Annotated in this window: 151 protein-coding genes, 1 tRNA gene and 2 pseudogenes (1 of these 154 only partly in view); 73 read left to right on the forward strand and 81 right to left on the reverse strand. The window is 60.8% G+C overall.

The genetic code is table 11. The features are described from left to right. Together HZC36_09500 and HZC36_09505 are read left to right on the forward strand one after the other, a co-directional pair. A protein-coding gene (locus HZC36_09500; GenBank protein MBI5707208.1) for a hypothetical protein crosses the window boundary here: on the forward strand, positions 1 to 476 show its 3' portion. It extends 457 nt beyond the left edge of the window; 476 of the gene's 933 nt are visible here — the last part of the coding sequence; the start codon falls outside the window, past its left edge; it ends in the stop codon at positions 474 to 476. Positions 477 to 654: 178 nt separating this feature from the next. Beyond that, positions 655 to 2,766: a DNA topoisomerase IV subunit B gene (locus tag HZC36_09505; protein ID MBI5707209.1), complete on the forward strand. Its 2,112-nt coding sequence runs from the start codon at positions 655 to 657 to the stop codon at positions 2,764 to 2,766. A 3-nt stretch (positions 2,767 to 2,769) separates the two neighbouring features. Here the strand turns inward: HZC36_09505 and HZC36_09510 are convergent, their stop codons facing one another. From HZC36_09510 to HZC36_09530, 5 genes are all read right to left on the reverse strand, one after another. Further along, positions 2,770 to 3,714, reverse strand: a complete 945-nt coding sequence (locus tag HZC36_09510; protein ID MBI5707210.1) for a M48 family metallopeptidase — start codon at positions 3,712 to 3,714, stop codon at positions 2,770 to 2,772. A gap of 71 nt (positions 3,715 to 3,785) precedes the next feature. Continuing rightward, positions 3,786 to 4,385 carry an intradiol ring-cleavage dioxygenase gene (locus HZC36_09515; GenBank protein MBI5707211.1) on the reverse strand — a complete coding sequence of 200 codons (600 nt, stop codon included), beginning with the start codon at positions 4,383 to 4,385 and terminating at the stop codon, positions 3,786 to 3,788. A 195-nt stretch (positions 4,386 to 4,580) separates the two neighbouring features. Next, positions 4,581 to 5,501 (reverse strand): hypothetical protein, encoded by a 921-nt coding sequence (locus tag HZC36_09520; protein ID MBI5707212.1) that lies wholly within the window; start codon positions 5,499 to 5,501, stop codon positions 4,581 to 4,583. 289 nt (positions 5,502 to 5,790) lie between these two features. Next, complete coding sequence (locus tag HZC36_09525) at positions 5,791 to 7,272, reverse strand: glycoside hydrolase family 32 protein (GenBank protein MBI5707213.1); 1,482 nt, start codon at positions 7,270 to 7,272, stop codon at positions 5,791 to 5,793. 55 nt (positions 7,273 to 7,327) lie between these two features. Then, positions 7,328 to 7,870, reverse strand: a complete 543-nt coding sequence (locus HZC36_09530; protein ID MBI5707214.1) for a hypothetical protein — start codon at positions 7,868 to 7,870, stop codon at positions 7,328 to 7,330. 185 nt (positions 7,871 to 8,055) lie between these two features. On the opposite strand from HZC36_09530, the gene HZC36_09535 reads away from it, so the two are divergent. Then, positions 8,056 to 9,558 carry a cysteine--tRNA ligase gene (locus HZC36_09535; GenBank protein MBI5707215.1) on the forward strand — a complete coding sequence of 501 codons (1,503 nt, stop codon included), beginning with the start codon at positions 8,056 to 8,058 and terminating at the stop codon, positions 9,556 to 9,558. 122 nt (positions 9,559 to 9,680) lie between these two features. Next, entirely contained in the window at positions 9,681 to 10,478 is a 798-nt protein-coding gene (locus tag HZC36_09540) for a 4-hydroxy-tetrahydrodipicolinate reductase (protein MBI5707216.1), read from the forward strand. Here the strand turns inward: HZC36_09540 and HZC36_09545 are convergent. Further along, a complete protein-coding gene (locus HZC36_09545; protein ID MBI5707217.1) occupies positions 10,475 to 11,377 on the reverse strand; it encodes a cation transporter in 903 nt (300 codons plus the stop codon). The genes HZC36_09540 and HZC36_09545 overlap by 4 nt on opposite strands. Positions 11,378 to 11,473: 96 nt before the next feature. On the opposite strand from HZC36_09545, the gene recN reads away from it, so the two are divergent. After that, complete coding sequence (gene recN, locus HZC36_09550) at positions 11,474 to 13,144, forward strand: DNA repair protein RecN (protein MBI5707218.1); 1,671 nt, start codon at positions 11,474 to 11,476, stop codon at positions 13,142 to 13,144. A 157-nt stretch (positions 13,145 to 13,301) separates the two neighbouring features. Here the strand turns inward: recN and HZC36_09555 are convergent, their stop codons facing one another. After that, positions 13,302 to 13,499: a hypothetical protein gene (locus HZC36_09555; protein MBI5707219.1), complete on the reverse strand. Its 198-nt coding sequence runs from the start codon at positions 13,497 to 13,499 to the stop codon at positions 13,302 to 13,304. A gap of 79 nt (positions 13,500 to 13,578) precedes the next feature. Here HZC36_09555 and HZC36_09560 point away from each other — a divergent pair, with 79 nt between their 5' ends. The 3 genes from HZC36_09560 (at position 13,579) to HZC36_09570 (ending at position 16,914) form a co-directional block, all read left to right on the forward strand. After that, complete coding sequence (locus tag HZC36_09560) at positions 13,579 to 14,958, forward strand: twin-arginine translocation signal domain-containing protein (GenBank protein MBI5707220.1); 1,380 nt, start codon at positions 13,579 to 13,581, stop codon at positions 14,956 to 14,958. Between the two features lie 180 nt (positions 14,959 to 15,138). Beyond that, positions 15,139 to 15,921, forward strand: a complete 783-nt coding sequence (locus tag HZC36_09565) for an SUMF1/EgtB/PvdO family nonheme iron enzyme (GenBank protein MBI5707221.1) — start codon at positions 15,139 to 15,141, stop codon at positions 15,919 to 15,921. A 6-nt stretch (positions 15,922 to 15,927) separates the two neighbouring features. Further along, positions 15,928 to 16,914, forward strand: coding sequence for a ThuA domain-containing protein (locus tag HZC36_09570; protein MBI5707222.1), 987 nt, complete (start codon positions 15,928 to 15,930; stop codon positions 16,912 to 16,914). 241 nt (positions 16,915 to 17,155) lie between these two features. On the opposite strand, the gene HZC36_09575 is transcribed toward HZC36_09570, so the two are convergent. The 8 genes from HZC36_09575 to HZC36_09610 form a co-directional block, all read right to left on the reverse strand. Beyond that, positions 17,156 to 18,775 (reverse strand): GMC family oxidoreductase, encoded by a 1,620-nt coding sequence (locus HZC36_09575; GenBank protein ID MBI5707223.1) that lies wholly within the window; start codon positions 18,773 to 18,775, stop codon positions 17,156 to 17,158. Further along, complete coding sequence (locus HZC36_09580; GenBank protein ID MBI5707224.1) at positions 18,772 to 19,071, reverse strand: hypothetical protein; 300 nt, start codon at positions 19,069 to 19,071, stop codon at positions 18,772 to 18,774. Before HZC36_09580 ends, HZC36_09575 begins: the two co-directional genes overlap by 4 nt. Before the next feature lie 193 nt (positions 19,072 to 19,264). Beyond that, complete coding sequence (locus HZC36_09585) at positions 19,265 to 20,476, reverse strand: hypothetical protein (GenBank protein MBI5707225.1); 1,212 nt, start codon at positions 20,474 to 20,476, stop codon at positions 19,265 to 19,267. 706 nt (positions 20,477 to 21,182) lie between these two features. Next, positions 21,183 to 21,761, reverse strand: a complete 579-nt coding sequence (locus tag HZC36_09590) for a hypothetical protein (protein ID MBI5707226.1) — start codon at positions 21,759 to 21,761, stop codon at positions 21,183 to 21,185. 86 nt (positions 21,762 to 21,847) lie between these two features. After that, positions 21,848 to 23,077 carry a Gfo/Idh/MocA family oxidoreductase gene (locus HZC36_09595; GenBank protein ID MBI5707227.1) on the reverse strand — a complete coding sequence of 410 codons (1,230 nt, stop codon included), beginning with the start codon at positions 23,075 to 23,077 and terminating at the stop codon, positions 21,848 to 21,850. 154 nt (positions 23,078 to 23,231) lie between these two features. Continuing rightward, positions 23,232 to 24,620 (reverse strand): Gfo/Idh/MocA family oxidoreductase, encoded by a 1,389-nt coding sequence (locus tag HZC36_09600; protein ID MBI5707228.1) that lies wholly within the window; start codon positions 24,618 to 24,620, stop codon positions 23,232 to 23,234. Between the two features lie 248 nt (positions 24,621 to 24,868). After that, on the reverse strand, positions 24,869 to 25,315 hold the full coding sequence (tnpA, locus tag HZC36_09605) for an IS200/IS605 family transposase (protein ID MBI5707229.1): 447 nt from the start codon (positions 25,313 to 25,315) through the stop codon (positions 24,869 to 24,871). Positions 25,316 to 25,809: 494 nt separating this feature from the next. Then, positions 25,810 to 26,712 carry a hypothetical protein gene (locus HZC36_09610; GenBank protein ID MBI5707230.1) on the reverse strand — a complete coding sequence of 301 codons (903 nt, stop codon included), beginning with the start codon at positions 26,710 to 26,712 and terminating at the stop codon, positions 25,810 to 25,812. Positions 26,713 to 26,882: 170 nt separating this feature from the next. Here HZC36_09610 and ileS point away from each other — a divergent pair, with 170 nt between their 5' ends. The 3 genes from ileS (at position 26,883) to HZC36_09625 (ending at position 31,037) form a co-directional block, all read left to right on the forward strand. Further along, positions 26,883 to 29,768 carry an isoleucine--tRNA ligase gene (gene ileS / locus HZC36_09615; GenBank protein ID MBI5707231.1) on the forward strand — a complete coding sequence of 962 codons (2,886 nt, stop codon included), beginning with the start codon at positions 26,883 to 26,885 and terminating at the stop codon, positions 29,766 to 29,768. Positions 29,769 to 29,966: 198 nt separating this feature from the next. Beyond that, the gene (gene lspA / locus HZC36_09620; GenBank protein MBI5707232.1) at positions 29,967 to 30,503 is read left to right on the forward strand and encodes a signal peptidase II; all 537 of its coding nucleotides are present in this window, start codon (positions 29,967 to 29,969) and stop codon (positions 30,501 to 30,503) included. Positions 30,504 to 30,686: 183 nt separating this feature from the next. Further along, positions 30,687 to 31,037, forward strand: coding sequence for a hypothetical protein (locus HZC36_09625; protein ID MBI5707233.1), 351 nt, complete (start codon positions 30,687 to 30,689; stop codon positions 31,035 to 31,037). Between the two features lie 72 nt (positions 31,038 to 31,109). On the opposite strand, the gene acs is transcribed toward HZC36_09625, so the two are convergent. Then, positions 31,110 to 33,137: an acetate--CoA ligase gene (acs, locus tag HZC36_09630; GenBank protein ID MBI5707234.1), complete on the reverse strand. Its 2,028-nt coding sequence runs from the start codon at positions 33,135 to 33,137 to the stop codon at positions 31,110 to 31,112. A 102-nt stretch (positions 33,138 to 33,239) separates the two neighbouring features. Between acs and HZC36_09635 the strand changes: the two genes are divergently transcribed. Then, positions 33,240 to 33,746 carry a hypothetical protein gene (locus HZC36_09635; GenBank protein MBI5707235.1) on the forward strand — a complete coding sequence of 169 codons (507 nt, stop codon included), beginning with the start codon at positions 33,240 to 33,242 and terminating at the stop codon, positions 33,744 to 33,746. A 6-nt stretch (positions 33,747 to 33,752) separates the two neighbouring features. Here HZC36_09635 and HZC36_09640 read toward each other — a convergent pair whose 3' ends face one another. Next, positions 33,753 to 34,436: a ComEA family DNA-binding protein gene (locus tag HZC36_09640; protein ID MBI5707236.1), complete on the reverse strand. Its 684-nt coding sequence runs from the start codon at positions 34,434 to 34,436 to the stop codon at positions 33,753 to 33,755. A 142-nt stretch (positions 34,437 to 34,578) separates the two neighbouring features. On the opposite strand from HZC36_09640, the gene HZC36_09645 reads away from it, so the two are divergent. Further along, a complete protein-coding gene (locus HZC36_09645; protein ID MBI5707237.1) occupies positions 34,579 to 35,862 on the forward strand; it encodes a DNA polymerase in 1,284 nt (427 codons plus the stop codon). 446 nt (positions 35,863 to 36,308) lie between these two features. Here HZC36_09645 and HZC36_09650 read toward each other — a convergent pair whose 3' ends face one another. The 7 genes from HZC36_09650 to HZC36_09680 all read right to left on the reverse strand — a co-directional run bounded on the left by HZC36_09650 (position 36,309) and on the right by HZC36_09680 (position 42,865). Further along, the gene (locus HZC36_09650; protein ID MBI5707238.1) at positions 36,309 to 36,803 is read right to left on the reverse strand and encodes a DinB family protein; all 495 of its coding nucleotides are present in this window, start codon (positions 36,801 to 36,803) and stop codon (positions 36,309 to 36,311) included. Positions 36,804 to 36,826: 23 nt separating this feature from the next. Then, the gene (locus HZC36_09655) at positions 36,827 to 37,795 is read right to left on the reverse strand and encodes a hypothetical protein (GenBank protein MBI5707239.1); all 969 of its coding nucleotides are present in this window, start codon (positions 37,793 to 37,795) and stop codon (positions 36,827 to 36,829) included. 52 nt (positions 37,796 to 37,847) lie between these two features. Continuing rightward, a complete protein-coding gene (locus tag HZC36_09660) occupies positions 37,848 to 38,324 on the reverse strand; it encodes a hypothetical protein (protein ID MBI5707240.1) in 477 nt (158 codons plus the stop codon). Beyond that, complete coding sequence (locus HZC36_09665) at positions 38,311 to 38,523, reverse strand: hypothetical protein (protein ID MBI5707241.1); 213 nt, start codon at positions 38,521 to 38,523, stop codon at positions 38,311 to 38,313. Before HZC36_09665 ends, HZC36_09660 begins: the two co-directional genes overlap by 14 nt. A gap of 87 nt (positions 38,524 to 38,610) precedes the next feature. After that, positions 38,611 to 39,741, reverse strand: a complete 1,131-nt coding sequence (locus tag HZC36_09670) for a rhomboid family intramembrane serine protease (GenBank protein ID MBI5707242.1) — start codon at positions 39,739 to 39,741, stop codon at positions 38,611 to 38,613. Between the two features lie 77 nt (positions 39,742 to 39,818). Beyond that, positions 39,819 to 42,008 (reverse strand): DPP IV N-terminal domain-containing protein, encoded by a 2,190-nt coding sequence (locus HZC36_09675; protein ID MBI5707243.1) that lies wholly within the window; start codon positions 42,006 to 42,008, stop codon positions 39,819 to 39,821. Positions 42,009 to 42,115: 107 nt separating this feature from the next. After that, the gene (locus tag HZC36_09680; GenBank protein ID MBI5707244.1) at positions 42,116 to 42,865 is read right to left on the reverse strand and encodes a DUF554 domain-containing protein; all 750 of its coding nucleotides are present in this window, start codon (positions 42,863 to 42,865) and stop codon (positions 42,116 to 42,118) included. A gap of 125 nt (positions 42,866 to 42,990) precedes the next feature. On the opposite strand from HZC36_09680, the gene HZC36_09685 reads away from it, so the two are divergent. After that, positions 42,991 to 43,575 carry a hypothetical protein gene (locus HZC36_09685; GenBank protein MBI5707245.1) on the forward strand — a complete coding sequence of 195 codons (585 nt, stop codon included), beginning with the start codon at positions 42,991 to 42,993 and terminating at the stop codon, positions 43,573 to 43,575. Positions 43,576 to 43,628: 53 nt separating this feature from the next. On the opposite strand, the gene HZC36_09690 is transcribed toward HZC36_09685, so the two are convergent. Next, positions 43,629 to 44,816 carry a glycosyltransferase gene (locus HZC36_09690; GenBank protein MBI5707246.1) on the reverse strand — a complete coding sequence of 396 codons (1,188 nt, stop codon included), beginning with the start codon at positions 44,814 to 44,816 and terminating at the stop codon, positions 43,629 to 43,631. A gap of 250 nt (positions 44,817 to 45,066) precedes the next feature. Between HZC36_09690 and HZC36_09695 the strand changes: the two genes are divergently transcribed. Beyond that, positions 45,067 to 46,272, forward strand: a complete 1,206-nt coding sequence (locus HZC36_09695; GenBank protein ID MBI5707247.1) for an aminopeptidase P family protein — start codon at positions 45,067 to 45,069, stop codon at positions 46,270 to 46,272. A gap of 65 nt (positions 46,273 to 46,337) precedes the next feature. On the opposite strand, the gene HZC36_09700 is transcribed toward HZC36_09695, so the two are convergent. Then, positions 46,338 to 47,789, reverse strand: coding sequence for a DUF1501 domain-containing protein (locus HZC36_09700; protein ID MBI5707248.1), 1,452 nt, complete (start codon positions 47,787 to 47,789; stop codon positions 46,338 to 46,340). Between the two features lie 2 nt (positions 47,790 to 47,791). Further along, on the reverse strand, positions 47,792 to 50,800 hold the full coding sequence (locus HZC36_09705) for a DUF1553 domain-containing protein (protein MBI5707249.1): 3,009 nt from the start codon (positions 50,798 to 50,800) through the stop codon (positions 47,792 to 47,794). Between the two features lie 105 nt (positions 50,801 to 50,905). Between HZC36_09705 and HZC36_09710 the strand changes: the two genes are divergently transcribed. Further along, positions 50,906 to 52,165 carry an HDOD domain-containing protein gene (locus tag HZC36_09710; GenBank protein ID MBI5707250.1) on the forward strand — a complete coding sequence of 420 codons (1,260 nt, stop codon included), beginning with the start codon at positions 50,906 to 50,908 and terminating at the stop codon, positions 52,163 to 52,165. Positions 52,166 to 52,357: 192 nt separating this feature from the next. On the opposite strand, the gene argB is transcribed toward HZC36_09710, so the two are convergent. The 3 genes and pseudogenes from argB to HZC36_09725 form a co-directional block, all read right to left on the reverse strand. After that, complete coding sequence (gene argB / locus HZC36_09715; GenBank protein MBI5707251.1) at positions 52,358 to 53,110, reverse strand: acetylglutamate kinase; 753 nt, start codon at positions 53,108 to 53,110, stop codon at positions 52,358 to 52,360. A gap of 98 nt (positions 53,111 to 53,208) precedes the next feature. Further along, positions 53,209 to 54,408 (reverse strand): bifunctional glutamate N-acetyltransferase/amino-acid acetyltransferase ArgJ, encoded by a 1,200-nt coding sequence (gene argJ / locus HZC36_09720; protein ID MBI5707252.1) that lies wholly within the window; start codon positions 54,406 to 54,408, stop codon positions 53,209 to 53,211. Further along, positions 54,399 to 55,448 (reverse strand): annotated as a pseudogene (locus HZC36_09725) (N-acetyl-gamma-glutamyl-phosphate reductase). The gene argJ and the pseudogene HZC36_09725 overlap by 10 nt, the downstream one beginning before the upstream one ends. A 46-nt stretch (positions 55,449 to 55,494) precedes the next feature. Here HZC36_09725 and HZC36_09730 point away from each other — a divergent pair. After that, a complete protein-coding gene (locus HZC36_09730; GenBank protein ID MBI5707253.1) occupies positions 55,495 to 57,801 on the forward strand; it encodes a fused MFS/spermidine synthase in 2,307 nt (768 codons plus the stop codon). A gap of 6 nt (positions 57,802 to 57,807) precedes the next feature. Here the strand turns inward: HZC36_09730 and HZC36_09735 are convergent, their stop codons facing one another. The 3 genes from HZC36_09735 to prfA form a co-directional block, all read right to left on the reverse strand. After that, positions 57,808 to 58,176 (reverse strand): hypothetical protein, encoded by a 369-nt coding sequence (locus HZC36_09735; GenBank protein MBI5707254.1) that lies wholly within the window; start codon positions 58,174 to 58,176, stop codon positions 57,808 to 57,810. A 159-nt stretch (positions 58,177 to 58,335) separates the two neighbouring features. Further along, positions 58,336 to 59,976, reverse strand: coding sequence for a hypothetical protein (locus HZC36_09740; protein ID MBI5707255.1), 1,641 nt, complete (start codon positions 59,974 to 59,976; stop codon positions 58,336 to 58,338). 129 nt (positions 59,977 to 60,105) lie between these two features. Then, the gene (prfA, locus tag HZC36_09745; GenBank protein ID MBI5707256.1) at positions 60,106 to 61,167 is read right to left on the reverse strand and encodes a peptide chain release factor 1; all 1,062 of its coding nucleotides are present in this window, start codon (positions 61,165 to 61,167) and stop codon (positions 60,106 to 60,108) included. 252 nt (positions 61,168 to 61,419) lie between these two features. Between prfA and HZC36_09750 the strand changes: the two genes are divergently transcribed. The 4 genes from HZC36_09750 to HZC36_09765 all read left to right on the forward strand — a co-directional run bounded on the left by HZC36_09750 (position 61,420) and on the right by HZC36_09765 (position 67,929). Next, entirely contained in the window at positions 61,420 to 62,385 is a 966-nt protein-coding gene (locus HZC36_09750) for a prepilin-type N-terminal cleavage/methylation domain-containing protein (protein ID MBI5707257.1), read from the forward strand. A 1-nt stretch (position 62,386) separates the two neighbouring features. Next, on the forward strand, positions 62,387 to 62,593 hold the full coding sequence (locus HZC36_09755) for a hypothetical protein (protein MBI5707258.1): 207 nt from the start codon (positions 62,387 to 62,389) through the stop codon (positions 62,591 to 62,593). A 121-nt stretch (positions 62,594 to 62,714) separates the two neighbouring features. Beyond that, the gene (locus tag HZC36_09760) at positions 62,715 to 66,863 is read left to right on the forward strand and encodes an amidohydrolase family protein (protein ID MBI5707259.1); all 4,149 of its coding nucleotides are present in this window, start codon (positions 62,715 to 62,717) and stop codon (positions 66,861 to 66,863) included. A gap of 124 nt (positions 66,864 to 66,987) precedes the next feature. Beyond that, complete coding sequence (locus HZC36_09765; protein ID MBI5707260.1) at positions 66,988 to 67,929, forward strand: aldo/keto reductase; 942 nt, start codon at positions 66,988 to 66,990, stop codon at positions 67,927 to 67,929. Positions 67,930 to 67,937: 8 nt separating this feature from the next. Here the strand turns inward: HZC36_09765 and HZC36_09770 are convergent, their stop codons facing one another. Then, entirely contained in the window at positions 67,938 to 68,273 is a 336-nt protein-coding gene (locus HZC36_09770; protein ID MBI5707261.1) for an MmcQ/YjbR family DNA-binding protein, read from the reverse strand. Positions 68,274 to 68,730: 457 nt separating this feature from the next. On the opposite strand from HZC36_09770, the gene HZC36_09775 reads away from it, so the two are divergent. Then, positions 68,731 to 70,197 carry a PLP-dependent lyase/thiolase gene (locus HZC36_09775; GenBank protein ID MBI5707262.1) on the forward strand — a complete coding sequence of 489 codons (1,467 nt, stop codon included), beginning with the start codon at positions 68,731 to 68,733 and terminating at the stop codon, positions 70,195 to 70,197. 17 nt (positions 70,198 to 70,214) lie between these two features. Here HZC36_09775 and HZC36_09780 read toward each other — a convergent pair whose 3' ends face one another. Beyond that, positions 70,215 to 71,132, reverse strand: coding sequence for a hypothetical protein (locus HZC36_09780; protein ID MBI5707263.1), 918 nt, complete (start codon positions 71,130 to 71,132; stop codon positions 70,215 to 70,217). Positions 71,133 to 71,580: 448 nt separating this feature from the next. Between HZC36_09780 and HZC36_09785 the strand changes: the two genes are divergently transcribed. From HZC36_09785 to HZC36_09805, 5 genes are all read left to right on the forward strand, one after another. Further along, positions 71,581 to 71,799, forward strand: a complete 219-nt coding sequence (locus HZC36_09785; GenBank protein MBI5707264.1) for a hypothetical protein — start codon at positions 71,581 to 71,583, stop codon at positions 71,797 to 71,799. Between the two features lie 1,240 nt (positions 71,800 to 73,039). Then, complete coding sequence (locus tag HZC36_09790; protein ID MBI5707265.1) at positions 73,040 to 73,714, forward strand: ATP-grasp domain-containing protein; 675 nt, start codon at positions 73,040 to 73,042, stop codon at positions 73,712 to 73,714. Beyond that, positions 73,714 to 74,445: a hypothetical protein gene (locus HZC36_09795; protein MBI5707266.1), complete on the forward strand. Its 732-nt coding sequence runs from the start codon at positions 73,714 to 73,716 to the stop codon at positions 74,443 to 74,445. Before HZC36_09790 ends, HZC36_09795 begins: the two co-directional genes overlap by 1 nt. After that, on the forward strand, positions 74,442 to 75,335 hold the full coding sequence (locus HZC36_09800) for an LD-carboxypeptidase (GenBank protein MBI5707267.1): 894 nt from the start codon (positions 74,442 to 74,444) through the stop codon (positions 75,333 to 75,335). The genes HZC36_09795 and HZC36_09800 overlap by 4 nt, the downstream gene beginning before the upstream one ends. Positions 75,336 to 75,445: 110 nt before the next feature. Beyond that, positions 75,446 to 76,090, forward strand: coding sequence for a hypothetical protein (locus HZC36_09805; GenBank protein ID MBI5707268.1), 645 nt, complete (start codon positions 75,446 to 75,448; stop codon positions 76,088 to 76,090). Between the two features lie 47 nt (positions 76,091 to 76,137). Here the strand turns inward: HZC36_09805 and HZC36_09810 are convergent, their stop codons facing one another. From HZC36_09810 to HZC36_09825, 4 genes are all read right to left on the reverse strand, one after another. Further along, on the reverse strand, positions 76,138 to 77,796 hold the full coding sequence (locus tag HZC36_09810) for an AAA family ATPase (protein ID MBI5707269.1): 1,659 nt from the start codon (positions 77,794 to 77,796) through the stop codon (positions 76,138 to 76,140). A gap of 37 nt (positions 77,797 to 77,833) precedes the next feature. Next, on the reverse strand, positions 77,834 to 78,949 hold the full coding sequence (locus tag HZC36_09815) for a hypothetical protein (GenBank protein ID MBI5707270.1): 1,116 nt from the start codon (positions 78,947 to 78,949) through the stop codon (positions 77,834 to 77,836). A gap of 502 nt (positions 78,950 to 79,451) precedes the next feature. Beyond that, positions 79,452 to 79,634, reverse strand: a complete 183-nt coding sequence (locus HZC36_09820; GenBank protein MBI5707271.1) for a hypothetical protein — start codon at positions 79,632 to 79,634, stop codon at positions 79,452 to 79,454. Further along, positions 79,631 to 80,599, reverse strand: a complete 969-nt coding sequence (locus HZC36_09825) for a DUF1738 domain-containing protein (protein MBI5707272.1) — start codon at positions 80,597 to 80,599, stop codon at positions 79,631 to 79,633. The genes HZC36_09820 and HZC36_09825 overlap by 4 nt, the downstream gene beginning before the upstream one ends. A 122-nt stretch (positions 80,600 to 80,721) precedes the next feature. Here HZC36_09825 and HZC36_09830 point away from each other — a divergent pair, with 122 nt between their 5' ends. Beyond that, positions 80,722 to 81,120 carry an antibiotic biosynthesis monooxygenase gene (locus HZC36_09830; protein ID MBI5707273.1) on the forward strand — a complete coding sequence of 133 codons (399 nt, stop codon included), beginning with the start codon at positions 80,722 to 80,724 and terminating at the stop codon, positions 81,118 to 81,120. 301 nt (positions 81,121 to 81,421) lie between these two features. Here the strand turns inward: HZC36_09830 and HZC36_09835 are convergent, their stop codons facing one another. After that, a complete protein-coding gene (locus tag HZC36_09835) occupies positions 81,422 to 81,559 on the reverse strand; it encodes a hypothetical protein (protein ID MBI5707274.1) in 138 nt (45 codons plus the stop codon). After that, positions 81,549 to 82,325 carry a hypothetical protein gene (locus HZC36_09840; protein MBI5707275.1) on the reverse strand — a complete coding sequence of 259 codons (777 nt, stop codon included), beginning with the start codon at positions 82,323 to 82,325 and terminating at the stop codon, positions 81,549 to 81,551. The genes HZC36_09835 and HZC36_09840 overlap by 11 nt, the downstream gene beginning before the upstream one ends. Before the next feature lie 666 nt (positions 82,326 to 82,991). On the opposite strand from HZC36_09840, the gene HZC36_09845 reads away from it, so the two are divergent. After that, on the forward strand, positions 82,992 to 83,495 hold the full coding sequence (locus HZC36_09845) for a hypothetical protein (protein MBI5707276.1): 504 nt from the start codon (positions 82,992 to 82,994) through the stop codon (positions 83,493 to 83,495). 2 nt (positions 83,496 to 83,497) lie between these two features. Here HZC36_09845 and HZC36_09850 read toward each other — a convergent pair whose 3' ends face one another. Both HZC36_09850 and HZC36_09855 read right to left on the reverse strand, forming a co-directional pair. After that, a complete protein-coding gene (locus HZC36_09850) occupies positions 83,498 to 84,571 on the reverse strand; it encodes an MBL fold metallo-hydrolase (GenBank protein MBI5707277.1) in 1,074 nt (357 codons plus the stop codon). Between the two features lie 264 nt (positions 84,572 to 84,835). Then, positions 84,836 to 85,558: an HNH endonuclease gene (locus tag HZC36_09855; protein MBI5707278.1), complete on the reverse strand. Its 723-nt coding sequence runs from the start codon at positions 85,556 to 85,558 to the stop codon at positions 84,836 to 84,838. A gap of 61 nt (positions 85,559 to 85,619) precedes the next feature. On the opposite strand from HZC36_09855, the gene HZC36_09860 reads away from it, so the two are divergent. The 4 genes from HZC36_09860 (at position 85,620) to HZC36_09875 (ending at position 87,709) form a co-directional block, all read left to right on the forward strand. Continuing rightward, on the forward strand, positions 85,620 to 86,171 hold the full coding sequence (locus HZC36_09860) for a hypothetical protein (GenBank protein MBI5707279.1): 552 nt from the start codon (positions 85,620 to 85,622) through the stop codon (positions 86,169 to 86,171). Between the two features lie 77 nt (positions 86,172 to 86,248). Beyond that, complete coding sequence (locus HZC36_09865) at positions 86,249 to 86,908, forward strand: restriction endonuclease (protein MBI5707280.1); 660 nt, start codon at positions 86,249 to 86,251, stop codon at positions 86,906 to 86,908. Continuing rightward, the gene (locus tag HZC36_09870; protein MBI5707281.1) at positions 86,905 to 87,201 is read left to right on the forward strand and encodes a hypothetical protein; all 297 of its coding nucleotides are present in this window, start codon (positions 86,905 to 86,907) and stop codon (positions 87,199 to 87,201) included. Before HZC36_09865 ends, HZC36_09870 begins: the two co-directional genes overlap by 4 nt. Continuing rightward, complete coding sequence (locus HZC36_09875) at positions 87,191 to 87,709, forward strand: replication protein (GenBank protein MBI5707282.1); 519 nt, start codon at positions 87,191 to 87,193, stop codon at positions 87,707 to 87,709. The genes HZC36_09870 and HZC36_09875 overlap by 11 nt, the downstream gene beginning before the upstream one ends. On the opposite strand, the gene HZC36_09880 is transcribed toward HZC36_09875, so the two are convergent. Further along, positions 87,706 to 88,002 carry a hypothetical protein gene (locus HZC36_09880; GenBank protein MBI5707283.1) on the reverse strand — a complete coding sequence of 99 codons (297 nt, stop codon included), beginning with the start codon at positions 88,000 to 88,002 and terminating at the stop codon, positions 87,706 to 87,708. The genes HZC36_09875 and HZC36_09880 overlap by 4 nt on opposite strands. Before the next feature lie 203 nt (positions 88,003 to 88,205). Between HZC36_09880 and HZC36_09885 the strand changes: the two genes are divergently transcribed. From HZC36_09885 to HZC36_09900, 4 genes are all read left to right on the forward strand, one after another. Next, on the forward strand, positions 88,206 to 89,861 hold the full coding sequence (locus HZC36_09885) for a recombinase family protein (GenBank protein ID MBI5707284.1): 1,656 nt from the start codon (positions 88,206 to 88,208) through the stop codon (positions 89,859 to 89,861). Between the two features lie 109 nt (positions 89,862 to 89,970). Further along, positions 89,971 to 90,414 (forward strand): recombinase family protein, encoded by a 444-nt coding sequence (locus tag HZC36_09890; protein MBI5707285.1) that lies wholly within the window; start codon positions 89,971 to 89,973, stop codon positions 90,412 to 90,414. A 448-nt stretch (positions 90,415 to 90,862) separates the two neighbouring features. Further along, a complete protein-coding gene (purE, locus tag HZC36_09895) occupies positions 90,863 to 91,372 on the forward strand; it encodes a 5-(carboxyamino)imidazole ribonucleotide mutase (GenBank protein ID MBI5707286.1) in 510 nt (169 codons plus the stop codon). A gap of 4 nt (positions 91,373 to 91,376) precedes the next feature. Continuing rightward, positions 91,377 to 91,823: an AIR carboxylase family protein gene (locus HZC36_09900; GenBank protein ID MBI5707287.1), complete on the forward strand. Its 447-nt coding sequence runs from the start codon at positions 91,377 to 91,379 to the stop codon at positions 91,821 to 91,823. Here HZC36_09900 and HZC36_09905 read toward each other — a convergent pair. From HZC36_09905 to HZC36_09930, 6 genes are all read right to left on the reverse strand, one after another. Further along, positions 91,803 to 92,783, reverse strand: a complete 981-nt coding sequence (locus tag HZC36_09905; GenBank protein MBI5707288.1) for an IS3 family transposase — start codon at positions 92,781 to 92,783, stop codon at positions 91,803 to 91,805. The genes HZC36_09900 and HZC36_09905 overlap by 21 nt on opposite strands. Then, the gene (locus HZC36_09910; protein MBI5707289.1) at positions 92,783 to 93,088 is read right to left on the reverse strand and encodes a transposase; all 306 of its coding nucleotides are present in this window, start codon (positions 93,086 to 93,088) and stop codon (positions 92,783 to 92,785) included. Before HZC36_09910 ends, HZC36_09905 begins: the two co-directional genes overlap by 1 nt. Before the next feature lie 151 nt (positions 93,089 to 93,239). Next, positions 93,240 to 94,115: an ankyrin repeat domain-containing protein gene (locus HZC36_09915; protein ID MBI5707290.1), complete on the reverse strand. Its 876-nt coding sequence runs from the start codon at positions 94,113 to 94,115 to the stop codon at positions 93,240 to 93,242. A gap of 3 nt (positions 94,116 to 94,118) precedes the next feature. After that, positions 94,119 to 94,529 (reverse strand): hypothetical protein, encoded by a 411-nt coding sequence (locus HZC36_09920; GenBank protein ID MBI5707291.1) that lies wholly within the window; start codon positions 94,527 to 94,529, stop codon positions 94,119 to 94,121. A 2,497-nt stretch (positions 94,530 to 97,026) separates the two neighbouring features. Beyond that, a complete protein-coding gene (locus tag HZC36_09925) occupies positions 97,027 to 100,770 on the reverse strand; it encodes an RHS repeat protein (GenBank protein ID MBI5707292.1) in 3,744 nt (1,247 codons plus the stop codon). A gap of 652 nt (positions 100,771 to 101,422) precedes the next feature. Further along, positions 101,423 to 102,640, reverse strand: a complete 1,218-nt coding sequence (locus HZC36_09930) for a hypothetical protein (protein MBI5707293.1) — start codon at positions 102,638 to 102,640, stop codon at positions 101,423 to 101,425. A 758-nt stretch (positions 102,641 to 103,398) separates the two neighbouring features. On the opposite strand from HZC36_09930, the gene HZC36_09935 reads away from it, so the two are divergent. Further along, positions 103,399 to 104,937 (forward strand): recombinase family protein, encoded by a 1,539-nt coding sequence (locus tag HZC36_09935; protein MBI5707294.1) that lies wholly within the window; start codon positions 103,399 to 103,401, stop codon positions 104,935 to 104,937. On the opposite strand, the gene HZC36_09940 is transcribed toward HZC36_09935, so the two are convergent. Next, positions 104,923 to 104,996, reverse strand: a tRNA-Gln gene (locus HZC36_09940). The two genes, HZC36_09935 and HZC36_09940, sit on opposite strands and share 15 nt — an antisense overlap. Positions 104,997 to 105,034: 38 nt before the next feature. Between HZC36_09940 and HZC36_09945 the strand changes: the two genes are divergently transcribed. Beyond that, complete coding sequence (locus HZC36_09945; GenBank protein ID MBI5707295.1) at positions 105,035 to 106,132, forward strand: aminopeptidase P family protein; 1,098 nt, start codon at positions 105,035 to 105,037, stop codon at positions 106,130 to 106,132. 7 nt (positions 106,133 to 106,139) lie between these two features. Here HZC36_09945 and purQ read toward each other — a convergent pair whose 3' ends face one another. The 3 genes from purQ to HZC36_09960 form a co-directional block, all read right to left on the reverse strand. Then, on the reverse strand, positions 106,140 to 106,937 hold the full coding sequence (gene purQ / locus HZC36_09950) for a phosphoribosylformylglycinamidine synthase subunit PurQ (protein MBI5707296.1): 798 nt from the start codon (positions 106,935 to 106,937) through the stop codon (positions 106,140 to 106,142). 115 nt (positions 106,938 to 107,052) lie between these two features. Next, on the reverse strand, positions 107,053 to 107,286 hold the full coding sequence (purS, locus tag HZC36_09955; GenBank protein ID MBI5707297.1) for a phosphoribosylformylglycinamidine synthase subunit PurS: 234 nt from the start codon (positions 107,284 to 107,286) through the stop codon (positions 107,053 to 107,055). Positions 107,287 to 107,435: 149 nt separating this feature from the next. Then, positions 107,436 to 109,253, reverse strand: coding sequence for a hypothetical protein (locus tag HZC36_09960; GenBank protein MBI5707298.1), 1,818 nt, complete (start codon positions 109,251 to 109,253; stop codon positions 107,436 to 107,438). Positions 109,254 to 109,318: 65 nt separating this feature from the next. Here HZC36_09960 and HZC36_09965 point away from each other — a divergent pair, with 65 nt between their 5' ends. Beyond that, positions 109,319 to 110,188, forward strand: a complete 870-nt coding sequence (locus HZC36_09965) for an ATP phosphoribosyltransferase (GenBank protein MBI5707299.1) — start codon at positions 109,319 to 109,321, stop codon at positions 110,186 to 110,188. 194 nt (positions 110,189 to 110,382) lie between these two features. On the opposite strand, the gene HZC36_09970 is transcribed toward HZC36_09965, so the two are convergent. Then, positions 110,383 to 111,411: a DUF1611 domain-containing protein gene (locus tag HZC36_09970; protein ID MBI5707300.1), complete on the reverse strand. Its 1,029-nt coding sequence runs from the start codon at positions 111,409 to 111,411 to the stop codon at positions 110,383 to 110,385. Then, entirely contained in the window at positions 111,408 to 112,451 is a 1,044-nt protein-coding gene (locus HZC36_09975; GenBank protein ID MBI5707301.1) for a dipeptide epimerase, read from the reverse strand. Before HZC36_09975 ends, HZC36_09970 begins: the two co-directional genes overlap by 4 nt. A gap of 152 nt (positions 112,452 to 112,603) precedes the next feature. On the opposite strand from HZC36_09975, the gene HZC36_09980 reads away from it, so the two are divergent. Then, positions 112,604 to 113,524, forward strand: coding sequence for a site-specific DNA-methyltransferase (locus HZC36_09980; GenBank protein ID MBI5707302.1), 921 nt, complete (start codon positions 112,604 to 112,606; stop codon positions 113,522 to 113,524). Positions 113,525 to 113,775: 251 nt separating this feature from the next. Here HZC36_09980 and HZC36_09985 read toward each other — a convergent pair whose 3' ends face one another. Next, on the reverse strand, positions 113,776 to 114,525 hold the full coding sequence (locus HZC36_09985) for a class I SAM-dependent methyltransferase (protein ID MBI5707303.1): 750 nt from the start codon (positions 114,523 to 114,525) through the stop codon (positions 113,776 to 113,778). Positions 114,526 to 114,915: 390 nt separating this feature from the next. Between HZC36_09985 and HZC36_09990 the strand changes: the two genes are divergently transcribed. The 5 genes from HZC36_09990 to HZC36_10010 all read left to right on the forward strand — a co-directional run bounded on the left by HZC36_09990 (position 114,916) and on the right by HZC36_10010 (position 121,339). Next, positions 114,916 to 116,178 (forward strand): sugar ABC transporter substrate-binding protein, encoded by a 1,263-nt coding sequence (locus tag HZC36_09990; protein ID MBI5707304.1) that lies wholly within the window; start codon positions 114,916 to 114,918, stop codon positions 116,176 to 116,178. A 205-nt stretch (positions 116,179 to 116,383) separates the two neighbouring features. After that, complete coding sequence (locus tag HZC36_09995) at positions 116,384 to 117,205, forward strand: sugar ABC transporter permease (GenBank protein MBI5707305.1); 822 nt, start codon at positions 116,384 to 116,386, stop codon at positions 117,203 to 117,205. Further along, entirely contained in the window at positions 117,202 to 118,017 is an 816-nt protein-coding gene (locus HZC36_10000; protein MBI5707306.1) for a carbohydrate ABC transporter permease, read from the forward strand. The genes HZC36_09995 and HZC36_10000 overlap by 4 nt, the downstream gene beginning before the upstream one ends. A gap of 69 nt (positions 118,018 to 118,086) precedes the next feature. Beyond that, positions 118,087 to 118,905 carry a phytanoyl-CoA dioxygenase family protein gene (locus HZC36_10005; GenBank protein ID MBI5707307.1) on the forward strand — a complete coding sequence of 273 codons (819 nt, stop codon included), beginning with the start codon at positions 118,087 to 118,089 and terminating at the stop codon, positions 118,903 to 118,905. A gap of 31 nt (positions 118,906 to 118,936) precedes the next feature. Continuing rightward, positions 118,937 to 121,339 carry a right-handed parallel beta-helix repeat-containing protein gene (locus tag HZC36_10010; protein MBI5707308.1) on the forward strand — a complete coding sequence of 801 codons (2,403 nt, stop codon included), beginning with the start codon at positions 118,937 to 118,939 and terminating at the stop codon, positions 121,337 to 121,339. Positions 121,340 to 121,529: 190 nt separating this feature from the next. On the opposite strand, the gene araA is transcribed toward HZC36_10010, so the two are convergent. Next, positions 121,530 to 123,014 (reverse strand): L-arabinose isomerase, encoded by a 1,485-nt coding sequence (araA, locus tag HZC36_10015; GenBank protein MBI5707309.1) that lies wholly within the window; start codon positions 123,012 to 123,014, stop codon positions 121,530 to 121,532. A 52-nt stretch (positions 123,015 to 123,066) separates the two neighbouring features. Next, a complete protein-coding gene (locus HZC36_10020; protein ID MBI5707310.1) occupies positions 123,067 to 123,990 on the reverse strand; it encodes a polyprenyl synthetase family protein in 924 nt (307 codons plus the stop codon). Between HZC36_10020 and HZC36_10025 the strand changes: the two genes are divergently transcribed. Together HZC36_10025 and HZC36_10030 are read left to right on the forward strand one after the other, a co-directional pair. Further along, positions 123,989 to 125,263, forward strand: coding sequence for a DUF1015 domain-containing protein (locus HZC36_10025; GenBank protein ID MBI5707311.1), 1,275 nt, complete (start codon positions 123,989 to 123,991; stop codon positions 125,261 to 125,263). The two genes, HZC36_10020 and HZC36_10025, sit on opposite strands and share 2 nt — an antisense overlap. 30 nt (positions 125,264 to 125,293) lie before the next feature. Then, positions 125,294 to 126,100 carry a hypothetical protein gene (locus tag HZC36_10030; GenBank protein MBI5707312.1) on the forward strand — a complete coding sequence of 269 codons (807 nt, stop codon included), beginning with the start codon at positions 125,294 to 125,296 and terminating at the stop codon, positions 126,098 to 126,100. Here HZC36_10030 and ruvB read toward each other — a convergent pair. From ruvB to HZC36_10045, 3 genes are all read right to left on the reverse strand, one after another. Continuing rightward, positions 126,097 to 127,143, reverse strand: coding sequence for a Holliday junction branch migration DNA helicase RuvB (gene ruvB / locus HZC36_10035; GenBank protein ID MBI5707313.1), 1,047 nt, complete (start codon positions 127,141 to 127,143; stop codon positions 126,097 to 126,099). The two genes, HZC36_10030 and ruvB, sit on opposite strands and share 4 nt — an antisense overlap. After that, positions 127,140 to 127,742 carry a Holliday junction branch migration protein RuvA gene (gene ruvA / locus HZC36_10040; protein ID MBI5707314.1) on the reverse strand — a complete coding sequence of 201 codons (603 nt, stop codon included), beginning with the start codon at positions 127,740 to 127,742 and terminating at the stop codon, positions 127,140 to 127,142. Before ruvA ends, ruvB begins: the two co-directional genes overlap by 4 nt. A gap of 313 nt (positions 127,743 to 128,055) precedes the next feature. Continuing rightward, positions 128,056 to 129,396 (reverse strand): FAD-dependent oxidoreductase, encoded by a 1,341-nt coding sequence (locus HZC36_10045; GenBank protein MBI5707315.1) that lies wholly within the window; start codon positions 129,394 to 129,396, stop codon positions 128,056 to 128,058. On the opposite strand from HZC36_10045, the gene fabZ reads away from it, so the two are divergent. The 10 genes from fabZ (at position 129,331) to HZC36_10095 (ending at position 139,916) form a co-directional block, all read left to right on the forward strand. Beyond that, positions 129,331 to 129,780 (forward strand): 3-hydroxyacyl-ACP dehydratase FabZ, encoded by a 450-nt coding sequence (fabZ, locus tag HZC36_10050; protein MBI5707316.1) that lies wholly within the window; start codon positions 129,331 to 129,333, stop codon positions 129,778 to 129,780. The genes HZC36_10045 and fabZ overlap by 66 nt on opposite strands. Before the next feature lie 23 nt (positions 129,781 to 129,803). Beyond that, a complete protein-coding gene (gene lpxA / locus HZC36_10055) occupies positions 129,804 to 130,592 on the forward strand; it encodes an acyl-ACP--UDP-N-acetylglucosamine O-acyltransferase (GenBank protein MBI5707317.1) in 789 nt (262 codons plus the stop codon). Beyond that, a complete protein-coding gene (locus HZC36_10060) occupies positions 130,589 to 131,761 on the forward strand; it encodes a hypothetical protein (protein ID MBI5707318.1) in 1,173 nt (390 codons plus the stop codon). Before lpxA ends, HZC36_10060 begins: the two co-directional genes overlap by 4 nt. A 935-nt stretch (positions 131,762 to 132,696) precedes the next feature. Next, positions 132,697 to 133,518 carry an AAA family ATPase gene (locus tag HZC36_10065; protein ID MBI5707319.1) on the forward strand — a complete coding sequence of 274 codons (822 nt, stop codon included), beginning with the start codon at positions 132,697 to 132,699 and terminating at the stop codon, positions 133,516 to 133,518. Further along, entirely contained in the window at positions 133,515 to 133,988 is a 474-nt protein-coding gene (locus HZC36_10070; GenBank protein MBI5707320.1) for a helix-turn-helix domain-containing protein, read from the forward strand. Before HZC36_10065 ends, HZC36_10070 begins: the two co-directional genes overlap by 4 nt. Next, entirely contained in the window at positions 133,978 to 135,075 is a 1,098-nt protein-coding gene (pilM, locus tag HZC36_10075; GenBank protein MBI5707321.1) for a type IV pilus assembly protein PilM, read from the forward strand. Before HZC36_10070 ends, pilM begins: the two co-directional genes overlap by 11 nt. 16 nt (positions 135,076 to 135,091) lie before the next feature. Beyond that, positions 135,092 to 135,694, forward strand: a complete 603-nt coding sequence (locus tag HZC36_10080; protein MBI5707322.1) for a hypothetical protein — start codon at positions 135,092 to 135,094, stop codon at positions 135,692 to 135,694. Next, positions 135,691 to 136,410 (forward strand): type 4a pilus biogenesis protein PilO, encoded by a 720-nt coding sequence (pilO, locus tag HZC36_10085; GenBank protein ID MBI5707323.1) that lies wholly within the window; start codon positions 135,691 to 135,693, stop codon positions 136,408 to 136,410. The genes HZC36_10080 and pilO overlap by 4 nt, the downstream gene beginning before the upstream one ends. Continuing rightward, on the forward strand, positions 136,400 to 137,086 hold the full coding sequence (locus HZC36_10090; protein ID MBI5707324.1) for a hypothetical protein: 687 nt from the start codon (positions 136,400 to 136,402) through the stop codon (positions 137,084 to 137,086). The genes pilO and HZC36_10090 overlap by 11 nt, the downstream gene beginning before the upstream one ends. Next, entirely contained in the window at positions 137,076 to 139,916 is a 2,841-nt protein-coding gene (locus HZC36_10095) for a hypothetical protein (protein ID MBI5707325.1), read from the forward strand. The genes HZC36_10090 and HZC36_10095 overlap by 11 nt, the downstream gene beginning before the upstream one ends. A gap of 178 nt (positions 139,917 to 140,094) precedes the next feature. Here the strand turns inward: HZC36_10095 and HZC36_10100 are convergent, their stop codons facing one another. The 4 genes from HZC36_10100 to HZC36_10115 all read right to left on the reverse strand — a co-directional run bounded on the left by HZC36_10100 (position 140,095) and on the right by HZC36_10115 (position 145,519). Further along, positions 140,095 to 140,523 carry a hypothetical protein gene (locus HZC36_10100; protein ID MBI5707326.1) on the reverse strand — a complete coding sequence of 143 codons (429 nt, stop codon included), beginning with the start codon at positions 140,521 to 140,523 and terminating at the stop codon, positions 140,095 to 140,097. A 283-nt stretch (positions 140,524 to 140,806) separates the two neighbouring features. Continuing rightward, entirely contained in the window at positions 140,807 to 142,813 is a 2,007-nt protein-coding gene (locus tag HZC36_10105; protein ID MBI5707327.1) for a DUF5107 domain-containing protein, read from the reverse strand. 249 nt (positions 142,814 to 143,062) lie between these two features. Continuing rightward, positions 143,063 to 144,526, reverse strand: a complete 1,464-nt coding sequence (gene lnt / locus HZC36_10110) for an apolipoprotein N-acyltransferase (GenBank protein ID MBI5707328.1) — start codon at positions 144,524 to 144,526, stop codon at positions 143,063 to 143,065. 75 nt (positions 144,527 to 144,601) lie between these two features. After that, positions 144,602 to 145,519: a hypothetical protein gene (locus HZC36_10115; protein MBI5707329.1), complete on the reverse strand. Its 918-nt coding sequence runs from the start codon at positions 145,517 to 145,519 to the stop codon at positions 144,602 to 144,604. 72 nt (positions 145,520 to 145,591) lie between these two features. Here HZC36_10115 and HZC36_10120 point away from each other — a divergent pair, with 72 nt between their 5' ends. After that, positions 145,592 to 147,574, forward strand: a complete 1,983-nt coding sequence (locus tag HZC36_10120; protein MBI5707330.1) for a peptide transporter — start codon at positions 145,592 to 145,594, stop codon at positions 147,572 to 147,574. A gap of 50 nt (positions 147,575 to 147,624) precedes the next feature. Here HZC36_10120 and rnc read toward each other — a convergent pair whose 3' ends face one another. The 7 genes from rnc to HZC36_10155 form a co-directional block, all read right to left on the reverse strand. Then, a complete protein-coding gene (rnc, locus tag HZC36_10125) occupies positions 147,625 to 148,329 on the reverse strand; it encodes a ribonuclease III (protein MBI5707331.1) in 705 nt (234 codons plus the stop codon). Next, on the reverse strand, positions 148,326 to 149,432 hold the full coding sequence (locus HZC36_10130) for a pyridoxal phosphate-dependent aminotransferase (GenBank protein MBI5707332.1): 1,107 nt from the start codon (positions 149,430 to 149,432) through the stop codon (positions 148,326 to 148,328). The genes rnc and HZC36_10130 overlap by 4 nt, the downstream gene beginning before the upstream one ends. 166 nt (positions 149,433 to 149,598) lie before the next feature. After that, complete coding sequence (hflX, locus tag HZC36_10135) at positions 149,599 to 150,945, reverse strand: GTPase HflX (protein ID MBI5707333.1); 1,347 nt, start codon at positions 150,943 to 150,945, stop codon at positions 149,599 to 149,601. Positions 150,946 to 150,961: 16 nt separating this feature from the next. Continuing rightward, positions 150,962 to 151,720: a creatininase family protein gene (locus HZC36_10140; protein MBI5707334.1), complete on the reverse strand. Its 759-nt coding sequence runs from the start codon at positions 151,718 to 151,720 to the stop codon at positions 150,962 to 150,964. A 73-nt stretch (positions 151,721 to 151,793) separates the two neighbouring features. Next, positions 151,794 to 154,418, reverse strand: a complete 2,625-nt coding sequence (locus tag HZC36_10145) for a hypothetical protein (GenBank protein ID MBI5707335.1) — start codon at positions 154,416 to 154,418, stop codon at positions 151,794 to 151,796. A 143-nt stretch (positions 154,419 to 154,561) separates the two neighbouring features. Continuing rightward, positions 154,562 to 157,774, reverse strand: coding sequence for a PD40 domain-containing protein (locus HZC36_10150; protein MBI5707336.1), 3,213 nt, complete (start codon positions 157,772 to 157,774; stop codon positions 154,562 to 154,564). A 171-nt stretch (positions 157,775 to 157,945) separates the two neighbouring features. Continuing rightward, positions 157,946 to 158,611, reverse strand: a complete 666-nt coding sequence (locus tag HZC36_10155; GenBank protein ID MBI5707337.1) for a class II aldolase/adducin family protein — start codon at positions 158,609 to 158,611, stop codon at positions 157,946 to 157,948. Between the two features lie 96 nt (positions 158,612 to 158,707). On the opposite strand from HZC36_10155, the gene HZC36_10160 reads away from it, so the two are divergent. Together HZC36_10160 and HZC36_10165 are read left to right on the forward strand one after the other, a co-directional pair. Continuing rightward, positions 158,708 to 158,956, forward strand: a complete 249-nt coding sequence (locus tag HZC36_10160) for a type II toxin-antitoxin system Phd/YefM family antitoxin (protein ID MBI5707338.1) — start codon at positions 158,708 to 158,710, stop codon at positions 158,954 to 158,956. Next, positions 158,953 to 159,369, forward strand: a complete 417-nt coding sequence (locus HZC36_10165; GenBank protein MBI5707339.1) for a type II toxin-antitoxin system VapC family toxin — start codon at positions 158,953 to 158,955, stop codon at positions 159,367 to 159,369. Before HZC36_10160 ends, HZC36_10165 begins: the two co-directional genes overlap by 4 nt. 1 nt (position 159,370) lies before the next feature. Here HZC36_10165 and HZC36_10170 read toward each other — a convergent pair. Beyond that, positions 159,371 to 160,791 (reverse strand): annotated as a pseudogene (locus HZC36_10170) (ribulokinase). An 84-nt stretch (positions 160,792 to 160,875) separates the two neighbouring features. On the opposite strand from HZC36_10170, the gene HZC36_10175 reads away from it, so the two are divergent. Further along, the gene (locus tag HZC36_10175; protein ID MBI5707340.1) at positions 160,876 to 161,676 is read left to right on the forward strand and encodes a hypothetical protein; all 801 of its coding nucleotides are present in this window, start codon (positions 160,876 to 160,878) and stop codon (positions 161,674 to 161,676) included. Between the two features lie 67 nt (positions 161,677 to 161,743). On the opposite strand, the gene HZC36_10180 is transcribed toward HZC36_10175, so the two are convergent. Then, positions 161,744 to 163,105 carry a hypothetical protein gene (locus tag HZC36_10180; protein MBI5707341.1) on the reverse strand — a complete coding sequence of 454 codons (1,362 nt, stop codon included), beginning with the start codon at positions 163,103 to 163,105 and terminating at the stop codon, positions 161,744 to 161,746. 60 nt (positions 163,106 to 163,165) lie between these two features. Between HZC36_10180 and HZC36_10185 the strand changes: the two genes are divergently transcribed. The 4 genes from HZC36_10185 (at position 163,166) to HZC36_10200 (ending at position 169,010) form a co-directional block, all read left to right on the forward strand. After that, complete coding sequence (locus HZC36_10185) at positions 163,166 to 165,451, forward strand: beta-galactosidase (GenBank protein ID MBI5707342.1); 2,286 nt, start codon at positions 163,166 to 163,168, stop codon at positions 165,449 to 165,451. 330 nt (positions 165,452 to 165,781) lie between these two features. Continuing rightward, a complete protein-coding gene (locus HZC36_10190) occupies positions 165,782 to 166,999 on the forward strand; it encodes a DUF3131 domain-containing protein (GenBank protein ID MBI5707343.1) in 1,218 nt (405 codons plus the stop codon). Positions 167,000 to 167,114: 115 nt separating this feature from the next. Further along, a complete protein-coding gene (locus HZC36_10195; protein MBI5707344.1) occupies positions 167,115 to 167,972 on the forward strand; it encodes a radical SAM protein in 858 nt (285 codons plus the stop codon). 75 nt (positions 167,973 to 168,047) lie between these two features. After that, positions 168,048 to 169,010: a GNAT family N-acetyltransferase gene (locus HZC36_10200; GenBank protein MBI5707345.1), complete on the forward strand. Its 963-nt coding sequence runs from the start codon at positions 168,048 to 168,050 to the stop codon at positions 169,008 to 169,010. A gap of 127 nt (positions 169,011 to 169,137) precedes the next feature. Here HZC36_10200 and HZC36_10205 read toward each other — a convergent pair whose 3' ends face one another. Together HZC36_10205 and ribA are read right to left on the reverse strand one after the other, a co-directional pair. After that, positions 169,138 to 169,515 (reverse strand): hypothetical protein, encoded by a 378-nt coding sequence (locus tag HZC36_10205; protein ID MBI5707346.1) that lies wholly within the window; start codon positions 169,513 to 169,515, stop codon positions 169,138 to 169,140. Between the two features lie 49 nt (positions 169,516 to 169,564). Further along, positions 169,565 to 170,764, reverse strand: a complete 1,200-nt coding sequence (ribA, locus tag HZC36_10210; GenBank protein MBI5707347.1) for a GTP cyclohydrolase II — start codon at positions 170,762 to 170,764, stop codon at positions 169,565 to 169,567. A gap of 129 nt (positions 170,765 to 170,893) precedes the next feature. Between ribA and acnA the strand changes: the two genes are divergently transcribed. After that, a complete protein-coding gene (acnA, locus tag HZC36_10215) occupies positions 170,894 to 173,581 on the forward strand; it encodes an aconitate hydratase AcnA (protein ID MBI5707348.1) in 2,688 nt (895 codons plus the stop codon). A 108-nt stretch (positions 173,582 to 173,689) separates the two neighbouring features. On the opposite strand, the gene HZC36_10220 is transcribed toward acnA, so the two are convergent. Then, on the reverse strand, positions 173,690 to 175,018 hold the full coding sequence (locus tag HZC36_10220) for a hypothetical protein (GenBank protein ID MBI5707349.1): 1,329 nt from the start codon (positions 175,016 to 175,018) through the stop codon (positions 173,690 to 173,692). Between the two features lie 141 nt (positions 175,019 to 175,159). Between HZC36_10220 and HZC36_10225 the strand changes: the two genes are divergently transcribed. The 5 genes from HZC36_10225 to HZC36_10245 all read left to right on the forward strand — a co-directional run bounded on the left by HZC36_10225 (position 175,160) and on the right by HZC36_10245 (position 177,957). Beyond that, positions 175,160 to 175,549 (forward strand): hypothetical protein, encoded by a 390-nt coding sequence (locus HZC36_10225; protein ID MBI5707350.1) that lies wholly within the window; start codon positions 175,160 to 175,162, stop codon positions 175,547 to 175,549. 32 nt (positions 175,550 to 175,581) lie between these two features. Further along, positions 175,582 to 175,794 carry a prevent-host-death protein gene (locus HZC36_10230; protein ID MBI5707351.1) on the forward strand — a complete coding sequence of 71 codons (213 nt, stop codon included), beginning with the start codon at positions 175,582 to 175,584 and terminating at the stop codon, positions 175,792 to 175,794. Then, entirely contained in the window at positions 175,769 to 176,035 is a 267-nt protein-coding gene (locus tag HZC36_10235; GenBank protein MBI5707352.1) for a Txe/YoeB family addiction module toxin, read from the forward strand. The genes HZC36_10230 and HZC36_10235 overlap by 26 nt, the downstream gene beginning before the upstream one ends. Next, the gene (locus tag HZC36_10240; protein MBI5707353.1) at positions 176,017 to 177,387 is read left to right on the forward strand and encodes a ThiF family adenylyltransferase; all 1,371 of its coding nucleotides are present in this window, start codon (positions 176,017 to 176,019) and stop codon (positions 177,385 to 177,387) included. The genes HZC36_10235 and HZC36_10240 overlap by 19 nt, the downstream gene beginning before the upstream one ends. Positions 177,388 to 177,594: 207 nt before the next feature. Further along, entirely contained in the window at positions 177,595 to 177,957 is a 363-nt protein-coding gene (locus HZC36_10245; GenBank protein ID MBI5707354.1) for a DUF1801 domain-containing protein, read from the forward strand. A 229-nt stretch (positions 177,958 to 178,186) separates the two neighbouring features. On the opposite strand, the gene HZC36_10250 is transcribed toward HZC36_10245, so the two are convergent. Then, positions 178,187 to 179,089, reverse strand: coding sequence for a hypothetical protein (locus tag HZC36_10250; protein ID MBI5707355.1), 903 nt, complete (start codon positions 179,087 to 179,089; stop codon positions 178,187 to 178,189). A gap of 230 nt (positions 179,090 to 179,319) precedes the next feature. Here HZC36_10250 and HZC36_10255 point away from each other — a divergent pair, with 230 nt between their 5' ends. After that, positions 179,320 to 180,186, forward strand: coding sequence for a class I SAM-dependent methyltransferase (locus tag HZC36_10255; GenBank protein ID MBI5707356.1), 867 nt, complete (start codon positions 179,320 to 179,322; stop codon positions 180,184 to 180,186). Positions 180,187 to 180,240: 54 nt separating this feature from the next. Here the strand turns inward: HZC36_10255 and HZC36_10260 are convergent, their stop codons facing one another. Together HZC36_10260 and HZC36_10265 are read right to left on the reverse strand one after the other, a co-directional pair. Next, positions 180,241 to 181,422 carry a hypothetical protein gene (locus HZC36_10260; protein ID MBI5707357.1) on the reverse strand — a complete coding sequence of 394 codons (1,182 nt, stop codon included), beginning with the start codon at positions 181,420 to 181,422 and terminating at the stop codon, positions 180,241 to 180,243. 7 nt (positions 181,423 to 181,429) lie between these two features. Further along, on the reverse strand, positions 181,430 to 182,110 hold a 681-nt coding region (locus HZC36_10265; GenBank protein ID MBI5707358.1), incomplete at its 5' end, for a methyltransferase domain-containing protein.

Genomic DNA, 182,110 nt, shown 5'->3' on the forward strand with positions numbered 1-182,110 from the left:
TCGGCATTGGGAAGAACTTGGACGCCAAGGTCCCCGTGATTCTGGTCTCCCAAATGCCGTTACCGGGCGCTGCAACCTACGAGAACGGGCCGAAAAAGGGGATCTGCGTCGTCTCCGTCTCGGCGGACCAAGGGAACCTCTTCATCGAGACCGTGCTGCACGAGTCCATCCACGCGCTTCTGGAGGCCTCCAAGGGCAAGCCGAGCCACCTGGCTACGCTGGAGGAAGCGTTCAAGAAGGCCGGCAAGGCGGGCACCCGCGCCGCCTCGGAGGCCGAGCACGCGATCATCTTCGCCCAGGCTGCGGCGTCATTGCGCAAGGTTTTTGACCCGAGGCACAAGGGCTATGTTGTCGAGCGGGGCCTCCTCTCACGCCTTTCAGCCACCGGCAAGAAGGCGTTCGAGGTCTGGGGACAGGTGATAGAGGGAAAGCTGAAGGTCGAGGAAGCCATCAGTGGGATCGTTAGTGCAGGTTGAGCGCGGTTGAACCGTTGTTCGACCAATCGCCAGTGACCGCCCCCGAAGACAATCTCGACCTTTCGATACAGCACCCATTTCAGGTACAATTTCGTCTATTCCAAGGGTCAAAAACCCCATCTGAAAAGGGGGTTTGACCGGGTATTGCCCGGGCCCAGAGAACCAAGACAGAAAGCCTATGCCGGAACAAGACGAGCCGATCCAGAACCCGAATCCCGAGCCTGCCGCGGAAGAGACCGAGTGGGTGGATACGCCCATGGAGGAGTACACCGAGGAAAGCATTCAGGTCCTCGAAGGGCTTGAGGCCGTCCGAAAGCGCCCCGGCATGTATGTGGGCGACAACGCCAAAAAGGGTCTGCACCAGATGTTCCGCGAGGTGCTGGACAACAGTGTGGACGAGGCGCTGGCGGGCTTCTGCGACAAGATCGACGTCCAGCTCTATGAAGACGGCTCGATGAGCGTGCGCGACAACGGGCGCGGCATCCCCGTGGGCATCCACGAAAAGATGGGTGTCTCGACGCTCACGGTCGTCATGACCATGCTCCACGCGGGCGGCAAGTTCGACAACCAAAGCTACAAGACCTCTGGCGGCCTGCACGGCGTGGGTGTGAGCTGCACCAACGCGCTCTCCGAGTGGCTTATCGCCGAGGTCAAGCGCGACGGCAAGATCCATCGTCAGCGCTTCGAGCGTGGCAAGCCCGACGGCGACGTGAAAATGATCGGCAAAGGCGAAGGAACCGGCACGTTCGTCCACTGGAAGCCGGATGCCGAGGTTCTTACCGAAACCAACCACGACGTACACATCGTCAAGAACCGTCTGCGAGAGCTGGCGTATCTGAACCCGCAAGTCACCTTCACCTTCACCAGCGAGATAAACCACGAAGACGACGAGATCTTCCACTACGAAAAGGGCATCCCGCAACTTGTGGAGGACGTGAACGAGGCCAAGGACTCGCTTCACAAGGTCATCTATTTCAAGAAGCGCAAGGACGGCACGGAGCTCGAAGTCGCGCTGCAATACCACGACGGCTACAACGAGACGATCCTGGCGTTCTCGAACAACATCCACCAACCCGACGGCGGAACGCACGTTTCGGGCTTCAGCCAAGCGCTCACCCGCGTGGTCAACGCCTACGCGCGCAAGATGAACTTCCTAAAGGAAAAGGACGGCAATTTCAGCGCCGACGACGTGAGCGACGGTCTGACCGCCGTCATCTCGATCCGCCTGCCCAACCCCAGCTATAACTCGCAGGACAAGGTCAAGCTGGTCACCCCCGAAGTGCAGGGTCTTGTGAACTCCCTGGTCGGCGACGGGCTCTCCACCTATTTCGATGAGAACCCGGCCGTCGGCAAGCGCATTGTCGACAAGTCGATGCTGGCGCAGCGCGCCCGTGAAGCCGCCAAGAAGGCCGCGGAAGCCGTCAAGCGCAGCTCGGCGATGGACAGTTTCGGGCTACCCGGCAAGCTCAGCGACTGCGTGAGCAAGAACGCCGCAGACTGTGAGCTCTTTCTCGTGGAGGGCAACTCCGCAGGCGGCTCGGCCAAGGGAGCGCGCGACCGCGTGACCCAAGCGGTTCTGCCGCTTCGAGGGAAGATTTTGAACGTCGAGAAGACCCGCGTCGATAAGGCCCTCGACAACGAGGAAATCAAGTCGTTAATCGCGGCGCTCGGTGTCGGCATCGACATCAACCTTGGGCGCCATCACGACGAAGATGAGGAAGATGGCAACCTGTTCGCGGGTGGCGAAGCCCCGCTGCACGCGGTCGAAGCGGCCACCAAAACCAACGGCGCAGCGAAGAACGGCAGGGACGTCGGCCTCGACCTGGCCAAGCTCCGCTACGACAAGGTCATCATCATGACCGATGCGGACGTCGACGGCGAGCATATCCGCACGCTGCTCCTCACCTTCTTTTACCGCTATATGCGCCCGCTTATCGAGCAGGGCCACGTGTATCTGGCCCAGCCGCCGCTCTACATGCTCAAGGTGGGCGCCAACGAGCGGTACTTTGCACAAGATCAGAAGGAACTCGACGAGCTGATCAAGACTGTGAAGAAGAAGAACTACACGGTCCAGCGGTTCAAGGGCCTGGGCGAGATGAACGCCGATGAGCTTGAGGAAACCACCATGAACCCCGCCAACCGGAAGATGCTTCAGGTGAAGCTGGACCCCGAGTTCATGGCCGAGATCGAGCGGCTGTTTAGCGACCTGATGGGCGACAAGGTGGAGCCGCGCCGCGCGTTCATCGAGCGCCACGCCAAAGAAGCGCTGAACGTCGACTGGCACTATTGATGCCTATGCTGCGGACGCCACGCGCTTGTAGTCGCCCGACATGATCCGGTCAAAGGCGCCCGCAAGAACCCAGCGCTCAAGCTCTTGCGCGCGGTGCACGGGCATCGGGTGGGTCATCCACGAGGACATCAGCGTGAAGATGAGAACTTTGCCGATGGCGTCCAGACCGGTCACGTCCTGATAGGCGCGCGCCTGGTCCATGAACGCGTCGCGGCTCATCTCGTTCGCCAATCGGCTCGGGCCACCGGCCAGGGCCAAGTTCGCGTCGAGCGAGACCCCCAAGTTCTGGGACACGAGCAGGCCCGCGCGGTCGGCGGTGATCTCGGCCTGGCGGGACCACTCGTAGAACGCGAGCATCAGGCCCACGCTCGCCACGTCGCCAAGGCCGAATGTGCGCCTGCCAATGGCCTCAAGCAAGGGGATCAGCACCTGGGCGACCGATTTGTAGAGGACGTGTCCTGCCTTGATATGGCCAAGTTCGTGGCCGATGAGATGAAACAGTTGCTCATCGGTCATTGTGTCGATCATCGAAGAACGGATGGTGATGTAAGGTCTTTCGACGCCACCGGCGAAAGCGTTCGGAAACGGGTTGTTCGTGACGTAGAGTTCCGGCTCCGGCATGTCGAGCACGGCGCTCGATTCGCGCAGGATTTCGTAAAGGGTCTTGAACTGATTCGGCCCGCAGCGCACGGCCTGCGCCATGTTCCAACAGTACATCCAGCGGTCGATCCCCAGCTCATAGAACTTTTTCACGATTTGGGGCAGCAGCGGCACCTTCTTCAGGGAGTCCAGCGCCAAACGGTCGGTATCGGCGATGAACGTCTCGGCGGCGATGTCCTCAAAGCGCCTTCGCTTCGTCGAGGTCCTTTGGGTCCCCTGACCCTTCGTCCCTTGACTCTTGGTCCCTTGGGCCTTCGACCCTTCCGGCTTCTTCTTTTGCGTGGCCATTTGGATTCAGGATACGCCGAATCGGCGCCCCGGATGCCGAGGGAGGGACCAAAGGACCCGCCTGGCCGCGGCTATCGCCTTACAACGAAGTCGAAAGCCCCTTTGCGTCCATCCTTGTCTGGAGCCACCTTCATGACCAGTCGACGGTCGAAGATGCCGTCGCGCGCGTTCTGGGGCTCGTCGGGAAAGTAAAGCTGCGTCGTAAGGACGCTCGCGTTCGGCGCCTGGACCTTCACATGGATGTGGCGCGTTCGACCCGGGTACACGCCAGGAACGATGGTTTCGAGCTGGAACTTGCCCTCCGTATCAGTGAACTGATGGCCCCTCAGCTTGAAGCCATTGTTGTCATAGACGCCCTGTGCATCGCAGTGCCAGAAGTCCAGCAGCGCTTTCGCGATCGGCTTTCCGTTGGTGCCGAGCACGCGCCCACCTACCATGAGCACCGTGCCCTCGGTTGCCTTTTGCCGCAACGACTTGCGCTCGGGCGACTTGGGCTTGAAATAGGGGCCCTCGGTCTGCTCGGGAGTCGGTTCGTCGGCGTCGGGCGCCTCGGGCGTCAATTCCAACGCTTCAAAGGCAAAGAGCTTTGAAGCCAAGCCGAAGGGTGCCGCACCGATCGCCCCGATCTTCAGGATGGACCGACGGGTGGAGGAGGAAATCTGCTTTCTCATGATGGGTTTCCTATTGGATGCAAATGCGGGTCGCTGAGGATACTACGGACCTCCGCCCTGGATGAAGGCCCGTAGCAGTCTGGTTGAAGCTCCGCCGTACCCCTCACCCGGTTCGCCAGGGCTCACCGACCTCTCCCTCAAGGGGCGAGGTGGACCTCTAAAAAGCGGAGGCGGGCCGTAGGGTGAGGTCGTGAGTTACAGGCCGCCCGGACTTCCCGGTGGCGGACCCATCCGCATCTCCTCGAAATTGAACTCCTTGCCCAGCATCGCCTTCCACTTGGATTTCTCCGCGTCGGAGAGCGCGGCCAGGATCTTGGCGTTCATGTCCTTGCGCGACTTCTCCATCTTCGCGCGCATCTCTTCCATGCGCCGACGCATCTCATCGGGGTCGCCGAGGCCGCCGCGCTGGCCGCCGAAGTCGGGCCGGTTCGCTTCCATCGACTTACGCACGATCTCGGCGATCTGTTCGCGCTTCTCTTGGCTCAGGCCAACCTTGTCGGCGACGTCCTTTCGCTGAAGCGCCTGCGCGCCGTCGAGCTGAAGGGCCAATTCATGAAACCGCGTGTACTGGCTCTCGCTGAGGATCGCCTTGACCTTCTGGTCGAGCTCCTTCTCGCGCTTCTCCATTTGCTGAGGGTCGAAACCTCCCGGACCGCCCGGTCCGAATCCGCCGCCAGGACCGCCCTGCGGGGGACCTCCCTGAGGAGGACCTCCCTGGCCACCGCTGAAGCCACCACCTTGGCCGCGTCCAGGAGGGCCGCCTTGCCCACCGCCAAACCCGCCACCTTGCCTGCCTCCCGGGGGACCGCCGAAGTCGCCTCCGCCGCCTCGTCCGCCAAACCCTTGGCCTCCGGGGCGCAGCAGCGCGTCGATCTTATCGGCCTGGTCTTCCGAGAGCTTGAGCTCCTTTCGCACGTCCGGCCGCATCAGGATTCCCGCGCCCCCGGCGCCGGGACCCATCATCATCCCGCCGCGAAAACCGCCGGGGCCCTGCGGGGGACCACCGAAGCCGCCCTGGCCAAAGCCGCCTCTTCCCGGAGGGCCGCCTTGGGCGAAGGCATAACCGCTTGCGAGCACCATCGCCGCCAAAACTGCATGGATTGTCTTTGCTTTCATCTTCATTCTCCTTGAGGCTCCGAGAAACGAGCGATCTCGGGATTCCTGGCCCATTCAACGCGCCGGTTGTGAAAGGGCAATGAAAATGGGGAGGGATCGCGATAGGCGATAGGCGATAGGCGAAGGGCGAAGGGCGAGGGGCATTGGGGAATTGGATCAGCAGAGAGTCGAGGTGGGCCATCCGAGGAGTCCGGTAACTCCCTCTCCCCTCGTGGGAGAGGGACCGTGAACGCAGTGAACGGGGGTGAGGGGGACTGGGTCCGGAAGGTGAAACAGGAGTCCAGGTCCCTCAGTGCCAGATCGACTTCAGTATCCAAGAGTCCAGCCTTGGAAGCTTGAAGCTGGCCCCGGTTGCCTCCAGCCGCAGGACGGGGCTCGATTGGGGCTGTCCATTCGGAACAAAACACCCGGCCAACGTCACCATTCCCCCGCAAGCGAAGGCCTCTACGCTGGTCCTGTCGAAGATAATGGCCAAGTCGATGGGATCATCGCCTTTTGGCAATGGCGCCTCTCGGCCCTGGCAGGTCAGAACCCCCTTTGCAAAGTCGAGGGACACCACTGCCGAGCCCAGAGTCAACCTCAGCGAACCGGTCTTCGACCGGTCGACGACCAGTCGAACCTCTAGCAGGTCCCCAGCCCCGAAAGCAAGAGCTTCTGCAGCCTTTAGGACCTGATTCCTCTTGGAAACGGCCGCGGATCGGAGCCTGGAGAGCTCGCGAATGGGGGCCATGCAGACCCTTGGGCCTTCCGGCGTTTCCCGCAGGGCCATCTCACGCGGAATGCTCATCTGCTGGTTGAAGGGCATACCGGGGTACTTGCCGCCCTGCATCCAGGAGATCTGGATCCGGCGGCCCTTTGGCTCGTCGCTGTAGGTCTGCGCGGCGTAGCTATTGGGGCCCCAGTCGGCCTGCAATACCTCAGTTTCGGGCTTGAACGACTTGCCGTCGAAGCTCCCGATCTGGTACCTGCCGTTCGCGGCCCAGAAGACCCATTTGGAGGAGGGTGGAGGTGTGGAAGTGTGGAAGGGTGGGAGTTCGGCGGTCGAAGGCTCTGCGTAGTCTCCTGCGTGCTTCCTACCCGCCACACCTCCACCCTTCCACCCATCCACCCCCAGAGGAAAGAAGTCTGGGCATTCGCCACAGCCGGGCATCTGGACGTCGCAGAGCTTGGTCCAGGACTTCAGGTCGGGAGAGGAGAAGAGCGCATAGTCGCTGGCATCCAAATACAGCGCCATCACCCATCGCTTGCTCGGAGCATGCCAGATCACCTTTGGGTCGCGGTTCTCGGCTCGGACGTGGGAGAGAACCGGGTTGCTGTCAAACTTCGTGAAGGTACGGCCATTGGTTGAATAGGCCAGGCACTGCGTGAATGGCTGGCCCTTGGATTCGGGGTTCGTACCTCCCGCAGCGGTGTAAATGCAGACCAGCGGTGGCTTTCCCTTGCTCCCAAACCCGGTGGTGTTGGCGCGGTCTACGACCGCCGAGCCGGAGAAAATCGTGCCGAGGGCGTCGGGCCGGATCGCTTCGTCGAGCTGGGTCCAGTGGACCAGGTCCTTGCTGACGGCATGCCCCCAGGTCATGTTGCCCCACGCGGTGCCGAAGGGGTTGTGCTGGAAGAAGAGGTGGTATTCGCCCTTGAAGTAGGCCAAACCGTTCGGGTCGTTGGTCCAACCGGTCTTGGGAGTGAAGTGAAACTGGGGGCGAAGGGATTCTTGGTAGATCGGAGTTTGCATGAGGTGGAGGGCGGTTGCCAGGAGGAACGGCAGGAGCATGATATGGGATTCGGAACTAATCAGAGCAGACCTGCCAAGACCGAGCGGAAGAAGCCTAACAATCGTCCGAAATGGTTCGACTGGACTTGCCGTTCTGACGAACTTTCCACTTCACCGTGTAGCTACCGCCGGCGTCAGAACCCTTCATTGAAATGTTAAGTGTCCTGCCGTCCTTTGAAATCGACGCCGTGACGTATTCTTGGCCCAAGTTAGGATTGATGAGGTCGTTGTAAAGGAACTTCGAAACACTCCACATCTTTCCATTGACTGAAACTTCAAGGGAGACCAACTCGGATGCAGTCTTGAGGGTATGCAGCGCGGACTTGACAGCGATTTCTTCGCGGCTGTAGCCGTCATAGCCGAAAAACAGCCGCTTCTTTTTGCCGTCGAGGAACCCAGGGAGATAGAGTCCATCTGTTCCTTGCAAAGGCACCCAAAGGACCTTTCGTCCCCTCAACTTGAAGTCCTCGACGTGAAACTTGACGGAGTAGGTGTGCCCGTTCTGCTTCCCAGAGCACGTGTAATCGTACGGCCCGTTCCAGTTGTGCTGAAAACCAACCAAGGCCAACAGGGTGGCAACCAGCGAAACACTGCTCATTCCACTGGTTCAGACGGTCGCTTGTCTAGCTTGGTTACTTGCCACTTAGGCACGCCTAAGCTGGATCATTCTGGTGCAGACAGCGAAATGATGGTCGATCGGTCGTCAAGGTGCATCCGTCTTCTTCATCACCCCATCATCTCCTCATTCCATCATCCCCACCCTCCGGTATCCTATTGGCTCCCATGAGCGAGCGCCAATTCAAGCTGACGGACACACTGTCCCGGACCAAGCGCCCGCTTGAGTGTCTGGAGCCCGGGCACCTCAAGTTCTATACCTGCGGACCGACCGTCTACTCCTTTGCCCACATCGGCAACTTCCGGAGCTTTCTCACGGCCGACCTGGTCGTACGCACGGCGAAGGCGCTGGGCTGGAAGGTCACCTGGGTGAGCAACATCACCGACGTCGGCCATCTGACCGACGACGACGTCGCCGACGCCACGGGCGAAGACAAGATGGCAAAGGCGCTACACAGCAAGGATGGCCAGCGCTTCCACAACGCCTTTGAACTGGCCGAGTACTACACCGAGGCCTTCAGGGAGGACTGGGACCGACTGAACCTGAACGAGCCGGATGTGCGTCCCAAAGCGACCCAGCACGTGCGCGAGCAGATCCTGCATACCGAGGAACTGGTCCGCCTTGGCCATGCTTACGAGACCCCGAGCGCGGTTTATTTCAACGTCGGCAGCTTCCCTGGCTACGGCAAGCTGAGCGGCAACACCCAAGACAAGCTGATGGAGGCTGTGCGCGAGGTGGTCCAGGACACCAACAAGCGCACTCAGGCCGATTTCGCGCTTTGGAAAAAGGACGACAAACATCTGATGCAGTGGTTCAGCCCCTGGGGCTGGGGGTTCCCGGGATGGCACATCGAGTGCTCTGCCATGGCGCGCGCCTACCTCGGCGACCAGATCGACCTGCACTCGGGCGGCGAGGACAACATCTTCCCGCACCACGAATGCGAGATCGCACAGACCGAGGCGCTGACCGGAAAGGCGTTTTCGAGGTACTGGCTCCACACGCGGTTCCTTTTTGTCGAGGGGCAGAAGATGTCCAAGAGCCTTGGGAACTTTTACACGGTCCGCGACCTCGTGGACGGCAAGGGCGCGAGCCCCTTGGCGCTGCGGTATGCGCTGATCAGCCAGAACTATGGAACTCCGCACAACTTCACTCTCGACCTGCTGAAAGATGCGACGCAGAAGGTGGAGCGCTACCGGCTCTGCGAGCAGGCCGCGGAGACCGCGCTGAAGGCGGGTCGAGAGGGCGAGGATGCCTTGGGCAATGAGCTGGATGCCCTCTATGGCGAGGCGCTCGACGCGATGTGCGACGATCTGAACACGTCGGTCGCACTCGCCAAAGCGCTGGAAGGCACGCGCGTTATCCTTCGCGAGGCAGACACGATGAGCAAGGCATCGGCCGGGTCCGCAAAGCGGTTCCTGGAGAGCATCAACGGGCTGCTGGGGATCGTGCGGCATGACCGCGCCGTGGCCGAGTTTGAGTTTGGCGGCTCTGCCGCGGCTTCGAGGCCAGATGAGGCGCACATTCAGGCCAAGATCGTGGAGCGCGCCGAGGCCAAGAAAGCCAAAGACTTCGCCAGGGCCGACGCCATCCGCAAAGAGTTGGACGAGCAGGGAATTGAACTGCGAGACAGCCCCGAGGGCACCACTTGGCGGTGGAAGGGGCAGTTCTAGGGAGCGATGCGTGATGGGCGACGGGCGAAGAGCGAAAAATCTGGACTGGCGCATCGCGTATCGCATGTTCCGTCAGGCGTTGGTGCCTTAAGCAGCACAGGAGTAAAACCGGGCAAACGGCAATGATCAAAGTCGCTATTTCGGGAGCGGGGGGGCGCATGGGACGGGAAGCCGTACGCGCGGTTGCGGGAGCCGAGGACATGGAGCTGGTGCTGTGCGCCGATCCGTTCTATGCAGGACAAAGCGTCCACGATCTGTGCGGCGGCGGTCCGGAAGGGCTTATTGTGGCCGCCTCGATCGAAGAGACGCTTCAGCCCGGCCAGGCCGACGTGCTGGTCGACCTATCTGTGACAGCATCGGCCGTGCCCAACGCCATCCACGCCATGAACTGTGGCGCGGCGCCGGTCATCGGCACGACTGGCATTTCCTCTGACGGACTGCAAACCCTAAGGGAAACCTCAGATCGAACCGGCATCCCGGCGATGGTGATCCCCAACTTCAGCATCGGCGCGGTGCTCATGATGAAGTTTGCCGAGGAGGCCGCGCGGTGGCTCCCCGACGCCGAGATTATCGAACTCCACCACAACAAGAAGGCCGACGCGCCGAGCGGCACCGCGATGCTCACAGCCGACCGCATCGCCGCCGCTAGAAACGCGTCGCCGGCGGCGGATCCCACGAAGACCGAAAAGGTGGCCGGCGCGCGTGGGGGCAAGCATCACGAGATTGCGATGCACTCCGTACGGCTGCCCGGGCTCCTGGCGCACCAGATGGTGCTCTTCGGCGGGCAAGGCGAGGTGCTCACGATCAAACACGACTCGATGGACCGGTCCAGCTTCATGCCGGGAGTGCTGCTGGCGGTGAGAGGCGTTCGTGGGCTCTCGGGGCTGACCGTCGGGCTGGACGTTCTGCTGTTCGGTTAGCCTCCGTGCTCTCTCTTTCGGTGCTCGACCTCGGCCTCGAATGGCTCATAGTGGATGCTGACCGTGGCGCCACCAAGCGCTGATTTCAGTTCTGCCTCGATTTCTTCGGCCAGCTCGTGCGCCCGGACAAATGGCAGGGCATCGTCGAGCATCACGTGCAGATCGACGAACCGCAGGTTTCCCACCATGCGCGAGCGCAGGTTGTGATATCCCCGCACCTCGGGGTGTTCGGCGAGTATCTGCTTCAGCATCTCGGTCTCGTCGATGGGAAGCGCTCCATCCATCAGCGGGTGCACCAGCCCGCGGAGCCTCTTGATGGCGCCGGCCATCGCCAAGAGCGTGAAGACCGCAGCAGCCACAGGGTCCAGGATCGACTCTTTGGTCAATCCCACCAACAGCATCCCCACAAGCACCCCAAATGCGGCGGCCGTGTCCGCCTTGAGGTGAAGGGCTTCAGACTCCAGCGACGCCGACGGGTGCTTTCTGGCTACCCGAAGAAGGTGAGATGCCACCAGGAAGTTAGCCGCCATGGCATAGAGCATTGAGGCCGCGCCCCAATCCCAGCGGATCTCCTGAGGCTGGACGACGCGTGTATAGGCAGCCCAGAGGATGAAGATGCTGGAGCCCAGAATGACCACCATCTGCACGGCGCTCGCCAGCAATTCGGCTTTGCCGTGGCCATAGGGGTGGCCCTCGTCGGGAGGCTTTGCCGCATAGCGCACGGTCGCCAGCGCGACACCAGACATGGCGATGTCCATGATGGATTGAAGGCCCTCAGCCAGGACGCTGATCGAGCCGCTCAGCCATGCGGCGGCAAGCTTGACGACGACGACCACCACGGTCGAAACCAGGGAAACCGTGGCGGCCCGCTGCACCGCTCGCAACGCTTGCTCGGCCATCGCAGTCTGGATTGTGGCAGGTCTATGGCGCGGCGTTTTGCCCCTGCTGTCGAGGGTCCTGGCCCGCTAGCCAACCGTCCATAATCCTGAGACCGAATGATCGTCGAACTCTCCGCCGAGAACGTGGCCATCCTGGACAAGGCGCTCCTCAGCCTTGGGCCGGGGTTCACCGTGCTCACCGGCGAGACCGGCGCGGGCAAATCGCTGCTGATCGACGCGATCGAATTGGCCCTCGGCGCCCGTGGCGATTCGGACCTCGTTCGGTCGGGCTGCAGCAGGGCTACCGTCAATTTGACGGTTGATCTCTCGGCCCGTCCTGACCTTGTAAAGGCTCTGGCGGACCTCGGCCATCACCTCGAGGACAGCCTCCTCTTCATCCAGCGGGAAGTCTTCGCCGAAGGCCGATCCCAAGGGCGCATTCAGGGAAAGCTGTCGCCAGTATCGGCCTTAAAGCAGGTTGGGCAGCTTCTGGTCGACCTGCACGGGCAGCACGACCACCAGAGCCTTTTGCACCCCGAACGGCACGTCGAATTCCTGGATGCTTGGGTCGGCGAACCGGCTCAAGCGGCTCTGAGCCAAGTTGCCGATTCTTGGCAAGCGTTCAGCCAGTTGGAGCGTCGTCTCGCCGCCCTCAGAACGGGACGGCGCGAACGCGAGCAGCGCGCCGATATGCTGCGCTATCAGGTCGCCGAGATCGAGGAGGCTGCCCCGGCCATCGGCGAATCGGCGGAGACCGAAGCGCTCTTGAGCCGCCTGACCCACGCCCAGCGCTTGCGCACCTCTGTCGAAGAGGCCCTGGAAGCGCTCTCCCGCCGCGAAGGATCCGCGCAGGAGGCGATCGGCAGCGCGACGCGACAGCTTGGCGAGCTTGTGGCGCTCGACGCCGAGATCGACGCTTGCCTTTTGCCTTTGCGCGAAGCGGGCTTTTTGCTCGACGAAGCGCTTGAAAGGCTGCGCGCCTACGCCGAAGGAATCGAGGCGGACCCCAAGCGCCTCCAAGATTTGGCGGATCGGCTGGAGACGCTCAAACGGCTTCGGCGCAAGTACGGCGAGACAGACGAGGAAGTCCTTGCGTTCTTGGCTCGGGCGAAAGAGGAGCTTGGGATGCTTGAGGACGACTCGGAGGGCGAAGAAGCGCTTAGAGAACGAACCGCCGAGGCACGAGAAGCGCACCGCGCCGCTTGCGTAAGCCTAACCTCATTGCGGATGGAGGGCTCGACGACCTTCTGCACTCGTGTCGCTGACGAACTGCGCGATCTGGCGATGGTTCGGGCCCAATTCGGAGTTTCGGTCACCCCGAAAGAGCCTGACGCCACCGGCGCCGACGCGATCGAATTTGCCTTCTCGGCCAACCTTGGAGAGCCGATGCGTCCTCTCGCCAAGATCGCCAGCGGCGGCGAAATGGCGCGCCTGATGCTCGCGCTGAAGACGGCGCTCGCAGGCAAGGCCGGCGTGCCGACCCTGATCTTCGACGAGGTGGAGGCGGGGCTCGGCGGTCCCACCGCGTCCGTGGTCGGCAAGAAGCTCGAGGAGCTTGGGCGGCAATATCAGGTGATCGTCATCAGCCACCTGCCGCAGATTGCGGGGCGGGCCGGGGCTCACTACCGCATTGAGAAGACTGAGTCCGGTGGGCGCGTCGCCACGTCGTTGCGGGCGCTGAGCCCGTCGGATCGCGTGGAAGAGATCGCCCGCATGCTGGCGGGCGAAGAGATCGGCGAGACCGCCCGCGCGCATGCGGTGGAGCTGCTGGCAGCAATACCGGATTGAGAGTTCTCTCTGCGTTCAGTTGCCAACAGCAGAGGCCGTCTCGCTGCAGCCAGCACTCGACTTTGCGCTTGTTTGCGCCTTCGCGCCTTGGCGAGAGATCATAGCTGTTCCTCCGATTGCAGACTTGAGCTCGCAATCCCAATCATCAGCAGGCAAGCTAGTCACACTTGATGGCCTTTCTGAGGCACCAGAAGGCCCCAGCCGCGCACGATAGGCTCAGCGAATAGAGACCCATAGAGTTCCAAATCCCGAACTTGGGATTGCACACGCGCGGATCGAAGGTCATGGACAGGCAGACGCCTGCCAGGATCAGCAGCAACCCCGAAAGAGCCCATGCATCGCGCCGGGACTTCACGGGTCGAGATTACCGAAGTCCTCCCCAACCCCATTCCCTTGGCCAATCGTCAATAATGGAACCTAAGGGGTGCCCAAAGATGGGAACGAAGAAAAACCAAACCTCGCGACGACAGTTTTTGCAGACCACCGGTGGCCTCGCCGCCGCCTCCCTCCTTCCGAATATCGCCAAAGCCGGCGTCCATACCCAAGGCTCGGGTGAGATTCGCGTCGCCCTCATCGGCTGCGGTGGACGCGGCAGCGGCGCGGCGATTAACGCGCTCAGCGTGAAGAACGGTCCGGTGAAGCTCTGGGCCATGGCCGACGTCTTCGAGGATCGCCTCAACGGAAGCTGGGACAACATCAAGAACCAACTTGGCGACAAGGTGGACGTGCCCAAGGACCGGCGGTTCCTCGGCTTCGACGCCTACAAGAAGGCCATGGACAGCCTCAGGCCCGGCGACGTGGCGATTCTGACCACGCCGCCCGGATTCCGTTGGCTCCACTACCAGTACGCAATCTCCAAGAAGCTGAACGTGTTCATGGAGAAGCCGATCACGGTCGATGGCCCTCAGAGCAAGAAGATGATCGAGCTCAACGTGCTCGCCAAGGCGGCGGGGCTCAAGGTCGGCGTGGGCCTCATGTCGCGCCACACCATCGGCATGCAGGAGCTCGCCAAGCGCATCCAGGACGGCGAACTCGGCGAGATATTGCTGATGCGCGGCTACCGGATGCACGGGCCGGCGGCCTCCTCGCAGTCCACACCGAAGCCGGACAACATGTCGGACATCGAGTACCAGATCCGCCGGTTCCACAGCTTCCTCTGGGCAAGCGGCGGCTGCTACAACGACTTCTACATCCACCATATCGACCACCTCTGCTGGATGAAGGGCGCCTACCCGGTCAAGGCGCAGGGCGTAGGCGGCCGGCACTACAAGGTCAACCGTGAGGGCGTGCCGTTCATCGACCAGAACTTCGACGCCTATTCCGTGGAATACACCTTCGCCGATGGAAGCAAGTTCTTCTTCGACGGCAGATGCATGGACGGCGCGGCGGGGATCTACTCAAGCTATGTGCACGGCACCAAGGGCGTGGGAATCGTGGCGCGCTCGGGCGACTTCGGGGGTCCGCAAGCCATCTTCAAGAACCAGAACATGGAAGCGTCCAGCTTGGCGTGGCAATCCACCGACCGCAGCAACCCTTACCAGAACGAATGGGAAGTGTTGATCGACCGGATCCGTGCCAACCAGGAGCACAACGAGGTCGAGACGGGGATCCGGACCTGCGCGGTGACGAGCATGGGCCGCATGGCGGCGCACACGGGCCAGGAGATCACGTACGAGCAGTTCCTGAACTGCCCGCACGAGTTTGTCCCGAACGTCGCTGAACTTGACTACGCCAAGCCCGCGCCCGTGATGCCGGGAGCTGATGGGAAGTATCCGATCCCGCAGCCAGGCGTCAAGAAAGATAGAGAGTACTGACGATTACGGATTTCGGATTGCGGATGGCGGATTGCCGAACACGGAATTCGGAAGTCCGTCCGTCGAATGCATTTTGCGTGATAGAAGTTGACGTGGGACGCCTTGTTCCCAACGCGTCTTGCATTCCGTAATCTGCAATCCGCAATCTGCAGTCCGAGATCCGCAATCCGTTGAACGACCATGATCACCAGCATTCTGTTTGCCGTCGCAGGGCCGATGTCGGTCCCGCAAGACCTCAAGGCTTACTCTGAGAAGCTCCCCAAATCCACCATCGAGATCAAGATGGTGCCGATCCCCGGCGGGAAGGTGAAGGTCGGGGAAAAGACGGTCGACGTCGCTCCGTTCTATATGGCCACCACGGAAACGCCGTGGGAGGTGTTCGACCAGTACCTGCTGAGCGGCGAGCCCTCGAAGCCCTATGATCAGACCGTCTTCGGTCCCGATGTGATCGCGCGGCCAAGCTACAGCTACATCCTCCCGGACCTCGGCTGGGGCCACGAGGGGTATCCGGTGATCAACGTCACGTCCACGACGGTCGAGATGTTCTTCCGCTGGCTCCGCACCACAACCAAGAAGAAGTATCGTCTGCCAACCGAAGCCGAGTGGCAATGGGCCTGTCAAGCCGGCGTCGACGGTGAGTTGAAGTTGAGCAGCGAGGAATTGGACAAATCTGCCTGGCACAAAGGAAACAGCGCAGGCATGACGCACCCCGTGGGAGAGAAGGCCGCGAACAAGCTGGGGCTCTTCGACATCCTGGGCAATGTGGGCGAGTGGGCGACGGATGCCGACGGCAAGCCCGTGCTCTGCGGCGGCGACTTCCTCCTCGAGGCCGAAAAACAGAACTCCACCCTGCGGCGGCGCTATCAGCCCAACTGGCAAGAGACCGATCCTCAATTACCCAAAAGCCGCTGGTGGCTGGCCGACGCGCCCTTCGCAGGATTTCGCATCGTCTGCGAGAAGTAGCGTTCTATGGGGCTCATGGCATTGGCAGTTCTGGCCTCCTCGCTTTCGCAGGCGCCGGAAGACCGCCTGATCTTCGAAGGGGAACGAGGGCCCGGCAAAGGCACTCATGTGGTGCTTCTTGCCGGTGATGAGGAATACCGCTCCGAAGAGGGGCTGCCCCAACTCGCCAAGATCCTCTCTCATCGCCACGGCTTCCGCTGCACGGTGCTGTTTTCACTTGGGAAGGACGGCACGATCGATCCGGACCGTCACGACAACCAGCCCGGCCTCGAGGCGCTGAAGACCGCCGACCTCTGCATCCTGCTGCTTCGGTTCCGCGAATGGCCCGAGGATCAGATGAAGCACTTTGCCGACTACTACCTCGCCGGCAAGCCCTTCCTGGCGCTAAGGACCAGCACCCACGCCTTCGACCTGAAATCGGGCCCCTATGCCCGCTACGGCTGGAAGAGCTCGGACTGGCCAGGCGGATTCGGCAAGCAGGTGCTGGGTGAGAACTGGGTCAGCCATTGGGGCATCCATGGGCAGCAGGCAACGCGAGCCATCGCGGTCAAAGAGCACCCCATGCTAAAGGGCGTTTCGGATATCTTTGGAACGACAGACGTCTACGAAGCGCATCCGCCCGCGGCCGCCGAAATCCTTATGCGTGGCCAGGTGGTGGCGGGCATGGCGGCGGCCGATCCGGCGGCATCTGGCAGAAAGAAGACCGCCTATGGCGTCGAGCAAGACCTGAACGACCCGATGATGCCGATCGTGTGGACGCGCTCAGTCAAAAACGAAACGGGAAAGACCAATCGCATCCTGACATGCACCATGGGCGCGGCCACCGACCTCCTGAACGAGGGGTTTCGGCGTCTGGTGGTGAACGGGACCTACTGGTTGACGGGGCTCCCCGTCCCGTCCAAAGCCAACGTGGAGCTGGTGGGCGAATATCACCCGAGCGCGTTTGGGTTTGGGGGCTACAAGAAGGGCTTGAAGCCGAAGGACTTACGGTAACTCAGGCAAGGCTCTGTCTCCACCCCTCCCGACTTCGTTCCCCTCACTACGCTCGGCGGGATCTGCGACAACCCCCTCCTTCCCGACAAGCCGGGACTCGGAAGCATTTACGGACCAAAGCGAGGAAGGGGCTGCCTCGCCTTTCATTCCTCGCTCCTCTCTCCTCGCCCTTCGCCCATCGCCCTTCGCTCTTCGCAATTCGTCAGTGAATAGATGCCTCAACGCCTCAACGCCATAGTGCCTAGTTCGCCCCAAACCTCCCTGCCGACCGCATCGCCGTCGCCAGCACCGTGAGCACCGGATTGAACCCACCGTTCGTGACGTGAACGGAGGCGTCGCAGACGAGCAGGTTCTCATGCCCGAACACCCGGCCCTGGTGATCGACCACGCCCCGTTCCGGCGAGGCCGCCATCCGGCACGTCCCCGCCTGGTGCTGTCCGGCGCTCATGCCCAAACCGACAGGCCGCGGATAGACCTCCTTTGCTCCCGCTTCCTGGAGCCACTGGACGGCTTTATCCCGCATAAAGAGCGCAGTCTTGACAGTCTCCGGGTGCGTGGTCCCGGAGAGCCTTGCCACAGGGACCCCGAGGCTGTCGAAGGTCTTCGTGGACAGGGTGACCCGGGACTCTGGGCTGGGGATATCCTGTGTCGGTCCGAAGATGTGGAAGGAGCGCAAAAAGTGGCTTCGGATCCACTCCTTGTAGGCCAGACCGTACTTTGGAATGTGCGGCGGGGGCGCCTCCCGGGCAAACCAAACCGGAAGTGGGATGAAATCGTCGGCGAGCATGCCGCCGCCGATCACGCCAGGGTTTCCGTGGCTGAACTCCATCACGGCGACCGTCGCTCCAGGCCCAACCAGGTCTGAGATCAAATCGTCGAAAACCGCGAAAGCTCCCGGATAGAGGTGGCCCTGTAGATTTCGGCCGACCCAGTCGTGGTTGTTGCCGATACCGTTCGGCTCTTGGGGCGTTCTGGAGTAAAGCAGCAGCCGGGGGGTCTCGATAGCCCCGCACGCCAGCGCGACGACGTCGGCACGAACCTCTTCAGCCTTCCCCTCGCGCACGACCTCGACCCCCGTCACCTTTCCGCCGCTGTCGGTGAGCAGCCGTGTGACGCGAGACTCCGTCCAGAGATCGCAGCCATCGTGCATCAGGGCTTTCGGAAGCACGGTGTTATGGGTTCCGTTTTTGGCGTTCTGCGAGCAGCCAAACCCAACGCAAAACTGGCCTCCCACACAGGCGCCTCTGCCGCCGAACTTGCGCGAGTTGATCAGTAGCGGTACGCGCTGATGGGCCCAGCCCAGACGGTCTGCTGCCGCTTGCAGGGGGCCCGTCCGGTAGGTCGCAGGTAACGCATCCATCGGGTAATCCCGGCGCTCGGGCATCGTGCGCGAGGGCGGGCCGCCGCTGACCCCCATCTCCCACTCGATCGCCTCGTAGTAAGGCGCGAGTTCCTCGTAGTCGATCGGCCAGTCGGCGAGCGAACTGCCACCGGGAATCCCGTAGGAGCTCGCCATGCAGAAGTCGAGCGGGTGGTACCGCCAGGCCTGCGCCCCATAGACCCGCGTTCCTCCGCCGACCCCCATGGCGTTATTCTGGTACGCCCCTTCGTGGGGCCGATAGACTCCTTCGGAGCCGTCCGGCGAGACGAACTCGCGCGGGTTGCCGTCGAGCTCGGGGCCCATGTTGTGGCCATAGCGGCTGAAGCGATGGTTCCTGAGAACGTCCCGGCCCAGCCACCCCGGAGGATAGTCGTGCCCGCGCTCGATGATGAGCACGCGCTTGCCCTTTTCGGCAAACTGCCAGGCAGCCACGCCGCCGCCTGCGCCCGCGCCAATGACGATCACGTCGAAGTCGCTCAAGGGTCCGTCACCTTGAACCCTATGTCGGCCCAGGACCCGGTTTCCGGGTAACCGTAGTACACGTCCCGGACCATTTCGATGAGAAGCTGGGCGAATCGGTGGCTTGGGTCTGCCAAGTCGGATTCTTCGAGCGCCGGCAGGCCCCGTTGAAAGGCAAGAAGGACTTCGGGAGTCTCAGCCTCGATGAGCTCCACCATCCGCTGCACACAGACTGCTGATCCGGCGCCGGGGGTCTTGTCTGGGGGGATCACCCAGTCCATCGCCTGAGAGAGTTTGGCAAGTTCGGCTTCGGTCATGGGTCTGGAGAGTTTCGTAGGGGAGCTTACACCGGAGGTACCGCCGCTCGCGAGATGCCTCCGCATACACCAGGAATGCCTCCGCCTCTTTGAGGTGGAGGCTTCCAGTTGCGAATCGGATGTGAGTCCAAGCCTCCACCTCGGAAGAGGCGGAGGCATCAGATTCTGGGGAGCTCAGGCCGCGAGGCAATACTCAGGGCCGGGGCTTCTCAAGGTTCATCGACCAAGGACCTCCGTCGGGAGCGATAGGGATCGAGACCCTTCCAACCCGTGCCCGCCGATAGGCCGCCTCATAGGAGGGCTTGGCAAACCGTTCGGGAACCCACCCTCGAACCACCGAAGCCGCGAAGAGCGCCAAGCACAGCAAGCCAAGAGCCTGAACCACGCGCGAGGACTTCATCTCGGCAAGCGTGGCAAAGCCTCCAACAAGGCATAGCCCCATCAGGAAGAAGTACCGCTCGCCTTGGCCGGGGGTGCCGAGACCATACCAAGTGGCTCCCGAACGAAGCGCAAGCAAGAAGCAGATGATCGCCAGGATCGCGAGCCCCCGGATCAGCAGCGGGCCCTTCTTTGCCAAATAGGCAAGGAAGGCGATTGTGATTACTGTCTTGAGGAGCTCGATCGGGTCCAGAGTCACCGAGTAGCCGCCCGCTGTTGGATAGGCAGTGACGGCGTCCCACACCTTCTTCGCGATCATGCCGACCAGGGTGGCTGCCTTGTGGTTGCCCGGCGCATCCAGCCGCTCCCCCGTGAACACGAAGAACAGTTGCAGCGCCGAGCAAGGCGCCAATACCATCAGCGCCCAGCCTCGCTCACGAATCTTGGACAGAGCGAACGGCAGCACCAGGATTGCGAAGGGGCCGGAGAGACCAAGAAGAAGCAAGTAGAGGGCGTCCCAAACCCGTGTCTTGAAGCCAGGAGGTCTCGGTGTCAGCACCACCACAAGCCCCCAGACCGCCAAGAACCACTGCGCATGCGCGAGGTTCCCCAAGATGCCTACGTAACTTGGATAAACCGCGAGGCCCGTAGCCAGTGCGAGCCGCGCCCAAGACGAAGGCAGCGCCTCGGCTGCGCGGCGCGAGAGAAGCGCCGCCGCGACGGCGGCATGAATCAGCAATGCCGTCCAGGCGAACACCCCGGCGGCGGCATCGAGCACCAAAGGCATCGTGCCCAGCGAGACGAGTCCGGGGAGCAGGTTCAGATAGCCGTGATAGGGGGTCCAAAGGCTTGAGACGCCCTGGTTCCAAGCCATCTCGAAGAGCTTGCCGTCATCGGAGACGAACGGCGCGCCGGTGACGGCCATGGGGTAGCGCGTGACGAGCAGCATCATGAACGCCGCAAACGCCGCCCACGGCGCCCAGAGTGGGAGGTTTGGCTTCGAATCGCCCGCAAGAGATGGTTCCAAGGCATTGAAGTATCGCACAGCGGAAGCTTCTGGCCCTGGAAGGGCTAGGCTCCCAACTTGGCGTCAAACCTCTGCAGCCTGGAGCCACCCGTCGAAGCTGCGTCATTGAGTGTGAAATGCCTCCGACCCTTCTGGGGTAGAGGCCGATGTTTCTCAAATCCCGGTTCAAAGCCTCCATCCCGATCATCGGGACGGAGGCATCGAATTCTGACGCCCCTCAACACATTGACGCAGCTTCACCGGGGGATAGGAGGGTCACCCGGAAGAGGGGCCACCCGCTGCTGGGAGGCACTCCCTCTCCCCCTCGTCCCCCTGGCGAGATTGGGGGGTCACCCGCCGGTTGGCCGGCCGGCGAATCGGATGAACTCCCTCTCCCCCCTCGTCCCCCTGGCTTACGGTCACTCCGGAGTTGGATGAGTGGGGGAGAGGGCAGGGTGAGGGGGCTCTCTCCAAACGATGGGTATACCAGCCGGACCCTGGGCGCGAAGGAGGTGAGACACCCCCACCCTGCCCTCCCCCGCGCAAGCCAATCCCGCGGAGATCGAACGGCTTTCGGTGCGCAGGGGAGGGAGATTCTCCGCGCAGATCGCCCCAGACCTCCCGGAGTCGGTGTGGGGCCTGCCCCGCGCCTGACGGGGCACCACCGATCAGCAGGAGATTGAGGGTCACCCGGAAGGAGCGCCACCCGCCGCTCATGCGACCACGATCAGCAGGCGCCGCCAACCAAGTCCTGGCTCAATTCGATGTAGAAGAGGCGCCCGTTGCGAAAGAGGTAGTAGTTCCTCCACCGCATCCCCGTCCCCGACCCGTCATCTTTCTCGCCCTTGACCTTGGGCCACACCTCTTCCCGGCCGTAGATCAGCTCTCGAGCCTGGAACTTCTTGCTCCACATCGTTCGGTACGGCTTGCCGAGGATGCGCTGCACCTCGGTCTCGGTCATGCCGAGGCGAACCCCGTGGTTGGTCTCCGCTTTAATCTTGCCAGGCTTGTGAGAGTCATTGAACTCCTTCACGCGCTCCTCGATTTCCCATTTCTCCAGGCCGGGATAGAGGATGCCCTCGTTCTTCATCATGGCCTTGGTGTCGCCGCTCAGGACGATTCGAAGGTGAGCTCCGTCGCATTCGCCGGTACACAGGAGGTAGAGCTTCTGCCGGGCATCGTATTTGGACGCGCCGTCACGTTCCGCTCCTATCTTCAACCCTCCCAAGGCAGTGTCCAACCGCGAGTCGGCGGAAGCCACGCCCGCGATGGCTAAGGCGATGTAGAGGACACTGAAACGCCACATATCATCCAGTATACGGCATCTATTCCCGCCTCACCACCTTCATGTGTTGAAGCAACAAGGCCGGCAATCCCCCAACCCTCACCCCCCTAGCCCACCGGATCGAACTGCGGCACCCTCATCTGCTTGCCGCCCTTCATCGCCGATTCGTGCGCCACGATCCCCGGCACCGTGATCGCCAGCGACTCGTAGACGTCGATCGCCGGCGGCCTTCCGTGCACCAGCGCGTCCACGAACTCGTGCGTGAGGAACGTGTGCGAGCCCTCGTGGCCGCTGTCGTGCCGCAGCGGCTCGGGCAGCATGTCGGTCTTCCACCACATCGGCTGCTGGTACTCCTCGAACTCGGGAAGCGAGCGCTCGAACCCGCCGGCATCCTTTTCCTTCAGGCCGCTGCGCCGCACGATCACCGGCCCCTGGCCGTTCGTCGTCGGCCCAAAGAAGCTCATGTCGCTGCCGTACCACTGCCCGCGCTCCCCGCCCCGGTGCGCCCCGTACCAGAACACGTTCACCCGGAACGCGTTGCCCTTGTCGGTCTTGAACATCGCGGTCTCGCACATGTAGGGGTTCTTGTATTGGTTGGGCTTCCAGAGGTCGTATTCCGGCCCCCATCCGAGCGCCATCACGCTGGTCAGCCGCTCGCGCGAGAGCCCGACCAGGTACGCCGTGCAGTGCGTGGGATAGCGCATCGGCGGGAAGCCGTGCCGCCAGGTGGGCGTGCCGTCGGCGTTCTTCCATAGCGGCTCCATGCCGGCGTGCTGGTACTCGGCCTCGGTGTAGAAGATGTGCCCGAACTTGCCCGCTTGATAGAACTTGCGCGCGGAGATCACGGACTGGTGGTAGTAGCTCGTCTCCGCCATCATGTAGCTTAGGCCGGTCTTCTTGACCCAGTGCAGGAGCTCCTCGGCCTCGGCGACGCTGCAGCACGCGGGCACGGCGCTGATCACGTGCTTTCCCGCCTTCAGGCAGGCGACGGCGTGGCGCACGTGGTCCGGCGCGCCGGTGAACACCGCCACGGCCTCCACGCTCTTGTCCTTGATGAGCAGTTCGAGGGAATCGTAGGGTTTTCCGCAACGGTAGACGTCCTGAAGCGCCTTTTTGCGCTCGGGCCGGAGGTCGCTGACCGCCTCGACGATGCAGTCGGGATGCTCGTGCCACTGGAAGCTGGTGCCGAATCCTCCGCCGACCACGCCGATGCGGAGCTTCTTGGGCTGTTTGTCGGTGAAAACGCCTGCAACCCCGGGTACCGCCGCCAAAGCCGCGGCCGCGCCTCCGGCCTTTAGCAGGTCTCGGCGCGATGCGTGCCGGCTTACCTTTGACATATTGCCTCCCGACGGTTCTACAGCCGTCCAACATCTAGAGCGAAGCGCCTTTCGGCCCTCCCGGAACCTCTCTCCCCAACCCCTCTCTCCTCCGGAGCAGGAGAGAGGGGCCGCAGTTCGCCTCTCGCTTCTCGCTTCGCGCCACCCGTCGCGCCTACGCCCCCAGCTTGTACTTCGGCAGTACCCACGGTCTGCGGTACGGCCTGGAGTAGGCCAGCGTGTTCTTGCCCGCACGGCCCACGATGTCCATCTTGGCCTTGTCCCAGCGCACCGTCTCACCTGCGTAGAGGCTCGCATTCACGAGGTGGCACACCAGCGTGGTCTGCACCACCGACATGAGGTCGGCCCTCGGCGTGCCTCGGCTCTTCACGCAGTCCAGGAAATCGCGCCAGTGGTCTCCCACCTTCGGCTTCTCCGGCTTCGGAAGCTCCTTGCCGCCGCCATCCAGAATCTGCCATCCGCCGCGCCAGCAGCGAACGGTCTGGCCGTTCGCGCCGACGAACTCGGTGCAATGCCCAGGCTTGCCGGGATGGTCGCGCAGGACGGACCACGTCATGATGAAATCGGGGTCCTTGAACCGGAGCAGCGCCTCAATGGTGTCCGGAGCGTCGCGGTCGTCGTCGGTGATCGCCCACTGGCCGCCATAGGCCGAGACTTCGGTCGGCATCACCAGGTCCTGGTCCTGGCTCATCCCGAGCAGGGCGATATCCATCATGTGAACGCCCCAGTCGGTGGTCAAACCGCCGCCCGTATTCATCACCCAGCGCCAGTTCCAGTGCGTCTTGTTGGTTTGGTACGGCACCATTTTAGCTGGGCCGATCCAGAAATCATAGTCGAAGCCAGCCGGAACCGCCGAAGGTTGGACCTTGCCGATCCGCGTCCCATCGGCAATCCAGGCCCGGCAGTGCGTCACCTTGCCCAGCTTGCCGGAGCGGACGTAATCGATGGCGTTGGTGAACTCGGGGTCGCTGCGCTGCCAGGTGCCCACCTGGACCACGCGCTTGAAGTGCCGCGCAGCGGCGCCCATGCTGACGGCCTCCTGGATGTTGTGGCTGATCGGCTTTTCCTGATAGATGTCCTTGCCGGCCTCGCAGGCGTGAATGCAGTTCAGGGCGTGCCAATGGTCCGGAGTGCCCACGATCACGGCGTCGATGTCCTTGCGCTCCAACATCTTGCGATAGTCTTTATAGGTATCCGGCTTTCTTTTGTACTTGTCTTCAACCGTTTTGATGTCGCCGGGCATGCGATTGTCGTCCACGTCGCAAACCGCAGCTACCTCGACATCGTCAAAACGCATGAGGTTGCGCATGTTGGCCGCGCCCATGCCGCCGCAGCCGATCAGACCGAACACGATCTTCTCGTTGGCCGACTTCTGGGGTTTGGGAGCCGTGTCGGTGTGGACGGCCATCAGGTTGAGGGGGCCGTTCGGGTCGGTTGCCCGCTTGGGGTTCTGGGCCAGGAGCTTGGGGCCTATAGCGATACCAGCGGCAGCCGTTCCGGCTTTGGCGAGGATCTGTCGGCGAGACGGTTCAGACTTGGGCATTTGAGTTCACCTGGAATGGGATTCTGCATGTGCGGTGGATCTTCCTTCACGACCTGTGTGCCTCCAGCATCTCTCTGACCAGAACAGGCCCGGCTGAGTCCCTCAATTGGCTCGAAACAGAGAATTGACCTGATCAATCGCCGCATTAACGGAGGCCGCTTTCAGGCCCGCAGGGCCGACCTGTTGCAGCGAAGGGCGCCAGCCCTGGTGAACCGGCCGCACAAACCGAAGAGGCCTGTAGGGCCGACCTAATCCCACACGTAACGGTCGTCGAACTCGATCCCGGCTATCCGCAAAAGCTCCCGAAACTCCTCCTGAAACGACACCTTCCGGTGATGCTCCTCTTGGCCTTGGATGTACCGGACGCACGCGGCCACCCCATCCTCGTTCAACGACATAGCCCCATATCCCGCCTGCCAGGCAAAGGATGGCAGACCCTTCGACTTGAGCCACCGGGAGCTCGACGACTTCACCTTTTCGACGACCTCTGCTATCGTCAACGTGCGCGAGAGTCGAAAGAGGATGTGCACATGATCTTCGACGCCGCCGACCTGAAGCACTGGACAGTTCAGGTTCTTCAGGACCGTCGCCAGATAGGGATAGAGCTCTTCGCGGATTGCGGGTGCCAACGCAGGATCTCTGGCTTTGGTGGAGAACACCAGGTGCACCAGGATGTTGGAGAGCGACTGCGGCATCTCAGGACTAGTTCGCCCTTACAGGGCTCTCCTCCTTTGGGCGGCTTCTCCCCAGGGCTAGCGCCCTTCGCTTCAACAAGTCGGCCCTTCGGGCCTCGCCTACCACATTCTCACTCGGAGCAATTCCTCAGATGGTTGGTTTCCGGTCTTTCGTATGAAAGTTAAATAAGAACGCCTCTTATCGACAACGATGCTAACCATGTCTGGCGCGATGCACTCGAAGCGGAATTTCAAGGAAAGCTGCTCTCTCGAACTGCCACGGTAGAGGATAAAAGTCGCCTGCCCAACGCTGACTTCTTGCCGAGGAATCCTAACTAGGAAGGCATAGTGTCCTTCTTTGGAGTAATCAGTAATAACTGCACCCCATGTTTGGGCTTGAGCCTTAAGCTCCGCTATCCCAAGAGTCCGGTAACTAATCGACCAGTCGTCTGAGTGCTGAACTTGTGCGACCCCGAACAACATGCAGGCAGTCACTAATAGGCAAAGTCGCTCTATCACCACTTGGGTCGCCTCTTGGCACAATAGGTGCCGCATTTGGTTGTGTAAATTGGAGTCCAGAATGGATCGTGAGGCGCAGGCCACCCTGTCGGATAGAAGTTATGTCGTGTCGGATGCGCGGCATGGTAATCTGGGTCAATGATTCCAACACATTCGGGTTGAACTGGCCTTTCGCCATGCTTGTCAGACCAACTGCCGTTGGCATCTTGCCTGATAAAGTGATAGTCCGGATATTGGGAGATGTATACCTTTACTTTGTAATAGCCCACAGGGCAGCGACCGTTTGAAGGAAGGTTAATCAAGGCTCCGTCGCGTTTTGCCATCGCGACAAGGTAGGAACAATTGCTAGTTAGCATGTCGGGATTTGGGGCCGGTCCTTGCCCTGACACGTATGATTGCCATCCCGGACGAAAGCTAAAATCCACATCACATGCAGCAGTATAGCAGTTGTGATCACGATCATTGCGGTCATAGATAGGAGGTGCAGCTTGTTTAAGCATAACCCTAATGCCTAACGAGGACTGATAGCCACTAGTATCAACTGACGTAGTCGGCTGATTCGAGGCATAGCCATAGGCAGGCTCGGCGGGCCAAAACGGGTCCACGGTCATCCATCGGCCGTTAACCTGCTGCAATTCTCGTGCTCGAACATACGTCCGAGTTGTGGAGTCTCGATAATAGCCAAGCGTGCCGCCGAACTTGAACGGCGTTACACTAGATCCAGTTGAAGATCTGATTTCGCCAAAGGGCCAATAGATGTAAGTGTCCGTCTTCGTTTGTGTGCTGTCCAGCAACGCCACTGTGTTCCCTTGCGGGTCGGGAACGTAGTCCCGCTCGACGCCATTGCGAACCTCGGAGACGACCTCACCGTCGATCACGCAATAATCTGTCACTGCCATTTTCGACTCCCTCTGATGCGTCCGATCTCCCGGTCAGTATAGCAGGGGTATGGATCGGTCCACAAGTGGTTTTTGATATCGACCGTGTTCTGTTCGCACTTGTCCCTTATGCCACATGGTCGAAGGGCGCCCGTCCCCGAATTCCTCCCCAGGTACACTGAACTCCCCCAATGAACCTGCGCGAGACGCTCCATTTGCCGGACCCCGACTTCACGATCCCGATGAAGGCGGACCTGCCTGCGCGCGAGCCCGAAATGCAGGCCGAATGGGAGCGCATGGACCTCTACGGCCTGACCCAAGAGGCCCGCAAAGATGCGCCCGTATTCGTGCTGCACGATGGGCCGCCGTACACCAACAGCCCGATCCACATCGGCACGGCGCTCAACAAGATTCTCAAGGATTTCGTCGTCAAATCGCGCTGCATGATGGGCTACCGTGCCCCCTATGTGCCCGGCTACGACAACCATGGCCTTCCGATCGAGCAGACCGTCATGAAGGCGTTTCACGAAAAGGGTGAGAAGCCTGACGTCGTGACCCTGCGCAAGGCATGCCGAGAGCACGCCGCGAAGTACATCGAGATCCAGTCCAGACAGTTCAAGCGCCTAGGCATCTTTGGCCTTTGGGACCAGCCCTACGCGACCATGGACTTCAAGTATGAGGCCGAAATCATCCGCGTGTTCAAGCGCATGGCCGAGGCGGGATACGTCTACAAGGGCCTGCGGCCCACCTTGTGGTCGCCCACCTCACGCACGGCCCTGGCAGACACCGAGATCGTCTACAAGGATCACACCAGCAAGGCGATCTACGTCAAGTTTCCTCTGCGAGACGACGTGAACGGATGGTCTGGAGGCCTAGCGAACGTCTCGACGATCATCTGGACGACGACGCCCTGGACGATCCCGGCGAACCTGGCCGTGGCCTTTCATCCGGCAGTGGATTACGCCATCGTCCACGTCGGCGAAGACCGTTTCGTGGTCGCCGAACCCCTCGTCGGGCGGCTCGCTGAGGACCTCGGCTGGAGCGGCCATTCGGTCGAGCGCGTGGTGCTCGGGGCCTCGTTCGAAGGCTCCAAGTTCAAGCATCCGATCTTCGACCGCGACTCGGTTGCGGTGCTTGCCGACTATGTCACCACCGAGGATGGCACCGGCGTCGTCCACACGGCCCCGGGGCACGGCCGCGAGGACTTTTTCACGGGCCAGAAGTATGGGCTGCCGGTGCTTTGCCCGGTTGACGAGGGCGGCATCCTGACCCAAGAGGCCGGGGAGTTCGCGGGAGTCAGCTACAAGGATTGCGACGTGGCGGTGGTGGACCGGCTCAACGAAGTTGGTGCGCTGCTCAAGGTCTCCGACTTCACGCACTCCTACCCCCACGCCGAGCGCGACGACCGGCCCGTTATCTTCCGCGCCACCGAACAGTGGTTCGTGGGCATCGACACCAACGATCTCCGCGAGCGGATGCTGCAGCAGATCGAAGGCGTCCAGTTCTTCCCGGAAAATGGGCGCGCGCGCATCACGGCGATGGTGGCCAATCGCCCGGATTGGTGCATCTCACGCCAGCGCCCCTGGGGTGTTGGCATCCCCGTCGTCTATGGCGCGGAATCTGGTGTTCCATGCCTTCATCCCGACGTCATCGAGTCCGTGGCGCAGCTCGTGGAACGCGAGGGATCGGACGCCTGGTTCGATAGAGACCCTAGCGACTTATTACCTGCGGGCTTCAAGCACCCGCAGACCGGCGAGACGACGTTCCGCAAGGAAACTGACGTCCTCGACGTGTGGTTCGATAGCGGCTGCACCAGCCTCTGCGTCCTGGAAGGGCATGTCAACCCGAACTGGAAGGAGCGCTGGCCGGCAGATGTCTATCTCGAAGGCTCCGATCAGCATCGCGGCTGGTTCAATTCCAGCCTGATCATCGGCACCGCGACGCGCGGCGAAGCGCCCTATAGGACCCTTGTGACCCACGGCTGGGTCACCGACGAAGAGGGCCGCAAGATGAGCAAGCGGCTTATGAACTCGCTCGATCCCGAGACGGTCTGCGGGCAGTTCGGCGCAGACATCCTTCGCTATTGGGTGGCCAGCGTCAAGTGGGAGCTCGACGTTCCCTGCAGCGAGAACCTGCTGCAGAAGTTCGGCGACAACTATCGCAGAATCCGCAATACCCTGCGCTTCTTGCTAGGCAACCTTACGGGATGGTCTCCCTCGCCGGCCCCTCCCTCAGTTTCAGCTGACGCGAAAACCAAGGGAGGGGCTACCGGACCCGAAAACCCCTCCTTCCCGACAGGTCGGGACTCGGAAGCATTTTCGGCCGGAGCCAAAAACAAGGAGGGGGAGTTGCTCGAAGTGGATGAGTGGGTGGTCGCTCAGACCGATCTCCTTGTCGCCGACTGCCTCCAAGCCTATGAGCGCTTCGATTTCGGCGCGGTGATCTCGGCGATCCACAACTTCTGCGTGAAGGAGCTTTCGTCGTTCTATCTGGACGCTATCAAGGACCGGATGTACTGCGACGGCAAGGATTGGGCGACTCGGCGGTCGGGACAAGCGGCCTGCCATCACGTGCTGACGAACCTCTGCAAGCTGCTGGCGCCGCTCTTGCCCCACACGGCTGAAGAGGTCTGGGCGCGGATCCCTGGCGCGCTGGGCCCCAGTGTCCACACACAGGTTATCGAAGCTCCGACTTCGGACCGGCTCGAGGAGATCGAGGCTTGCGAACGCCAGTCGCGAGTGGCGGCTCTTCTCGAAGTTCGAGAAGAGGTATTCGCGGCGTTCGAGCAGGAAAAAGCCAAGGGCGAGATCAAGGACAGCCAGGACGCGGTGCTCCGCTTAGGCGTGGATTCACAAACCCTCAAAACGCTCCAGTCCTTCCGCGAGGACCTGCCAAACCTCCTCAAGGTGAGCTGGGTCGAGATTTCGGAGGGCGAGGGCGCGGCACAATTTGAAAGGAGCCCTTATTTGAAGTGCGAGCGGAGCCGAATTCGCAGGCCCGACGTAGAGGAAGTGAACGGCGTGCCCTTGTGCGGACGCTGCCGAAAGGTCCTACAGGAGCTCGCCCACACCGGATGAAATCGAGTCGCACGATCTTGTTGCCTCCGTCCCGATCTTCGGGATGGAGGCATTGGCACGAAGTTTCGGGAGGCACACGTTGATGCTTCCGTCCCGATCTTCGGGATGGAGGCTTTGCCTCAGTTCCTTGAGTGGGGCAAGCCTTCAAGCCTCCACCCCAGAAGGGGCGGAGGCATTCGTTCGTGGCGGTGGACGCCTATGAACCGCCGCATCTTTCTCACCGTTTTCACGCTGTCGGTTATCGTCGACCAGGTGGTCAAGGAGATTGTTCGGCAGACGCTGAACCCGCACCAGTCGGTCGGTCCTTGGCCGGGGGTGTTCGAGATCACCTTGCAGACCAACGAGGGCATCGCGTTCGGCATGTTCCAGGGCATCGCGATCTTCCTCACGCCGATCGCCATCGCCATCGGCATCGGCTCTTACCTCTACAGCAAGAATCACCCGCAAGAGAGCGCCTGGATCCACACCGCAATGGCCCTGCTCGCAGGCGGCGCCCTGGGCAATCTGATCGACCGGGTGTTCCTGGGGCGGGTGACGGACATGTTCGCCTTCCGGCTCATTCATTTCCCGGTATTCAACGTCGCCGATTCGTGCATCACGATCGCGGCGGCGATTCTCATCCTCAAGTGGTCGCGGGAGCTGGTCACGCACCACCCTGAGGAGACGGCTGAGCAAACTTCGGAGAGCGAAGTCGCCGCCAAACCCTCGGAGCCTGTGGCCGGCGAAGCGCAATAGAGACAGGGGCCGTTGTAGCGCAGGTGTCTCGCCTGTGCATCCCAGCCAAATGCATAGGAAAGGAGCGCGCCAAACTCTTGCGCCTGCTTCGAATCCACCACCTAAACGGCTCAAGGTCGGGACCATCGTCCCGGACCCCTTCACCGACCGAGCTACCATGAAAGCAGATTCGGAGGCAACACAATGGTTCATGCACCCCTGCGCGGCGTTTTCCTGTTGGGCCGATTGGCGTTCATCGTGGCGGCCGCGGCCGCTGTACCCGTTCTGCTCAAGAAGGGCAAACCGTTCTTCGATAAGGCAGGCGATGCTCTGGTCGAGCTAGGCAACAAGCTCAAGGAAGGCGATAAGCCGAAGGCCGAAGAAACCCAGACCAAAGCCAAAGCCGCACCCAAGGCTGCGGCCAAGGAACCGTCGTCAAGCAAAGCTGCCACCGCGACGGCCCCCAAGAAGGCTCCAGCCACCGCCAAACAGACCAAGCCCAAAGCCGTCGGCGTCAAGCGCGCTTCGGCACGCAAGAAGCCACCGATTCAATAGCTTCAGGGAACCCTCCAAAAGCCGACTGGCCCTCGCATGACGCGAGGGCCAGTGTCGTTTGGGGTGGACCGATTAGGCTTCGGCGCTTTCGTACTTGTCCTTCAGACCCTGCACGACCGCCGGGTCGGCCAGCGTCGTGGTGTCACCAAGCGCCCGGCCCTCTGCCACGTCGCGGAGCAGGCGTCGCATGATCTTGCCGCTTCGGGTCTTGGGGAGCTCCGCCGTGATGATCACGTCGTCCGGGCGGGCGATCGGCCCGATCTTCGAGGCGACGTGCGCCTTCAGCTCGTTGACCAGCTTCTCCGAGGCCTCATAGCCAGAGCGGATGATGACGAACGCCGAGATCGCTTGACCCTTCATGTCGTGCTTCTTGCCGATGACCGCCGCTTCGGCGACCGCCGGGTGGCTGACCAGCGCGCTCTCCACTTCCATCGTGCCGATGTTGTGGCCGGCAACGAGGAGCACATCGTCCATGCGGCCCATCAGCCAGAAGTGCCCGTTCTCGTCGAGCCGCGCGCCGTCGCCGGTGAAGTACACGCCGGGGAACCGGTTCCAATACACGTCCATGAAGCGCTGCGGATCGCCGTAGATCCCGCGCGTCATGCCGGGCCAAGGCCGCGTGAGGACCAGGAAGCCCTGTACCGAACCGGACGCGTTGCCGGCCTTGATTTTGGCCACGTGCTCATCGCTGATGTTGTGGCCGTCCTCGCTGTAAATGGCGGCGCTGATGCCCGGGAAGGTGCGCGTGGCCGAGCCCGGCTTGCACTTGGTGATGCCGGGAAGCGGCGCGATCAGGATGTGTCCCGTCTCCGTCTGCCACCAGGTGTCCACCACCGGGCAGTTGCCCTTTCCAATGTGTTCGTGGTACCAGAGCCAAGCTTCGGGGTTGATCGGTTCTCCGACAGAGCCCAGAAGCCTGAGCGACGAGAGGTCGCACTTCTCCGGGAACTCGTTGCCCCACTTCATAAATGCGCGGATCGCCGTCGGCGCCGTGTAGAGGATCGTGATCTTGTGCTTTTCGATGATCCGCCAGAACCGGGCCTTGTCGGGTGTGTCGGGCGAGCCTTCGTACATCACCGACGTCACGCCGCTCATCAGGGGCCCGTAAACGATGTAGGTGTGGCCGGTGACCCAGCCGCAGTCGGCGGTGCACCACCACACGTCGGAATCCTTCCAGTCGAACACCCAGTTTCCGGTGGCGTAGGTGCCCACCAGATAGCCGCCGATGGCGTGGACAATGCCCTTGGGCTTTCCGGTGCTGCCGCTGGTGTAGAGGATGAACAGCGGGTCCTGCGCGTCCATCGGCTCGCAGGGGCAATCGGCGCTTTGCCTGTTCACCACGTCGTGCCACCAGAAATCGCGGCCCTCGACCCAGCCGCCACGGTCGTAATCCGGGGTCGGCACGCCGTTGGTCAAGGTTCCCGGCACGCCGGTCCGCGAATACACGAGTACCTTCTCGATGCTGGGGCACCCCGACGCGAGCGCTTCGTCAACCATCTTCTTGAGCTGAACTACGCCGCCGCGCCGCCATCCGCCGTCGGCCGTCATGATAACCTTTGCCTTGGCGTCGTTGATGCGGTCGAACAGGGACTCTGAGCTGAAGCCGCCGAACACCACACTGTGCACCGCGCCGATGCGCGCGCAGGCGAGCATCGAGATCGCCAATTCCGGGATCATCGGCATGTACACGCACACGCGGTCGCCCTTGTGAACGCCCAGCTCCTTGAGTGCGTTGGCGACTTTCGCCACTTCGTCGCGAAGCTCGCGGAAGGTGTACTTCTTCACGTCGCCGGGCTCGCCCTCAAAGAGGATCGCCGTCTTATTGGCAAGGGGCCCGTCGGCGTGGCGGTCGAGCGAGTTGTAGGCAGCGTTGATCTTGCCGCCGAGAAACCACTGGGCATAGGGGAGCTTCCAGTCGAGCACCTTGGTCCACGGTTCGAACCAGTGGAGCTTCTTGGCCCAGTCTTCCCAGAAGCCTTCGAAGTCGCTGTCGGCTTTGTCGTAGATGTCGAGGTCGGTGATGTTGGCGTTCTGAGCAAAGGACGCGTTGGGCTCAAACACGCTTTGTTCGTCTAAAAAGGTGGATAGGGTTTCAGACATAGTGAATCTCCAAGATTGGATTCAAATTCATCATGACATAAGGCCCTCAGACTCCAAATCCCCCCTGGTAAGCCCCCAACCGGGCATAATCAAGGCACGGCCATGGTCCTGAGGGTGCCTTTTGAGCAGTTCGCGAGTACGGTTTTGCGCCGCGCAACCGGAAAAGAGGTGTTCGTCTGCCAGGAGATGGGCGTCACCCTTGCCACCGCAGCGAATCCAGACAAAAACTTCCTGATTGCCTCAAGCACGGTCTTGCCGCCCTACGAGGCCCGAAAGGCGCTCGATTCCGCTGGTTTGGATGTGTACGACGGGCAGTGGTCGCTCGAGTCGGACGGCGTCTCGGGGCTTCAGTTGAAGATGCACGTGGCCGCTGTCGCCTATCGCAGTGCCAACACGATGCCGGGTCTCTGGGTGGACGCCTTTCCGGAGGAAATGGGGCAGAACGAAGCCCTGAAGGCGATGTATGACGAGCTCCTGGAGAACGGGGAGATCGATGGCATCTCCTTTGAGGAGTTTCTACGGCTCGGCGAGGCCAACGTGGTGGTGATCGCCTTGAGCCAGTTGACGGAATACGCGTCCGAGAAGCTGAGACGATCGGACTGCCGTTGAGGCGGTCTACAGCTTCAAAAACTTGCGCATAGCCTCAAGCTTCTTTGGCCCAATCCCCTTCACCGCCAGCAGCTCCTCGATGGACGAGAACCCGCCATGCGCTTTGCGATACTCCAAGATCTTCTCGGCGGTGGCGGGCCCGACCCCAGGCAATCGGTCGAGGGTCGCCGCGTCGGCCGTGTTCAAGCTGATCGAGCCGGGCGCGGGTGTGCCGGAACTCGACGAGCGCCCCGTTCGTGGCTTGCTCGAATACGAGCTGGACTCCGAAGTGTAGCTGGGAGAGGAAGATGTCGCCTTTTCGGTCGACGTCTGCGGGGCCGAATTGGCTTCTGGGACCACCAACTGCGTCCCGTCCTCGAGCTTGGCCGCCAGGTTTAGGTCCTCTGTGCGCGCTCCCGGCAAGGCGCCGCCGGCACGCTCGATCGCGTCGGCCACGCGGCTTCCCTGGGGAAGGTGGACCACTTGCGGCGACTTCACCGCCCCCTTCACATCCACCACGACCTCGGCGGGGACGCTAAGGGAAGGGACTTGAGCCTGGCTGATGGCGCCAGGGACGAGCGGCCCATTCGAGAGGGTGATCTCGGCCGGCCGCCTGGCATACTGCGTGCCCACGAAGCCGCACACAAAAAGGAAACCCGCCAAAAGCAGGGTATAGCCAAGCCGCTCTTTGGGTGTCAGCTGCGCGAGCATATGACCCTTCTATCTTGGATAGGGATAGCCAAAGTTCCTGCAAGGGCCTTTCGCATTGCCTCATATCAGAGCGCCCTCAACAAATAGCTGCGGGACAGAATTCCGCTCTTGGAAGGAGCTCCGAATAATGCATAATCCAAGTATGGTAGACGCAACTCTACCAATCGTCACCGGGGATCGAAAGCTCCGCTATCTGTTTCTGGACCTCAACGCTTACTTCGCGTCGGTCGAGCAGCAGGAGCGGCCGGAACTGCGCGGCAAGCCCATCGCCGTCGTGCCGCTGGTCGCCGACACGACCTTCGTCATCGCCGCAAGCTACGAAGCCAAGCGACATGGCGTGAAGACCGTCATGCGGGTGGACGAGGCCAAGCGGCTCTGCCCTGAGCTGATCCTCGTGGAGGGAAGGCCGCCGGTCTACGTCCACTACCACGACCGGACCCTGGAGGTCGTGGACACCCTCCTTCCGGTCGAAAAGATCTGGAGCATCGATGAGATGTCCATCCGCCTGCTGGGCAAGGAGCGCGAGCGCGAGGCGGCCGTCGCTTTGGCCATGGAGCTGAAGCGTAGGATCACGACGCAAGTCGGGGAATGCCTAAAGTGCTCGATCGGCATCGCCCCAAACACGTTTCTCGCCAAGACGGCCACCGAGATGCAGAAGCCGGACGGCCTCGTGGTGCTTGAGGCATCGGACCTCCCTCAGGCGCTCTACAGGCTCAAGATCACCGACTTCGCCGGGATCAACTATAGGATGCAGGCGCGCATCAATGCGGCCGGCATTTACACGGTCCAGCAGATGTGCGAAGCCGACCCCAAGAAGCTGCGCCGTGCGTTTGGGTCGGTGACCGGCGAGCGGTGGTGGCACCTGCTGCGTGGTTTCGAGCTCAAAAGCGAAGAGTCGGCGCGCAAGAGCCTGAGCCACTCGCACGTGATGGGGCCACAGTATCGGACCGAGGAAGGGGTCAAGCAGCTCCTTCTCCGGCTCATCCACAAAGCCTCGGCGCGATTGCGTGCGAACAACTTGGCGGCTCGGGCCATGGAGGTCCACGTGAGCGGGAAGAAAGACTGGAGCGTTGGGATTCGGGTGGATGCGACCAATGACGCGGTCACCTTCACCGAGCGCTTTCTCGAGGCCTGGCCCGGGCGGACCTTCGAGTCGCCCCTGAAGGCGGCTGTGGTGTTCCACGACCTTCAGCCGGTGGAGACGCTCACGCCAAGCCTTTTTGGCAACGCCCAGGAACGGATGAAGCTCTCGGGCGCGATCGACCTCATCAACCAGAAGTACGGCAAGAACTCGGTCTTTTTGGCCGGCATGGAGAACGCGCGAAACGCCGCCCCCGAGCGCATCGCATTCAACAAGACCTGGCTCTTTGAGGAGGGCAAGGATGACAACGCCTGGATGCCGGAGACTAGGACGCCTAGGGAGTAGGGTGAGAGCGGGAGTATCGTAGAACGGGAGAAACGGTGAGTCGGTGAATGGGTGAGTCAGTGGACGGAGCGCATGCATCCATGCCTGGCCCCTTGGGAGTGAGACGGTGAGTGGGTGAGGCGGTGAACACCCTCGCCCCTCGTGGGAGAGGGTCCGTGAGCGAAGTGAACGGGGGTGAGGGGCCAGCACGCCACCGTGAGCCCTTAAGCACCTGGCGGTGGCGCTTACCGGGAAGGCTCTGGGTCCACCTCGCCCCTTGGGGAGAGGCGGTGAGCGAAGCGAACCGGGTGAGGGGGGCGGGTCGTGCAGGAGAGGCGGAGAAACGGTGAATCGAGTTGCAGGACGGAGGGCGGACTTCAGCCCGCCTTGAGCACACTGCATCCCTTCCCTGGTCCATTGGAAGGAGCTCTTGTCGGGAGCTGATAGGGGGGGAATGGACCCGCTGACTATTGTGGTGGCGCCTGACGAGAAAACCAAGAGGTCTCAATGTCCCGGGCAAAAAGCAGCTCCGAGAGCTGCCCCACGTGCCCCTGCAGGTGCCGGATGTTCAGAATCTGATGGTCGAGCTTCGGGAAGTTCTTGTACCAGGGGATGCCGCAGTCATCGGTGTCCAGGTTCAGCCCGTCTATGGTGGCGTCGACCATCGCGGCCACATGATCGATGTACTCCAGCAGTTCGGCTTTGGTGTTGGGCTCCAGCGGCACGGCATCCTCAGCCCAAAGCTCCGGAGCCTTCTCCCGATGCTTGTGCCAGGGCGTGAAGGCCTCGAGGTTTTGGCCCATGTAGAGGTGGCTGTAGAAAACGGCGTGATAGGCGATCTTCCAGAACTCCCTGGGGTATTTGCCGGCGGTCCAAAGGTCGTCGGGACACACCTCCACACATTCGCGCAGCATGCGGAATGCGCCGTGATACTGGCTCTTCAACGCGGCTCGAACGTCCATGGGACGAGTCTACACACATACCGTCAAGAGCAGCCGAAGTCCTTCGCCGTCATCTTGCGCTCGAACTCCTCCGGCGTCTCGCCCCACACTCGAACCGGCTCCGACGAGCCGTCGCCCTTGAGCACGAGCGCTTCCGTCCAGCCCGTTCGATAGCTCCACTTGATGAGCCATACCGGAGCCGTGATCTCGGCGAGGGGTTTTCCCGATAGCGCGGTGTTCCAGAGGATGGGCCGCCTTTTCATCTCGGTGCGGTCGAAGCGGGCGTAGTCGGGGAGATACCCCAGAACCCACCGTTCCGGCCCTTGCCAAGCCCGTTGTGCCATGGGCCACACGCTCTCGACATCGGGTTTTACCAAACGCAACATCTCGTCGAAGCTGGTGGCCTTGGGCAGGCGGTCGCGTTCCGCCATGTAGGTTGCGAGCCCCTCCACGAGATCGTAACTGAAGCCGCGCCTGACCGTCCCGCGATGCCAGGCAACTTGGCTTTCCAGGCCCGGGTACGGATGGTCCGGGATGAGCAGGATGCAGAGAGCCAGAGGAACACCGACGAGGTGTACGACGAAGCTACGCCCCAGAATCGGCAGGTAGGGATGGCGGCTGCCGCGCTTGCTGAGAACGCTCTGCCAGAACAGCGCCTCGACGAACGCCGACCCGAGCCCGAAGGTCGCGAGCATCAGAATGGCCTGTCCAAGCGGATCGGGGTTGACAGTACTTCCCACTGTCCCAAGAAACTCGTAGCCGACGATGCCGGAGACGCATCCGCCGAAGATCCCCGTTGCCACGTTCGCAAAGACCGACGCCAGAGCCGACTTCTTCCAAGTGCATCGAAGCCACCGGCCCATCGCTATCGCCTCAAAGATCAACGTGGCCGCGACATACGCGAGCCAGTAGGGCCAGGAGAAGAAGGACAGCGCCAGGCTCATCGCCCCGTTGGCGAGAGCTGAAGCGGAAATGCCCCCGACGAGGATTGCGAAGAGCGCCTTGCGAGACATGAGCGTAAGCTCCGAGGCGATGCTACCCGTCACAGCGGCCTATGACGAAGCTTTATGGCCGTGGACGACGCTTCTGCATGTAGTTCCTGAAGTCTTCCAGCCTCTCGATGGACTCACGGTCTTTAAGCCTATTCGCGGCGCGCTTACTCGCGATGATGTCATCCAGGCTGCACACGAAGAACCCCTCCGACTCGACTCGCTTCCGCCACGCATCCTCGAACGTCTCGATGCCATCGGGAGCAAACACGAGGTCAATGTCGAACGGGCCATCCTTTAGCTCGACGAAGTCCTTCCCACGCACGATCTCTGCCTCACGTTCGGGTGATAGCTCGAAGTTGAGTTCGCGAAGTGCTGCAATCATCCTTCGACCGTTCTCATCGCTTTTCTCTGGAAAGATATCCACGTCTTGCGTGGTGTCCGGAAAGCCCAGAATGATCGCACCCGCTTTGCCGATGAATAGGTAGCGAACACCGTGCTTGGCGAATGCCGCGCGCAGTTCTTCGGCCTGCCGGTACTCAAACGCGCCCAAAACCCAGCCACCTCGGGAGGTTCTTTTCGCACCACTGGCGATACTCCTCCATAGATTCGAACGACCGATAGGGTGCGTCGTCCAAGACGGGCCGATAGGTCTTGATGAACCCGTACTTGATTCGAAGGCTGAGCGGGCGTTTGGCCATCGCTTCGCATTCCCTGAAAAACGCCTCTCTCTCTAGTTTGTCGGCAGCCACAAGTTCATTGTACTTTCAGTGACTCGATCCGCCTCCTTCAAGGCATTGAAGTCCACTCAAACAAGGCGCTTTGCAATGCAGGGCCATTCAACTCTGTCCAGTCAAGTTCTGAATGCGCGTCTTCGCCTGATCGGCCATAGCGCTCATCGGATAGCGCGCCAAAAACTGTCGATACACCTCTGCCGCGCGCTGGCGGTCTCCGAACGCGTGCTCCACCATGATCGCCGACCGAAACATCGCGGATTCTCGGTCGCCCTCGGCGATCGCGGGATCGCGCAGGGCAGCCTCATATAAGTTGAGCGCCAACCGCTTGTCGCCGGCTTGCTCGCACTGCATCGCGGTCCTCAGCAGGTAAGGAATGGGGATCTTCCCGGGATCGATGGCGAGCATCAGCAGGGTCGAGCCGACGACGAGCGGGTCCTGTTCCTGAGCAATTCTGGGAAGCAGGCGATTGAAGTAGTCCAGAGACTCCCTCGATGGACCGCCGTGGCTCCTGAACCCGCGTTGGACCCAATGAAGCGCAAGGAGGGTGTTGTCTTGATCGTTCTTCGCGATCGCGGAGAACTCGTAGGGTGCCAGCACGCTCAGGTCCTTGGTGTCTGAGAGCATCGCTTTCGCATCGCTGGCCTCGGTCGAGTCGCGCTTCATTCGCAGGATCATGGCGATCAGAAATCCACCTGCGGCGCCTCCCAGGTGCGCAAAATGCCCGACGCCATCGGCAGCCCCCAAGAACGCGAAGAGCGCGTCGATCCCCAAAAAGTAGAGACCCACCACCCACAGAGACCAGTCCGTCGTTCCCCAAACGAAGAAGCGATAGAAGATCGTAATCTTGGCGTGGGGGAACATGTAGAGCCCCGCGCCCATCACTCCCATAATCGCGCCAGAAGCTCCGATAGAGGGGATGTTCGGGTTAGAACTGCCCAAGAGGCCATGGTGCAGGACGTCCCCCGCCACGCCGGAGGCCAGGTACATCGGCAGGAAGAACCACGCCTTCATCCGGCCCTCGACCGAGAAGCCGAAGATGTACAGGAACCACATGTTGCCCAGAAGGTGGAAAAGGCCCCCATGCAGGAACATGCTGGTGAAGATGTGGAGGGGTCCGAAGTTCGAACCTTTGAGCCCCCACTGGTCGACGACTTCGGGCCGGACATCCAGGCCGTCGCTGGTGGTAAACGCATAGACCACGACATTCGCCAGGATCAGGAGAATCGTAACCACCGGAAACGACTCCGGGGGGTTTTTCGCCCTGATTGGCAGAAACATGGACCAATCTTAGGGAGCTGTCGGCCAACGTGTCAAGACGACCCCGCTCTTTCCCGCCATCGTTTGTGAAGCTTGGCCATCAGGCCCGAATCACCGGTCTTCACCCGGTTGGGCGGCGCCAGCAAGGCAGACTGAGAGTCTGCCCCACGGCTCATCGGTCCCTCCGCCCCTCGGACCTGGGACCTCAGACCTCGGACCTCTTTCCCTGCCTTAGGCTCATACGGCAGCACCAGGTGCTCGATGAAGTACTCCAGCATCCGATCCTGGTTCACGCCGCTGTGCCCGGCGTCGACGCCAACCTGGGCATCGTAGGCGCGCCTCGCCTGGTTTAGGGCCTGAATGAGCTGGAAGGTGTTGTTCGGGTGGACGTTGTTGTCGGCCGTGCCGTAATAGAGCAGAAGGTAGCCGGTCAGGTTTGCCGCATACTTCATCGCCGAACCCTCGTCGTAGCCCGCCTTGTTCTCGCTCTCCCAGGGCAAACCCATGTAGCGCTCGGTGTAGATCGAATCGTAGTGGTACCAAGCCGTCACACTGGAACTCGCCACAGACGCCTGGAACACCTTCGGATACCTGAGGATCGCCATGCAAGAGGAGTAGCCGCCATAGCTCGTGCCGGTGATGCCGACGCGGTTGCCGTCCACATAAGGCCGCTTCGCCAGTTCAATCACTCCCGCCGCCTGATCATCAATCTCGACAATCCCCAGCTTGCCGTACACGGCGTCCTTGAACGCCTTGCCCCGGCCGCTCGTGCCGCGCCCATCGAAGCTGGCGACCAGGAAGCCGAACTCGGTCCATGCCGATGGTGTGGCAAACGTCTCGGCCCCGCCACCCGATTCCGGCCCGCCATAGACCGTCACGATCATCGGATACTTCTTCTTGGGGTCGAAGTCGGACGGCTTGTAGAGCGAGCCGTAGCAGTCCGTCACGCCGTCCATCGCCTTGTATTTGAAGGTCTCGCCGGGCTTTAGGCCCAACGCGTCGAACTTGGTGAGGTCGCTCTCCGCCAAGACCGTAAGCACCTTGCCGCTTGCATCGCAGACGCGCGTCGCGGGGGCCATTTCGCGGGTCTCGATGATGTCCACGAAGCTCTTGCCGTCCGGCGCGATGTCCACGGAGTGGTGGAACTTCGGATCGGTCAGCCGAACGTCACCCTTGCCGTCTAACCCGATGCGGTGGAGCTGAAACCGGTAAGGCGTGTCGCCGTCGCGAGCCATGTACCAGATCACGCCGGCCTTCTCGTCCACGCGCACGATGCGTTGCACCTCGAAGCCCACGTTCTTGGTGATCGCCTTGAGCGACGCGCCGGACATGTCGCCCATGTAGATGTTGTCCCAGCCGCTGCGCTCGCTGACGAGGATGAAGCGCTGGGGCTTGCCTTCCTGGGGCGCCAGGTATTGCAGGCGCGGCGAGTTGTCGGTCCAGCTCTGGGGCTGCTCCTCGCGCAGGATCACCCTGCACTTGCCTGTCTTCGGGTCCGCGGCGCAGATCTCCATCTTGTTCTGCTTGCGGTTGGTGCGGTTGAAGAGCAGTTCCTTGCCGTCCTCCGACCAGCGCACGCTGTAAACGTAGTGCGCGATGTCCTGGCCATCGGGCCCGAACGTGCAATCCACAGGGACCGACTTCTTGCTCGCCAGGTCGTAAACGAAAAGCTGCACTTCGGGGTTGGGCGCGCCGGCCTTGGGATACGCTTCGACGTCCAGCGAGTCCTGAACCTTGCCGACCTCCATCGTCAGATAGAAATCCGGCACCTTCGATTCGTCAAAGCGATAGTAGGCAAGCATGGACGAATCCTTGCTGAACCACATCGCGTTTCTCACGCCGAGCTCTTCGCCATAGACCCAACTGGCGATGCCGTTCTTGATGCGCTTCTCCACGCTGCCGTCGGTGGTCACCTGAATCTCGTCGCCCCCCCCGCTGGGCTTCAGCCAGACGTTTCGGTCCTTGTAGTTCGCCGTCCACTTGCCATCGGGCGAGCGCTCGGTCGAGAACTGCCGCCCTCGAGCCGGCTGCTGGGGCGCCGCTTTGGGCTTGGCGGGTTCGGGGTCCGCACCGCCCGAAATCTCCGTCGCCTTCTTTGCGGCGAGGTCGTAGCGATACTGCTTTCCCTTCCAGGTGTAGACGAAAGACTTACCTTCGTCCTCCCATCGCACCTGGACGGCGCCCCGGACAACGGAGCCGGTGATCTCCCGGCGCATCTTTTCATAGCGGTCGAAACGTGGCATGGTGGGAAGTCTGTTTTGAGCCTGTGAACCCGCCGCAGCAAGGACAAGCAGAACGAGAAGCGCCCACCGCATGCGGGGGCACTTGGACAAGACGTTGGGGAGTGGGTTCATGGCGCTTCCCGCGAGGATACGCCGCCCCGGTTCCTTTGTGCAATCTTTCGGGCGAGAGAAACAAACAGCGGAGCCAGGAAGAGCGCGGGAATGAAGTTCGCCACGGGATACGCTTTGATCTCCAGGAGCCGCAGCCCGATCGCCGCCAGCATGATGCCTCCGGTCCCGGTGGCCTCGTCGATCATCTCTTTGTCGTCGGCGAAACGCTTCAGCGGCGAGGCCGCCAGCGTGATCGCGCCCTGGACCACAAACACGACCCCCGCCGTGACGAGCACGCCGGGCCCCATCGTGGCGGCGTAGAAGATCGCCACAAAGCCGTCCATCGTGCTCTTGATCGCCAGGAGTTCCAGGTCGTCTTCGATAGCGTCCTTGATGCAGCCGAGCAGCGTCATGGGGCCGACGCAGAAGATGATGCTGGTGCTCACGATCGCCTCCGCGAAGGTGGAGGAGCCCTGCGCGCCGAAGGTCTGCTTGGCCCATCCGGCAAACGCCTCGAGCCCGCTCTGGAACCCAAGCGCCATGCCGAGGCACCCCCCGGCAAAGAGGGCCGCCGCGATGATGAGGATGCTGCGCGCCTGGAGAAACAGCTTGAGCCCGAGGCCGACGGTCACGAGCCCCAGCGCGGCCTGGGCGAGGTCCTTGTAGGCGACCGGCACGCTGGCGCCCGCGGCTAGACCGATCAGCGCGCCGACGAGCACCGTGCCCGTGTTGAGCCACGTCCCCCTGCCAACGACCATCCTGGGCATGAGGGTTAGTATGAACGAGGAACCAAGCCTTGAACGATGAGCCAGGGGGACAAGGCGCACGGCTATCGGTTGTGGGCCTTGTGCATCACAAATCTCCCGTTTCGAATCAGGCGTATCATTGAGCTATGTTGCAGGTCCTTGCCCTTGTCATACCCCTGATATTGCTTGCGGACGAAGCGGATATTCAGTTGAAGAACCGCAGGGCCACTGAAGTCTTCTCCATGATCCTTCGGCTTGTCCCTGACGGAGTCAGAATGTCTGTTAACGACCTAACTGGAGTCATTCATGTTCAGGGCTCTACCGAAGAGGTCGAACAGGTTCGGAAGCTTGCACGATCGATGGACATCAAGGCAATGGAGGTCTTTCTGAAATTCGCACTTGAAGTCAAGTCAATCCACGTGGCATACGATGGAACGGTCACCATCCGAAACAATGTTGCCTTTCGGTTCTCCGATTCCGCGTCGAACGTAAACGTTGCCTACCAGCCGCAGGTCCTACCTGAGCGGATCAAGTCGATTGTCACAGTTGAAATTGACGGGGCCCTTTTCAGAGACGATAAGGTTGGTAAGGTCGGCGAGCGACTGGAATTCAAGGCAGTTGATATGAAACCTGTCAATGAGAAGGCCCGGCAGCGGCTAGACTCCCGCGAGATCAGATGGTGGCCACTAATCAACGTCACACCCAGCCTGAAGGAATCCAAGCGATTGTGACTGCCGACAGTGGAAGGGGCTTCGAGCGTGTTCTCACGTGCTCCGTTCAGTGCCTAGTTCAGCTTCCGAAACGCGCCGCGCGGGAGGAACGTCGCCGCCCAACGCAGATAGCTCTTCCAACGGCCCGGCGCCAGCTTGATCGAGCGCGCAAACGCCGCACGCCCCCCGGCCGGGTCGCCGTTCAGCGTCTTGACCGTGCCCAGACACGCCTCGTTGTGCGCCTTCGCCGCCACGAGTTCGGCGCTTGGATACCCCCTCGCCTCCAGCAGCGGGTACCGCGTTCGGATCCACTCGCGCAGCATCTCGTCATCCTTCCAGATGCGCTCCAGCTTGTGGCTGGCGTTCGCGCCATGCACCCGGTAGAAGGTCAGCGGCTCGTCCACATAGCCCACCTGCCACTGTTCGGCCACGCGCAGCCACATCTCCCAATCCCCCGAGCCGAAATAGGCCTCATTGAAGCCTCCCAGCTTCTCGAAGCATTCGCGCCGCACCAGGGCCGCGCTGGCGATGATCTTGTTCGCATAGAGCAGCGCCAACAGCACGTCGCCGGTCTGCGTTCTCGGAAACGAAAACCCGAGCGGCGACCCCTCCATGCGCTCGCCCTTTCCGTCGATGAACCAACCGTCGGTATGCACGAGCCCGACCTCGGGGTGCGCTTCAAAGAGAGCTAGTTGCCGCTCCAGCTTCTCCGGCGCCCAAAGGTCGTCGTCGTTAAGGACCGCGATGTACTCGCCGGTTGCTTCTTTGAGACCCCGGTTGAGCGTGCCATAGGTGCCCAGGTTGGTCTCGTTGAAGATGAGCTTGATGGGCGAGGGGCGAGGGGCGAAGGGCGATGTTCCGCGATGGGCGATGGGTGATGGGCGATCTTCAGCATCACCTCGCCCCGACGGGGAGAGGTCGGTGAGCGATAGCGAACCGGGTGAGGGGTCGCCTGCCGCGGGGTCGCGATGCGCGATGGGCGATGGGCGATCGGGAGAATTCCCTTGTCCCTCCGTCCCTTCGTCGCTGTGTCCCAATCCGGCAGACTGAGAGTCTGCCCCACGTGGTACTAGCCCCTCCACACCTCCACCCTTCCATCCCTTCACCCTCTCCTTCAGCCACTCTCGCGTGCCGTCGGACGAGCCGTCGTCGAGAATGATGATCTCGAAGTCCTGGAAGGTCTGCGCGAGCACGCCCTCCAAACACGCCGGCAGATAGGCGAGATGGTTGTAACAGGTCAGCAGGACAGAGACCTTGGGCATGTATGGGGATTATGAAGGAGCGCCGCGTTGTCTCCCTCCCCAACCCCTCCCTTCCCGACAAGCCGGGACTCGGAAGCATTTTCGCTTCGCAAAAACAAGGGAGGGGCTCCCGCTAATCCCTTCATCTCTTCATCACCCTATCCCCCTTATCCCCCTTTCCCCGTGTCCCCCTGTCACCGTGTCCCCCTGTCCCCGTGTCCCCGTGTCCCCCTGTCCCTCTGTCCCTTCCCGCCCCAGGTACATTCCCCTCATGCCTGGACTCATCTCGGAGAAGCTTGACCAAGCCGCCGCCCTCATCGCCCAGTCGGACCTCGATGTCTGGCTCACCTTCGTCCGCGAGACCTTTGGCGGCAGCGACCCTGTGCTCCCGTTCCTGATCCAGGGCGGCCTCACCTGGCAGTCGGCGCTCCTGGTTTCCCAGTCCGGCAAGAAGGTCGCCATCGTCGGCAATTACGACGCCGATGCCATCGTCGCTTCGGGCAATTGGGACGAGGTTGTGCCCTATGTCCAGGGCCTCCGCGACACGCTGATCGCCAAGCTGGAAGAGCTGGTGCCGGCAGGAGGTAAGCCCAGAATCGGCGTCAACTTCTGCTCCGACGACGTGAAGGCCGATGGCCTTTCGCACGGCATGTTTCTGCTCCTTGAGAGCTACCTAAAAGGCACACGCTTCGAGGGATGTCTCGTCAGCGCATCGAACCTGGTAACCACGCTGCGCGGAGTCAAAACCTCCACCGAAATCGAGCGCATGAAGGGAGCTATCAAGGAGACCGAATTGCTCTTCGACTGGGTGGACAAGCACGCCCGGCTCGACATGTCGGAGCGCGACCTCTACGATGGGATCCAATCGCTCATCGAGAGCCTTGGCCTCGGCTACGCCTGGGACAAGGTGGGCGATCCGATCGTCAATTTCGGACCCGATTCCATGGGCGGCCACGGCATCCCCAGCGACACGATTTTCCTTGCGCCTGGCCAGATCCTGCACATCGATCTCGGCGTCACCAAGAACGGCTACAGCTCAGATATCCAGAGCTGCTGGTATGTGCCGCATCCAGGGGAGACCGAGCCGCCCGCGGACGCCCAACGGGCGTTCGACGCCGTGATCGGCGCGATCTCTGCCGGGGCGGCCGTGCTAAAGCCGGGGGTTCAGGGTTGGGAGGTCGACGCGGCGGCGCGATCCTATCTGGTGGCGCAGGGCTTTCCGGAGTACTTGCACGCGCTGGGGCACCAGGTTGGGCGCGTCGCGCACGATGGCGGAGCGATCTTGGGGCCCAAGTGGGAGCGCTATGGCCGAACGCCGACGATCCCGATCAAAGAGGGCGAGGTCTATACGCTGGAGCTAGGGGTGTTCGTCGAAGGGCGCGGATACCTGGGAATCGAGGAGATGGCCCAAGTTACGGCAACGGGCGTGGAATGGCTCACCAGCCGCCAGATGGACTTGCCTGTGCTGAAGCTATAGTAGATATGCACAGGTCTTATAAGTCTTTTAGGACGTATGAGACCTGCAAGGCAGTCGGAACCAGCTCACACCAAGAGACCCTTCACAACCTCGCCATACACGTCCGTCAGGCGGAAGTTCCTGCCCTGGAACTTGTAGGTCAGCTTGGTGTGGTCCATGCCCATAAGGTGCAGGATCGTCGCATTCAGGTCGTGGATATGGACAGGGTTCTCAACGATCTGATAGCCCAATTCATCCGTCTTGCCATAGGTGATGCCCGGCTTGATGCCGCCGCCTGCGAGCCAGCAGGAAAAGGCATGGGGATGGTGGTCGCGGCCGGGATAGGGTGAGCCGCCGCGCCCCTCGTTCATAGGGGTCCGACCGAACTCCCCGATCCACACGACCAGCGTCTCGTCGAGCAGCCCCCGCTGCTTCAGGTCCTTCACCAGCGCTGCAGCGCCCTGGTCAGTCTGGCGGCAAAGCTCGGGAAGGCCGTGCTTCAGGTCGTTGCCTTCCCCGTTGCCGTGATGGTCCCACCCGCGGTGATAAAGCTGCACAAAACGCACGCCGCGCTCCACGAGCCGCCGCGCGAGCAGGCAGTTGTTGCCGAAGCTTGTCTTGCCCTGCTCTGTACCGTAGAGTTCATGGGTCTCCTTGGTTTCCTTGGACACATCCATGAGGTCCGGAACGCTCGACTGCATCCGGTAAGCCAGTTCATACTGGGCGATGCGCGTCTCGATCTCGGGGTCTAGGGTCTGCTTGAGCTTGATCTCGTTGAGGTCCCTGAGAGCGTCGAGCATGTCGCGCCGCATCGGGCGCGTGACGTCTTCGGGGTCCTTCACAAAGAGCACCGGCTCGCCTTTCGACCGGAACTCGATTCCTTGGTAAGCCGTGGGGATGAACCCACTGCTCCAGCACGCCTTGCCGCCGTCCGGGTTGTTCTCGCCAGAAATCAGCACCACGAACCCAGGCAGGTCGGCGTTTTCGGTGCCCAACCCGTAGGTCAGCCAGGAGCCAAGGCTCGGCCGGCCGGGTAACTGGAAGCCCGTATTGATGAAGAGTTGGGCAGGAGCATGGTTGAATTGATCCGTCTTCACCGACCTCACGATCGCGATGTCGTCGGCAACGGTTTTGAGGTGGGGCAGCAGATTGGAGATCTCGACGCCGCTCTGACCCGCTTGCGTGAAGGAATGGGGCGACCCGAGCAGCTTCGGGACCCCTTTGATGAAGGCAAAGCGATCGCCCTTCATAAACTCCTCGGGGCAGGCCTCGCCATTGTGTTTCTGGAGGAACGGTTTGGGGTCGAGGAGGTCGATCTGGCTCGGGGCTCCCGCCATGAAGAGGAAGATCACGCTCTTGGCCTTCGGCGCGAAGTGCGGCTTCTTGGGCGCTAGGGGGTCCTTGCGGTTCCCCTGAAAGGTCGCCGCCAAACCCTGCTGGGCCAGCATCGAGGAGAGCGCCAGCCCGCCCACTCCGTAGCCGACCTCCTTGAAGAAGGTGCGCCGCGTCAGTTGGTTCAATCGGTCGTTTCGGTTCATGGCTATCCCTTGGTAATCGTCTCGTCGAGGTTCAGGAGCACGCTGCAAACCATTTGCCAGGCGGCTTGATCTGGGGTTTTGGACCCACTTTTGGCCGACGGGCCAGCCTTGGCCTTCAGGCGCGAAAGGAGCTTGGCCAGCCGCTTGAGCTCGGGCTCGCTGGGCCTGCGGCCCGTGCACAGCCGAAAGGCATAGCTGAGCCGCTTAGCGGGGTCCTTTCCGGCCTCTCGTTCGCTCCTCGCCGCCAGGGCGGATGCCGCCTCCAAATAGACCGGGTCGTTGAGCAAAGTCAGGGCTTGCAGCGGCGTGTTGGTGCGGACTCGGCGCACGGTGCACGACTCCCGGCTTGTGGAATCGAACGTCATGAACGATGGATACGGTGAGGTGCGCTTGAGGAACGTATACAAACCGCGTCTATACCTGTCGTCCTTCTGGCTCGTCATCCACTGCTGGCCGTTGTAGGGCGTGTTCCAAACCCCGTCCGGCTGGATCGGGTATACGCTCGGCCCGCCTAGCTTGCGTGAAAGCAGTCCGCTGGCCGCGAGCGCGTTGTCACGGACCAGTTCCGCATCCAAACGGAAACGCGGCCCGCGTGAGATCAGCGCGTTACCCGGGTCCTTGGCGAGGGCTTGCCGCGTCGCATCGGAGGATTGGCGATAGGCGGCCGAGGTGGCCATAAGCCTCATCATCGCCTTCATATCCCAGTTGCGAGCCATGAACTCCGAGGCCAGCCAATCCAGAAGCTCGGGATGCGAAGGCGGTGACGCCTGGGTGCCAAAATTCTCCGCGGTCTCGACGATGCCGCGCCCGAAGAGACCCATCCACATCCGGTTCATCTGAACGCGCGCCGTCAGAGGATTCTGCTTGCTGACGATCCACTGAGCCAGGCCGAGGCGGTTCGCCGGGGAACCCGAAGTGGGCTTGTTCCAAGCCGCAGGGATCGCCGGAAACACCTGGTCCCCCCTGTTGGTGAACTCGCCCCGGTTCCTAAGGTGCGCCGAAAGCGGGCCAGGGCGGTCCCTCATGATCAGTGCCGTGGGAATCTGGCTCTGCACCTCGGCAAGGCGCTTTTCTGAAGCTGCCTTGTCCTGACGAGCCTGGGACAACAGGGGAGTTGCCGCCCGAAACGCAGCGTCAAGCCGCCTCTGCTCTACGGCCGTTCGGTTCTCCTTGCGAGCGAGATCTCGCAGTTCTGTCGAAGCAAAACGAACAAGGGGCGCCTCGATCGACGTCGCTGAAAGGCGAAACGCGCCCAGCGTGTGCTGGCCGAACCGCGATTCGCATTCGATGACGACCTCAAGCGAATCGGAGGATAGCACCAATGGCCTGGCGAACTCCAAGACGGCCTCATGGGGCTTGCCCATCTGTGGGGAGATGGCCCAGCCGGAATCAGGATCGTCGTCGATCAGGCCTTGAGCGCTGAAACTCTCCTGGTCGAAGTCACACTTGGCAGCCGCCAACTTGATGGGTTTGCCGCCCGCCAAAACGGCCACCTTTCCCACAACGAAGTTGCCGTTGCTCGATCGCCCCGGACCCTTGTTCGGCAGCGCATCGTTGGCCAGCGCCTCGATGCGTATCCCGGTTATCGAGTTGGTGCTCGGACGCTCTAGCCGAACCCGGTACGTGACTTTCGCGGGGATCGGCCCCGAAGCCAACAGAGCGTTGTCCGAAGCCAGAGCCAAGCTCACGCCGTTAGTGGCTTCGAAAGCTGTGGGAAACAAGGCCAGCCAAGGGATTCCAGATGCCACGGCGGCGGTCCACCTCCCTTGCTCGGCGGTGAGTTCGGGCGACTGCGCCGTGAGCTTCGCCTCTAGGTCGGCCAGCCGGGCCTTGAGGCGGTCCCTTTCGGCGGCTTGCTCAGGGGTCGGCGCCTCGATTTCAGGCTCATAATATTTCATCTCCGAGACCTTCGGGTCGCCTTTCGGCACATAGTCGGTCCCATTGAAATAGGCCAGGAGCTCATAGAACTCGCGCTGCTTGAAAGGGTCGTACTTGTGGTCGTGGCACCTGGCGCAGCCAAAGGTCACGCCCATAAACACCACACCGGTGGTGCTCACTCGGTCGACCAGCGCCTCAAAGAGCCCCTCTTCGGGGTCGACGCCACCCTCCTGGTTGAACATCGTGTTGCGATGAAATCCGGTCGCAATGAGGTCGTCGAGCGTGGGTTTGGGGAGCAAGTCGCCGGCAAGCTGCTTGACCACAAACTGGTCATAGGGCAGGTTGCGGTTGAAGGCGTCGATAACCCAGTCGCGGTACTTGAAGGCGACCCGGTTGTTGTCCTTTTCGAACCCGTTCGAGTCCGCATACCGGGCCAAATCTAGCCACTCGATCGCCTGCTTTTCGCCATAGTGCGGGCTCTTCAGCAACCGGTCGACCACTCGCTCGTAGGCGTCGGGCCGCTTGTCGGCAAGGAACGCGTCGATCTCCTGGGGTGTGGGCGGCAGGCCGGTCAGGTCCAGGCTCACCCGGCGAATTAGGGCCTCCTTTGAGGCTTCGTGGCTGGGTTTGAGACCCGCCGTCTCCAGTCGCTTCAGCACGAACGCGTCGATCGGGTTGCGCGTCCACCCCTGCAGCTTCACCTTCGGCGGCGCCAGTCTGCGGACGGGCGCAAAGGCCCAATGCTGCTTGGAAGAAGCCCCCTTGGAGGCGCCCTGCTGAACCCAAGCCCGGATCGTCGCAATCTGGCTCTCGGAAAGGGCCGGCATGCCCATCGGCATCTGGGGCATCCCGCCCTCGCCGAGAAGGCGCTTCAGGAGAAGCGAACCGCCCGGCTTGCCCGGCGCGATGGCCTTTCCGCTGGCGCCGCCCTTCATCAGGGATTCGAAAGTGCTTAGGTCGAGCCCGGCCGATGCGCCAGAACCTGCGTGACACCCGGAGCAGTGCGCCTTCAGGATCGGCTCAACATCGGAAAACGTAACCTGCTTCTGGGTTTGGGACGAGGCGCCGGCCCATCCCATCCCCACGGGCAGCAGCGCCCCAAACGCATATCCGCAGACCAGCCAGGCTTTCACAAGCCCTATTATGCTTCCGGTTTGTCCGGGGCCAGCCCTTTCTTCAGCCCAAGACCCCGCAAGATTGTTGTGGGGCGCCAGCCCCGCCAATCCGATATTGCGCATGTGTCCGCCATCTCGCAGAGCGTAGTTGAGAACTCCAAGCAGGCCTATTCCGCCGCTTATGTGGCGCGTCAGCCCATCATCGACGCCGCCGGCCAGGTCAGCGCCTATGAGCTTCTCTATCGGTCCGGGAGGGTGGGTAGCGCCGGCGAAGTGGGGCTAGCGGAGTCTTCGACGATGATCGTGGACACGATCGGCGCGTTCGGCCTAAACAGCCTGGTGGGGACCAAGCCCGCGTTCATCAACATCTCGGAGGAGCTCCTGCTTTCCGGAGTCATCGACATGCTTCCCGTCGATCGCGTCGTGCTCGAAATCCTCGAGACGGTCGATGCGAGCCCCGAGGTGCTCGAAGCGGTTAAGTCGCTCAAAAGGCAAGGATATCGCCTGGCCATCGATGACTACACGGGCCAGCCGCAGCTGGGGCCCTTCCTGCCTCTGGTCAGCGTCGTCAAGTTTGAGGTCAAGGACGCCGATCCCAAGTTCTACGCCCCAATTGTCCGCCAGCTCAAGTCAAAGGGCAAAGCGCTGCTTGCCGAGAAGGTTGAGACCTACGAAGAGTTCCAGAGGTGGAAAAAGCTCGGCTTTGAACTGTTCCAGGGCTACTTCTATGCCAAACCGGAAGTGGTCGAGGGTCGGGGCGCTGTTTGTCGGCACGAAGTCCTGATCGCGCTTATCTCAAGGCTCTCCGATCCCGCAGTTAGTCTCGAAGAGATCGACAGGATCATTTCTGGAGACCCGGGCCTGAGCTTCAGGCTGCTCAAAATGCTCCGGTCGGCCGCGATGGGTCTGGACTCTCGTCTGCACTCGCTGCGGGAGGCCGTAAGCTTCATTGGGATTCGGAAGACCGGCGCCCTGGCCACGATTTTGTCGATGTCCTCCATCCCGAAGAAGTCGCCGGAACTGCTGCAGACGGTGTTGATCCGGGCGAACTTCTGCGAGCTGCTCGCAAGGGACCTGAAGCTGTTTGCTCCAGACGCCTATTTCACGCTCGGGCTGTTCTCGCTGCTCGACGCTATGCTCGACATGCCAATTTCCGAAATCGTCAGCCAGTTGCCGCTCTCGGAGGACGTCATCGAGGCATTGGTCAATCCGGTCGCCGAGTCCGATCTCGCCAGAGTTTTGCGCTTTGTCAAAGGGTGGGAGCGGGGTAGCCCGACGGCGCTTGAAGGCAGTGGGATCATGGAGAGCTCTCCGCAATTCCACTATGTGGAAGCGCTCCGAAGGGCGCAGGAACTGATGTCGAGCTGTGAGACCTCGCATTAGGCGCCTCAGTCTTTACGGACCTCTGCGGCTTGGCGGCTCTGCGAGGAATTCCCGGTCGCAAGGGTCCCGGCAGGGATGCGTGCGCTCCGGCCCTTTGCGCCGGCAGACTGAGAGTCTGCCCTACGGGTTTGTTCTTTGTCAGTAAGTCTTCAGTGCCTCCGTCCGTTGTTCCTGTGTCCCTATGTCCCTCCCCTACGCGATCATCGTCCCGATGCCCGCGTCGGTGAACACTTCCACCAGGAGCGAGTGGGGTCTGCGGCCGTCGATGATATGCGCGCTGTGCACGCCGCCCGCCAGCGCGTCCAAGCAAGATTGGAGCTTCGGGATCATGCCCTCTCCCGCGGCCCCCGAGGCGATCATCTCCTTGGCCTCATCCGACGAGATCCTGGAGAGCAGCGACTCCTTGTTGGGGTACTCCTTGAGCACCCCTTCCACGTCGGTCATCACAATCAGCTTCTCCGCTTTGAGAGCGGCTGCCAACGCGCCCGCCGCAAGGTCCGCGTTCACGTTGTAGGTTCCGCCTTCTTGACCCGGCGCGACCGAGCAGACGATAGGGATGTATCCGGACGCTGTCAGGGTCTCCAGGATCTCCGGGTTCACCCCGCTGACTTCGCCAACAAAGCCGATGTCCTTTCCACCTGGCGTGAGCTTCCGCGCCGTGAACAAGCCGCCGTCCTTGCCTGAGAGCCCCGCCGCCTTGCCGCCTGCGGCCTGGACCCCTGCAACGAGCCCCTTGTTCAGCGCCCCGAGCGCCATTTCGACGAGCTCCATCGTCTCGGCGTCGGTCACCCTGAGGCCGTCCACGCGTTTGGTTTCCAGACCTACTTTTGCCGCCAATCTGTCGATTTCAGGGCCACCGCCGTGCAGCAATACCGGCCGGATATTGACTGCCTGCATGAGCACGAGGTCCTTCATCACCTCGGCCTTTCGTTCGGGGTCGGTCATGGCGTTGCCGCCGTATTTCACCACCACCGTCTTCCCGGCGAACCGCTGGATATAGGGCAGCGCCTGGATGAGGGTTTCGGCCCGGGTTTGATAGATGCTCACGTCGTGTACTCCGCGTTGATCTTCACGTAGTCGTAGCTGAAATCGCAGGTCCAGAACCGCGTGACGGCGGGGTTTCGGTGGCCGAGATCGATCTCGATCAGCACCTCTTCGGCCTTCATGGCGTTGCTTACGTCGTCGAGGTCCACGGGTACAGCCATTCCCTTCGCGAAGACCAGGCGCCCCGCGATGCTGACTTTGATCTTGTTGGGGTCGAACTTGGCGCCCGATTTGCCGAGCGCCATCAGGATGCGGCCCCAGTTCGGGTCGTTGCCGAAAAGCGCCGTCTTCACCAGCGGCGACTCCGCGACGGCCCGTGCCGCCTTGTCCATTTCGTCGTAGTCGCCAAAGACCATGACCTCGACGAGCTTGGTGGCCCCTTCGCCGTCGCGGGCGACTTTCTTGGCAAGCGGCACCATCACTTCGGCCAAGGCGGGCACCAGGTCCTCCTGCGTCGCCGTGACCCCGCTCGCACCGTTAGCCAACAAGTACACAAGGTCGTTCGTGCTCGTGTCGCTGTCCACGCTTACCCGGTTGAACGACATCTCGTTGATGCCGGAAAGCATGTTCTGGAGGAGTTCGGGACGAACGACAGCGTCACAGGTGATGAACGCGAGCATCGTCGCCATGTTGGGCGCGATCATGCCGCTGCCTTTGGCTATCCCGCCGATTCGGTAGGTCCCGTTCTTGCCTTTCACCTCGACGGCTTTGGACTTGTGGACCAAGTCGGTGGTCATGATGGCCCGGGCGGCTTGGAGGTTCGCCTCCTCGGAATGCATCGCTCGCCGGGCAGCTTCAGCGATTCCGTCTCGCGCCCGGTTGATGGGCAGAGGGCGGCCGATGACTCCAGTGCTCGCCGTCAGGACCAGGTCCTCCGAGATTCCGAGTTCACGCGCCACAATGCGCGCCATCTCGCCGTCGGCGCGGTTGCCCTCTTGGCCGTTGCAGGCGTTGGCGTTGCCCGCGTTGGCGACGATGGCCTGCGCCTTCTGGCGCTTGATCTTCTCTCGTCCGTTCTGAACGCACCAAGCCGAAACGGTGTTCGTCGTGAACACCCCGGCGGCGGCCGCCGGCACGTCGCTGACAATCACCGCGATGTCGTCGCGTTCCACCTTTCGTATGCTTGCGTAGGCCGATCCGGCCCGGAAGCCTTGCGGCGCACAGACGCCGCCCTCGATGGCGAGGACTTCTATGGCCATAGTCCGGGGTTCTCCAGGGCGTGGGTTTCGGGAAGGCCCAGCATCAGGTTCATGTTTTGGATGGCCTGGCCCGCCGCTCCCTTCACCAGGTTGTCAATCGCGCTCGTGATCACAGCGCGATTTGTCCTTGCGTCCCAGACCACGCCGATGTGGCAATGGTTGGACCCCAGCGTGGCCTTTGTTGAGGGCTGCTAGCCGAGCTGGAGCAGGTGAACGAAAGGCTCCTTCAGATAGGCCACTTCGAGAACGCGGTGGAGTTCATGGGCCGACGTTGGGCCGGCGGGGGTCGCGTAGCAGGTCGCCAGAATCCCTCGGTTCATGGGGATGAGGTGCGGGGTGAAGCTGAGCTTCAGCGGCGCGCCGGCGGCAACCGAGAGCTCTTGCTCGATCTCCGGCGTATGGCGGTGGGTCCCAACCCCATAGGCCTTCACGTTCTCGTTGATCTCAGTGAAGAGGTAGTCCACGGCAATCCGCGACCGCCCAGCGCCCGAGACGCCGGATTTGGCGTCGACAACGATGCCATTCGGATCGATTGCGCCGGCGCGAAGCAGGGGAGCCAGCGCAAGGATGGACGCAGTCACATAGCAGCCCGGATTGGCCACGAGCCGCGCCTCGGCGATGCGCCTGCGGTAATGCTCGGGCAGGCCATACACGGCCTCCGACAAGAGCTTGGGCGCCTTGTGTTCCAACTTGTACCATTCCGGGTAAGCGCTCGCATCTTGAAGCCTGAAGTCCGCCGAGAGATCAATGACCTTCTTGCCCGCCTCGAGGAGCGCGGGCGCTTGGGCCATCGCCTCTCCATTGCCCTGAGCCAGGAAGAGAAGGTCGCATCGCGCGATGGCTTCCGCTGGGTCGTAGGCCGAGTAGGCCAGAGAATGGCCATGGGTTCCCGGATAGACGCTGGACACCCGCTGGCCCGCATACGTGTCCGAAGCCAGATAGGCCAGCTCGACCTGGTTCGAGGGAGCGAGCAGGCGAATGAGCTCCGCCCCGGCATAGCCCGAGGCGCCGATAATGCCGATGCGGGCCCGCTGCGCCATAGGAAGGGTCTATTATGCCTGAAGCCATGCTAACATTCCCTGCAGCTTGGCCATTCTCTTCACCCTGACCGTGTTTCTGAGCGCCGCGCTGCTGTTTCTCGTGCAGCCCATGACCGCCAAGATGATCCTGCCCTCGTTCGGCGGATCGCCCAGCGTCTGGAACGCCAGCATGGTCTTTTTCCAGTTGGCCCTGCTGGCAGGATACGGATATGCGCACCTTTCAACGCGAAGACTTGGCCTGAAGCGTCAACCGATCCTGCACCTTCCGCTGATTGCACTGCCTCTGCTCCTGCTCCCGATGATGGTGCCGAAGGACTACAACCCCACGCACAGCAGCCTGCCAACGGCCCTCGCGCTGCTGGTGCTGCTCGGAACCGTGGTAGGTCTGCCGTTCTTGATGGTCTCGACCAGCGCTCCGATCCTTCAACGGTGGTTCGGCGCGACGTCGCACCGCCAGGCGCACGATCCCTATTTCCTGTATGCCGCGAGCAACCTTGGGAGCCTGCTCGGGCTGCTGGCCTACCCGTTCTGGATCGAGCCCCATCTTCCGCTTCAAAGCCAGGCACAGCTTTGGTCTTGGGGCTACGCGGGGCTCGTCGTTCTGGTGGGCTGCTGCGCCTTCGTCACCGTGAGGGAACAGAAGGCCCTCGCCGCTGGGGCGCCCGGGGAATCGCAACCTGAAACGGTCCAATCGACGCGGAAGGAACCCGATGCCGAAGCACTCGAAGCGCCCATCAACTGGAAGCGGCGGGGAACGTGGATCTTGCTGGCCGCCATCCCCTCCAGCCTGCTCCTCGGCGTCACCAACTTCCTCACCACCAACATCTCGCCGATACCGCTCTTGTGGGTGGTGCCGCTCTCGCTGTACCTGCTCACGTTTGTCGCGGCGTTTGGGCGTCTCCGCCCGATCAAAACCGAGACCATCGGCCGCATCGCCGCCATTGCCATTACGCCGCTTGCCATCACCATCGTGCTCCAGTCGAACAAGCCGATGGAGGTGCTGGCCGCAATTCACCTGATTGTGTTTGCGCTTTGTGCCCTCTACTGCCACTTTCGGCTCGCCGACGACCGTCCCTCGGTTCACCACCTCACCGAGTTCTATCTGTGGCTCAGCGTAGGCGGCGTCATCGGCGGCGCGTTTAACGCGCTCCTCGCCCCGTGGGCGTTCGACACGCTCTCCGAGTACCCTCTTGCGTTCGTTGGGGTTCTGCTGCTAAGGCCCTTGGGGCAGGTGAAGCGCCCCTCGCCCAAGCTCGACCTGGCGTTTCCCGTTCTCATCGGCATCGCCACATACCTTTGCTCCGCCTACACCCAAGAGATTCGCGCGGCCATCGGCCCTTCGATCAAAGCAGTGCTGAACCTCTTCGGCGCCGGATTGGTCGGCAACCCCAACCTAGAAGTGGCCATCCGGCTGGGAATCCCCGTTTTGCTGGCGTTTGTCGCCATCGACCACGCAAGGCGCTACGCGCTCTCCCTGGGTGCGTTTCTGTTGGTCTCGTTTTGGCTGCACACAGGAATCTATGGCGACATGATGCTCACGCGCCGGAGCTTTTTCGGGGTCTATCGGGTCGTGGACTTCGCCGCCGCCAAGAAGCACGAGTTCCTGCACGGAAACACCTTGCACGGCTCCCAGTTCTATGGCGGGCCCGAACGCCTTGAGCCCCAGACCTATTACAGCCGTACAGGCCCCGTCGGAGACGTGCTGCACGAGCTTGAAGTGCTCAAACGCGATCGGGAGATCGGCCTGGTGGGACTCGGAGTGGGCACGCTGAGCGCCTACGGAAAATCTGGAAACAGGCTGACCTTCTTCGAAATCGACCCCCTGGTCATTCAGATAGCCTCCGATCCCAAGTACTTCACCTACCTGAGCGACGCCAAGGAGCGTGGCGCAACGATCGAGATGGTGCTCGGCGACGCCCGCCTCTCGCTGCAGAACCAACCCGATGGGAAGTTTGACGTTCTCGTGCTCGATGCCTTCAGTTCCGACGCAATCCCGGTCCACCTTTTGACCCTGCAAGCCTTCAACCTCTACTTCAAGAAGCTCACGCCCAACGGGCTCCTCGCGGTTCACATCTCGAACCGATACCTCGACCTTACCGGCCCGCTGGCGAAAGCGATGCGCGATCTGAAACTGCTCGGGCTGCAATGGATGCAGACCAAGGACGAGATCCCCAACGGGCACCCGGGGGCTTCCCCATCGAACTGGGTCGTGATTGGCCGCTCGAAAGAGGATTTGAAGCCGTTCGACCAGCTCGACAAGGGCTGGGTCGAGCTCTCGACGGAGGTCACGGGCCACGCCTGGACCGACGATTTCTCCGATCTCGTGAGCGCCTTCGTCAAGAGCTCTGGTTGAACCAGCCTAACTCATGGACTCGAAACCGTGGCACTGGCATGTTCCGGCCGCGCCGTTGCACCGCATCGACGTGTGCACGGATTTTGCGTGTCCGCACTTGCAGAGAGGGTCAACCATCCGGTGGCCGCCGTCTTCGCCCCGATGCACGAACTCTGCCGCCGACACGACCATGATCTTCAATTCCTTCATGGGGACGTCGGTTTTCTCGCCCGCAGGCGCATCGGCAAAGACCCAGTCCACTTCCTGGACGACGTAGCGGGTTTCCGACCCGCTGTGCAATTCGAGAACGTCACCTTCACGAGGGACAGGTAATTCCCACTCGTATTCTCGGAGGATGGCTTCCCCCGAGTGGCTGTCGACAAATGTAAGGATCAATTTCCACCTCCTTTGGTGGTGGCTTGGCGGTAAGTCTGAAAGCACTCGCGACTTTCCGCACCAGGTTACTGCATCCAGGGCACGTAAAGCTCATGGGGCGGGACCCTTGTCGGCAAGATTGGCTGACGCGGGCTGGCTGTTGGCCTCAAGCAGACTTCATCATCGATCCGATTCCTGCAGTAGCCCTTCTGACACAGGCGCTGCCGAAGCCGGCTGAACCGCCAACCGCGCGCCCACGTCGACAAATACCTGCGGCGCCTCAAACGAAGAGTAATAGGAGCGGTCCGGCAGCCTCTCCAACGCCAGTCCAAAGAGCCCGGACAGCACCAGCCGGAACGAATTTACCGGGGTGATCTCCGGATACAATTGTCTTCTCACTCTCTGCGGCACCCTGTAGGCCGAGAGGATCCCAAACGCCTCATCAGGCTCCACCTGACGAACGTCCGTGTGGTGGAAGTTAAGCCTGGACCCATGATCGCCCTGGATCAAGATGACCGGCGTAGTGCTCGACCCGGCGAGGATTGAATCCACCGCTTCGAGAATGCGCTGGTTGACATAAGCCGCCTGCGCCGCATAGCCCTGGTGATAGTCCTCAGCCGACCCGCCTTCATTCAGGAAGTCGTTCGAATCCACCAGCCCCGGGGGCCCGATGAGACGGGTGCGACCCTGTTCATCGAGCACGAACGAAGGGTGCGGGGCCAGGATGTGGGCCACGACGAACCTCGGCGATGCTGTTTTGGCTCCCGATTCGCGCAGAACCGACAGTGCCGCGCGCAGATCGTGTGCTCTCTTCTCGACGCCATGAAGCATTACTTGCCGCCCGGCAGGAAGCGGCGTCCATGAGCGCAGGCCCTGCCAGAACAGGTCTACGCCGCTGGTGGATTCGAGCGCTTGGCGAGCGGTGGCGAACCGGATTGAGGGCGCTCCAGACGTGATGGCCACGAATTGATAGCCGAAGCCCTTCAGAATCCGGGACACCTCGTTGTCGTCGATGCGCTGGTCCGCTTTCAGCCGTGCCGCCGAGGCGCTAGGCGCAGGTTCGAGGAGGTCCTGCAAGTACGCCATGTTCAGGCTTGAGCACACGGACAGGTCTGTCTGCGAGTAGTTCGATCTCGCGCGCTCGGCCACGTAGAAACCTCGCAGCTTGAGCGCCTCAATAAACGGCTCATTGGAGTAATCGAGGTACTTCTGAAGCGTGTCGGACTTTCCGTATCCGTCCAGCACAATGTAGAAGATGTCGGGGCGTTCTGAGGGAACCGCCCCATAGGATCGCACCGCTGTTGTGCCTGCATCTACCCGGCCAGACGAGCGCAGGGAACCCGCAATCGTCCAGATGGGCCCAAATATCAGCACGACGGCCACCACATTCAGGAACGCCATTCCGCTCCGTTCGCCGCGCCGCCCCAGCAACGCCAGAATGGCAAGCCCCAGGACGATCGGAACATAGAAGCATGCGAACGCCCCGACGTCGTTTTGCCATTCCCCGAACGCAATCTGCGCACGCCAGAAGTCGAACCCGGCTCGATAGTGAAAGAACCCGAGCGCGAGTACCGAGGTGCAGGAGGCTGCCCGAACCACGCTCTTCGAAGCCGCCGCCAACAGCCCCCAAAGCAGCACTGCGGCCCCGGCCGTCAGCGCGACCGCCTTGGCGACTTCATAGAACGGCAGGAGCGCGACATTCTGAGAATAGAGCGCCAAGGGTGGATAGGCCGCGAACAAGAAGGGGTGGGCCGCGAAACGAACGCGGCCCTCGGTCTTTTGGAGGTCCCTTTGAGGTGGCGACTGATCGCCGAGCACCATCGCTATGCCCGGACGGCCTCTAGATGCGTTTCCGTTGAGCCCGCAAGCGCTGGACTGGAGAAACGGGGAGTCAAGTACTGCCCAGAACGTTCGAAGGTACTGGAAGGCCGGCCCCCAGGAGCGCCGTTCTTACCCTTCGGCATCAGCCAGCTTTCGGGCCTGTTCTTCCTGGTTTAGGGCATCGAGCATCTCCTGGATCCCGCCATCCATGAAATCGTTCACGTTGAAGACGTCCTTCCCGATGCGATGGTCCGTGATCCGGCTTTGCGGGAAATTATAGGTGCGAATCTTCTCCGAGCGGTCTCCCGATCCGATCTGCCCCTTGCGCAGCGCCCCACGCTCCTTGTCCAGCCGGTCCTGCTCCAACTGATAGAGTTTCGCCCTTAGCACCTGCATCGCTTTAAACTTGTTTTGAAGCTGGCTGCGCTCGTCTTGGCAGGTGACCACAGTGCCCGTCGGCCTGTGGATGATGCGAATGGCGGTTTCGTTCTTCTGAACGTGCTGGCCGCCCGCTGATGAGGCCCGAAACGTGGAAACCTCAAGGTCTTCGTCACGAACCTCAATGTCCACGTCTTCTGCTTCTGGCAAGACCGCCACCGTTACCGTGGACGTGTGGGTTCGGCCGCCGCTCTCGGTCACGGGGACGCGCTGCACCCGGTGCACGCCGCTCTCGTGCTTGAGTTGGCTGTAAGCGCCCTTGGCGTCCAGCGAAAACACGACCCGATCCAGACCCTTGAGGGGTGACTCTTCAAGGTCGATGACCTCGTATTTCCACTTCCGGCGCTCCGCGTACCGCACGTACACGCGGTATAGCTCGGAGGCAAAGAGCGAGGCCTCTTCGCCGCCTGCCGCCGGCCGGATCTCGATGATGACGGCCTTGTCGTCGTTGGGATCCTTGGGGACCAGGAGCAGCTTCAGCTTGTGCTCCAGTTCGGCGACGAGGGCTTTCGCGGGCTCCAGCTCCTCGGCAGCCATGTCCTTCATCTCCGGGTCGGACAACAGCTCCTCCACTTGCGCCAGATCTTCGCGAGCCTTTCGGTAGTCCCGGATGGCCGCGACGATCGGCTCCAGCCCGCTTCGCTCCTTGCCGAGCCGCTGCACCTCATCGTGGCGCGTCACGACATCGGGGTCCATCAACTGGGCCTCGATCGCCTCGTACCGCTTCTCAATCCCTTCAAGCTTTTCCAACATAGGGTTCGGACCGATTATGCGCTGTGGATAAGTGGGATGGGGTCCCCAGCTGGACACGGGTACGCTCCAACCGGCTCGCAGTCGACCCGCCTGTTCCGTCAAGAGCCTGCAGCACACCTGCCGCAGCGCCGGCGCGTTGAACCGGGAGCCAAAAGTACTGTGGACCTGGCGTAATTGCCAGGGTTCTCTTGGAAATCTTAGTGCTTCGAACGAATACAATAAGGACTCAATCTCATTGAGGAGGGATTGTGCATGCGTAAGGCGTTTACTTTAATCGAACTTCTGGTGGTGATCGCGATCATTGCGATTCTCGCCGCGATCCTGTTCCCCGTCTTCGCTCAGGCGAAGACGGCCGCCAAGAAAACCGTTGCGATCTCGAATTGCAAGCAGATCAGCCTCGGCGTGATCATGTACGGCGCGGACTACGACGACATGTATCCCCGGAACGATGACTGCGTCGCCGGCAGTTCGCTGAACAACGACCTGAACGGCAACCCGTTCAACGCCGTCGGCGTCGGCTGCACGAGCACCGCGTTCTACTACCGCGTGAACCACTTTTCCTGGCAGAAGTGGATCATGCCGTATGTCAAGAACGTTCAGCTCTTCGAGCACCCGCTCCGCGCGAAGGACAGCAACCAATGGACCACCAACGGCCAGATCGTGGGCTCTTTCGCCCTCAATCTCGGCTTCACCGGCGCCCTGGACACCTACAACAGATCCGCAACATTCCCGCGCCAAAACCGCAGGAGCTGGCTCGGTGGCAGCATGACGGCGATCCCGCGCTCGGCGGAAGCCGCGATCCTGCTGGAGATGCCCGGAACCACGATCGCGCCCGTGCCCCCGATGGGCGTGGACCCGATTCCGCTCGGCCCGGACCTGACGGTCTACCCGATGGGCGTCCGCGAGTGGTGGCGCTACAAGCTGATGAAGGGCACGCAGGCGGACTGCATCGCGCGCACGTCCGGCCTTGAGCCCGACATCTCGAAGGTCGCCGCAGGCGGCGTCACCGTCGGCACCGCCGATGGCAGCGCGCGGTTCATGACCGCCGGCAAGTTCCTTTCGCGAACCCCTACCAAGCTGGAAGTTCTCGGCGTTGCCGACAGCGGCCCGACCTCGGGCTACACGTTCGGCAACGACTGCACGAACCCCTCCGGCAACGTGGGCATCGTCGGCATCAACACCAACATCCCTTATCCCATGTGGGGCTTTGGAGACTAAGGTGAAGCGGACCTTCGGAATCAGCGCTTTGGTGGTGGCCGTGCTCCTGTGCGGATGTGGCGTCGGCGTGTCTGAGCAAGACACGGCGAACATGCGCAAGGAGTTTTCGGAGGAGAACTACGAAGCGAACATGAAGAAGCTGGGCAAAGAGAAAGAGCTTGAGGCTGAGAAGCAGCGCCAGGCTCAATCTCAGCAGGACGGCCAGTAAGCTCAGTCAGTACGAAAGGCACTTAATCGGAAGACCCCGTGGCAGGAACCGGCCATGGGGTCTTTGTTTTCGTCGGACGTTCTTGACGAAAAGGTGCAAGACGAGGGGTAAATTGCGCTCCATGCGTCGCATCGCCTTATTCGCCCTCGTGGGTTGCTCCTTGCTGGTTTTCGGCCAAGAGTCGGGCAAATCGGAAACCAAAACCGAAGCCGCCAAACCACAAGCGCCCAAGACCGTTCTGCTTCAGAACGCCCGCGTGGTGGTATCGCCCGGAAAGGTGCTGGAGCGCGCCAGCATCCTTCTGAAAGATGGGAAGATCGCGCAGGTTGGGGTGGACATTTCCGCTCCTTCGGGCGCAGAAGTCATTGAATGTAGCGGCCTGACGGCGTATCCGGGCCTGATCCACCCGTTCCTGCGAATCGGGCTCGACGGTGCGGCAGCGGCTCCCGCAGGCGGAGGCCGTGGCCCCGGCGGCGGGGGTGGAGGCGGCGGTATCGGCCAGGGGCGGCAGCAGACCGCTGCCGAGCAGGCCGATGCTCAGGCGAAGCGCGACGCCGATCCCTTCGGTCTTGAGACCAACCTGCTGACCAAGACCCGAACCGGCGACGCGAAGCAGAAAGAGGTTGGGGCTTTCAGTTCGCTGGCGAAGAGCGGATACGGTCTGGCGCAAGTGAGCGGCGGCGGCGGATTGCTCGGCCCCACTTCCGCGGTGTTCAGCTTGGCGACGGACGAAATGAGCCCTGCGTCGGTCCTTGCGAGTCCCGGCAGCGTGCCCGTTTCATTTTCTGCACGGGGCTTCAACTCCTATCCAAGCTCGACGATGGGAGGCATCGCCGTGGTTCGGCAAGCCTTCATGGACGCCCAGCGGTTCGCCCGGCTCACGAAAGCGGGCAAGAAGCCCAAGGACGACCCGGCGCTTGCCAACCTCGCTCCTGCGGCAACCGCCCAGGCCCACGCGATCTTCGATGAGCTCAACGAGGTCTCATTCTTCCAGGCGCGCAAGGTCGCCAAAGAACTGGGACTGAAGCCGGTCTACGGCTTCCGCTCCAACGCCGGGAACGTGCTCGACTTTGTGAAGGGCGGCGATTCTGCTGTGCTGCTCAAGGGAATCGTGCCCGCGAAGCCCTCGATCCCCGAAAACCCCGCCAACGCCTCGATCGGCGCGATTCGAAGCTACTTCAACGAGCTTCAGGCCGGGGCCGAGCTTCAAAAGGCGGGCGTGGAGTTTTGCTATGCGCCGTCGAGCACATCTGACCCGCTCGACGGGATTCGCCAATATGTGCGCTCGGGCCTGAGCCGGGAATCCGCCCTCGCCTCAATGACCACGCGGCCCGCCAAGCTTCTCGGCCTTGCCGACAAAGCCGGCACGATCGAGGCTGGAAAGCTTGGCGACGTTCTGCTGACCCAGGGGGATCTGTTCGATTCGAGCAGCCAGGTGATGGCGGTGTTCGTCGACGGCCAGCGCATCGACATCAAGATGCCCGAGCGCAAGAAGCCTGAGGAAATGAAAGCCGACGCCCCGATGGCGCTCATGACTCCGAAGTATCAGCCCTTCCCGGCACCGGCAGAGACCCAGCCCGCCTTTCGGCTCTATCGCAATGCGACAGTCTGGACAATGGGCCCCCAGGGCACGCTGAAGAATGCCGACGTCCTGATCCAGGGCGGCAAGATCGTCGCGGTGGGGAAGGGTCTCAAGGCGCCCGCAGGCTGTGAAACCCTCGACGCCACAGGCAAGCACCTATCGCCGGGTATTTGGGACTGCCACAGCCACACCGGCATCAGTGGAGGCGTGAACGAAGGCACCAACATGATCACCGTCGAGTGCCGGATCGGCGACGTCATCGACCATACGGCGGCAGGCATCTACCGGCAGCTTTCCGGCGGCACCGTCGGCGCCCAGCAACTCCACGGCTCCGCCAACTCGATCGGCGGTCAGTCCAGCCCGGTCAAGTGGCAATGGGGCCTTTACCCCACCGATTTTCCGATCGCGGGCGCGCCGCAGGGCGTGAAGTTCGCGCTCGGCCAGAACCCAATCCGAGAAGACGCGACGGGCGGAGGAGGATTCGGGGGCCAGCAGCCTCCGGCCGGCGGCACGCTGCTCACCTTCCGGCCGCGAACACGCATGGGCGTCGAGGAATCCATTCGACGCGCGCTCCAACTCGGCAAGGAGTACAACCAGATGTGGCTTGACTTCGAAGCCGGGAGGCTTGCCGAGGAGCCCAGAAGGGACCTCCAGCTTGAGGGGCTTGGCGAGATCGCAGGGGGCAAGCGGTTGATCCATAGCCACGGCTATCGCGCCGACGAGCTCCTGATGCTCGTGCGCGTGACCCGGGACTACGGTGCCCGCATCGCAACCCTGCAGCACGTGCTGGAGGGCTATAAACTGGCTGATGAGATGGCCGGGCAGAACATTGGCGGCTCGACCTTTGCGGACTGGTGGGGCTACAAGCTGGAAGCCTACGACGCGATCCCCTATAACGCGGCTTTGATGGCCGAGCGAGGCGTGAGCGTCAGTGTCAACTCGGACAGCGACAACCACGCCCGAAGGCTCAATCAGGAGGCCGCCAAGTCCATGCGCTATGGCGACGTGTCGGCCGAGAAGGCCCTGAGCTTCGTAACGATAGAGCCCGCCAAGCAGATGGGCATCGCCGACCACACCGGCTCGCTCGAAGCGGGCAAGGACGCCGACATGGTGGTGTGGTCCAACGAGCCCACCAGCGTGATGGCGATTGCCCTGGAGACCTACGTGGATGGCGTCAAACGCTTCGATCGCGCCAACGATGCCAAGCAGCGCCAGGACCGCCTGGTGGAGCTGCAAGAGGCGCGCAAGGTACTGAGCTCTGGGACTTCGACGTCGGGAGACAACCCGTTCCTGACCTCCGGAGCCGGGCTGCAAAGCGCCGACGCCGGGCCAAACGCGGGCAACGGCAACGGCGCGAAAGAGAACCCGACCACCGCGAAGTTTGGCATTGGTCCGATCACCGCCGAGCCTGGCACGATGCGCTACGCGCGCAAGGCTCTGCTCATTTCTGGCGCCACGATCCACCCGATGGATGGAGATCCGTTCGTGGGAGATGTGATGGTGAGCTCGAACGGCAAGATCATTGCGGTTGGCAAGGTGCATGAAGCAGGAGGCCGATTGGTCCGCGTCAACGGCAGGGGCAAGCACGTCTATCCGGGACTCATCGACCCGACGACCGGTATCGGTCTGAACGAGATTGGCCAAGTGCCGACGAGCGACGACTCTTCCGAGCGGGGCAATTTCCATCCAGACTATCGCGTCGAGCGCGTGATCAACCCCGAGTGGGAGACGATGGGCGTTGCGCGGCAGCAGGGCGTGCTGACCGTGCTCGTCAAGCCCAGTGGGGCGGGATTTGCGGGCCAGGCGGCTCTCATCAACACGGAGGGCTACACCTGGGAGGACCTGACCATTCAGGGAGGGGTCGCGATGGCCTATTCCTCGGGTGGCGGCGGATTCAACTTCGGAGACCGCGACTGCTGTGAGGACCAGGAAGAGCACGACGACCTGATGGCCGGCCAGGGCCGCAGAGGTGGCGGGGGTGGCGGCAACCTCGGCACTTCGCTCGAAACGGTGACCGGCCAGTTGAAAGCGGCGCGCGACTATGCCAAGTCCCGCGTGGAGGCGACGGCGGACAAGCCGGTGGCCCGAGACGAAAAGCAGGAGGCGATGCTGCTGGTGGCGGACGGCAAGATGCCGATGCTCATCCAGGCCAACGCTGTGGCGGATATCCAAGCTGCCGTTGCGTGGGCTGAGAAGGAGAAGGTGCGGATCGTTCTCTACGGCTGCAGCGAGGCGGGCTCCATTGCAGGTTGGCTTGCCCAGAAACAGGTCCCGATCATCCTCAACGCCGTCTATTCCATGCCGGCAGCCGACCAGCCGGTGGACTATTTCTACAGCCTGCCGGCGCTCCTCTCAAAGGCGGGTGTGAAGTTCTGTCTGACCACCGATAACGACAAGGACGTTCGCCAGATCCGCGACCAAGCGGGATGGGCCGCGGCCTATGGGATGAACCCCGAGGATGCGGCTCGGCTGATCACCAAGAACGCCGCCGAGGTGCTTGGGATCGGTGATCGGCTTGGCTCGATCAAGCCCGGTATGGACGGCACGCTGATCCTGACGGATGGCCCGATCCACGAGACCAAGACCCACGTGCTGAGGGCCTGGGTCGAGGGTCGGGAGGTGGACCTGTCCAACAAGCAGACCCGGCTCTACGACAAGTATCGCGGTAGGCCGAAGGGCGGGAAGTGATCCTCACCTCGCCCCTTGCTTCCGAGTCCCGACGTTTCGGGAAGGGGGAGGTCGGTGAGTCTACGAACCGGGTGAGGTGGCTGTGGTGGGCCACCTCAACTCCAATCGAGAGGTCGTGAGGGAGATGGAACAGGTCATCCTCGGGCGCACGGGGCTCAAGGTCAGCCGCATGGGTCTCGGCTGCGGCGGACACTCCCGCTTGGGGCTTTCCTTCGGCAAGAGCGACCGGGAGGCTTCCGAGATCGTCCGCCAGGCCATCGACCTGGGGGTGAACTGGATCGACACGGCGGAATCCTACGGCACCGAAAGGGCGGTGGGACTCGGGATCAGGGGAATCCCCAGAGAACAGGTCTACATCTCGACCAAGGCAGGCGTCCATTGGGAGGACCACTACTCGAGCCGGGCGGAGCTTCGGACGCGCGTCGAGGCCTGCCTGGACCGGCTGGACACGGAGTACATCGACCTCTTCAACCTGCATGGCGTCATCCTCGCCGATTACGCCTACGGCCGCGACGAACTTGTTCCTGAGCTCCAGAAGCTTCAGCAAGAGGGCAAGATTCGGTTCATCGGCATCACCGAGCAGTTCCTGAACGACACCAATCATCAGATGCTGCAGGTTGCGCTGAAGGACGACATTTGGGACGTCGTGATGGTGGGGTTCAGCCTGCTGAACCCCTCAGCCCGGCATTCGGTCTTTTCGATCACCCAGGCGAAAAACATCGGCACGCAGTGCATGTTCGCGGTGCGGACTGCCCTCAGCCGGCCGGCTGTGCTACGCGATTTGATGCAGCGGCTGGTCGCCGAGGGCACGGTTCCCCCTGGGTCCTTCCATCCCGATTCGCCGCTCGACTTCCTTTCAGAGCTCGGTGTGGCCCATAGCCTTCAGGAGGCGGCCTACCGCTACTGTTTGCACGAACCGGGAGTCGATGTGGTGCTCTCGGGCACCAGCAACCCCGAGCACTTGAGGGCCAACGCCAAAGCGCTCTCAGGGCCGCCCTTGCCTTCGGGGGCTCTGGAACGGCTCGATGCGATGTTCGCCAAAGTCGATAGCATTTCGGGGAACTGAGGCCAAAGTCAGCGCTTGCGCGCGATCAGTTCATATGCGGTCTTCAGGATCTGCTCGACCTCGTCCCAATGCACCGGCACATCCAGATACACCCCGATCCAGCCTCTGGGCCCAACGTAGGGCGGCCGGAAGAAGCGTTCCGGCTCGCTCGCAACAAGCATCTCCTGAACCCCCTCCGGCGCGGCGCAAACGAACGCGACGCGGTCGCTGTGATGGTGGTCCCAGAGCATCGCAAAAGAGCGCTTTTTGACGAACCAAGTTGGCTCGCCATGGCTCATTCGCTCCTCGACGAAGGGCAGCGAACGGCAGATTTCGCGGAGCTTGGGTGGCGGAACTCGTTCCATGATGGCTGGGTGAAACGGGCAAGGCCTGGTGGATGCGGATTCCTGGTCCGGTACCGCATTCGGCATCCGACATTCGACATCAAAGGGAACCAAGAGTGGCTGCCCGTCTTGGATGCAATTCGAACTTCTGTTAGCTCGTGAGGTACGCAAACCCACATATAGTCGCTGAGCAGGAAATGACCCGCGGCCCCGAGCTCCGCAGTTTCGCCGATGGTTGACCAGGAGGCTCACGGAATCAAAAGGGGATGCCCTTGTGGGTACCTATTGGGACCTTAGGGCACCAGGTGAGGCCTGGATAAGGGTCTACTAGATACATTTAGCACCAGACGGTGATTCGCGCTAGTGAGCCTCGAGGAGTCGCGCGCTCGGCTCAGGCCAGGTAACTTTGGGCCAAATCTGAACGGGACATCGTAGCCGATTCAGTAAACTGACCCGAATTCGAAGAGGTACGACGCGGATGCCCGAGATAGACCCCACAACATTCGAGAACCTCTTTTCCAGGTGCCTCTTTTGCGACGAGGTTCGGGAAGAGCCGTATCAGGACGGCGTCCGGGAATGTCCAAACCCTAAGTGTCCGTCGGCCGAACTCATTCCACCGGCAGAACGCCCGTATTACGTCAGCCTTGTGCCCGACTTTTCCGGAAGCAACGTGGCGAAGACCGCCCGCCAAGAGCAGTTTGAAGTCGAAAACGGTCCCGCACCACGGCTCAATGGGAATAGACCGTCCTTCGAACACATGCCTCCAACTGATGGCAAGTACGGCGTGGCCGACCTCTTCTCGTTGGAGAAGGTGCTGTCGCCTGAACGCACACTAAGTCGAGGCGAGCATTTCGGGTGGGCATTCCAGTACCCCTATAAGCAAGATCTACTATCTATGAAGTACGGGCTTCGATGCGGCAATAGCGACCTGATAACAGGAGAGGACTTGTACGGTTTTCAAGCCGACGTCCTAGATCTTAGCGGCTATGCCTATTCTCTCAGCCTGAAGGACCTTAGATCATGGGCAATAATCAACGTCGCTCTGGAACGCGGATTCAAGCATCTAGCGCTTTGGACGGCTGGCAACGCAGGCTATAGTCTGGCAAGGCTTGCTTACGTGGTGAACCGCCGCCTTCCAGAGAGTGAGCGAATTCAAGTGTACTGCATTGTGGAAGCTGGATTAGAGAAGTCCATCCGGTTAGAGTTGAGAAGATGGCAAGCAGAGGTTGTTAAGGACGTTAGGATCAATTCTAGTAGTGCACCAATACTGTCAAACAAGGATGTTTGGACTCTGATCGAGAAGAACACTGGGAAGGCTATACCTGAGAGAGAGCGGTGGCATGTCACTGACGGGTGGGACGGTGTCGGCATTATGATGTACTACCTATTAGCTCTGCAAGTACTCAAGCGCGAGTCCGCGACATCTGACACATACGATGCCGTCATCGTTCCAGTTGGAAGCGGTGACTTGTTTGCGGGCTTCTTGCTTGCGCTTCGCGACGCTTACACTGAGAAAGCCCCAAAACTGATCGCGGCTGTCCCTCCTGCGGGCGAGAACATTTTTACGACCTTGAGGGCGCGAAGAAGGTCTGGTGGTTCAACGGCTGCCGGAAAGCTCCAAGGAACCTACTCGCCTCTGGCAAAGGCGCTCCTTCACCTAAAGGACCGGAATCGCTTCCAAGTGGAGGAGGTGGACGACATCAACCATAGGAAGGGCGCGCAGCTCGTATTGAATCGTAAGCCATATCCCTTATTGCCGGCCGAGCCGTCAGCCTTGCTTGCATTTGGGGCACTCTGTCAATTCGGTGATTCCCTGCAACGCTCGAGAAGCCGGTTTAATTCCTGGTCATTGGACTCTCGAGTCTTGGTAGTCAGTTCCGGGTGCGGTGTTACGCCATTGGGTGAACAGAAGTGGCTCGAAGCTTGTTGGAATGATACGATCTGAAGATGAACGCCTATCGGTTATATGTTGTGGATCCCATAAAGCCGCTCCCCTTTTGCCGAGAGTTCGTCCAAGAAAGCCATTATGTCTACTAGAGAGGTCTCTGGAAGCTTCAATCTGATGTACGGTGAATCTTGAAGCTCTTCGTCGGAAAACTCCACGATGTTCATGAGCTCCGCCCCTGCCAGGCAAAAGCCAGTTGTGTTTGGGGGATGCGTTCGATTGAATACGACAACGCTGGGGACGCAATAGGCCGAATCCGCTACATACACTTGAAGTGCTCCTTGCGCCGAATGTTCCTGGATACGAAGGGCTGCCTTCCGCGGGATGAGCGGATCTCCGGCGGGATTGCCAAAGGTCGCACCAATAGCGAGGTTGAACACGGATTCCAACCACGCCTGTGCAGCCTTGTTGCTGGGCACGGCAACCATTAGATTCCAAGTTAGTGGATGATTCGAAGCGCCCTGCTCGAAGAGGCCAAGTCGCTTCATCAAGACTGGCGTGAGCGGATTTGAGCGAACCGACCTTGGTGAGGTCTCACCGGCTCGAAGAGTTATCAGGGCGTCCACGCTCCGTTCCGCTAAGGCGGCGAGCCGCCTCTTCAATCCCTCCTTTCGACCCCGCAACTTTGGTCGACGACCATCAATGGCAATATCAACTTCCTGCTCCCAGACGATTCGGTCAGGCTCCGCAATGCCCTCTAGCTTCTGGCTGAGGAGTGCTCTCAAAGCGACTTGAAGGCTTGAGTCACAAGGGCGCTGACCGCTGAAAACGAGGGAAAGGTAAGCGGCGGCGCTTCGCGCCGATCTGAACCCATGCCGTTTGCCGACTGCTGGCTCCCATTGAAACAACGCTGTCCCAAGTTCCGCAAGGCTACGATATGCCGGTACGCCGCTTGGCTTTGGCTTGCGAAGGAACACCCATGAGAGATCGTTCATGATATCAGTAAATACGATTGCACATGCTGAAGTGAATCAGATCAACGCTCCGGTGTGTCAGATCCAGCTCTAATGACTTGCATCTGCAATCATATAGAACGATAGCACGATCTTCATGAACTTGTTGAAAGTCCCTGAACATTCTTCCAGTTCTTGGGTTAGAATACATTAGGGATAGCTTTGCCATGAACGGTAAAGGCCGGAGCGAAGTGAAGTCGCAACCGGCCCTTGGGTCATCTTCCGAGCGATGCAGCCCGGGATCGTCCAAGTTCAATTCTACCTGAACGGCATGAGCTGTCAAGTACAAAACTGACAGTCGCCGGGATCGTCCAAGCCCTCGCCGAGTGTCACGACATAGCTGCCAGGAGGTGTGCCTCTGTGATGGGATGACGACCGATTCGGGGCAACCCTCCTCCTGACCTTCCCCATCTGGGTAGGAGGATTCGGAATGAGGCTGAATCTCGCGGCAAGAGCCGCACGAGATGTGTGGGTGGAGAACCATGATCCTGCCACCTCCATCAAGATTCTCGATTCGGTGAAGCTGCCGGACCGATCTCAAGGTGAAAGGACGGCCCAGCCGTTTCTGTCGATTGTCGACGTGTATGCTTGGGCGCAAGTCGGACCCACCGGCCAGGTGCAAGAGGATGTGGGAGCTAGCGGGCCATGAAGTGCCTCTCAAGATCCGTGGCCCTAGCTCTCCCGTTCGAACCAAGTGACCGAGAAAGGACCGCTCAGCAGATTGGCTTGGCGCGACTGGGTCGAAGTGCTGTGGAAGTTCGGATCGGCGTAGGTGTATGCGACCGAATCCCCGCGCGCGTTTGCGCCTACGCCGAGGCCGTCGCAGCGGTGGTACCCGATCTCAAGACGCTGGTGGGGACGACACGACCATCGTATTACGTATTCGGCTCTTCTCCGAAATCCGCTGTCTTCGACACCGTATCTACCTTCCTCAGCCTTGCTGCTCTATCCGCTGCACTGCGACGTTGCGGCATTGCTGACCCAATTGTGATCGAACTTGCCAAGCCCCAGAGGGAAGTTCCCGACTCTGTTTGCCCTGCGCTTCCATTGGAACTTGCGCAGTGGCACCAGGCGCGCGCCCGAGAACATGAGGATGCGGCGAGGAGCGACCTCGACTACTCACATGAACACGCTGCTCCGTCAATGTTCGGTGATCTCGCAGATTGTGAATGTCCGGGGCTAACTGTTACTGTTGGCGGTGCAACGGAGGGCCGTTTCTGGGCGCACAGGATGGCCATCAGGAACACCGTACGGAAAGCTGGTGGCAACCTCGTTCCCGCCGTGGGCCTCATCATCCGTGCCCTTCGAATCCCGTGGTACCAGCCAACATCTCGAGAACCGGGAATCGAAGCGGTCGCAGACCCGGAATTCGCAGTTCGCCAGCTTGCCGAGGCTGCAAATCCAAACAGCATGGGGAATCTTGGTTTGAAACGCGAGGCAAATCTCCTGCCCCGGGCCCTGAAGCACGATGGCATGGCGCACTTGCTCCCGGGTGTGAGGACTTCTGAAGCCGCTTTGGAGATGTTACGAGATCTGCGGATCACCTTGGGCCCGAGACTCGCATCGGCCGTTGGAGAACTTTCATGAATAGAGCTTTGGTCGTTAGGGGTTCGCTTACGGACGAAAACAGGTACGGCGTCGCATCGGGAGCACGCGTTGCTGATGCACTCCGGCGGCAGGGTTGGCGCATCACAGTGGCACACGCGGGAGAGCGGCGACGAATCATTAGCCTATTAGGGAGCAGTCCCCCCGATGTTGTCGTGCCGATCGGTTTCGGCCCTCCGTGCGAGGATGGCCACATCTTTGCCGTGTCCCGCATGTTCGGAGTTCCGTGCGCTGGTCCAACACCAGGCGCTGGGAGCATCATGCAAGACAAGGCGGCTCTTGGGTTGGTCGTGAAGGGCTTGTTTTCTCAAGCGTCGCTTGTGAGGGCACCGACGAGCGTGGCCCTAAACAAGACGCTTCCGATCGACGAGATGGAGCGCTCGGTCGACTCCCTCCGAACTCCGCTCGTAGTTAAGCCTGCGTTTGGCGGGTCCAGCGAGGGCCTTGTCGTGGCTGACACGCACGCAATTGCGATAAGGGCTGCGACAGCACAACTTCCAAAGGAAGGGAAGGTTCTGGTCCAAGAGCTTGAGGATTCTGAGTCGGAGATCAGCTGCACGGTTCTCGATGATCTCGAAGGCCCGCTGTTTCTACCGATCGTCGAACTGGTACGAGGGAGCGCCAAGGTAATGGGGATCGAGGAAAAGTTTGGCTCAACCGCAACTGGCCGACACGTCGTCCCGGCACGCCTGACTCCCGAGTTGCATGATCGTGTGCGGCATGCAGTACTTCGCCTTCACGACGCTATCGGCGCAGTTGGGCTGACCCGTACCGACATCATCATCACCAAGCGCGGTGAGGTCGTGATCCTTGAGATCAACGGAATACCAGGGCTCTTGGAGACATCGATTGCATGTGATGCTTCTCTGGCTGCCGGCATTTCATTTGACGAACTCTGTGTTCGCTATGCCAGCACAGCCTTTCTTGACCGTCCTGAGCCGCGAGTTTGGGGGATCTGATGAGGCCGTTGCAGCCCATCCCGGAGATCGACGACACTGCCATGAATGATGTCGTGATCGACGAGCAAGGAGAGCGCCTGGTCCCAGTTGTTGACTGTCAACGTATCTGGACGCTTCCCGCCTATCACCTTCAGGGATACTCCTCCGCGCCTCCTGAGGTCATGTTGCGAGAAGGGGCGCGAAACGCTCTGGCCGGAGCTACGAAGAAGCTCCCTGATGGGATCGGCTTCCTGGTGTGGGACGGCCTTCGCAATCTAGCAACTCAGCAGGAGATTGCACTGAGATTCGAAGGGTCAGAAGTCATGTTGTCCATACCACATGGCGAGCGAGCCAGCGTGCTGAACCAATACGTGTCACCTGTTCCAGTTTCGGAAGACGAGTTCTTCTTGAGTCCACCACCACACACGACAGGTGGAGCGGTGGACCTAACGCTCTGTGATGAAAAGGGAGTGCCGCTGGATATGGGTGCGGACTTCGATGAGTTTGGGACAGTCTCATGGCTGTGTCACTACGAAGACGTGGACAACGTCTCAGACGAAAACGGCCGATACAGGCAAAGTATGCGGCGACTGCTGTACTGGACAATGGTTGAAGCCGGATTTGCGCCATATCCGTGGGAGTATTGGCACTATGAATTTGGAACGCAGCGTGCAGCAGCATTTCACGGAAAAGGAGTTGCAGATTATGGTCCGGCTGTCGCATTCCAACGCTTTTCGGGTGCACTTCGATGAGGCTCTCTCCGCAAGATCGTGTCGCGGTCGTGGCGCCAGCATCCCAGTTGCGGGGAGCTGATCACGATCTCCTCGAACAGGCTGTTTCGTTGCTCAAAAGCTGGGACTTGATCGTCGACGTTCGAGTTGAGGCCTCGAATCATATGTATCTTGCAGGCCCCGATGCAATGCGCGCAAAACACCTTCACAATGCTCTAGTTGATGTGGATACAAAGGCGATCTTCTGTACGAGGGGTGGCTATGGCAGTTCGAGGCTCCTCCGGCATCTGGACTCAACCCTTCACCCCACACCCAAGATCCTGGTCGGCTTCAGCGATATTACTGCGTTGCACTTGGCGGTCGCCACTTTGTGGCCCCACATCGACCTGATACACGGGCCAAACGTCGCGACAAAACAACTCCTCGACGATAGTTCTGACGCAAAACGCAACAGACAAGCATTGCATTACGCACTATTCGCCGAACCTTACGAGATCGAGGAGAAAGTGGAGTTCCTTCGTGGTGGGGACGCTTCCGGCCCCTTGGTCGGGGGATGTCTTTCGCTCCTATCATCACTAATGGGTACTGAGTTCTCAGTGAAAACTGCCGAATCGATCCTCTTCGTCGAAGACGTGGGTGAACTGCCTTTCAGAATTGACCGTATGCTGACTCAACTCAGAAATTCAGGTGTCATGGACGGCATGAAAGGGATGGTGTTTGGAGAAATGAGAAAGTGCGCCGATCCTTACAACGACGTGCGCGATGTCATTCTCGATGCCCTGTCAGGGACATCATTTCCGATTGGTTTTGGGCTGAGAAGTGGGCACGGCTACACCAACATCGCTCTGCGACTGGGATGCAGAGCCCGGCTAGATAGCCGCATGCATGCGTTTGTCTTGAACGGAGATTGACAATTCCTTGGAAGGCAGCCTTGGCAATCCTGTATACGTTCCGCAATAGGGCGTTGCGCTTGCGCTACGTCTCTTGCCTGCCCGTAGCTTTGACCTAACCTCTGAGTCGAATGGCCGGTCTCGTGCCGGCTCTTCGCACCTCGGAGGTGAAAGACATGCCCCTGTTCGACTGGCCTATACGGCCAGAGCTCGTCTCTCCCAAAGTCATGGCCGACCCCAAGCCACCAGGTGGTCCCGACCCACCTCGACGTAGAATGCCCTTCCAGATCGAGCCGGGCTACTGCGAGGACGGCAAAGTTTGGCTGTATGGAAATGCTCGACTCCTGCAGGGCCAGCTAGCCTTCGTCGCAGGTGCTGCGGGTCCCAACCATCACTCGGCAGCGCAGTTGGACGCAATCGAAGCCGAAGCCGAGCGCTACGTCCTGGGTGGCAAGATCCTTGTCTGTGGCGTTCAAAGCCTTGCTCACCAGCGGGCGGCAGTTGTTCCACTCAGGTGGGGATCACCCAGGATCCTCGTTCTATCGGGCGGGTTCAAGTACCACTTCGGCAGAAATCTTGATCAAGAACCCTTCAGGGCTGCGAGGCTCTGGCGCTACAGGTGGGATCCTCAGACGGATCTCGCGATCTCTCGGCGGGCACCAGACAAGCTACCCACCTATGCGACATGCAACCCCGCAGTCGACAGGATGATCTCCCTGATCGTGGGGCACCAGTGGCCTGGACTCCTTTTTGAACCGCCGATGAGCCGGGTCTGAAGCTCACACCAAGCCCTTCGCAAGAAGGGCTCTCTCATTGAATGCCGCTATGAAAGAACAACGCGAAGGCGCCTTGCCCTCGCTTTGAATGCCTCTTCGCCTCCCTCGAGGATTTCGCATACCTTCCTTCGCACGTATTCGCCCTCAAGTCCGCCGGCCTCGTAGCGAATCTCGGGCAGTTGCCCTGGACCATGCTCTCCGGCAGTTGCGACGATTACCTGGTCGGCATCGGTGTTCACGACCAAGTTAGCGTTGTGAGTCACGATGATGATCTGTCTGCGTTTCCTTGAATCCCTGAATCGCTGTACGAGCTCATCGTAAACAGACTGGGGATCCAGATTCTCCTCTGGTTGGTCGATGATCAGGGGCCGGATGTCATCCTTGTCAATGGCCAGATATAGAAGTAGGAGCACTATTCCACGCGTCCCCGGGGACAAGCGCTCGATATCCACTCCGCCGTACTGGAGACCATAGGTGACCTTGATGTGGTCCGTTCCCAGCAACCACTCCCAAATCCGAGCGCCCCATTCCTGTGCGGTGAAAGAGTCAAGCCGATGCGCACGAATATCCTCTCGGTACTTTTCGATGAACGAATCCACGGCCTTGTCAGCCGCATTTGGTTCGCCCGATGCCCATGCGGCCAGCAATTCTTGCTCGGCAGCGGCTCTCAGCGTTCCCCTCCCCTTGAAAGGCCCGTCTTTGCGCAAGTCGAGCAAGCTCTCCCCACGCTCCACCCACCGATCGAGGTCCACGACGCGTCGAACGACAAACCTGAGCTTCCCCAAGGCGCCTCTCTCAGCTTCGAGGGCGTCGGTCAACGGTGCATACAGCATTGAGAGCTCCGCCTGTAACTCGACGAACGTTTCGAATACTTGCCGGTAGACCTCTCGCCGTCCAAGACTGATCTTCTTGGTTTCCTCGTCCGCCTTCAGGGCAGTAGAAAGCTGTGACTTCAGACCTTCCATCTGCTTTTGTGCTTGCTGGATCTTGAGTGTCAGAGCAGTGAACCGCTTCGCATTCTGCTGGTCAACGCCGATTAGCTTGGCCAAGCGGTCACTTTCAGCCTGCAACTGACATATCGTGAGACTATGCAAGTTCGCTTCATCCGGGAACATCGGCTCTGTCAGCTTGTCCTCTGGTTGCGGTTGAATAGCGCTGCCGAAAATGGCTGCAGAGCTCTTGGTCGCTGCTTCGAGCTTCCCGTTCACCATTTTGTCCGCTTCTTGTCCGATCTTCGGGGTGAATTTCTGCCATTCCTCGTCTTTGAGCCCAGCGTCTCGGCGTTGCTGCTTGAGATCGTCCAGGAATGCAACCGCAGTTCTAGTGCTAAATTGGTTAAGGTCACCTTGAAGCGACTTTAGCGCTCTCACCTTCTTCTGCTCGACTTCCCATGCCGCCTTGCGCGCTACAAGCGCATGCTGAAGAGCTTCGTGGCGCCCAACCCGAGCTTCCTGATCCTTTGAGACCAAACGTCCTTTATCTTTCGAGTCTTGACCAATTGCCTTTTCGAGTTCTTCAATCTTCTTTGTAAGTTCGGGGATGGAAAACTTCAGTCTCCACTGCTCAAGTAACTGGTCTGTAAGGCGACTCAGTTCCGACTCATGACGCGTGCGCTGTTCGTTTATCCCAGAACAGCGCACAGCAAAGAGCTCCTCAAAGTCGTCCGCTCCCTCTCTGTCCGGCTCAGGATGGGAGACGAAGATCACCCTCTTTATCTCATCCAGCAGACGATCGGAAACGCCTTCAGACGAACAGGTCGTCCACGAACTGCTGAGAGAGGTATTGCACACGTCCGTCTTCGTACCCTTCGTCCGCCTCGAAGCTGGAGAGACTCCCACTGGTCTCCTCCTGGCTCTCCCACTTGACGGTAACGGCGGACTTGGTGAGGAAGCTCTTGGCGCGACGAATGAAGGAACGTTCATTTACGTGAGCACTCATGGAGTACGATCCAACAGCCATGAAGTCGGCTAGCGCGGTCTTTCCAGACCCACGTGCTCCGATGATCGCAACCAATCCAGGGTTGAGCGGAAGCTCATTGGGGATCATCCACGGGACATTGGTTACGCGAAGACTAGTGATTGTCTGTCCGACCAGACCGCCTCGTGGAGGTACGGAACCGATGAAGGCGCGTTCTTCGGGTTCAATGCAGGCCTGTCTCAAGGACTCGAAAGTTACGTCGCCCTTGATCCAACACAATCTGCCCTCGTCGGGAACCCCCAACTTGTCCACGGAATGCGCGTCGCAACCATGTATACAAGGCTTCAGAGAGCGGTACCTCTTGATCACCTGATCGGCGGACAGCACTCCCTTTCCTGACCAGAAGAGGGCATCCTTGGGGTTACCCGAGAAAATCAGCTGCGACGCTGACTCAATGTTTATTCTCAGCGCCTCAAAGGCATGATCCGGCGTCGCCACGCCTGAGGTCCCGTCATTCGTTGACACAGCGGCACCGATGAGCAGGTTCTGCTGAGCCCAACTGCTCTTCTTCAGCTCATCTTCAAGTGCTGGCAGCGAGAGCTTGAACTGATTGACGCCAACGAAGAGCGCTTTGGCTTCGTCTGCAACAGAGGAATCGACAGATTTGCCTAACTTGACGAGCTCAGAGCGAGAACAGGCGTAATCATCGCCTTTGTAGCGAAACTTAAGGCGACCAAGAAATCGCTTGATCTCGGCAACGTGGTTTGGGTCATCAGGGGAGAACAGGAGATGAACGTTCACGCCCTTTCCCTTGACTGTCCCGATATCGAGCCTGGCCTCAACATTGGGGAAGAGCATGTCAACCTCAGGCAGCTTGCCCTCCTGTTTCTTCTTGACAAGCTCTTCATAAAGCTCGATCGACAGGTAATCGGTCACGCCCAAGGCGCGAATTGGGGGATCGCAAGACGCGATCGCTTTGCAGTAGTCATCCAGACTCGTTGCGCCAAACTGGTCATTGAGAATCGTCCCTGGCGCGTGCACATGCGGTTCCCATCTGTGCCACAGCGACCCCGCAGGATTCATCGTACGGGTCGTCATGCCGGCTCCGGCGAAGCCTGCTTCGACAGGTCCACAATCGACTTGAACGCAACATCCAACCAACATTGGGGAGCCATTGGGGCGATATGCTCGCGAAAGTTCCCGAGCGCCGAGTCGTTCACTTGACTGAAGGGCGAGGAGTCACGCATCAGGTTCAACTCTACCAAAATCTGGCTTGCCGTGCAATTGGCAACCCCGCCTCGACCTATTGTAGGCTGGCCGGATTCGAATGTGTCGGCGCTGACAACGAGAGTCTGTCCATGGTCTGCTACCAGGGCACCGCGTCACGCCTCGTCTTACCGAATGAGGACCCTTGCAGTGCAAGGGTCCAACAGGTGGGGGACGCTCAACTCAGAACTAGCTCGGCCAAGGCGTCCATGTCCGGAATCGACTCCACTATGAACTCCTCGGGCGTTTGGCCGCTCTCGAAGGCGTCGTAGAACGGCATGTCGGGCAGGTCGTAGATCGACATGAGATAGGTGCCGAGACAGAGCTCGTTGACCTCCTGCATCCATCGTTGGAATGTCATGGCGACACCTCGGACTCTTGGGTGGCCCCTGAGGTTGTTGCGTTGTCGGCGTCCAGCTGCCCTTGGATGTAGTTGGCTGCTCTCTGAGCCTGGCCCGAAGCCGCGATGACCGCTCGGGGATCTCCCTCGAGAGCTTGCAGCCATCCGTGGATGTAACCCGCAGCGTTCTCCAGGTTCGAGTTGTCAATGCCGACCTCAGCGCAAACAAAGGCCGAAGTCAGCTCGGCGATCAGCTCCTCGCGGCTGTAGTCGCAGGAGCCGAACACGATCTGACCGGTCACGCCCGAACGGTTGAGCCTCGTCTCATGGCCAGTCGAGTGGCCGAGCTCATGAAAGAGCGTCGAGTAGTAGGCTTCTGGAGACTCAAAGTCCTGGATCTTCGGTACCCGAACCAGGTCTTGAGGAGGAAAGTAGGCTGCGAGCGATCCGCCTTCTACGATCTTGGGCGGGCTAGGCATTCGGAGGATGACCTTCTCTGCCGACTCGATGCGGGCTTTGAGCTCGGCATGCCAGTCGTCGAGGACCGGCAAGTCCAAGCCAGCGCATTGCTCGGCGTTGAAGACCGGGTAGTAGCGAAGCAGAGGAATCGAGACCTTTTGTTTCTGGTATCTGTCGTCCTCCTTCTCGACCTCGAGCCGCTTCCAGAAGACGGCGATCGAAGAGTGCTCGCCCTGCCGCACGTGACCACCCAACTCGTTGGCCTGCCGAAGCGTCAACCAACGGTGGTCGGAGTACGGAGTCAGCGATAGGAGAAGAAGGTTGATGCCGTGGTACGGCCGTTTGCTGACGGCGTTGCAGGGCAGCTGATCGTGACCTCTCCATGGCTTGCGCCAAGGAACAACGCCGGCCTGGAGCGCCTGGACGATCCGGTCGGTGATGATGGTGTAGGCATTTCGGTGCTCAGACTTCAGTTGGCGAGCATGGTTTCGCCTCGTCTGAGCTGATGCTGTAAAGTGCGATGACAAGGAAGGCCTCCTTGCGGGCTGCCGGTGAGCAGTCCGTCATCGCCACGCTCTCAAACCGGGTCGGATGGTGCAAATAGCGTTCGCGCCGCAAAACAACCAGGCCATAGGTATCCTGCTTTCAAATGGACAGAAGCGTCAGGAATTCTGGTTGTCCGATCCGGTCGATGCAGTCGACCGGCCAGCTCGATCTTGAGAAGGTGGGCTTTGTTGCTGTCAACTACATCACCTGCCAGCCGAGCTATACCGAGCGCTTCGAGTGCCTCTTCTGCTCGCGCGCCAAGATGATTGACCAGATGCCCGGCTTTCTCGGCATGCAGGTGCTTCGTGCCGACGGGCAGGAGGAGCCCTACCTCATCGTCAGCTACTGGGCCGCCAGATCGAGCTTCGATGCATGGGTCGGCTCGCCGGAGTTCCTCGAAGGCCACAAGCGCGGCTTCGAGGACATCCGCAAGGCCAAAGAGGCCGGCGAAGATTCTCCCATGTCCTCCCGCTTCGTCACCTATTCCGTTGTGGCACGTTGACGAACGGGGCCAATCTCTGAGGCAAGGGGAACGACCGCCGGAGCGACCCCCGCAAGCGTTTCAGACGCCCGAAGCACTTCAGGAAAGGACACACATGAAGTGCCACTGGCCGGCCGAAACGACGGGGACCTAAACTCACTTCTTTTTTGGCGGAGGGTCCTTCTTGACAGGAGCGTCATGTCCCCCTCCGCTCTTGACTATAGGCTTGACGCCGCCAGGTTTCTGAACGGGAGGCTGGTGTCCGCCTTCGCTTAAAGGGACTTTCTTGCCCTTCGTGCTTTCGGTGAGTCGAACGGTGTGCTCAGCCTTTCTTTCCGCCACCCTTTCCTCCAGAGCCGCCGCTGGCGTTGCTGCCACCAGTCCTGCGAACCGGAGACGAACTGCCCCCGCTGCTCTTGGTTCCCGAACCCTTCGAGCCACTTCCACCCTTAGTTGCCATCCGTCTTCTCCTTCTTCTCGGCGTCAGAGGGCTTCTTCGCCTTACCATTACCTGTGGCCTTCTTTTGCGAGCCGTTGACCGCCCGACCATGTCCACCGCTACTCTCCGTTCGCCTCATCCCGCCTCCACCGGCTCCGGTTTTCTTCATTTCAACACCCGTTGCTGACTCTATCTTATCAGGTGTACTCACCTTAAGGTCCTGCTTCCATGGGATTTCGGCGAGAGACACGAAGAGAAGGACAATGCCGACAACGACCGCGGTCGCCGAGAGCACATTGAAGCAGTCGGCCAACACGCACCACGGGTTCTTCCTCCAGCGACTCGCGTTCTTTCGTTCGGGATGCTCTTGGGGCATGCCGAGTTCCTCGCGACGTTCGTCGTCAAGATTGTCAACAAAGCGGTGGTGCGAACGCTGAGCAAAGAACATGCTCAGCAGCGAGCAAAGGAGGGTGCAGCTAAGGACAAGCCAGGCGCTCTGAAAAAGCAGTCGGGCTCCAGAGTCCGCCTTATCTGCCACCTTCTCAAGAAATGCGAGAGACGTCCCCAAGGCTGCCGATGTGATGGTTATTAGACTCTTGTCAAAGAGATCTGCGAGCTGACTTTCTCTGGCTATCAGCTGGCTGCGCTCGCCCAAATAGCGATCTTCAGCAACTCTCTCTTCCTCTTTAGGCACCTTGGTTGGCTCTTTGAGCCAGTTCTCAAGCGATGTTTCGGGATCGGTGATGTTGACACCGGTTTCTTGGGAGAACTGCTCTTCCTGGTTCAATTCTTGCCCCCTCCTTCTGCTTAAGTTACCCCGGAACCGTCACATTTTTGGACGCGTCCGGGCCTTGGACGGAGACTTGGCGGTGATCACGGCGAGTACAGCCGAAGCACGAAATACAGCCCGAGCAAGACTATGGCTGTCGCGGCTAGGACGGTGAGCAACCACCTCAATCGGGCTTCCGGTGATCGATACGCTCCTCGACCCCAATCAAGCTTGGCCGCGCAACCAGCACAGACGATCCTCATACCGTAGTGTCGACGATGGCTGCTCTGGCGCCGCCGGGCGTAAAGCGTCCAGAAGGACTCGCCGACGTAGACCTGTCGGCGTTGTCTGAGCTCTGTCCCTGTGATCGGTCTACCGCACCGATAGCAACTTGCCATTGCTTGGACGTTGCAGCAGTATTTGTCGATAACAATTGGAGTCGCATAGGCGAAACGGCACCCTACGGCAGACAAAGCCGCGGCCATCCTCAACCACGGCGCTCTACGGGAAGCAGTGACCTCGGCCGCTACGCGCAAAGCGACAGAAACTGAGCCGACGAGGCCGTGATGCCGGCTGCAGTTTCCATCCTCTCCGGCCTTCTCACACTCAGTGCAGCCTCCTTGAAGGCGGGAGTCGCGGTAAGATCAAGTGGCTGAGCCGGCTGCTCGCAAGGTGCCCAACAAGATGAAAGACTTCCTTGACAAAGTCTCATCATACAATCTGTTCAACTTCCTTCTTCCAGGAGCCGTGATGGCTTATATGATGGATTCCATGACCCGCTACTCGATAATGCCGCATGATCTGTTCGTGGGGTTCTTCGTCTATTACTTTGTCGGACTTGTGATAAGTCGTGTCGGCTCACTAGTAATTGAGCCAGTCTTCAAGAGGCTTTCAATAGTCACCTTCGCAGACTATCGGTCGTTCGTGCAGGCGTCGAAGACCGACGAGAAGATCTCTCTGCTTTCTGAAGTAAATAACACGTACCGAACCTTGACAGCACTGTTTCTTGTTTTCGGGTTAGTGAAGCTCTGGGAGTATGTTGAGCCACGAGTGCCGCTGGCATCCAGCTATGGGCCAAGCTTGCTCCTGATCGGGCTTTTCGTCATGTTTGCGATCGCGTATAGAAGGCAGACGTCCTTTATCAAGCGAAGGGTGGAAGCAAGTACCCAAGCTACACAGGACTGTTGAGCTCAGTCATCGGTTTCGTCAACATCCGCGTAGAAGGGGACGGGAATCACTGCGGACCAGCCAGATCGCATCTGCCAAGCACCATGACAAACGGTCTGTCCACAGGTCTTGGAAACTGTCGCGCCGCGCCTGTTAAACGCGTTGGTGACACGACGAGAAGGATGCTTCGGCTCTCCCGATCTTGGGACAGACACCATTGCCGTGAAGCGCTTCTGTGTGTCTCCTACAATGGGGCCAACCAGTCGATTCAGGATCGTGGGACCGACATTTCGCTTGCTTCCATGATGCGGGATCTGCACAAAGTCAAAGTCACCGAGGGTGATCCTTGCCCGGTCGCAGATGTCACACACGGCCGTGAGAGCTGGCACTCCAGCGTCGCCCGTCAGCAGCATCTTCTTTTTGTCTAAGTACAGGAGAGTGACCACGCTGGAGTTGTTCTCGGGGCCAGTCCCCTCAACAGGGTCGACCAATTCATCGGCATCCCAAGTCTCCTTGAACCAGCTTGCGGCGCTCTTGAAGGTGTCCTTCAGCGCCACGCCGAGGGATGCGGCTTGGGGGGTGGATGTGAAAAGTGGAAGCAGAGCTTGATAGTCAGGGAGCGTTGGGCCCAGGATGGTGACGAACGGCGAGGATGTTTCTGCGCCTGTAAAGGGCTCGACAATCGGGATCTCGTGTTCGAGGGACAGCTCGTATAGATCGTGGATGCCCTGAAGGCCCTGCTTGATCCGCTCACTAAGACTGGTCGCAGTAATCCTGCCATCGTGGAACAGATGAAGAATATCGTCGGAGTGTTCCCATGGCAAATGCATCATTAGCAGATTAACGTCAAGCTGTTCCAAGACGAAGGAAAGACCTGCCGAATGGTCGACGTGCGGGTGGGTACAGATGACCAGGTCGACAGTCTCAGTCTCGTAGAACTCCCTGATATGGTCAACCAACATCTGGCCGGTTGCTTTTGTCCCTCCGTCTATGACTCCGACGAATTGGCCAATGTCGTCGGCCCAGTACCGAAAGCAGATGGCATCGCCGCCCTTGGAATCGTCACCTACTGGAAGAAAATCGAGTTGATAGGTCACAGGTCACCAGTGCCACCGATTTTACTATGTTCCCCGGGCAGAGAACCTCTTCTCGTTGCCAAGTTGCGATGAAGATAGCGCGCTTCTTCAAGCCGACTCCCACAGAACGCTCCGAAGCCAGCAATGCTCACCGATCGGCTGCGTTAGGAATCTGTTGCCGACTTTGCCAGAGGGTCCAATTGTCAGCTGAGAACGTGTATGCAAGTCGAGCCGATGTGTCCATTGCTCGGAGATCTGAGGAGACACGTCCCTATTTCAGGCGGGTCAGATGAGCTCCTTTCTCTGGAGCTTCTGAAGCGCGCTGATAACCCACTTGTGATGACGACGTAGCTGCTCCACGTAGTTGCGGTCCAGACGGTACTTTTCAGCCAGGTCGACGCCGATGTGCTCGTAGAGCGACAATTCGCCGTGCGGCTTGAGCCCATCGTGACACGCCGTACATAAAGTGATGAGGTTCTCGGCTTCGGTTAGGCCTCCAGTGCTCCAGGGCGTGATGTGATGGACCTCCAGCTCGACCTGAACGTCGTGACACGGCCGTTGGCCGCAGATCATGCACCTCATGGAGTCTCGCTTCAGCACGTCCATCCGCGATCTTCGTGTGGGCGCTCGGTGAAGGAGGCTTGGGTCAACGGAGCTCGCGGTCACGTATCCCTTCGTGGTGAGAGTTGCGACTGCACCGCCTTCGATCTCGGCCGGGAAGTGATCCTGGGCGATGCGGCTCTCGATCAGAGCATGGCCACCCCAAAGCTGCCAGATCCTGAACTCATCTTCCGAATTGACAATGACTGGCGGCTCGCCTATTCGCTTGAGCACAGAGCGCATCTTCTCCGGCTCGACGAGGGAAGCCGCTCTGATCTCAAGCCTTGGTTTCCCTTCCGTGAATCCGGTCCAGTGGCTCTGCCAGGAGAGCGTGCTCGGTCCGCCCTCATTGCCAAGCAGCGAGAACTGATAATAATCGCCGTCCTTGGTCGGCTCTTGTAGATACATCCTGGCTAGTTGGGTGTCGAAATCCATCTTTGTTCAAACAACTATCTCGAATTCGTGAAGCTTGAGCCACGAAGCTGCCGGCAAACTCAAATGCAGTTGCTTCCGTGCCACTACATTTGCGCCGTTTGTGGTAGCGATTACGCTGCGATCAGAGATGTCCAATCCCGATCGCAGCGCAACTGCGTCCACAAAATGCCACAACCGGATCCTGGCCATCATGGCTCATGTGCCGAGATACAGCTTTCGCGGCACCTCCCGCCTGGCCGCTGATGCCGGCGTTTCTAAGTCAACGATCAGCCACCTGGCGCGGGGGCTGAATAACCCCTTGTACATCACGGTGCGCCAAGTCGTCAAGTGCCTGGAGTTCCAGCTTGGCCACGTGCTGCACTGCGATGAGGTCGTATCGCTCGACGGCAAGTACTCGACTTCATCGGTCTGCCAGCTCTGCGGTTTCATCTGCGGCCGTAAGGGCTGTCTGCCAGATTCGGTCTACGAAGAGGATGGCTCACGCAAGAGGGGCTTTGAGAGCCTGGTTCCTGGTACTTGGACGGGAGACGTGGATGAGTTCAAGAAGTCGGCAGTAAGCGAGTCTGAGGACCCGGGAACAGAATGAGATTCTTAGGGCGACAGCCGCAAAACAGAAGCTGCAGCAGCAGCGGCCGCAACAGCAACAGCGCATTTAATACTCTGATGGCCAAAATGCAGAGTTTGAGCTTCCGGCCGTTCCAAATATGCGTCCTGCTTTGGCTGGGCGCCAAGGGCTTTGGGAATATACGCCCACTGGGGCGCCATCACCAGAAAGGTCGAAGATCCCGAGGTGGCGCCGACTTCCTTGCCAAGGTTCCGGGTTCAAACGTTGGGGTGGCCATTCAGATCAGGCACTGGAAGACTCCGGTCCAGCGCAGGGCGGTTGATGAGCTCTGGGGGTTCATGCTCAGAAACGGCGTGCCCTCGGGCCTGATCGTCACGAACTCGAGCTTCATGAAAAGTGCCCCGAAGGCCGTTCCAGAATTTGCTGGTCGGCCGATCCAGTTGGTGTCATGCCGCGATCTCTGCTCTTCAATGGCCTCACTGGAACTGGGACTTCGCAAGCAAGGCCAGCAGTGGATTCTCGACGAGTCGTTCTTTCGGTCTGTAGACCAGCTCTGTTTCGCCTCAACACTCGGGAGCGGCTCTGCTTGCGCAAGATCGGCGAGAATTCTGGCTGCAAAGTGTCACCTGCCAGACCTGGGTGGTGAAGCCGGCTGCCCTGACAACCGACCGTCCAGCTTGACTGCCTGGATGGTGCTCGCCGCTGCCATCTTGGTGGTCGGCCTCGTCTTCTGGCTGAAGCTTGGAGTACGGCCATGACCGACCTCAGCCCGATTAGCGAGATTCAGCCTGGCTTTCGCCGCGTAGGCCGTGGCAGGAAGCCCACCCCAGACGATGACTCGCTGAGCGAGAGGGATCAGCTCGTCCTGGAATTGGTTCACTTCGGCATCAGCCTGCGAAAAGCCGAGAGCCTGGTGAGTGGCTTCCCAGAAGACCTGATTCGTAAGCAGCTTCGGTGGCTGCCCATGAGAGCCGCCAGAAGGCCGGCATCGCTGCTGATCGCTTCCATCGAGCACGACTATGACGCCCCAGCCTATGCCAATGATGAGTAAAGAGGTCAGTCCAATTCAAGGCACGACCCCGGTCTCGAACCTCTTGCTGGACAAGATCATGCCCAGGCTCCGGGACACCGAAATTCGCATCTTGCTTGTAGTGTCTCGGCAGACGGTCGGCTGGCTTCAGGCTGACGGCACCCGAAAGAAGGCCGATTGGCTGTCCCACTTCCAACTCAAACGCAAAACCGGCCGGTCCAGCGCCGCCATCAGCAAAGCCATTGACGTACTGGTCAGAGCCAAGTTAATAGTTGTTCGGGATTCGTTCGGTGTCCCGCTGATGAGCGCCCGCGCCCGGCGGCAGTCCCACTCCCGTTTGTGCTTCAGTCTCAACGCCGATTTTGGGCGAATTCGCATATACAGAAAGGCTTCACATGCACGAAAGCAGATTTCAAAAAGAAGGAACGACAAAACAAAGTTATACAAAGACAAACAACAGCACGGTAAGAGAAGGGAGCATTCCTCAGGGCAAGCGTTCGGAGAGGTTGTCAAGCGAGAGCAGCCCTAATGGACGGAACGGCGGTGGCGACTGCCAGGCCGATCCTGCGGTCCATACATCTCTCGCTTGAGAAGGGCATTGCCCCATGTTCCGGGCTTCTCGATCTCTCGGCCGAACTCAAAGAGAACCCTCTTTCGCTGACAAGCGGCGTAGAGCAGGCAGGTGTGCAAGAACCGCGAATCAAAGCTGAAGGAGTCCAAACTGACCTTGATAGGCTCCTTTCCGGCTTGCTGAACAAGGTCAACGAATTCTGGAGCCCGTCGCTCGACTTCCTCGGCCATGTGAAGCGGAATCTCAATCATGACCGGAATGTAGCAAATCCCTTCGGGTCGGGCAAGCACTCTCAAAGACGCGCGGCCCTGCTCGCCTTCGATTGAGATGGCCCTACCTCTTCCCAACGGCGAGGACGTGAAGGCTTTCCAGGACTTGTACAAAGCGAAGTTCTCTTTAGAATTGTCTAGCGAAGAAGCCTATGAGGTGGCTAGAAAGGTAATTGGAATCGTATATGTCCAACGAAGATATCCGGTACTTCCTCTATGCAAGGAAGAGCTCTGAAGGTGAGGACAGGCAGATCCAGAGCATCCCTGACCAGGTTTCCATCTTCACGCGCATCGCTGAGAAAGAGAAGCTGATTCTTGTTGACGTGCTCACGGAGTCCAAGTCCGCTAAGACACCTGACAACCGGGACGTCTTTGCGTCGATGGTTAGGCGCATCGAAGCTGGGGAAGCTAACGGCATCCTAACCTGGAACGCCAACCGGCTCTTTCGCAACCCTGTCGATGGCGGCAAGATCCGCTGGCTGCTCCAAGAGGGCATCATCCAATCGATCCGGACCATTGACCGGGAGTTCAGGCCGAGTGACAACTCCCTGCTCCTAGCTGTTGAGGAAGCAAGCGCCACTCAACAGGTCCGGGAACTCAGCGTCAACGTCCGCCGCGGCCTTCACGAGAAAGCCGCCAGGGGTTGCTGGCCGACTCAGGCCAAGCCCGGATACCGAAACGCTATCCGGATCGTCGAGGGCAAGGAGATTCGGAGCATCGAGCCTGATCCTGAGCGATTCGCCCTGCTCAGAAAAGCCTGGGACCTGATGCTCACCGGGGCCTACTCAGTGCCCCAGGTTTTGGCCGAACTGAACGGCTGGGGCTATCGCTCATTGCCAACACGCGGGGGCGGCGGGTGCAAGCCTATGACTAGGTCGGCGATCTATCGGCTCTTTGACAGTCCGTTCTATTCCGGGAGGTTCTTCTATGGCGGCGATTGGCGCACCGGCACCTACAAGCCGATGATCACCCAGGACGAGTTCAACCGTGTCCAGGATCTTATCAAGGGCACGAACCGGATTCCTCGCCAGAAACAGCGCTTCGCCTACACTGGCCTCATTCGCTGTGGCGTCTGTGGTTGCCAGATCACCGCTGAAAGGAAGGTCAAGCACTACTGGACCACCGGCCGAACCGTCGAATACGTCTACTATCGTTGCACTGGCAGGCGGGGCTGTCCGCTCAGAAGCGTTTCGGAGGAGTACCTGACGCGGCGCATCTTCGGCTTGCTCAGCACCTGGCGCATCGACGACGATGCCAGAACCCTCGCTGAACGGGCGATCGAGCGGGAAGAACAAGCCAGTTACGTCTCGGCCGGAACAGTCCGGCAGACAAAGGAAGCGACCAGGCAAGACTTAGAGCGGCGGCTCAACTCCTTGTACGTCATGCGGGAGAATGAGGAGATCTCTTCCGAGGAGTTCGTTCAGAGAAAGAAACGGTACGCGGATGAACTCGGCAGCATCGATCAAGCTATCGCCCGGACAGGCGACCTGGGGGCCAACAATGCCCGTGCCGTTCGTCAGGCCGTCCAGTACCTGAACGACGCGCCGCCCAAGTTCCCGAACGCGTCGCTTGACGAAAAACGCGAGATCGCTTCGGTTCTCGCGGCCTCCTACGTTCTCACTCTGGGAAAGTTCTCGATCAGGCCAGACCCAACATTGCTCAAAGTGGCGACGTTAGAACCCCTCAAAACGGGTTCTCATCAGGTTGGAGGAAGTGGTTCAGACCCCGAAAGTCCCAGTCAGCGGAGAGGGTGGGACGCTATTAGAAGCCTGTTGACAGGTTCGGAGCTTAGTTTCGAGTATCGAACAACCCGGACCTTCGCTGGTGAGGAGGCCGCATGAGCGCCCATGCAGTTGAAGCCGTAGCACAAGATCGCCCGCCGTGCAAATCCCGTTGCATGCAGTCCGCGTTAGTCGACAGCGCTGACCAATCACAGGAGACTGTTGGGCAATGAGCAAAGATCGTTTCATCCAATTCAAGCGTGACTACTACGCCATGACCGGCACGATGGCCCGTCTCGGCATGGAGAAAATGGCAAAGTCCGGCATCTATCCTCTGCGCCTGCCGATTGGCTATCGCCGAGTCTATGAAGATGGGGGTGAACGGATCGAAATCGATCAAGTGACGGCACCGTTAGTTCGGCTTGCTTTCAAGCTGGCCGGTCAAAAACGTTCTTCTTTGACGAAGATCCTCGCCGTGGTGCGGGCAAGGGGGCTGAATGGCCATTCCCGGACACCAATCACCCGAAGCGCCCTGCACCGAATGCTGACGAATGGGTTCTACGCTGGGGTTCTCCACCGGAAAGGGGAGAGCTTGGAGGGAGCGCACGCGCAGCTAGTTAGCGGTGGAGCCTTCCGGAGCGTCCAAGACGAGCTGTCGCGCCGGAGGAAGTGACCAGCGGTCCGGTTCGCGGAGTATACGGGGCAGCAGGTGATCCGGTCCCATAGGTTTCGACAAGATAAACAAAGCGCTGCCTTGACCGACGATCCTATCGAACGTAAGCTCTTGGTATGGTCGGATCTGTCTTTCGTCGACTTCGGGGCCTCGCCCAGGCTACAAATTGGCTGAAAACAGCTCGCGTGCAACTGAGACCCGACCTTTTAAGGCTATACTCCGTCTCAATCTCTAAGCCAGGATGGCAAAAGCGAAGAACATGAGCAAACCGCCCCGAGACCCACGCCGCCAGGAAGAAAGTCGACCTACGCCTGCACCTGATCAAGATCCGGGTGCAGATTCGGAAGGGACCCAAGCACTGGATATTTCGCTACTTGAAGTCTTGGGACCAAAACAGAAGGGATCTCGGAAGAGACTCAGGGCTCTTAAGCCTACGGTGGCCGTGATCATGGGCAGCTCAAGTGACCTTGGCATCATGGAAGCAGCTACGTCGATCTTGGAGCGCTTTGACGTGCCGTACGACACTGAGATCATCAGCGCCCACAGGACGCCAACACGAGTGCTTGAGTTCGCTTCTACCGCGCGAGAAAATGGTTTCAGGGTGATCATTGCTGGGGCGGGCGGCGCTGCACATCTCCCCGGCATGGTGGCTGCACACACGACACTTCCTGTCATTGGGGTCCCCGTACCAACCCGCAATCTAGGCGGTCAAGATTCCCTATACTCGATCGTACAAATGCCGGCCGGCGTTCCAGTTGCAACGGTCTCGATCGGCGGTGCTGAGAATGCGGCAATTCTCGCGCTCCAAATTTTAAGCACCTCCAATAAGCGAATTGCAGACAAGCTAAGGACTTTTAAGGAACAACTGGTAAACAAAGTGTGGAAGATGAATGAGGACCTTAAGGCGCAACGCGAAGGTCGCTCGGATCCAGATAGTGGTTCACAGAAAGCGATATAATACCGTGTCGCCAAATGCAAGAGTTGGAATCGTCACCTGCTATGAAGGTGACTTTGCGCACATGAGTCCTGCGATCGATCTTCTCGACAAGTTTGAAGTGTCGTTCGAGATCGTTGCCATCGATCCGATTGGAGTTCCTGAACGGGCTACTCAGTACGCTGAGTCAGCTCGTGAACGAGGATTGAAGTTTATATTGGCTGGTACCGGCGATGCCCCGAATCTGCCGCTGATCCTCGCGAGCCATACGACCTTGCCAGTTCTCGGTGTGCCCTTGCCTTGCCACTTCATAGAAAGCGGTAACCCTTCTTACTCGATGGTCCCGAGTTCTAGTCGCGCTCCAGTTGCGTCAGTCTCCTCCGGCGATGCCCATAGCGCAGCGCTTGTAGCGCTAAGAGCTCTTGCTATTGAGGATGAGGAGCTTAGCGCGAAGTTAGACGAGCTTCACGACTGACAAGAGCAGACACGAATTCGCAGAGGAATTCGTCCCATCAACCCTAGGCACATGGCTCGGGGAGGTTGTGCCGATAGCGACTGAAAAGCTATTGGTCTGCCCCTGGTCTGCCCCCATTCCTGAAGACAACTTAGGAATAGTCCTCCGTTGATATTGACACGGCGTAGCCCGACCGGAGTCTGCAATCCGCGTCCCGACGGTCCAGGACATGGCGGCCACTGCCGGAGGCAGGTAGGCAAGCGACGAATGCGGCCTTTGCTCGTTGTAGAACCGGCGAAACACCGCCAGCTTCACCTGAGCCTCGGCCAGGTTGTGAAACACTTCGACGTCCAGAAGTTCCGCCCGAAGCCTGGAAACGAAGCTCTCGGCATGGCCGTTCTGCCAGGGCGAGCCCGGTTTGATGAAGCGGCTCTCGGTCCCCGACTGCGACAGAAACACGGCAAGGCTCCTCGAGATGAACTCCGAGCCGTTGTCGCTTCTTAAGAACTTCGGAGCGCCGCGGCTTTCGAACAGAGCCTTCAGCACGGACTGCACCCTCAAGGATTTGAAGCTCGTCGCCACCTCAAGAGCAAGGCACTCCCTCGTGAACTCGTCGACGATCCCCAGAGCCTTGAGCTTGGTTCCGTTCAGGCAGGCATCGAAACAAAAGTCCAGGCACCAGACCTCGTTGGGAGCTTCGGGGGCCAAGGGAACCTGACTGCCGGTCCGCTTCTTGCGATACCGCTTCATCCTGCCCAGCCTTTCTTCCTTCCAGATCCGGTGGACCCTCTTGACGTTCAGAGGCTCGAACTGGCCCTTCACGAAGGCGTGGGCCATCCGGTACCCCATGTTCGGCCGCCAGACCTTCTTCAGGGCTTCTCTGAGCTCTGTGCAGCGGTCAGGCGCCGGCTCTCGGTACGGCCCAGCGCTCGATATCCCCACAATCCGGCAGGCTCTTCGGGCCGTCACACCCCGCTCCATCAGAAACCTCGCTCCCGCGACGGGTTCGGGAGCGCGAGCCCGTTTTTTCGGAACAGCGCCTTCACCGCGTCGATCTCAAGATCCCGCTCGGCCAGCAGCTTCTTGAGCTGGGCGTTCTCCTTCTCCAGGTCTCTGAGCTGGCGTAGGTCGTCGGTCTGGAGCCCCGCGTACTTGCGCTTCCAGATGTAGAAGGTGTTGACGCTCACCCCGTGGTCCTTGCAGATCTGAGCCTGCGTCTTTTGGCCGGAGCTGGCCTCTTGCAAGATCCGAACGATCTGCTCCTCGCTGAATTTCGACTTCCTCATGGTTCCTCCCAAGGGCCGGGAGGACTACTCTTTCAGCGTCTTCCGATTTGGGGGGCAGCCCAGGGCGGCTCACAAGCAGGCAAGCCTCCGGAGTTAAGGTTATTGATAAGTGGGAACATGTCAGTGCCACATTCCCTTTGTGAACAGAAAGCTATGTTCTGCCTGGTCGGTCAGCCAACAATCTCAGGATGCCAGCCTTCTTGCCTTCCGGACCCGAAGCGATCTCTACATAGTCCGCTGGTGTAGAACCATTTAGATCGCGTGCCTTTATGTCTGAACCCAATCTGACTAGGGCTCTTATGGCGTCGCCGTCAAGATTCCTACAAGCAAGCATCAACGGAGTGACTAACTGCCAGTTCCTAACATCAGGAGTTCCTGATCGCTCCAATACAAACCGAACACACGGTCCCACGAACCGCCAATTCGGCGAGAGACCACCTCCTCGTACTAGCTCATGGGCAATCGTATTTCCCTCGCTATCCCTCACTAGGGTAGCGGCACCGAATCTGGCAAGCATGCGAACTACTGACACGGACCCACGACCGTACCACAACGGAGTCAAACCATCTACGTCAACAGCGTCAACTACCGCCCCACGCTGTAGCAGGAGTGATAGCGCACTGCAATTCCCTGACAGAGCCGCATAGTGCAAGGGAGTCCGACCCTCGACGTCCGCACATTTGGAGTCGGCACCACAATCAAGGAGCACTTGCATCTGCTCAGTTGTGCCATGCCAACTTGCAAAGTGAAGCGCCGTCAATCCGTTGCAATCCTGAATCCCAACTTGAGTCTTGTTCAAAAACTGTGAGAGGATGCGTAACTGTGTAGCCTTCTTTGAGCCTAACACTGCCAAATGAACAAGAGTGTGGCCATCTGTGTCCTGCTGAGAAAGTACTTTGCGGTTCGATTCAATGGCACGAACCAGCCGGTCCTTCTCCCAATTAACCATAGAGCTCAATTGAGCATCGACACCTAACGTTGCTTGACCAGCAGCGCAAAGAACGAGACTTAGCAACATCAATGACATTTGTCAACTCCAAGGATCAGTATCGGGGCATTCATTGCCAGGCTTTGATGTCCACTTGAATCTTTTGAACGGATCCGGATAATTCCAGCTAGCTAGTACTATCTTGCCCTTGGCAGTCTGACAACAGGAGTAGCCAATGTTGTACCATCGCACCTGCTTACCTTCGTTCAATGTAACTCCCGACCGCTTAATCAAAGTTCCATTCTGGTCATCGTATTGAAATCCGTGCTCCCTAGGCTTGAACCCACGATAATACGCAACTCTAGACTTCCACTCAAAGTGGGCAAATGTGCAGTCTGCTCGACCGTCATATCTCCAAGCATCTATAGGGGCAGGATATGGATGAGGGTCCTCCTTAGGGGGAACATATCTTCTGCCAGTAAACTCCCATGCCTCCCAGAACTCGTCATCCATCTTTACAATTAGATCTGGGTTCGTATCATCACAAACTCTCGACTGCTTGTGCATTGGTCGACATTTGCAAACTCGAATCGATACTTTCAAGTGCTGCACGATAGCGCCAGGGCCAGAGTATTTGCCGTCTGTCGGAAGCTTCCAGTAGAGAGACCACTCAACTCCTCCACATTGGAATCCGTCTTCCTTATGGTCCGTGGCCCAGACTTCTTCCGGACTTGGTCCTTGCCCCATGGGCCCAATTGGATTTCCCATAGCCATTGTGCGCGAATACGGCGATAAAGGAGCTAGCATAACGCCTGCGGTTTGAGAATAGGTCCGGGACTGCCACCAAGATAGCTGAAACGGCGTGGTCCTTACCTGATTGCAACCGTTCCATTGAAATGTAGGATCGGGTCCATTGCCGGTCTTCGCGATTCGCCCGCCATATGGCTTGTAACGGTAAGTATTTTCCACAGCTTGTGCCTGGTCGACGGTAGCGGTGACAGATCCCAAGGAGTCGCTCAGATAATCCGTAAATGAGCCTCCAGTCTCTTGACCGGTGATCACTCCATCCTCAGTGAAGTAGTTCGTTGTGGCCATTAGGCTTTTCCCGGCAAGCAGTCCTCACCATCCCAAACCTGCCTCGTATGTAGCATCACCCGGTACCCTCACCCGCGTCTTGCCGTCGGCGTTGTACTAATAGCTCACAAACAGGCCGTTGATTGCTCTTAGCACCTGCGCTTCGTGTCACCGCCAAACCACGAGGTTGTTGACAGTCGAGAACACACTGCCACCAATCGAACTTGCCATAGCTTTTGGCGAGCATCTGCCTGTAACGAGCCTCAGCACGCATATCACCTTCTTCAGCGGCACGTTGTGTTAACCACACAAGAGCTCGCATCGACGGTAAGGTTTGTCGCATCTGGAATAGCTCGAAGACTCTCTCGACCTCTCTCTTACGTAGAGCGACTGGACTTGCCAACGCGTATAGGTACCTCAGATAACCGTAACAGCGATCAGACTGGGAACTCTCTTTTTGGAACTCTGCTGACGCTAATGCGCGCGCGCAAGCAAGTCTTGAAGACCGCAAGAGATCCTCCGTCTGCGCATTACTCTCTCCGGAGGCTGATAAAGCCCCTACGACCCTTGATTGACTGTAATAGGTGAGTGCGACTCCTAACTTAGTCCATTTGGACCAGTTCTCGCTCCACTGTTGTCTTCCGGATAGAAGTTCGTTGATCGGAGTGTATTTTGTTGCAGTTAGCAACTCCGTAGCATAAGCCATAGCCTCGGTCGTGTTGAAGGCAAAAGCGACCGGGTTCCTGTGAGGAATGGTGTCCACGAGCACATCGACCCAGATAAACCGGAATGGGACATTACCTGAGTGTCCGGGATAGCGTACAAGTGGAGTCCTGTCAGGTGCGTTGGTGCCCCCTGTTTGCAGCTTGCTGGTAAGTCGCGATTGAACATACAGAGCGCACTTTGAGTGAGAGGCCGAATCACGGCAAGGGGAGTGGACCAAGATCGTCAGCAACACGATAGCAATCATGATACAATGTTACCTAATGTTGGTTTTACACTTTCCCTGTTCGTCAATGATTAGCGACCAATGCCAGGAAGTGCAGGAAGCTTTGGAGGCAGGTGGAGAGTTAGGCTCTGGACCACAATGGCAGCAAGTCGTAATAGTATGATCAATGCCAATCTTACCAATGCCGGGTTCAAATAGCACGAAACCTACAGTAGCGCGCTGAAAAGTCGTAGCGCAGTCCAGGGGCACCACTTTGGGAAATGAGTAGTAGCCCAGGCAGTCTAGGCCCCGCCAATGGAAGTGATAGCCATCGTCTAAACGTCTAGGTGATTTATTGTCCTCTATGTTTGACAATAGGCAGGGCGTTGCTTGATCCCCATCAGAATGGTCCAGATAATAGTCTATTCTTCCCTTCTGCATATCCACACCGACGAAATTTGTGAATTCGGTTCCAGATAGCCACTGTGGTATTGACATTGGGCAACTGGAATCTTCACAAGTGAAATCACAATCAAACCAAAGCTCTGCTGCGCAGAGAATCTCGAGGCCGTGCTTCTTAGGTGAATACTCAGTTTTTTCACGCTTCTCTCCGATCTTGATCTTAGGCTTGCTAGATACACACGCGCGCTGTCTCGATGAGGTGGGGTTAGTCTCTGTTGGAGTGGTTGGAGCTTGATGGGATCTAGTCAGGATGCTATCTTCAAACACGAAATACACCTGCTGCCGTCTTCTGTACACGGCTTTCGAGTGTAGGCCAGCGGCGTCGAGTATTTGGTTTTGCCAGCGAATCCTGGGCTCATCACCAACTCCTGAACTGCTGAGGGTTGCGCCGTAGGGCTTATACCGATAAGTATTGACGACGGTCTGGTTTTGGTCGACTGTCGCTGTCACTGAACCCAAGGCATCGGTTAAGAAGTCCGAGGACGTTCCTCCGGTCTCTTGGCCGGTGATGACTCCGTCTTCGGTGAAGTAGTTCGCGGTCGGCACTTACGAGCGCTCCTGTACGTAGTCCTCGCCATCCCAAACGAGCGTTGTCCTTACGCCTCCGGTCAGCTCCACGCGCTTCTTGCCGTCGCCATCGTAGAGATACGTCACGACGCTCGAGCCGTTGTAGAGTCTGAGTCTGTTTTCCATATCATACGACATCGTTGTTCGGTCTCCGTTTGGGTCTTGGACTTCAGTCAGGTTCCCGTTGGCGCTGTAAGTATAGGTGGTCTTGTTGGCTCCGTTCACCATCGAGACCATTCGGTTGCCGGCATCATAGCTCCAAGTGGATACCGATCCCGTCTCCGAGGATGTGAGGCGGTTGTCGGACCCGTCGTACGAGTAGTCGTAGGTGTGGGCGTTGGTTCCGGCCGTGGCATCCTGGGTCAACCGGTTCTTGGCATCGTACGAATAGGTCGTCGAGGCGCCGTTGGCATCGAAGATGGACTTGCGATTGCTAGCCTCGTCGTAGGTGAAGGTGAATCTCTGCAGGACCGCGCCTCCGCTTGTCTCGTCGATAATCGAGACGATCTGATTGGCGGCGTCATACGTGGTTCGCTTCTTGACGGCAGAGGCAAGGAGAACCGTGGTCTTCCTGCCGGCTGCGTCGTACTGATACGTTGACTTGGACCCGTTTGGCCTCGATGCGGTCTCCAGCCTGCCGTCATCATCGTACGTGAATGTTCGGACGCCGTTGTCGGGATCGGTCAGCTTCGTCCTTTGGCCGACAGCGTCGTAGGAATAGGCTTGCCTGAGCGTCCCTGGGTCGGTCTTGCCGGACACGCGGTTCACGGCGTCATAAGCATAGGTCGTGTCGCCGGTCGAATCCTGCATGGTCGTCCGGTTACCGACAGCGTCATAGGCATAGGTGACCTTGGTTGCGTCTGCATAGTCGATGCCCGTGGCACGGCTAACGGCATCGTATGTATAGGTTGTCAGGTCTCCGGAAGGGAACTTGCGGGTGGAGCGCCTGCCAACCGCGTCGTACGTGTAGGTGGTCCGGTTACCGAGTTGGTCGACAATGGCGGAGAGCTCACTTCGATTCGTATAGACCTGCGTGATGAAGTTGCCGCGGGCGTCTACGATCGTGGTGTTCCGGCCGTCCGCGTCGTATTGGGACGTCGTAACAAATCCCAACTGGTCCATCGTACTGACCAGACGATTGACGGCATCAAAGCTGTTCGTCACTCTGTTTCCACGGGCATCCAGGACCCCAGTTTGGTTGCCGACGGCGTCATAAGAGAAGGTGGTTCGGTAGCCGAGCGGGTTGACGACGGCCTGGACTCTGCCGGCGTCATCGTAGACGGTCGTGGATGTGTTGCCAAGTGGATCGACGTTGGCCGTCTGTCTTCCTACAGCATCGTAGACATAGCTGGAGAGGTTGCCTAGCGGGGTGGTCGTGGTCACCGTTCGTCCCACGGCGTCGTAACCGGTCTTCCACATCTTGCCGAGGGCGTTCGTCATCGACACCTGGCGCCCTGTAGCGTCATAGCCGTAGGTCGTGAAGTTTCCGAGCGCATCTTGAACCGCCTGCGTTCTCCCGGCATTGTCAAAGATGTAGGAGATGCGGTTGCCCTTGGCATCCTGAACCGCAGTCTGCTGGCCGGCTGCGTCGTAGACATAGCTCGTCCGGTTCGCAAGGGCATCGACCGAAGCCGCGAGCCGGTTTGAATCCGAACTGAAGACGCTTGTTGAGATGTTGCCGAGCGCATCTGTGACCGTGGTTCTGTTCCCAGCGGCATCGTACAGATAAGTCGTCAGGTTGCTTAGCGGGTCCAAGCTTGCCGAGACCTGGCCAGCCGCGTCATAGACCGTCGTCGAGCGAAAGCCGAGAGGGGTAGCCTGGGCCGTTTGTCTGCCCACGGCGTCGTAGAAGTAGTTGGACGTATTTCCAAGTGCATCGATCGAGGACACCACGTCGTTCCTGGCATTGTAGACCGTGGTGCTGATATTGCCTCTGGCATCCTTGACCGTCTGCATCCGGCCGCTGGAGTCGTAGGTGTAACTGGTCCGGTTGCCAAGCTCATCCACGTCGGCGGTCTTCTGTTTGGCCGCGTTCATCACGATCTGCCGCGACTTGCCTAGGGCGTTGGTGACCGTGGTCAAGTAGCCCATGTTGTCGTATTCGTAGGTCGTAACGTTGCCAAGGGCGTCCTTCACCGTGGAGCGATTGCCGAACCGGTCATAGGTGTAACTGGTGCGGTTGCCGAGAGGATCCACCTCTGCAGCCAGCAGGCAGGTGTCATAGACATAGGTCCAGCGGTTGCCCAAAGGATCGATCATCGCCGTCCGGTTGTCACCGTCGTCATAGATGTAGGTGGTCTTCCTCCCAAGAGGATCGGTCGTGGTTTCCAGCCGATTCAGGCTGTCGTAAGTGTTGGTGACGATCCCGCCGTCCGAGTGGATGATCGAGGCGACGTTGCCAGAGGAATCGTAGTTGTAGGTGGTTCGAAGGCCACGGCCGTCAACCGATGCCGTGTTCTGGCCGTCGCCGTCGTAAACCCACTGGGTCACCCGGCCGAGGGGATCGGTTGCCCGAATGCGGTTTCGGCTTCCGTCATAGCCGAAGGTGCTCGTGTTGCCAAGCGCATCGATCTGTGTGGTCAGGTTTCCTGAGGAGTCGTACTGATAGGTCGTCAGGTTGCCGAGGGCGTCAGTCGACTTTGTGACGCGGCCCATGTAATCAAAGGCATGGCTGCACACCGTGCCGGCCGGGACCTCTTCCTTCGTCTGAAAGCCGTTGGAATCGTAGCTGTAGGTGGAAGTGTAGCCTTCCGGATGCTGGATCTTGGAGATCCGGCCATTGGAGTCGATGACGTTTGTCGTTCGGGCTCCAGTCGGGGAGATAGCGACCGAACCGTTGTACGTGGCCGGGAAGGCGCCGCCGTACTGATACGTCCAGATTCCGGAACCGGCTGCCATCGAGGTGACTCTACGGTTCGAGTCGTACATGTAGGTCGTCCGGTAGCCGCGGGGATCCTCGATGGCGTGGACCATCGTTGTGCTGCCTGTGCCGGCCAAAGAGTAGGCGTACTTGGTCGTGCAGCCCATCGGCGTGATCATCGTGGTCAGATACCGCTGGGAGTCATATTGAAACGTCCAGCGGCGTCCCGACCAGTCTTGGACCGAGTCCAGAAGAGAGGTTCCCGTGCTGGCGGCGTAGTTGAAGGTGACGACCTTGCCGCCCGGTTCCTGGATCGACTTCAAGAGCCCCGACTCGACGCCCGAGCCGTAGACGTACGTGGTCGCCAGCCCAGACGGCAGCTGCACTTTGGTGACTTCGTGCTTGGAGCCGCTCCCAGTCTGGTTCTGATAGATCATCTTGAGGCCGCTGGCGAACTCCTCCGTGAACTTGGTGCCGTCATAGATCAGCGTCGTGCCGCTGTTCATGAGTGAGTTGGCGCTGTAGGTGGTGATCCCTCCGGATGCGCCCACCTTAGTGAAGCCAAAGGCAGTCTCATCACCGCGCATGACGGTGACGATGCCGGGCGCACTGGTCTGGGACTGGATGAAGGCGTTGACGCTGGCAGAGCGGCCTTTGCCATACGGTCCATCGTTGCTGGAGAAGCTCCCGTAGAAGAAATCGATCGCGATATTGAACTGCTTGGCTTTGAGCAGGATCTCGGGATCAATCTTGAGCTCTCCAGAAACGGGGTTGGGAACGGGTCGATAGGGATGGGTCTCGACAGGATCCGCTTTGATTCCCAGACTCTGAGCTTCGTCGAGATAGGTGTATTCGGTATTCATGGAACGAACTCGGAAATGTTCTAGTCAGGCGTCTTGCTCCAGGATGGTCATTCGATGGGCCAGCAAACGGTAGGTGAAGAGCCATCCTGGCCTTTGGGGGTGTAGGAGGGCGAACTCGGCGTTGGGAGTCCGCCTGCGACGGCGCCCATGCAAACGTTTTGCAATGCAGGACCGCTCTGGTTGCCGCAGCCTCCAACCCCTTGGGAACTCGCAACCATTCCGCCGCTCCGTGATCCGGAGCCTCCCGGAGAGCACCAGACCATTCCTGCTGCCGTGGTGCAACCACCCATCCCGTTCATGTACACACCTCACCTACCTGCCTATCAGCTCTCTTCTGTGCCGATGGCCTTAGCCTCGAACCTAGTCAGCGGCCGATTTTCTGCGCCGCAAATATCCCAACGAAATAATACTGTGATATTACACCAGTCAATACCGCTGGGATTATTGTTTTTCCACAAACCGGATGAAATCGAGTTCAATATATACACCAAAGGATATTTGCGCGACAGGAATGCGGCCCCGCGATCCGAACCAAACGCCCTTCCAGCAGTGGATGCCGAACGACGGGTTGGAGGGCCGAACTGACGGTCACGTGAGATCCGAACAAACTTCCGTCAAAGCTCAGAACGGTCTCGTAGGGACCAATGCCTTCTCAATGGTCGGCAATCAGTCGGGTGATTCTTGCTTCGACGCGAGCCGCCTGGCCGAACACACTTGAGAGCAAGATGAAGCCCTGCTCCTCAGGCTCGACGTAGATCTGGCCAGGCTCAACCTCAGATTCTGAATCTCCTCCTGAACGATAGATGCAATAATCCTCGGCCCCAGACGGCAGCCTCTCGCCATCAGCGTCGTAGGGCACGATGTCGGCAAATGCCGCGTTCACCGCTTCGTCACTGGTGTTTTTCCAGTCGATCAGGACCATTTGAGCCGCCTGGCCGTTGGCGGGGAGTTTGTAAGGGACAATGCGGGTGCGAACCACCTCTCCACACAGTTGACGGGGTTTGGGACGGCGAGCGAACTTACGAGTGATCTCTGCGACTGCTCCTTCGGTTCGAGACTCTTGAAACTGGACGTAGTACTCTCCCTTGAGTTTGCCAAGTCTTGCCAGGTTCAAGCCACACGAAACCAACGTTCGCCGCTTGGCGTAGCGAATCAGCTCCGGTTTGTCCTTGAGCCAAATACCAATCCTGAGGAAGTGCTCCTCGTACTGGGCCCAGAGCGCAAACAGGTAGAGGGTTGGCAAGCTCAAGAAGGTCAGCGTCGGTGCAAGAAGAAACTGCTTGGCTGTGGCCCAAGTCAAAAGATCGCCAAACCCCAGATAGAGCTGCCGAAATGCAAAGACTGCGAGAGCAAAACCGATCCCCGTCAGAAGTAGTCGAAGCGGCCGTCTCAGTACTCGATGCTTCGGGTAATGGTCGGCCACAACACTCATGGAAGCAACCAGGCTGACAGCGGGAACCAAGAACAGTTCCCACCCAAGCGAAAGGACGTAGGTGTTGGTGATGAAACCGATAGCGGCAGTGAACCCCAGGCTCTGCCACACGAGATCCCAAAACAACCGAGGGTTCTCTCTCGCCTTCAGCACCTGAAAGACCGAGACACAAGCGACCGTCAAGAACCAGACTATCGAATCCTTGAGGTGGGTCATCTCCCAAAGTCCGACTCTCCACAAACCCCAAACCGCCATTGCTGCGTTGGCTAAGAGCGCCAGGAAGACACCGCTGACCTTGGGGCTAAGGAAGGCTCTCAGAAGGGGCTTGACGTGCGACCTTGCCACCATGGCCGCGAAAACGAGGAAGACACTTCCCCAGATGAGCAAGGCGATGTCGCGATTATTCAGGGACTGCCACAAATCAAGCATCGTAGACACTACGTATCGCATACCGAGCCGGATGCAAACTCGATCAGCCAGGTGCTCCCTGTTCGAGCAGCGGGTAGAGCAGCCTTGCTTGAACCGGGCAGGTTCACCGCCAGTCTGGTCCCCAAGCTGACTTTATCTGTTCTTCGAACGATATCCTTTCTCATGCCGATAGCTGGGCCCGGGAGGGGGCCGAGATCTTCTGATTCTCGCCTGCTGTTCCAGAAAGCGGCTGTCCTGGGCATTAGGAGGATTGGGTTGAGCGGAAGAGACGTTTTGGACAGGTAGCTCCAGCGGCTCTGCTCCAGAGAGAACGAAACCAAGCCGTCCCAGATTCTTGCGTATTTGCTCAAGAACGGCGTCCTAGGCCAGGGCCAGTTACATTCCTCCCGTACGATGGTCTCAGTGATCGGCCCTGGCACCAATAGTCCACACACGGAGCAGGCTCGCCACATTGAGGTGGGCCGTTGAATCACGGTTCCACCGAACGTGGCGCCTTGGTGGCCGGAGTGGCACCGGTGTCGGCACGCCCTATCCGTGCTCGCCTCAGAGCACCCAACGAGCGAAAGGAGAGCCCGGAGCGACCCGTCTTCGATCAAGAGAGTGGCCGGACCGCCGTGACTTCAGCCGGTTCGATGTCAGAGATCTGGTCGAAGCGCATGGGTCGGCTTGTCTCCGATGAGGATGCCAAGCTGTTCTCGGCTCGCGTCCTACATTTGGTCGAGATCTTCGTCAGGATCGAACAGAGAAAGACGTAGAATATAGTCTCCATGTCGTACGGTCGCCGCTCAGCCAAAAGGACCATCCTGGTCCAAGAATCCCCCAAGGCCGGGACGGCAGTCCTTTACGCCCGGGTCTCGACTAAAGAGCAGGAACAGGAGGGGTATTCGCTCCAAGCACAACTTGGCCTCCTGCGCCGCTATGCCCAGCAACACGGTCTGGAAGTCAAATGCGAGTTCATCGAAGCCGAGACGGCCAAGGAAGCTGGCCGGGAGAGATTCCAGGTGATGCTCGCGTTCGTCCGAGCTAAGGGCGTTGGGGCCATCCTCTGCGAGAAGGTTGACCGTCTGTACCGCAATCTCAAAGACAGGGTCCTGGTTGGCGATCTTGCTGTTGAGCTTCACTTCGTCAAAGAAGGGACCGTCCTTTCGAAGGCCTCCAAGAGCCACGAGAAGTTCGTCCACGACATCAAACTGGTGGTGGCCAAGAACTACATCGACAACCTTTCGGAGGAGACAAGGAAGGGGATGGAAGAGAAGGCCAAACAGGGCCTCTGGCCATCTCACGCTCCATTTGGCTACGTCAACGTCATCGTCGGCTCTAGGCGCGTGATCGAGGTCGACAAAAAGCTCGCCGTCAAGATCCGCCGCTTGTTCCAGACCTATGCGGAGGGGCAGGCGTCCTTAGCAAACCTTCGGGTGCTGGCCCGTGATATCGGTCTACGGTCCCGCAAGGGAAACGTCTTGCAGACCAGCATGATAGCCCAGATTCTCTCCAACCCGATCTACAGCGGTCAAATACTCTGGAACGGGGTCCAAAACGACGGGACGCACGAGCCGATCGTCTCGAAAGAACTATTCGAGAAGGTTCAGGAAGTAATGCACGGCCGGAACCGTAACAAGACCGGTTTCGGGAAGCTTGACTTCACCTACAAAGGCGTCTTCACCTGTTCTCACTGCGGCTGCGCCATCACGGCAGAGAGACACAAAGGCAAATACGTCTACTACCACTGCACAGGCAAGAAGGGCCGATGCCCTGGGCAGAAGTGTATCGAAGAAAACGTTGTCAGCGCCCAAGTCTCCAATCTTCTCAGACGCCTGCATATCGATGCGGAGATATTGGAAATGCTCCGGGACGCGCTGCAGGAGAGTTTTGAGGAACAGCGTGCCTTTCACGACGATCAGCGAGAATCGCTGGGAAACGAAGCTAAGAGCATAGAAGGCAAGTTGGAGGCACTGTATCTGGACAAGCTCTCTGGCCAAGTCCCGATGGCGATCTTCGACAAACTCAAGCTCAAGTGGGAAAGTGAACTCGATGCTTGTCGGCTCCTCCTCTCAAGTCTCAGCAAGGCTCAAGCTTCGTATTTCGAGCTCGGCGTGACCCTTCTTGAACTAGGTTCGAACTGCCACTCCAGGTTCGAAAAGGCTACTCCAAAGGAAAAACGAGAGATACTCAGATCCCTATGTTCGAACTGCCAGTTGGAGAACGGATCGGTGCAACTTTCCTTGCAGGAGCCATTCAAAACGATGCTCCAATCAATCGAAAGTGAAGGCAGCAACCGCGAAACTGGGAAATGGCTGGCGGACTAGGATTCGAACCTAGACTGACGGCACCAAAAACCGCTGTCCTACCATTAGACGATCCGCCAGCGCGAGCGAAGAGGATACCCGGGTACATAATTTAGGCATGAGCACCGCAGCCGCTTCGCGCACCGACCGCTTCGCCCACGAGCTTGCCGAGCACGGGATTGACGCCTTTATCGGGTGGTCGCCGGTGACGATGGGCTACCTTCACGGCTTCCACGAGGGCGGCGGCGAGCGGTTCATGGCGCTCTGCGTGTCGAAATCCGGCGCGGTGCGCTTGATCTGCCCAGCGCTTTCGGCGACCCAGGCGGGCCGTTCGGGCATTCAGGACGTGCAGTCTTGGCGTGACGGCGAGAACCCAGTGGCGATCTTCGAGCGGCTCGCGGAGGACTGGCGCCTTCGTGCGGGCATCGTCGCCGTGGACGACGAACTCCCGGCCCACATGCTCCTCGCCATGCAGGAAGCCCTGCCCGCAGCGCTTTTTCGGCCCGGCAATCGCTATCTCTCGCAAATGATGAGCGTAAAGACCGCCGACGACCTGGAACTGATGCGCCAGGCCGGGGCGATCGCCGATAGGGCGTTCCCTGTCGGCGTTGAGGCCTGCAAGGTGGGCGCAACCGAAGCCGACGTGATGGACGCCCTCAACGCTGAAATGGCGCGGCTCGGCGGCAAACCGCTTTTCTGCATCATTGCGGCCGGGCCCAACGGCGCCGAACCGCACCACCTGAGCGACGACACGGTAATCAGGGACGGCGACGTGATTGTGATGGACTTCGGTTGCACGGTCGGCGGTTTCCACAGCGACATCACGCGCACGGTCTGTGTGGGACGCGCGAGCGACGAGGCCAAGAAGGTCTACGATGTGGTCTATCGGGCCCATAAGGCAGCCAGGGACGCCATCGCGCTCGGCGTCGAGTGCCAGCAACTCGACCGCATCGCGCGCAAGGTCATCGAAGGCGCCGGTTACGGGCCCTATTTCATGCATCGCCTCGGCCACGGCTTCGGCATGCGGGGCCACGAGGACCCGAACATCGTCGAAGGCAACGCGCACCAACTGGTCGAGGGCAACGTTTTCAGCATCGAGCCCGGCATCTATCTGCCCGGAAGGTTCGGCGTGCGCATCGAGAACATCTGCACGGTCGGCCCCGACGGCGAAATCAGCCTGAACGAAGAGCCGAGCCCTGTGCTTGTCGAGGTGTAGGTCCTGATCAGACGGCGATTGCCGAACCCGATCTTGGGTTTGCCTTGGATGCGAACTCCAAGAACCCTCTCAGAATCGCCAGACCGTCGGTATTCCCCAAGATCGCTTTCGTGGCGCGCTCGGGGTGGGGCATCATGCCCAGGACGTTGCCGGCTTCATTGAGCACGCCTGCGATGCGTTCGATCGAGCCGTTGGGATTGGGATCGGCGAGAGGCGACAGGCTGGAAGCGAATTCGTCTCCAGGCTCTCGCGTCACGCCATCTCGATCCTCGCCTCTCGCTTCTCGCTTCTCGCCATTATAGGGGCTCCCGTAAGTGAACGCGATCCGATTTTCTCGTCTCAACATCTCCAGCGTTTCGGGATCGGCCAAATAGCGACCTTCACCATGGGCGATGGGGATGCGCAGCGGACGGTCGCATTGTTTCGTCCAAGCCGAATCCCGATTCTCTGCCGTTAGCCAGACGTCCTGACAGAGGAACTTCTGGCCGACGTTGGGCAGCAGGGCTCCTGGCAGCAAGCCCGTCTCGCACAGGATCTGGAAACCGTTGCAGACGCCGATCACCGGTTTGCCCTGGGCGGCGAGTTTGGCGACGGCCTCCATGATGTGCGAGCGAGAGGCGATGGCCCCGCAGCGCAGATAATCGCCGTAGGTGAAGCCTCCCGGCACGAAGACTCCATCGAAACCGTCCAACGAGAACTCCTCGTGCCAGGCGTATTCTGCCTCGACGCCGAGGTCGTCGCGCAGCGCCCAAATCGCGTCCTGATCGCAGTTGGATCCGGGGAACTGGGGAACGGCGATTCTCATCTCGGCACCTCAAACTGCAATGCCTCCGCCTCTTCCGAGGTGGAGGCTTGAACATCCCGTGAATTAGCTGCGCCAGCCTCCACCTCAGAAGAGGCGGAGGCATCAATCTTCCTACTCACGCCGCCACCTCAAACCGGTAACTCTCGATGACCGGGTTGGCGAGCAGCTTGTCGCACATGTCCTTCACGCGCGCCTCGGAGTAGTCCTCCACTTGCAATTCGATCAACTTTCCAATTCGGCAATTGGACACCTCGTCAAATCCGAGCTTCTTGAGCGATCCGGCTACGGTGCGGCCGGCGGAATCGAGGAGCGAGGGCTTCAGCGTGACGTACACGCGAACGGTCACCATGCCGATAGTTTGGCAGAGATTGGGGAGGAGGGGACGAGTTGAAAGGTCCGAGGTCCGAGGTCTGAGGTCCGAGGCGGGAGTGCAGGGCGGTGCATTCTCCGTCCCTTCGTCCCCCTGTCCCTTCGTTCCCTCGTCCCTGTGCCCCTTCTTTACGCCGCCTTCGCTACATCCTCAAACGCAAGCAGGATGTCGAGTTGGCTGCGCTCTTGGAGGTTTACGATCACCTGGTTCAGCTTCGTTCCGTAAAGGTCCACGGCTTGAGGCGACTGCACCTTCCCTCGAATGGTCGGTCGAAGCCGAGGTCCCACAAACAAGATGGTCAGCCCCTCGAGTTCGTGGTCGTGCGAAAGCGACAGCGCTCCGCCCTCGACGCCCGACCGGTAGAACGTCTTCAGGGTTCGCCGGCCCTTTTCGAATGCGTGGATCTCATCGGGACGCATGAAGACCATCCGCCTCTGGCGTCCCGACGCCATCAATCGCCGCGCTGAGTTGAGCGCTGAGTCGAGCGTCGCCGGGTCGAGCTGAACCACGATCTGGAAGCACCCGTGGCTGCTCAGGGTCTTTTCAAGAATGGCCTCGGCGACGGAATCGGGCGTCACCACGCCGGGCATGTACGTCGTGTACGGAAGCTCCATGATGAGCTGCGATGTGCCGTCAGGTCTGCACGGGAAGAACGGGTGGGAGGTGCCAAACGCAAATCCGGCGCTCCCCGGCTGCCGGCCCCCCTTGGAAGCTGAAACCCGCGCGCCCACGTGCTCGGCAAACTCGTAGAACTGGGCCCAGCCCTGCCATTGGCCGTTGCTCGGGCGCACCGTCGTGCAGGTGGGCACCGCCGCCGTGCGGGAGACGCCGACCTGTTGCATTTTCAGTTTGTCCTCGGTCCACGGAGTGTGAGCGTCGGATTGGAAGAGCAGCCCGACTTCGTGCTCCCAGGCGCGGAAGGCGCGATAGATATCGAGCGGAAACCCGGGAGCGCCCACGAGCCAGGCAGGACGGCAGCCGATCATCGTCATCGAGCGCTGGACCTTGGAGACGAGGTCGGTCCCAAAGGTCTCGGCCTCTACGCTGAGCGCGCCGGCCGCCGGCGCGCCGTTCGGCCAGTGCCAGAAGATGGGAAGGCTCGCGCCGGTGAACTCCACCGCCTCGACCACGGCCCGAACGAACATCTCTCGGATGCGGTCGGCATGGGGCTCCAGGAAGGCCGAGCAGGGCGCATTGCCAGACTGGGCGCGGTCTCGCTCGATGTCCAGGGCGATGCCGTCCTCGGCGCGCAGAATGCCGTCATCGAGACGCAAATGAGGGTCGGTCTGCGCGATAGCGTCGGTCTCCACAGACCGTCCCAAGGCCATTTGGCACAGGGTTTGGCCAACGTGAGGCGCGAGAAAGAGCGCCTTGACGCGGTTCGCCTCGACGCGAACAAACCCGGTAAAGGCGTGATGCGAAATGCCGGTTTGGCGCTCGGCAACTCCAGTCGCTGAACCCTCGTCACCCAGGCGAGACGCCCGGGCTGCACCCTTTCCGGCATTCTCAGTGTGGGCGTCGCCCACCTTCAGCGTGGCCTTGGCGCCAGCGGGGTACCCCGTGCCGCCAAAGAAGACCGTAGACCCTCCATCAGGCCACACGCGGTCGGGCCGAATCGGCTCCAGGTTCTCGCGAGAGAGGTGCACCCCGCTTCCCGAGAGTCCGAAGACCCCTTCAAGCCCCCACGCGGAGCCGCTGCAGACCAGCGCCTTCCCGAACCCGGTCCAACCCTGGACGGCCTCCTTTTGCGTTTCGCTCAGTCCGCCATAGCCGCAAAGCAGAAGGACGTCGAGGCCCTCCAGGTCCTGGCCGTGGAGGCTGCTCAGCCTGCGAAAGGGCACGCCCGCATGCTCCAAAACCTCTCGGTAATAGGGGGCATAGCGGTCGCCCTCTGCCAGAAAAAGGCCGACAGAGCACCATCTGAAATCGGATCCGTTAAGCGCCACGGTTGACCGTATTGTCGGCTGCCCCGGGGCCCCTGTGAAGGGTGGAAAGGTATCCTTTTGAACCCATGATCCTAAAGCTCGGCCTTCCGAAAGGCAGCCTCCAAGAAGCGACTTTCTCCCTCTTTCAGCGGGCGGGCTTTGCGTTCCATATCTCCTCGCGCTCGTATCAGCCGGTGGTCGACGACCCCGAGATCGAGCCCGTGCTGCTGCGCCCTCAGGAGATTCCTCAGTATGTGGCGGATGGGGTGATCGACGCAGGATTGACCGGCCACGACTGGGTGATGGACTGCGGCGTGGACGTCCACGAGGTCTGCGAACTGCGCTATTCGAAGCTGACCTCCAACCCGATTCGGGTCGTGATGGCCGTGCACAACGACGCCCCCTATCGGACGGCTGAGGACCTTCGCGGCAAGAGGTTGGCGACGGAGTATGTGCGCCTCACCGAGAGGTTTCTTGAGGCCAAGGGTGTTGCCGCACAAGTCGAATTCAGTTGGGGCGCGTGCGAAGTCAAGGTTCCCAGCCTTGTGGATGCGATCGTCGTGAACACCGAAACGGGGTCCTCGCTGCGCGCGCACAACCTTAGGATCATCGAGACCTTGCTTACGTCCACCACGCGTCTGGTCTGCGGGCACGGCGTTTGGGCCGATTCAGACAAGCGCCACAAGCTGGAGTCGCTGGAGATTCTGCTGACTGGCGCGATGAATGCGTCCAGGTTGGTTGGCTTAAAGATGAACGTACCAATGGCGAGCAAGGACGTGGTGCTGGGCCTGCTCCCGGCGCTGCAGAACCCGACGCTGTCGCCGCTGGCCGATTCGGAGTGGGTTGCCGCCGAGGTGATCTTGAGTGAAAAGGAGGTGCGCGACCTGATCCCTGCCCTCAAGCGCGCCGGCGCGACAGGAATCGTTGAATATCCGCTCAATAAGGTGATTTACTAGGGACTCCCGTTCTGCTTGGCGCTCCTTTGTGGCTCTTCGTCTTTGCGAAAAGTCCCTAGGGTCGCCGGCACGGAAACGGCGGCTACTGTCTTTGCGTCTCGGCGAAAAATCCATAGGGGCGCCGGCACGGTGGTGGCGGCTAATGACTTCGCGTAAAGTCCCTTGAGCGGCAGTGCAGGACCAGCGGCAACGGATCATTCCAAGACCGCCTCCAGCACCCGTTGCACCCCGGTCCGCACCGGATCGGTGGCCGGCAGGCCCGTCTCACGCTCGGTTCGTTCGATGTGCTCCCTGGCCTCTTCCTCCGAAAGACCGCCCGTATTCAGACAGATCGCAGCCGTTTTGGGGCGCGGAAATGTGCCGCAAGCCTCGGCGAGGTCCTCATAGAGGGTGGCGAGCTGCCGCAGTGGGGGAATCTTGACCCACGGCACGCGCCGCAGCGTCTCAGCCCCCGCGCGATGGCAAAGCACCAGGTGGGTTGGCATCGTGCCTCTCAGGAGGGGCAGGTTGGCGGTGCTCGCCGGATGGATGAGCGAGCCCTGGCCTTCGACGATCACCATGTCCGCGTGTTTGCCCTTCAGCACCTCGCGCTCGATGGCGCCTCCTGCGAAATCCACCCGGATCGCGTCCAGCGGCACACCCGAGCCGGTGACGACAATCCCGATCTGGCCCGTTGCGACGAACCGGGCATCCATACCCCGTTCGCGGGCCGTCTTCCAGATCTCAAGGCCGGCCGTCATCTTCCCGCAGCTCATGTCCGTGCCGATCATCAAGACGCGCGTATTCGTGAGGTTTCGAGCCTCTCCGTGGGCGATATCGAGACCGGGCGGCTCCACGCGAATGTCCCAGACAAATTGTCCCTCGCAAAGCGCCGGATACCTCGGCCCGAGAAGGTCGTGCAGCCCATTCACCAGCGACAACCCCAGCGACACGGCCCTGTCGAGGTCGGGATACCACTCTTTGGGGATCAGCCCTCCCGGCGGCGCGATCCCAAGAACGAGTACATCGGCGCCGAGCGCGGCCGCGGCGTCGACATCCGCCACGACGGGGCAGGAGCGGGCCGAATCGGACACGTCGGCAACATCCCTGCCCGCAAATCGGGAGTCAATGACGGCAACGATCTCGTTAGGCGAATACCGCAGGCAGCCGCTGCCCATCTTGGCGGCCATTTCTCCAATGGCGCCCTCCATGTAGAGCGCCAACTTGTGGTGCTTCTCGATCATGGCAGTCTCAGCTCCACCCCGTGCCCGGGAACCTCACGGCAGCGGACCACGCCCTCCACGAACTCCAAACCCGTGGCGGGATCGGGCGCCAGATTCAGGTGGGAATCGAGGTCGATGTGATCAAATAGCGCACCGATCGAGGCTCCAGCTCCGATCGCCACTGACGACTCGCTCATGCACCCGATCATGGTCTTGAGGCCGTGTCTGCGTGCTTCCGCCACGATCCTCAGCGCCTCGGTGATCCCCCCGCATTTCATGAGCTTGAGGTTGACACCGTCCACCCTCCCGGCAAGGCGCGCGACGTCGGAGGCCCATCGGCAGGACTCGTCCACATAGATTGGCAAAGGGCGGCTCGCGAAGAGTTCAGGAAGCTGATCCTCGGCGCCCTCGACGAGCGGCTGCTCGACGTAGTCCACGCCTCTCTCGGCGAGCCAGACGAGCATGTGCTTGGCGTCCGTCAGGCTCCACCCTCCGTTCGCATCTACCCGTAAACTCACGTTGAAGGGAGCCGACGCCTCGCGCGAGGCAAGGAAATTGGCCTTGTCGGCCTCGATGCCCTCCGGAGATCCCAGTTTGCACTTGAGGAACTTCGCGCCGGTCCTTTCCAGAATCTCCGGTACCCGCTCGCGGATCACCTCGGGCGGGTTGATGCCAATGGTCACGCTCGTCGGGACCGATCGATTCTCCAGCCCCAGAAACGCATAGAGGGGTTTGCCAGCCTTCTTGGCGGCCAAATCCCAAAGTGCGATGTCCAGCGCGGCCATGGCTGCGGGCTCGATTCCTTCCTCTTTGGCGAGTTGCCACACGGCCTCGGGGGTCCAGCCATCCCGTTCAGCCGAACAGAACTCCTCCAACTGCCGCCGGCAGTTCAGAGGAGCGTCTTCTTCAATCCCGATCCCGGGCGCGCCCTCGCCTAGGCCAACGATTCCTTGGTCTTCGGCAAGAACATAGACGCTTCGGCTCCCGGCGCTCACCCCTCGGCTGATGGCCAGTGGATAGCGCTTCTTGAGCTCCACGATCTGAAAGGAGAACTTCGGCACGGCTTTGCGCTGTGTACCCAACCTGTGGCGGCTTTCACACTAGAGAGGCGGCTCACACTGCATCCTGCCCCCAATCCCCTATCCTCATATCCCGGAAACCAAATCGTAAATCGCCAATCGTAAATCGTCTATCGCCTCGTCTTCACTATCGGATGCCTCCCAATGCTCCCACCAGCCGCGTCATTCTTGGCGACGCGCGAGACCTTTCCGCCATCGACGACGGCTCGGTCCACCTCGTGGTCACATCGCCGCCTTATTGGCAGATCAAGGACTACGGCGCCGAGGGGCAGATCGGCTACCACCAAAGTTATGAGGACTACGTCAACAGCCTGAACTTGGTGTGGGCCGAATGCGAACGGGTGCTCCATCCTGGCTGCCGCCTTTGCATCAACGTTGGCGACCAGTTTGCCCGGGCCATTCACTACGGGCGCTACAAGCTCATCAGCATCCAAAGCGAAATCATCCGATGCTGCGAGGCGCTTGGGCTCGACTACATGGGCACGATCATCTGGCAGAAGGTGACCACCACCAAGACCACCGGCGGTGCGGCGATCATGGGAAGCTACCCTCATCCGCGCAACGGGATGATCAAGGTGGACTATGAGCACATTCTGCTCTTCAGGAAGCTTGGCCAAGGACCTAAAGGGACGAAGGGACAGAAGGACGCCTCGGCGCTGACGCGGGAGGAATGGAACACCTTCTTCGCGGGGCACTGGAAGATCCCGGGCGCCAGGCAGGTGCAGCATCAGGCGGTGTTCCCTGAGGAGGTCCCGCGGAGGCTGATCCGCATGTTCAGCTTCCCGGGTGAGACGGTTCTGGACCCGTTTGCGGGCAGCGGGACCACGCTCACAGCCGCAAGAGAGCTGGGCCGAAACGGCATTGGCGTGGAAATGAACGAGGCGTTTCTGCCCCTGATCACCGAACGGCTGCAAAGCGATGGGCCGGCGCTCCTGATCGAGCGACAAGAAGATGTCAGCACGGATTTCGAGCCGCGCATCGCGCGGCTTCCCTATCGGTTCCATGACCCTCACGCCTTCGACCGGGTGAATCCGAAGGCGAAGGCCAGGCCATAGCCTCTCGCCCGCCACCTCTCGCCTCTCCCTTCTCGCCCAAGACCCTCAACCCGTAGCCGCAGGCTTCAGCCAGCGCATGCCTGTGCATGCCTTTGCGTCTATGCGCCATTGAAAGAAGTCCCGAGACGCGCCGGCACGGAACCGGCGGCGACGCGTTTCTGCTTCCGCCTCCCCCCCTGAGGGAGAGGCCGGAAAGCTCCGGCGAATCGGGTGAGGAGGTGCTGCCGGAGCCTAACTGATCTATACGTCCCCTATCCCTTCCGGCACCAGACCATCATCTCGATCTCATCCAGCTTGATCGGACGCTCGCCCCAATCCCCGGCTGTCCCGCCCCACACGTTCTCGACCAGAAAACCCACGTGCCGCAGCATTGCCACCAGCTCGGGCGGGATGAACAGCCGCTCGCGGATCGCCATCGTGCGCTTGCCCTCGGGCAGGTCCCACTCGTCCTGATAGGTCGCGAGCATCGTCGTTGGGTCAAACGAGCCGTTCGCCACGTGCTCGTCGGTCATGCGGCGGATGATCGCGTAGCCGTTGAGCGCCGTCAGCACGAAGGGCGCTCCGGGCTTCAGCGCCGCGTGAATGCTGCGGAGTATCGCCAGATCGTGCCCGACCGGCTCCTCGTCGACGTCGGCCAGCCCCAGGCCTCCCTCGCAAAGACAGATCGCTGCGTCGAAGAGCTGTTGAGATCGGAAGGTCTTGCCGTCGGCATGAACCCAGGCCACCGACACGCCCGCCTCTTCCTCGGCCCTTCGAGCTTGCGCCAGCATCCCTTCCGAGAGGTCTACACCCGTCACTTGAAAGCCCCGCTTGGCCAGCTCGACCGCATGCCGCCCCACGCCGCAGCCCATATCGAGGATCGAACTGCCGGCCGGCAAGTTGAGCCGTTCGAGCAGGAACGCCACTTCGCCGACCGTGTTCTTGGTGAATCCGTTCTGCAGATAGTGCGGCGCATGCGCATCGAAGAACGCCTGCCAACGGGTGGGGGCCTGCTCGGACATGATCCCAAGATACCGGAGCCAAGCTGCGTTGAACCTGAATTACCAGGTTCTGACAGCAATTCGAAAACCGATGTCACAAAACAGGGTGCTCGGGACAATACCTATACGAGGCTTCAAAAAGAGGCTAATTGGCTAAAGGGTTCGAAAGGAGAAATAGTCAGGAATATTGAGGGGCTGGGAGATTTCCCGGCCCGCCTGATTTTTGGGGGTCCGTTTTTGTGGCCACCTCGCCCCTTGAGGGAGAGGTCGGTAAGCAAAGCGAACCGGGTGAGGGGTCCGCTCGCGCAAGGCAAAGGGAATCAGGACGTCGTCGACCCTCTACTGGCGGCAACTTCCTTGCTTTCAGCCTTCAGGCATCCCTGCCCACCAACGCTCCGCCATAATCCATTCGTGAAGCGCAACGGTGCGTGGCCCTGGATTCTGCTGCTCTCTGCGCTATCGGCGCTGCCGTGCGGCTGCGGCTCCGAAGAAGCAAAGGCAACCCTTCGCATCGCCAACTGGGGCGGCGCAGGCGACGACAGCGAGTTCCAGCGCACCATCCGAGAAATCTTTCAGGAGTTCGGAACGGCCAACCGATGCCGCGTGCTCCAGGAAGGGATCCCGGGCTCCCAAGACTACGTCAGCAAGATGCTGCTGAACTTCGTCGCGAAGTCCACGCCCGACATCATGACCGTCGACGCATCGAGCGCCTCGGTGTTTGTGGACAACGGCGCATTGATGGACCTCAGTCCCTACCTTGCCAGGGACAAGGACATTTCGCTCGATGAGTTCTTCCCCAACGTCGTGGACATCTGCCGGCGCGGCGACAAGGTCTACGCCATCCCGGGCGACTTCACGCCCATGGTGCTCTACTACAACAAGCGCCTCTTCGACCAGGCTGGGGTGCCCTACCCCGACGGCAACTGGAACTTCGCAGAGTTCAGAGAGGCGGCGGCGAAGCTGACGATCAAAGACAAGCAGTACGGCTTCGCCTTTTCGAACTGGATGCCCGGATGGATCATGTTCCTCTGGAACAACGGCGCCGACGTTCTGAGCCCCGACGGGACCAAGGCCGGCGGCTTCATCGATTCGCCGAAAGCCGTCGAGGCGGTGACGTTTCTGCGCGATCTGGTGAACGCCGGCTACGCTCCCTCGCTGAGCGCCTCGGCAGCCACGGGCGTGGACTTCTTTGCCACGGGCCGCGCCGCGATGGGCGTCAGCGGACACTGGGCGATCACGGGCTACAAAGAGTCAAAGGACATCAAGATGTCCGAGATCGGCGTCGCGCCGCTGCCGACCAACCTGGCGAAGAGCGTGACCGTGATGTACGAAGCTGGCCTGGCGATCAGCAAGGAGGCCAAGAACCCGGACCTGGCTTGGAAGTACCTGAAGTTTTTCACCAGCTACGCCATCCAGAAGCGCTACAACAAAACCGGCATCGCGGTGGACGCCCGCAAGGACGTCGCCGCCGAGCGCGGCACAGACCCTCTGGAAAGGGCGTTTCTCGACATCGTTCCGAGCGCCCGTCCGCCGTGGGGGTCACGGGTAATGGGCTACGACTACTTGGAGACCGCAGGCACCAAGGCCATGGAGGCGATCCTCCAAGGAGCGGACCCAAAGACGGCCCTCACCGAAGCGGCAAGGAGGATCGATGCTTACTTCCAATTGCGCTAACTCCGAAGCCCCCTCCTTGTTCTTGCGCAGCGAAAATGAGGAGGGGGTTGGGGGTGGAGACTCCGAAAACCTTGAAACCCTCTGCGTCACTGCGCCTTCTCAGCGTGCTCTGCGAGAGATCCCCAGGAGGAGATCGTAAATCGCAAATCGTAAATCGTCAATTCGTGGTCCGCTGTTCGTCGCTCCGGCGGCGGCGCACCTGATCGTGTTCGCGCTCTTCCCGCTGCTCTACACTTTCTATCTCAGCTTCTTCAAGTGGAACCTGATCCAGGAGAGCAAGCAGTTCGTGGGGGCCGCGAACTACCGCTACAGCTTCAGCGACGGCCTGTTCTGGAACGCGATGGGCAACTCGTTTCGGTTCGCGCTGGGAAGCGTGCCGTTCGGCATGGCGGTCGCGCTTGGGGTGGCGATCCTGGTCAACCAGAAGCTGCGGGGCATCACGGTCTTCCGCACGATCTATTACATCCCGGCCATCAGTTCGGGCGTCGCCATCGCGATGCTCTGGATCTATGTCTATCTGCCCGAGACCGGTCTCATCAACTCGCTGCTCGGCATGGCGGGCATCACAAACAAGACCGACTTCCTTCAGAACCCGGGTTGGGCCATGTCGGCGCTCGTCTTCATGAGCGTATGGGTCGGGCTCGGGCCCAAGATGATCCTGTTTCTGGCGGGGCTGATGGGCATTCCGCCGGCACTCTACGAGGCCAGCGAGCTCGACGGCGCCTCCAAGTGGCAGAGCTTTTGGCACGTGACCTTGCCGATGCTCGCGCCGACCACGTTCTTCGTGATGGTCACCAGCACGATCGGCGCGTTCCAGCTTTTCACGCCGGTGTACATGATGACCAAGGGCGGCCCGCAGGACACGACCGACGTGGTCGGCTACCACATCTACATCGAGGCGTGGCAGAAGTTCCTGGTCGGCATCGCCGGGGCGAAGTCGTTTATTTTGCTTCTAGTCATCGCCATCTTCGCGTTTCTGCAGTATCGGATGATGAAAAAGCAGTTGGAGGGGTATTGGGTGGGATGAAGAAGCTCCTCTCCTACCTCCTCCTTATCCTCCTCGCCTTGTTCCTGGCGGCGCCGTTTGTGTGGATGATCCTCGTCTCCCTTCACCCCTCCAAGGCCCCCATCCCCAGCGTCGACAAGATCCTCCCGGACCAGGCCCACTGGGAGAACTACCGCCTCGTGCTCTTCAACCCCGAACTCCCCGTCTTCCGGTTCTTCGTGAACTCGGTGATCGTCACATGCGCCGTCGTCTTCGGGCAGCTTTTCGTCACCAGCCTTGCCGCGTTCGGCTTCTCACGCCTCACCTTTAGGGGCCGAGACGCCCTCTTCAACCTCTTCCTGCTCAGCCTCATGTTCGCCGGGCCCGTGATGCAGCTTCCGGTCTATCTGCTGGTCCGCTCGGCGGGATGGCTCGACACCTATTGGGCACTGATCGTGCCCGGGCTCTCCAGCGCGTTCAACGTGTTCCTGCTGCGACAATTCATGCTCGCCATCCCCAAGGAGCTCGACGAGGCCGCCCGGCTCGACGGCGCGGGCGAGTTCTTCATCTACCGCCGCCTCATCCTGCCGCTCTCCAAGACCGCGCTCGCCACCGCCGGGGCATTCACGTTCTTCGCCGTGTGGACCGATTTCTTCTGGCCCCTGCTCGCCACCAACTCGGTCGAGATGCGCACGCTCGAGGTCGGGCTTTCCGTCTTCAAGAACAGCTACGGCGGCGCGAACTGGCCCCTCCAGATGACCGCCGCAGTCATTGTCATCACGCCCCTCCTGCTTGTGTTCCTCTTCACGCAGAGGTTCTTCGTGAAGGGGATCACGATGGGCAGCATCAAGTAGGCTGCGAGGGAAAAGTCCCCGGGCGAAAACCACTCGAATAGCAAAGGCTGGAATGTACAATCCTGTCCCATGAGGAATCAACTCAGCGCCGAGCAAGTGACCTCCTACCGCGAGAACGGCTACATTGTCATTGAGCACTTCCTCGATCCCGAGGAGCTCGAAGACTGGCGCACGCAGGTGGGCGAGGCTGTCGAAGATCGAAAGAGAAACAAGCCCCAGCCCAAAGAGGGCGAGCCCTGGCTCACGAACACGGCGGACGGCGTCAGCGAGTATTACCAGCAGGTCTTTCTCCAGTGCCTGAAGCTCGCCGACACCCACGCGGGAGTTCGCCGATTGATGCTCGACCCGCGGCTTGGCGAAATGGCCTCGACGCTCGCCGGCGTGGACGGCATGCGCATCTGGCACGATCAGGCGCTCATCAAACCGCCGTTCGGAAACCCAACCGGGTGGCACCTGGACAACCCCTATTGGTCCTTCTCGAGCCGTGATTCGATCTCAATCTGGGTGGCGCTCGACGATGCGACGCTCGGCAACGGCTGCATGTGGTACGTCCCCGGCACGCACAAGACCGCGCGCTACGAGAACGCCGGCATCGGCGAGAACATGGCCGACCTCTTCAAGGTGTATCCCGAGTGGAAGGAAATCGACCCGGTGGCGTGTCCCTGCCCTGCGGGTTCGGCGGTCTTTCACAACGGGCTTGTCGCCCACGGCGCGGGCGCCAACATGACCAACAAGCCCCGGCGCGCGATGACCTGCGCCTATATGCCGATCGGCAGCACCTACAACGGCTCGACCAACGTGCTGCCACCAGAGTACTATCGCACCCTCCAGATCGGCGACGTGCTGGATGATGACGTCGTGAACCCACTGGTGTGGAAGAAGGGGTAATGCTCGACGGAGCGATCAGCCACAATGGGCCATGATCGCGAGCCTCACCGCCCTTCTCGCCATCGCGCCCCTCCAAGCCAAGGCAGCCCCGGCCGGACCGATCGTCCCCAAGCTGGGACTAACCATCACCAAATCGGGTTCGGCCAAGCCGGGAATCTACAATCTGGCCACGAACACCGACAACGTCGCCAAACCGGCCCTGACGATCCAAGGCGACAACCTGGTGGTCGACTTCAAGGGTGCAACCCTGCGCGGCACTCCCGCGAGCGTCGATCCCGACAAGCGGCTCGGATTGGCGGTCCTGGTCAAAGGCAAGAACGTCACGATCAAGAACCTGAACGTGCGCGGCTACCGCTTTGGCATCCTCGCTCGCAGCGCCCCCGGAATCAAGATCCTCAACTGCGACCTCTCCTACAACTGGAAACAGCACCTGCTCTCCAACCTCGAACGCGAGGACGGCGCCGACTGGATGAGCTACCACCGCAACGAGAAGGACGAGTGGCTGCGCTACGGCTGCGCGATCTACCTGCGCAAATGCGACGGTTTCGAGGTCAAGGGCTGCACCGCTGTCGGCGGCCAGAACGGCCTGATGATGATGGAGTGCAGCGACGGCAAGGTCTGGAACAACAACTTCTCTTTCCTCTCGGGGGCAGGCGTCGCCATGTACCTATCCAGCCGCAACCAGATCATGCACAACAAGATCGACTGGTGCGTGCGCGGCTACAGCCACGGCGTCTACAACCGGGGCCAGGACTCGACCGGCATCCTGATCTATGAACAGTCTCACCGCAACATCTTCGCCTACAACTCGGTGACTCACGGCGGCGACGGCTTCTTCCTTTGGGCCGGACAGACCACCATGGATACCGGCAAGGGCGGCTGTAACGACAACCTGCTCTATGGAAACGACTTCAGCCACTCGCCTGCGAACGGCATTGAGGCCACCTTCAGCCGGAACCTATTCATCAACAACCTGCTGCTCGAAAACTGGCACGGCATCTGGGGCGGCTTTGGCTACGAGAGCAAGACGATCGGCAACACGTTTGGCCTGAACGGCGAGGCGATTTCCTGGGAGCACGGACAGGACAACGTGATCCAGTACAACCGCTTCTTGAGCGATGCCAGCGGAATCGGGCTTTGGCAGAATGCCACCCTTGACCCGAATTGGGGCTATGGCAAGGCCCGGGACTGCCGAAGCAGGGATTGGCTCATCGCCGACAACTCTTTCGAGGGCATCGCCGGTTCGGTGCTGCGCATCCGCGAAACCTCGAGTGTTGCCGTGCAGGACAACGAGTTCGCACGCAATGGCCGGATATTCGAGCTCGGCGGCAAGCGGGAGGGCTTCACCTTCAAGAACAACGACGTGCGCCACCGGACGGGCGAAGAACCGGGCAACGGCATCAAGATTCAGGGCGGAACCTGGCGGACCTCCGGCCAGGGAGCGCAAGCCCCCGTGCGTCTAGTCGATGGCAACGGAACGGAATCGCCGAACGCGCCCAAGGACCAGCCGGGATATCTGGCGCTCTTTGAGACCGACTGGTCGCCGACCGACCTCTCGTGGATGTCGGATGCTGGGCGAGCAGCAACTTCAAAGTATGCGCCGAAGCCTCTTCAAGGTGGCATGAACGCTATGCTGCCGGACGGGGCAATCCGCGGACGACGCTACATCCTGGTGGACGAATGGGGGCCGTACGATTTCAAGCGCCCGATCCTCTGGCCGCGAGGCGAGGCGCCGCAAACGGTCCAGCAGGCGGGACGAGAACCGGCCGCGTCCCGCGCTACGGCTTACCGGTTCGAGATTCTGGGCCCGAAGGGCTATTGGAAGGTGGCGCAGTCGCGCGGCGTGGGATCGCTTTCCAAGCTGGCGGGCACTGTGCCCGACATGGTGGATGTCGTGCTCGAACCGGGCAAGGCGTCGGACATCTGGATCGAGCTGGAGTACACCGGCGCGGCGACCACAGACGTCAAAGGGAACGTGACGCCCAAGGGCAAGCCGGTTAAGTTCGGCTACCGGAAGTTCTTCGCGCCGATCGCCTGGGATACGAAGTGGTTTACCTACGACGCCAACACCCAGGAGCCGCGCAGCCAGTACGCTGCCTTCCAAGCGCTGCTGAAAGAGGGTAAACCGATCCTGACGGAGAAGTCGGACAAGCTGGACTTCACCGACGGCTACAAGGGGGCCTTGCGCGACCACTATGCGACTTCGGCGGTCGGAACCGTTGAACTTCCTGCCGGGAAATATGTGCTGAACTGCACCAGTGACGACGGAGTGCACGTGTGGATCGACGGAAAACTGGTGATCGACCGCTGGAACTGGCACGGCCCCACGCTGGACACGGCAGAACTCGGCCCTGGCAAGCACGAGATCAGGGTAGAGCACTTCGAAATCGACGGGTATTCGATGCTTAAGTTGGATATTCAGCCGAAGAAGTGAAGAGCCCCTCCCTTGGTTTTGCGAAGCGAAACTGCTTCCGAGTCCCGATATGTCGGGAAGGGAGGGGTTGGGGTGGGAGACTCCGGAATCCCTATCTTCCCGGCGCGCAAGGCGAGGAGGAACGGGTAGGGGATGGAGGTTTTCGAATTCAAGCCTCCTCGCACTGCACTCCAAGAGGAGGGGGCCCTTTTCACCTGCGGTAGTACACCTCGTTCGTCCTCAGCTCCTGCCTGAAGCCCTCGACCGTCGTGCCATCCCGGATCACCACGCACTCGATACCTGCGATCTCTGCAAAGTCGCGCAAATGCTCAGAAGTCACCGCGTAGCTGTACCCCGTGTGGTGCGCTCCGCCCGCATAGAGCCAGCAGGCGCAGGCGGTCTTGAAATCGGGCTTGCATTCCCACACGGCCCTCGCCACCGGCAGCTTCGGCATTGGCTCCGGCGTACCCACCGCATTCACTTCGTTCACGATCAGGCGGAACCGGTGCCCAAGGTCGATGAGCGAGGCGTTGAGCGCCGGGCCGGTCTGGGAATCGAACACGAGCCGCACCGGATCGGCCTTGCCGCCGATGCCCAGGGGGTGAATCTCCAGCTTGGGCTTGCCCTTGGAGATGCTCGGGCAGATCTCCAACATGTGGGCCCCGAGAACCAGCGGCCGCTTGGGGTCGAGGTGGTAGGTGTAGTCCTCCATGAAGCTCGTTCCCCCGCCCAGACCTTCACCAACGGTCTTCATGAACCGCACCAGCGCACAGGTCTTCCAGTCCCCCTCGGCGCCGAATCCAAAACCCTCGGCCATCAGCCGCTGCACCGCCAAACCCGGAAGCTGAGCCAAGCCGTGAAGGTCCTCGAAGGTGGTGGTGAAACCCTTGAAACCCCCGTCGATCAAGAACTGCTTGATGCCAAGCTCCAATCGCGCCCCGTAGCGAAGGGATTCGTGCTTCGCGCCACCCCTTCCCAGTTCGGGCTCGACCTCGTAGGATTCGTCGTATTGGTCACATAGGTCGTCTATGGCTTGCTCACCAATCGCCTCAACCACCTCGACCAAATCGCCCACTCCAAAGCCATTAACCGAGAACCCAAACTGGGCCTCTGCCGCCACCTTGTCGCCTTCGGTGACCGAGACCGAACGCATGTTGTCGCCGAACCGGCAGAATTTTGCGCCTTGAAGATCGGCCCATCCGCGAGCGACTCGAGAAAACGCGCCGAGTCGCTCTTGCACCTCGGGATCCGACCAGTGGCCGACGACGATCTTCCGAGCCACCCCCAGCCGCGTGTGCAGGTGCCCGGCTTCGCGATCGCCATGCGCAGCCTGATTCAGGTTCATGAAGTCCATGTCGATCGTGGCCCAGGGCAGATCGCGGTTGAACTGGGTATGCAGGTGGGCGATGGGTTTCTGAAGCTGTGAGAGACCGCCGATCCACATCTTTGCGGGCGAAAAGGTGTGCATCCAAAGGACAAGCCCTGCGCAGGAAGGGTCCGAATTGGCGGCAAGGCAAAGCTCCCGGATCGCGGGCGGATCGGTGAGCACGGGCTTGAACTCGATTGGCAATGGGATGGCCTTGGTGTCGTTCAGCTCGTTGGCGATCGCTTGGGAGTTGGAGGCGACCTGCTTGAGCGTTTCCGGGCCATAAAGGTGCTGCGAGCCGGTGACGAACCAAAGGGCATGATTGGACATGGCTGTCCGAAGGTTACTCATAAGGACCGACTTTTGGGGCGAAGAGCCGGAACTACGAACTTCGCTCGACCGTGCTCGTCGCCAGATGCGTCAGCATTGGAGAGGCCAGTCCAACCTCAACAAGCGCTGCCAAACTCCGCTCCACGGCCCCTTTGGCGGCTTCGGAAGATGACTTCAGCCCATGGACTGAAGGATAGGTGGCTTTCTTGCGGTCGCGGTCGCTGCCCGCTGCCTTCCCAAGCTCCTCAGCGGTAGACGTCTCGTTTAGGATGTCGTCCGCAATCTGGAATGCCAGGCCGATCTCAAACCCGAAGTGCTCCAGCGCCAGACACTGTTGGCCGGTTCCCCCTCCCAGCAGGGCCCCGATCCGACACGAAGCCGCGATTAGTGCCGCGGTCTTCTTGCGGTGGATCTCATCAACAACGGCCCCGGATACCTCTCGCCCTTCAGATAGCACGTCGAGCACCTCGCCGCCAACGAGCCCGCTAGAACCGGAAGCCGATGCCAGCAGGCGTGTGGCCTGGGCGCAGGCCTCAGATTGACTGGACGCCTTCGAGATCACCTCGAACGCCAAGGCAAAAAGCGCATCTCCCGCCAGCACAGCGATCGCCTCGCCGAATTTTACGTGGCACGTTGGCTTGCCCCGCCGCAGGTCGTCATCGTCGATGCAAGGCAGGTCGTCGTGGACCAGCGAAAAGGCGTGGACCATCTCGATGGCGCAGCCCCCATCAAGGGCCGCCTCGGGCGTCGCACCGACAGCCTCAGCGCTCGCCAGACAAAGCAATGGCCTCAATCGCTTGCCCGGCGCCAGGCAGGCGTAGCGCATCGCCTGATGCAGCTCGGTCGGCGGCGCCGATTCCTTGGGGAGCCAGTCCGAGAGCCGGGCGTCGATCTGTTCGCGCCATGCATCCAGCGTTTGTGGAATGTCCACGAGTTCCACGAAGTGTACCGAGGCGTTGGTAAACTCGCCCGACATGGCCGAGATTCGACCTTTCCAGGGCTTGCGCTACTCCAAGAAAGCCGGCGACATTGCGTCCCTCATTGCTCCGCCCTACGACGTGCTTTCTCCGGCGGACCGCGAGCGCTACGCCGCCAAGGACCCGCACAACGTGGTGATGCTCACGCTTCCCGAGCAGCTTCCGGACGACCGCAGCAAGTTCGTCAAATACGCGCGGAGTTCCGCTCGCTTGGCAGAGTGGCGGCGCGACGGCACGCTGGAACTCGAAACCAGACCCGCTTTCTACCGGTATCGGCAGACCTTTTCCATCCCCGGCGAACCCGGCAAACTCGAGCGCACCGCCGTCATCGCCCTCCTCAAGACTGAGCCCTACGAGAAGGGCGTGGTGCTCCCGCATGAGCAGACCTTCCCGAAGCACAAGGAGGACCGCCTCCGTGTGCTGGAGGCGACTCGAGCCCACCTGGAATGCATCTATGGACTGTGTGAGGACTCTGGTTCCTATCAGGCGGCCATCGAAAGCGCTCCGGCAATACCGCTAGCCACCCTAGATTCTGAAGATGGTGTCCATCAGGTGCTCGAAGGCATCGACGATCCGGACGCCTGCTCGGAGTTGGCCAAGCTGATGGCAGATCGCCGGATCTGGATCGCCGACGGCCACCATCGCTACGAAACGGCCTGCGCCTTTCGCGAAGCGCTGGGACCCAAAGACGGCCCTGTCGCCGAGGACTACATGATGATGGCGATCAGCAGCATCAGCGATCCGGGCCTCGTCATCCTTCCCACGCATAGGATCGTTCCCAAGATGCCAATGGGCACGGCGGAGCTCAAGACTGCGCTCTCGAACCGCTTCAATGTGCGCACGATGTCGAATGCCGAGTTGATGGCACAGCTCAAGAAGCTCAATGCCCCCGATACGCGCGTTTTCGGTATCGTCCTCCCGGGAGGCACGGGACTCCTGCTCACCTTGGAACGCCCCGAGGACGCCCTCGATTGGATGACGGGGGGCGACAGCCCGAGGCTCAAAATGCTCGACGTCAGCATCCTTCACCGGGTGATCTTCGAGCAGGTGCTCGGGCTCATCGGCCTCGACTTCTTCAGCTATACCCGCGACCCCGACGAGGCCCTGCGCGAAGGCAGCAGGCCGGGCGCTGCAGCCTTCCTCATGAACCCGCCAAGCGCCGAGGACATGACCGAGATCGCGGTGGGCGGCGAAAAGATGCCCCAGAAAAGCACGTATTACTTCCCGAAACTGCTCTCCGGGCTGGTCCTTTGGTCCCTCGGTGACTTTTAGGCGGTTATCCTAAACGCCAAAGAAGTACCGATGAAGGTCCGTCTCCTTGGAACTGCAGCAGCGGAAGGCATCCCGGCCTTTCTATCCAGCACGCGCGTTAGCGACTATGCCCGCGAGCACGGTGGAAAGGACGTTCGCACGCGCTCCGGCGCCCTTATCGACGGCTGCCTCAAGATCGACCTTCCACCCGACACGCTCCTGCATATCCACCGTGATCGCCTCGACGCGCGCGACTGGTGCGCGATGCTGATCACCCACAGCGACGATGACCACTTCGCGATCAAGGAAATCCAATACGGCCTGTATCCCTTCAGCGCAGAGAACCACCTGACCTTCGCCATCTATGCCAACGAAACGATCTGCCACATGCTCGCCTGCGAGTACCCGAACTGGCCCATCGAAGTCGTCGAGACGCACAGTTTCCAGACCTTTCAGCACGGGTCCTACACCATCACGCCGATCCGCAGCCACCACAAAGAGGACGAGGACAGCCAGAACTTCCTGATCGAAAGGGACGGAAAGGTGCTCCTCTACGGCACGGACACCGGCATCTGGCAAGAGCCGACCTGGGAGTTCCTGAAGGGTTGGAAGCTAGATGCTCTAGTGATTGAATGCACGGAAGGGCTGAACTCTACTTCCTACTGGGGCCACTTGGATGCCGACGAGACCCTCGCTGTAGTTGCCCGCTTGCGAGAAATGGGCTGCGTCACGCCGGAGACCTTTATCACAACCACTCATCACAGCCACAACGGTAACGCCACGCATGCGGAGCTCGAAGCATTCTTCAACCCGCACGGAATCAACGTGGGCTACGACGGGATGGAGTTTGAGGTTTAGCTTTCCGCCTCAAACAAGTTCGGTGAACTAGCGACCGCCTTGTTCGGCATCGCTACACCCAAATGCTTGTACGCCATCGGCGTCGCGCATCTTCCTCTCGGCGTCCTTTGAATCAGCCCTTGCTGCATCAAATAGGGCTCATAGACGTCCTCGATCGTGCCCGAATCCTCGCCGGTGCTCGCGGCAAGCGTCTCCAGCCCCACGGGTCCCCCGCTGTACTTTTCGATGATCACCGAAAGCAGCGTTCGATCAATGCGGTCAAGGCCCAGATCGTCGACCTCCAGCGCCGTCAGCGCCTTTCGCACCGTTTCGATCTGGATCGAATCGTGGCCGTCCACCTGCGCAAAATCCCGCACCCGGCGCAAGAGGCGGTTGGCGATGCGAGGCGTACCCCGCGAGCGCCGCGCGATCTCCCTGGCGCCCTGCTCCTCGATCTTGTAGCCCAGTATCCCCGCGGATCGGCACACAATCGCGAACAGCGCCTCCGCGTCATAAAACGGGAAGTGCGTGACGATGCCAAAGCGGTCGCGCAGCGGTCCCGTCAGCAGGCCCTGCCTTGTCGTCGCGCCGATGACCGTGAACCGCTGCAGATCAAGCCGGATCGAGCGCGCTGCGGGACCTTTGCCGATCATGATGTCGACCTTGAACTCCTCCATAGCGGGATAGAGCATCTCCTCGACCGTCCGGTTGAGCCGATGCACCTCGTCGATGAAGAGAACCGCGCCCTCTTCCAGGTTCGTGAGGATGCCAGCCAGGTCTCCTGGCCGCTCGAACGCGGGACCGCTGGTTACGTGGAGCGTCGCCCCCATCTCGGTGGCCACGATGTGGGCGATGGTGGTTTTGCCCAGCCCGGGAGGTCCGTAGAGCAGCAGATGGTCCAGCGGCTCGGCCCGGTCCCGGGCGGCCTTCAGAAAGATGCCCAGATTCCCCTTGATCTTCTCCTGGCCAATGAACTCGTCCAAACGTCGAGGGCGGAGCGACGTCTCCACCTGGCGATCGCCAGCAATCTGCTCGGCCACGATGTCCTCGTTTTGCCGGTTCACTTGGAGAGCCCCCTGAGAGCGACCTTAAGTTGCTCCTCGACGCTTTCCGCTTGGTCCCGAGCATCCTGGGCCGCGCTTTCGGCCTCCTGCCGCCGGTATCCAAGCATGAGCAACGCTTCGACCAGCGTGTCCTCCTTGCCGGCGCGAATAGCCGCCTTGGGCAGCATCGCCCGCTCCAGTTTGCGGTGGAGGCTCTCCTGGGCGATCTTCTCTTTGAGTTCGAGGATGATGCGGTCGGCTAGCTTCGGCCCTACGCCCGGGGCTCGAGTCAAGGTCTTGGCGTCTTGCGACAGGATCGACGCAGTTACCGTTTCTTCCCCAAGCTGCCCGATCAGGGCAAGGGCACTTTTGGGGCCGCAGCCGTTGACCTCCGTGAGGAGATCGAAAAGCCTTCGCTCATGAGCCGTCAGGAAGCCATAGAGCGTGATCGAATCCTCGCGCACCACCGTGCGAATCGTGAGATCGACGAACTCTCCCACAGGGGGAAGCTGAAAAGCTACAGACTCCGGCAGGAGCACCTCATAGCCGACACCGCCGGCATCGACAACCGCGATGGCGCCCTGAACGTCCAGCAACTCCCCTCGAAGGCGTCCGATCATGGCCCGTTATGTTACCTCGTGTCTACGTAAATGAAGTCAATAGGGAAAGCGACTTGCGAAGGGCGAAGGGCGATTGAAGTCCAGGAACCGCCTCGCCCCCTGGGGAGAGGTCGGTGAGCTCCGGCGAACCGGGTGAGGGGGTCGGCCGATGTAGCCCAGACGCCTCGCCTGGGTATCTCCGACTGAGCCTATCGATTTCTACAGCCCAAAACTTAGCTGCCGTAGCCCAGGCGTCTCGCCTGGGTTGCCTAGCCACAGACCTGAACCTCACCCGCAGAACTTCCGTGCGGCCCCTTCGGAGCACCGTCGCCCGCTAACCCACCCTCTCAGCCTCACAGTAGAACCTCTTGTACCGCCCAATGTCCTGTCTCTCCTCGACAACGTCGGCCAGAAACCGCCCCACCCAAGGCCCAAACTTGAACCCGTGCCCACTGCATGCCGACGCATAGACCGTCTTCTCACTCAGTCGCCCGAAGCGAAAATCCTCGTCGGGCGTGTTGGTGTAAAGGCAGGTGATTACGTCTGTTACCAGGGGTTCCTCCGGCTCAAGCGGGCTGCGAACCTCGCCGAACCTCCGCTCCGCGAACGCCTCGATGCCGTCCAACGTCTCTTGCGACTCGGGGCGATCCGGATCGTCCGGGTCCCACGGAATCCGCAGGTTGTGCGCCCCAAGCTTCCAAGCCGCGCGGCCCGGCTCTGAGGGAAAGCCGTAGGCGTAGCGCGGGCCCTCCTCAATCCACACCGGCCCCTCGTGCTTGCCCTTCACATAAGCCAGGGTCTGCACGGTCACGGCCACGTCCAGCTTGACAAACTTGCCGACCCACGGCCCCGCACAGAGCACCACTCGGTCAAAGGTCTTCTCCAGCTTTTCCAGAGACGTGACTTTTTGCCTCACGATCCACGCCCCCACAGCCTCCGCGAGAGCCAGCGAGGTTTGCACCGATTTGCCCGCGTTCACCCATCCGGCTTCGGGCGTGAAGATGCCGATTTCGTCCTCTGTGAGGATTAAGCCGGGCAGCTTCTGGGCGGAAGCGAGTGGGTCGAGCACTTCATGGGGAACATCGAGCGCTTTGAGAGCCTCGACCACCGCCAAAAGGCTCGGGTCCGCCTGGTTTCCAAAGTAAAGGAGCCCGCACTCATGGAGGAGCCTCAGGTCGCTGTGGGCGTCGAGCTCGGCCCACATTGGATAGGCCTCTTGCATGATCGCCGTGTAGAAGGCATCGGGATAGGCCTTGCGCACGATGCGCGATTGACCGTGGGAACTGCCCTTTGTATGGCCCGGCTCGAACTGCTCGAACACCGTGACCTCATGTCCGCGCTCGGCCAGATGCCGCGCCGCGCTGGCGCCGGCAATGCCCGCCCCGACGACTGCAACCCGCATGCCGCTCATTTGGCTATTGTGCGGCATTGGCCCGCCTGCCCCTTTCCCCCGCCCCTCATCTCCTACCTGGGCCCTCCCCTGTGGAGAGGTGGCGTTGTCATGAAGAGATGAAGGGATGAGGGGCAATGGAGGAGATGAAGAGATGGGGGAAAGGGGACCAGAGTTTTCCCGGAGTCTCACCATGCCCAGCCGAGTACACTTACCCAGATGGCGAATACCCCCGAAGGTGGACGCGAGATCCGCATCGAAGAGATCATGGAGTTCTTGCCGCATCGGTACCCGATGCTGCTGGTGGACCGAGTTTACGATGTCATCCACGGCAAGTCGTGCAAGGGCATCAAGAATGTCACGATGAACGAGCAGTTCTTCGGCGGGCACTTTCCCGGAAAGCCGGTGATGCCCGGTGTGCTGATCATCGAAGCCATGGCGCAGGCAGGCGCCGTCCTGCTCCTGACCGACCCCTCCAACGCGGGCAGAATCCCTCTCATCGGGAGCATCGACAACGTCCGTTTCTCCCGTCCTGTCGTACCTGGGGACCAACTGGTGACCGAGATCGAGCTTCAGTGGTTCAGGGCGATGATCGGATGTTTCAAAGCGACGGGGTTCGTCGACGGCCAGCAAGTTGCCACGATGGAAATGAAGTTCAAACTCACCTAGCGGGCTGGGGCTGAAGGAACCCGATGTCGAAGATTCATCCCCTGTCTTTTGTCGATCCGAAAGCGGAACTGGCTGCCGATGTGTCGGTCGGCCCGTTCTGCCACGTCGAGGCAGGTGTGGTGGTTGGCGAGGAATGCACGCTCGATTCCCATGTCACGATCAAAGGGAACACGACGATCGGCGCGCGCAACTGGTTTGGCCAGGGCGCGGTGATTGGCGGCGACCCACAAGACCGGAAGTTTCGCGGAGAGCCGACCTACCTTCGCATTGGCAACGACAACGTGTTTCGGGAGTACGTGACCATTCACCGGGCCACGGGCGAGGGAAACGAGACCGTGGTCGAAAACGACTGCTACTTGATGGCGTATGTCCACCTGGGGCACAACGACCACGTCCACAACCACGTCACGATGGCCAACTCTGTCCAGTGCAGTGGCCACGTGACGGTAGAGGAAAACGCCACGGTTGGGGGCATGGTGGGTATCCATCAGTTCGTGCGGGTGGGCAAGGTGGCGATGGTGGGCGGATTCGGCAAGATCACGCGCGATGTGCCTCCCTATACCCTGCTCGACAGCGAGCGCGAGCAGGTGGTGGATATCAACGCCGTGGGCCTTCGGCGATACGGTGTTTCACAAGAAGCGCGCTTAGCACTTCACAAATCGTGCAGACTTCTGTTTAAATCAGAGTTAGGTCTATCGAACGCACTCGCAGCAGTGCGATCGGAGGTGCCGATGACCCCTGAAGTCGAATACATGATCCAGTTCCTGGAGAGGCTCTATCGCGGAAAGAACGGCCGCGGCGACCAGATTTGAGAGTCTTTCTATCGGCTGGCGAGGCGAGCGGGGACGCCTACGCGGCGGCCCTGGTTAGGGAGATGCGCTCTCATGCGCAAGGTGCCGACTTGCGCTTCGAGGGAATCGGGGGAAGACGCTCAAAGGAAGCTGGCGTGTCCCTGGCAGCCGATTCCTCCTCATGGGGCGTGATTGGGATCGCCCAGGCTGTCAAGGTTTTTCCGCGCTGCTGGAGGGGTCTCCGCGCCGCCAAGAAGGCAATCTCCGGAGATGAGCCAGGGCTCTTCGTTCCCATCGACTTCGGGTTCTTCAACTGCAAGCTGGCGCGATATGCGAAAAGCCGCGGATGGAAGGTGCTCTACTTCATTCCGCCCGGCTCGTGGCGGCGAGACCGCCAGGGCCAGGACCTTCCCAAGATTTGCGACGAGATCGTCACACCGTTCTATTGGTCTTGCGATCTGCTAAGGAAGATGGGCGCGAAGGCGCACTGCTTCGGGCACCCGGCGCGGCAACTTGTGCGAGAGCGCGAAGAGGAGCTGATCAAGGCGGGCCAGGAGGATCGGCTCAACATCGCCGTGCTTCCGGGCAGCAGGGGGTCAGAGATCGATTTGCTCCTGCCCGTGATTGCCGAGGCGTTGAAAGATGAAATGCGCACAGCGGAATTCGCCGTGGCGCCCAATTTCTCGGCAGATTTCCTTAGGTCGAAGTGGCTCAAGCTTCGGCCGGAGCGAACAGGCGACCTTTTCACCGAAGATGACACCTATGGCGTCCTCTATCGGGCGCGAGCGGCGATCGTATGCAGCGGGACGGCAACGCTGGAGGCCGCGCTCTGCGTTTGCCCGCACATCGTGCTCTATCGGGTCAGCCCTGGAGTGGCGCTCCAGGCAAAGCTGGCGGGGCTCAAGTTCGAGTTCATTTCGCAGCCGAACATCCTGCTGGGAAAAGAGGCTGTGCCCGAGCTCATTCAGGATAACGCGACTGCCGCAAACGTGCGTGCGCATCTCGACAAGCTGCTGACCGAGGGCGAGGAGCGCAGGCAGCAGATCTGGAGCTTCATGGAGCTCGACAAATTCCTCGGCCCCACGGACGCCATCACCCACACAGCCTGCGTCGCGCTGGGGATGCTGGGCATCGGGGCCGACCGCAAGCCAGAGCAGAGCGAGGCCGTAAGAACGACGGCAAAGGCATAGCTGATCGTTGAGCATTGAGCGCCTCTCAAAGGTCTGCCCGGGAGACCCAGCGGGGCGAGACAAGGAAGCGAAGGGGGAGGCCTCGGACCCTCGGCGCGTGCGATGACAAGCCCTGACGGGGCGCGCCTCCGGCTTTTGGGATGCGCTCAAGTCGGAACGCGGACATTTGATCTGCAGACCAGCCGGCGAACATCCCGATTCGCTGTCCCAACTTGTACTCTTTTGCCGCGACAGTAGAACGGGCCCAAGCTGAGCGCAGGTTGCTCATCCACGGTTCATATCCGCAGTCGCTGGGGAAAAGTCATAGGTCCCTCCGCGCAAAGGTGGGTATAATCCTCCCTGGAGTCACCAAGGATTGGTGGAAACGGAGGTCGGAGCAGGGATGCTCCCTCCTTTTTTGTTTTTTTGGGGTCCTCAGGTCGCGGGTTTGGGGGCAAATTGGGGTCGTTTTCCCCGTCCACCGTCCTCACGCCTGTCCCAAGGCCGCACGTGCCAGCGCCAATGGGCCTGGGCAAGAGTTCATTGCTTGCGTCGCGGACTGAAGCCCGCCCTCCCTGAAAAGGCGGGGTAAATCCCGCCCTCCATCCGCATACCACTAGCCGTCGGCCGCCTCCCCGTCTTTCCGACTCATCTCCACCTCCTCTGCTCGCACGTCCCCCGCCCGAAGCAAGAAGGCCATCCACCCATCGCGAGCGCCAACACCGTATTCCTCCGTACCTTCCGTGACTGGATAGGCGGAATCTCATCCCCTGTGAGCCTCCCCCGGTTCACGCTGGATGCTCGATCCCCGAAGGCCCCTCGCACTCCATTCTGTCTCTCGCTGCCCACTTTCATCGTGGCCCGCGATCTCACGCTGCAACCCCTGACGGATGCCTGAGGTTTTGGTCCGAGCTCCCCGATAAACCTACTGGGATTGAGTCCGTGGAGCCTAATGTATGTATGAACTGTACTGGGGCTTGCAAGAGCCGCCGTTCAATTTGACGCCCGATCCGCGCTTTCTCTACATGAGCCAAGGCCATGAAGACGCGCTGATGATGTTGCACTACGCCATCTTGCGAAACAAGGGCGCAGCGCAGCTCACCGGCGATATCGGCCTTGGCAAAACCACGATCAGTCGAAAGCTCCTCGACCTCCTCGACCCCCTGCGATTCCGCGTTGTGCTCATCGTCAATCCTATCTTGACGCCGACTCAAATCCTCCAAGAAACGCTTCACCAGCTTGGCCACGAGACTTCCTCCCGAAACCGGCAGATCTTGGTTCAGGAGCTTCATGACGTCTTGATCCAGCACTACGAGCGAGGGCAGCAAGTCGTGCTCATGATCGACGAGGCGCACCTGGTCCGCAACACCCAGACCCTTGAAGAACTCCGGCTGCTTCTGAACTGCCAACTCAACGATCAGTTTCTCATCACGCTGCTCCTTTTGGGACAGCTTGAAATGAAGGCAAAGCTCCAAAAAGTACCAGCGTTCCAACAGCGCATGGCCATCAGATGCAATCTCACGCCTATGGATGTGCAGGAGACGGGGGAACTGGTGCTCTTCAGGCTCCGGACCGCGGGATACGGCGGCGAGGCCAACCTCTTTTCGCCAGACGCGATCTATGAGATCCATCAGGCCTCGCAGGGCACGCCCCGCGTGATCTGCCAACTCGCCGACAACGCACTCATGGTCGGCATGGCCCGAAAGTCCAAGATCGTCGACGGCTTCCTGATGCACGACGTCATCAACGAGTACTTCGGAAAGGAGGAAGCCGCTTGAATCTGGCCGACGCCATCCGAGGAGCAGCGAGTTTTCGCGCTGCATTGAACCACGAGGAAACCATGAATCTCGACCCCACGAACGCGCCGACAGAAGCTACGCCAGTGGAATCAACGGACGTCCCTCAGGCCTTCGCGCCAAAGCTGGATGCCGCGGATACCGCGGCCTCGCCGACTGCCTTAGCGCAAGGCATGGGCGTGGGCCATCTCGTTCGGTTGGAGCTCTATCTCTCGCCCGAACAGATGAAGGGCCTGTTCTCAGCTGTCGTCGGATCGCAGCACACCGTGCTCACCACTCGCGAGGCCTCCGCCCTGCTGAGGGTGAACCCGCAGTCGCTGGAAAAGATGGCCGCCGAGGGGACCGTGCCGGCGGTTTCGATCGACGGCAGATGGCGCTTTTCCAAATCCGCAATCGAGGAATGGCTTTCACTCCAGAGCATGAACATGGGAGGCAAGCGAAATGTCGCTTAATCTGTTCCGACGCAAACCCACGGTCGGCATCGACATCGGGCAGTTTGCCATTCGCGTGGCCGAGGTCGCCCCAACCTCGACGGGATGGGAGCTGCAGCGCTACGGTTGGGTCGAGACACCCAAGGACACCGTGCGCGATGGCGTCGTATTGGACCCTCAATCGGTCGGGCTCGCGATCAAGCGGGCGGTGCGCGAGAGCCATGTCCAATCCAGCGCTGCGTCACTCGCGGTAGGGGGCGGATCGGTCATCGTGCGCGCCGTGAACATGCCGCAGATGTCGGAAGCCACCTTGCGCAAGTCCATCCGTTTTGAGGCCGGCCGTTATGTGCCGACTTCCATCGAAGACAGCTTTATCGAATTCGAGATTCTGGGCGATTCCGCGGACGGCCAGATGCGCGTGCTGATGGTCGCGGCGCCCAAGGACATCGTCAACAGCCGGGTGCAAGCCTGCGAATTCGCGGGCCTCGAGCCCGAGTCGGTCGACGTCGAGGTCTTCGCAGCTTACCGCGCGCTCATCGAAGCCAGAGCCCAATATCAGGAGGCTGACAAGACGCTGGTGCTTGTGGACGTCGGCTTCTCCAAGACCAACCTGGCGGTGGTACGGCACGGCGAGTTCGCCATGACGCGGTCGCTCCCCCACGGAGGCAACCTGCTGTCCGAAGCCCTCATGAAGTACTTCAAGCTCTCGGTAGAAGAGGCCGAGGAGGGCAAATCCCAGCTTGATCTTTCGGTCCTGGCGAAGGACCATGGCCCTCAAGAGAACCCGCCCTTAAGGGTGGTTCAGCCGCACGTCGACGATCTGATCCGCGAAATCCGCCGTTCGCTCAACTACTTCCAGTCGCAGCTTGCGGAAGAGGAGGGCTCGAAGAACGTGGACATGATCGTGCTGACTGGCGGCGGCTCCAAGTTGGCGGGCCTCGCGGAATACGCCTCCAGCAAGCTGAAGGTCCCTACCGAGGCTGCGGGTGTGCTCGGCGTCGCCGGCGTTGGCGAGAACGTGGTTTTGACCGGAGCGGGCAACGAGGCGGCGGTCGCCGTCGGGCTTGCGATGCGTTCGTACTCGTCGGTTTCGGCCAAAGCCGCATAAGGAAAGGAAGACAGAAATGCCTCTCATCAACCTAATCGAAGAGCAGCGACAGGAAGCCAAGCGCCTTGAATCCAAGGTCAGGATGGCGTTCCTCACCTTTGTCGGGGCGGCCGGGCTGTCTGCAGTAGGGTTCGGATTCATGCTCTTTAAGGCGGAATCGGCTGCAGGCGACGTCGCCAAGCTCAAGGCAGACGCGCTGAAGCTCAAGCCCTTGACCAGCGAGATCAAAGAGAACCAGAAGGTCCTGGCGGAGCTGACGCCGCGCCTCAAGACGTTGGAGGACGCACAGGCCATCAGCGCTCGATGGGACCGGATCCTGGCCCACCTTGCACGCAACACCCCGTCGCCACTGTGGCTGACCGATATGCGCGCGAGCTTCAACGACCCGACAAAGCCCGTTCAAACGAACTTCATCGGACTCTCGGACGGCCTTGAGCCGGTGGGCGAGTTCATCATGCGCCTTCAAGCTTGCGCAGACCTGGAGAACGTGAACCTCAAGTTCGCCCAGGAGAAGGTCGTGTCGGATGGCAAGGGCATCGAGTTCGCCATTGACGCGGCCGTGGCGGGGACGGCAGAAGAGAAGCCCAAGAAGGCCAAGAAGGAGGAAGGTTCCGCGTGAAAAAGAAAACTCCGAAACCCACGATTTGGCTTGTACTGACGGCCCTGGTGGCCTTTGTCGGCGCGGGCGGCATGTACATGCAGTACAGCTCCCTCACCGCCGCACAAGTCGAGCGGGACAAGCTCAAGAAGGAAGTCAAGCGGCCGTATCAAGTTCAAGAGGAACTGGACGAGACCAAGAGGCAGGTTGAAGAGGGTCAGAAGCAACTTGAGCATCTTGAGAAGTCGGTGCCGGCGTTTGCCTACGTTCCAACGCTTCTTAAGGAGTTGGAGTCGTTTGGCCGCGCCCACGGCCTTGAAGTCTTCGGCGTTCGCCCGATTCCCAAGCAAGAGAGCGCCAAAGACAAGAAGGCCGGCAAGCAGAAGAAGCAGCCCTACGTGGAGCTCGTGATCGAGGTCAAGGGCCGCGGCACGTTCAAGGCCGCGTCGGAGTTCGTGACGGCTCTGCAAACCTTCCCGAAGATCGTTGCGGCGCGTGCCGTCAGCCTGAAACCTAAGAACGAGCCGGGCCTGAACTCGGACGTGCTGGACATGACGATCGAGCTCAAAACGTACCTGTTCCGCCCCTCGAAAGACGAGCTTTCGGCGCTCGCCGATGAGTTCAAGAAGTCATCGTCTCAGGGCGCGGGGGCCGAGATTCAGGAGCCCCATCCGTCCGTAGCCAACGGGCGCGCGCCGCTTGAGGCGAAGCAAGGAGCGAATCCGAATGGACGCTAACAAGAAAAAGACGATGGTGCTCGGAGCCCTTGGCGTGGCTCTGCTCGCGGTCGGCGCTTTCCAATTCGTGGGGAGTGGCGAGCCCGCGAAGAAGGACAGAGCCGACAAGAAGCAGTCAACAGCGGCGGCGCTCTATGAGGATGGCGACGCCACCGCAAAGCTGAAGAACTTGGTGGCCAACAACCAGATTTCCGAGGACAATCCGGCAAGCCTGGTCTACAACATCCCGCTTAACCAGCGCGATCCCTTTGCCAGGTCGGGCTCCATGCCGCCCGTTCAGCAAGGGAATCCGCCCGCCCAGCCAGAACCGGCAAAATCGACGACTCCAAAGCCTCCGATCTTGGGTGGCAACCCGCCTCTCGGCGGTTCGATGCCGCCGTTTCCGGTTCCTGGTGCAGGCCAAGCCGGACTTCCTGGCGCGGATGGCGTGGGCGTTCGCCCCGGCGATCCGCTGCGCCAGCCTGATGAATTCGCCTTTACGGCGGTTGGCCTCATTGAGGGGACCCATCCCGCCGTGGTCTTCGCCGATGGCTCGGGAAACCAGAAGCTGGTTCCCGTCGGAGGCGAGATCGGCCCAGACTCGACCCTGGCCAAGATTTCAAAGAACAAGGTGTACGTGAAACATCACAAGAAGATGTTGACCTTTATCGTTGGAGGAACCCCCAATGCTCAATAAGCCTAAAATCCTAATTGCGGGTGCTTTGGCGCTTGTCCTGTCGGCTTCCGCCGCCGCACAGGGCTTGCTCGAAGCCGTAAAGCCCGCGTTCGCCAATGGCGGCCATTCGCTGACAGTCAGCGGCGACGGGCTCAGCGAGCCGAAGGTGGCATCCACCAACGGCGGCAAGACCTGGAAGTTCACCTTCTCTGGAAAGCTGAAAGGCAAAGCCGGCTATACGCGAACCCGCGAAGCCGGACTTCGCTACTTCACCTACGGCTGGCAGAACGCCAAGCCGCCCTCGGTCTTCGTGTGCCTCTACTTCACGGCTGCCGAGGAACCCAAGGCCACCGAGACGGCCGACGGCTGGACGATCAGTTGGGGAGACGAGAGCGCCGATTGGATCGGCCAAGCGGCATCCTCGACCCAGAAGGCCGCCGCAACGGCTGCGGTCGAGCAATCGCCCGATCCGACGCCCGCCGCAAAGGGCCCGAAGATCACCATCGACGTGAGTTCAAAAGCACCGGCTGCAAAGCCGATGAAGACGATCAAGCCCATGGGAACGCCCGCGAACCGCACGGTCTCCTTCCCGGAGTCGGTTCCGCCGCTGGACTTCTCCAAGCGCGTGATTCCCGGCGAGGCTGGAATCGCCCCGGCGCCTAAGCCCGCCGACCCCATGCAGTTCAAGGTCAACCTGACCTTTGTCGCCACGGATGTCGTGCAAATCCTGCGCGCCTTGGCCCAGCAGGCCGAGGTCAACATCGTCACTTCCCCCGAAGTGGCCGGCAAGATCACGGTCGCGCTGAACCAGGTGACGGTGCAGAGCGCGCTCGACCTTGTTTCGGCGATGGCGAACCTCCGCTATGCGCGAATGGGCAATGCGTTCATCGTTACGTCGAGCTCCAAGTTTGCCTCGGCGATGCAGCAGATCAAGGGTGGCGCGGACACTCCCAGCGAGTCCCGTGTAATCAACTTGATGAGCGGTGAGGGCAACCAGATCAAGCTTTCGGTGCTGAAGGCGATCCCACAGGAGACCATGTCGGGCCACTATGACCTGGTTCTTCCCAGCGAAAAGGTCGCCATCTCCCAGACCCAGAACCAGGCCTCCTCCGAGGTCGGCGCCGCCGGCGACGACAAGGCCAAGGGTGGACAAGGCGGAAGTCTGCCCACGGGGCAAGGCACGCAAGGCGCAGCGAGCACCGCGCTTCAAACCGTTTCGAACGACAACGGAAACGGTCCGACCCAGGCCAATAAGGACCCGTATCTGGTGCTTGTTGGCACTCCGGACCGGCTCACCGAAGTGGAGACCATGGTGCGCGACCTCGACGCGAAGATCCTTCGCGCCGCGCGCCTCGGCGTGTCCGCCAACATCGGTACCCGCGTCGTCCCGATCTACAGCATGCAGACGTTCCGCATCCGCGAAGCCGTGAAGGCGCTCGTGGACCGGGACCCCAGCAAAGACTCCTACAACATCACCGAGACCCAGGTCACCCCGGTACCCGGCATGGCGGCTTTCCAAAGCATGCTCATGATCTCCGGTCCTATCGAAGCCCTGGACCTCGTGGCCGAGTTCGCTCGATCGTTCGACAGAGCGATCTGCGAAGGCAACGACATCATGTATCCCGAGAGCCAGCAAGACGCTCGCCAGAGCGTCGAAGTGGTCGAGCTCAAGTTCGTCGAGCCGTTTGAGGTGGCCTATGAGTGCCAGCAGCGCGTGCACGGGCTCCGTGCCTCGCTCCTGCCTGGACCCGTGGACCCGCTGATGTCCGGCGGCACGTTCCATCGCAAAAAGGACCCTGAACTCTGGGAGCGCAATGAAGCCAAGGGCTCGCGTGTCTTTGGAGACGGCGGCGTATCGGCCAGCAGCACGGTCAGCAAGTCGGGCGGTTCCGGTGGCGGCGAAGGCGGCTCCGGAGGTTCCGGTGGATCGGGCGGAACCAAGTCGGGCGGCTCCGGAAACATCACGAGCGGCCAGCAGGGCGCTTCGATGGCCGGGCGCGAAATGGGCTACGAGCCGATGAAGATCATGCTTCACGGAACGTCTCAACAGATCGCGGCTGCCAAGAAGCTCATCGAGATGATGGACCTGCCGCCCAAGGTGGTTGCCATCGAGATGCGCGTCATGTCGCTCACCAAGGAAGAAGCGCTTCGCATGGGCCTCGACTGGAGCCTGCTCACGGGCGGCACGGTGAAGACCCTGCGCTTCAACAACGGCACGGGCGACACGGCGGCAAGCCCCGGCAACATCAGCGGGACGCTGGGATGGGCCGGAGGAGGCTCCTCCGACGTGCTCGGCACGCTCGACAAGCTCGCGGGCACCAACAAGATGCTCGCACGGCCGAACCTGCTCGCCCTTCACGGCAAGCCGACGAGCCTCTTCATCGGCGACCGCATCCAGTACATCAAGACGATCCAAGCCTCACAGAACGGTACGACGATCACGGTCGGCGAGCTCAATGTGGGCGTGGAGTTCAACGTGGTGGCGCGGGTCGGCGCGGGTGGAAACCTGATGCTCGACCTGAACCCGAGCCTTTCAATTCTGAAGGGCTTCACTCCGGTGCCCGGCGGTGGAAACTTGCCCCAGACCACGGAGCGCTACTCGCAGAGCCAGGTCGTCATGAAGAGCGGCGAGACCCTTGCCATCGGCGGTCTGATCCAGGATGAGGATCGGAAGTCGGTCGGCGGTGTGCCGATCTTGAGCCAGATCCCGCTGATCGGCCAACTGTTCAGCAGGACTGACAACAAGCGGACCCGTTCAGAGGTGGTGTTCTTCTTGACGGCGAAAGAGGTCGATTACAACGAGCGTGCAAACGCCGCGAATCCGACCAGCATTAAGCCTGATCTGAAGTAGACCGGCGTAACGTCGGCATGATAGTCGAAGCAGAGAGGCCGCCGGCGCCAATAGCGCCGGCGGCCTCTCTTGCTGTCCGATCCCCTGGTTCGTTGTTGAGGGCTTCTGGCCGGGGGGGGCCTAAAGACGTTCTTCGCACCTGGATCGAACCCAAACGGCCTTGATCGATGAATCGGAACTACCTAAACGTGAAGACAGCCAATATGAGCGAAACCAGCGCGAAGACGGTTGCTACCTTGCCGGCGGCCTGGAGTTTTGGAAGAGCAGACGGCCCTTGTGTTCTTACCAAGCGCTGTAGGCGGTGGATGATGGCGACCGTAACTGTTAGGCACACAACGGCACCTAATTTGTACCAAAACGTCGAAGGGAGCATTGTGAAGCCTTGCCACTTTGTGAACACGAGGGCGATGCCTGTGACCCAAAGAACGCCGAGGCCGGCAGTACCGACTGTAGACATCATTGGCGGGAACTTGCCCAGGATGGCTCTGTCCATTGCTTCGACACGTGACATCAAGACACTCATTACGATGTTGGCTATGGAGACGGCGTACCCCATTGCCATTCCGATGAAGTGCATGACGACCAGAATCTTGATCACTACGTCCAAGTTGTCTCCCTCCCTGCGGTGACCGGATGCCCGATTCCTCGCTGGATGAAGAGCATAGTGGATCACCCTTCGCGACGGCAACCCAGACCGCTGAAAGTAGGTCTTTGTGCCCCAATGCTCTCGTATGGTGGCGACTCGCAGGCCTGGCGCCGCAGGTCTTTGCAGAGAAATGAGAATGGAGAACCCGGGCTCTGAACTCGTGTTCTCTAAACCCATCGTTCGGACCACGACTGTGAATCGATTGCCCGTTCAGGAGCTACCATCCCCCTTATCCGTGGCTTGGTCACTTTGCCCGAACTGGCATCACGACCCCCATCCTGAAGTCGTATTGCCACGGCACCTTGTCCGGGTCTCCCGCCGCGGGGTCGGCTCCGCACAGCCCCTTCCAAAGCTCGGAGGTCGTGACCTCACATTCCCGGATATCGGCCAAATCGCAATCCTGCTCGAAGTAGGCTCGGACCGCCGCCAAATCACCCTTTTGAAGGGCCAGCATCGCGGTTGCCAGGCGCGCACGCGGCCTCGCAAGCGCCTCTGGGCTCAGCTTGCCAAGGAACGCCTCGAGCAGTAGCAGTGAACGGGCGCCCAAGAACAGCCAGAGGATTTCGTCCATCAGCTTTGGCTCCTCGCCAAGCAGTTCGAACGCGGTCTCGTAGCGTTTGGAAGCGCTCGGCGCATCGCCCTCTAGGACATCGAGTACCGCAAGATTTCGAACTGCCCAGCCGTTAGGCTGCGCCGCGTAGCTTCGATCCCACGCAGCGCGGGCGGCAACTCGGTCACCCAACTGAAAGTGCACAACCCCCAATTGGAGCCATGCCCAGGCATCTTTGGGATCCCGGCGCACGGCGGTCTGCAGCACGGGTCGCCACTCGGGCCCGACGAAATCGCCTGGCGGTGTGCTCACGTCCCAGTCTGTGCTTGGGGCGCCGTCCAGGGCGCGCAAGAACGGCACCTGGCGCTCGTCCACGCCGGAATCCGGAAAAGGCGTCTCCGGGCCGCTGGTGGGTGGCTCACCGTCCAGTTGGCGCCGAGCGTTCTCCAAAGCCCCCCAACCCGAGCCACCGAAAAGAATTTCTGTCGGTGCAATCCGCGAAGCTTTCCTAAGCTTTTGCTCCGCGTCTTTGAAGGCACTCTCTGGAAACCTCTCTTCGATGAGGGCATCTACTGCCCCAACCGCTTGAGACCACGGCTCGCGGGCCATGCCGGCCATGGGGCCATACACCTCCAGCCAGCTCCAGTCCGTGTAGGCCGGCATCGGAACATACTCCGCCTGGCGCTTGCCCAGCCCGCCCTGGATTTCGATGTAGGGGTGAAGAGCGCTTCCCCCTTCCCCCTCACCCGGTTCGCTTCGCTTACCGACCTCCCCCACGAGGGGGGAGGTGGAGGGCGAAAGCCAATCCTGCCATCTCCTGCCACCAGACCCCATGCCCCAGACCCACTGCTTCCTGCCTTTGAGTAGCGGTGAGGACAGGTGGAGCACGCCGTGGCCGTTCGGCTCCACCTGCGCCACCCAAGGCCGGCGGCCTTCCGGCACGTCGAAGTAGGTGTCCCTGGGCTTAGGCCGCCTGGTCGGATAGGTCAGGTCCGGCTCGTCGGCCAGGTTCTTGACCTCGTAACCGTGCCGCCCGTCGTGATAAGGCTCGAACGCCTCGTCCGCGCTCGCAAGCACACGGGCCTCCTCGATCTCGGGGGGCGCGATGCACGTCCACCAGTACATCGGCTGCGTCTTGGCGTGCGGATTCTGAATTCGCGGCATCACGTGCAGGAAGTCCGAACCCTTGGGGAGCCACACGTCGACCTGCCAGACGATCCCCCTCAGGCGCTCGTATTCCCAGAAACGGATCCCGTCGCCGCCGTCGGGGGCGACCGTCTTGCCCGCAAAAACGGGTTCGCAGGTGAACACGCAGTGCCCGAAGATCCCCATATTCCACTCCATACCGCCCGAGAACCAAGCGCCGCGAATGCCGATGTTCACGGGCTGAAACACGGGATTCACATAGAGCAGCTCGCGGCCCGAGGGCTTGTGGTTGAGAGACCAAAGCCGCCCCCCGAGACCCAGCAAGAACGTCGCCTTGAGCCTATCGCTTTCAAGCACGGCCACAGGGTGTTTCCTGGGTGCGAGGGTTCGGCCGTAGCCGTCCTGCAGCCGATAGGGGAGGACGGTGTCCATCCAGACCTCCTGGCCCTCGAAGTGCGCCATGAGAGGAAAGTCGAGCTGAAGAGGGGGATGCGGGTTTTCGGGTCCCAGGTCGGCGCTGGGGAACTCCCATTCGGTTAGGGTGAGCTTCGCCACGTCTAGGGAGTATGCCGGTCTAGACGACTGAGAAGGGAGGGGGTGGGGACATAGCCACTTGGTTTGGTTCACCTCCCCCCGCCGGGGGGAGGCTGTGAGCGAAGCGAACAGGGTGAGGGGCAAGGACCACGAACATCTATCTAACCGGCAATGAAGGGGTGGGGTGGGTAAGAAGGTGAGCCGGTGAGTCGGTGAGGGCGGCGAGGAGTGAGCCGGTAAGAATCGTGATTGCGGCTGAGCCCGCCTCGGTCAGTCGCTTTGCCTGAGGCGCCTTCTAAAAGGCCCCAAAAAGGGCAGCAGAAGGCATAGCCCAAACAGCGGCGGGGACCAGCGAGCAAGTGGAAACAGGTCCGCTTTCGCAGGGATCTTCAGCTCGGCGTGAAGCGGCACCCTCTTCCCGAGCGGCGCTTCTGAGAGCACCCGCCCCCGTTGATCGACCGCTAACGTGTATCCAAGGCACGCCGACCGGACCAGGGGCAATCCGCACTCGATAGCCCGCCACGTCGCCGCATCCTTGAGCTGATCGGGCGCGGCGGTGCCCATGTACCAATCGTCGATGGACATCTGCGCCAAGAGCTGAGCGCCTTGGGCTGCGTGAGTCTGGGCGATGTCACTGAACAGGCCCTCGAAGCAAAGCAGCGCCCCCACTTTGATCCCTGCAACCTCGATCGTTTTGACCTGATCGCCGGGTGTCAGGTCGCCACCCGGAAGCTGAAAGGCGTCGGCGATCGGCAGCAGGCCGCGCAACGGGACGTACTCGCCGAACACCACCAGCCTGGTCTTGTCGGCATACTGCCAGGTGCCGTCATAGGCGAACGCCGATTGATAGGTAGGGTCCTTGCCGCGCCTGCCGCCGAGCAGCACCGCAGGGCGATCGCCAAGCTTGAACCGCTTTGGGGGAGGCCAGGTGCCGTTGGTTTCCATCAGCCCCTCGGGAAGCACCAAGAGCGTGGCCTTCTGCATGGAAGCGGCGAGGTAGAGAGCGTCGACGGCCTGAGAAGCGCCCAACTCCCGTTCGCTGGGTGTGCCGAACGCCATATCGACCCCGAGCTGGCCGACGGTAACGGTTGTGAGCGTCCCTTCAAAGGGCGCGCCGTACCGGACGATGCTGGTTGCCAGCAGGACGATCCACGCCATCAGGTGCGCGCGGAGCCCCACGAACGGCTGGCCCACCAGGAATCGCGCGATCAGGACGTTGGCCATCGCGACCCAGGCCGAGGCGCCGTAGATCGAGCCGAACCAGGCCAATTGGCAGAGCACCGGGAACGGAGTCAACGGCGTGGCCAAAAGCCCCCATGGAAACGCCACCGTCGGAAGGAAGCTCCGCAGGACTTCTACGCCCGCCCAGAGCAGCGGGATCATCCAGGGCGCCTCGAGCTCCCAAGCCTTGGCGGCGAGCCAGGCAAAAAGCGCGAAGTAGCAGGCCAGGAAGAGCGAGGCCAGAACCAACGGGATCAGGCCCATCAGCCAATTGCCAACCCAGTGCGCCACCAGATCCTGCAGCCAGAGCATCTGCCCGAGCCCGAACAACACCCCAAAGCAATATCCCGACTTGAGCGCTTGCCGGCCGTCCAAGCCCTTCAGGCTTGCGAGCCAAGGAGCCAGCCCCACGAAAGCAAGTAGCCCTAGCCTTAAAGGAGGGAACGCCAACTGGAATAGCGCCGCGCTGAGGAGGATGGGAGCGGCTTTTGTCAGAGATTCCTTCAGCCGCATGACCGGGTTATACCGCAGGGTCCCAGAACCTCTTGAAGGCGTGGTCCGTTGAGGGTCTGGAAGTGTCCGGGCGGGTCAGACTTCCCAGGGCCGGATTTCACCTTGCTCCACGCCATCCTCGCTGAGCTTCAGGCCGCCGATCCGCAGAACTTGCACGGGGGTCGGCGGAACGGCGGTCGTGCGCGCCAAAGCGACGCCGCGCCCAAAGTCGATCTCGTCTAGCACTCCGTAGCCGAAATCCTCGCCGCCGCTTCTGGCAAAGCTGCACAGCAGCCCCTTGTACTGCTCGGGACGGACGACTTGAAACTTCGAAGTGTGGGTGCTGTCCAGGGCGCGGGACACTTCGAGGTCCTCGAACTCTCCGTCGGAAACGACGAGAAGCGTTGCGCCGCAGCACTCGGCGTGGAGTGCGGCCTCGATTCCCGCGGCCTTTCGCTCTGCTTCGCCGAGCGCTCGGCCTGACCCGAGCCGCGCACCCTCGATGGCCAGGTTCCTGAGTGGGACCTCGTGGGAGGCGCACTGCTCCAGGAGCTTCAGCCATTGTGCCCTCCTCTGGGCGGTCTCTACGACCGTCGGAAACGCGGCAGGAAGCTCGACCTCCTCTGGCCCCACCGGCCAATCGCAAAGGTCCACCTGCGCCTGCGAAGACAGGAGGATTTGCGCGGGGCCGAGTACCTCGGCGAGGGCTCCAGTGAGCTGCCGCATCAAGGGTCCGGGCCTATAGGCAAAAAGCTGAACGATGGGGTCTTGCTGCGCCAGCCGCACCATGGAGACCGTCGCCGCGACCAGCATGTGCGGCGCGCGGAGTGGCGAAAGCGAGCCATAGAACCGCCAAGCCGTCAACTGGTCCCCTCTCCAAAGCCCGATTCGGCCCGCGGGCCCCAGCATCGAGTCCATCGGATCCGCGATGACCAGGTCTCGGCCCTTTCGGTTGTGGCGCAGCCAGTCGCGCCAGGAGGTTCCTGGGCTCCCCACCAGCAGCGTTCCGGCCATTGGGCAAGTATAGTGCCTCATCGGTCCCGCCAAGCAGGAATTGGGGCGGGGGGTCCAGAACGAAAGCTCAGGATGTCCTCCTCTGAAGCCGACCTGGAGCCGACGGGCGTTGACGACGCCTCTTCGGAGATGGGCTTTAGCGATGGGTTCACCTGGCGCACGTTCGTCGGCGCGCTGTTTATCGCCTGCTTCATGATCCCGGGCGGGATCTACCTGGGGCTCGTCGCCGGATACGGCATCGGCGAGGCCGCCGAATGGGTCACGATCGTGCTCTTTGCGGAGGTCGCTCGGCGCAGCTTCCGCCCGCTTAGGCGGCAAGAGATCTACATCCTCTTCTACATGGCGAGCGCCCTGACGACGGTGGTGAACCAGACCCGCGGGCTCTACGGCGGGCCGTTCAGCTCCCTGATCTGGAACGCCTATTTCGTGCAATCGGAGTCGGCGCAGTCGTTCGTGAAGCAGGTACCCAGTTGGGCGGTGCCCCAGCCGGAGCACGTCGCCGTTGCTCAGCGCGAGCTTTGGCATCCTGCCTGGTGGACCCCCATCGTTCTGCTCGCCGCCACCGAGCTTTGTGGGCGCCTGAGCTGGATGTCTATGGGCTACGCGCTCTTTCGGCTCACCAGCGATGTCGAGCGGTTGCCGTTCCCTTACGCGCCCGTAGCGGCATCCGGCGCGACGGCCCTCGCCGAAGCAGGCACCGAGAGCTGGCGCTGGCGCATCTTCTCGACCGGGTCGGTGGTCGGCCTGCTGTTTGGGGCGGTCTATGTTGCGCTTCCCGTGATCTCGGACGTGCTCATCGGACACTCGGTGGTCGTTCTTCCGATCCCCTTCGCCGACTACACGATCCCCATCGAGAACCTGCTTCCGGCGGCCATCGTTGGGCTCAGTTTCAGCCTGGGCAACGTGCTGATGGGCTTTGTGCTGCCCTTCCAGATCGTGCTCGGGGCGACCGTCGCGAGCGTGCTGGCGATGGTGGTGATGAACCCCATCCTCTATCATGCCGGGATGCTGCCCAGCTATCGGCTTGGCTCGAACGCCTTCGTGACCAAGGTCGCAACCGATATGGACTTTTGGCTGTCGGTGGGCATCGGTGTGAACATCGCGGTGGCGATCCTGGGCATCGCGCTGGTGGCAAAGGCGATCGCGCAGGCACGTAGGTTTCGGGAGGAGCGGCGCTACAGCCTTACGCCACCGGATGGCAGGGGCGATTTGCCGATCTGGATCGCCATGCTGGTTTGGTTCGGCTCGACGATGGGCCTGGTGGTGCTCTGCCGCTGGCTCATCCCTACGTTTCCCTCGTGGATTCTCATTGTGTTCGGCCTGCTCTGGAGCCCCCTGAACAGCTACGTGTCGGCGCGGATGCACGGCCTCACGGGGCGCGGCGTCGGGTTTCCCTACCTCAAAGAGGCCTCTATCGTCGCCAGCGGCTATCCCAAAGCGGACGTGTGGTACGCGCCCGTCCCGCTCTATGACCACGGTTGGGCCGCACAACGCTTTCGCGAGGTGGAACTCACGGGGACAAGGTTCACGAGCATCTGGAAGGCGGAAGCCCTGATGTTTCCGCTGATTCTGGTGGCAAGCTTTGGCTTCTGGGCCTTCTTTTGGAAGGCCAATCCTGTACCCTCGGCCTCATTCCCCTATGCTCAGGCGTTTTGGCCGCTGGAAGCAAAGATGCAGGCCGTGATCCAGCAGATCAACCTCCCCAAAGCGCCAGGCGAGCACAACTGGTTCCTGGCGGCGATCAAGCCCGGGCTCATCGCAGGCGGGGCGGCGGGCGGCCTGGCGCTGTATGGCGTGCTTTCGCTCTTCAAGGTGCCGATGCTCTTCTTCTATGGGTTTGCCGGGGGGCTCGGGCTCTTTCCGGCCAACACGCTTCCCCAACTGGCGGGCGCGTGGTTCGGCAGGAAGTACATGGCGCGCAAGTTTGGCGAAGAGGCCTGGATGCGCTATGCTCCGGTGCTGCTCGCCGGGTTCTCTTGTGGGACCGGGCTCTCGGCGATGGCGGGCATTTCGGTGGCGCTGGTGGCGAAATCGGTGGTCCAGACACCTTATTAGGAGCCTGCCGGCCGTCCCGTTGAGCCGGCCGAGCACCTTCTCACAAGCCCCTAGCCTTCAAACCTGTCCATGGCGATCTCGTTGGCGCGGCGGTTGCGCTGAATCAGCTCCAGGCCGTCCTGGGCCGCAGCCTGCTCAGCCTCCTTCTTGGAGCGGCCCGTTCCTTCGCCCAGGACCTCGTCGTCGAACAGCACCTGCACCGTGAATTGCTTCTCGTGGGAGGTCCCGGCCTCTCGCGCCACCCGGTAAACCGGGGTTCGTCGCCAGATCGCCTGAGCGACCTCTTGCAGCTTCGACTTGTAATCGTTCGGGCTCACGTCGCCCGAGCTGATTTGCATGAGGTACGGATGGAGCTGCTCCAGGATGTACCACCGGGCCACCTGCAGGCCCGACTCCAGATAGATCGCGCCGATGATCGCCTCGAAGATGTCGGCGAGGATCGACGGCCTCATGCGCCCCCCGGTGCCTTCCTCGCTCGGGCTCAGGCGGACGTAATGGTCCAGCCCCAGCTTGAGCGCCGCCTCCGCCAGCGGGCCCTCCTGAACGACGCTGGACTTGGCCTTGCTCAGCATGCCCTGGTCCCAGTCGGGATGGTGCTCATAGAGGTATTCGGCGATCACCAGGCCGAGCACCGAGTCGCCAAAGAACTCTAGACGCTCATAGCTCTCGCGGACCGGTTCGGGCGCGGCGGAGCGGTGCGTCGTCGCCAGTTCGAACGCCGCCAGGTCGCGCAAGGGGATTTCCTTCGGGATCATCTCTCCATCTGGGTTAGGGCCTCGCCGATCCGGCAAACGCCCTTTTCAATGTCCTCTCGGCTCGCCGCATAGCTGAGCCGCAGGTGGCCGGGCCCGTTGAACACGGAGCCAGGAACCGTGGCGACGTGGGCCACTTCGAGCAGGTAGTTGGCAAGCTCCATGTCGGTCGGGACCTTGCCGCCGAGGTGTGCCGAGAAATCTGCGAACACATAGAACGCGCCGTGGGGCTTTTCAACGTGGACGCCGGGGAGCTGCCGGAGCAGGCCAGTGATCAGTTCTCGCCTGGCCCGGAACTCTTCGCGCATGGCCGCCACCTCGTGATCGGGGAGCGAGAGCGCGGTCACAGCGCCCTTCTGGGCGAAGGACGTGGGGTTACTGGTCACCTGATCTTGAATATTCGACATTGCCTTAGCAACACGGAGCGGAGCGGCGGCGTAGCCGATGCGCCAGCCCGTCATCGCGAAGGTCTTGCTGCAGCCGTTGATGGTGATCGTGCGGTCCGCCGCCTCGGATGAAAGCGACCCGGGGCTGACGTGCTCTCCCTCATAAATCAGCTTCTCGTAGATCTCGTCGGAGACCACCCACAGGTTGTTGGCGATCGCCATGTCCATCAGAGCCTCGATGGTCTTGCCAGGAATCACGCTGCCGGTCGGGTTGTTCGGGCTGTTCACCATGAGGACCTTGGTCTTTGGCGTGACCGCAGCCTTTACCTGGTCCAAATCCGGCTGAAACTGATCCCTTTCTTTGGTCGGCAGAAGCACTGCCTTGCCGCCGCAAAGGCCCACCTGGTCGGCATAGGTCATCCAGAAAGGAGTGAGGATCAGCACTTCGTCGCCGGGGTCGACCAAGGCCGTGAGGGCGTTATAGACGCTGTGCTTTGCCCCGCAGCTCACGACCACCTGCTCGGCTTTCACGGAGATCCCGTTGTCTCGGGCCAGTTTGGCGACGACGGCTTCCTTTAGCTCGGGGATACCGCTCGTCGTGGTGTAGCGCGTGAATCCCGCTTCGATGGCTTCAATCGCCGATCTGCGAATGGACTCGGGAGTTTTGAAATCGGGCTCGCCGGCGGATAGTCCCACGACGTCGATGCCTTGGGCCTGCATCGAGCGTGCTTTGGCGGAGACGGCAAGAGTTGGCGAGGGGCCAAGGCGGGCCGCACGGGCTGAAAGCGGCGGAGGGTTCACTGGGCCGAGTATACCGACGGCTTCCCTAATGTGCCACAAGCTTGGCGCATCGAAGCCGCAGGCCAAAGGCGATCGCGCAGCCAGGTCAGATGCGAAACCGCTCCATTTTGCGGCGCATTTCCTCAACGAGGTCCGCGTCTACGAAGATCCCCTCGTCGCGGTACTCGACCAAGTGCACCCTTCCATAGTCGTAGCAGGCCTGAACGAGCGCCGACTCGCCATAGGGAACCAACGCCTGGACCCTCTCCAGCAGCGATTTCAGCTTCTTGACCATCAGCGCCAGAAAGTCCTCGATGCCCTCGCCGGTTTGCGCGCTGATCGCCACCGAATCGGGCATTTCCGCGACCAGCGAGCGAATGTCGGCGGGTTCGACGCCGGCCCTCACATCGTCGGAGACGCGATCTCCCGGATGGCCCCGCAACGCCGATTCTATGGGTCGTGCCGGCCGCAACAGGTCCATCTTATTGAAGACCGTGATCATCGGCTTATCCTGGGCCCCAAGCTCTCCCAGGGTCGCCATCACGGCGTCGCGCTGAAGCTCCCAGTTCGGGTGGGAAACGTCCGCGACATGGACGATGAGGTCGGCCGTGGTGACCTCTTCGAGCGTGGCCCGAAACGCCGCGACCAGGTTGTGGGGCAAGTTGCGGATGAAGCCGACCGTGTCCGTCAGAAACAGGCTGTAGCCCTCGGGCAGATCGATCTTGCGGGTGGTGGGATCGAGCGTGGCGAACGGCATGGCGTCGGCGAGGAGCTGCGTGCCGGCAAGCCGATTCATGAGCGTGGATTTTCCCGCGCTGGTATAGCCCACGATCGTGGCGAACGGGAACGGGTGCTTGCGGCGGCCGATGCGCTGCAGTTCGCGTTGGCGCCGGACGTCCTCCAAATCCTGCTTCAGTCGGGCGATGCGCTCGCGGACCAGCCTTCGGTCCGATTCCAGCTTCTGCTCACCGGGGCCCCGCTGCCCGATGCCCCCCTTCTGGCGCTCGAACTTGGTGTAGAGCGTCATCAGCTTTGGCAGGAGGTACGTGAGCTGCGCCAACTCCACTTGAAGCTGTCCCTCCTTGGTGCGCGCTCTCCGGGCAAAGATGTCGAGGATGAGTTGAGTCCTGTCAATTACCCGACAACTAATTCCGTCGGTGAGGTTGCGCGTCTGGACGGCGTTGAGTTCAGCGTCCACGATCGCCACGTCCGCATGAGTCTCGCGGACCACTGCTGCGAGCTCGCCGACCTTGCCCTTGCCGATGTAGGTGGAGGAATGGGGCCGGTCAAGGCGCTGGCGAATCTCACCGGACACCTCGACTCCCGCTGCCTCGGCAAGACCTTCAAGCTCGGCCTCGACGAATGCGTCTTCCGCCTCATCCTCATTGACGAAAACGAGCGCGGCTTTCTCCGTTTTTCGCGCGACCGGGACCACCCCGGAGGATCTGGGCATGGTTCAGTCTACAGCCTCAGCGCTCCTTGTCGGGTAGGCCCTTCAGCACGTACCCCTCGGCGAGGTCCGTGAGTTCGCGGCAGATGTTCGTCACCGCCTCCTCAAAGATACAGCGGCCCTTCTCGGCGGTGGCAAGGGTGGCATAGCCCAGGGAGCCCTCTTCGGTCATCTCGTCGAAGTGATGGATGAGCCCACGGATCGGCGGATCTGAGGTGAGGCCATCGTCGCGCAGCTTGTCCTTGCGGACGAGCTCGGGACGAAGGTGGAGGATAAGGGATGCCTCTGCCTCGCAAGCATGGCGCATCTCCTTAAGCGGGCCCTCCAGGCGGTTCATGGTCTCCTGCCCGACATAAGCGAAGTAGCCGCTGTGTCCGAAGGTCAGCTCCGGATGCAGCGCCTTGAGCTTTCGCAGAGCCACGCCGTTCGGCTCGGTGTTGCCGCCGTGGCCGTTGAGCACAAAGAACTTGGTGAACCCGTGAGGGATCAGCGATTCTGCCACGCTGAGGAGGGCTTGCTCATACGCCTCGAAGCTGCCACTCAAAGTTCCTGGAAACTTTAAGTGATGCCCCGATGCGCCCAGCCAAAGCGTGGGGGTCAGGAGCACTTTATCCCCGATCTGGCGTTCGACGGCCTCGCCGACAGCGGTCACAATGAGCGAATCGGTCCACAGCGGCAGATGCCGTCCGTGCTGCTCCAGGGAACCGGTGGGAATGAGAACCACAACGGACCGATCAAGCGTTCCGACCTCCGGCCAGGTCATTTCGGCAAGCTTCATGGCGCTAGTTTGGCAGGAAGCGCCATGCCATTGACGCCACCCGATCACCCATCAGCGGTCGCGATCGCCATCGCTACTCCTTGTTCAACCAACCGATGCTGTACCGAATGCCGAATGACCCCATCATCTTGAGGTCATCGTGGTCCCCCATCGGCTCGGGATCGATGCCCGACCCGCGGTAGCCCACGTGCAGGTTGTTGTCCGTCGGGCCCTGGCTCCCATCGACCCAACGATAAGCGTAGAGGATCTCGCCCTGCCACCAGGCCACGCCCACGGACGAGCGCGACTGGGTCCACTCGTCGTAATAGCGCTTCACCAGCCAGCCACCGCGAATGGACCTATCCGCAAGTTGCATCGCCACGTAGCCGCATTGCCAGGGGTTCTCCTTTGCCCGAAAGCCCACCGCGAAGAAGTACAGGCGGCCCTCCTTGCCCGCGTCCTTCGAGGCGTCGAAGAGAAGGGTGCAGCGAGAGTTGCCGGCGGCTCTTCCCGCTTCACCTTCGACCCACTCGGGTGCGCTGGCCTCCGTGAGGAGGCCCATCGAGTCGATGTTCAGCCGCCGGACCTGCCAGCGCGATTTGCGCTGGGCATCCTGGTCTTGGGCGATACCGATCACCACTTGATGCTGGATGGTGTCCTCGCAGAACCCGGGTGCGATCTCGCTGGTGAAGCGAAACGCGTGGAATTCCAGCTTGTCCAGGTTCTCCTTGGTTGGCTTTGCCGGGAGGATCGCATACTGGATTGCTTTCGTTTCGTGGTTCCAGAGCAGAAGATAGGCGCGGCCATTCGCGGTGCCCACGGTCGGAACTGCCTTCGTGTTGGCGTGGACCGAGGCCCAATCGCTAACCCTAAGGCTGTCGCCCTTGAGTTCGCCCGTTCGGAGGACGACTCCATTCTTGGTGGGATAGGCAAAGACCAGCGACTTCCCAACCGTGATCCCCACCGGATCGCCCGTTACCGCTTCTTTTTCGACAATCCATGGATCGCGCCAGACCTTTGGCTTGAGCAGCTTGCGGAGGTACAGCGTCCCGGGCTTCTCCACTGAGACGTCGGGCGAGGACTTTGGGTCGGCGGGCTTGTCATGCTTGGCATAGAGCAGGAATGCGTCCCTGCCGTTTATGATCCACCAGGGCGACGCCATCGTTTTCCCCGCATCGTCGCGCGCGCCCGCGCTCGTGGAATAGCCGTAGTTGATATCTGCGCGGATGTGCGTCTCGCCGAGCACCCCGTTCCAGTTCCAGTCGATGAGCGTGGTTTTGCCGTTTGGCTTGAGCTTGAAGCGATAGGGTCCTCTTTCAAGGAACTTCGCCCGCTCGTAGGGCAGCGGGAGCACCTCGCTTAAGTCGTTCTCGCGGAGCACGAAATCGGCGAGTTCGCCGGTGCTGTAGGCGATCCTGGTGGCGTCGTCTTCGAGCGAATAGGAGTAAGCGTAGTTCATCAGGCTCCGGTAAATCGGGCACTGGCTGGGCCCCCAAAAACCGTTGTGGTCCATGCCGATCTGGTGGCCAAACTCGTGCAGAAAGGTTGCGTAGAGGCTGTTCCGCCCCCCGCCGCATCCGCCTCCATCGCCCAACTGGTCGGCCTGCCCGCCGCCCCAAGGGGTGATCTGCATCCAGTGGACCACGCCGCGCCACTTGGCGGGGATGTAGAGATCGCGCGATTCCCACCAAGGCTTCTTCTGTGCCTCTTTGTCGAGCACGTTCAGCCATATGGGGTGGAGACTCCAGCCCGTCTTGCCGTCAGGATTTTTTGTCGGCAGCTTCGCGTAATAGTCCACGCACCGGGCAAGCTCCTCTTTGGCGAGCGTCTCATCGAGGCCGTCAAAGCGGGAAATCAGGCAGATGAAGTCCGTGTGCCGAGGGTCGCAGCCCAGCTCCTGCAGCTTTAGACCCCTGAATTCACCTACCTCCCAACCGTCGAGTAGGCCGTCGGCATCGGTGTCCGGGTTCATGGGGTCTGTGCCCAGCTTGGCCTCTTCAGTATTGGGCAGTCCATCGCGGTCAGAGTCGGTTTCGCCTGGCGACACCTTTCGGTAGATGCGGACAGATTGGGCCGTGTGGTGCTCGTTCCCGTTCCGGAACTCGATTACATCCTCGTCGCCGTCGGCGTCCATGTCGCCCAGCGCGAACCTTCGCGGCGCATCGGGCAGCCCTGATGGGGGAAGCAGCGTCTCGATCCCCTTGAGAGGCTCGGTGATCCTCCCCTTGAAGGGAACTGCCGCCTTATCTTTGAGGCTAATGGCGAACGCTCCTCCTTTGCCTTGGACCACGACCTTGCCTGGCTCGAGCCATATGAGCCTTGGCTTATCGAGCTTCTTGGGGAGCTTCAGCCATTCCACACCCGACTGAAAAGCGCCGCTCTTAAAGTCCGAGGCGAGCATGAGCGTCTGGCCATCGAAGATTCCCACGACGTCGGCGCCCTTCTTCCCGTCGAATTCGCCCGCGGCTGCCGCTTGGCAGCCCTTACCCCACTGGGATCGGGCGCGGCCGGCGCGTGCCGTCTTCATGCCGGCCACGTTCAGCATCACGTCGATGAACCCCTCTCCTTGGGTCGAGACCGAGATCAGATCGGCATAGCCGTCGCCGTCTACGTCTGCGGCCAAGGGCAGAAAGGGCGGCGCCGCGAACCCGAGGGTCCAAGGGACCGGTGGGGCGAAAACGGGTGCTGTGAGCAAAGGCAGCGCGGCCAGGAGCAGCATCCAACGAGTTTACAGCGCATCTCGGCGCTGCGCGGCATGCTTACACTTTTGTAGGCATTGCAGTGGAACGAGGGGCGCTTGGGTCTCCCACCCCAACCCCTCCCTCAGTTTCGCTTCGCAAAACCAAGGGAGGGGCTAAGCACTTACCCGCCAGTCTTGGGAGGGACGGTCTTCGGATAGGGCGGCGTCTTGAATCCCTTGGCTGGGTGCTTCTTGAGCTGGTCGAGCAGGTACTCGATCGCCTTCTCCAATTGCGGGTCCTGGCCCTTCGCCAGGAGGTCCGGGCGGAGGTCAACGTCTATGTCGGGGTCAATGCCCTTGTTCTCCGCGATCCACTCGCCAAGGTCTTTGTCGTAGATGCCGAATTCCGGCACCGACACTCCGCCGCCATCGGCGAGGTTGCTGAGACCGTTGATGCCGACCAGGCCACCCCAGGTGCGTTTTCCGATCAGCGGGCCGAGGCCCGCCTGCCTGAACATCCATGGGAAGAAGTCCCCTCCTGACCCGGCGTACTGGTTGATCAGCATCGCCTTGGGGCCCTCGATCGCGACGCCATCAGGCACGGAGCCTCCGGCGAAGTTGTTGCCCGTGAAGGCTGCCATCACCTTGCGGCTGAGGGTATCCACGAACCACGGCTGGATGAACCCGCCGCCGTTCCAGCGCTCGTCCACGATCACGGCGTCCTTCCCGGTTTGGCTCCAGAAGCCGCGCATGAACTCAGTCGTGCCCTGCACGGCCGTATCCGGGATGTGCATGTAGCCGATCTTGCCGCCGGAGGCCGCCGCCACTTTGGCACGGGTCTCCTCGACCCACGACCAGTAGCGGAGCTCGTCCTCGCTGCCGATCGGGCGCACCCGCTCGTGACGCGCTCCCTCAAGCGTCGGCTTGTCGTTGACCGTCACAACGACCGACTTGCCGGACCTCCTGAGAAGCAGAGATGCCGGGTTCACGCTCTTGGTGACAGGCTTGCCGTCAATTTCAAGGAGATAGTCGCCCTCCTTCACGTTCACGCCCGGATCCATGAAGGGGCTGCGGCGAGACTCGTCATAGTTAGCGCCCGCGTAGATCTTCGAGATCTTCACGAAGTCGCCCTCGATGGCGTAGTCGCAGCCCAGCATGCCGACCGGCACAGGAGGCGACGACGGACCCATGTCCCCGCCGCCCACATAGGCGTGCCCCGTCCCGAGTTCTCCGATCATGAGCCCGAACACGTAGCTCAGGTCGGACCGGTGCTTCACGTAAGGCAGGTACTTGGCATATTGGGCGCCGACCGACTTCCAGTCCACGCCGGCCATCTGGGGATCGTAGAAGTTGTCGCGCATATAGCGCCAAACTTCCCAGTACATCTGCTTCCACTCGGTCGGCAGGTCGATAACCGCAGCCACGTCGCTCGTGTCCACGCGTTTGGGCTGCGCCCCGGGCGCAAGGTCCAAAATCGACACCGCGCTTCCCGATACGAAGGCGGCCTTGGTGCGGGTGGCGTTCACTGAAGCCGCGCTAAAGCCGCCCTGCATGATCATCGCCGGCGCGGGTGAGCCGAGGTCGTACTTCATGAAGCCACCGCCGGACATGAAGAACACGCCATTGGTGCTGCCGAGGATCATCGGATAGCTGCTGTTCGACATGGGGAGCGGGATCGCTCGGGCCGCCAGGCCGTCGAAGTCGATCTTTACGTCCTTGTCATCCTTGGGAGCTTCAGCCGGTTTAGCGCCGGCTTCCGGTTTGGCAGGATCGGGCTTCTTGGGTTCCTCCTTGACCTTCTCCTCGTCCGGTTTCGGGTACTGCGGGTTGGGCGTGTCCTTGGCGAGTGGAATCACATAGATCCGATCCGTGTTCATTGGAGCCATCGCCAACTCGTACTTTCCGTTGACCGGTGCAAACGTTCGCGCCGACACGATGTAAAGGTACTTTCCGCCCATGTCGAAGCTCACAGCGGAATCGTCGTAGTAGCCATCCGTGACCTGGGTGGCTTTGCCGGTCGCGATCTCGTACAGATAGACCGCGCCAAGGTAGTTCTTCTGCTGGTTGACATAGGCGATCCACTTGCTGTCGGGGGAGATATCCCAAGATCCAAGGCCGAAGTTGCCGTGAAGCACTAAAGTGAGCTTCCTCGATTCGACGTCGAGTACGAAGAGCTTGCTGTTACGGGTCGTGATCAGGAGCTTCTTGCCGTCTGGGAACCACTGAATCGAGGTGGCAGGGATCTTCGCGCCGTCCGTAAGCTGGGTGGCCTTGCCGCCCATCTGCGGCATGGTGTAGACCTCCCATTCTCCGGTCGCATCGGACACATAGGCCAGGGTCTGGCCGTCTGGCGACCAGGCTGGGCACCGCTCGCGTGAACTCGCAGTGTTGGAGACGTTGCGGGTCTCACCGTTCTTCTGCGGCACACTGAACAGTTCGCCGCGCGCTTCGATGAGCACTCGTGCCCCTGAGGGCGAGATCGCGAGGTCCGTGATGTAGGGGTTCAGGTTCTTGAGCACAGGCCGGGCCGCCACATTGTCGCTGGCGACTTTGGCGCTGAACTTCTCGATCTTCCCGCTCGCGATGTCATAGGTGTAGATTGCGCCATCGCGCTCGTACACGATCGTCTTGCCATCGGTCTTGGGCCACTTGATGTCGGCATCGGCAAACGTGGTGAGCTGCTTGTCCTGTTTCGATTTCAAGTCGTAGCGATAGAGGTTCACTGTGCCTTGGTTGCGGTCGCTGGCGTAGTAGATCGCGTCGCCGACCCACATCGGGAACCAAGAATTCTCACGCTTATGCGGCAGCTCGGAATAGGTGTTGTCCGAGAGGTTATAGATAGACACGAACCCATGCGTGCCACCGCGGTAGCGCCGCCAGTTGAACTGGTGCGATGCCGCGCGGTTGTAGGCGATCGACTTGCCATCCGCCGAGAATGAGCCGTCGGCGATCTCCTGGATGGGCGTGCGCGTCGAGGGGCCTCCTGCGGGATCGACACTCCAGAGCATCTGCATCTGGCCGTTAAAGGTCCCAAAGCTGGACTTGTAGGCGATCTTGCCATCGGGAGTCCACGACACGACGCCGTCGGGATCGGGTTCATAGGTCAAGCGCTTGGGCTCGCCTCCCTCTGAGGGGATGACGTAGATATCGGGCATGCCGTCGTAGCTGGCGTTGAAGGCGATCCATTTGCCGTCAGGAGAAAACTGGGCGCCGGACTCAGCCCCCGGGTGGGAGGTGAGGCGCCGCGCCAGACCCCCGGTGCGGTTGGCGAGCCAGAGGTCGCCGGCATAGGTGAAAACGATTTGGTCGCCGTGAATGTCCGGCATCCGCATGAGGCGCATCTCCTCAGCCTGAAACGGCATGGCGATGAGCGACGCGGCGAGAAGCGTAAGCATGAAATCCTCCAGGGCCGTTCTAAGCCCCGTAGAATTATGGCGATTGCCCTTGCCGGAGTTCCCAAGCTGGCCCCCTTGTTGGGAACTTGGTCCCAGGAGGAGTCGTGTTTCCCAGACCGATCTTCAGGATATGCAAACCAGAGCCCACAGGGCCAAGTTGCGAGCTGAGGGTCACCTCTGGCCGTAGCGGTTCTGGTAGCGATCCCACCATTTCTCGATCTCCTCTCGTGGGATCGGGTTGGGGCCGCCAAGCTGCATCGAGAGAAACACCGTTTTGGCGACGTCTTCGACCATCACAGCCGCCTTGAGCGCCGCTTTCGGGGAACCGCCCCACGTGAACACGCCGTGGTTTCCCATGAGGATCGCGGGTGCTCGTTCATTCCTGCATGCGAGGATCGCTTGCCCAATGTGGTCGCCCTCATTGTTGACATAGGGCGCGCACGGCACCTCGCCACCAAACTCATCGGCGATGGCCGTGAGGACGGGTGGGATCGGTTTGCCTGCGGCCGCAAAGGCGGTCGCGAAGTTGCTGTGGGTGTGGACCACACCCCGAACGTCGGGCATATGTCGATAGAGAAAGAGGTGGTGAGGCAGGTCGACACTTGGCTTGAGCTTTGCCCCCTCGGAGCCATCTTGCTCGATCTCGCCGGTTCTGAGGTTTACCGGTGCGAGCTTCTCGGGGGTGAGCGCGTCGTAGTCCATGCCGCTCGGCTTGATGTAGACCAGACCCGTATCAGGGTCATAGCCGCTGGCGTTCCCGGAGTGCATGGTCACAAGGCCTGCTTTGGGCAGGGCCTGGTTGGCGTCGCAGACGGCTTGTCGAAGGGCGGCAGACATAAGAACAGTCTACTGAAACGGCTCTTCGGTCCAGCGCCCCGGTGCCTCGGGGCCAATCTGTGGCATAATATGACTAGTCATTGACTAGTTTGAATTATGGAAAGTGTTGGCATTTTTGAGGCGAAGACCCACCTTTCGGAGCTTGTTAAGCGGGCTGCAAAGGGAGAGACCATTGTCATCACCATGCATGGGAAGCCGACTGCGCGTCTGATGCCTGTCGAGGAGGCCACACCTAAGATGTCCCTTGATGAAGTGATTGAAGCGATCAGGCAGTTCAGAGCACGCCACGGGAGCTTTTCGATCGACGAGCTCATCGCGATGAAGCATGAAGGTCACCGATATTGACGAATGTCGTTGTCGATGCGTCCGTTGTCCTTGCGTGGTTTCTACGGGACGAACAAAACACTTACGCCGACGCTCTCTTGACTTCAGCAAATTCAGTGTCTTTCCTGGTTCCGCAGCACTGGACATTGGAGATCGCAAATGTCTTTGCACTCGCCGAAAATGTAGGAAGGCTAACAGCATCGGACGTTGCCGGAGCCCTCAACACCTTGGGGAGTCTACAGATTGAAGTCGACTCCGAAACCTATTCGTCGGCCTTTGGCATGACACTCTCCCTTTGCCGACGCCACAGAATCACGGCCTATGATGCCGCGTACTTGGAGTTGGCACTAAGGAAGGGCGCAGGGTTGGCCAGCCTCGACAGAAAACTAGTGGCCGCTGCGGCAGCTGAAGGCGCCACCCTCTTCCAGCCCTGATCTACCCGTTTCTCGCTTCCTCGCGAATCCGAATCATCGCCTTCATTGCGCCGTGAAGGTCCGGGTGGCGCTTCACTTTCCCAAAGCTGTCGTGAAGATCGGAATAGAGCGCATAGAGCCGATCGTACACCGCCACTGCATCGGGCTCAGGGCGGTACACCTCATCCTTCACCCCCGTCATGGCTGCGATCGCCGTGAGCGTGTCTTGGTGCGCGCCGCCAACCACCGACGCCATGATCGCCGAACCCAGCGCACAGGTTTGGGCGGACCGGCTGATCTTCATGGGGCGGTTCAAAACGTCGGCATAGATCTGCATGGTCAGCGGACTTTTCTCCGCGATACCACCGCAATTCACAACTTCTTGAATATTCACGCCATGCTTTTCAATCTGCTCGATGATCTTGCGCGCGCCAAACGCCGTCGCCTCGATCATGGCCCGATAGACGTCTCCGGCCGACGTGTGCAACGACTGGCCGATGAGCAAACCACTGAGCAATGGGTCCACTAGGATCGTGCGGTTGCCATTGTTCCAATCCAGCGCGAGCAATCCGCTTTCGCCGGGCCTCAATTGCTCTGCTTCAGCGGATAGTTCGCCGTGGCCCTTGCCGAGAAGGCGTACCGCCCAATTGAACAGGTCACCAACTGCCGATTGCCCCGCCTCGACCCCCACCATGCCCGGTATGACCGAACCCGGCACCACACCGCAGACTCCCGGAATGTCCGGCGTGTCCTCGCCGCCCACCATGATGTCGCAGGTACTGGTCCCCATGATCTTGACCAGCGTGCCTTGTGCCCGGCGGCACAAACGCCGCGCTTCATGATGAGCGGATCGGTGGTTCCAGTAAGCCAAGCGGGGATGTAGTCCTGACACTCGACCCAAGAGAACGCGGCCTCGAAGACCTTGGGCGCCGTTCGCGCGCAGTGCAGGATCTTTGACCAGAACCACTCGCTGGAATAGGTGCCGCCACACTTGTTTAGGTAAGGCCGGCCCTGGGCGGCAGCCCTCTCAGTGATCTCGGCGGCTTCGGCGTAGCTCGTGTGGTCTTTCCAGAGCCAGGCGTGGGCGGCCAGGTCGTCTTTGAATGCGTCGAGCATCCCAAGCGGCGTGCCGTTCTTGTCCACAGGCAAAGGCGTGGATCCAGTGGTGTCGACGCCGATGCCGACGATGGCCTCGGTCTGAAACGCGTAGTCGTCTGCTTTGGCGTCTTGAACAGCGCCTCGAACGGCCTCCACGAGGCTCCAAAGCCAATCGCCGGGGTTCTGGCGGGCGAGGTTTGGGTCACGCTCATCGAGCAGGATTCCCGCCTCGCCGCTCGGGTAGTTCACGACGGACGTTCCGACTTCCCGGCCGTCGGCGCAGTCCACGACGAGGGCGCGAACGGAGTTCGTTCCGAAATCAATGCCAAGGGTGTAGGTGGGCATGGGCTTGTCCTATTCTGGTTCGAGCGGAGCACACAATGCTCCTTTGCGAAGCGGGCGGGGTCTGGTCTCGGCTATCCTCCAGCTGTGCCTCGGATCGCCATCTTGACGCACAGAAGCGAGGCGTTCGAGCAGGTGCCCTATTACCTGCGCGGAATCGCCGACGTCTGGAAGGAAAGGGGCCTGGATGTCAAAGTCTGCCACGGTCCTGGCCAGGCTGTGGAAGCCGACTTGGCCGTTCTTCACGTGGACCTGACCGAAATTCCAGCCGAATATCGGGCTCTCGCTGCCCGCTATCCGGTCTGCCTGAACCGCCACACCTCCGACATCTCCAAGCGCACGCTTAGCCGGCACCTGGTCCACTATGGCGATGGCTACGATGGTCCGGTGATCGTGAAGGCGGATCGCAACTGCGGCGGCGCCAAGGAGGCCGAGCTGGCCGCACGCCGCGGCGCACGGACAGGTGGTTCGGCGCCCTTTCAAGACTATCAGGTGTTTGAGTCTCCAGAACGGGTGCCTCCGCCAGTCTGGCAGGACCGAGAGTTGGTGGTCGAGAGGTTCCTGCCCGAGATGCAAGACGGGCTCTACAGTCTGCGACTCTGGTATTTCCTTGGCAGCCGAGAGTTTGGCGCGCGCAACTTCTCGGAGAGCCCGATCGTGAAATCGGCGAGCACAATCCGCCGCGAGCCGCTAGAGGATGTGCCCGACGAACTGCGCGAGCTTAGAGCGGAGCTGGGGTTCGACTTCGGCAAGTTCGACTACGCGATCGTAGACGGCCGGGTGGTGCTGTACGATGCGAACCGAACGCCCTGCACCGGTGCAGGGGTGATGGCAAAGAGCGCCGAGCGGTATCGGAACCTTGCTGAAGGGATCTGGGAATACCTGTGAGAATCGGCGAAGAAGCCCCTACGGGTCCAAAAGGGATACTTCGTCCTCAACAAGCAACGTGGGGGCACTATGGATAGTCGGCAACTAGATCGGCAGTGCCTCCCTCGATCCCTTTCGGACGTTCCTTTCGGCCGCCGTCGTCCTTTCCGTCACGATCGACGCTGTAAAGCAGAAAGCCCTTCCCTTGCTTTCGGTACTTGAGCGGCTTGCCGTCAAATGGGTCGATTGGCGGTGACCCAAGGTCCCCAAGCTTCTCAGGAAAGCTGCCATGCTGCTTTCCATAGGCCAGGAGCCGCCAGTAGCCTTCGCTGACCGCCTCGTTGGCAAGGTCTCGCGCCGCCGCCCTGGCGGCCTGGTCGACGGTTGGGATCAAGATCTTGTTCATCAAGTAGCTCAAGTCGTTGTGCGCCTCTTCGCGGGCGGTCTCTTCCTTGAGCACGGCTTCCAGCGCCAGATAGTCCTGCGGGTCCCTTGGCATCCGAGCCAACATGCGCCGGTGGAACTGGATATACCTCGCTTGCCAAGCATCCTTGAACCGACCGACGAAGCCGTCCGCGTAGAATCCTGGAGGCCCACTCCCGTCGGTACGCTCGCTTGGCGCGGCGAGCAGCTCCACCTCTCTCATGTTCTTGATACTGCGAAGTGTGGATAGCCCAAGAACGAAGTCTCCTTTGAAGGCAGCCCGAAAGTCGACGTGGACTGCCCGACGGGAAAGACGTTCACCCATCGCGATCGCCCTGGAGTCGCCCCCACGCTCTTTCAGAATCTGCCGGAGACCCGTGTGCGTGATCGCGTTGAGCGCAATCTGGACCAATGCGCCAATTAGGCACGGTTCACGACCCGCCATGTCGGCAATGCGGAAGGACGCTACCAAGTCCCTCTCGGCGGCTCCCCAATCGCCGCGCCGCGCCGCGATGTTCGCCCGGCCAACGAGCACGCGAACGACGTTCTTGAGATTCGCGAACTCTGGAAACAGCACTTTCGCCCCAAGTCCGTAGTCCTTCCCAAAGTCGCACGCTGGCAGCTTGGCAGCAGCAACGATGGCATCGATCTGCGGTCCCACCTTGCTCAAAAGCAGCTTTGCTTCTTTGAGCTCGGAAGGGCCGGCTTTGCCGGTCGCGATGCTGCCGAAGACCCGCCTTGAAGTCGAAGCAGTGACGACTTTCCTTACGGCTTCGCTCTCGTTAGCCAGAGTCGGGCCGGCGTTCTGGTTGGGGTCGATCGGGCGCTTGACGAAGAGCTCTTCCGACGTGAGCGGCAGACCTTCACGCCTTGCCGCCGCCACTTCCTTGGGCAGGTCTCTTGCTGCAGCATCCGCGCCTCCCAAGAGCGCCTGCCACAGGACAAAGCCACCCAGACCGCAAATCCCTAGGCACACCAGCACCGTGATGCCAAAAACCCACCAGACCGGCTTGACGCGTCTAGCCATGGAGACGAGCATACTCCGGCGGCTCAGCGCCGAGAGCAAAGCCGCCGGTACTCTCCCACCATGCTCCTTACGAGCCTGATCTTCGCTATGGCTACGATCCCGCAACACACCTTCGGTTGGAACGACACCGACTTTCTGCTAGACGGCAAGCGCTTCCTGATCCGCTCGGGCGAGATGCATCACGAGCGCATCCCCGTGCCCTACTGGCGGCACCGGCTGAAGATGGCCAAGGCGATGGGCCTGAACACGGTCTGCGCGTACCTGTTTTGGAACCACATCGAGCCCGAACCGGGCAAGTGGAACTTCAAGGGCCCTTCGGACGTGGCGGCTTATTGCAGGATCGCACATGAAGAGGGCCTGAAGGTCATCCTTCGGCCCGGACCCTACTCCTGCGCCGAGTGGGAGTTTGGCGGTTTTCCCTATTGGCTGCTCAAACACGAGGGGATTCAGCTTCGCACGCGGGACCCCCAATATCTGGCAGCGGTAAAAAAGTACCTGGCAGCCGTCGGAAAAGAGCTAGCCCCCCTTCAGTGGACCCGTGGCGGACCCATCATCATGGTCCAGGTCGAAAACGAGTACGGCAGCTACGGCTCGGACAAGGAGTACATCGGGATCGTGGCACAGGACCTTCGCGACGCCGGCTTCGAGGTGCCGCTCTTTACCTGCGATGGCCCGAGCCAGCTCAAAAACGACACGCGCGATGACCTGTTCTGCGCGGTCAACTTCGGCGGCAATCCCGAGCCGCACTTCAAGGCGCTGCGCGAGATACGGCCCAAGGGTCCGCTCATCTGCGCCGAGTTCTATCCGGGATGGTTCGACTCTTGGGGCGGGAAGCATCACACCGGCTCGGTCGAGAGTGTCGTCAAAGACCTCAAATACATGCTGGACCACAACGCTTCGTTCAGCATCTACATGGCGCACGGTGGCACGTCGTTTGGGTTCAACAGCGGCGCGAACTGCCCGCCGTTCTCGCCTCAGAGCACGAGCTACGATTACGACGCGCCGATCAACGAGAACGGTCAGGCGACGCCCAAGTTCCACGCCCTACGAGAGCTTTTCGCCAAGTACCTGCTCCCTGGGGAGACCCTGCCGCCTGTACCGACAGGAATTGCTGTCGGCTCGCTCAAGCCGGTGCGTCTGACGGAGTTCGCTTCGCTTGCGGCGAACCTGCCGAAGCCCAAGCGCTCGCCCAGACCACTCACGTTCGAGGACGTGAACCAGGCTTACGGAGCTGTTCTCTACCGGACGTCGTTGCCGGCAGGGCCGGCTTGCCGGCTCAAAGTAGATGAGATCCATGACTACGCCGTGGTCTCCGTGGACGGCAAGAGAGTTGGAGTGATCGATCGGCGTCGCGGGAAGAACACGCTCGACCTTCCAGTTCGGAAGAAGCCAGCAACACTGGACCTTCTGATCGAGGCCATGGGCCGCGTGAACTACGGCGGCTTCATCCACGACAAGAAGGGACTGGTCGGCAGCGCCTCATTGGTGAATGCAGGGGAGAACACACCCCTGAAGGGCTGGCGAATGTTCAGGCTGCCCTTCGACGCGGAGCACCTCAAAACCCTCAAGTTCGGAAGATCGGTGGGAAGAGGGCCTGGCGTGTATCGAGGCCATCTGGAGATCTCCGAGCCCAAAGACACCTTTCTTGACGTCCGCAACTGGAACAAAGGCATGGTTTGGGTGAACGGCCACAATCTGGGCCGGTTCTGGAGCATCGGCCCGCAGCAGACGATGTACTTGCCCGGTTGCTGGCTCAAAAAGGGAAAGAACGAGGTGCTGGTGCTGGATTACGGCGACAAGGTCGCCAAACCCACGGTCCAGGGACTGACGAAACCGATCCTGGATGAGCCGCACCCCGAGGCGACCAACCTTCACCGCAAGCCGGGCCAGAACCTGGACCTCACGGGCTATCTGATGGCAGCAAGCGGCGCCTTCGAGCAGGGCGACAAGCCTCAAAGCTTCAGTTTCGCACCGATTCAGGCTCGCTTCGTGTGCTTGAAGTCCCTCGGATCGCAGGCTGGCGACCCGTATGCCAGTTGTGCGGAGCTCTATGTGCTCGGCGGGGACGGCAAGCCGCTCTCGCGGGCTGGCTGGAAGATCTCCTTTGCCGACAGCGAGGAATCGGAAGGCGAGGACGGCAGCGCGGACAACCTATTGGACGATAATCCAAAGACGATCTGGCACACGCAGTGGGTGAGCGGGAGTCCTGCCCATCCCCACGCGGTCGTGATTGACCTGGGCAAGGTCCAGACGCTCTCGGGATTCACCTATGTCCCGCGCCCAATGCAGTCGAACGGCCACCCGCCTGGGAGGATCAAAGGGTTCGAGTTCTACTGCAAAGAATAGGGATGAGGGCGATCGCTGCTTCGTTCACGCCGCAAGGACCCCTCAACCGGTTCGCTGACGCCCGCTGGCCTCTCCCACAAGGAAGATGAGGCCATGTGTTCGCGGGACCGCAGTCGAGGACCTGCGGCCCGCGAAGACGCATGTGCACCAGGCTCCAGGGCTTCGCCCTTCGCTTCAACGGGTCTGCCCTGAGGGCCTGCCCCTTCCTCCGCAGAACTCATTGAAACAGACCCGCGAGGAGCCAGGAGGCTCCAAACCAGATCGCAATGACGGTGGTGGGCTTCCCCTAAGGGGCGCAGGAAATCGCACGACGGTAGACTCTATGCTGCAGTGAAACGACCTGCGCCGCTGCTGCTCCTCGTGTCCGTGCTCGCGCTCGCGGCGAAGGGCCCCGCGACGTGCAGGCAAGCGGACCCGCTGACTTCCGGGGACAGGGCCTACCTGCGCGATCTGGCCCGCGACACCTGGCGCTGCATCGCGGGGCTGGAACACCCTGAAACGGGCCTGCCCTACGACAACTCGGACAAGGGCGAATTCACCTCCGTCTCGAACATAGGCTTCTACCTTTCCAGCGTCGCCGCGGCAGAACGGCTGGGCTTCATTCGCCATGAAGAGGCCGTTGCGCGCCTCAAGAAGACCCTCGCGAGTGTGCTGAAGCTCCAGAAGTGGCGCGGCTTTCAGCAGTGCTGGAACTCGGTGCTCACGCTCCAGCCCGCAACGCACGACACCGCGATCTCCATCCTCGACAGCGGCAACCTGGCTGCGAGCCTGCTCGCGGTGGCGCAGATGACGCCAGAGGTCAGCGAGCCCAGTCGGCGCTTGTTTAAGGCCATGGAGTGGAAGTGGTTCTACGACCCCGCTGCCGAGGCGCTCTTCGGCGGGTATGACACGAAGACCGGAGTCATGAACCCTCGATGGCATCTGAGCGCTTTGGGCACCGACGCCGAGCTCGCGCTCTTCTTGGCCGTCGCATCCGGTCAGGCGCCGGCGAGCATCTGGAGTAAGCTCGACACCTCCAGAGAGTCCCGTTACGGATTCGAATACCTGAAGCCCGGATGGCAGGGCGGCGGGCTGTTCATGCATTTCATCTCTGGCATTTGGCTGGACAATCGTGGCACCTTGATGGAAAAGTCGGCAAAGAGCTTCGCCGCCGCCCAGATCGAGCACGCGAAGAGGGTCGGCTCCCCGGTCTGGGGCTGGTCCGCCTCCGACAACCCTGCCGGCGGCTACCTTGGATGGGGCGCGCTGATCGACGAGGTCGTCACGCCCCACGCCTCGGTCCTCGCGATCGAGCACTTTCCCAGAGAGGTCGTTTTCAACCTCAGAGCTATCGAGAAACTAGGTGCGCGCAGCCGCGGGCAGGGGTTCTTCGACGCGATCAATACGAAGTCCCGGCTCTGCTCAAAGAAGTTTCTGATGCTCGACCAGGGCATGCTCCTCTTGAGCTTGACGAACTTCCTGGAGAACGGCGCGGTCCGGGCAGCGTTCCAGCAGGACCCCGCGGTCCAGTCGGGTCGCCGCAAGATCGCCTTCTTTAAGGGCCGTTGACACCCTAAGCCCATCGCCCCTCGCCTCGCCTCTCGCCCCTCCCCTCGCCCTTCGCCTCTCGCCTCTCGCTCATTATAGTAGACGTATCCCTACTATTTTGTGATATAATGTCCACATGTCTCTGCAGCCGGTGCTCTTCCAGCCGCCGCCGATGGTTCGCCCCAGCTTCAAACTGGGGCCTGCCGAGGTCGCTTTGCGGAATTCGAGGCAAATCCTGGCAAGAGGTGTCGGGCGGACCGAAGCCTACGATTTCACGCTAAACCCCTATGTCGGGTGTCAATTCGGGTGCAGCTACTGCTACGCCGCAGCCTTTGTGCCGGATGAGGCCCGTCGGCAGGAATGGGGACAGTGGGTGGAGGTCAAGGAGAATGCCCTTCAGCTTTTGCGGCAGAGGCGGGACCTCGCCGGCAAGACCGTCTACCTAGGCTCTGCGACCGACCCTTACCAGCCCGTCGAGAGCCGCACACGCCTCACGCGCCGGATTCTCGAGTACCTCGCCACCTTGAACCCTCAGCCGAGGATCGTCATCCAGACCCGCAGCCCTTTGGTGACTCGGGACATCGACGTGCTGCTTCGCTTTAGCAGGCTGCGGGTCAACGTGAGCGTGACCACCGACGACGACGAGGTGCGCCGAAGCTTCGAGCCGAACGCACCGACCATCCCCGCCCGGCTTGCCGCTCTTCGAGAGCTCAGGGCCGCAGGACTCAGGACGGGATGCTGCCTGGCGCCGCTGTTGCCGGTTCGGGATGTCTCGGCTTTCGCCAAGACTCTGGCAGAACTCGGGGCCGAGCGATACGGCGTGAGCTACCTCCATGCTCCGAGGGAGGGTTTCGCCGCCGGGAGTCGGGAAGCCGGGCTCAAACTTGCCCAAGCTGTCGGTTGGAACCTTCAGAGCTACCGGCGAACCGTGGCTCAGCTTCAAGAGCGCCTCCCCGAACTCCTCTTCGGCCCCAGGGTCTTTGAGCCGGAATAACCGCTGACTTGGCGTTAGGTCTTTGTCCCTGCGCAGTGTTCGGCAAGAAGAGGGGGATGTATAATCGCCTGCCCGATGCTGACCTTTCGGCCGTTCCAACGCACGGATGAGGAATACGCGGCGCTTGTACGCGTGTACAACGTCATCTGGCCGGACCGGCCGACCACGCTCGAAGCCGAGCGCTTCAGCGATGAGACCCGCGACCCGCAGAGGTTCTTCGAGCGTTTTCTGGTTTCAGAAGATGGAAAGGACATCGGCTATGCGACCGCGGGCGAGTCCTCCTGGAGCCACCGGGAGGGCAAGTACTTCGTCGGCATCGAATTCGTGCCCGGCAAGGAGGGCTGCTTCCATGAGGCGCTGGACTTCCTGAAGGCGCGAATCGCCGATCGCGGCTACAACCACCTCGTCTTTTGGACGCGCAGCGACAAAGTCAAGCAGATCGAGAACTACCGATCGATCGGCGCGGAGAACACCCAGCGCCAGCCGATCTCCGAGCTCGATCTTCCCTCGTTCGATCCAGCGGTCTGGAGCTCGTCTTTGGCGCAATTCAGGGATGCCGGCTTCGCCATGCGCACCCACGCCGAGATGAACGACGCCGGCTTTGACTGGCGGCCGGACCATTACGCGCTGGAATGCGAGCTTTGGGAGGACGTGCCCTACACCGATACCATCACGATGCGCCCGTTCGAAGAATGGCTGAAGAGCAATGAGGGTTCCCCCGATTACCGAGCAGATCTGAATTACGTCGCTTTCGACGGGGATCGGATGATCGGCATGAGCCATGTGTTTCGCGATGCGGGCAGCGCAGCCCGGCTCTTTACAGGGCTCACCGGAGTCCTCCGCGATTTTCGCCGGAAGGGAGTGGCGACGGCGCTCAAGGTGGCCTGCCTGACACGGTGCAAGGAGCTTGGCTTCAAGGTTGTGGAGACGGACAACGAGGAGAAGAACCCGATGCTCGACCTGAACATCGCGCTGGGTTTTCGAAAGGTCTTCGAGTGGATGCAGTTCGAGCTCAAGCTCCCCGGCGCGACGAACTGAGGGCGGAGGCTCGGGGGGAGCCATAGGTGAGCCGGAAACAGGAGAAACGGCGAAAACCGCTGGCGACAGGCGACCCCTTTCTCATCCTCACGCACTCTCGCTCATCCTCATGCATCCTCGTTCACCATTAACGCTCCGCGCCAGACATCGGTACGGGCGAGCGGCTCACAGTTGCGCTCAGAAGTACTCCGCTTGGACTGAAAACAAGGTCCCCGTCTTCTTCGACGAACGGATCGGCGGTGCCGTGGTGGTACTCCCAGCGCTCTCCCCCGTCCGGCAGGGCAACCACTGACTTCGGCTCTCCAAGAATCTGGAGGACCTTCTCCTGGGACATGCCGGCGGCGACCCGGTGATCTTTGATGAGCTGGATCGGGTTGTCGGGCGGCGCGGGGCCGATGATCCAGTAGACGCCGAGTACCGCGACCAAGAGAAACGCAAGCGGGCCCCCGATCATGAAGAGGTAATCGAGGGCGGTCAAAGGCTGCTGCCTTGCGGGGCGAGGCATGGGGAGAGTTTGGCGCATTGGGGAAGGGCCCACAGGCAAGCTGCCTGCGCTAGGGTAGCCGATGGCCCATCTTCTCGCGCTTGGTGGCCATGTACTTGGCGCGGGTGGGGGCGGGCTCCGCGATCAGCGGCACGTGCTCGACGATCTCGAGCCCGTAGCCCTGGATTCCCGCGACCTTGGCCGGGTTGTTGGTCATCAGCCGAAGCTTGCGTACGCCCAGATCGGCCAAGACCTGCGCGCCGAGCCCATAGTCGCGAAGGTCCGCCTTGAAGCCAAGCGCCTGATTCGCTTCCACCGTGTCGAGGCCATTGTCCTGAAGGGCATAGGCCTTCAGCTTGTTGATCAGGCCGATGCCGCGGCCCTCGTGCGGGATGTAGACGACGATCCCCTTGCCCTCTTCCTCGATCCGCTCCAGCGCCATGGTCAATTGGTCGCCGCAATCGCAGCGAAGAGAGTTGAGCAGGTCGCCGGTCACACAGCTCGAATGCATGCGCACCAGCACAGGCTCGTTGCCCGCGACCTCGCCCTTGACGATCGCCACATAGGGCTGGCCCTCGATGGTCGTTTCAAACGCATAGAGTGTGAAGTGGCCGTAGCGGGTCGGGAACTCGATCGGGCCTGCCGCGAGCTTGATCAGGTGCTCGTGCATGCGCCGGTAGGCGATCAGGTCGGCGATCGTGATGATCCCTAGACCATGCTCTTCCGCAAACTGAATCAGCCCATCCATCCGGAGCATCGTGCCGTCCTCGGCGAGGATTTCACAGCCGACGGCAACCGGTTTCTTGCCCGCTAGACGGCACAGGTCCACCGAGGCTTCCGTGTGGCCCGCGCGCTGGAGAACGCCACCTGAGGCGGCTCTGAGCGGGATCACGTGTCCCGGCCGCATCAGATCCGATGGCTGGGCGTCTGGGTCGCAGAATACGTGAACGGTCTTCGCCCTGTCAAAGGCCGAAACACCCGTCGTGGTGCCAACTGCCGCATCGACGGTTTCGGCCATCGCCGTACCCAGACGTGCCGTATTGGTCTTGGTCATCATGGGGATCTGGAGTTCGGCAAGGCGCTCGGCGGTCGTCGGGATGAACGGCACGCCGCGCCCGAATTTGACCATGAAGTTCATCGCCTCGGGCGTACAGTCCTCGCCCGCCATGATGAGGTCGCCCTCGTTCTCGCGGTCGGGGTCGTCGACGACGATCACCATGCCGCCGCGCTGGATGGCCTCAATGGCATCAGGAATGGAAATGATGGGCATTCGAGTCTATTCTACGGCTGAAAGGCCGGCCGCGGCATCAGGGGGTAGACTCGGAGCACACTTCCGCTCCTTCCGATTGTTCTTTTGTGACCCAATGCCTCGGGACGGGCGGCCACAGGAGAACCACCCATGAACACGTTTGGAGCGCGATCCACCTTTCAAACCGGCGGGAAAACCTACACCTTCTATCGCCTGGCGGCCCTTTCCGAAAAGGGCCACGCCATTGACAGGCTGCCCTTTGGTCTCAAGATCTTGCTCGAAAACTTGCTCCGCACCGAAGACGGCCAGGCCGTGACGGCCGCGGACATTGAGGCGCTCGCCTCCTGGAACCCCAAGGCGGAACCCAGCAAGGAGATCTCTTTCACACCCGCGCGGACCCTGCTCCAAGATTTCACCGGAGTGCCTTGCGTTGTTGACCTTGCTTCGATGCGCGATGCCATGACGCGCTTTGGCGGCGACCCGCAGAGGATCAACCCCCTCAGCCCGGTGGAGTTGGTGATCGACCACTCGGTCCAGGTGGACGCCTACGGTTCTGAGGCGGCTATCCAGATCAATCGCGACCTGGAATACAACCGCAACGAAGAACGCTACAAGTTCCTCAAGTGGGGCCAAGGCGCGCTGGGAAATTTCAAAGCCGTGCCGCCCAACACGGGAATTGTCCATCAGGTGAACCTGGAATATCTGGCGCGGGTGGTGATGGCGTCTCCACCCCCAACCCCTTCCTCATTTTCGGCGGGGGCCGAAAACAAGGAGGGGGCTCTTGCCTATTTCGACACCCTTGTCGGAACGGACTCGCACACCACGATGGTCAACGGCCTCGGCGTCCTCGGTTGGGGCGTTGGCGGCATCGAGGCCGAGGCGGCGATGCTCGGCCAGCCCGTGGCGATGTTGATCCCGCAGGTGGTGGGCTTCCGACTTTCCGGCTCGCTGCCGGAAGGCGCCACGGCGACCGACCTCGTGCTGACGGTCACCCAGATGCTGCGCGCGAAGGGCGTGGTGGGCAAGTTTGTGGAGTTCTATGGTCCCGGTGTGGCGGCGCTCCCTGTGGCCGATCGCGCGACGCTCGCCAACATGGCGCCCGAGTATGGTGCGACCTGCGGCCTGTTCCCGATCGATGAGGAAACTTTGCGCTACCTGCGGCTGACCGGCAGGCCCGAGGAGCAGGTTCAGCTCGTCGAAGCCTATGCCAAAGCACAGGGGCTCTTCCACACGGCCGATTCTCCTGAAGCCGAATACACGGACACGCTTTCGCTCGACCTCTCGACCGTCGTGCCCAGTATGGCGGGCCCCAAGCGTCCGCAGGATCGCGTCACCCTCGCAGAGGCTGGGGCTTCGTTCCAGAAAGCGTTTCCCGATGCGGTGGGTTTCGATCGAACCCGCCTCTCCAATGGCTCGGTGGTGATTGCCGCGATCACGAGCTGCACCAACACCAGCAACCCCTCGGTCATGGTGGCGGCGGGCCTGGTTGCGAGGAAGGCGAACGCGCTGGGACTCAAAGCCAAGCCTTGGGTGAAAACGAGCCTCGCGCCGGGGTCGAGGGTCGTCACCAGCTACCTGAAGCAAGCCGGGCTGCTGGCAGAGCTTAACCAACAGGGCTTCAATGTGGTGGGCTACGGATGCACGACCTGCATCGGCAACTCGGGCCCGCTTCCCGAGGAAGTGGGGAAGCAGGTTCGAGAGCAGGAACTGGCAGTCGTCTCCGTGCTCTCGGGCAACCGCAATTTCGAGGGCCGCGTGAACGCGGACGTCAAGGCCAACTACCTCGCCTCCCCGCCGCTGGTCGTGGCCTATGCGCTGGCCGGCACGATCAACATCGACCTCTCATCCGAACCGATCGGCACGGGATCAAATGGGCAGGACGTGTACCTGAAGGACATCTGGCCCACCCAAAAGGAGGTCGCCGATACGGTCGCTTCTTGCGTGCAAGCCGACATGTTCCGCAAGAACTATGGCGAGGTGTTCAAGGGCGATGAGAAGTGGGAGGCGCTCAGCTCTCCGGCCAGCGAGAACTACGCATGGGATGGCGATTCGACCTACATTAGGCAAGCGCCCTACTTTGACGACATGCCGCTCGAAGCGCCGAAGCAGGTCGCCGAGATAAAGGGGTTGCGCGTGCTGGCGATGCTGGGGGACAGCGTCACCACCGACCACATTTCTCCCGCAGGCAGCATCAAGGGCAACTCGCCCGGGGGCCAGTATCTGGTGGACCACGGCGTCACCCCAGAGCTCTTCAACAGCTACGGCTCGCGGCGAGGCAATCACGAGGTGATGGTGCGCGGCACGTTCGCAAACGTTCGGCTGCGCAACCAACTCGCGCCAGGGACCGAAGGGGGCTTCACCACCCACTTCCCGAGTGGGGAAGTCACGAGCATCTTCGAGGCCTCGGAGCGCTACAAGCACGACGGGACGCCGCTCCTGGTGCTGGCCGGCAAGGAATACGGCACCGGTTCAAGCCGCGACTGGGCGGCCAAAGGCGTCCTGCTGCTCGGCGTGAAAGCGGTGATCGCCGAGAGCTTCGAACGAATCCACCGCTCAAATCTGATCGGAATGGGTGTCCTGCCGCTTCAATATCTTGAGGGGCAGAGTGCAGCCACCCTGGGTCTTTCAGGTACCGAGACGTTCGATCTCGTCGACCTGCCGAGCGAATTCGCGCAGGGCTTCCCGAACGGCCGAAAGCTCAGGGTCCGGGCGACCACCGAGAACGGCGCTGCAAAGGAGTTCGAGGTGCTGGTCCGGCTGGATGCGCCGCAGGAGTTCCAGTACTACCGCCACGGCGGGATCCTGCAGTACGTACTGCGGCAGTTGCTGAAGGGATAACGGTTGGCAATTGACGGTGGCCGGCACATGGCGGGTCTGGACGGAGGGCGGGGTTTACCCCGCCTTTTCAGGGCAAGCGGGCTTCAGCCCGCGCAAGGCGCACGCGCGCTACTCCTGGTTCGCTGCAATTGCAGTCGTCAGCGCATGCCTCTCGGCTGAAGGCCGCGGCACCACCTTGCCGGGATAGGAAAGCTCCAACAACGCCTGCTGCCCCGCTTCGACCACCTTCTCGCCGGTCGTTCGGCCATGAAATCCCAGCGTTGCCTCATACCCCCCACGGTCATAATCCGCGGGTTCCAACACATACCCAATCCACCCGTTCACGTGGCTGACCACCATCACGCTTGAAAAGCCAAGCCCAAGGCCATAGTTGCGAATCCGCCATCCGAGCGCCCCTGAAGGCTCGCCGGGAACGCCGACGACGGCGATTTTCCCGATTCGAAACGCATAGATCTTCGCGGTCGTGGGTGCAAAGGTGCCGACCACCATCTTGGCGAGCGCGTCGGGAATCTTGTTGACCTTGGCGAATTCGGGATGGGGGCTGACCGGGTCCAACTTGAAGGGAAGCTCGAGCCATCGGAACGGTTCAAGCGCCTTTGGCCCGGCGAACTGCTGAACGCGGGGCGTCGCTCTGCCGACAGTTTCGGCAAAATTGGCGATCCGCTCTTCAGGCGTCGAGCCCGGCGCTCGCGGAGAAACGTCGCCGATGGCGCCCTGCAAGACCGCCGCGCCCAATTGCCTCGCGACCCGGCCGGGCCAATCGCCGCTGGTCTGGGTTCGATCGGAGTCGTGAAACGTGGCGTGCGCCGCGTAGTGGAACCACGCCGGGAGTTCCACACCCAGTAGCCCAGGCGTCTCGCCTGGGATGCTAGGCCTCGCGCTTCCGGCAACGAAAAACGAAACCAGCGTCCCCTCAGGATCGGGATGCCCTCCAGCGCGCCGCGCCCGGTTCAGCGGCAATAACATCGTCTTCACCACCATCCCGTCGACAACCCTTGGCGCCGCATCCATTGCCTGCTTGATGCCTGTGGCGATCCGGTCGGCGTACCAGTCCAACCACCGCTTCGAGAAAAGCGCGATGCCGGGGACCTTTATTTTCATGCGCTCGTTCAGCATCTGGCTGTCGGGCGCGCAGTGGGTGTGCGTCGCGGCAAGAAACAGTCCGAGTGTCGCAGGCAGACGCTTCCGAACCTCGGCGGCCAGACTCTCCGGGATGGTCAAGAGTTCGGCGCTGGCGATCGCGACCTTGGTGTTCTGCTGCTCCAGCACGATCACGCGCAGCTTCAGGTCCTCACCTCCGGGTAGGAAAGGAGACTCCTTTCGAGCGGTGTAGCCGCCCAGCGGCAGGGCTTCCGGCGGAATGAGGCTGATCTCGGCGCTGCGGACAAGAAGGGGTGAAAGCGTTGAAACGGCGATTCCAGCCGCAGCGAGGATCATGCGGTGATTATGGGACCATCCGTGCGGCACCCTTCCTCGATGGTGTCCCACTTTGGGTCAGTTCACGGCGAATAAGGCGCTTCGTGAGCTTGGGTTGGTCCTGTGCGGGAGCTAACTACCTTATTGGCCCACCATGTATTCGTGGCTGGAGAATCTGGTCGCAGAGACCTGGGTAGGTTGGCGGTCTGGACCATTGTCGTTGGCTCGCTTGCCGGAATCGCTCTGTCGCCACACGTGTTCGTCGCCTGGATTTTCGACCTCCTGCTCTTCGCAACCCTCGCGTTCGTGCTTTTGCGGGCTCAGGCAGGCTATCGGGGATGGGGCGCCGCGGCCCTTGGCGGGTTCCTCGGAGCCGCCTTGCCGTTTGGGCTGATGGTCGGCTTTGGCGACCGGTTGGAGCCGTTCATGTCCCGGCACGGAGTCGACGCGCTCGCTTTCCCTTTGTTTGTGCGGATGCTGGCCATGCCGACGGCCTGTGTGCTGTGCGCTTGGACAGCCGCCGGCTTTGCCCGGGCACTACGCAAGCCATAATGGAGATGAGGCAGGCAAAAAGGGATTTCAGCATGGCAGCACCCACCCAGATCCAGTACGTTTCAGACGCAAGCGGCAAGCCCGTGGGCGTGCTCGTACCTATCGCTCTTTGGCGCGAGATTGAGTCCGAGCGTGAGACGGCGTACTTGCTGAAGAGCGAAGCCATGAAAGCCCGCCTGATCGAAGCAAAGAAGAGAAAGACCGGGACCTCGTTGAAAGATGTCCGAACCAAGCTTGGAATTTGATATTCGCGCCTTCGAAGACCTTGCCTGGTGGATTGAGCAAGAGCGCAAGAAGGCGCTTCGTATTTTCAAACTCGTATTGGAGGTGGGACGCACACCGTTTGAGGGTACAGGCAAACCCGAGCCCCTCAAGCACGAGCTTTCCGGATGCTGGTCACGGCGAATAGACCGAGAACATCGACTTGTCTACCAAGTTCTCTCTGACGGGAAGATTCGCATTCTCGCATGTCGGTACCACTACTGATGCAAGGCAAGGACCTCACCCCAGACGAAATCCTGCGCTACTCGCGGCATCTCATCATGCCGGAGGTCGGACTGGAGGGCCAGGGCAGGCTCAAGGCGGCCAGCGTGCTGCTCGTCGGCGCGGGTGGGCTCGGCTCCCCGGCAGCCATGTACCTTGCGGCTGCAGGCGTTGGCAGGCTTGGGCTGGTGGACTTCGACGTGGTCGATTTCACCAACCTCCAACGCCAGGTGATCCATGGCACGCCGGACGTCGGGAAACCCAAACTCCAGTCGGCTCAGGAGACGATCGAGGCGATCAATCCGAAGGTCCACGTTGAGCCTTATGAGACGCTTCTCAGCAGCGAGAACGCCCTCGATATCTTCCGCGGTTACGACGTGATCGTCGACGGCACCGACAACTTTCCCACTCGGTACCTGGTGAACGACGCCTGTGTGCTGCTTGGCAAACCCAACTGCTACGGCTCGATCTTCCGGTTCGACGGCCAGGCGACGGTGTTTCACCATCCGGTGGGAGAGAATGGGGGCACAGGGTACGGGGTGCAGGGTTCAGGGCCTGACGAAGATAGGGACAGAGGGAACAGGGGACAGGGAGACACGGGGAGAGGGGGACACGGAGTCGAAGGGACAGGGAGACAGGGAGAGAGGGGGACGGATTCGTCAATCGCTGATTCACAATCCACAATCCGAAATCCGCAATCTGCAATCGAACTCGGTCCCTGCTATCGGTGCCTCTATCCCGAGCCTCCACCGCCGGGCACGGTTCCGAGCTGCGCCGAGGGCGGCGTGCTGGGCATTCTGCCGGGCGTGATCGGTCTCATTCAGGCCACCGAAGCGGTAAAGATCATCCTCGGCAAGGGCGAGTCGCTTGCGGGCAGGCTGTTGCTTTACGATGCCCTGAACATGAGATTTCGGGAGCTCAAGATACGGAGAGACCCGAATTGCCCGGTTTGTGGGGACCATCCGATGGTCACCAAGCTTGTCGATTACCACTCCTTCTGCGGCGTTCCGGGGCACGGGGTCAACCAGGCGCTCTACGAAGATGAGATCGAGCCAACAGCCCTTAGGGCCATGGCCAAAAAGGGGGACCGGTATGTGCTCATCGACGTTCGCGAGCCGCACGAATACGAGATCAACCGGATCGAGGGCTCGAAGCTGATCCCTTTGCGCGACCTCCCTGAGCGGGTCAGCGAGCTGGACTCAGCAGACGAAATCGTGGTGCACTGCCTGGTGGGCCAGAGAAGCGCCGAGGCGTGCCAGTTCCTGAAGACCGCCGGGTTCAAGAAGGTCCGCAACCTGCGCGGAGGCATTCGCAAATGGATCGACGACGTCGAGCCGGATATGGTGCGGTACTAGGCGCACTTCACAGGTCTTCTCCGCCTCCCCTTGTCGCGAATCGATTAGGGGAGGGGGAGGGAGGTTCCGGCATTAAGGACATTGGGACGACGGGTCAGGGAACCGTAGCCGCGGGTCTTTAACCTCCGGCCGGGGATTCAGGGGATAGCTCTTGCGGTCGCCAAATCTGGCGGTCTTTGCTAAGGCTTCGACTAAAATGTCCAAACCATGGTTACTCCAAACTCCGTCGCCGAGCATCTGGGCTCTCTTTCACCGGAAATCCGCGAGTCTGTCGAGAAGCTCCGCGCCAAGGTCCTTGAGCTTGTGCCAGAAGCGGTGGAAACCATCAGCTACGGGATCCCTACGGTCAAGATGCGTGGCCGCGGGATCGTCCATTACGCAGGGTTCAAGAACCACTGCAGCTTCTTCCCCGGCGGCGCCATCGTGGATCGCTACGCAGAGGAGCTCCAGGGCTACAAGACCAGCAAAGGAACGATCCAGTTCACCCCTGACCACCCCCTTCCCGACGCCCTGATCGAGAAGATCATCCGGGACCGCATCGAAGCCGAGCTACCGAAAATGAAGGAATAGGCCACCTTTGGGAGTGCGCGGACTTGTCCGCGTGGTTCTTACCATCGCAGGCTAAAGCCTGCGACTACGGGCCCAAAGAACATCCAGGAAGCAGGCTAAAGCAAGCGGCTCCTGGCACGGCAATTCAGAACGCAGGCTAAAGCCTGCGGCTACGGGCCCAAAACATTCAGGAGGCTGGCGAAAGCCTGCGGCTGTACTGCTCACCGAAAGGGATCTGACAGCAGAAAGGTCATTCAAGACGGGTCACCGACCTCACGCGCCACCTCCCCGGTCGACCTTGGAATGACACCTTCCACTTCTCGCTGATCACGAAAGCCTTCGCGAGGTCATTCGTGAGGTTGCCCACGTCATCGACGTTGAGGTAATAGCCCTCCCGCGCCTCGTATAGAACCCTCCAAAGCTTTCTGCCCAATGCACCGGGCACCCGCCCCTCAAAGGTCTTGCGTTGCTTGTGGCGGACCAATCCCGCAAGGTCGTCCAGTTCGGCGAACGCCGTGGGCTGACGCACCTTGGAGGTGAGTTTGAACCGCCCGCTGGAAAATCGCCAATCGTAGACATAGAGTAGATGGGGCCCGGCATGAGGGCTGCCCAGATGCTTCGGGTAGAGCCGCACCCTGGCGCGCGCGTGGTTCGGGTCGACACGGCCGTTTGACCGGACGAACGAGCACCCGCCGCTGAGTTCCGCTTCCTCGTTGATCACCTGCTTCGCCTTCCAGCCGGTAGGACCCTTGCGAAACACGTAGAGGGTGGGCCACGTCCAGTTGCCGCCGCTATATCCCACTCCAGCCGCGCGGATCGTGTCGCCGCGCCAATAGAAATCAGCGGACGTCCAGCCCATGTCGTTCTTCCGATCGAGGTGCTGAACCCGGTTACGCCCGCCTTCGGGCCAGATGAAATAGAGTTGGCCCGGTCCCATGAACCCGTTCTCGGTCCAGAGGATGACCCCGCGCTTGTCACCCACCGTCCGAATCACGCTTTGCTTGGTATCGACGTAGAGGTCGTGCTTCTTGCCAGTCAGGATCAGGGCACGATGAAATTGGGTGCCTTGGAGCTTGACGCTCTGAAGCGCTGCTTCGAGGTCGGCAGCGAAGTCCCTCTGAGCAAGAACGATTACGACGGCAAACGCAACCATGGTCCCTTGGAACGGACGTTACCCGGCGAATCCCGAGAAGGCCCCTCTGTATGATCTGTCGACGACGCTTCCCGAAGTTAGCGGCCACGATGAGATCTCTGTTGGACAGTGCAAAGGCATGATTCCCATAGACATCGGTGGTCAGAATCCTCAGATTCCCAGAACGAATCTAGGCTGAAAATCCTTACTTAATTGTAAGATCACCAAGTGATCGGGCGCAGGAAATACAGATGAGCACGACTGAAACTCAAATCGCGACCTTCAAGCAGCGCGTCGAGTCCGATTGGGGCGGAATGGAAGCCGCTGCGGCTTGGCAGAAACACTACAAGTCGATGCGGGACCAACTGGCCCCGGTCACGCAAGCCATCGTCGAAGCCGCCAATCCGCAGTCGGGCATGAATATCCTGGACCTGGCATCGGGCACCGGAGACCCGGCGCTTTCATTGGCGCGAAGGGTGGCGCCCGGCGGCACCGTCACCGCAACCGACTTCAACCCTCACATGCTCGCGGCCCTGCGTCAGAACGCTCTCGACGAAGGCGTCGCCAACGTCTTGACGCACGATTGCGATGCACACGAGTTGCCTTTTGAGGATCATCGATTCGACATCGTCACGTCTCGGTTCGGCGTGATGTTTTGTGGCGAGCTGGATCGGGCGCTGAGCGGGGTCCGCCGAGTCTTGAAGAGCAGTGGTAGGATCGCATTCCTCGTTTGGGGTGCGCCCGCGCCTGGAACCTATTTCGGATCGGCGGTGGTGCCCTATGTCAAGCGCATGGCGGAAAAGCCTGACCCCGATGGGCCCGGACCGATGCGATTTGCAGAGCCTGGAAAGCTGGTCAAGATCGTCGAGAAGGCGGGGTTCACGGGAGTGCAAGAAGTGTCGCTGACTCTACCGACTCCCTTCCCAGGGACCGCAAGAGCCCTGCTCGACCAGTTGTTCGAGATTGCCGCTCCGTTCCGGAACCTCGCGGACGCCTTGTCACCTGGGGACCGGCGTGCCGCCGACCAAGAGGCACTGGACAACTTGACGGCATTGGAGCGAGACGGGTGGGTTCACGTGAAGGCGCCCGTCATCATCGTTACGGCCACGTCGCCGTAGGCTCGGGTTCTCCGGCTTTGAGTTGAGATTCAGTTCGAACCGCCGAACGGCTGGTCACTCGGCGCTGCCGGTCTTCTGCGAGCCGAAAATGAACATGGCCCTGGCAGCGCTGGCTTGGTCGATGAGTTCAAACCTCTTCTGATCGTTGGCAGGTGGGTGGTTGAATTGCCCGCCATAGTAGCCCTGTTCGTTGCGCCCTTGCCTCCATAGCCATTCGAGGGCAGCCTTGGCCTTCTCCCTGCGTTCGGGCGTGGGCACATAGCCCCAACTCTCGAGCAGCAGGTGTGCAAAGCGGCCCGCGTCCGCGACCTTCCCACCGACGAACCACCGCTTCTCGCTCGCGGAGGCCATCGCTTCGGCTTCTTTCGCGTACCGCCCTTCGCGCGTAGCTTTGTAGAGCATCGCCGCGGTGCGGATCATCAGCGCGGTGTTGTAGGACCACTTGGTCTTCTCGACTTTGCCGTCCAGGCCGACGTTGTCCCAGAAAAGAAGATCTGTCGGGTCCTGAAGGCGTCCCTTGGTCCAAGCGTAGAGAGTCTTGGCCATTTCAAGCAGACCCGGGTCTTTGGTCTTCTCCCATACCGCCAGACAAGCCGCTGCCGACGGGGCATTTGAGCACGTGTTCTTGCTCTTCTTGTCGCTCTCGCGCCAATAGATGCCGCCGCCAAGCTTGTCGTCCTGGCCGCTCAGAACGAACTTGAGCGCCGCTTCAGCCTGCTTCAGAATTGACTTGTCCTGGAGCACGCCGCATGTCTCCACGAGCGCCAATACCATCCAGGCGTTGTCGTCGTAGTAGCGGTCTGGCGCAGCGGGGGTCGTGGCATGACCGTCCCGGTAATGGTCACTGGGTGATGCTTCAGTGCTGACTTGGAGTGCGAGATCATGACCGGGACGGTCATGCCACGCTTGATGCCTCTTCGAGCCAGGTAACACGTCGTACCCCGCCACCGGGCTCGCCGTGTTCCAGTAGGCTCTCGAGGCGTCGACGAGCTTCCGTAGGTCGGCCTTCCACTCGGGATCGGCCTTTGCCGCGCCGTTCATCGCGCTCAGCAGCACCCCAAGTCCCCAATTGAACACGGGCTGCGGTTTTTTGCCAGGCTCAAGGGCATCGCAGTATCCCGGTATCGCGTCGATCCGATACTCCTTCCGAATGAGCGCCATGGTCTTGAGCCCCCAGTCCGTCATCTCAGAGGGACTTCCGGGGGTCAGCATGATGGCAGCCAAAGCGCAGAGCACACGCTCATTATGCCGGCAGGGGAGCAAGCACGTAGATGATCCACGGCGCCACCCGGGTCTCGTTGACCCAAGCGATCGGTTCATCAGCTCTGCCCAAGGGTCTATAGGTGGCTTCGATCTGAAGTCCCGCTTCTCGGTAGAAGCACTCGTAGTCCTCGTGAAGGCAGAGCACATCGGAGACCGGCCGCTGATCTTCGACGTCGAGCATCACGGTGTAGACCGTGTCGCCGCTCTTTGCTTTGAAGTTGCTTTCGAAATGAGTGGTCCGAAACGACGCCCAATCGTGGGTGTAGATGTCAGGGGTCGAAACAAGACTGACAATCTTTCCTGTCGGCTTGAGCAATCTTCTCAAGGAACCAAAGAGGGTGGCCTTCGCCGCCATCGGAACGTTGTCGAAGGTGAACACCGACTGGACGAGGTCGAAGGCCCCTTCCGGGAGCTCTGTTGGCCCGCTTTCACCACAGACGCGATAGTCGCCTTGGGGGTCGATCTGCCTGGCGAGCGCGATCATTTGCTCGGAAATGTCCACACCCACGGCCTCGAAGCCGAGCTTCTTTAGAAACCGCGTCGAACGCCCTGCCCCACAGCCGAAATCCACGGCGCAGTAACCAGCTCGCCCCTTGAGGGAGAGGTCCGGCTCCGCCCCGAAGGGGATGGAAGTGAGCTCTGGCGAACCGGGTGAGGGGAG

It is taken from the genome of Armatimonadota bacterium (assembly GCA_016223145.1).
Classification (GTDB): domain Bacteria; phylum Armatimonadota; class Fimbriimonadia; order Fimbriimonadales; family Fimbriimonadaceae; genus Nitrosymbiomonas.

Excerpts from the sequence above, each read along its gene's own strand:
- HZC36_10140 (MBI5707334.1), bottom strand. The coding sequence starts at position 151,720 with ATGAAGCTTGCCGAAATGACCTGGCCGGAGGTCGGAACGCTTGATCGG.
- HZC36_09635 (MBI5707235.1), top strand. The coding sequence starts at position 33,240 with ATGGTCCTGAGGGTGCCTTTTGAGCAGTTCGCGAGTACGGTTTTGCGC.
- pilM (MBI5707321.1), top strand. The coding sequence starts at position 133,978 with ATGTCGCTTAATCTGTTCCGACGCAAACCCACGGTCGGCATCGACATC.
- HZC36_09595 (MBI5707227.1), bottom strand. The coding sequence starts at position 23,077 with ATGTCAAAGGTAAGCCGGCACGCATCGCGCCGAGACCTGCTAAAGGCC.
- HZC36_10020 (MBI5707310.1), bottom strand. The coding sequence starts at position 123,990 with ATGTCGGGCGAGTTTACCAACGCCTCGGTACACTTCGTGGAACTCGTG.
- fabZ (MBI5707316.1), top strand. The coding sequence starts at position 129,331 with ATGGCGAATACCCCCGAAGGTGGACGCGAGATCCGCATCGAAGAGATC.
- HZC36_09545 (MBI5707217.1), bottom strand. The coding sequence starts at position 11,377 with ATGGCCGAGCAAGCGTTGCGAGCGGTGCAGCGGGCCGCCACGGTTTCC.
- HZC36_10080 (MBI5707322.1), top strand. The coding sequence starts at position 135,092 with ATGCCTCTCATCAACCTAATCGAAGAGCAGCGACAGGAAGCCAAGCGC.
- HZC36_10010 (MBI5707308.1), top strand. The coding sequence starts at position 118,937 with ATGATCGCGAGCCTCACCGCCCTTCTCGCCATCGCGCCCCTCCAAGCC.
- HZC36_09740 (MBI5707255.1), bottom strand. The coding sequence starts at position 59,976 with ATGGTGCTCGGCGATCAGTCGCCACCTCAAAGGGACCTCCAAAAGACC.
- HZC36_09800 (MBI5707267.1), top strand. The coding sequence starts at position 74,442 with ATGAGGCTCTCTCCGCAAGATCGTGTCGCGGTCGTGGCGCCAGCATCC.
- HZC36_09750 (MBI5707257.1), top strand. The coding sequence starts at position 61,420 with ATGCGTAAGGCGTTTACTTTAATCGAACTTCTGGTGGTGATCGCGATC.
- HZC36_09655 (MBI5707239.1), bottom strand. The coding sequence starts at position 37,795 with ATGTCTCGCAAGGCGCTCTTCGCAATCCTCGTCGGGGGCATTTCCGCT.
- HZC36_09970 (MBI5707300.1), bottom strand. The coding sequence starts at position 111,411 with ATGATCGAGAAGCACCACAAGTTGGCGCTCTACATGGAGGGCGCCATT.
- HZC36_09640 (MBI5707236.1), bottom strand. The coding sequence starts at position 34,436 with ATGCTCGCGCAGCTGACACCCAAAGAGCGGCTTGGCTATACCCTGCTT.
- HZC36_10200 (MBI5707345.1), top strand. The coding sequence starts at position 168,048 with ATGCTGACCTTTCGGCCGTTCCAACGCACGGATGAGGAATACGCGGCG.
- HZC36_09865 (MBI5707280.1), top strand. The coding sequence starts at position 86,249 with ATGGCCAAAATGCAGAGTTTGAGCTTCCGGCCGTTCCAAATATGCGTC.
- purQ (MBI5707296.1), bottom strand. The coding sequence starts at position 106,937 with ATGAGAATCGCCGTTCCCCAGTTCCCCGGATCCAACTGCGATCAGGAC.
- HZC36_09765 (MBI5707260.1), top strand. The coding sequence starts at position 66,988 with ATGGAACAGGTCATCCTCGGGCGCACGGGGCTCAAGGTCAGCCGCATG.
- HZC36_09845 (MBI5707276.1), top strand. The coding sequence starts at position 82,992 with ATGAAAGACTTCCTTGACAAAGTCTCATCATACAATCTGTTCAACTTC.
- araA (MBI5707309.1), bottom strand. The coding sequence starts at position 123,014 with ATGTCCAATCATGCCCTTTGGTTCGTCACCGGCTCGCAGCACCTTTAT.
- HZC36_09925 (MBI5707292.1), bottom strand. The coding sequence starts at position 100,770 with ATGAATACCGAATACACCTATCTCGACGAAGCTCAGAGTCTGGGAATC.
- HZC36_10150 (MBI5707336.1), bottom strand. The coding sequence starts at position 157,774 with ATGCTTACGCTTCTCGCCGCGTCGCTCATCGCCATGCCGTTTCAGGCT.
- HZC36_09885 (MBI5707284.1), top strand. The coding sequence starts at position 88,206 with ATGTCCAACGAAGATATCCGGTACTTCCTCTATGCAAGGAAGAGCTCT.
- HZC36_09680 (MBI5707244.1), bottom strand. The coding sequence starts at position 42,865 with ATGCCCAGGATGGTCGTTGGCAGGGGGACGTGGCTCAACACGGGCACG.
- HZC36_09820 (MBI5707271.1), bottom strand. The coding sequence starts at position 79,634 with ATGACATTCCAACGATGGATGCAGGAGGTCAACGAGCTCTGTCTCGGC.
- HZC36_10120 (MBI5707330.1), top strand. The coding sequence starts at position 145,592 with ATGTCCTCCTCTGAAGCCGACCTGGAGCCGACGGGCGTTGACGACGCC.
- HZC36_09685 (MBI5707245.1), top strand. The coding sequence starts at position 42,991 with ATGTTGCAGGTCCTTGCCCTTGTCATACCCCTGATATTGCTTGCGGAC.
- HZC36_10245 (MBI5707354.1), top strand. The coding sequence starts at position 177,595 with ATGGTTACTCCAAACTCCGTCGCCGAGCATCTGGGCTCTCTTTCACCG.
- HZC36_09880 (MBI5707283.1), bottom strand. The coding sequence starts at position 88,002 with ATGATTGAGATTCCGCTTCACATGGCCGAGGAAGTCGAGCGACGGGCT.
- HZC36_09835 (MBI5707274.1), bottom strand. The coding sequence starts at position 81,559 with ATGGCAACTAAGGGTGGAAGTGGCTCGAAGGGTTCGGGAACCAAGAGC.
- HZC36_09590 (MBI5707226.1), bottom strand. The coding sequence starts at position 21,761 with ATGTGGCGTTTCAGTGTCCTCTACATCGCCTTAGCCATCGCGGGCGTG.
- purE (MBI5707286.1), top strand. The coding sequence starts at position 90,863 with ATGGGCAGCTCAAGTGACCTTGGCATCATGGAAGCAGCTACGTCGATC.
- HZC36_10220 (MBI5707349.1), bottom strand. The coding sequence starts at position 175,018 with ATGATCCTCGCTGCGGCTGGAATCGCCGTTTCAACGCTTTCACCCCTT.
- HZC36_09650 (MBI5707238.1), bottom strand. The coding sequence starts at position 36,803 with ATGGACGTTCGAGCCGCGTTGAAGAGCCAGTATCACGGCGCATTCCGC.
- HZC36_09600 (MBI5707228.1), bottom strand. The coding sequence starts at position 24,620 with ATGCCCAAGTCTGAACCGTCTCGCCGACAGATCCTCGCCAAAGCCGGA.
- HZC36_09890 (MBI5707285.1), top strand. The coding sequence starts at position 89,971 with ATGAGCAAAGATCGTTTCATCCAATTCAAGCGTGACTACTACGCCATG.
- HZC36_10030 (MBI5707312.1), top strand. The coding sequence starts at position 125,294 with ATGAAGGTCCGTCTCCTTGGAACTGCAGCAGCGGAAGGCATCCCGGCC.
- argJ (MBI5707252.1), bottom strand. The coding sequence starts at position 54,408 with ATGGCCATAGAAGTCCTCGCCATCGAGGGCGGCGTCTGTGCGCCGCAA.
- HZC36_10130 (MBI5707332.1), bottom strand. The coding sequence starts at position 149,432 with ATGCAGGCCCAAGGCATCGACGTCGTGGGACTATCCGCCGGCGAGCCC.
- HZC36_09830 (MBI5707273.1), top strand. The coding sequence starts at position 80,722 with ATGGACAGAAGCGTCAGGAATTCTGGTTGTCCGATCCGGTCGATGCAG.
- HZC36_09875 (MBI5707282.1), top strand. The coding sequence starts at position 87,191 with ATGATGAGTAAAGAGGTCAGTCCAATTCAAGGCACGACCCCGGTCTCG.
- HZC36_09770 (MBI5707261.1), bottom strand. The coding sequence starts at position 68,273 with ATGGAACGAGTTCCGCCACCCAAGCTCCGCGAAATCTGCCGTTCGCTG.
- lnt (MBI5707328.1), bottom strand. The coding sequence starts at position 144,526 with ATGCGGCTGAAGGAATCTCTGACAAAAGCCGCTCCCATCCTCCTCAGC.
- HZC36_10160 (MBI5707338.1), top strand. The coding sequence starts at position 158,708 with ATGGAAAGTGTTGGCATTTTTGAGGCGAAGACCCACCTTTCGGAGCTT.
- HZC36_09910 (MBI5707289.1), bottom strand. The coding sequence starts at position 93,088 with ATGAGGAAGTCGAAATTCAGCGAGGAGCAGATCGTTCGGATCTTGCAA.
- HZC36_10155 (MBI5707337.1), bottom strand. The coding sequence starts at position 158,611 with ATGTCTGCCGCCCTTCGACAAGCCGTCTGCGACGCCAACCAGGCCCTG.
- HZC36_10185 (MBI5707342.1), top strand. The coding sequence starts at position 163,166 with ATGCTCCTTACGAGCCTGATCTTCGCTATGGCTACGATCCCGCAACAC.
- HZC36_09515 (MBI5707211.1), bottom strand. The coding sequence starts at position 4,385 with ATGAGAAAGCAGATTTCCTCCTCCACCCGTCGGTCCATCCTGAAGATC.
- HZC36_10230 (MBI5707351.1), top strand. The coding sequence starts at position 175,582 with ATGGCAGCACCCACCCAGATCCAGTACGTTTCAGACGCAAGCGGCAAG.
- recN (MBI5707218.1), top strand. The coding sequence starts at position 11,474 with ATGATCGTCGAACTCTCCGCCGAGAACGTGGCCATCCTGGACAAGGCG.
- HZC36_10205 (MBI5707346.1), bottom strand. The coding sequence starts at position 169,515 with ATGCCTCGCCCCGCAAGGCAGCAGCCTTTGACCGCCCTCGATTACCTC.
- HZC36_09610 (MBI5707230.1), bottom strand. The coding sequence starts at position 26,712 with ATGGCAGTGACAGATTATTGCGTGATCGACGGTGAGGTCGTCTCCGAG.
- HZC36_09690 (MBI5707246.1), bottom strand. The coding sequence starts at position 44,816 with ATGCCCAAGGTCTCTGTCCTGCTGACCTGTTACAACCATCTCGCCTAT.
- HZC36_09870 (MBI5707281.1), top strand. The coding sequence starts at position 86,905 with ATGACCGACCTCAGCCCGATTAGCGAGATTCAGCCTGGCTTTCGCCGC.
- hflX (MBI5707333.1), bottom strand. The coding sequence starts at position 150,945 with ATGCCCAGATCCTCCGGGGTGGTCCCGGTCGCGCGAAAAACGGAGAAA.
- HZC36_09855 (MBI5707278.1), bottom strand. The coding sequence starts at position 85,558 with ATGTATCTACAAGAGCCGACCAAGGACGGCGATTATTATCAGTTCTCG.
- HZC36_10065 (MBI5707319.1), top strand. The coding sequence starts at position 132,697 with ATGTATGAACTGTACTGGGGCTTGCAAGAGCCGCCGTTCAATTTGACG.
- rnc (MBI5707331.1), bottom strand. The coding sequence starts at position 148,329 with ATGATCCCGAAGGAAATCCCCTTGCGCGACCTGGCGGCGTTCGAACTG.
- HZC36_09505 (MBI5707209.1), top strand. The coding sequence starts at position 655 with ATGCCGGAACAAGACGAGCCGATCCAGAACCCGAATCCCGAGCCTGCC.
- HZC36_09675 (MBI5707243.1), bottom strand. The coding sequence starts at position 42,008 with ATGCCACGTTTCGACCGCTATGAAAAGATGCGCCGGGAGATCACCGGC.
- HZC36_10180 (MBI5707341.1), bottom strand. The coding sequence starts at position 163,105 with ATGGCTAGACGCGTCAAGCCGGTCTGGTGGGTTTTTGGCATCACGGTG.
- HZC36_10090 (MBI5707324.1), top strand. The coding sequence starts at position 136,400 with ATGGACGCTAACAAGAAAAAGACGATGGTGCTCGGAGCCCTTGGCGTG.
- HZC36_09945 (MBI5707295.1), top strand. The coding sequence starts at position 105,035 with ATGAGCACCGCAGCCGCTTCGCGCACCGACCGCTTCGCCCACGAGCTT.
- HZC36_09775 (MBI5707262.1), top strand. The coding sequence starts at position 68,731 with ATGCCCGAGATAGACCCCACAACATTCGAGAACCTCTTTTCCAGGTGC.
- HZC36_09520 (MBI5707212.1), bottom strand. The coding sequence starts at position 5,501 with ATGAAAGCAAAGACAATCCATGCAGTTTTGGCGGCGATGGTGCTCGCA.
- ruvA (MBI5707314.1), bottom strand. The coding sequence starts at position 127,742 with ATGATCGGACGCCTTCGAGGGGAGTTGCTGGACGTTCAGGGCGCCATC.
- HZC36_09700 (MBI5707248.1), bottom strand. The coding sequence starts at position 47,789 with ATGAACCGAAACGACCGATTGAACCAACTGACGCGGCGCACCTTCTTC.
- HZC36_09535 (MBI5707215.1), top strand. The coding sequence starts at position 8,056 with ATGAGCGAGCGCCAATTCAAGCTGACGGACACACTGTCCCGGACCAAG.
- HZC36_10235 (MBI5707352.1), top strand. The coding sequence starts at position 175,769 with ATGTCCGAACCAAGCTTGGAATTTGATATTCGCGCCTTCGAAGACCTT.
- HZC36_09580 (MBI5707224.1), bottom strand. The coding sequence starts at position 19,071 with ATGACCGAAGCCGAACTTGCCAAACTCTCTCAGGCGATGGACTGGGTG.
- HZC36_09935 (MBI5707294.1), top strand. The coding sequence starts at position 103,399 with ATGTCGTACGGTCGCCGCTCAGCCAAAAGGACCATCCTGGTCCAAGAA.
- purS (MBI5707297.1), bottom strand. The coding sequence starts at position 107,286 with ATGGTGACCGTTCGCGTGTACGTCACGCTGAAGCCCTCGCTCCTCGAT.
- prfA (MBI5707256.1), bottom strand. The coding sequence starts at position 61,167 with ATGTTGGAAAAGCTTGAAGGGATTGAGAAGCGGTACGAGGCGATCGAG.
- HZC36_09805 (MBI5707268.1), top strand. The coding sequence starts at position 75,446 with ATGGCCGGTCTCGTGCCGGCTCTTCGCACCTCGGAGGTGAAAGACATG.
- HZC36_09965 (MBI5707299.1), top strand. The coding sequence starts at position 109,319 with ATGATCCTAAAGCTCGGCCTTCCGAAAGGCAGCCTCCAAGAAGCGACT.
- HZC36_10255 (MBI5707356.1), top strand. The coding sequence starts at position 179,320 with ATGAGCACGACTGAAACTCAAATCGCGACCTTCAAGCAGCGCGTCGAG.
- HZC36_09645 (MBI5707237.1), top strand. The coding sequence starts at position 34,579 with ATGGTAGACGCAACTCTACCAATCGTCACCGGGGATCGAAAGCTCCGC.
- HZC36_09985 (MBI5707303.1), bottom strand. The coding sequence starts at position 114,525 with ATGTCCGAGCAGGCCCCCACCCGTTGGCAGGCGTTCTTCGATGCGCAT.
- argB (MBI5707251.1), bottom strand. The coding sequence starts at position 53,110 with ATGACCGACCCCGAACGAAAGGCCGAGGTGATGAAGGACCTCGTGCTC.
- HZC36_10005 (MBI5707307.1), top strand. The coding sequence starts at position 118,087 with ATGAGGAATCAACTCAGCGCCGAGCAAGTGACCTCCTACCGCGAGAAC.
- lspA (MBI5707232.1), top strand. The coding sequence starts at position 29,967 with ATGAACCGCCGCATCTTTCTCACCGTTTTCACGCTGTCGGTTATCGTC.
- HZC36_10115 (MBI5707329.1), bottom strand. The coding sequence starts at position 145,519 with ATGGCCGGAACGCTGCTGGTGGGGAGCCCAGGAACCTCCTGGCGCGAC.
- tnpA (MBI5707229.1), bottom strand. The coding sequence starts at position 25,315 with ATGCCGCAGTCGCTCTCCAACATCCTGGTGCACCTGGTGTTCTCCACC.
- HZC36_09560 (MBI5707220.1), top strand. The coding sequence starts at position 13,579 with ATGGGAACGAAGAAAAACCAAACCTCGCGACGACAGTTTTTGCAGACC.
- HZC36_09625 (MBI5707233.1), top strand. The coding sequence starts at position 30,687 with ATGGTTCATGCACCCCTGCGCGGCGTTTTCCTGTTGGGCCGATTGGCG.
- HZC36_09510 (MBI5707210.1), bottom strand. The coding sequence starts at position 3,714 with ATGGCCACGCAAAAGAAGAAGCCGGAAGGGTCGAAGGCCCAAGGGACC.
- HZC36_10145 (MBI5707335.1), bottom strand. The coding sequence starts at position 154,418 with ATGCTGCTCCTGGCCGCGCTGCCTTTGCTCACAGCACCCGTTTTCGCC.
- HZC36_09570 (MBI5707222.1), top strand. The coding sequence starts at position 15,928 with ATGGGGCTCATGGCATTGGCAGTTCTGGCCTCCTCGCTTTCGCAGGCG.
- HZC36_09920 (MBI5707291.1), bottom strand. The coding sequence starts at position 94,529 with ATGGATGACGAGTTCTGGGAGGCATGGGAGTTTACTGGCAGAAGATAT.
- HZC36_09540 (MBI5707216.1), top strand. The coding sequence starts at position 9,681 with ATGATCAAAGTCGCTATTTCGGGAGCGGGGGGGCGCATGGGACGGGAA.
- HZC36_10045 (MBI5707315.1), bottom strand. The coding sequence starts at position 129,396 with ATGCGGCAAGAACTCCATGATCTCTTCGATGCGGATCTCGCGTCCACC.
- HZC36_09785 (MBI5707264.1), top strand. The coding sequence starts at position 71,581 with ATGAGGCTGAATCTCGCGGCAAGAGCCGCACGAGATGTGTGGGTGGAG.
- HZC36_09915 (MBI5707290.1), bottom strand. The coding sequence starts at position 94,115 with ATGTCATTGATGTTGCTAAGTCTCGTTCTTTGCGCTGCTGGTCAAGCA.
- ribA (MBI5707347.1), bottom strand. The coding sequence starts at position 170,764 with ATGCCCATCATTTCCATTCCTGATGCCATTGAGGCCATCCAGCGCGGC.
- HZC36_09760 (MBI5707259.1), top strand. The coding sequence starts at position 62,715 with ATGCGTCGCATCGCCTTATTCGCCCTCGTGGGTTGCTCCTTGCTGGTT.
- HZC36_10250 (MBI5707355.1), bottom strand. The coding sequence starts at position 179,089 with ATGGTTGCGTTTGCCGTCGTAATCGTTCTTGCTCAGAGGGACTTCGCT.
- HZC36_09980 (MBI5707302.1), top strand. The coding sequence starts at position 112,604 with ATGCCTCCCAATGCTCCCACCAGCCGCGTCATTCTTGGCGACGCGCGA.
- HZC36_09525 (MBI5707213.1), bottom strand. The coding sequence starts at position 7,272 with ATGCTCCTGCCGTTCCTCCTGGCAACCGCCCTCCACCTCATGCAAACT.
- acnA (MBI5707348.1), top strand. The coding sequence starts at position 170,894 with ATGAACACGTTTGGAGCGCGATCCACCTTTCAAACCGGCGGGAAAACC.
- lpxA (MBI5707317.1), top strand. The coding sequence starts at position 129,804 with ATGTCGAAGATTCATCCCCTGTCTTTTGTCGATCCGAAAGCGGAACTG.
- HZC36_10000 (MBI5707306.1), top strand. The coding sequence starts at position 117,202 with ATGAAGAAGCTCCTCTCCTACCTCCTCCTTATCCTCCTCGCCTTGTTC.
- ileS (MBI5707231.1), top strand. The coding sequence starts at position 26,883 with ATGAACCTGCGCGAGACGCTCCATTTGCCGGACCCCGACTTCACGATC.
- HZC36_09780 (MBI5707263.1), bottom strand. The coding sequence starts at position 71,132 with ATGAACGATCTCTCATGGGTGTTCCTTCGCAAGCCAAAGCCAAGCGGC.
- HZC36_09905 (MBI5707288.1), bottom strand. The coding sequence starts at position 92,783 with ATGGAGCGGGGTGTGACGGCCCGAAGAGCCTGCCGGATTGTGGGGATA.
- HZC36_10025 (MBI5707311.1), top strand. The coding sequence starts at position 123,989 with ATGGCCGAGATTCGACCTTTCCAGGGCTTGCGCTACTCCAAGAAAGCC.
- HZC36_10195 (MBI5707344.1), top strand. The coding sequence starts at position 167,115 with ATGTCTCTGCAGCCGGTGCTCTTCCAGCCGCCGCCGATGGTTCGCCCC.
- HZC36_10240 (MBI5707353.1), top strand. The coding sequence starts at position 176,017 with ATGTCGGTACCACTACTGATGCAAGGCAAGGACCTCACCCCAGACGAA.
- HZC36_10095 (MBI5707325.1), top strand. The coding sequence starts at position 137,076 with ATGCTCAATAAGCCTAAAATCCTAATTGCGGGTGCTTTGGCGCTTGTC.
- HZC36_09565 (MBI5707221.1), top strand. The coding sequence starts at position 15,139 with ATGATCACCAGCATTCTGTTTGCCGTCGCAGGGCCGATGTCGGTCCCG.
- acs (MBI5707234.1), bottom strand. The coding sequence starts at position 33,137 with ATGTCTGAAACCCTATCCACCTTTTTAGACGAACAAAGCGTGTTTGAG.
- HZC36_09795 (MBI5707266.1), top strand. The coding sequence starts at position 73,714 with ATGAGGCCGTTGCAGCCCATCCCGGAGATCGACGACACTGCCATGAAT.
- HZC36_09695 (MBI5707247.1), top strand. The coding sequence starts at position 45,067 with ATGCCTGGACTCATCTCGGAGAAGCTTGACCAAGCCGCCGCCCTCATC.
- HZC36_09530 (MBI5707214.1), bottom strand. The coding sequence starts at position 7,870 with ATGAGCAGTGTTTCGCTGGTTGCCACCCTGTTGGCCTTGGTTGGTTTT.